Here is a 223180-nt window from a genome sequence, read left to right on the forward strand (position 1 = left end):
CACCCTGCTTCAGGCGATCGTTCGCGGACACAAGTTTGCCGTGAAGCCTCTCGCCAAAGGGGACAACGTCGTTAAGTACGGTCTTCCGATTGGTCATGCGCTGGCGGATATTGCGCCGGGTGAACATATTCATTCTCACAATACCCGCACCAATCTGAGCGATCTGGACGAGTACAGCTATCAACCTGATTTACCGGCAGAAGAGCGTCAGGCGGCGGATCGTGAGGTGCAGATCTACCGTCGCGCCAGCGGCAACGTGGGGATCCGCAACGAGCTGTGGATCCTCCCGACCGTCGGCTGCGTGAACGGGATTGCGCGTCAGATCCAGACGCGCTTCCTGAAAGAGACCAACAATGCCGAAGGCACTGACGGCGTGCATCTGTTCAGCCACACTTACGGCTGCTCCCAACTGGGTGACGACCACATTAACACCCGCACCATGCTGCAAAACATGGTGCGTCACCCGAACGCGGGCGCGGTGCTGGTGATTGGCCTGGGCTGCGAGAACAATCAGGTTGACGCCTTCCGCGACACGCTGGGGGAATTCGATCCTGAGCGCGTGCACTTCATGGTGTGCCAGCACCAGGACGACGAAGTGGAAGCGGGCATTGAGCAGCTTCATCAGCTGTACGACGTGATGCGCCACGACAGGCGCGAGCCGGGCAAGCTGAGCGAGCTGAAGTTTGGGCTGGAGTGCGGCGGGTCCGATGGCCTGTCCGGCATTACCGCCAACCCGATGCTGGGCCGCTTCTCGGACTACGTGATTGCCAACGGCGGCACGACGGTGCTGACCGAAGTGCCGGAAATGTTTGGCGCGGAACGTATTCTGATGAGCCACTGCCGCGACGAAGAGACGTTTGAGAAGACCGTCACCATGGTGAACGACTTCAAACAGTACTTCATTGCCCACAATCAGCCGATTTATGAGAACCCGTCGCCGGGTAACAAAGCGGGCGGGATCACCACGCTGGAAGAGAAATCCCTCGGCTGCACTCAGAAAGCGGGCGCGAGCCAGGTGGTGGACGTTCTGCGCTATGGCGAGCGCCTGAAAACGCACGGTCTGAACCTGCTGAGCGCACCGGGCAACGATGCGGTCGCCACCAGCGCGCTGGCGGGTGCGGGCTGTCATATGGTGCTGTTCAGTACCGGGCGCGGTACGCCGTACGGCGGGTTTGTGCCGACGGTGAAAATCGCCACCAACAGCGAGCTGGCGGCAAAGAAAAAGCACTGGATCGACTTCGATGCGGGCCAGCTGATCCACGGCAAAGCGATGCCGCAGCTGCTGACGGAGTTCGTGGACGCTATCGTGGAATTTGCGAACGGTAGGCAGACCTGCAACGAGAAGAACGATTTCCGCGAGCTGGCGATTTTTAAGAGCGGTGTGACGCTTTAAGTGTGATGTCGGGTGGCGCTAACGCTTACCCGACCTACGAAACCCTGTAGGCCCGGTAAGGCGTAGCCGCCACCGGGCTTTTGTTTTAACTGCGAAGTGCGTTCTTCGCTAAACGCGCGTCTTCCGCCTGGCATACGGCGGCGGTGAACATCACGTCGGTGGAGGAGTTAATCGCCGTCTCGCAGGAGTCCTGCAATACGCCGATGATAAAGCCCACCGCAACCACCTGCATGGCGATCTCGTTCGGGATGCCGAACATATTACATGCCAGCGGGATCAGCAGCAGGGAACCGCCCGCCACGCCGGATGCACCACAGGCACAGAGCGCAGCAACGACGCTTAGCAGCAGCGCCGTTGGCAAATCCACCGGGATACCCAGCGTATTGACCGCCGCCAGCGTCAGCACCGTGATGGTAATTGCCGCCCCCGCCATATTGACGGTCGCCCCCAATGGGATTGAGACGGAATAGGTATCGCGGTCCAGATTCAGCTTCTCACACAGCGACATGTTGACCGGAATATTCGCCGCAGAGCTGCGGGTGAAGAAGGCGGTCACGCCGCTTTCGCGCAGGCACATCAGCACCAGCGGGTACGGGTTACGACGGGTCTGCAGGAACACCAGCAGCGGGTTAATAACCAGCGCCACCACGGCCATACAGCCGATCAGCACCAGCAGCAGTTGGGCATAGCCCCACAAGGCGCCAAAACCGGTCGTTGCCAGCGTCGAGGCGACAAGACCAAAAATACCAATCGGCGCGAAGCGGATCACCACCGTCACGATAAAGGTCACGGCGTTAGAAAGGTCGTTGACCAGGTTTTTTGTCGTGTCATTGCTATGGCGCAGGGCAAAGCCCAAACCGACTGCCCACACCAGGATCCCGATGTAGTTCGCGTTGATAAGCGCGTGGATCGGGTTTGCAACAATGCTCATCAGCAGGCCGTGCATCACCTCAACAATGCCCGCAGGTGGCGTAATGTCGGTTGCGCCGGTGGTCAGCTGCAGCGTGGAAGGGAAGATAAAGCTAACGATAACTGCCGTCAGCGCGGCGGAGAACGTACCCAGCAGGTACATCCATAGAATCGGGCGAATATTGGTTTTTTGCCCCTGCTGGTGGTTGGCGATTGAGGCCATCACCAGGGTCAACACCAGAACCGGCGCGACCGCTTTCAGCGCGCCGACGAACAGCGTGCCGAGCAGGCCGGTGGCCTCGGCGGCAGGTTTCGAGATCAGTGCCAGCGCGATGCCGAGCACAAGGCCAACCAGTATTTGCTTAACGAGGCTGCCGCGCGACAGACGCGCAAACAGACCAGACGAGGATGCGGTCATGGGGATTCCTTAAGTGAAATTGCGTTCCATCCCGGATGTGCTCTTAGTCACATTTATGTCCGGATGTAAGTAAATGTTTGCCTGGTCGAGTATAGGGAAAGTGTCCGTGGAGGGAAGCGTAAAATGCTGGATTTTACGTGTTGCGTCATGTTTTTTAACTATTGATTAACGAAAGTGCCGGGTGGCGCTGCGCTTACCCGGCCTACATTACTTTTCACCCTCTCCCTGTGGGAGAGGGCCGGGGTGAGGGCATCAGGCCGCACCGAACGTTTTACTCCACCTGCTGCTTCTTATCGTGCTGGCGGTTAACCCAGGTATTGATAATCAGCGTCACGATCAGAATGCCAAACACCACGCCGAGCGAAATGGCGATTGGGATATGGTAGAAATCGACGATCAGCATCTTGATACCGATAAACACCAGGATCACCGACAGACCGTACTTCAGCATCGAGAAGCGCTCCGCCGCGCCCGCCAGCAGGAAGTACATCGCACGCAGGCCGAGGATGGCGAACAGGTTTGAGGTCAGGACGATGAACGGGTCGGTGGTCACCGCGAAAATCGCCGGGATGCTGTCCACCGCGAAAATCACGTCGCTCAGCTCAACCAGAATCAGCACCAGCAGCAGCGGGGTGGCAAAGAGCAGGCCGTTCTTGCGCACGAAGAAGTGCTCGCTCTCAATCTTGTCGGTCATGCGCAGATGCCCACGGATCCACTTCACCAGCGGGCGATCGCCAATCGCGGAGCCATCCTCTTTCGCCAGCGCCATTTTAATACCGGTGAACAGCAGGAACGCGCCGAAGACGTACAGCAGCCACTCGAACTGGGTAATCAGCCAGCTGCCGGCGAAGATCATAATGGTACGCAGAACAATGGCACCCAGCACGCCGTAGACCAGCACGCGGCGCTGCAGGGCAGCAGGCACGGCAAAGTAGCTAAACAGCATCAGCCAGACGAAGACGTTATCAACCGCCAGGGCTTTTTCAATCAGATAGCCGGTGAGGAAGGCGAGTGCCTGAGGATCGGCCACCGCGCGGCCTTCGGTCGAGGCCAGATACCACCAGAAGGCGGCACAGAACAGCAGGGAGAGGGTGACCCACACCAGAGACCAGGCCGCAGCCTGTTTGATGCTCATGCCGTGTGCGCCGCGACGCCCCTGCAAAAAGAGGTCGATCGCCAGCATGATGAGCACGACAACCGCGAATCCGCCCCACAACATTGGAGTGCCGACAGAATGCATACTATTTTCCTTACACATAAAAAACAAAAACGGCCATGGTCAGAAGACGATAGCCGTTAGCTTTTTATGCATAGACCTCGCCTTCCGGCAAGGTCTCACTTACAACCACGAGGGTTGCCCGGCGACCGGATGCGTGTTTAACGCATCGTAATGACGATCCACCGGCGAAGAAGTTACTCCCCTTTGCAGGTAACAAAATATGTCAGACCATTGGTTTCGTCAATGGTCTGCGCCGTTTCATTACACAGCTTTACGCGATCGCTTCCGCGCCTACGCCGTCTGCCGGGAATACCACGCCGGTCTGGCGGCGGATCTCCGTTTGCAGCTTCGCCGTGGTGCGGCTCACCGCCAGGCCAGGGTGATTCACTTCGTTGTCTTCCACCAGACGGGCGAAGACCTCTGCCTCATAGAGCATAGTGTTAATATGCTGGGGCTGCGTCAGCTCCTGCGCTTTGCCGCCGCGCGGCACAAAGCTCACTTTCTGACACTCGGAGATCTTCTCGATAACCAGCGAGCCGGCTTCGCCCTGAATCTCGCTTGGCAGCACGGAATCGCTCACTTTCGAGTGCTGTAGCGTGACGCTGAAATCACCGTAGTCCAGCACCGCTAAGCCGTGCGCATCCACGCCGCTCTCCAGCAGGCTGGCTTGCGCACTGACACTGTGCGGCTCGCCCCACAGCGCCACGGCGGACGCCAGGCAGTAAAAACCGATATCCATAATCGAGCCGTTCGAGAAGGCCGGGTTAAAGGTGTTCGGGTTCTCGCCGTCCAGATAGCGCTGGTAGCGCGACGAGTACTGGCAGTAGTTGATAAAAGCTTTACGCACTTTGCCAATTTTCGGCAGAGACTGCTGCAGCAGCAGGAAATTCGGCAGGCTGGCGGTTTTGAACGCTTCGAACAGCACCACCTGGTTTTCGCGGGCAAGCGCGATGGCCGCCTCCACTTCCTGGATATTTGACGCCAGCGGCTTCTCGCAAATCACATGCTTTTTGTGGCTGAGAAACAGCTTTGTCTGCGGGAAGTGCAGGGAGTTCGGGCTGGCGATATACACCGCGTCAATGGCGTCGCTTTGTGCCATCTCGTCGAGCGAGGTGAAGAGATGCTCAACGAGATAGTCGTTAGCAAAACTCTGCGCCTGCTCAAGGCTGCGGGAATAGACTGCGGTAAGTTTAAGTTTGCCGGTTTCGTGGGCGGCGTCGACGAACTGGCGCGTGATCCAGTTCGTACCAATGACTGCGAAACGTATCATAAACGTTTACGTACTCCGTAGCGGGGAACCTTTAGCCACTGTAGCACGTCATCATGACAATTCGCGTGCGCTATTCCGCATTACCATTTAACGATAAATGCGTAAGCCATAGCCGGGTATCAAACTCCAGCTGGTGGTACTGCGGCTCCATGTGGCAGCACAGGGAATAGAACGCTTTGTCGTGCTCTTTCTCTTTCAGGTGCGCCAGCTCATGGACGACGATCATCCGCAGAAAGGCTTCCGGCGCGTTACGGAAAACCGTCGCGACGCGGATTTCGGCCTTCGCCTTCAGCTTGCCGCCCTGCACGCGGGAGATGGCGGTGTGCAGGCCGAGCGCGTTTTTCAGCACGTGGATCTTGTTGTCGTACATCACCTTGTTGATCGGCGGCGCGCTCTTCAGATACCGGCTTTTCAGATCCTGCGTATACTGCCAGAGGGCCTTATCGGTCGCGAAATCGTGCGTGCCGGGATAGCGTTTTTCCAGCACCGCGCCGAGCTTCTGCTCGGCAATCAGGCTGCGAACCTGAGTCAGTAAATGCTCCGGATAGCCCTGGAGATAAGTAAGTTGGTTCATCAACGCCCCAAATCGACAATAAAACGGGTATACTCACGCACCCTTTTCAGGGATACGCCAAATTTTACCATTCAGGAGGGCCGATGAGCCACTTAGACAACGGTTTCCGTTCACTCAACCTTAAACGTTTCCCGGAAACGGACGACGTTAACCCGCTCATGGCGTGGGAAGCGGCGGATGAATATCTGCTGCAGCAGTTGGATGAGACTGAAATCCGCGGCCCGGTTTTGATCCTGAATGACGCGTTTGGCGCGCTGGGCTGCGCCCTGGCGGAGCACACGCCTTACAGCATCGGCGATTCCTACCTGAGCGAGCTGGCGACGCGTGAAAACCTGCGCCATAACGACATCGAAGAGTCCAGCGTGAAGTTTCTGGACAGCACCGCGGACTACCCGCAGGCGCCGGGCGTGGTGCTGATCAAAGTGCCAAAAACCATGGCGCTGCTGGAGCAACAGCTGCGCGCGCTGCGCAAGGTCGTGACGCCGGAAACGCGCATTATCGCGGGTGCCAAAGCGCGCGATATTCACACCTCGACGCTGGAGCTGTTCGAGAAAGTCCTCGGTCCGACCACCACGACGCTGGCCTGGAAAAAAGCGCGCCTGATCAATTGCACCTTCAGCGCGCCGGAGCTGGCCGACGCGCCGGAGACCCTGAGCTGGACGCTGGAAGGCACCGACTGGACCATCCACAACCATGCGAACGTCTTCTCCCGCACCGGTCTGGATATCGGGGCGCGTTTCTTCATGGAACATCTGCCGGAAAATCTGGAAGGTGAAATTGTCGACCTGGGATGCGGTAACGGCGTGATTGGCCTGACGCTGCTGGCGAAGAACTCGGACGCCAGCGTGGTGTTCAGCGACGAGTCGCCAATGGCGGTGGCCTCCAGCCGTCTGAACGTGGAAACCAACATGCCGGAAGCGCTGGACCGCTGCGAGTTTATGATCAACAACGCGCTGTCTGGCGTAGAGCCGTTCCGCTTCAACGCGGTGTTCTGCAACCCGCCGTTCCACCAGAAGCATGCCCTGACGGATAACGTCGCGTGGGAAATGTTCCACCACGCGCGCCGCTGCCTGAAAATCAACGGCGAGCTGTACATCGTGGCGAACCGCCACCTGGACTACTTCCACAAGCTGAAGAAGATTTTCGGCAACTGCGTCACCGTTGCGACGAACAACAAGTTCGTGGTGCTGAAGGCGGTGAAGCTGGGACGTCGTCGTTAAGATTGTTTTGCCTGGCGGCGCTTCGCTTGCACAGGCCTACGTAGTGTGCAGTCTGATGCCCGGTGGCGCTGCGCTTACCGGGCCTACAACGGCCTCGAACCCGTAGGCCCGGTAAGCGTAGCGCCACCGGGCAATGTTCTAGATCTCCAGAGCTAACTTCGTTCCCTGCGCAATTGCCCGCCGCGCGTCCAGCTCCATCGCCACATCGCACCCGCCGATCAAATGCACCGTTTTACCGGCCTCGCGCAGCGGATCCGCCAGATCCCGTTTCGGCTCCTGCCCGGCACATAAAATGACGTGATCCACGCGCAGCAGCTGCGGCTCGCCGCCGATCGTGACGTGCAGACCCTCGTCGTCGATCTTCTCGTAGCTGACCGCCGGGATCATCTTCACCCCGCGCGAGAGCAGGGTGGCGCGGTGGATCCAGCCCGTGGTTTTGCCCAGCCCTTCGCCCGGCTTGCTGGCCTTACGCTGCAGCATCACGATCTGGCGCGGGCTTTTCGGCAGCTGCGGCCCTTCCGGGCGCAATCCGCCGGACTGGCTCAGGCTGGTGTCGATACCCCATTCCACGCAAAACTCGGCAATGTTCTGGCTGGAGGCCTCGCCCGGCTGGCTTAAGTACATGGCGGTATCAAAGCCGATCCCGCCGCAGCCGATAATCGCCACCTTCTCGCCAACCGGCGTTTTGTCTCGCAATACGTCCAGATAGCTCAATACCTTCGGATGATCGATACCCTCGATCGCCGGCAGGCGCGGGACGATCCCGCTCGCCAGGATCACCTCATCGAAACCGATCAGATCCGCTGCGCTGACAAACTGGTTGAGCCGCAGATCGACGCCCGTAAGCTCGATCATCCGGCGGTAGTAGCGCAGGGTTTCATAGAACTCCTCTTTGCCGGGGATCTGTTTGGCGATATTAAACTGCCCGCCAATCTCCGCCAGCGCATCAAACAGCGTCACGCTGTGCCCGCGCGAGGCGGCATTTACCGCGAACGCCAGCCCCGCCGGGCCTGCGCCCACCACGGCCAGTCGTTTTTTATTCACCGCCGGAACGACCGGCATTTTGGTTTCATGGCAGGCGCGCGGGTTGACGAGACAGGAGGTGACCTTGCCGACGAAGATCTGATCCAGACAGGCCTGGTTACAGCCGATGCAGGTATTAATCTCGTCCGCACGGCCGCTTTGCGCTTTGGACAGGAGTTCGGCATCCGCCAGGAACGGGCGCGCCATCGACACCATATCGGCGTCGCCGCGTGATATCACATCGTCCGCCACCTGCGGATCGTTAATGCGGTTGGTGGTGACCAGCGGAACAGACACTTTGCCCTTCAGCCTGCGCGTTACCCAGCTGAACGCCGCGCGCGGCACCGGCGTGGCGATGGTCGGGATGCGCGCCTCGTGCCAGCCGATGCCGGTGTTGATAATCGTGGCACCTGCGGCTTCAATCGCCTGCGCCAGCTGTACTGTTTCGTCGAACGTCCCGCCGCCTTCCACCAAGTCGAGCATCGACAGGCGGAAGACGATAATAAAGTCCGCGCCCGCACGTTCGCGCACCGCGCGCACCACCTCCACGGCAAAGCGCATCCGGCGGGCATAGTCGCCGCCCCATTCGTCGTCGCGCTGGTTGGTGCGGGCGGCGAGGAACTCGTTGATCAGGTAGCCTTCGGAGCCCATCACCTCGACGCCGTCGTAGCCCGCCTCGCGTGCCAGCGCCGCGCAGCGGGCGAAGTCGTCAATCAACGCCAGGATCTCGTCGTGGGTCAGGGCGTGAGGTTTAAAACGGTTAATCGGTGCCTGAAGAGCCGACGGCGCGACCAGGTTCGGCTGGTAGCTGTAGCGCCCGGTGTGCAGGATTTGCAGGGCGATTTTCCCGCCCTCGCGGTGTACCGCGTCGGTCACAATGCGGTGGTGCGGCAGCTGCGCCACATCGTTCAGGACCGCGCCGCCCTCCATGCCCACGCCGGAAGGCGCAGGGGCCACGCCGCCGGTGACAATCAGCGCCACCCCGTGGCGGGCGCGCTCGGCATAGAAGGCTGCCAGACGCTCGGCCCCGTCCGGATGCTCCTCCAGCCCGGTGTGCATCGACCCCATCAACACGCGGTTTTTGAGTGTGGTGAACCCCAGATCGAGAGGGGCGAATAACGACGGGTAGCGGCTCATAGTCTCTTCCAGTGTAAAATTATTGTTATGTGGTCGGATGAGTTACTAATTTAGCCAGCGGCAGTGGAAAGGTAAAAGCGGGATCGAATGATTGTGATAGATCTCAAAGAACTTCCCCGGTGGTGCTGCGCTTACCGGGGCTACAAAACCGTAGGCCGGATAAGCGCAGCGCCATCCGGCGTATTTTACGGCGCCGTTGCGCGCACCAGCCCCGGTGCCTGCCACATCGACGTCGTCAGTCCGCTATCCACCAGCCCCAGCTGGTCGGCGTACACCGCCTGCCATTTCTGCATCATGCCGTCGTACAGCTCGCGGTGCTGCGGGTTCGGCGTGAACTCGCGGCTCCACTTCACCAGCCGCTCGCCCGTCGAGGCCATATCCGCAAACAGCCCCGCGCCCGCGCCTGCCGCAATGGCGCAGCCGAGCGCCGTCGCCTCTTTCACTTCCGGCACGCGCACCGGCAGGCCGGTCACGTCGCTTAAGATCTGGCTCCACAGGGCGCCTTTGGCCCCGCCGCCCGCAAACACCAGGCTCTCAAACGTCACGCCGGAGAAGCGTGAAATCTGAGCCAGGTTGCAGGCCGAGACGATCGCCGCATTCTCCTCCAGGGCGCGGAACAGCGTCGCTTTGTTGCACTTTTCCGGGTCGATGGAGAGGTTAATAAACGACGGCGCGGCGTGGTACCACTGCTTAAAATGCATCGCGTCGGAGAAGATCGGCATCACCCCGTGGGAGCCTGCCGGCACGCGGCTCGCCATCTCTTCCAGCAGGGAGTAGGTGTCCATCCCCATCCGCTCGGCAATCAGCTTTTCCTCCGCGCAGAAGGCGTCGCGGAACCAGCGCATGGTCAGCCCGGTAAAGAAGCTGATCGACTCCGCCTGCGCCATGCCGGGAATAACGTGCGGGTTCACGCGGATGTTCATGTCGGGGTCGGTGCGCACCTGCGGCAGGTTCACCACCTGCTGCCAGAAGGTACCGCCCAGCACCGCCGTTTGTCCGGCGCGGACCACGCCCAGCCCCAGACAGCCCAGCTGTACGTCGCCGCCACCCATCACCACCGGGGTGCCTTCGCGCAGGCCGCTCTGCTGTGCGGCCTCTTTGGTGATAGCGCCCAGCACGGTGCCGGTCTCTTTCACCGGGGAGAGGATATCGGCGCGAAGCCCGGCCATGTCGAGCAGCGCCGGACGCCAGTCGCGGGAGAAGAGATCGAGCATGCCGGTGGTGCCCGCGTTAGACGGGTCGACCGCCAGCTCGCCGGAGAGCTTCGCCGCCAGCCAGTCGCTGATCATGGTGATGGTCGCGGCCTTGCGGTAAATATCCGGGCGATGGTGCGCCAGCCACAGGAGGCGCGGCATGGCGCTCAGCGCCAGCGTCTGGCCGGAAACTTCATACACTTCGGATTCAAAACGGTCGTCGTGGATCTCTTTGAGTTCGGCTACCTCGCGGCTGGCGCGGGCGTCGACGTTGGCGCAGGCCCAGATGGCCTCGCCGTTGCGGTCATACAGCACGATCCCTTCGCGCATGGAACAGCAGGCGACGGACTGAATGTCCGCCGCGCTCAGGCGCGCGCGCTCCAGCGCCTGATGAATGCACCGGCAGGCCAGCTGCCAGTTGGTCTCGAGGTCGAACTCCATTGACCCCGGCACGTTCTCCACGCTCAGGTGCTTCCACTCGGCCTGGCCGACGGCAATCTGGTTGCCCTGTAAATCGAAAATAACGGCGCGAACGCTGCCTGTCCCTGCATCTAACGCTAAAAGGTAACTCATGAGCTTGCCTCGTTGTTAGCGCAGGGCAACCCCGTTACGTCAGGGCCAGCACCGCGCGGGCTGTCGTCTCCTCCGTCACCAGGCCATTGATACGGCGACCCTTCAGTGCGGCATAAATCGCATCGGCTTTCTCTTCTCCTCCGGCCACGCCAACGATGGTGGGCAGCTGCGCCAGTTCATCGAGCGTGACGCCCAGCAGTTCTTTATGGATCTCCAACTCCTCAACGCATTCGCCTTCGGCATTGAGGAAATAGCCGAGAATGTCGCCGACCGCGCCTTTGCGGGCGTACATCAGCTGTTCGCCTTCGCTGATATAGCCGGATCGCAGTATCGTGGCGTCACGGCGCTGGTTCACCGAACCAATGCCGACCACCGCCACGTCGGCGGCGGTGGCGGCGAGGATCACGTCCCGCACGCTGGTTTCACGTTTTAAGATCCCGGCCACCTCGGCGGATGACACGCGAAGCGGGGCGGGGATCATGCTGACGCTGCAGGCCGCGTCCAGCTGGCCGATACCGGTCATATAGGGCCCGACGCCGCCGGAGAGCGTCACCAGGCGGATCTGCTGCGAGCTGATAAAGCCGCTCAGGTGCTGCAGGCTGCTCATGGTGGTTTCACCAAACCCCACCGCCAGCAGCTGGCCGGGCTCCAGGACGCCCATCAGCGACTGTGCCGCGCCAATGCCGAGCCGCACGTTCATCGGCGGCGTATTTAACGCGGGCATCACGCGCACCAGCTTCAGGCCAAAGCGCTGCTGTAGCTCGGTTTCCAGCGCCAGGCAGCCCTCGTAGCGGGAGTTAATCTGCACGCGGATCACCCCGGACTGGCGGCCCTTCTCCAGCAGGCGAGAAATCTTCAAGCGCGGTAGCCCGAGCCGCTCGCCGATGTCGTTCTGGGTTAATCCGTCGTGGTAGTAACACCAGGCCACGCGCGCAACCAGTTCCTCTTCCGCCAGTGCCAGCCCGGCAAACCGTCCTTCTTCCGCAGTGCGTTTATCGCTCATAGTTGAACTCTTATAAAAATTTAGATCATATGTTCGTGATGGCGCGAAGGGAAAGTGTGAGCCACGCGACAAAACGGATCTTTTGGATCGTTTCTGGTTTATCTGTATCTCAATCGATAAAACTGTGATCCCTGCACGGTTGTAAATATAGTTCACCGTCTACGCTTTTGAACATTATTAAATCTTAAAATCATTTGTTCAATAGCGGAGCGATGATGACACCACTTCTCGACGCGCGAAATATCAGCAAGCAGTTCTCAGGCGTGCCGGTTCTAAAAGGCATTGATTTCACGCTGCTTGCGGGCCAGGTGCACGCCCTGATGGGCGGAAACGGCGCGGGAAAATCGACGCTAATGAAGATCATCGCCGGGGTTGAAACGCCGGACAGCGGTGAACTTTCTGTCGAGGGGCAGTCATATGCGCGGCTCACGCCCGTGCAGGCGCACAGGTTAGGCATTTACCTGGTGCCGCAGGAGCCGCTGCTATTCCCCAACCTGACGGTGCGGGAAAACATCCTGTTCCGCCTGCCGCGCGAACGCGATCTGGAAAAGCGGCTGGCGGAGAAACTCCAGCAGCTGCAGTGCCAGCTTAACCTCGACGCTGCCGCCAGCACCCTGGAAGTGGCGGATCAGCAGATGGTGGAGATCCTGCGCGGGCTGATGCGCAATGCCAGGATCCTGATCCTCGACGAACCCACGGCCTCCCTCACGCCCGGTGAAACCGAGCGGCTGTTCCGCCAGATCCGCGCCCTGCAGGCGCTCGGCGTCGGGATTGTCTTTATCTCGCACAAATTGCCGGAAATCCGCCAGCTGGCGAGCCACGTCTCGGTCATGCGCGACGGCGCGGTGGTGCTGAGCGGTGAAACCGCGCAGTTTGACGACAGCGCCCTGATCGCCGCCATGACGCCGGTAAGCCGGGAGAAATCCCTCAGCGATACGCAAAAGCTGTGGCTGGCGCTGCCGGGCAACCGCCGCACCCAGCCGCAGGATTTCCCGGTGCTGCGGGTGGACGATCTCACCGGGGAAGGGTTTATCGATCTCAGCCTTGAGATCTACGCCGGGGAGATCGTCGGCCTGGCCGGTCTGGTGGGATCCGGACGCACCGAGCTTGCGGAAACGCTATACGGCCTGCGGCCGGTGCGCGGGGGCCGCGTCTGGCTGGAGAATCAGGAGATCACCGGCGATCCGGTAAGTTCACGCCTGGAAAAAGGGCTGGTCTACCTGCCGGAAGACAGGCAGGTGTCCGGCCTGTTCCTCGACGCGCCGATCCGCTGGAACACCGTGGCGCTGAACGAGCCGTCGATTTGGCAGCAGCGCAAGCGGGAGTCCGCGGTGGTGGAACGCTATCACCGGGCACTGGGGATCAAGCTCAACCATGCGGATCAAACCGTGCGCACGCTCTCCGGCGGCAACCAGCAGAAGGTGCTGCTGGCGCGCTGTCTCGAGGCCAACCCTTTACTGCTGATCGTCGATGAACCGACGCGCGGCGTGGACGTCTCGGCGCGCGCGGACATCTACCAGCTGATAAAAAGCGTGGCGGCACAGAACGTGGCGGTGCTGATGATCTCAAGCGATCTTGACGAGTTCCCGGGCCTTGCGGACCGGGTGCTGGTGATGCATCAGGGCGTGCTCAGCGGTGAGCTGCCGCGCCACGCCGTCAGCCTCGACAAAATGATGGCGCTGGCGTTCGGAGGGCAATCATGAAGACCTTACTCAAAAACCGCGAGCTGAGCGCGTTTCTCGCCATTCTGGCGCTGTTCGCCGTGCTGGTGGCGCTGAACCCGTCCTACCTGAGTTTACAGACGCTGGGGATGATCTTCGCCAGCTCGCAGATCCTGATCCTGCTGGCCATCGGCGCGGCGCTGGTGATGCTGACCCGCAATATCGACGTGTCCGTCGGCTCCATCGTCGGGCTGTCCGCCATCGCCGTCGGCGTGGCGCTTAATAGCGGCTACAGCCTGCCCGTTTCCATTCTCTTTGCGCTGTCGACTGGCGCGCTGGCCGGGGCGTTCAACGGGTTTCTGGTGGTGGGGCTGCGCATCCCGGCGATTGTCGCCACCCTCGGCACGCTGGGGCTGTACCGCGGGGCGATGCTGCTCTGGACGGGCGGAAAATGGATTGAAGGGCTGCCGCCGGGGCTGAAATCCCTTTCTGAGCCTGCCGCCGTCGGCATTTCGCCGCTCGGCATGCTGGTGTTGATCGTCGCAGCCACAGGCGCGTGGACGCTGTCGCGCACCGCGTTCGGGCGTGATTTTTATGCCGTGGGGGATAACCTCGCCGCCGCGCGCCAGCTGGGCGTGGCGGTGAACCGCACCCGCATGATTGCCTTTACCCTGAACGGCATGCTGGCGGCCTGCGCCGGGATCGTTTTTGCCGCGCAGATTGGTTTTGTACCTAACCAGACCGGCAGCGGGCTGGAGATGAAGGCCATCGCCGCCTGCGTGCTCGGCGGTATTTCGCTGTTGGGCGGCACGGGCACGCTGGTTGGCGCGCTGCTCGGCGCCTTCTTCCTGACCCAAATCGACACCGTGCTGGTGCTGTTCAGGCTCCCGGCGTGGTGGAACGACTTTATCGCCGGGCTGGTGCTGCTGGGCGTTTTGGTGCTCGACGGGCGCCTGCGCCAGGCGCTGGCGCGCCATCAGCGGGCGCTGAAGTACGGTCGTTTCCAGCCGGGTAACAAAGGGGGAAAGCACGTCACCCCGTTTCCCAAACGCAAAAAAGAGGTGGCGTAAATGAGGCTTAACTGGGAAAGCGCGCTGCTGATTTTACTGGTACTGGAGATCCTGCTCTTTGGCGCCATCAACCCGCGCATGCTCGACGTCAACATGCTGCTGTTTAGCACCAGCGATTTTATCTGCATCGGCATTGTGGCGCTGCCGCTCACGCTGGTGATTATCAGCGGCGGGATCGACATCTCCCTCGGCTCGACCATCGGCCTGTGCGCCATCGCGCTGGGCGTGATGATGCAGGCGGGGTGGCCGATGGCGGTCGCCGTTCCCTTGACGCTGCTGCTCGGCCTGCTGTGCGGATTATTTAATGCCGCGCTTATTCACTACACCGGCATCAGCCCGCTGGTGATCACCCTCGGCACGCTCTACCTCTACGGCGGCGGCGCGCTGCTGCTCTCCGGCATGGCGGGGGCGACGGGCTATGAGGGCATCGGCGGCTTCCCGGACAGCTTCACGGCGTTCGCTAACCTCACGGTGCTGGGTCTGCCGATCCCGCTGGTGCTGTTCGCGGTGATTACCGTTTTCTTCTGGCTGATTACCCACCGCGGGCGCTTTGGTCGTCACCTGTTTTTGATCGGGCAGAATCCTCGCGCGGCGCGCTATGCGGCGCTGTCGGTGAACGGTATGCCCTACGCGCTGTACGGGCTGGTGGGCGTGGCCTCGGCGGTTGCCGCGCTGGTGATGGTCTCCTATTTCGGCTCCGCGCGTTCGGATCTGGGGCGCGATTTGCTGATGCCCGCGCTCACCGCCGCCGTGCTCGGCGGGGCCAATATCTACGGCGGGTCAGGTTCGGTTGTCGGTACGGCGCTGGCGGCGCTGCTGGTGGGCTACCTGCAGCAGGGTTTACAGATGGTCGGCATCCCTAACCAGGTGTCGAGCGCGCTGTCAGGGGCGCTGCTGGTTGTGGTGGTGATGGGACGTTCGCTGAGTCTGCACCGCGAGTGGGTGCGTTCTCTCTTTAGAAAACTATCCGGAGCGTAAGATGAAAACAAAACTGTTCGTCCTGGCAATGGCCCTCAGCTTCGCCTCGGCGCAGGCGGCGGACCGCATTGCCTTTATCCCGAAGCTGGTGGGCGTGGGGTTCTTCACCAGCGGCGGCAACGGCGCGAAAGAGGCGGGGAAAGACCTCGGCGTGGACGTGACCTACGATGGCCCGACCGAGCCGAGTGTCTCCGGCCAGGTGCAGCTCATCAATAACTTCGTCAACCAGGGCTATAACGCCATCATCGTCTCCGCCGTGTCGCCGGACGGCCTGTGCCCGGCGCTGAAGCGTGCGATGCAGCGCGGCGTCAAGGTCCTGACCTGGGATTCCGACACCAGGCCGGAGTGCCGCAGCATCTACATCAACCAGGGGACGCCTGAGCAGCTCGGCGGCCTGCTGGTGGAGATGGCGGGCAAGCAGGTCACCAAACCGAACGCTAAAGTGGCGTTCTTCTACTCAAGCCCCACCGTCACCGACCAGAACCAGTGGGTGAAAGAGGCAAAGGCCAAAATCGAGAAAGATCATCCGCAGTGGCAGGTCGTCACCACCCAGTTTGGCTATAACGACGCCACCAAATCCCTGCAAACCGCCGAGGGGATCTTAAAAGCGTATCCGGATCTGGATGCGATCGTTGCCCCGGACGCTAACGCCCTGCCTGCGGCGGCGCAGGCGGCGGAAAACCTGAAGCGCGAAGGGGTGGCGATTGTCGGGTTCAGCACGCCGAACGTGATGCGTCCGTACGTTGAGCGCGGCACGGTAAAAGCCTTCGGCCTGTGGGATGTCGTACAACAGGGCAAAATTGCGGTCAATGTCGCCGATCGCCTGCTGAAAAAAGGCGATCTTAACGTGGGTGACAGCGTGGACGTAAAAAATATCGGGGCGCTGAAGGTCGAGCCGAACAGCGTGCAGGGCTACCAGTATGAGGCGAAGGGCAACGGCATCGTGCTGCTGCCGGAGCGCGTGGTGTTCACCAAAGAGAACATCAGCAAATACGATTTCTGACGGGGGAGCAAATGGCTGATTTAGACGACATCAAAGACGGTAAGGATTTTGGCATCGGCACGCCGCAGCAGAATGTGCCTTACACCCTGAAGGGCTGCGGCTCGCTGGACTGGGGCATGCAGTCCAGGCTTTCGCGCATCTTCAACCCGCAGAGCAACCGCACGGTGATGCTGGCCTTTGACCACGGCTACTTTCAGGGGCCAACTACCGGCCTTGAGCGTATCGATCTCTCCATCGCGCCGCTGTTTGGCGAAACCGACGTGCTGATGTGCACCCGCGGTATCCTCAGGAGCCAGGTGCCAGCCGCGACGAACAAACCGGTGGTGCTGCGCGCCTCCGGCGGTAATTCGATTCTGGGCGAGCTGTCGAACGAGTGCGTGGCGGTGGCGATGGAGGACGCGCTGCGCCTGAACGTCTGCGCGGTGGCGGCACAGGTGTACATCGGCAGCGAGTTTGAGCACCAGTCGATCAACAACATCATCAAGCTGGTGGATGCGGGCGCGCGCTACGGGATGCCGACGCTGGCGGTGACGGGCGTGGGGAAAGAGATGGCGCGCGACGCGCGCTATTTCTCGCTCGCCAGCCGCATCGCCGCCGAAATGGGGGCGCAGTTCGTCAAAACCTACTACGTGGACGAGGGCTTTGAAAAAGTGACCGCCAGCTGTCCGGTGCCGATTGTCATTGCCGGGGGCAAAAAGCTGCCGGAGCACGAGGCGCTGGAGATGTGCTGGCGCGCGATTGACCAGGGCGCGTCCGGCGTGGACATGGGGCGCAACATCTTCCAGTCCAGCGCGCCGCTCGCCATGCTGAAGGCGGTGAAAAAAGTGGTTCACGAGAACTGGAACGCCCGCGATGCGTTCCAGTTCTGGCAGGAAGAGAAACAGGGAGAAGCAAAATGAACGTGACGCTGGTTGAAATCAACATCAAGCCCGAGCGGGTGGACGAGTTTCTGGAGGTGTTTCGTGCCAACCACGAGGGGGCAATTAAGGAGCCTGGGAACCTGCGCTTTGACGTATTGCAGGACCCGAGGGTCAAAACCCGGTTCTTTATCTACGAGGCCTATAAAGACGAGGAGGCAGTGCTGGCGCATAAGCAAACCCCGCACTATCTGGCGTGCGTGGATAAGCTTGAGGAATTGATGTCAGAGCCGCGTAAGAAACGCAGTTTTGTGGGGTTGTTGCCGGAGTAGCAGCGGCAATGCCCGGTGGCGCTGCGCTTACCGGGCCTACGTGGTGCGGGATGGTGCGGTGTTTGTCCGGTGGCGCTAACGCTTACCGGGCCTACGGGGCGCGAGATGGTGCGGTGTTTGCCCGATGGCGCTAACGCTTACCGGGCCTACGGGGTGCGGGATGGTGCGGTGTTTGCCCGATGGCGCTGCGCTTACCGGGCCTACGTGGTGCGGGATAGTGCGGTGTTTGCCCGGTGGCGCTAACGCTTACCGGGCCTACGGGGGCGGGATGGTGCGGTGTTTGCCCGGTGGCGCTAACGCTTACCGGGCCTGCGGGGTGCGGGATGGTGCGGTGTTTGCCCGATGGCGCTGCGCTTACCGGGCCTACGGGGTGCGGAATAGTACGGTAGGCCGGGTAAGCGTTAGCGCCACCCGGCGTTGTTCAGGTCAGCTCCAGCAGCTGAACCTGAGCAGTGGCTCCCGGCATCAGCCGCTGCAGGTTGTTGATCAGCTCTTCTCCTGCCTCTTCCAGTGCCGCAAGCGACATCGACGGCAGGCTTTCAAGAATAAACCACATAGATTGCGCCTGGCTGTCCAGACGAGTCCGTATTCCCTGGCGCCAGTTCCAGCGGCGGCAGGTCACGCCGAGATCGTCGCGCCAGATAACCTCGCCCGGTTCCGGATGTTCCACCACCGGCTGGCCCTCTTTCAGGGTATCGAAGGGTTCATGACCTTCGGCCAGGGTCAGGCGTGGTGCACCGGAATAGGCCGCGAGATTTTCCCCACCCACCGGAATGGCATAGCGAATGCTTACAGCGTTATAGATATCCACCACCGGATCCAGCGACGGCAGCGAACCGTCTTTCAGTACCCGCTTGCGCAGGGCCGCGGCGGAACAGGGCGTGCGTTTCGGTTTCGCGCCGAACGCTTTAAACACCTCATCCCAGTCTGAAAGGTGTGCATCAGCCCACGGCACATCATCATTCAACACCTGCTGGCAGGCCTGCGCCAGCGCGGCGGGCGCAACCTCCGGCTGGGTAATCGGCGCAGCTTCAACCAGAATACTCAGCGCCCGAAAGCCCGGGGCAACTCCGGCAAGTCGTGAATCTATTGACGGCGTAACGAGAGACATAAATAATCCTTTATTGACTGTTTTATACCATGGTAGTGACCAATGACTGAAAAAGTCAATATAATGACTGCGCAGGGGGCCGATGTTGCCCAGGTAAGCCTGGCCGTGGCGAACCGCATCCGCAACTGGCGGAAAGAGAAAAAACTGTCTCTGGACGAGCTGTCCCGCCGCGCCGGCGTCAGCAAAGGTATGCTGGTGGAGATCGAAAAGGGCGCAGCCAATCCCAGCATCGCCATTTTGTGCAAGCTGGCCGCCGCGCTCGGCATCTCCGTGGCGGATATCGTCAACGTCTCCAGCGAGCCGCTGGTGCATGTTATCGAAGAAGAGGCTATTCCGGTGCTGTGGCAGGGTGAGCAGGGCGGACGCGCCAGGCTGCTGGCGGGTACGGCTGGCCCGGACATGATTGAACTCTGGCTGTGGGAAATGCATCCGGGGGAGCGTTTTACCTCTCCAGGGCACCCGGCCGGAACGGTCGAGTTATTGCACGTGAGCGAGGGGGTATTAACCCTAACGGTCGATGAGACGGTGACGCAGGTTGCTGCAGGGGCTTCGGCTGTGGCGAAAACGGAAGCGGCGCATGGCTACGCCAATGAAGGCCATTCCGTGCTTCACTTCACCATGACGGTGGCGGAGTTCCACCGGTAAAAAGCTACCCGGTGGCGCTGCGCTGACCGGGCCAGCGGGGATGAGATGGGAGTCGTTTTGCAAGCCGGATGAGCGTAGCCCACCCGGCTTTTTTCGGTTTTCTCTACTGCGCTTTTTTGGCGGCGTCCTGCATCTCTTTCATTTTTTGCGCGGCTGCTTGCTGGTTTTGACGTAGGTTTTCGCTCGCGGCAACCAGAAACTCCGGGTGATTAGCCAGATAGATAGATATCGCTTCACCCATTTTTTCAGGATGGGCGGTAAAGTAATCCTCGGCGATTTTGCCGATTTCCGTTTTCTGCTCAGCAGTAAATTCGGCAGCGTGGCCCAGTGCCGGCGCGGTCAATGTGACGAAAACGGTCAGAACGGCGAAGGTGTGTTTTGTGAAAAACATGATGGGTACTCATTTCAGATTAAGGATGTTAACCACGGGCGGCATAACCCGACCATAGTCGTTTATGGTTTGCCAGCGTATTTCGCAGCGAGGCGTCTTCTGGCACGCGTCCATTGTTCGCTGGCTGAAAGGGGCGAGGATGCCCGCGTTATCAATGGATGTGTTGTTGATATGCGTCTGGAAGAGGGTCACGTAATAGGGCGTCGGGTTCTTTACCACGAGCTGATTTGCCGAATATGACCAGCGGATTTCCCGATACGCATTTTCTGGATTGCCGTCTAATCCCTCAGGGCGATAGAACAGTTTGAAGCTCGAACGTACGGCCATTTGCACGTTGTCGCTGCTCGTTTTAGTGGCCGGAATAGCGGAGATGCTGAGTGTGAAAAGCGTTTCACGGTCGGCAGGCAAACTTTCATCGGCACGAAAAATCCTGATGCTATTTTCCCGTCCTGCCTTAAGTGCAAAAAGCGCGGGCGTTGCAACAAGCGCGGATGTCGTTTTCGGAGCTGAGGTTGCCCCTGGCCAGTTTCCGCCAGCATAAATTTTTGTGCTGACCAGCCAGGGAAATGTGGATTTATTGCGCACTGAAACGGTAATGGAATGCTGTTTTTCAGGATAGACGAAACGCGTCCCCCCTATCACAACGCCTGCATGTGCAAAAGAGATGAACGTTAAATTTGCTAAAACAGGGATCAGGATTCGCAGTTTCATCACGGTGTTATCAGGCGTAAGTCAAAATAAAGGTTGCTGCGGCATTGGCTGTTCCAGCCGATACAGCGCCTCCGTCAGCGAGATAACGGGCATAAAAATCAAGCGTGGCAGTGAGCTGATTATTTGACAGCGTAAACAGCTGGCTTTCATCGCCCAGCGGAATAAGCGTTTTGTCCGGATTATAAATACCGATAGCCACGCCGCTGGCATAACCCGGACCGCCTGTCAGCGAAAGCAAATCTGCGTTGCCCTGATTGGGCGTGCCTTCAAAATGGGTACTGATGTTATTCAATCCTGCGCCGCAGTTTTCAAGATTGATAGCAAAATGTTCCCAGGGCGTGTCATTTTTCTGGTTCGTAAATTGCCGCGTGGCGACGTCACTCATTGGAACGATAAGATTTTCCGAATCAGGCGATATAATGCAGGTTTTACTTTTGACGGTACCCACGATATAAACGGTCCCGTCGTGCGCCATTGTCCTCGCGCTGCCCAGGTGTATCAGAATAATGCAGAGGAAAAATAGCCGGAGAAACGGTTTCATTTATATTCCTTACTGATAAAGCAGGTCAAAATACATAACGGCAGTAGCATTTCCTGACGTCACAACGGGCAGCGTGGATTTATAGTGCAAATAAAACGTGAGCGTATTATCCCCCGGTAGCAGCGGATAAAGCGTGGACTCCGTATTATTGATACGTATTGGGGTGCGATCGGTATCCAGAAGCTCAACGCCGAGGCCCGTTGCCATCATGCGAAGCGTTCCCTTTCCGGTATCAGAAAGTGCCAGTAATGTCGGGTCGTTCGCATCCACATTCCCGGTAAACCAGACTTTGGTGCCAGTAATGGCGCGGGTGCAACTTTTCAAGGTGATATCAAACTTTTTATCCGGCGTTGTCGTGCCAACCGCCGGGAAATCATCCGCAGTAAAGTCACCGAGATCGACCGTCTGCTCTACGCTGCCCGTGTCGACGTTGCAGGACTCACCCACGATGGTGCCGATAAACTGAACATTGAAACTGTCATTATCTGCTCTGGCAGTCTGTAAGGACAACGCCAGATTTGCCAGCAGAAACAGGAGAAAATGGTGCTTTTTCATCACCTAATCCTTATGCGAAATCAACGCGTAACAAGGCCAGAGCGGTGAACACGCCCAGTTCTGGGGAATGGCCCGTTGTGCTGATGGGATACGCTTTCAGCGTCACGTTGGCCTTGCCCGTGTCATCTGTGGTGAAAGGTGCGCTACTTGAAAAGACATTCGGTTTCAGTATGTTGCCTTGCTCACTGGTCACAACGACGGCAACATCAGGATTATCCGATGCCAGCGCTTGCGGGTAGCGAGAGTCCGAAGTGCCCATGACGCGCAGGGTTAATTGTGCCGGCGAGTTCACGTCAGCATTACATTCAATGGGCACATTAAACGTTTTGGGCTGAGCGTTGTCCGGCATCTGCCCGGCGCGCGTAAAATCACCGTGATAAAGAGAGCCCAGGTTCACCGTTACGGTTTGCCCGGCATTAATGACGCAGTTTTGCGGCACGGTAATAACGCCGCTGTAGGTAATCTGGTAGACAATATTGGTCAGGCGATCGTCATTCGACGTGGTGACATACACATTGAACATCAATTTTGGGGGGATAACCACGGTGCCGATAAAAGGCCTGACAATTTGTAATCTAAAGATCAGGTCGTTATCGTTGACAGGGAAAACGCCTCCGGTATCCACTTCATCGTGGCCGCCCATGTGAACGTACTCAACCGGTGGATAAAACTCACCAATGGTTGCGTCATTTATTTTCATGGCGCCAATAATATAATCCGGGTCAAGCTGAAGATATTTCCAGTTACCATCCGTTTTGACGACCGAAAAAGGGCTAACATAGGAGCGATAGGTGCGTTTTTCCCAATTACCCGGTGGACAGGTGGCGTTAATATTCACATCCTGTTTTTTTTCCAGTTCTGCGGTGCCACCTTTAATGTTCTGATTGGTGTTCAGCGTGGTGGTCAAATCGTAGTTAACAATCGAGATACCACCGTTAGCATTTTTACAAATAGCGGCCATTCCCTCACGTGAGAATGCCAGCCCGACTAAATAAAATAAAATCATCCATAATTTCACTTATATACACTCCATTTTCAACCGCTGCAGCGGCTGTTTACTTTCAGGTAATTGATACTTCACGCTGCATTGCTTGTCTGACCCTTCACCCCACTGAATTTTCAGCACCCCCGCCAGGCTCAGGCCAGAGAGATAAACCTCTCCGTCTTCACCCACAATCGTATCGCTGCCATTGTCATCACGTGACACCATGGCGCCGAAAGGAACGGGTTTGTCGCGATGGGTTAAGGTCATTAACGCGCGGGTTCCGGGCCGGGCTTTGAAGGTTGCCCGCACAACCGCGCCACGGGTAGGGACCACATTGGTAACGGCATCATCGATATCCATATCGTCAGCCAGTGAGTTGATATCCAGTGCCATGCGGTTCAGGTGATATGAGGACGCATAGGGAACGACGGCATAACCTCGCCAGTCGGTACGAATACCCGGTTCGTTCTCGACCTTGACGTCTCTCGCACCCGGAGCGGCAATCAGCACGTTGGTGTCACCCAGAGGCTGGCTAAGGGTGATGCCATTTTTGTGAGCGATGATGCCGCCGCTTAAGCCATAGTTCACCTGCTGGTAGTCGCCGTTTCCGCTGTAGTTATAACCGACGTTCGCATTGCCATAGGCGCTATCGTATTCCAGGTTGCTGGAGCCTTGTGATTTTGGCCCCTGGCTTGAATACCCTTCCTGAACGCTGTAGCTCAGGTTGTTATCCTCAAGCAGCGTGCCGTTGACCCCGGCGTTTTGCGAGGTTTCGCCCTTTTTGTCGGTGCTCATGTTGTAGGTGGCATACGCATAGTTATGCTTCTGACTGACATCGTTTTGTGGACGCAGCCACAGGCTCAATGGCAGTGATAAATTCAGCGCGTAAATCTCGTCACTTTTCGACATGCCCGGCGATTTGTTGTAGTTGTAGGACAGGCTGTAGGACACATCTTTAATGGTTCCGCTGAAGCCTACCTGGAGCAGCGTATTTTTTTCATCGGTATGCCAGTAGGTTTGTTGGCTGCCCGTGATAAAGAGTGAACCTGCATTTCCAAGCTGCTGAGAGATGTTGAACTGAACCTTTCCTCGCTTGGTGTAGTACAGATTGTAATAATCCATCCAGGTATTTTGCTGCTCGGTATCGTCATCCTTGTGGTCGCCTGTGTAGCCGCGCATTTGCTTATAGCTTGTTTCATCCAGCGAATAGAATCCCGATGTCGAGTAGCGGTAGCCCAGCAGCTGGAAGTTAGTGCCGAGGCCGTTAAGGGATTTTGCATACAGAAAACGGATCGATTGCCCTGAATGGCTGCTGTCATCGGCCAGCGTGCTCTTCGCGTGAGTCACATCCGCAGAGATAGCTCCCAGCTCACCCATATTCAGGCCGGTACCGAATGCGATCGCGTTGTAATCATTGGTTATCTGCGAGCCGCTATACAGCGTGAAGCCATGCGATAGTCCCCAGATTAGGGAACCCTGAATGAAACCAACCTCGTCCTGCTGATCGCTGCTGCTGCGGTATTCTGCCGCTGTTAAAGCGTACTTCACGCGGCCTTCTCGCTGGAGTACGGGAACGCTGGAGTAAGGGACGGAGTAGCTGTTGATGCTACCGTCAGATTCTTTTACCTCAACGTTGAGGTCACCGCTTGAGGACGTTGGAAACAGATCGTTAATCGCGAATGCACCCGGTGGAACATAGCTTTGATAAATGGTGTAGCCATTTTGCTTGATGGTGACCTGAGCGTTGCTTTTTGCAATACCGCGGATCGTGGGCGCGAAACCCTTCAGGCTATCGGGCAGCATATTGTCATCAGAGGCGATTTGCGCACCGCGAAATGGGAGGCTGTCAAACACGTCTGACGGGGTATAGCTGTCGCCCAGCGTCAATCTTCCTTTCAGCGGAATGACCGTGCGTTCAACATAGGTACTAATGTGCTGCCAGCTGTCGCTGCGTGAGTCATCGCTACTGTGATGATTCCAGCTTGAGTAATCTCTTAACCGCCACGGGCCAAGGTTTAATCCGCTGTTAAGCCCGAGAAAATAGCTTTTACTGGTTGAGTTGCTATCACCCCGATCGCGGCTACGAGAACCGGTGAAGTTATAATTCAGCAGGAGGGCATTAATGCCTTCATCCCATTGTTCGGGCGGAATGTATCCGCGTGCGCTGTTCCTCAGGGCGGCTTGCGGGATACTGATATCCAGCCGCTGATGTTCAAAGTCAAAGGTCGTCGATGAGGCGGGAATGATTGACGCAATATCAATACAACTGTCAGGCTTTTCGGCCGTCAGCGCAGGAAAAGCCTGAAGGTTAACGCCCAGGTTTTCCAGCGCTTTTGCTGATAAACAGGCGGCCAGACCGGTATCATCCGCCTGCGGTTGCGCCGTGGACGCCGTTTTTCTTGCCGTAAAGGTGATATCGCGTGTCGCCACGAACGCCCCGTTCAGCCAGAGATCGACACGATAAACGCCTGGCGCCTGACCATTGGCGGAAAACCGCGACAGGTCGGCAACGGCAGAGGGATCGCTCGACAAAAATGCGGGGTTGAAAAAATATTCTGCACTTGCATCTGCTGACGATAGCAATCCCGCTATCGCCACCGCCAGTGGCGTAAGGGATGTTAAAGAAACTGTGCTAAAAATCAGTGAAGTATTACGTTTCATCTCTCTTCCCTGCAGTAAATGCGAAGTACTTCCTTCCTTGATGACAAAATGCAGGCCTGCTATTTCGTTTCAGGTCGTTAATGGGAACAAATCTGCGTAGGGGTATTTGCGCCAAAATCATTCACTGTCTGGAATTTCACGCTGCCTGTACCGCCGCCGGGGATATCCATCGTCAGCGTGTTTTTAGGCGAAACCATTGAATTGGGAAGCCGGGTTTCCCCCACAAAAAACTGGACCAACGATACGTAATACGGTGATGGGTTCGTTATGATGACTTTTCCATTTTCGGTCTGACACGTCAGCGTTTTAGGCGCATCCACGGAAAGGGATGTTAACTTTTTAGGGCGAATGAATAATTTAATTACACTCTGTGTTGCAATTTGCAGCGTATTACCCTGCAGCTTATTTTTATCGACAGAAGGAATGGCCTTGCTGTTCAGATAAAAAACGGTTTCACGATCGGCAGGAAGGTCGGGGCCGACATACATAATACGCAATGTGTTTTCTTTCTTAGGGTGGATAACAAATAACGGTGGCGTAAGGATAAAGTCTGGCGACTTGATACCCTCTACGTTTGCTACCCATGATTGTATTAAGAATGTATTTTCTGCCGACGAATTGATAACAGGTAACGAAACCTGTTTATCCCCCTGCGGATAAATGACGCGGGTAGCCCCTAAGGCAATTCCACCTGCACAGGCATCCGTTGCCAGACCCATTGTTAGCAGCAACGTACCGGCCACCATCAGGCGAGACAAGGACGTGGGTGTTCTGTTCATTTGCATTGTTCCCTCAATTCTGATGAAAAGGCACTCAGGCCTCTGAGTGTTTTACTGATAGACGACGTTAAACCATACCTGGGCGTCGGCCGTACCAGCCTGAACGTGTTCTTGTGTGGAGCGGTATTTCGCCATAAAACGCAGAACATTTTCGCCATTCTGCAAGGGGGCGTACCAGGGGGGAGCTGTATCAGGAATTAGTAGATGACCGGATGCGTCAAATATTCCCACACCAATCCCCTGTGCTGCGCCTGCGCCATAGCCTGCGCGAAAAACCTGCGGGTCTTTTGCATCGGACTCTCCGCTGAAAAGTACGCCCGCACGTTGACTGACGCTGGTATCGCAGTCTTCCAGCGTTATCTGAAAGGCTGTCGGTGCCGCCCAATCGCCCGTTGCAGCAAATTGGTTATTGCGTATTTGACCCATGTGCACAATCTGGTCCTGACTCTCTGCACTGACGGAACAGCCGGTGTTAACGACTTGCCCCTGAAAATGCACGTTCCCGTTGTCAGTTGCCGATGCAGGCAGTGCAACGGATAGCAATACGCTGAAAAACAGCGCTGATTGCCTGGTGACCTGTCGCATAGTGACTCCGTTTCGATGGATCGGCAAAACACCCCCGAAACAGATTCCGAGGGTGTTACTGCAGCTAACGAATCAGGAGTAAACCATCTGGAATGTTGCAGTAGAGGATACGTTACCCGGCGTGGCCGCACCGGTAGCGATATAGTCAACGCTCAGCGGAATGGTGTTCTCGCCATTGATCAGCTTAATGGTAGATGAGGTATCGCCGAGATTGAGTACGTTACCATCCGGTCCAAACAGTTGCAGGGCAACGTTACTCGCTGAGCCAGCACCTGCGGTGTTAGCCAGTGAACCTGCCAGGGCAGCGTCTTGCTGACCGTTGAAAATAACAGCGGCGTTCTGGCTTACCGTGGTGTCACAATCTTCCAGAACGATTTTGAAATCTTCTTTCTGGTTCGCCTGCATCCCTTTTGCGGTCAATTTCACAGTACGAACCTGGCTCAGCGTTACGGTCTGATCGACGGAGTCAGCTGCGACAGAACATGCAGCATTAACAACCTGGCCAACGAAGTTGACCGTACCGCCAGAAACCGTTACGGTGTCTGCCTGTGCGTTCATTGCGACGCCACTTACCATTGCCGTTGCAATGACCATTGCTAAAACGTGCTTTTTCATACAAATCCTTTTAAATAAACATCTTTCTGTCAAATTGAAATTGTGTAAAAGCTAAACGCTTTCACAGCGCGAACTTGAATGGTGATTAACAAATTTCGCTCTTTAGAATATGCATTTCGCATAATGGATGGGCTTATTTAACAGCTCTTTTCATCATGTTCATGATGTTCCGCGGAAGGTATTTTAGGAGTCGTGAAGTATTATTTCAATGTATGGCGATGTAATGTGCCGTTAGATTTTTTTAGGTTTGATTTTAGTATTAATTAATATTTTAAATTGATGGGTGTGAGGGGCTTTTAAACAAGTTTTTACGGTGGGATCCCTTTTTGTGGTTTAATATATAAATGGGGTGTATGGATATCGAGTGAGTTGTAAAAAAAGCTATGTGAAAGGAAAAAGGTTTATAATGTTTAACCCGACAAACGTATTTCTGAAATATTATTTTATAATTACATTTTGTAATATTTACACCAGCATGAATTAATTCCCCCTTCAGGTAAGAAGGGGGGATTTATTACATTTCTTCGACACTCACTCTAAGTGCTGCCAGCGCTTTACGTGCCGCTTTCAGCACCTGCTCACACTGCTCAATCGTCAGCGTCAGCGGTGGTTCAATGCGGATGGTTTTCGAGTTGTTGAGCGTTCCGGCCACCAGCACCCGCTGGCGGAACATTTCGCTCGCGAAGCTATAGCCGGTTTCGTTATCGACAAACTCAATCGCCATCAGCATTCCTTTACCGCGCGCGTCCTGCACCAGGTCCGGATACTCCCGGCCTAGCTGACGGAAGCCGTCCAGCAGCATGTCGCCTTTCTGCTCCGCCTGGGCGGGCAGGTTTTGCTCCAGCAGCACGTTGATGGTCGCCAGCGCGGCCGCACAGGCCAGCGGGTTACCGCCAAAGGTGGTGGTATGCAGGAACGGGTTGTCGAACAGCACCGAGAATACCTCTTCGGTGGCCACCGTCGCGCCAATCGGCATCACGCCGCCGCCGAGCGCCTTCGCCAGGCACAGTATGTCCGGCTGAACGTTCTCGTGTTCGCAGGCAAACATCTTGCCGGTGCGCCCCATCCCGGTCTGGACTTCGTCGAGGATCAGCAGGGCGCCAAACTCATCGCACAGCTGACGCACGGCGGGCAGATAGCCCTGCGGAGGGAGGATCACGCCGCCTTCGCCCTGAATCGGCTCCAGGATCACCGCCGCCACGTCATCGCCGGTTTTACGGCATTCGCTCAGCACGGTACGCATGGCGTTGATGTCGCCAAACGGCACATGGCGGAAGCCCGGCAGCAGCGGCATAAACGGTTTGCGGAAGGTGGATTTAGCGGTAGCAGACAGTGCGCCCAGGGATTTACCGTGGAACGCGCCGCTGGTGGCGATAAAGGTGAATTTACCGCGCGGCGACTGGTACGCTTTGGCGAGCTTAATCGCCGCTTCGACCGATTCCGTGCCGCTGTTGCTAAAGAAGCTGTATTTCAGCTTGCCGGGCGTTAAGGCCGCCAGCGTTTTCGCAAGCATGGCGCGAAGCGGGTCGAGCAGTTCCTGGCTATGGAGAGGTTGTTTCGCAAGTTGATTCTGTACGGCGGAAACCACAACTGGATTACGGTGCCCCACGTTGAAAATTCCAAAACCTCCCAGGCAATCTATAAACTCCTGTCCCTGGGTGTCGACAAGCGTGTTAAGACTTCCCGCTTGCCACTCTACGGCTCCGTAATCCCCGCCGGCGGTAACAGATTTGCGATACTCCAGGAACCCTGGATTGACGTGCTCTTTAAAGTAATCGATGACCTCTCGGTTAAGTTGTTTCATCTCCTCATGATCGAGCGTTCGCTTCTCAATGAGATTCAGTGCGTGCGCGGTACAGGCAAGAGCCGAGGCGCTGGAAGGTAACCTGTTCAAAATGTGCTCCCGGGGATCGCGTATCACATGATACTGGATTAAGTATTGCAGGGATTACGCCACTTCAGATGACTTAACGAAAATCGGGATAAACGCCAGGTTAAAATAATGTTGCACAATATTTAATCATGCCGGAGCAACCGAAACGGGATTAAGCGGTACAGGACAGAGAGGGTAAATGAGGGCGGAAAAGCGCAACTGCACTAAAGAAGTGCATTCGCTGCGACTTAAGTGGGCATTAACTGGTCATGCTTTATAGGTAATTTCTTTGCGAAAGTATTTTAAATCAATGAATTATAAAATCGTACAAAAAGTATGGTTTAAGTCAAATCTGCGATCTTCATCAAGTTTAACAACTAAAGATAAATTGTTTACCGCCGAAAAAACATTGACCCACAAAATTAACATTCAAATAACCTGCAAGGGATGCCCACGATGTCCTCTCCAACCTATGTCACCCAGAATGAATATCCTCTGGACGATGACACCACCCTAATGTCTACCACAGACGTCCACAGCTATATCACACACGCCAACGACACCTTTGTGCAGGTGAGCGGCTACCAGCTTGATGAGCTGACGGGCCAGCCACACAATATGGTGCGCCACCCCGATATGCCAAAAGCCGCATTTGCCGATATGTGGTACACGCTACAGCAGGGCGAGCCCTGGAGCGGAATCGTCAAAAACCGGCGTAAAAACGGCGACCACTACTGGGTGCGTGCTAACGCGGTGCCGATGGTGCGCCGCGGGCAGGTGACGGGCTATATGTCCATTCGCACCAAAGCCACAGCGGAAGAGATTGCCGCCGTGGAGCCGCTCTACCGGGCGCTGAATGACGGGCGCTGTAAAAAACGTATTCATAAAGGGCTGGTGGTGGGAAAGGGCTGGCTGGGTAAACTGCCGGCCATGCCGCTGCGCTGGCGCGTGCGCAGCGTGATGACGGCGCTTTTTGCCGTTCTCGCCGCCACGCTGGTCGCGACCTCCGCCGGGGGGATGCCGCTCGCCGCAGCCGCGCTAGTGATGCTGCTGGGGACGCTGCTGTTTGAGCAGCAGATTGTCCGCCCTATAGAGAATGTGGCGCGACAGGCGCTGAAGGTCGCAACCGGTGAGCGCAACAGCGTGCAGCATCTGAACCGCAGCGACGAGCTGGGGCTGACGCTGCGCGCGGTCGGGCAGCTGGGCCTGATGTGCCGCTGGTTAATCAATGACGTGTCGAGCCAGGTGGTGAGCGTCCGTGACGGCAGCGACAGGCTGGCGCAGGGAAATGAAGATCTGAACGATCGGACGCGTCAGACCGTGGCGAACGTGCAGCAGACCGTCGCAACAATGAACCAGATGGCCGCGTCCGTTCAGAGTAACTCTGAAACCGCCGCCGAGGTGGATAAACTCTCCGTGGCCGCGAGCAGCGCGGCGACGAAAGGGGGCAACGCGATGCAGACCGTCGTCAAAACGATGGATGACATTGCCGACAGCACGCAGCGAATTGGCTCGATCACTTCCCTGATTAACGATATCGCTTTCCAGACCAATATTCTGGCGCTGAACGCGGCGGTTGAAGCGGCAAGGGCAGGGGAGCAGGGCAAAGGTTTTGCCGTGGTCGCGGGCGAAGTCCGCCATCTTGCCAGCCGCAGCGCCAGCGCCGCGAATGATATTCGTAAACTGATTGATGCCAGCGCCAGCAAGGTGCAGTCCGGCTCTGAGCAGGTACACGCCGCAGGCCGTACGATGGATGATATTGTCGAGCAGGTGAAAAACGTGACGCAGCTTATCGCCCAGATCAGCCACGCGACGTCCGAGCAGGCAACCGGACTGTCAGAGTTGACCCGCGCGGTAGCCGAACTTGACAGCATCACGCAGAAAAACGCCGACCTGGTCGAGGAGAGCGCCCACATTTCTGCGATGGTGAAACACCGCGCCGGACGCCTTAAGGATGCGGTGACTGTGCTCCATTGAGTCAATAATGTTCCGGAAAAGCCGTTTATTTCGTAAGGAATAAGCGGCGTTTTATTTTCTTGTTGTGACTATTAATGTATTTTATTGTTAATTTAATATTAAATAACTAAAGAAAGTACCTCAGTTATTTATCCCCGCCTAAGTCAATTATCCAGAATGCTATTTTGAAAAACACCTCTCCGGTAGTCTGGTAACGATCGATGGAGCAATATTAATAGTCTATACCTATCCATTGTGACGGTTATGAAATAAAAAAACGATCAAACTCATAAAGTTAGCGAAATCGTTACCGATAACAGCGATCGTCTGAGAAATAATCACATCGATGGAGAAAATATGTTCTTACATGACGTAAAGATCGGCACGAAATTATTTCTGGCGTTTGGATTCTTTATTGTCCTGATGGCGATCAGTGCGAGCCTGTCTCTGCTGAGTCTGAACCGGGCCAATAACGGGATGCAATCCATTATTACCAGTGATTATCCGACCACGGTAAAAGCGAACCAGTTAATCGATAACTTCCAGGAATTTATTAGCACTCAGCAGCTGATGCTGCTGGACGAGCAGGGCACCTACACGGGGCAATCTCAGCAGCGCCTGAAAGAGATCAGCGAGCACATCACGGTGATCCTGGGCGAGCTGAACAACGCGCTGCAGGATCAAAAGTCTCAGCAGGTGCTGGCGGATATCCGCAGCGTGCGCCAGCAGTATCTGGACTCGCGCTACCGCATTTTGCAGGCGGTGCAGAATAACAATCGTGCCGGCGCTATTCAGGAGATGATGACCACCACCCTCGCCGTGCAGCAGGCTTATAAAGCGAAGGTGAAGGAGCTGATTACCATTCAAAACAGCGAGATGCAGAGTGCAGGCGCGCAGGTGGAAGGGGATTTCAGGTCTAACCGCCTGCTGCTGATCCTGCTCACGCTCTTTAGCGTCGCGGCAGGCAGCCTGATCGGCTGGTTTATCGTGCGCGCTATCACGCGTCCGCTCGGCGAGGCGGTGCATTTTGCAAATGCCATTTCAGAGGGCGATCTGACGGGCAGCATCACGCCACACGGCAAAGACGAAACGGGTCTGCTGCTGCATGCGCTGATGGAGATGAAGACGCGACTGCTGGACATTGTGCAGCAGGTGCAAACCGGCTCGGAGAATATCTCCAGCGCCGCCGCGCAGATTGTCGCCGGGAACCAGGATCTGGCCGCGCGCACGGAAGAGCAGGCAAGTTCTGTAGAACAGACCGCTGCCTCGATGGAGCAGATCACCGCGACGGTGAAAAATACCGCCTCGCATACCGGGGAAGCAACCAACCTCTCGGCGGATGCCGCCGCGGTGGTCAAAAACAACGGTGAGATGATGAAGCAGGTGACCAGCAAAATGCGCCTGATAAATGAAACATCGAACCGGATGTCCGACATTATCGACCTGATCGACGCCATTGCGTTCCAGACCAACATTCTGGCGCTGAACGCGGCGGTGGAAGCGGCGCGCGCCGGTGAGCATGGTCGCGGCTTCGCGGTGGTGGCCGGCGAGGTGCGCCAGCTTGCCCAGAAGAGCGCGTCGTCTGCCAGCGAAATCCGTGAGCTGATTGAGAGCTCCACCAGCCAGACTCAGGACGGGATGAATCTGGTCGAAAAAGCGAGTGGGCTGATCAACGGGATGGTCGGCAACGTGGAAGAGATGGACGTGATCCTGCGGGAAATTCGCCAGGCCAGCCACGAGCAGACGGAAGGTATCTCGCAGATTAACAGCGCGATTGGCCTGATTGACGCCACCACCCAGCAGAACTCCGCGCTGGTGGAGGAGTCTGTGGCTGCGGCAGCATCGCTTAACGAACAGGCGATGCACCTGAAAGAGCTGGTACGCGTCTTCCGCGTGAGCGAGCACGCTCCGGCTTAATCCAGCTGGGAGATCTCGAGCGCCGCGCGGTCGATTACGCCGATAATCTGCTTGAGCTGCGCGTCGCTGAGCTCTCCCTGATTCACCTTCAGGTCTAACACCGCTTTGAAGTTATCCAGCGCCCGCTTCATCTGCGGGTTTTTGCGCAGCTGAAAACCGACGGAACGCGCTTTGATACGCACCTGGATCTGTTCCAGCTGTTCCCGGTTTTCGTCCAGCCAGCGTTGTCCTTCAGCGGTAATCGCAATCTTCTTACGACCGCTCTCTTCTTCCGTGATGGTGATAAAGGTCTGATCCTGAAGATAATCCAGGGTTGGATAGATCACCCCTGGGCTCGGGGTGTAATTCCCCTGGGTCAGATTCTCGATCTCTTTGATTAGCTCGTAGCCGTGGCTCGCGCTGCGGGTCAGGATATCCAGAATCACCAGCCGCAGATCGCCGTGGCCGAAAAAGCGCGGTCGGCGCCCGCTGCCGTCGTGTTCGTGTCGCATAACAGCTCCTTCAATTTGATATATCTAAACTATATCTAAGATATATTCAGATGCAATCTAAAAGATCTTGCATTTTTACTGACTAGTAATCATTATCATTTGAAAATTGATTTAGATATATCGTATTCACCAGAGAAGGGGCTACAAATGGCATCTACCCGTTACCCACAGCGCGTTCGTAATGACCTGCGTTTTCGCGAGCTGACGGTGCTCCGCGTTGAGCGCGCCAGCGCGGGTTTCCAGCGTATTTTTTTAGGCGGTGAGGCGCTGGAGGGCTTTAGCTCCCGCGGTTTCGACGACCATACCAAAGTCTTTTTCCCAGCCCCTGGGGCTGTGTTTGTGCCGCCAGTGGTCACCGACGAAGGGATCGACTGGGGCGACGGTGTACGCCCGCAGGCGCGCGACTATACGCCGCTTTACGACGAGGCAAATCATGAGCTGGTGCTCGATTTCTTCATTCACGACGGCGGCATTGCCAGCCGCTGGGCGGTCGAGGCGAAAGCGGGGGACAGGCTGACCATCGGCGGCCCGCGCGGTTCGCTGGTGGTGCCGGAGGATTACGCCTGGCAGCTGTACGTGTGCGACGAGTCCGGCATGCCCGCGCTGCGTCGACGCTTAGAAAGCATTGCTAAACTGCCGGTTCGCCCGCAGGTTCATGCGGTAGTGACGGTCGGGGACGACTCTTATAAGGAGTATCTGGCGCACCTGAGCGAATTCAACATTACATGGGTGGTGGGCCACAACGCGCAGACGGTAGCGGACCATCTGGCGGCGCTGACCGTTCCGGGGGAAGACTACTTCATCTGGCTGACCGGGGAAGGGAAGGTGGTGAAGACGCTGAGCCGTCAGTTTGAAGCCGACGCGATTGACCCTCAACTGGTGCGTGCCAGCGCATACTGGCACGCCAAATAATCAGGCGGCGGAATCCAGCTGCGCTTCGTTCACCTGATGTTCGAGCGAGGCGCGGACTTCGTGCAGCGCTTTCTCCTGCTGAGCGAAGTACGCTTCCATATTGTTCAGCGACGAGACCAGCAGCCAGGATTCCTCTTTCTCCAGTTCCGCCAGCTCGTTCACTAAGATGTCGATCTGCTCGCGGACCTGCGCCATTTTCTTGCGGATACGTTCCAGATCGTTCAGCCTGTCGCTTGCCATCAGCGGCTCGAAGCCCTGCTGCAGGCGAGCCACCAGTGAGCGAATGGTTTTAACGTCACCACGCTGCTTCGCCTGATTGAGCTGCACCATCATCGCGTTGGCTTCCTCTTTCAGGTCGTCCGCCACGAGGTCCGGATGGCAGAGCTTGCTTGCCTGCCGCCAGAGACGCTTGAGCTCGTTCCGATCCTCTTCCGAAAGATCCTTGCCCTTGCGCAGCCGCACTTCGGCATCGTGATGCTGCTCGCGATACTTCTCGTACTCTTCGTTAGCCTCGTCGCGGGCCTGACGCGCAGGCTCCTCTTCGCGCGTTAAGCCGCTCTCCAGCTCCAGCGCTTCGGCCAGCAGGTTGGCAATCAGATTGCTTTGCTGCTCCAGATGCTTGCGCGCCTCGGCGGCCTGTATGGAATCGGCAGGGAGATCGCGCCAGCGCTGGGTGAGCGTCGCCAGCACCTCTACCGCCTGCGCCATATAGCGCTGGCAGCGACGGTAATCTTCCTCGCGACGACGCGCTTCCGCCTGCTGACGACGCAGGTTTAGCTCTGCCAGCGTTTTACGCAGGGCGAGGATCTGCTGCATCAGCGGGCCCAGACGGGAGAAATAGAGATCGTTGAATTCATCAAGCTGCTGTACCCGGGCGTTGCGGCGGTCAATCAGATCGCGCAGACGCTCTTCCAGCGCCTTCAGCTCCAGCTTGCTGGCAGCCACCTGCGGATCGCGCCATTGGGTCACGGCGCGCTGGCCCTGCAGCCAGGCGGTAATTGCCGCCATCGCAGAGGTGTAGTTCTTCTGCTCAAGCGCCACGACGATTGCCTGTAGCTCTTCGTCAAACGCTTCATTTTTCAGGCGTGTCAGCTGGCTCTCGATGATGTCGTCATCTTCCAGCTCAATGGCATTTTTAATGATTTCTAGCCGTTTGATCGGTGTGCTCATGATGCCTTTCGCTTTGGCGCTTAAGTATTTGAGTTAAGGTTAGTTGTTGTAATAGCTACAGGAAATAATACACACGGATGATGATCGGCGCGATGGGGGATTTCTTTAGTTTTTAGGGTTGGTGAGCAAAGAGACTGGATGGTTTGGGTTCCCGACTCCCGCTCTGCCAATGCCGCCACGCTTCGCCATGGGGTTCGCAGCGCTTTCTGTGCCTGAGGAGCATCATATAACAATGGCCATTTCATTGTACAAATCGTATTAGTGAATTCCTCAAAATCCAACCTCACGCTCATTTTTATTACACTAAAGCTAAATTTATTTTTTTTAGTTGACCTTTATATCTATGAGTGATTTTTTAATAACGTTCAGGGATGTTAATGCCTCGGTATTGTCTCCCGGGAAATAGGCAATGGTATATATAAAGGTAACGTTATGCGATTTTTTAAATATATAATTATTCCAGCAATAGTGAGTCTTTCTGGCTGTAGCACTTTCTTTCCTGAGCCGAAAATGTACACTCCTCCTCCGAGTAGCGAGGATGTGGCTAAGCTTCGCCTTATTGGCCCGCCGATGAGTTATGGCATCTATCAGTATGATAAAGCGGGTAAAGAAACTGGTGGGTGGGTACTTAAGCACAATCGCTATCTGAACCCGTTCCTTGGGTCGACGAAAGATATTGGTCTCCCTAAAGTTACGGGCAAGAAATATGATAAAGACTATTTTGAAACGCTGATTGTGCCAGAAGAAAAAACGACTATTCAGCACGCTTTATACCAGGGATGTAATGTATCGCTCACCTTCAAACCAGAAAAGAAAAAGATTTACGAAGGGCATATTAGCTATAGCGATAAAACGGGATATTGCGTACTTTATATGAAAGAAGTCGCGCTTGATACCGTCAATGGTATTTATATTGAAAAGGATTTTGTACAGTGAGAGCCATTAATGTTTTAGGCGTGGCGTTAGCCTGTCTCCTGAGCACCTCTTGTGCATCTAACTACGATGGTACTAAGGCGACAAGCCTGGCTCAGTATTCTGAAAAAGAGATAAGGCAGAAGCTGATCCCTGAGGTCACGACCCGCAAAGATGTACTGATTGCTTTTGGCGTGCCTGCAAATACGGCTGACTACAATAATTCGCGCCACTGGGAATATACGTCGCAGATCCTCGATCGTCGTATCTATCTCATCATTCCCCTTAATCTGGATCGCAAGCAGCAACTGTCCGTTGATTTTTCTGACAAAGGAATTCTGACCACTTACAACTACATCGAAAAATAGCGTTTAAAATCAATCAAAAGGCTGGCGAATATCGTCAGCCTTGAATCTGGCAGCCTCAGCTCACCTCGCTGTAAATCCCCACCACGCGACCCACCGTTTTTATCTCATCGATACCGCATTCAAACGGAACCTTGCCGCCCGCCACGTGGAGTTTTTTACCCGGCAACAGCGTTAGGTCGCGGATGCTGGCGGTGCCTTCAATCTCAACCAGCCACAGGCCGTCGGTTAACGATGCGTCTTTTTCAATAAAGTGTAGCTTCCCCTCTGCCCGGACGGCGATGCCGCGTGCCAGCGGTTTGCTAAAGACAGCAGAGTCGATACTCAAAATGGTATTTTCTTCCAGTCTTCCATCACTAAGAGTGAACGCGGAAACTGAAACGGGATCGCCCGGCGCGGGGTGGCCTTCAAACTGCGCGCCTTGCCCGGTCATTAGCCAGCGAAGGCTCGCGCCGGTGTCCAGCGCACACTGAACCGCAAAGTCGTAAGAGATAGTACCGCGCGCGTAGCGGTTCTGAAGCGAGCTGGCGGCGATATTAAAGTGCCGGGCCAGTTGGATTTTCTGCGTAAAACCATATACCTGACAGATTCTATCGAGTAACTCTTCATTATTCACTTGAGAATCTAAAATCAAAATATATTCCTTAGGGTGTTTACTAATACTCATTTGAGTATTAGTATCATTGCAAATTCGGGCAATCAGCGGCAGACGTTGGCAAACAGAGGCTAATGATTGCAGACATTATCAAAATGGGAATCATGCAGCATGGCTTCTGAAATCGCAATCCTCAAACGGTGGAAAAAAGCCGTGCTGTGCCCGTTTTCAGCACATTAGCGTGCGGTGAATTTATGCGAGGGGAGATATGGCGATAGAAGCTGCCCGTGCAAGGGTTCCACTTAGCGTGGGAGCGCGTCTTAACGGGCTTAACCACGTCGCTGAACTGCGCGCCCGATACGGGAGCGATAGCGGAAAAGAGCTGGCGCGGTTTATGGCCGAGCTGCGCGATAGGCGCGATCCCTGTTTTGAGGAGAACAGCAGGGCGCTGGCCGCCATCTTTTTCCTGGCGAGATTGCCCGTTGCCCGTCATGAGTGCGATATCAGCGAGCTGACGACTGAAGAGAAAAGGGCGTTGATTAACGCCATGAACCATTTTCGTGCTGTTGTGAGTTTATTTCCTGAACGGCTGACCATGCCGATATAACCCAACCAAAAACCTAATGGCGTAAACCCGCCGGGCACTCTATTGCCTGAAATTAAGGAGAACGCGTGATGCGAAACAGTGAAAACCGCCCTTATCCGATCGGAAGTGAAGAACTGAAGCGCCTGCTGATGGAGGCAAAAACGGAGGAACGATGCGCGCGGGCCCTCGCGGTCTCCCTGCGCCTGGAGGCGCTGGCGAGCCATATCTACAAAACCGGCATGAGCGGAGAGGACGTTGCCGAACTGCTGTGCCACGAGGCGGCCCGCTACGAGCGTGAATCACAGGAGCTGCACTGATGGCCGATTTTATCGATCTTGCGCAGGCGCGCGAGCAGGAGGACAGAGAGCGGTACATTAATTGCGCCCGCAGACGGCCCGCATCGCCTTCGCGTTTCCTCTGCGAGGACTGCGAGACCCCGATACCTGAGGCGCGCCGCATGGCGGTGCCCGGCGTGGCCCTGTGCGTCACCTGCCAGGAGATCGCGGAGATGAAAAATAAACACGTCCGTGGAGGATAAGTTGGCTACGTCATTTGCTTATCCGTGGAATGCCCCACGGTCGGCCATTGCCAGCCCTTATCTCACCCATGCCCAACAGCAGAGCCGCGATCGCCTTTTCGCGGCGCTGCAGCAGGCAAGAATGGCTCTCTCACAGCAGCCCGACTGCGTACGCTTCGAGGTCTGGCGCACGGTTGATGCCCTCGAACAGCATCGGGGCAGCCCGCAGGCTAACGCCTTTTTGATCCGCTTCTGCAAAAGAATGTTACCCCGCCTGCGGCGGGTCTCTGAACGCTATGCCTGTACAGGCCTGCACGACGAGGTCTCCAGGGCCGTGTTTGACGGCCATTTCGACACTCAGCTTCTGCAATACCTCGCCTCGCGGATGGTCGAAATGGTTGCCCGCTATAACCGCCTTCCGGATATGTCCCGCGCGGACGTCGACCTGCTGGCCGCAGATATCGCCAGCCTTATTCGCGGCGAGCTGGCGAATATTAAGGATGCTGAGATGGGTGAATACCAGACGCTGTACGTCTGGTATCAGCGCGCCGCACTGATCGCCCGGCAGTTCAACGTGTCGCCTCCGCACTGGGAGCGGGTGTCGAAGACGTTTTTCGACAAAGATGACGTTGCTGCGGCAGTGATCCGCATGTTTTCCGAGGCGTGGTGGCGCGGGCGTCTGCGTCGGGTCGCGGCTGCCTGGCGCGAGCATTTGCAGATTGCCCTCGGCAACGTCAGCAAACGGAGAACGGCGTATGCGAGCAAACGCTGCGTGACCGAGTGGCGCGAGCAGAAGCGCCGCACCCGCGAATTTCTCAAGGGCATGGAGCTGGAAGATGAAGAGGGCAACCGCATCAGCTTAATTGAAAAAATCGATAGTTCGGTGGCTAATCCGGCGATACGGCGCTGTGAACTGATGACCCGCATCCGCGGGTTCGAAAATATCTGTGAGGCGCTGGGCTATGTAGGCGAGTTCTATACCTTAACCGCGCCCGCGCAGTATCACGCGACGCTGAAATCAGGTTACCCCAACGCGAAGTGGACCGGGGCCAGCCCGGCGGATACGCAAGGCTACCTGACCCGGCTGTGGGCGCGTATTCGGGCAAAACTTCACCGTGAGGGGATCCGTATTTTCGGTATCCGCGTTGCGGAACCCCATCACGACGGTACGCCCCACTGGCACATGCTGATGTTTATGCTGCCGGAAGATGTTGAACGCGTTCGCCAGATTATCGGGGACTACGCCCGGCAGGAGGATGCCGTTGAGCTGCAGAGCGAAAGCGCCAGACAGGCGCGCTTTCACGCGGACGCGATCGATCCGCAGAAAGGCAGCGCTACCGGCTATATTGCCAAATACATCTCAAAGAATATCGACGGCTATGCGCTCGATGGCGAGACCGATAGCGAAAGCGGCGGGCTGCTGAAAGAGACGGCGTCCGCCGTGTCGGCCTGGGCAGGGCGCTGGCACATTCGCCAGTTTCAGTTTATCGGCGGCGCGCCGGTAACGGTCTACCGCGAGCTGCGGCGTCTGGCGGATCCCGAGGCCGCGCGCGGTCTGAGCGTTGAGTTTGCCGCCGTCCATGAGGCTGCCGACGCCGGGGACTGGGCGGGTTACGTCACTGCGCAGGGTGGGCCGTTTGTGCGTCGCGATGATTTACAGGTGCGCACGCTGTATGAGGCGCGCGCCGGGTTTAACCAGTACGGTGAGGAAACGGTCCGCATCCGCGGCGTGTACGATCCCGCCGTTGGCGCGGATAGCCCGATTTTAACCCGACTCACGCAGTGGAAAATTGTGCCGAAGCGGGCCGCGGATCATAAGGACGCGCCTGTATCCTCTCGGAGTTCTGTCAATAACTGTACGCAGACCGATCTTTCTCAACCCCTCAGCCGACGTGCGAGGCGGGCGTTAACCAAACGCATCAAATTCATCCGCCCTGGCGCGTCGTCGCCCATCGTCTTCGCGAGCGATCCGCAGAACGGGGTACCGGAGAAGGTGATCGATGAGATACGGCTCGCCACCGGGATAACCATCAGTCGGGGAGAAGCCCTGCATCTAATGGCGGGAGGCATCAGCCGCTTTAACGATAAATGGTGCAGAGGCGCAGCCGACGGATCGCTATTTCCGGCACCGTGCTCTTACCAGCAAAAGGCGCGGAAAATCCTTGAACGTATTGGGTATTTAACGGATCTCTTCGCTCAGAGAGGCCGCTAATCTCCATCCATATCATGTACATACCGTGAAGGGTTCTGATTTTTCGCTTCACTCTTTTTATGAATACGTGCTACTGTATGTTTATACAGTATCTCGTGGTGGAGGTTGTGTGGACAGAGAGTTGAACGAGCAGGTCATGATTGAACGAGTCGAGCTGATTGCGCGACTGACGACAGAAGGAACGTGTCAGGAAAGAGATCGTGAGATTGCCCTGAATTTGATTGCTGAGATTGCGCGGGGAAATTTAATCAAGAACAACGCATTTACCGTTGTTTTCTCAGCGTCGCCTGTTCCGGAACGAATCAAAAAAGAGGGCAACGTTCGGGTGAACATTACTCTCGATAAAGACCAGCAGATTGGCCATGCCGTCGTTGAAGCCTTTCAGTGCGAACTGACCCGCAGAATACGATCCCTGTTTCCGTCATCGCGGGTGAACGTGAAAATAGGATCGGTGACGGGGGTCGAGCTCCAGGGGCTTGAAAAAGAGGCCGATCGCGAAATGCTGGACGCTATTCTCCGGGAAGTCTGGGAAGACGAGAGCTGGCGCTAGCCCCGGCGTCATCACCCGTACCAACCCCCTCATTCCTATTTTGCGCTTCCGTTGTACCATGCTTCGCTGCTCGCGGACGGTCTGTTGTGCCCGCGATTGTCCATCCGCCAGCGATAGCGAAAAGCCTGCTGGCCCGGGAAACTCTACGGTACCTGGTAACCGGATGTTGGGAGCGTCTGATGAAAATCTATGCAATGCAGGGGGACACGCTTGATGCCGTTTGCGCCCGCTTTTATGGGCGCACGGCTGGCGTCGTTGAAGCCGTTCTGAAGGCCAATCCTGGCCTCGCGGAGTTAGGCGTTATCTTGCCTCACGGCACGCCGGTAGAGATGCCGGAGGTGAATAGCGCCCCCACAAAAGAATCCGTAAACCTATGGGACTGAGCCTGGAGAAAATCACCACGTTTATCGCCTACTGGCTGGCCGTGGCGCTGGCCTGGTTCGGGGCGATGTCTCCTGAGAAAGTCGCGCTGTACGTGGGGAGTCTTTGCGCCATTTTTACCGCGCTGACGAATTACTGGTTTAAGCGCAAAACCTGGCGCTATCTCCAGTCTCTGGGCCTCGATAAGAAGAGCATTCGTGAACTCAATCATTAAGCGTTGCAGCGTCGTCGGCGTGCTGGCCCTGGCGGTGCTGATGCCTGACTTTCGATTACTGAAAACGTCCCCGGAGGGGCTGGCGTTGATTGCCGATCTCGAAGGATGTCGCCTTTCGCCCTACCGGTGTAGCGCCGGCGTATGGACGTCCGGCATTGGCCACACGGCAAACGTTGTGCCGACGCGGGACATTACCGAGCGTGAGGCTGCGGTAAACCTGGTTGCTGATGTGCTCAACGTTGAGCGGCGTCTGGCGGCGTGTGCGCCGGTAGAGATGCCGCCCCGGGTCTACGACGCGCTGGTGAGTTTTACGTTTAATGTCGGCGCAGGTGCCGCCTGCCGTTCGACGCTGGTGTCGTTTATCAAGCATAAACAGTGGGCGCAGGCATGCGGGCAGCTTACCCGCTGGGTGTACGTCAACGGCGTCAAAAATGCCGGGCTGGAAAATCGTCGCGTTCGCGAGAAGGCCTGGTGCATGAAGGGGCTGCCATGAGAACCCTCATGCTGGCGCTGGCCGGGCTGCTGGCCATCACGCTGTGGCTTCGACATGACAACCTGACCCTGTCCCGTTCCTTAGCCACGGCCAACCGGGTCGCCAGCGAGCAAAAAACGGCCCTCGCCACGCTTAACCAGCAGCTGTCCCTGTCGCAACGAATGGCCAGAGCAAATGAAAACGCCCAGGTCAGGCTCCGTGAGGAGCTTGTTACTGCGGGCGAGGAGAGGGCAAGACGGGAAGCGACTATCGGGAGATTACTCAATGAAAATGAAGCGTTACGCCGCTGGTATACCGCTCAGCTGCCTGATGCTGTCCGCAGGCTGCACACCCGCACCGCCTGCGCCTCCGCAGCCCATTGTTTACAACGCCTGCCCGAAGGTGAGCCGCTGCCCGATGCCGGGAAGCGAACCCGCCACTAACGGCGATCTCAGCGCGGATATTCGCAGGCTGGAATACGCCCTCATCGCCTGCGCGCTGCAGGTTGAAACCATCAAAGAATGTCAGGATAAACTCGATGCACAAACTCAAGAGCCTGCGTCAGGCATTAATTGACGCGATCCCCCAACTCAATGCCAACCCGGAGCGCCTGCAGATGTCGGTCGGAAGCGGCAATATTGACGCCCGACTGGCCTCCTCGCTCTCCTTTGAAAAGCGGTATGCGCTAAACGCGAAGGTCAGCGGCTTCACCGGCGACAGCGACGGTTTTTTCGTCCCGGTACTGGCCTGGCTTCGGGAAAACCAGCCGGATATTTTTACCCTCGATGAAGGACGCAAAAACGGTTACACCTTCGCGATCGTCTTAAACGATGACGATACGATGGACATCACCATCAGCGTGCAATTAACCGAGCGTATTCTTGTTTCCCAGGATCAGGGCGCTCTGCACGCGACGTATTCCCCCGAGCCGCCGCTGCCGGAGCCCGTCACGCGGCCGAAGGCGCTGTACATCAACGGCGAGCTGGTCAGCCAGTGGGAGGAGTAAGTTCCCCGCGCTGAAGGCCGCCTGCCGCCTGCTGTCTGGACCGCTTGTTGTATCATCCCGCAGAAAACCCCGTCTCGTTGCTGCCGTTCCGCGTGAACGGCATTCTCTTCTCATGAATACATTAACTTCCATGAACGGTATCGCTCGCGCGATCCGCAATCTGATTCGTATCGGTATTGTGACCGACGTTGACCTCAACAGAGGGCTTTGTCGTGTCCAGACCGGCGGGATGAAAACCACCTGGCTGAACTGGCTAACCTGTCGTGCGGGACGTTCGCGCGTGTGGTGGGCCCCTTCCGAGGGAGAGCAGGTGCTGCTGCTGGCCATCGGTGGGGAGCTTGATACCGCCTTTGTGCTGCCCGGCATTTTCTCTGACGACCATCCGGCGCCGTCCGGGTCACCTGACGCGTTCCACGTCTCGTTCCCTGACGGCGCGGTGATCGAGTACGAACCCGGGCGCGGGGCGCTGACGGTTGCAGGGATTAAAACGGCCGATATTACCGCCTCTGAATCGCTGACCGCCACCGTGCCGGAGGTGCGGGTGACGTCAACGTCCCGCATCACGCTGGATACGCCTGAAGTGGTGTGTACCAACAGGTTAATTACCGCCTCTCTTGAAGTGCAGAAGGGCGGCGTGATGGCCGGAAATATCGAGCATTCCGGCGGTAAATTCACCTCCAACGGGGTGCAGGTGGATAACCACGCGCACGGCAGTGTGCAAAGCGGCGGAAGCTGGACTAAGGGGACACAATGACGGTGCGTTACAGGGGGATGAACAGGCAGACCGGGCTTAGCATTTCAGAGGCTGAACACATCCGGCAAAGCGTGCGCGACATTCTGGTCACGCCGATCGGCTCGCGGGTCATGCGGCGGGATTACGGCTCGCTGCTGGCGGCGATGATCGACAGGCCGCAGAGTCCGGCGCTGCGTCTGCAAATCATGGCCGCATGTTATTCCGCCATCCAGCAATGGGAGCCGCGGATAAGCCTGACGGCCATCACTTTCGAGCGTTCGGAGAACGACGGGACGTTGTATGTCGATATCACCGGCACGCGCCCGACCTCCGGACAATCCTTTTCTATCACCATTTCACTGAGTTAAACGCTATGGCTATTGTTGATCTGAGCCAGCTCGCCGCGCCTGATGTCGTGGAGGAGGTGGATTATGAAACGCTGTTGGCAGAACGAAAGGCCACCTTTGTCTCCCTCTACCCGGAAGAGGAGCGAGAGGCGATTGCACGCACGCTGACCCTGGAATCCGAGCCGATTGTGAAGCTGCTGCAGGAGAACGCCTACCGGGAAGTTATCTGGCGCCAGCGGGTTAATGAGGCTGCGCGTGCGGTTATGTTGGCCTATGCCGCGGGCCGCGATCTGGACCAGATTGGGGCAAACGCTAACCTTCAGCGTCTGGTCATTATCCCTGCCGATGACACCACGTTCCCGCCCACTCCTGCTGTGATGGAGTCCGATACCGATTTTCGTCTGCGGATCCAGCAGGCGCCGGAAGGGCTGAGCGTAGCCGGTTCGACGGGTGCGTATCAGTTCCATGGTCGGAGTGCAGATGGCCGGGTCGCGGACATTTCCGTAATTAGCCCACAGCCGGCAAACGTCACGGTCTCCGTGCTTTCCCGGGAGAATAACGGCGTGGCGTCTGAGGAACTGCTCACCGTTGTTCGCAATGCGCTGAACGATGAGGACGTCAGGCCTGTCGCCGACCGCGTCACCGTCCAGTCGGCCAAAATAGTTGACTACAGCATTGAAGCATCGCTTTTCCTTTTTCCCGGTCCCGAAAGTGAGCCGGTACTCAACGCGGCAAGAGCCCGGTTACAGGCCTATATCACGGCCCAGCATCGGCTGGGACGCGATATCCGCAAGTCCGCCATTTACGCTGCACTTCACGTTGAAGGGGTGCAGCGGGTGGAGCTGACCGTACCCGCGGCTGACATCGTGCTTGATGAAACTCAGGCCTCATGGTGCAGCCACTACAGCGTAACCGTGGGGGGAAACGATGAGTAATACGCGTCTTCTACCGGTTGGCTCGTCGCCGCTTGAGGTGGCGGCGGCACGCGCCTGCGCGGACATCGAAAACACGCCCGTTCCGCTGCGCCATCTCTGGAGTGCGGACACCTGCCCGGCGAATCTGCTGCCCTGGCTGGCATGGGCGTTTTCGGTTGACCGCTGGGATGAGAACTGGCCGGAGGCCACCAAGCGGGATGTCATCCGCGCGGCGTGGTTTATTCATGCCCACAAGGGAACGATTGGCGCCGTGCGCCGCGTGGTGGAGCCGCTTGGCTATCTGATTAACGTCACCGAGTGGTGGCAAACCAACGATCCGCCCGGCACCTTCCGCCTTGATATCGGCGTGTTGGACACGGGAATCACCGAGGAAATGTATTACGAAATGGAGAGGCTTATTGCCGATGCAAAGCCTGCCAGCCGCCACCTTATTGGCCTGAATATCATCCAGGACATTCCGGGTTATCTCTATACCGGGGCCCTGAGCTATGACGGCGACATCATCACGGTTTATCCCGGATAAGTGAGAACACAATGACAGTGAAATATAAAACGGTAATCACCAAAGCCGGTGCCGAAAAACTGGCTGCAGCGACCGTCCCGAACGGCAAGAAAGTCAATTTTACGGCGATGGCCGTGGGTGACGGTGGAGGTTCGTTGCCGGTGCCTGATGCCGGGCAGACGAAGCTGGTTAATGAAGTCTGGCGCCACGCGCTGAATAAAATCAGCCAGGACAATAAAAAACGTAACTATGTGATTGCCGAACTTCTCATTCCTCCAGAAAGCGGTGGTTTTTGGATGCGGGAGATGGGGCTCTATGATGACACGGGGACACTGATTGCCGTCGGCAACATGGCGGAAAGCTATAAGCCGTTGTTGGAGGAAGGGTCCGGCCGTGCGCAGACCGTGAGGATGGTGATCATGGTCAGTGATATTGCCTCTGTCGAGCTCTCTATAGATACGTCTACGGTAATGGCGACCCAGGAGTACGTAGATGAGAAGTTCGAAGATCATGAACAGTCTCGCCGCCATCCTGATGCAACGCTAACGGCTAAAGGGTTTACCCAGCTTAGTAGTGCGACTGACAGCTCCTCAGAAGTGCTGGCTGCGACGCCGAAAGCGGTTAAGGCTGCCTACGACCTCGCCAGCGGGAAGTATACGGCTCAGGATGCGACCACAGGACAGAAAGGGATTGTTCAGCTCAGTACCGCCATTGACAGCACGTCTGAGGCGTTTGCGGCCACTCCAAAGGCCGTGAAGACCGTCAGCGATAATGTCGCAATGCTGAAAAACAGTCTCGGCGATGCTGCTTTCAGGAATGTGGCGGGCAAATTCACGGCTGAACTAATTCCTGTTGGATATAAAGGAATTTTCACATCAGAAACGTATCATGGTCCAATTGATTTTGCTACGTATGAATTCGTTGTAGGTGAATCATTATTTATTGATGCACGCTATTCATTCAGTAATCCGCCGTTTCTGAATCAGGATTTTTATTTCATTACTGTTATCAACGCTACTGGTCCTGCACAGGGTGGAAGGGTAAGCAGACCATTAATTCAGTTTGTAAGCTATTCGAACCCAACTGCGATTTATGCTATCCGTGAGGATGATGGGGCTACTATTAGCTGGCGGTATTTTCAGAATCTAAAATTTGATGAGGGTACCCATAATATTACTATTCCAGGTGATATTAGAGCGCTTAATGGAGGCGTTCAGTTAAGCCAAAACACAATTTCCATCCGAGGTGCAGGTAATAAACACCTATGGTTTTATGACCCAAATGGAAAAGAAATGGGGCTGGTGTATGCCTCAGACGATAAAGTGCTGCACCTGCGGGCGGGGGAAGGTCCTGCGATTAATATTACTTCAAATGGTACTCTGGAAGTGCCCGGACCGGTAGGCAGTGAAGGTTTCTATAAGGTAGAACCATCCGGGTCTTACGGCTGGTATGGGGCTGGGGGCTTTGTTAACCAGTATTCAAACACAGCACCTTTTATTATTCCGTTACGATATGCCACGCCAAAGGGGCAGTCTATATACCTCCCCATAATTAAAGGGCTGTCACAAACAGATTATCATGGCTACGGCTCAGCTGTAAGTTTCGGGATTTTACGCTCAGGATTAGGCGACTTTGGTTCCGCAGTAATTCAGGTTATTGGAGATAACGGTAGCGGTGCCATATTGGCATTTAATGCAAATGGTAGATTAGACGTGCCATCGCAAGTTTATAGTGGGGGTCGAGTCGATGCTGCTGGAGATATTACTTCTGCCGCAAATATATATGCATCAGGTCAGCTTAATTCTGGTGGGAATATAGTTGCTGGTCAGGGGGTTTTTGAATCCGGTGGACAGGTGAGAGTTTACTCATCAAATAACCCGCCCCCAAATCAGTCGGGGTCAACAAATACCGGGAATTATTCCGCCTATTACCGTCACGGTAATGGACAGATTTTCATGCAGTGTATTGGTGGTGTGTATTCCAGTTCACGAACAAACCCGGACGTCACCGTATATTTACCAGCATCATTCCCGAACGGGATTCTTGCGATTTCAGGTTCATACAGCGGAAATGGTGGTAATGATTCGGATTCATGGTGGTCAGCTTCTGCTGTAAGCGCAAACGCTTTCAACTTGCACACACGCAATACGGATGGCACATTCTCTTTTGTGGTAACAGGATACTAGTTATGCATAGTCAGTTATTCAGCAATAAAACGCGCGGCTTTTATCCGATAAAAAGTCTGCGCTATTACAAGTCTGTTAACGCTCTGCCGGATGACCTTGTTCGGGTCAGTGATTCAGAACATGAAAAATTTGTCGGCGCTGCCCCCGTTAACTGCGCCCCCGGTTACAACGTCGAGAGCAAACAGATGGAGTGGGTCACTGTAAGCGCACCGGTCAGAACACCAGAAGAAACCCTCGCAGCTAATCGCAGAGAGCTATTGAGCAGGCAACGAGAGGCGGCGGTTAGCGCTTTTCCGCTGCAGTCTGCAGTTGATTTGGGGATTGCCACCGAGGAAGAAAGAATACAACTGGAAGAACTGAAAAAATACGTTGTTGAACTGACGGGGGTTGACCTCATTACGCCTGACTGGCCTAAAGCTCCCGAGTGGATATCTGTTTAAACTGTCTTTTATTATAAAGAAAAGGCCCGCATTACGCGGGCTATTTCTTATTTGTAGGGGCGTCCCTCATATTCTTCTGTTCTATCACCGACAAAAAATTTCAACCAGCAATAACCCAAAATCCATCATGCAGTCAGAAAGCCTGTTAACCAGAGTAAAATTGTCATAACCATCGTTAATGGCGCAACGATATCGATAATATTCAATCATTAATCATGGTTATCGACGATCAATGACTCATGATTTATCGCTCAAAACGGTCGGTCACCTTTCCCGCGCGGGTCAACCACTCACTGTGCGTTGTGCTGTCTTACCTCCAACGGCATTACGTTTCATACCTCCTTCGCCCAAGAGAAAATAGCCTCACCACTAAACGAAGGAGTTAACCGGATGGGCGACTATCACCACGGCGTGGAAGTTATCGAAATCAACGATGGCACCCGCACCATTTCCACCGTCTCGACGGCAATCATCGGCATGGTCTGTACGGCCAGCGATGCTGACGACAAGACATTTCCTTTAAACGAGCCAGTGCTCATTACCAACGTGCAAAACGCGATTGCGAAAGCCGGCAAGGCGGGGACGCTGTCCGCTTCTCTGCAGGCGATCGCCGACCAGTGCAAACCGGTTGTCGTTGTTGTTCGTGTGGCCGAAGGTAGTGCAGAAACCCCGGAAGAGGCGCGCAAGCAAACCGTTTCCAACATCATCGGTACCACCGATGAAAACGGTAAATATACCGGCCTGAAGGCGCTGCTGACCGCGAAAACGGTAACCGGCGTTAAGCCGCGTATTCTCGGGGTACCGGGGCTGGACTCTCAGGAAGTGGCGACCGCACTGGCCGCCATGTGCCAGAGCCTGCGCGCGTTCGGCTATGTCAGCGCGTGGGGCTGTAAAACCATTTCTGAAGCGATCGACTACCGCAAAAACTTCAGCCAGCGCGAGCTGATGGTTATCCATCCTGATTTTCTGGCATGGGATACCACCACGAACGCAACGACGACGGCCTGGGCTACCGCCCGCGCGCTTGGCCTGCGCGCCAAAATCGACCAGACAATCGGCTGGCATAAAACCCTGTCAAACGTTGGCGTCAACGGCGTTACCGGCGTAAGCGCCTCAGTCTCCTGGGATCTGCAGGAACAGGCTACCGATGCGAACCTGCTCAACCAGGCTGGCGTTACCACGCTGATTCGCAACGACGGCTTCAAATTCTGGGGTAACCGTACCTGTTCTGACGACCCGTTATTCGTCTTTGAAAACTACACCCGTACCGCGCAGGTGCTGGCCGATACCATGGCGGAAGCGCACGCGTGGGCGATGGATAAACCCATCACGCCAACGCTTATCCGCGACATCGTTTCCGGTATTAACGCCAAGTTCCGCGAGCTGAAAACCAACGGCTATATCGTCGACGGCTCCTGCTGGTATGACCCTGAGTCGAACGATACATCAACCCTGAAAGCGGGGAAACTGTATATCGATTACGACTACACCCCTGTCCCGCCGCTGGAAAATCTGACCCTGCGCCAGCGCATCACCGATACCTATCTGGCAGACCTGTCAGATTCGGTTAACAGCTAAGGAGCTGAAGCATGGCGTTACCACGCAAACTTAAGTATCTGAATATGTTCAACGATGGCCTGAGCTATATGGGCGTTGTTGAGTCTGTGACCCTACCGAAGCTTACCCGCAAGCTGGAGAAGTATCGCGGCGGCGGTATGCCGGGCTCGGTCTCTGTCGACCTCGGCCTGGACGATGATGCCCTGGCGCTGGAGTGGACCGTTGGCGGTCTGCCGGACGCCGCGCTGTGGGCGCAGTATGCCTCTCCGGGCGCGGACAGCGTGCCTCTGCGCTTTACCGGCTCTTATCAGCGCGATGATACCGGCGAAATCTCCGCCGTCGAAATCGTCATGCGCGGCCGTCATAAAGAGTTTGATGGCGGTGAAAACAAGCAGGGCGAGAGCGGCACCACCAAGATGTCCACCGAATGCGCTTACTACCAGCTGACCATTGATGGCAAAGAGATCATCGAAATCGACATCATCAACATGGTGCTCAAAGTCGATGGCGTCGATCGCCTGGCAGAACACCGTAAGGCCATCGGCCTGTAACCCTTTAACCGGCCGGGATTACCGGCCGGTGAGTTAACTTTCTGAAGAGTAACGAAATGGAAAATATCAACGAGACCGCCATGAACGAAAGTGAAAACCCACATATCGTCACGCTTGATAGCCCCGTTCAGCGCGGCGAGCAAAAAATTGAAAAGGTAACGGTTTCTAAACCCAATGCGGGGACCCTGCGTGGGGTATCGCTGGCATCGCTGGCGCAATCTGACGTCGATGCGCTGATTAAGGTGCTGCCGCGAATGACCTCCCCGGCGCTGACCGAGCATGAGGTGGCGCGCCTGGATGCCTGCGATCTGCTCTCTTTTGCAGGTAAGGTGATCGGTTTTTTGTCACCGGCTTCGGCTCGCTGAAATTTCCCGAAAATGTGTCGGTCGACGATCTGATGGCGGATATCGCGGTGATCTTTCACTGGCCGCCGTCAGAACTGTACTCCCTTAGCGTGACCGAACTCCTCTTATGGCGCGAAAAAGCGCTGCAGCGAAGCGGAAACCACCATGAGTAATAATGTCAGACTTGAGGAGCTGCTGAAGGCAGTCGACCGGGCAACCCGACCGCTTAACGCTCTCCAGAACGCCAGCCTCACTCTCGCGAGCGATATCCGCGATGCGCAGACGGCGCTGGGGGCACTCGATGAACAGGCGGGGCGTATTGACGGCTTCAGGAAAGCAAACGCCCAGCTCACCGTGACGGAGCAGTCGCTTGCTCAGGCGAAACAGCAGGCAGCGGCGCTGGCGGTGCAGTTTAAAAACACGCAAAACCCCACCCAGGCACAGGCTGATGCGCTGACTGCAGCCCGAAAATCGGCGGCCGACCTTAAGCTTGAGTACAACAGCTTACGCTACTCGGTACAGCGTCAGCGCACTGAACTCGCTCAGGCGGGAGTCAACACGCGCACGCTCTCGTCGGATGAGCGTCGTTTGCGCACCCACATCAGCGAAAAAACGCAGCAGCTTAACCGACAGCGTGATGCGCTGGCCCGCGTCAATCAGCAGCAGGAGCGGCTGAGTAACGTTCAGAATCGCTACGAGTCAGGCAAACGCGTTACCGCGCGGGTGCGTCAGCTTGCGAATGCAGGCGTGGGCATGGCAAAAGCGGGCTTTGAACAGACGTCCCGGTTTATGGCGCCTGGCATCAGCTTTGAAAAGCAGATGTCGGCCATTCAGGCAAACCTTGGTCTGGCGAAAGGGGATCCCCGGCTTGAGGCGATTCGCCAGCAGGCGCGGGAGGTCAGTGCCAGGACCGGAGTCCCTGCAGATACGGTCCTCCGGGCACAAACCGAACTGACTCGTTCAGGCTATGACGCCGATGGGCTGCTTGCGGCTACCGCGCCAACGGTCAACCTCAGCCTGGCGGGGAGTGTCGACGCGGCTAACGCGGCCGATATGATCGCCAGTACTCAGGCCGCGTATAGCCTGGCCGATGCGGACGCGGGACGCATCGCAGATGTGCTTACGCGCGGTTTTACCTCTTCGAATACCAGCCTCGCTGAGATGGTGGCGGCCGTCACCTCTGCTGCGCCCGCTGCGGGTGCATCCGGTATGGGGCTTGAAGAGACCACCGCGCTGCTGGGCGTTCTGGCGGAAAAAGGAATGAAAGGCGCCGCCGCCGGGGACGCGCTCAGCGCGATGTTACGCCATGTTCAGACTCCGGATGCCATAAAAGCCGCGGGGGCGCTGGCTTCCGCTGCGGGTGATGGATCGCTTGATGAAAAACGCCAGCAGTTGCAGGGGGCAAAGGGCAGTACCGCGATTGCGGCGTCCGTGCAGACCGACAATCTTGACGGCGATATCAACCGATTCCAGGCCGCGTGGAACGGGTTGAAGATTGATGTATTTGATAAAGCGGATGGCGCTCTGCGCAACCTGATAACAACCGCAACCGGCTGGCTTGGCACGGCCTCTCTTTGGGTGAATGCCAACCCTGAGCTGACGCAGACCCTCGCCAGCATCGTTGTCGGCGCCCAGGCGTTCTCTGGCGTACTGGGTGGCGTAGGCACGGTTGTCGGCCCGGTTCTGACGGGCGTCAATATGGTTATTACCGCGGCCGGGATGTTGGGAACGGTATTCAGCGTGGTGGGCGGCGCCATCATGACGGTGCTGGGTGCCCTTAGCTGGCCGGTAATTGCCCTTGGCGCGGCGATTGCTGCCGGTGCCTTACTGATTTTTAAATACTGGGAGCCCATCAGCGCCTTCTTTGGCGGGGTGATGGAAGGGCTTTCGACGGCTTTCGCACCGCTGGGTGCGCTGTTCTCACCGGTGATGGCGGTGTTTGACGCTATCTCGGAGAAGCTGGGTGGTATCTGGCAATGGTTCACCGACTTAATCACGCCGATCAAGGCGACGCAGGAAACGCTGGATGGCTGTAAAAACGCTGGCGTGATTTTTGGTCAGGCGCTGGGCGATGCGTTAATGGCACCGCTTGATCTCTTTAACAGCCTGAGCGGGAAGGCCAGCTGGCTGCTGGAGAAACTCGGTCTTATCAAAAACGAGTCGGGCGATCTCGACGCCGCTGCGGCAAAAGCAGAAGCAGCATCTTCACCGGCGGGCAGCGCTTATATTCCGGGCGCGGGGATCTCTGGCGGCAGCCTGGGGTATCAGCCGACCATCGCTACAGGAGGACGCTCTTACGTCGATCAGAGTAAAAGCGAATATAACATCACGCTGCAGGGGGGCACGGCCTCCGGAACGGATCTGACGCGTCAAATCCGGGAGGTAATAGATAACATTGAACAGGATAAAGCGAGACGGCAGCAATCCAGCTTTACGTATGGTTGAGGAGAGAGAAAATGTTAATGGTGCTGGGTCTGTTTGTCTTTGAACGACGAACCTTACCGTATCAGTCAATGATATTCACAAAAGACTACCGCTGGGCATCCAGCTCTCGCATCGGGAAACCCAAAGCCTGGCAGTACCTTGGCGAAGGTGAGACATCCTTTAGCCTCTCCGGCTTACTTTACCCGGAACTCACGGGAGGACGGCTTTCTCTCAAGGCGGTTGAGCTGATGGCGAATGAGGGGCGGGCATGGCCGTTGATAGACGGTACCGGCATCATTCACGGCATGTTTATCATTGAGAAAGTCACGCACACGCATTCGGATTTTTACAGTGACGGTACCGCCCGAAAAATTAATTTTACTCTGGAGCTTAAACGCGTGGATGAATCACTGATGGCAACGTTTGGCGACCTGCGAACGCAGGCCTCAGAGCTGGTGGAAAGCGCACGGAATAGCATTGGAGGGCTGGTGGGATGATCGCCGAAATGAATATCCGGGCGGGTGGAAAAATCGCCCCTGATTTTATGCTTAAGCTTGACGATCGTGATATCACGCAAAATTTCAGCCATCGTCTTATCAGCCTGACCATGACCGACAAACGGGGGCTGGAAGCCGATCAGCTGGATATTCAACTGGATGATTCCGACGGGCTGCTGGACTTGCCTGCCCGGGGGGCAAGGCTGTCCTTATGGCTGGGATGGGAGGGAACCCCGCTCGAGGAGAAAGGGGACTTTACGATTGATGCGATTCAATTCCAGGGCGCCCCGGACACGCTGACCATCCGGGGATTCAGCGCAGATTTTCGTGGAAAGCTAAACGTGCGGCGCGAACAGTCGTGGCATGACACGACGATTGGCGCGATAGTCGATACTATCGCTCAGCGTAACCAGTTGACCGCCAGCGTCGCGGCGGGGCTAACATCCATCGCCATCTCTCATATTGACCAGTCTCAGGAGACTGACGCGGCGTTTCTCTCCCGCCTTGCCGAACGTAATGGAGCATTTGTTTCAATCAAAGCCGGGAAGATTATCTTTATGAAAGCGGGCCATGCCGTGACGGCCAGCGGCGCTCCGCTTTCCTTAATGATGATTGAACGTGGGGATGGCGATAAGCACCTTTTTTCCGTCGCTGACCGTGAAAATTATTCCGGCGTAACGGCCAAATGGCTGCAAACGCGTGACCCCAAACAACAAAATCCTCAATTGAGTATTTTTCGTCAGCCAGGAGGGCAGCCGACAGAAGGACTGCAGCACCCGGAAGCCGCCGCACCGGTAGCGGAAGCAGGTGGCAAGGAGCAGAAACCGCAAGAGAGGCTGGTGGGATCGGCGGAAAACGTATTTGAGCTCACTACGGTTTATGCTTCTGAAGAGCAGGCGCTCAGGGCCGCAGAGGCGAAGTGGCGTGCGCTTCAGCGGGGAACCGTGGCGTTTTCCATCCAGCTTGCGCTGGGGCGCGCCGATCTGTTCCCCGAAACGCCGGTGCTGGTAAACGGTTTTAAACGCGTCATTGACGAGCAGGCGTGGATCATCAGCGAGGTGGTGCATACCCTTAACGATAGCGGATTTACCACGCAGCTTAAGCTTGAGCTGAACGTCACCGACGAAAAATTTACGGTTGATAGTGAGTAATGTAGTTGCTATTGGTTTTATTTTGGGTATTATTAATTCACAAAATGTGAATCAAGTGGAGGGGTACATGTTTCATTGTCCTAAGTGCAAGCACTCTGCGCATGCGCGTACCAGTCGCTATCTAAGTGAAAATACCAAAGAGCGCTATCACCAGTGCACCAATGTGGACTGCAGCTGTACGTTCGTGACGATGGAGTCCGTGGAGCGCCTGATTGCGACTCCCGCTGCGTCTGAGCGTGTCCGAACGGCTTCGCTGAACCACGGTTAGCGGCTGCGTCACCGGCTCAAAAAAACCAATAAAAAAGCCACTCAATTGAGTGGCTTAATTATATGATTCTAAAGCTAAAATTTGGTGGCCCCTGCTGGACTTGAACCAGCGACCAAGCGATTATGAGTCGCCTGCTCTAACCACTGAGCTAAGGGGCCGTGGCGGTGAATTATAAAGTAACTCCCCGCAGCAATCCAGCCATTCACACCTGCCTGCTGTTTTTATAAACAACGCATAATCAATCCTTTATACTTCCCTGACGATGTATCGAGCGGGAGTAAAGATGATCAACGATATTCTGGCCCCAGGCCTGCGGGTGGTGTTCTGCGGAATCAACCCGGGTAAGTCCTCGGCGCACACCGGTTTTCACTTCGCCCATCCGGGGAATCGCTTCTGGAAGGTGATCTACCAGGCCGGGTTTACCGACAGGCTACTCAAGCCCGAAGAGGAGCAGCATCTGCTGGACACGCGCTGCGGGATCACCATGCTGGTCGAGCGGCCTACGGTGCAGGCAAGCGAGGTCAACCTGCATGAACTGCGCAGCGGCGGGCGGGAGCTGATCAAGAAGATAGAGGATTATCAGCCGGCCGCGCTGGCGATCCTCGGCAAGCAGGCCTACGAGCAGGCGTTTAGCCAGCGCGGAACGCAGTGGGGCAAGCAGAGCATCATGATTGGCGTTACGCAGGTATGGGTGCTGCCGAACCCGAGCGGGCTCAACAGGGCGACTCTGGATAAGCTGGTGGAGGCGTACCGGGAGCTGGATGAGGCGCTGATGGTGCGGGGGCTATAATCCTCTGCGGCCTGATGCCCTCACCCTCTCCCCACATGACTGAGGGATCCCCACAACGTTATGGCAGCACGGAACAGTCCCCTCGCCCCTCTGGGGAGAGGGTTAGGGTGAGGGGAATATACGGCCGTGGTGGTCATTCCGTTCACTTTATGTTCTTTGCTACTCTTTAACGACATGGCCTGTGAACGTGCCAGGGTGGCTCAGTCGCCACCACCCTGGCGACCCGGGCTCCCGGCGGTAAATCGCCGCTTCGCGGTGCCCTCAGCTTATTCCTTCCGGCTTATCGGGGACGGGCGGAGGTAACGTCCCTGTAAAACCCGCCCTCTCGGCGCAACCATGCGCCTCGCCCCGGCCTGCAGGAAACGCCTCAGCGATTTACAGCCGGACTAGGGCATCGCTGAAAGTCTTCACTCGTTCTGAAACAAGGTTATTGCTTCTGCTTATAAATTACTGGGGATCCCTCTCCCACAGGGAGAGGGAATAAACAAAAAAAAAGCTCCCGATTGGGAGCTTTTTGCTGTTTACCTGGATTAGTCGTCCAGGAAGCTACGCAGCACTTCAGAGCGGCTTGGATGACGCAGCTTACGCAACGCCTTCGCTTCGATCTGACGGATACGTTCGCGGGTAACGTCGAACTGTTTACCCACTTCTTCCAGCGTGTGGTCGGTGTTCATATCAATACCGAAACGCATACGCAGGACTTTCGCTTCACGGGCGGTCAGGCCAGCCAGAACGTCGTGCGTCGCAGCACGCAGGCTCTCGGTGGTCGCAGAGTCCAGCGGCAGCTCGAGGGTGGTATCCTCGATGAAATCACCCAGATGCGAATCTTCATCATCACCGATTGGTGTTTCCATGGAGATTGGCTCTTTGGCGATCTTCAGCACTTTACGGATCTTGTCTTCCGGCATCAGCATGCGCTCGGCCAGCTCTTCCGGCGTCGGCTCGCGGCCCATCTCCTGCAGCATCTGGCGGGAAATACGGTTGAGCTTGTTGATGGTCTCAATCATATGCACCGGAATACGGATGGTGCGCGCCTGATCCGCGATAGAGCGGGTGATAGCCTGACGGATCCACCAGGTTGCGTAGGTGGAGAACTTGTAACCACGACGGTATTCAAACTTATCTACCGCTTTCATCAGACCGATGTTGCCTTCCTGAATCAGATCCAGGAACTGCAGACCACGGTTGGTGTATTTCTTGGCGATAGAGATAACCAGACGCAAGTTCGCTTCAACCATCTCTTTCTTCGCACGGCGGGCTTTCGCTTCACCGATGGACATACGACGGTTGATGTCTTTAACCTGCTCGATGGTCAGCCCGGTCTCTTCTTCGATCTGCTGCAGCTTCTGCAGACCACGATAGACATCGTCCTTCACGTCGTGCAGTTTTTCAGACCACGGCTTGTTCATCGCGATAGCCGCGTTGAACCAGGTTTCGCTGGTTTCGTTGCCGGTGAAGAGGGTGATGAAGTTCTTCTTCGGCATTTTGCACTGCTCAACGCACAGCTTCATGATGATGCGTTCCTGGGTGCGTACGCGATCCATCATCACGCGCATGCTGTTTACCAGGTAGTCGAACTGTTTTGGCACCAGGCGGAACTGTTTGAATACTTCAGACAGCTTCAGGATCTCTTCCTGAGCGGCGGCATGGCTGCGGCCTTTCGCTTTGATGGTGTCACGCGTCACTTCGTACTGGGTACGCAGCTCGGCAAACTTCTCACGCGCCAGCTCCGGGTCGATGCTGTTGTCATCGTCCGCGGTGTCGTCGTCGCTCTCTTCCTCATCTTCGTCTTCGTCATCATCCATCTCTTCCTGAGACAGTTCAGAACCGACGTGAGTGGCGGTAGGCGCCATATCTTCTTCAGCGTTCGGGTCGACAAAACCGGTGATCAGGTCAGACAGGCGCGCTTCTTCCGCTTCAACGCGATCGTACTGCTCCAGCAGATAGGTGATCGCTTCCGGGTACTCGGCAACAGAGCACTGAACCTGGTTGATCCCGTCTTCGATGCGTTTTGCGATGTCAATTTCGCCTTCGCGGGTCAACAGTTCAACGGTACCCATTTCGCGCATGTACATGCGGACCGGGTCAGTGGTACGCCCGATTTCAGATTCCACGCTGGACAGTACCTGTGCAGCAGCTTCTTCCGCATCTTCGTCAGTGTTGTTGGAGGTTTCAGCCAGCAACAGATCATCGGCATCCGGTGCTTCTTCCATCACCTGAATGCCCATGTCATTGATCATTTGGATGATATCTTCGATTTGATCTGAATCGACGATATCTTCCGGCAGATGGTCATTGACCTCGGCATAGGTCAGATAGCCTTGCTCCTTACCACGTTGGACAAGAAGTTTCAGCTGTGACTGCGGGTTTTGCTCCATAAGACGGTATCCACACTTAATTCGTTTGATTGGTGTCGGCGATGGGGCTGCCAACCTTTAAAGCGAGGGCGTACTTATATTTTTGCCGCTGCCTCTCAGTGCGGCTGCCGGGGGCTTCCCGATCGATATTCGGCACTTAAGCCGTTAAATTTTTTATTTCTTCGCCAGTTCCTGGTTAATCATCCAGAGCTCCCGGCGTTCTTCGCTGCTTAAACCGTGTGTGCGCTCGCGAGCAATCAACTCTTCCTGGCGCAGCTCAAGCATCGAATCAAACATATGGTTGAGTGAGTCGGTGAACGTTTTTTCTGCAATATCCTTATCTGCTATATCGTCCCACATCGACAATTTTTCAAGGGTAGCGGCCTCTTTTGTGCCGCGATAGTGCTCTAAAAGTTGTCCGGTGGTCAGACCTGGCTGAGACAAACACGTGTTGACCAGTTCTGAAAATAAGCCAAGGCCGGGCAATTTTTCGTGGTTCAAACCCGCCAGCGACGGCACCTGCGGTGCAAGCTCGGGATTTTGTACCAGCAACCCTATCAGTATACGCATGGTTGTGCGTTTTAGCTGAGGCGCGGGGCGAACCGCGCCGTTTTCAGCCAGTTTAGGCATTAAACGTTCAAGCTGGCTGTCATCCAGAATGCCGAGCTTGTTGCCTAGCTCCTGACGCAGATAGATGCGCAGCGTTTCGCCGGGCACCTGGCTGATTAACGGCAGCGCCAGCGTACTGAGCTGCGCGCGCCCGTCAGGGGTACTCAAATCGACCTGCGGCATCAGGCTGTTAAACAAAAACGTGGAGAGCGGCTGAGCCTGCTCCATCCGCGCTTCAAACGCCGCTTTGCCCTCTTTACGCACCAGCGTATCCGGGTCTTCACCGTCGGGCAGAAACATAAAGCGTAGCTGACGCCCGTCGGTCATGTAGGGGAGCGCGGTTTCCAGCGCACGCCAGGCGGCGTCGCGTCCTGCGCGGTCACCGTCATAACAGCAGATGACGTTGTTGGTCACCCTAAACAGCAGTTGAATATGATCGGCGGTGGTGGACGTACCTAACGACGCAACCGCGTAGTTGATGTCGTACTGCGCCAGTGCCACGACGTCCATATAGCCTTCGACGACCAGAAGACGCGGAGGTTCCGCATTATTCTGCTGCGCCTCATAAAGACCGTACAGCTGGCGGCCCTTATGGAAAATATCGGTTTCCGGGGAGTTGAGGTACTTCGGCAGGGCATCACCCAGCACGCGACCACCAAAACCAATTACCCGGCCACGCTTGTCGCGGATCGGGAACATGACCCGTTCGCGGAAGCGGTCGTAGCTTCGTCCCTGGTCGTTGGTGACCAGCATGCCTGCATCGATGAGAGACTTACGATCTTCGCTATTGCCGCCAAAACGCTTTAACACGTTGTCCCAGCCGGGCGGGGCGTAACCAATAGCGAAACGCGCAATGACATCGTCGCTCAGTCCGCGCTTGTTCAGATACTGACGCGCAGGCTCAGCCGCAGAGTGCTTAAGAGACTGTTGGTAAAACGAATTCAGGCCATCCATCAGTTGATACAGCGTTTGCCGTTGATGGCGCTCGATCTGACTTGGCCCACTGCCTGCTTCATACGGCACTTCAAGGTTATGCATCGCCGCCAGCTCTTCGACGGTTTCAACGAACTCGAGCTTGTCGTAGTTCATCAAAAAATCGACGGCATTACCGTGTGCGCCACAGCCGAAGCAATGGTAGAACTGCTTTTCACCGTTTACGGTGAAGGAGGGGGTTTTTTCGTTATGGAACGGACAGCACGCATGGTAGTTCTTGCCCTGCTTTTTTAGCTTTACCCGCGCGTCGATGAGATCGACGATGTCGGTTCTGGCAAGCAGGTCATTGATGAAAACGCGTGGGATTCTTCCGGCCATATGCCCCAAAATTTTAAGCGACTTATAAACGAAAACAAGCCGCGCATTCCTTCCGGAAGCACGGCCTTACGACTATTACTCTGTCTGTCAATTGAGGGCTGAGGCCCTCAAACAATTAGTACAGACGAGTACGGCGTGCGTTTTCGCGAGCCAGTTTCTTCGCGTGACGTTTCACAGCGGAAGCTTTAGCGCGCTTACGTTCGGTCGTTGGTTTTTCATAAAACTCACGACGACGAACTTCAGCCAGAACACCTGCTTTCTCGCATGAACGTTTGAAGCGACGCAGTGCTACGTCGAACGGCTCGTTTTCACGTACTTTAATTACCGGCATGTAACTCTCACCTTTAATAAATTCGGTTTGCCGCTGGCATCAACGCCAGCTTATTTCAAAATGGTGCGGAATTTTACTGCAAATGCTGCTGCTTTGTAAAGCACCGATGCGATTTTGAAAGGGACTTTAATAAGGGTGAGGAGTATACACGAGCCTTCTTCCTGGGGCGAACAAAGTTTTACATCAACCCGCCCAGGCTCTACACTGCGCGGTATTGAAACGAGGTAAAACAAGTCATGCGTGTACTGGGTATTGAAACATCCTGCGATGAAACCGGCATCGCCATTTACGACGACGAAAAAGGGCTTCTGGCCAACCAGCTGTATAGTCAGGTGAAATTGCACGCTGACTACGGCGGCGTCGTACCTGAACTGGCCTCTCGTGACCACGTGCGTAAAACGGTTCCCCTGATTCAGGCGGCGCTGAAAGAAGCGGGATTAACGGCAAAAGAGATTGATGCAGTGGCGTATACCGCTGGCCCGGGCCTGGTTGGCGCGCTGCTGGTTGGCGCGACGGTTGGCCGTTCACTGGCGTTTGCGTGGGATGTGCCGGCAATCCCGGTTCACCATATGGAAGGGCACCTTCTGGCGCCGATGCTGGAAGAGAATCCGCCTGAATTCCCGTTTGTTGCGCTGCTGGTCTCCGGCGGCCATACGCAGCTGATTAGCGTAACGGGCATTGGCAAGTACGAGCTGCTGGGCGAGTCGATCGACGATGCCGCCGGTGAAGCGTTCGATAAAACCGCCAAGCTGCTGGGGCTGGATTACCCGGGTGGCCCGATGCTCTCCAAAATGGCGTCGCAGGGAACGGAAGGGCGCTTTGTCTTCCCGCGTCCGATGACCGACCGTCCGGGGCTGGACTTCAGCTTCTCCGGGCTGAAAACCTTCGCGGCGAACACGATCCGTAATAACGATGACAGCGAGCAGACCCGTGCCGATATCGCCCGTGCATTCGAAGACGCGGTAGTCGATACGCTGATGATCAAGTGCAAGCGCGCGCTGGATCAGACCGGCTTTAAGCGTCTGGTGATGGCGGGCGGCGTCAGCGCTAACCGCACGCTGCGTGCGAAGCTCGCCGAGATGATGCAAAAGCGTCGCGGGGAAGTGTTTTATGCCCGCCCGGAATTCTGTACCGATAACGGCGCGATGATCGCTTATGCGGGTATGGTGCGCCTGAATGCGGGCGCAACGTCCGACCTGAGCGTGTCCGTGCGTCCGCGCTGGCCGCTGGCGGAACTGCCTGAGGCGTGAACGGCTCTCCCGTCGTCGCGGCGGGGGAGTTTTATATCCTGATGTCGAACATCTGGTTCTTGATGATCAGAGAGTAAAGCTGGTAGTCGTTTTGCACATCCAGTTTTTCCATCGCCCGGATCTTATGTGCACTGACTGTTTTGATGCTCAGGTGCATATATTGTGCAATCTCCTTCAAATTTAATCCGTTACATATCAGACGCAGCACATCGATTTCCCGCGGCGAGAGTTTTTCAATATCTGTCATCTCATGACGAAAAAGCATATTTACCAGCTGGCTTTCGATATAGATCTCACCTTTAAGAACTGTAGCAATCGCCTGGCTTAAGGTTTGCTCGTTGATATCCCGCGACAAATACGATCTGACGCCTTCCTTTAGCGCCTGACGAATAAACATGGCGTTTGCATAGGGCGAGAGCAGGATAATGCTGAGCGTAGGATAAGTCTGATGGAGCCATTTCAACAGCTTCAGACCGTCCATACCCGTGAGAGGAGAGCGATTAAAGCTGGTTGTCAGTGAATAGCTGAGGATAACGATATCGGGGTTATGCTGGCCAAGAAGCGACAGAAGTTCTGCGGAAGAGGCTGCTTCACCGGTCAAAACACATCTCTGATTCATGCCTGAGGCGGGTAACGAGAGCGGTTGCATCATTGAGGATAAGCCGCGGCGAATCAACGAGGATTCTTCAGCGATAACGATTTTAATGTCCATAATGATGCGTCGTATTAACCCTTACATGATAATGGCGGGGTTGGAATCCCTCGCAAGATATATCGTTATTAAAATCCAGGCTGCGGTAAAATAGCAGTAACAATGAGAGTATTTTTAGCGGCGACGGATATTGATTATTTCATTATGCTTAATCTTTGCGGTTTTTGTATCCAGGTGTATCCTCGCGTTGCGAAATATAAAGAAACGAGATATAGATTTTTCTTATTCAATTATAGAAAGATTGTTCCCCCAGATTAGGAAGTTCTTATTCATCACGGTGCATGTATCACAGATACTGAAAAAGGAGAAATGTCGATTCACAAAGGAACCGTGATTACCATGAAAAAAAGTACCTTGTCCCTTTTTATTTGTGCAGCAATTTCATTTTCCGCTACGGCAGAAAATCATGTGCAAAATGAGTTTGCACATGACAATGCGACCTACACAGCAATTGTACTCAAGCTAAAACCCACTACAGGTTTGCTAAAAGCGACAAACAATAAAATTACCCTGAATGATCCTTCCCTTATCACCACAAATATGTTTCGGCCGACTAATTTGCGGAGTTCAAATCAGTCATCCGAGTTAACGGAACTCAATAAACGCTATGGCTTTGACCGTTATCTGCGTATCGCGTTACCGCAAGATAAACGTCAGGATAAAACCTACATTAACCATATTATTACTGAGCTGGAGCAGAATCAGAACGTAGAGTTTGTTTATCCGGAGGCCGAACCGGTGTCGCTGGATGAAAACGCCCTTACGCCGCAGGTTAAATCTTCGGTAAATAATAATTTAACGTCTGCTGCCGTTCCGGATTTTCGCAATAAGCAAGATTATCTCAAAGCACCTGATGTTAAGCGCGCCGGTTATTATATGGGGGGCGTAAACCGCGAAAGCGTTGATCACTATGCAGGCAGTGCGGGTGAAGGAGTGACGATTATTTCAACGGAGATTTATCCCTGGAATACCTACCACCTCAACTTACCGCCAATGAGCCTCAGCTCTGGAAAGACAACGTATGTTGAAAAGCAAGATCATGACACCGCTTCCGTCGGGATTATGGCAGCGAAAGATATTGGCACCGGTATTCGAGGGATAAGCTGGAAAAGCCGACTGGGGTACGCGGCCTCAGCGCATAATAACCTCTATAATTTAATTCCGTTGCTAAAAGCTGGCGATGTGGTGCAGATTGGGGTACACGTAGCGGGCGGTTATCCAGCGGGTTGTCAGAAGGATTGCTGGGTGGCAATGGAGTCCGAGCCCGCCTATTACGATGTGATTAAAGCGCTGACGGATAAAGGCGTTCACGTTGTTGAGGCGGCAGGTAACGGGAACGTCAACCTGGATAGCCCAGGCTTCCAGGGGGAGTTTGACGTGAACGTGCGGGACTCCGGGGCTATCCTGGCGGGTGCGTTTTGTGCAAAAGACGGTAAAAAAGCGTCGTTCAGCACCTATGGTTCGCGTGTCACCAGCTCTGCATGGGGCTGCTGGGACGTAGTGAGCACAGGTTATGGCGATCTCTATAAAAATGGCGGCGTTAACGATTCTTATACCGCGACGTTTGCCGGAACTTCTTCCTCGAACCCGATTATTGCGGGTGTGGTAGCCAGCCTGTCAGGCATCGCCAAAGCCAACGGTATTACCGTGACACCGCGGCAAATGCGTCAGATTCTGGCGGAGACCGGAACGCCACTGGCCAACGGGGATTCGGCAAAAGTGGGTACTCAACCTGATATGGAGCGTGCGGTGGCCCGTATTATGGCGCTCAAAGACGGTAGCACGCCTGTCGCGCCGGCTCCAACGGCTGTGGCAGGCGCAGATTACGCTCTGGTTTCTCCGACCACGGGGGTGATCACCTACGTGCTGGACGGCAGTAAGAGCCTGAATGCCAAATCGTATAACTGGCGTGTGACGAAAGGGGCAGAAACCTTCTCGCTGGAGGCGACACTGAACGGCACGCTGGTGAAGAGCGTGGACAGCGCGCATGCCTATGCCGTCATTCCTGCCAACAGCGAGGGTGAAGCGACCTTTACACTGACGACGACCGGCGCGGATGGGCGAACCGCGACGGACAGCATGACCATCACCGTCAGTAAACCGGCGGTACCGGCTAAGGATGACACCCCGGCAAAAGATGACACACCGGTAAATCCTGCGGCACCGGCCTATAACGCCAAAATTGCCTATCCAACCCGATGCACCAAAGCGTATTACAACGGTAAAGTTTGGCTCAACCAGTGGTATGTCAACCCGGGGCAAGAAACGCCGGGAACCGGCGGCGAGTGGGGCGCATGGCGCGAAAAAGGGTCTTCCAATAACAGCTGCAAATAACAATCACGGCCTGGCGTTATGCCAGGCCTTTTTTCAGATCCGCAGCATCCCTTTCTCTTCCAGAAACGCAATAATCGTCGCTAAGCCGTCACCCGCCTTCAGGTTGGTAAACGTCCACGGACGATCGCCGCGCATGCGGTTGGTGTCGCGCTCCATCACCTCCAGCGACGCACCGACGTACGGCGCGAGGTCGGTTTTGTTGATCACCAGAAAATCGGATTTGGTGATCCCCGGCCCGCCCTTGCGCGGAATTTTTTCCCCTTCGGCCACGTCGATGACGTAGATGGTCAGATCCGCCAGCTCCGGGCTGAACGTCGCGCTCAGGTTGTCCCCGCCGCTTTCAACGAAGATCAGATCCAGATTGCCGAACTTCTCGCTTAACGCTTCCACTGCCGCCAGGTTCATTGAGGCATCTTCCCGAATGGCAGTATGCGGGCAGCCGCCCGTCTCCACGCCCACGATGCGCTCCGGCGCCAGCGCGCCCGCCTCGGTCAGAATACGCTGATCCTCTTTGGTATAGATATCGTTGGTCACCACCGCAAGATGGTACGTGTCGCGCATCGCCTTGCAGAGCGCTTCCAGCAGCGCGGTTTTACCCGACCCTACCGGGCCGCCCACGCCTACGCGCAGGGGATGTTTGTAATCAGCCATGTTGACTCCTCAGGAACGAAATAGTCGTGAATATTGGGTTTCGTGGCGCGCGGAGGCGATGGCGGACAGCGGCGTTGCTGCCCCCAGCGCGTCGTCGCGACGTAAAAATGCCTGTTCAAAACCAGCGGCGTAGTGGTCGCTTAGGTCGATAATCAGCTGCTGCGCAGCCTGTTGCCCAAACGGTACCAGCTTGACGCCCGCCATCACCGCGCTCTCTATCCAGCTGTAGCCGAGGCTCAGCGCCAGCTCGCGCACGCTAATGCCCCAGCGCACGCCGAGCCAGGCCATGCCGCAGAGCTGGCTCTGCATAAACAATGGCAGCCATTCCGGCGGACAGTCAGCTTCCCAGCTCTTAATCAGCCGCGTAAAGGCCGCCCCGCGGTTGCGCTCCTCTTCGCGCAGCTCGCGCGTTTCCCGGCAGGCGAGAAGGTATGCCGTCCAGCGTTTTGCTTTTGTAAGATCGCGTTGCTTACAGGCCTGATAAAGACGGATAAACAGCGGCAGATCGACGCAGAAAAAGCTCTGCTCCATCTGCTGGATTTGCCAGCGTTTAAAGGCCTCGGCGTCCGTGACCCAGCCCGCCTCAACGGCCCACTCCAGCCCCTGCGACCAGGTAAACGACCCGACCGGCAGGCTGCTGCTGGAGAGCTGCATCAGGCGCAGCCTCTGGCGGGCGTGCTCCATCAGCTCATCAGCGCCAGCAGGGCGGAGACAATCAGCCCGCCGCCGAAGAGTTTACGCAGGCCATCGTGACGGCGCAGCAGCAGCCCTGCGGCAAAGCTGGCGCACAGCACCGTGGCGCTGGCCAGCATAAAGCCGCTGGTGAAGAGCCAGAAGCTGTGGCCGGACATCTCCACGCCGTGCGCCCAGCCGTGGAACATCGCCAGGGCAGGCACCGCCAGCAGCAGACGGTTCTCAGTTTTAAACATCATCACGCCGGATACCGCCAGCGAGGCGATAATCAGCATCTCCATGCCGCTGAAGCCGCCGAGCAGGCTGCCCGCAATGGCGCCGACAAGCATCATCCCGAGGGTGGCAAACGGCAGCAGGAGTTTGCGACCGCTCAGCGCCGAGAGTACGCCCGCACCGGTGAGCATCAGCAAGTGATCGAGCCCGGTTAGCGGGTGGAGAAAACCGGCCTGAAAGCTGTCGGCGCCGTGGCCGGGATGCGCGAGCGCAGGAACGGAAAAGGCCAGCAGTAACAGCGGTAAATACTTGCGCATGATGAATCCTTAATGTGAATGAGCGTGAGAATGGCTGTGGCTGTGGGCATCGCTGGCGTAAGCGCCCGCTTCCGGTTCAAACGGCAGGCTGGCGTAGGCCACCTCCAGCCCGAACTGGCGCAGCATGTCGTCGAGAACGTGGTCGTGGTGATAGCGAAGCTCGCCGGGCATGATCTGCAGCGGCACGTGGCGGTTGCCCAGGTGGTAGCAGGCGCGGGCGAGCAGGAACGGATCGGCGCAGCGCACCACGGAAACCGACTCCGGGGCGGCGATCACCTCGATCACCTCGCTGCCGTCGTCGGTAGTCAGCAGGTCGCCCCCGCGCAGCAGCAGGCCGCGCGGCAACATCAGCCCGGCTTCGCGGCCGTCGTTCAGCGATACGCGGGCGCGGCTTTTCACCCGCACGTCAATCGGCAGCGTGACGCTGGCGGTGACGGGGTGGGCATGGTCCAGGCGTTGGGTTAAATAGATCATCATCACTCCTCAAAACAGGAAATAGCGTTGCGCCATCGGCAGAACGTCAGCCGGTTCGCTGGTTATCAGTTCACCGTCGACGCGCACCTCGTAGGTTTGCGAATCGACGGTGATATTCGGCTGCAGACCGTTGTGGATCATGTCCGCCTTTTTCACCGTCCGGCAGCCTTTCACCACCGCGGTGGCGCTTTGCAGGTTGAGCTGCTGCGGGATGCCGTTCGCACTGGCGGCCTGCGAGATAAACGTCAGTCGGGTGGCGTGGCGCGCGGCGCCCAGCGATCCAAACATCGGGCGGTAATGCACCGGCTGCGGCGTAGGGATCGAGGCGTTGATATCACCCATTGGCGCACAGGCGATCATCCCGCCCTTGACGATGGTGGCGGGTTTGACGCCGAAGAACGCCGGGGACCAGACCACGAGATCCGCCAGCTTGCCCGCCTCAATCGAACCGACCTCGTGGGCGATGCCGTGGGTGAGCGCCGGGTTAATGGTGTATTTGGCGACATAGCGCTTCACGCGGAAGTTATCGTTCTCGCCGGTCTCTTCCGGCAGCGCGCCGCGCTGGACCTTCATGCGGTGCGCCACCTGCCAGGTGCGGATAATCACTTCCCCGACCCGGCCCATGGCCTGCGAATCTGAGGAGGTGAGCGAGAACGCGCCGATGTCGTGCAGCACGTCTTCCGCGGCGATGGTTTCACGACGAATGCGGGATTCGGCAAACGCCACGTCCTCGGCGATATCCGGATCGAGGTGATGGCAAACCATCAGCATGTCGAGATGCTCGTCGATGGTGTTCACCGTGTAGGGCAAGGTCGGGTTGGTGGAAGAGGGCAGAATATTCGGGTGCGCGCAGGCGGTGATGATATCCGGCGCGTGGCCGCCGCCCGCGCCTTCGGTGTGGAAGGTGTGGATGGTGCGCCCGGCGATAGCCGCCAGCGTGTCTTCGACAAAACCGGACTCGTTCAGCGTGTCGCTGTGCAGCGCCACCTGAATATCCATCTCGTCAGCGACTTCCAGCGAGCAGTTGATCGCCGCAGGCGTTGCGCCCCAGTCTTCGTGGATCTTCAGCCCGATGGCGCCCGCGGCGATCTGCTCGCGCAGGGCATCCGGGTTGGAGCCGTTACCTTTGCCGAGCAGGCCGATATTCACCGGCAGCGTATCGGCAGCCTGCAGCATGCGGGCGATATACCACGGCCCCGGCGTGCAGGTGGTGGCGTTGGTGCCCGCCGCCGGTCCGGTGCCGCCGCCGATCATGGTGGTGACGCCGGAGACCAGCGCCTCTTCCGCCTGCTGCGGGCAGATCCAGTGGATGTGGGTGTCGATCCCGCCAGCGGTGACGATCTTCCCCTCGGCGGCAATCACTTCCGTTGCCGCGCCAATCGGGATCGTCACGCCGGGCTGAATGTCCGGGTTTCCGGCTTTGCCGACGGCGAAGATCCGCCCGTTCTTCACGCCGATATCGGCTTTTACGATCCCCCAGTGATCGACGATCAGCGCGTTGGTGAGAACCAGATCCACGCAGCCGTCAGCGGTCATCTGCCCCTGGCCCATGCCGTCGCGGATCACCTTCCCGCCGCCGAACTTGACCTCTTCGCCGTAGACCGTGAAATCGTCTTCCACTTCGATCCACAGCTCGCTGTCGGCCAGCCGCACCTTATCCCCGGTGGTGGGGCCGAACATATCGGCATACGCCCGGCGTGAAATCTCAGCCATGTTTCACCTCACCCATCACCTCGCAGCGAAAGCCGAAAATGCGCTGCGCGCCTGTAACCTGAACCAGCGTCACTTCCCGCTTCTGGCCGGGCTCGAAGCGCACGGCGGTACCTGCCGGGATGTTCAGCCGGTAGCCTCTGGTGGCTTCCCGATCGAACTTCAGAGCCGGGTTGACCTCGTAAAAGTGGTAGTGCGATCCGACCTGGATCGGCCTGTCACCGTGGTTTTCGACAACCACGCGTTGGGTTTCACGCCCGACGTTGAGGGCAATGTTTCCGGACCGGATCCGGTATTCGCCTGGGATCATCACGCGCTCCTTAGACGATCGGGTTATGGACGGTGACGAGCTTGGAACCGTCCGGGAAGGTGGCTTCGACCTGAATATCCGGGATCATCTCCGGGACGCCCTCCATTACCTGGTCGCGCCTCAGAACGTGTCGGCCCGCCTCCATCAGCGAGGCGACGGTTTCGCCATCGCGCGCGCCTTCCATAATGAAGGCGCTGATCAGCGCGACCGATTCCGGGTAGTTGAGCTTTACCCCGCGCGCAAGGCGGCGTTCGGCAACCAGCGCGGCGGTGAACAGCAACAGCTTGTCTTTTTCTCTGGGGGTCAGTTCCATAACGTTTCTCTTATGTCTGCCAGATACGCGGCGAACAGGCGGGTTTGGTGGTGAGAAGCGGGCGAAGCGACTGCCAGATATCGCGCATCACCCGCTGGCAAATCAGGTTGTCGTGGGAGAGTAAACGCACCGACAGCAGGTCATCGGTGAGCGTTGCACCCGCATAATTTTCCAGCGGTGCGAGCCGTTCGCGCACCGCGTCGAGATGTTCATCCCGGGCAGGGTAGAACAGCAGCGCGCCGAGCCACGGATGCCCGGCAACGGGCGTGAGATTGCCCTCGCTAAGATGCTGGCGCTCAATCAGGCGCGGTTCGTCTTCAACCCAGATTTCAAGGCGACTCTCCAGCATGCCGTGGCTGAAGGTCTCTCCGATCACCGGGCGACCCATACAGTACAGCTCCCACGCCAGCAGCGTGCTGGAGGCCTTCAGGTGGAAGACGGAGCGCAGCGCGGCATTCGCGCCGGGAAAAATAATGGTGTCCTGCGGCAGCCACTCCAGGGTGGAATCTTCCTCGAGATAAAAATGCTGGCTCAGACGGGCCTGCGGGCCGCTGCTGCGATAGAACTTGCTGGCACCGGGCATGGTGATAAGCACATGGCTTTTGGCGTCCAGCCGAACGGAAATGTCCAGCGTGTCGCCGCCCACAATCCCGCCGGGCGGGTGCAGCAGGTAAAGGTGGCAGGTTTCCCCTTCGGGATAAAACGGACGCTGAACGGTGAGCGGCCCGACGTGGTGGGCGGAGTGCAGGAGGGTTTTCTCAGGGGTGTGACAAAACTGCAGGGCAAGCGATGCCTGCCAGCCTTTATACGTATTATCAGTGACCTGAGCTGCTAACATGCTGCATCCATTTCCACACCATCGGGATACGTTTCAGTATGCCCTGGCGGAAATGAAGGCTGTCATATGAGTCGCTTATGGATGGTCTGTAATGTAGGCCGGGTAAGCGCAGCGCCACCCGGCAAGAAAGGCGATGACATTATTAATGACGGGGTTTGCGGGATTACCGGTAATCCTCCGCATCCACATCATATCCGGACGGCTCCCAGCGGATCGCCAGCAGCGACGCCAGGCCGATAAACGGCGCCAGCGCAATCACCCAGAACACGGCGGTATCCAGCGAGGCGACCAGCAGCGGGAACAGGAACAGCGACAGCGTCGAGCTGCTGCGCATCAGCGTCTGGTTGAGACCCACGCCCACGCCGCGCAGCGAGGTCGGGTAGCTCAGCGAGGCAAACGTCATGGTATGCGCGCCCGGACCAAATCCCTGACCGAACAGGAATAGCGCCAGCATCGCGACGGCGAGCACCCCTTCAGAGGTGCCTTCAGGGCGGCCAATCAGCGCCAGTCCCAGCAGCGCGACAAGCTGGCAGGCATAACCCGCAAGCGACATCCGCCAGGCGCCGAAGCGCGGTACGTAGCGCACCGCCAGTAATCCACCGACAAACGCAAACAGCAGGTTCAGCACCAGCGAGATCAAAATGGTGGTCAGCATCGACTGGACAAAGAAGCTGGAGATAATCACCGGCAGGCCAAACGCCACGGCGTTATAGGCGAAGGAAGAAACGACAGACAGCAGCGTGGCGAGCGTCGTGCGGCGTAAGTAGATGCCGCGGAACAGGTTCAGATAGTTTGACCATTTCGCTTTATTCACGACGGGTGCGGGCTGGCCGAGCGCGTCCTGCGGCACGTGGGCGTTGATGTTATACGACTGGCGTAAAATTGACGCCGCCTCTTTCAGGTTGCCCTGATTCGCCGCCCAGACCGGCGATTCGCTCATATAGCGGCTGCGGATGGCGATAATTACCAGCGCGGGCACCGCGCCGAAGCCCAGGATCAAACGCCACAGCCAGTCGCTGTGGCTTTCCGGCAGCACGGCGTAGAAGAAAAGCACCAGCAGGTAGGAGATGCTGATGGCGGCATACCAGGTGGGGCACCACATCGCTACGCTGGAAGCCTTATTCCCGGGCCCTTTCAGCCTGGCGAATTCGCTTAAAAACGCCATCGCCACGGGAAGGTCGATCCCGACCCCAAGTCCCATCACAAAGCGGGCGCCCGCGAGCACATATTCGTTCGGGGCGAAAGCACAGGCGATAGCGGCGACGACGAAGAAGACCATATCAGCCATAAAGACGCGGTAGCGCCCGATTTTATCCGTGAGGTAACCGCCGAGCAGCGCCCCGACAATGGCACCAAAGGTAATCGCCGAGGCCACCATACCGGTACCGGCGGGCGTCAGGTTAAATTCGCGAGTGATATCTTTAATGCCGAACGCCAGCGCGCCCAGATCGTAGGCATCGAGGAAAATTCCGCCCAGCGCGATACCGACCACGATACGGGCGTTTGCCCGGCCCTGAGAACCGTCATTAACGAGGCGTGATACATCCGATGCGCTGCGCACCCACTGAATGTCGCCATCAGGAGGATTACCTGCCGTTGAAAGGGGAGTGGTGTCTGTGATTTCAGCCATTTTCTTCTTAAGTGGTTGTGTTGTGTTATTAACAGTTACCACAGGCAGAAGGTGACCAAAATCACATTTGGCTATAAGGCATAACTAACCCTTCGGAGCGTCTTTTTTCTTTCTCTTGAGCTTCGTCCAGATTTTGGTCTCCTGACGACGCCACAGGCGCTGGATATTGTCGTGATGACGCAGCAGGATAAGACAGGAGAGCATCGACACCGGGAAGGTGAACTGGGGTTTGAACCACCAGACGTAGAACGGCGCGATCAGCGCGCTGACGATAGCGCCCAGCGACGAATAGCCGCTCAGAAGAATGGTCAGAAGCCAGGTCCCGGCCATGACGCCGGTTAAGTCCCAGCCGATGGGCGCAATGGCACCAAAGGCGGTCGCCACACCTTTGCCGCCTTTAAAGCCGAAGAATACGGGCCAGATATGGCCGACGCAGGCAGCAATAGCAATGAGCCCCAGCCAGAACGGCGTGACGCCCAGCGCATAGGCGCCCCAGACGGGTAGCATCCCTTTCAGAACATCAAAAATCAAAACCGCTACGGCTGCTCCCTTGCCGCCAATTCGCAGTACGTTGGTCGCCCCCGGATTCCCGGAACCATTTTCACGCGGGTCAGGTAACCCGGCAATGCGGCAGACCAGAATGGCGCTGGAGATTGAGCCGCAAAGATAGGCGAGGAGGATCATTCCAGGCGCGATTGCACTCATAACGCTGTTCCGTTTTGAAAATGTATCTGTATTCTCAGCATCTGTGGATAATACGCATAATTCGCCGGAAGTGGTATCCGGTTTAGCCAAAAAGCAGGCAGGTCGTGATGGATATTGTATTTATAGAGCAACTTTCGGTAATCACCACAATTGGTGTTTACGACTGGGAACAGACCATCGAGCAGAAACTGGTGTTCGATATCGAAATGGGATGGGATAACCGCAAATCGGCAAAAAGCGATGACGTGAACGACTGTCTGAGCTATGCCGATATCAGTGAAACGGTCATCGCCCACGTTGAAGGGCAACGTTTTGCGCTCGTTGAGCGGGTGGCTGAAGAAGTCGCAGAATTGCTGCTGAAAAAATTCAACTCACCGTGGGTGCGCATCAAGCTGAGCAAGCCGGGAGCGGTGGCGCGCGCCGCCAATGTTGGCGTCATCATTGAGCGTGGCACAAATCTGAAAGGCAAGAATTAACGTCATAATTGCTAAACCATTTTAGGTTATACCGGTCTCAAGACTGTATCTTATCGGTTGTCCGTATGGGACACCGTTTTTTTATATCTTTTTTAGGGGTTTATAGATGAGCGATATGCACTCGCTGCTGGTGGCGGCAATACTGGGTGTGGTCGAAGGATTGACGGAGTTTTTGCCGGTTTCCAGTACGGGCCATATGATTATCGTTGGCCATCTGCTGGGCTTTGAAGGGGATACCGCGAAAACGTTTGAAGTGGTGATCCAGCTGGGGTCTATTCTGGCGGTAGTCGTGATGTTCTGGCGTCGCCTGTTTGGCCTGATCGGCATCCATTTTGGTCGTCCGCCTCAGCACGAGGGGGCCGGTAAAGGTCGTCTGTCACTGATCCATATTCTGCTCGGGATGATCCCTGCGGTGGTGCTGGGCCTGGTTTTCCACGACGCCATCAAATCTCTGTTTAATCCGATTAACGTGATGTACGCGCTGGTGGTGGGGGGCTTCCTGCTGATCGCCGCAGAAGTGCTGAAGCCAAAAACGCCGCGCGCGGAAGGTCTGGACGATATGACGTATCGTCAGGCGTTTATCATTGGCTGCTTCCAGTGTCTGGCGCTGTGGCCGGGCTTCTCACGTTCAGGCGCAACCATCTCCGGTGGGATGCTGATGGGCGTAAGCCGTTACGCCGCGTCAGAGTTCTCGTTCCTGCTGGCGGTGCCGATGATGATGGGCGCCACCGTACTCGACGTCTATAAGAGCTATCACTTCCTGACGGCTGGCGACATTCCGATGTTCGCCGTCGGCTTCATCACCGCGTTTATCGTGGCGCTGATTGCCATTAAAACCTTCCTGCAGTTGATTAAGCGTATCTCGTTTATTCCGTTCGCGATCTATCGCTTCATCGTGGCGGCTGCGGTGTACGTGGTCTTCTTCTGACCGATTGCCCTCAGTCTTTCGGCTGAGGGCAATGCTTTTCCTTCCAGTCCGACACAGCCTGAATTCGCCGTTTCGTGAGCTCTTCGCGAATTTCCGGTCCTTTGAATCCTGCTTCGACAACGTCCTTCGTGGGCACCGCTTTCGCGACGTCCCAGGCTTTACGCAGTAAACGTCCCTGCGGGTAATCGCACGCTTCAAACCCGGTACGACCGCGCACGTCAGCTTCGCTGGTGAGCGCGATTTGCTCTACGCGCTGGGGTTTGCGCCAGGCGTCGATATTATCGAAAAGCTTAACGATGGTAGCCGGCTTCAGGATGGGGAAGGTGTGGATCAGATCGTGGAACTCGGCCACCAGTTTCGCCAGATCGCGGATCTCGTTCGGGACGCGCAGACGCTGGCACAGCCCCTCGACCAGCTTCACCCCAGCCGGGCCGTGCCCGTGGTGGCGAGGCCAGAATTCTTTTGGCGTTAAGCCTTTGCCGAGATCGTGGCACAGGGTGGAAAAGCGCACGTCCACGTCAGGGCTGAGCATGGCCGCCATGCTCAGGGTCATCAGCGTGTGTACGCCGGTATCAATTTCCGGGTGCCATTTTGCCGGGGCTGGTACGCCAAACAGCGCGTCTATTTCCGGGAACAGCACCTTCAGCGCGCCGCAGTCTCGCAGGACCTGGAAAAAGACCTGCGGGTTGCGCGTGGTGAGCGCATTTTCCGTCTCTTTCCAGACGCGCTCTGGCGTCAGGTGTTCAAGCTCGCCCGCCTCGGTCATGGCGGTCATCAGCGCCATTGTCTCATCGGCAATACGGAAGCTGAGATGGGCGTAACGCGCGGCAAAGCGCGCTACGCGCAGCACGCGGAGCGGATCTTCAGAAAACGCAGGGGAAACGTGACGTAAAAGACGGTTGCGCAGATCGTCTTGACCGCCATAGGCGTCAACGATCTGCCCGTGCTCGTCCTGCGCCAGCGCGTTGATGGTGAGATCGCGGCGCAGGAGATCTTGCTCCAGCGTCACGTCCGGCGCGGCATAGCAGGTGAAGCCCGTATAGCCCGAGCCCGATTTCCGCTCGGTACGCGCCAGAGCATACTCTTCACGGCTTTTCGGGTGCAGGAATACGGGAAAGTCGCGGCCTACCTGCTGGTAGCCCGCGTCGAGCATATCTTCAGGGGTGGCGCCAACCACCACCCAGTCTTTATCTTTGACCGGCAGACCTAACAACGCATCACGTACCGCACCACCGACCAGATAACTCTTCACGCCCAACTCTCCCGTTTTCTCTTTTCCAGAATAATACGTAAGTCTGGCAGAGAAGACGAATTAGTTCATCCAGCGGTCTTTACGCTTACGGCTTGGGATCAGATGCGGCAGGACCAGACCCATTACCAGACCCACGCCCAGCACGCCGCCGCCATACATAAACCACTGCATGATAATGGTGCGCTGTTTGTCGTCGAGCTGCAGATTCGCGGCATTCACTTTCTTCTGCGCGACAATCAGCTCGTTTTTCAGTTTCTGGTTTTCTTCTTTCAGGCCGTTAATCACACCGTCGCTTTGCGCCACTTTCTGCTGCATTTCAGCGGTGCGCTGGTTCCAGGTGCCGTCGATGTTGTTCAGCTTGTCGGTCAGGGTCTTCACCTGGTTTTCCAGATCCGGCACGCGCGTGCGCAGGCTTGGCACGGTGCTCAGCTCTTTCAGCGGGATCCAGGAAGTACGACCGGTACTGTCGCGAACCTGACCATAGTTGGTGTCCGCGTTAGTTTGTAACAGGGTGACTTCCTCGCCGGCATTGACCGTGCCCACGAGGCGATAATTATCTCCAGGGCCACTGCGTACCCAGGTGTTCAGTTCGTCAGAAACGTAACGCTTCTCTTCAGCGTGCACTGCGGTTGCGGCGCTAAAAGCGAGTAAAGTAAGTCCAATCAGGCGTAATTTAAGCATCATTAGTCGTTATTTTCATAAATAGTGGAACGATAGTAGTGGCAACAGTGTCTCTACGCAAAGCATTCGTCAGCAATCAGAATCATCTGTGTCACGACTCTACAGATTTACGCCCGACAAATTGCTCATTGCATGGCAATTTGGCGCAAAATACTATGTACTGACAAACAAATGGCGAGGAAGTTCGCCCTCATTGACGCGTCTGTGACGCACGCAAAAGTACAAGGCTATGGCACAAGAAATCGAATTAAAGTTTATCGTCGAAAAAGACAGCGTTGACGCACTCCGCCAGCATCTGCATACGCTTTCCGGCGAACACCATGCACCGGTACAACTGCTTAATATCTATTACGAAACGCCAGACAACTGGCTTCGCCGCCACGATATGGGGCTGCGCATCCGCGGTGCGAGCGGGCGCTACGAGATGACGATGAAAATTGCCGGCCGCGTGGTCGGCGGTTTACACCAGCGCCCGGAATACAATATCGACATCAGCAAGCCAGAACTTGAGCTGGAACGCTTCCCGGCGGAAGTCTGGCCGGAAGGCGAGCTGCCTTCCACGCTGGCGGAACAGGTACAGCCGCTGTTCAGCACCGATTTCTGGCGCGAGAAATGGCTGGTAACGGAAGGCAAAAGCCGCATCGAAATCGCCCTCGATCTGGGGGAAGTGAAGGCGGGTGAGTTCCAGGAGCCGATTTGCGAACTGGAACTTGAGCTGCTGGAAGGGGACGCAAATGACGTGCTGAAGCTGGCGCGCAGGCTGGTGAACCAGTCCGGACTACGTCAGGGAAGCCTGAGTAAAGCCGCGCGGGGTTACCATCTGGCCGCCGGAAATGCGCCGCGCGTACTAAAAGAGACGACCATCCTGCACGTTGCGCCGAAGGCCAACGTTGAGCAGGGTCTGGAAGCCGCGCTGGAGCTGGCGCTTTCTCAGTGGCAGTACCACGAAGAGCTGTGGGCGCGTAATGTGAAAAACGCGAAATCCCACGTGCTGGCGGCGATTGCCCTGGTGCGCCATACCCTGACGCTCTTCGGCGGTATTGTTCCTCGCAAAGCGAGCGCTCACTTACGTGACCTGCTGACGCAAACCGAAACGCTGATGCTCTCCGACGTATCGGCGCAAACGGCGATCTACAGCCCGCAAGCTGCGACGGCAAAACTGGCGCTGACCGAGTTCCTGGTGACGCGCGGCTGGCGCGCCTTCCTGGATGCGAAAGCAGAGACCAAAATCGCGGAAAACTTTAAGCGTTTCGCGGATATTCATCTTTCCCGCCATGCCGCTGAACTGAAGACTACGTTTGCTTACCCGCTGGGCGATCAGTATGGCGATCAGCTTCCCCGTCTGTCGCGCAACATCGACAGCATGCTGCTGCTTTCCGGCGCTTATGACGGCGTGAAAACCCAGGCCTGGCTGGAAAACTGGCAGGGTCTGAAGCATGCCATTGAAACCCGCCAGCATATTGAGATTGAGCATTTCCGTAACGAGGCCATTTCGCAGGAGCCGTTCTGGCTGCACAGCGGAAAACGTTAACTCTGGCAAGGAACCCCTATAATGCCGCTTTCTTCAGCGTTACAGCAGCAGTGGCAGACCGTTTGCGAACGTCTGCCTGAGTCATTACCGGCGTCATCGTTAAGCGAGCAGGCGAAGAGCGTGCTCGCCTTCAGTGATTTTGTGCAGGAAAGTATCACCGCCAACCCGGACTGGCTGGCAGAGCTTGAGAACGCGCCGCCGCAGGCGGACGAGTGGCGGCATTACGCTGGGTGGCTGCAAACTGCACTCGAAGACGTTGCGGATGAAGCCACGCTGATGCGCGTCCTGCGTCAGTTCCGCCGTCGGGTGATGGTGCGCATTGCCTGGGCGCAGTCGCTGGAGCTGGTAAGCGAAGAGAGCACGCTGCAGCAGCTAAGCGAGCTGGCGCAAACGCTGATTGTCGCCGCGCGCGACTGGCTCTACGCCGCCTGCTGTAAAGAGTGGGGCACGCCGTGCAGCGAGGAAGGGGTTCCTCAGCCGCTGTTGATTCTGGGGATGGGCAAGCTGGGCGGCTGCGAGCTGAACTTCTCCTCCGACATCGACCTGATTTTTGCCTGGCCTGAGAACGGCTCCACGCGCGGCGGCCGTCGCGAGCTGGACAACGCCCAGTTCTTTACCCGTCTCGGTCAGCGCCTGATTAAGGCGCTGGATCAGCCCACGCAGGACGGTTTTGTCTACCGCGTGGACATGCGCCTGCGGCCGTTTGGCGACAGCGGCCCGCTGGTGCTGAGCTTTGCCGCGCTGGAAGATTATTACCAGGAGCAGGGGCGCGACTGGGAGCGTTATGCGATGGTTAAAGCGCGGATCATGGGCGACAGCGACGACGCTTACGCCAACGAGCTGCGCGCCATGCTGCGCCCGTTCGTGTTCCGTCGCTATATCGACTTCAGCGTGATCCAGTCCCTGCGTAATATGAAAGGGATGATCGCCCGCGAGGTGCGCCGCCGTGGTCTGAAGGACAACATCAAGCTCGGCGCGGGCGGCATTCGCGAAATCGAATTTATCGTTCAGGTCTTCCAGCTTATTCGCGGTGGCCGTGAGCCGTCCCTGCAGTCCCGCTCGCTGTTGCCGACGCTGAGCGCCATCGAGCAGCTGCATCTGCTGCCGGACGGCGACGCGCAAACCCTGCGCGAGGCCTATCTGTTCCTGCGCCGTCTGGAAAACCTGCTGCAAAGCATCAACGACGAACAGACCCAGACCCTGCCGGGCGATGACCTGAACCGGGCGCGTCTGGCCTGGGGCATGCGCGTGGACGACTGGTCAGCGTTGACGGAACGGCTGGACGACCACATGGCGGGCGTGCGCCGCATCTTTAACGACCTGATTGGTGATGACGAAAGTGAATCGCAGGACGATGCGCTTTCCGAGCACTGGCGCGAGCTGTGGCAGGACGCGCTTCAGGAAGATGACACCACGCCGGTGCTGACGCACTTAACCGACGACGCGCGCCATCGCGTGGTGGCGCTGATCGCGGATTTCCGTCTCGAACTGAACAAACGCGCCATCGGCCCACGAGGCCGTCAGGTGCTGGATCACCTGATGCCGCACCTGCTGAGCGAGGTCTGCTCGCGGGCGGACGCGCCGGTGCCGCTGTCGCGTATGATGCCGCTGCTGAGCGGGATTATCACGCGTACCACCTACCTTGAGCTTCTGAGCGAGTTCCCCGGCGCGCTGAAGCACCTGATTACGCTCTGCGCCGCGTCGCCGATGGTGGCCAACAAGCTGGCGCGCTACCCGCTGCTGCTGGATGAGCTGCTCGACCCGAACACGCTGTATCAGCCAACGGCGACGGATGCCTACCGGGACGAGCTGCGTCAGTATCTGCTGCGCGTGCCGGAAGAGGACGAAGAGCAACAGCTGGAGGCGCTGCGTCAGTTTAAGCAGGCGCAGATGCTGCGCGTGGCGGCGGCGGATATCGCCGGAACGCTGCCGGTGATGAAAGTGAGCGATCACTTAACCTGGCTGGCAGAGGCGATCATCGACGCGGTGGTGCATCAGGCGTGGGGGCAGATGGTGGCGCGCTACGGCCAGCCGAAACACCTGGCCGATCGTGAAGGCCGCGGCTTTGCGGTCGTGGGGTATGGCAAGCTTGGCGGCTGGGAATTGGGCTATAGCTCCGATCTGGATTTAATCTTCCTGCACGACTGCCCGGTTGACGTGATGACCGACGGCGAGCGTGAGATTGACGGGCGTCAGTTCTACCTGCGTCTGGCCCAGCGCATCATGCACCTGTTCAGTACCCGCACCTCGTCGGGCATTTTGTATGAAGTGGATGCGCGCCTGCGTCCGTCAGGCGCGGCGGGCATGCTGGTGACCTCAACGGACTCCTTCGCCGATTACCAGAAGAACGAAGCCTGGACGTGGGAGCATCAGGCGCTGGTGCGCGCTCGCGTGGTGTATGGCGATCCGCAGCTCAAAACGCAGTTTGACGTCATCCGTAAGGAGGTTATGACCACCCTGCGTGATGGCAGCACGCTGCAAACGGAAGTGCGCGAAATGCGCGAGAAAATGCGCGCGCATCTCGGCAATAAACATCGCGATCGCTTTGATATTAAAGCCGACGAGGGCGGGATTACCGATATTGAATTCATTACCCAGTATCTGGTGCTGCTGCACGCCCACGACAAGCCGAAGCTGACGCGCTGGTCCGATAACGTGCGCATTCTGGAACTGCTGGCGCAAAACGACATCATGGACGAGCAGGAGGCGCAGGCCTTAACCCGCGCCTACACGACGCTGCGCGATGAGCTTCATCACCTGGCGCTGCAGGAGCAGCCGGGGCATGTGGCGCCGGACTGTTTTGCTCATGAACGTGCTCAGGTAACGGCCAGCTGGCAGAAGTGGCTGGTGGAACCGTGCGTAACAAATCAAGTGTGATATTATCGCGCGCAAATTGTGAATCTTTCTGGAGTCAGGAATGAAAGTAACACTGCCAGAGTTTGAACGTGCTGGAGTAATGGTTGTTGGGGATGTGATGCTGGATCGCTACTGGTATGGGCCTACCAGCCGCATCTCTCCGGAAGCACCGGTACCGGTGGTTAAGGTCGACACCATTGAAGAGCGTCCCGGCGGCGCGGCAAACGTGGCGATGAACATTGCCTCTCTGGGCGCGCAGTCGCGTCTGGTGGGCCTGACCGGCATCGACGATGCGGCGCGCGCGCTGAGCAAGTCGCTGGCGGACGTGAACGTGAAGTGCGACTTCGTTTCTGTTCCGACCCACCCGACCATTACCAAGCTGCGCGTGCTGTCGCGTAACCAGCAGCTGATCCGCCTCGACTTTGAAGAAGGTTTCGAGGGCGTCGATCCCGAGCCGCTGCACGAGCGTATCAACCAGGCGCTGGGCAATATCGGCGCGCTGGTGCTGTCCGACTACGCCAAAGGCGCGCTGGCGAGCGTGCAGACGATGATTCAGCTGGCGCGTAAAGCCAGCGTACCGGTGCTGATCGACCCGAAAGGAACCGATTTTGAGCGCTATCGCGGCGCGACGCTGCTGACGCCAAACCTCTCCGAGTTTGAGGCGGTGGCGGGCAAGTGCAAAACCGAGGAAGAGCTGGTTGAGCGCGGCATGAAGATCATTGCTGATTTCGAGCTGTCCGCGCTGCTGGTCACCCGCTCCGAGCAGGGGATGACGCTGCTGCAGCCGGGCAAAGCGCCGCTGCATATGCCAACCCAGGCGCAGGAAGTGTACGACGTCACCGGTGCCGGTGATACGGTGATCGGCGTGCTGGCGGCGACGCTGGCAGCCGGGAATTCTCTTGAAGAAGCGTGTTACTTCGCTAACGCGGCGGCGGGTGTGGTCGTCGGTAAGCTCGGAACGTCTACCGTTTCGCCAATCGAGCTGGAAAACGCGGTGCGCGGGCGTGCGGATACCGGTTTTGGCGTCATGACCGAAGACGAGCTTAAAGTGGCCGTCGCCGCCGCGCGCAAGCGTGGTGAAAAAGTGGTGATGACCAACGGCGTATTTGACATCCTGCACGCGGGCCACGTTTCGTATCTGGCGAACGCGCGCAAGCTGGGCGATCGCCTGATTGTGGCGGTTAACAGCGATGCGTCGACGAAGCGCCTTAAAGGCGAAACGCGTCCGGTGAACCCGCTGGAGCAGCGCATGATCGTGCTCGGCGCGCTGGAAGCCGTGGACTGGGTGGTGTCGTTTGAAGAAGACACGCCGCAGCGTCTGATTGCCGGTATTCTGCCGGATCTGCTGGTGAAAGGCGGCGATTACAAACCAGAGCAAATCGCGGGAAGCGAAGAGGTTTGGGCCAACGGCGGCGAAGTGATGGTGCTCAACTTTGAGGATGGGTGCTCAACCACCAACATCATCAAGAAGATCCAGAGAGACAGTTAATCATTGATATAAAATACATACGGGCCGAAAGGCCCGTTTTTTTTGGGGCAACATATCTCCACCTGCCACACCTGCAAATTTATAATGCGCATCATAACTATAATTTCAAATTATCAATTATTGTTTTTATATATTTATTTTAAATGTATTTTACTGTCAATTAATTTTTTGTTTACTCTGAATGTAGTTTATTTAATGCATTTCGAGGTACATATTTAAAATATAAAAATATATAATCGGGCTCCATTTGTTTTAATCATTTCCAGGGAAATGGAAATTGTTGATTGCTTACTTCGCAAGGGAGTTGTGATGAATCGTCTTTTTTGTTTCGTTAAATCTTTTTCGAGATTACCAAAAATTAATGTTAAAGCATTAATCTGCTTTGTGTTTAGTTTTTTTATTTTTGTTGAAGTCAGCCATGCATCAAGTTCCCACATGTCTAACGACAATGTTGCTTCATCTTCAGTAGATCATAAGACTGATGAGCTCACTCGGTTTAATCAGGCGGTTGACTATGATCTGAGTGGCAATCATGCCGAAGCCAGAACGATATACAACCTTCTGAAAAACAGTCGCCTATCAAGTCTTGTTGCTGTTCCTTCCGCCATTAATCTGGTCGATCTCAATAAAGTTGATGCGGCAGAGCAGGCATTTAATGAGATCGTCTCTGGCGGAGCGTTACGCGACCGTGACTATGCGCGCTTATGGCAACTGTGGATGCTGGCTAAGCGCTGGGCAGGTAAACAAGCCGATCTTGTCAGTGAGCTAAAAGAACAGGCTGGAAATAAAGCATGGTCGCTCTCCTGGGAGAATGACATTGCTTTGGTTTATGCCGGGAAAAAGTCCCCGCAGGATGTATTGCGTATCATGGCTCAGAAAGTGGCAAAAGGTGAAGCTGATAAAGATGCACTAACCGAAACGGTGTTCTTTATTACGGGCTATCTGCACTATGTTCAACATGATGTTAAATCAGCAAAAAAATATGCAAGGCAATATCAATCATCTTTCAATTATGCATCTTTAGAACGCCCGTTAATCGAGCGTGAGTACATTGCAGGAAAGTAATTAATACACTGAAAAGGAGATGGTGCACCATTACTGGCGCCAGGATTTGTTATGAATAAAATTTACAAAGTCATTTGGGACCCAATTTTAAATATTAATATTGTGGCGGGTGAGTTTTCACGCTCTAAAGGTAAAAAAAGCAGTAAATCCGCACTCGTCGGCGGTTTATTGGGTGCGGTAGCGCTGAGCTTTTCCCCTGTCGAAAGTGCGCAAGCCTATACGGCGGGCGGTGGAGCAACACCCGACGCGGATGGCGTGGCGATTGGCACGAATACCACCGCGGGTGCAGCTGCAACCGTGCCTGGAGGGGCGATTGGTACAGGTAATACCGATATTAATGGAACAAAAGTGTCAAGCGTCTCAATCGGCGAAACGGCAACGTCCGATTCAGGTAGCGTCGCGATTGGCGATCATGCGAATGCCCTGAACACGGGTACGTCCACCGGCATCAGTGTGGCTATCGGTCCGTACTCCAGCGCGACAAAAGGCGGAAGTATAGCGGTGGGTGCCGCAGCACTGGCGAATGGTCAAAACTCGGTTGCTCTGGGTATTGGTACTGAAACCAGCGTTGATGGCGACGTTGCTATCGGTTCAAGCGCGTACGCGGGTGATGGCGGCAAAGGGAATACCGCTGTTGGTAACTGGTCCAAAGCCGTGAGCGGATCGGCTGCCGCGTTCGGTGACCTCAGTAATGCCCTGGCGGCAAAAAGCACCGCGGTGGGGTATAAAAGTACGGCCACGGCCGAAGATTCTCTGGCAATGGGCAGCCAGTCTATCGCCGCAGCGGCCAACGCTGTTGCAGCAGGCCTGAAATCCTCTGCAAATGCGACTGACGCCGTTGCGCTGGGGGCGAACTCTGTCGCATCCGTCGTAGGAAGCGTTGCGCTGGGCGCAAACTCCGTTACGTCCAACGCGATTGCGACGGAAAGCGCCACGATTAATGGCAAGACCTATCATTTTGCAGGTACAACACCTTACAGTACCGTGAGCGTGGGTGGAAAAGGCAGTGAGCGTACGGTTTCTAACGTTGCGGCAGGCCGTGTCAGCTCAACCAGTACCGATGCGGTAAACGGTTCACAGCTTAACGCAACGAACCTGGCCCTTAATTCATTATCCGATACCAGCGTGCAGTACGACGCTGACAAAGACGGAAATCTGAACCTGAACAGCATCACGCTGAAAGGGACCACCTACAACAGTCAGAACGGCAGCGGCGGGACAACCATCACCAACGTTGCGCGCGGCGTGAATGACAGTGATGCGGTGAATATGTCTCAGCTGAATGACGTGAATAGTGGTATTGCGGATATCAATACGACTATCACAAATCTGGCGGGCAACACGGATACTACCTATATCGAAACGCACGGTTCTGGTACCCGTTATTCGCGTACTAACGAAACAGGCCTGGCGGAAAGTGATTCCACGGCGAGTGGTAAAGGAAGTACAGCGGTGGGTTATAATGCGACCTCCGCCGGTGAAAATAGCCTGGCATTGGGTAACGCTGCGACCGCGACCAACACCGGTGATGTGGCGTTAGGCGCGGGCTCTACAACCGCAGCCGCGGTGGCGACCACCAGTGCCACCATCAAAGGCGCAACCTATAACTTTGCAGGCACTGCGCCTGTGAGCACGGTTAGCGTGGGTAGCGCTGGAAAAGAGCGTACCATCACCAACGTGGCAGCAGGTCGTTTAAGCGCAACCAGTACCGATGCGGTAAACGGTTCACAGCTTAACGCAACGAATCTGGCCCTTAATTCCTTATCCGATACCAGCGTGCAGTACGATGCTGACAAAGACGGTAATCTGAACCTGAACAGCATTACGCTGAAAGGGACCACCTACAACAGTCAGAACGGCAGCGGCGGAACAACCATCACCAACGTTGCGCGCGGCGTGAATGACAGTGATGCGGTGAATATGTCTCAGCTGAATGACGTGAATGGTGATATTGCAGATATCAATACGACTATCACGAATCTGGCGGGCAACACGGATACCACCTATATCGATGCGCACGGTTCTGGTACCCGTTATACACGCACCAATGCAACTGGCCTGGCGGAAAGTGATTCCACGGCGAGTGGTAAAGGAAGTACAGCGGTGGGTTATAATGCGACCTCCGCTGGCGAAAATAGCCTGGCACTGGGTAACGCTGCGACCGCGACCAACGCAGGTGATGTGGCGTTAGGCGCGGGCTCTACAACGGCAGCAGCGGTGGCTACCACCAGTGCCGTCATCAACGGCGTGACCTATAACTTTGCAGGCACTGCGCCTGTGAGCACGGTTAGCGTGGGTAGCGCTGGAAAAGAGCGCACCATCACCAACGTGGCTGCAGGTCGTTTAAGCGCAACCAGCACTGATGCGGTAAATGGCTCTCAGCTTTACGCAACCAACACGGCTGTGAGTAACCTGACGCAAAGTACCATTCAGTACAACACCAACACTGATGGCTCGACAAACTATGACAGCATCGTCCTGAATGGCGATACATACAATAGTAATACGAAGGAAGGTGGTACCACCATTAGCAACGTGGCGTACGGCGTTAATGACAGCGATGCGGTGAACGTCCAGCAGCTGAACGAAGCCACCAGCAATATCTACAACTCCGGGGTTAAATACTTCCACAGTACGTCCGAGCTGGCTGACGCCGTTGCATCGGGTGCGGATTCTGTCGCGGTAGGCCCACAGGCCAGCGCGAAAGGCGCCAGCTCAATCGCGATGGGCAATAACGCTGAATCCGTTGGTGCGAACAGCACGGCGATCGGTGCCGGAGCGAAGGCAACGAATGCTAATGACGTAGCGCTGGGTTCCAACTCCGTTACTGAGGCGGCGGTTGCCACAACCGGCGTGACTATTCGTGGACAGGAATATTCCTTTGCCGGTACTGCACCGACCAGCACCGTTAGCGTAGGTAGTGCGGGTAACGAACGCACTATTACCAATGTTGCTGCGGGTCGTATTAGTGCGACAAGCACGGATGCAGTGAACGGTTCTCAGCTGTATGCCACGAACCAGGCGATTGAAAACATTACGGCAAGCGTGTCGGATATCAGTGCCAGTGCAGTCCAGTACAATACGCTGGCAGATGGTTCTGTTGATTACAATACGCTGGTTCTGGGCGGCGATACTTATGGCAACGCAACCAACACGGGCGGCACAACAATCGCTAATGTGGCCAATGGCGTAAATGCCAGTGATGCTGTTAACAAATATCAGCTGGACCAGGTAAGCGAAAGCGTTGTGACGCTTGCTGAAGGTAAAGCAGGGATGTTCCAGGTTAACAACACCAGTAATTTGGCCACTCCAGTGCTGACCGGGGCTGATACGACTGCTGTAGGTGCGGGCACAAACGTCAGCGGTAACAGCAGCGTGGCCGTGGGAAGTGGTTCCACTGCCAGCCATAATAACGCTGTGGCGCTGGGAGCAAACTCCTCAACCGATCGTGACAATAGCGTTTCTGTCGGTTCTGCCGGAAATGAGCGTCAGATCACCAACGTTGCTGCGGGTACAAAAAGTACAGATGCTGTAAACGTTGCACAGATGAAAGACGCGGTAAGCGACTCTTATCAGTACACGAATAACAAATTCGGCGATCTGAAGAACATGATCAACGATCAGAAAGACAAGCTGAGCGCCGGTATTGCAGGCGCAATGGCGATGGCCGGATTGCCACAGCCATACTCTGCGGGTGCAAGCATGTTCAGCATGTCTGGCGGTACATATCAGGGTGAATCTGCCGTCGCGTTTGGTGTTTCGACGATTTCTGATAACGGTAAGTGGGTCAGTAAACTGTCGGGTTCAACCAACAGTCAGGGAGATTACGGCGCCGCTATTGGTGTGGGTTACCAATGGTAAGACATCGTTAATGTATAACCGTCCTCGGCCATATGGCTGAGGACGGTTTTTTTATTTAAATGAATATGATGGCCATAATCTGGCATCAACACTGGTCATTAATGGTATGATAGTTAAACGATTTTCTCTAATATCTGCAGCATTTCTACTCTTCCCGGTTATTCCAGTTTTAGCTGCGCCTCAAGATTTGCCCGTTAAGTCTATTAGCGTCCCGGCCTGGAATGTTATTACCGATACATTGTTTGTTATGACGCCTGCTGTTAATGGCAAGCGCAACGATTTCCTGATGCGCATGGTGTGCGGGCTGGCACGTGGTGATATAACGCAGCAACAAGTCAACGCCACGCTGGCGGAAAAAAAAGTCAATATTAACGGCATACCTGAGTCTGGAAGCCCATTATCTTTACTGGTTAATGGCAACGTTACTCAGCAAGCCACAACGTGTGCTGCTTATCTTGCATCATCTTTATTTATGCCTGCGGATAACCAACAGTATTTTGACGAGAAAAAGGTTCCATCGCAGCCCCGCGTAGATGAGGGTAACGGTTTTTGGCAAAGATTGACGGGCAAACAAACCACAACAAAAAACACGCCCGAAAAGCAAGAGTATGTATTAAATACAGTACGTTTTGAGCAGGGGGCGAAAGAGAAAATAGCGCTTGCACAGGCTACGGCACAATTTTACGCGATCATTGCAAAAAATATTCAGAGTGCGGTTCCGTTAAGTTATGCCGCGTATCAGAAGCGGACTGCGGATGTCGTAAGAAACTATGCCGGAGAATATCTTCGTTCAATAGGTCAGTTTTATCTGTCACAGGATAAAGCCCACTTCACAGCAATGACGGTAGATATGGGAAGTTTTCGAGTTGAGAATTCGACAGGGAATGCTTTTCAAATGCAGGGGAGTGATTTTCTTCTCACAGCCAGAGGCGTGCCGTGGTTTGGGAACGGTAAGATTTTAGGCAAAGACTATTTTGTTGACGTTGCAATCATTGCGACGCCCGCGGTCGCCGAAGGAAAAGTGCAAACGAAGCAGAAAAAAGGCAGTCTTAACAAATAGTTCAGGCAATAAATACCCGGTCGCGCGGTGCTTCCGGGTATTAACTGGGATTATTCCTGAGCATCCACCGGGGGGATCGCCGGAGCCGGCTTCACTTCTTCCGGTGCATTGCGGTTTTCCAGCTCGCTCAGACGCTGTTCCAGCAGTGCCAGCTTCTCGCGGGTGCGCAGCAGAACCTGGGTCTGCACGTCAAACTCTTCGCGGCTGACTAAATCAAGGCGAACCAACTGCGCCTGCAGCGTCTGGCGGATTTTCTTCTCAACGTCATCACCAAATTCACGAATACCTTTTGGCATAGATTCATGAACCTGACGCGCGATCTGCTCAATTTTCTTCGGGTCAATCATTGTCGTTTCCCTTGATGGAAAGGTGTTAGTGTCCATTGTAGCGCGTCATGCCCGGGGTAAACAAAATTGTTTGATGCTTATGCATTGCCCAGGATAATCAATAGCGTTATAGTTATCTCGCTTATTCTCAGGGCGGGGCGAAATTCCCCACCGGCGGTAAATCAGCGTGACGCTGAAAGCCCGCGAGCGCTTTGGGTGAAAACTCAAAGGTCAGCAGATCCGGTGTAATTCCGGGGCCGACGGTTAGAGTCCGGATGGGAGAGAGTAACGATCCAGTCGGGCATGGGCCCGCTCACGTTATCTTTTTGCCGCTTATACGGCGCTCCTAAGACTGCCCTGATTCTGGTAACCATAATGTTAATGAGGTTTTTTTACCATGAATCAGACGCTACTTTCCTCTTTTGGTACTTCAACTCAACGTGTTGAACATGCACTGGATGCACTGCGCGAAGGCCGCGGTGTGATGGTGCTTGACGATGAAAACCGTGAAAACGAAGGCGACATGATTTTCGCCGCCGAAAACATGACCGTTGAACAGATGGCGCTGACCATCCGTCACGGCAGCGGCATCGTATGCCTGTGTATTACCGAAGATCGTCGTAAGCAGCTCGAGCTGCCGATGATGGTTGAAAACAACACCAGCGCCTTTGGTACCGGTTTTACCGTGACCATCGAAGCGGCGCATGGCGTGACCACCGGTGTGTCTGCGGCTGACCGTCTGACCACCGTGCGTGCTGCGATTGCAGACGGTGCGAAGCCATCCGATCTGCATCGTCCAGGCCACGTCTTCCCACTGCGTGCGCAGGCGGGTGGCGTGTTGACCCGCGGCGGCCACACCGAGGCGACTATCGACCTGGTGACGCTGGCAGGCTTCAAACCTGCTGGTGTGCTGTGTGAACTGACCAACGATGACGGCACCATGGCGCGCGCGCCGGAGTGCATCACCTTTGCGCGTCTGCACAATATGCCGGTGGTAACGATTGAAGATCTGGTCGAGTATCGCCAGGCGCACGAGCGCAAAGCCAGCTGAAATTGCTGATATGAAAAAAGCCGGGGAAACCCGGCTTTTTCGTATCTAGTGATAGTTAATTTTGAACAGAACCACCGTTTCGAATGGACCGGACTGAATCGCTTTTCCTTCGACCGGCGACAGCTCTGCGGTGTATTCCTGATCATGCTGCGGCGTGCTGCCCGTAAAATCTGCGTACTCTTTATACTGATTGAACGTGTAAGGTTGCGTCCCGTTGAGGATCCGCAGCTTCAAGCCGTTACCGATTAGTAATGCCGTATCATCAGCACTGAGCGATTCAGTGGTGTAGAACGATGAGTCCATTTTAAACCCGTCCGAGCACTGCGCGTCCTGCACCTTGGTCGTTTTCACCGAAAAGGTCCGTTTACGCGTCTGTTGATTCACAATATCGCGCGCGCTAAAGGTGCCGAAATCAATCTCCTGGTTCTCAGGGTAAATACTGAACGTCGCCCCGCAGTCCAGAACGGTAATATTTTGCAGACCGCTGATGTGATATTTGAGGTTTTTCGCGTCCGACATCTGATTCACGCCGCCTTTTCCGTCAAACTGGACAACGATGTAATCGCTAAGGGAGCTGACGTAACCGTGGGGCGGCATCGTTTTGATTTTTACGTATAAGCGCAGGCGAGCGACAAAGGTTCGTGAAGTGTGGATATCGTCCGGGTTACCGGAACAGATACGATTTTCCCATCCCATTTGCCGGATCTGGTCAGGGGTATAAATTGTGATGTTTTGATTGTCCAGACACTGTCGGGTATCGACGCCGTTGGGCTGGCCTGTTGCATCGTAGTCTATCCCTTCATAGGTTACACCAAGTTCATAATAGGGATCGGTGGTTGAAGGATACGGATTCACCCAGCCAAAAACATCCTCAGGTTGAAAGCTGCTTGTGACATTGTGATCGCAAGTCACCGGAATTTTGATGTCATCCGATTCCCAAATTTTCTCACCTACCTGCGCATTGCTCGGGATAGCAAACGGCGAGATCGTTTTGGTCTCTTCAACGGGGCCGCCGGAACCGCCCAGGTAGCAGTCTAGTGCCAGAGCTTCTTTTAAAGGCAGCGCTGAGAGCAGCAATATAAACAATACGTTAGCGAGATTTCGCATCTTTTTCGATCTTCCGTTCGGTGAGCGTGCACTGCGCTGTTCCCGCGCACTGTACGTCGACCTTTTTCAGGGCACCGTAATCGTCGATGTATCCGATGCTGTAATAGCTACCGTGGTAATCACCGGTGGACGTCGTGGCCGTTGCGAAGGGCGCAATCATCAGGCTGTCAAAACCGGGCAGCATGGTTTTAGCATTCTTGCTGAGCCATGCCAGGGTGATGTAATACGGCGTGGGGTTATGCACGGTCAGCCCTTTCGCATTGGCTGAGATTTCCATGCGCATTTCCGCAAGCTCACCGGGTTTTTTGGTAATCGCTTTAGGACGCCAGAACAGTTTGATTCTGCTCTGCATCGCGACCTGCATAACGCTACGTCCATCGCTGGCGCTGCTGCTTTTCGGCGGCACTTCGCGCAGGTTGAAATAAAACAGGGATTCTCTGTCTTTCGGCAACTGGCTGGTGGCCGCTTGCTTAACGATCCTGACCTGTGACGCGGAACCCGCTTCAAGGCGTTGAATGGGAGGGAGCGCCATGAAATGCGTGTCTTCTTTGCGCCCGTTTTCATCTTCAACCCAGGAGAGCGCCAGATAGGGCAGCGCCTTGCTCTGGTTTTCAACCTTCAGGCTGCTGGCTTTGTCGCTTTCCGGAAAGACAATGCGCGTGCGGTCAAGGTTTACGGCCGCGTGGGTGGTGAATGCTGTGCCGACCAGCATCAGGCACAGGCTTTTGAGTGAGGTTAATTTCATCATGGTTTCTTACTGACATGGCAGTATCAACTGCATACTGTTTTCAAGGTGTGAAGGTAACGCGAAGCGACACTGCTGATTGTCTCCCCACGTCACGCGGAACTGTTGTTCTGGCTCTACGGCACCGAGCCAGACGTGGCCGTCATCGGCGACCATGGCAATCTGCTGGTCGTTTTCCAGCAGGCGAACAACCGCGCCCAGCGGCGGCGTACCGGAAGCGGTGCGTAAGATGCCTGCAATATCATTGCCTGCACGCGTGGCAATCTGACGGAATCCAATCGCGCCTTCCGTCCAGGTTGAGGTGACGACGCGGGTGTCAACGTCCACACCATCGGGCAGGTTGTTCATATTGACCTGCACGCTGGAGGGCGAATAGCTGGAGATAGACGGTAAAACACCAATGCCAAACTGGTTGGTTTCATCCCGAGACATGTTAAGGGGAATGTTGCCTACGCCGTCGGTGCTGACCATCACGCGCGGTTCATTACCATAACTACGGCGGTGCAGCGCAGCGCCTTTAGTCGTCGAGGTGAATGAACCGTTCCAACTGGCGCTCAGGGAATTGTATTCATTAGCCTTATAGCTCCCGGAGAGATTCAGATCGCCATAAGGGGAATAATGTTGATAGTTGCCGCTTACCTGCGCGCCTGCGTCTGACTTCTCGCTCTCGGTGCCTGCGGAAACGCCCCAGGTATTATTCCGGTCTGATGTGTCATACCACGATACGTTCTGGCTCAGACTGTCGCTGTTGCGCAGGTCGTAATTCAGTCGATGATCGGGATCGAGCGGCACGCTTAGTGAGAGATAGAACTGCGTATCGTCGTTTTCATCTTCATAATGCGTTTTACTCCACGACAGGGTGATGCCCAGGTTTTTCCAGCGACCCAGATCAAAGTTGTAACCTGCGGTCACGCTGCCCGTTGTAGAAGGCGAGTCGTTCCACCAGGTTTGACGCAGCATGTTCACATAGAGGTTGAGCGATAATGCCGAAATGTACTGGCTGGCCGTCACGCTGAGCGTCTGTTTTTCTGACTGCCGATCGTTATTGTCATAATCCAGAAAACGGGCGTAGCTCAGGAATTGTCGGTCCGAATAGCGATAGCTGGCGAGCGTAAGCTGGCTGCCTGTGGTATCGAAACGCTTACTGTAGTTAAAGCGGTAGCTGTAGCCCGTCTGGCTATTCTGATTGGGCAACTGGCTGGTCGCCTGCGTCACGTCGAAAGAGAGGGCTCCCAGGTACTCCATGTTTTGTCCGATGCCGGCGGCGACGGAACGGTAATGATCGCCATCGGCGAGCGTACCGCCATAGAGAGAGGTTTGTGACAGCACTCCCCAGGAGAATTCACCGCTCAAAAACGCGTTATCTTCGACGTCATGCGAAGCGTCTTTGCGCGCTTTCCCGGTCGCCAGCTTGTAGCGAACCTGACCTTTGCGGGTTAAAAATGGCACTGATTCTGCAGAGACCTGGAAGGTGCTGACGCGCCCGTCTTCTTCCGTCACCTTTACGTCCAGCGTACCCTGGACAGACTGGTTAAGATCCTGAATCACAAAGGGACCGGGCGGGACTTTGCTCTGGTAAATCACGCGATCGGCAAGGCTGACGGTAACCGTGGCGTTAGTTTGCGCTATCCCGGTAATTTGCGGCGCGTAACCCCGTAGCGACCACGGCAGCATGCGCTCATCGCTAATCAGGGATGCACCGGTATAGGTGAAAGCATCAAAAATAGCGGACTGGAAATCCGTTTCGCCCAGCGTAAGTTTGGCGCGGAGCGAGGGGAGAGGACGGAACATATAAACGCGCGAAAACCGTCCATCATGTTCAGAACCGGCATCGGTATGCGTTTGCATGTACTGATAATCGCTGCGCAACCGCCACGCGCCCATATTTGCACCCGCGGTGCCGTAGGTGTTGGCGTTGTCCGAGCCTGAGCCGCTATTAGGCTGGTAATGACTGGCGAACAGGTTGTAATCCAGCAATACGCCAGGCACGCCGTTGTCCCAGGTGGATGGCGGCATCCAGTCTGCAGCACGGTACTGTAGCCATGCCTGCGGGATGGTCACCTTGAGCGTCTGGCTGGCCTGGTCAAAGGTAAACTTAATATCGGGTCTGGATGAAAAATCAATGCATCCCTCTTTTTCTGGCAGAGCGCTGCGAATGGAGTCCTGCAGAGCAAAGGTATCGGCCAACTCAGGTGGAATACAGACCTGTACCTGATTATTAATTTCTCGCCAGCGAAGCTGCCAGCCGTTTGCCAGCGGAATATCATTAATGGAAACCGTAACAAAATATCTACCTGGAATTACGGCGATTTGATCTTTGAAAAGAGATAAGTCAACGCTGCCGCGCTGATCTTTATCAATGGCATTAATGTTAAATTCAGTCGCGGAGGCAGTTTTCGTCATTAACAGGGACGTAATAATGATTATCCATTGTAATTTGTATGTCATCGTCCTGTTACTCAAAAAATATAGAATGCCGGCTGCATTAAATGCCAGCCGGTTTATACCGTGACGCGAAGTTATTATTTATACGCCAGAACGTAGTTAGCGGTGGCTTCAACCTGACCCGCCGTAGCGGTTTTGCCTGCAAGTACTTCCATTAACGCTTTGAAGTGCAGCGTCTGTGTCGTTGAACCTGCCAGCAGCATAACCTCATTAGCAGCACCCAGCGTAATGTTGGCTTCGGCGTTATCCAGAAGACGGACGCCCACATTCTGTGCGCCACTTGCATAGGTGTTGGTCATCAGGCTGGTGTCAGTCGAGTCTGTCGCTGAGCTGGTAAAGGTGACATCGACTTTAGTAATTGGTGTGTCAGTTTCGTCCGCCGGATCGTCAAGCTGGCAGTTTTCCAGATTGATATCAACCGGAACAGCGGTAGATTTCTTGTTGGCGTTGATCACGGCAGTGGTTACTTCACCGAGATCGACTTCTTTATCAACGCTGTCTGGTGCAATGCTGCAAGGCGCATCAATAACGACACCTTTGAATTTGATTTTGCCTGAACCCTGGTCGTCAGCAAAGGCAGAACCCGATACGATGGCAGCCATAGCAGCGGCTAACAGAACTTTTTTACCCATATACATGAAAATATCCTTTTTCAAACGATTCATACTCTGAATATTAATTTCAGGACGAATATCAAGTATACGGGAGGAATGTGGGGGGATGCGATTACCGCATCTTAAAGCTATTTTAAGATTATATTAATATATAATTTATGTTGATTATAAGCATCGACTACCATTCATAGTTGATGCAGTGAGTCAGATAGTATATTTATACATTTCCTTAAGTCTATTCCTATCAAATTATATTATTTATTGTAAGAACTTTGTTGGCTACAGAATCGCGCATTATATCTTTCTGTTTCTTAACGTTTCGCACGCCTGCCTCCGTCTTAGACGGAGGCAGGCTAATGCTAGCCGATACCTGCAGATTGCAATAACACCAGGCTTAAGCCCATTACCGACATTCCGCACAGCACGCCATAGCTGGGGTTGTTATTCGGATCGATCTCTTTCGCAAGCGGCATGAGCTCATCGACGGAGAGCGCAACCATGATCCCGGCAACCGCAGCCATAATGGCAGCCATCACAACAGGGGAGACCAGGCTTCCCAGGATTAACCACGCCAGCACGCCCCCAAGAATTTCGGCCATGCCGGAAATACCCGCCCAGAACACCGCGGTGCGTTTAGAGCCCGTGGCGGCATACACCGGTCCGGCGACGGCAAGTCCTTCAGGAATATTGTGTAAGGCGACCGCCAGCGCGATACCCAAACCCATCTCAAGATTGCTGCTGGCCGTTACGTAAGTCGCTACCCCCTCAGGGAAATTATGCAAGCTGATGCCAAGCGTTAACAGCACGGCGGTACGCTTGATATTACGCGGCATGGGCGCCACGTTTTTCTGCATTAAATCCTGCGGATGCGCGTGCGGTAGCATCCGATCGAGGGCAAAGTATCCCAGCAGGCCAAAGACAAACATGCCGTAACCCAGCAGCGGAGACATGCCTTCTGTGCCCAGTGCGGCAGGCAGCATCTCCATCAGGGAGATGAGCAGCATGATCCCGGCAGCAAAGCCCAGTGAGAAGGCCAGTACGCGGTTAGAGGGCTTTTGGCCGAGCACGCCGAGGAGCGCACCGATAAAGGTCGCGGCACCCGCCAGTATGGTCAGGATCAAGGGGACTGACATGCATTGCTCCTTATGATAATGATTCTCATTAATATAAATGATTCATTTCTGGCAAAGCGAGGGGGGAACCCCGGCTTTACACATTCCTTACATTCAAATTTCCTGATGATGATCTTCACGCTTATCTGCGTTCATCTTTGCCAGATTGCGCGTAATGTAGCACCATTAAATTGACACCTTCTGTAAGGATATCACCATGACTTCTTCCCGTATGCCAGCCCTGTTTTTAGGCCACGGTAGCCCAATGAACGTTCTGGAAGACAACGTCTATACCCGTGCGTGGCGTCATCTGGGCGAGACGCTGCCGCGTCCGAAAGCGATCGTGGTGGTGTCTGCGCACTGGTTTACCCGAGGGACGGGCGTGACCGCCATGGAAGCGCCAAAAACCATTCATGATTTTGGCGGCTTCCCGCAGGCGCTGTACGACACGCATTATCCGGCCCCCGGCTCGCCTGAGCTGGCACAAAAGCTGGTAGATTTGCTGGCACCTGTCCCTGTAACGCTGGATAAAGAAGCCTGGGGCTTTGACCACGGCTCGTGGGGCGTGCTGATCAAAATGTATCCTGATGCGGATATTCCGATGGTGCAGCTGAGCATCGACAGCACTAAACCGGCCGCCTGGCATCTGGAGATGGGCCGTAAGCTGGCAACCCTGCGTGATGAAGGCATCATGCTGGTGGCAAGCGGCAACGTGGTGCATAACCTGCGCACCGCGCGCTGGCACGGTGAGAACACGCCGTACCCGTGGGCGACCTCTTTTAACGACTACGTCAAAGCGAACCTGACGTGGCAAGGTCCGGCTGAGGCGCATCCGTTAGTGAACTATCTGGATAACCAAGGCGGTTCGCTCTCTAACCCGACACCGGAACACTTCCTGCCGCTGCTGTACGTTCTTGGCGCGTGGGATGGTCAGGAGCCCGTTACAATCCCGGTCGACGGCATTGAGATGGGGAGTCTGAGTATGCTGTCGGTGCAGATTGGGTGAAAACATGCCCGGTGGCGCTACGGTATGACCGGATACATAGGTGACAGATCAGACCGGGAACATAGGTAACACTTTTTAGTCTATCCGGAGCACACTCTGGGTTTTTCGGTCATAGTACGCAAGCGTTATTCCGTTAAAGATGATGGCCTCAAGGCCATCATCTTGTTCTTCCAGCATGATGTACTCATCAGTCAGCGCTTCACTCAGGAACACCGTCCCCTTTTTCCCCATATAGAGTGTCCCCCTCGATTTCACCCTGTAGACCGTCCCTCCCTCCGGATAAGCATATTCAGGAACCCTGCCATCCCAGTGACGGCCTGAGGGCTTCCACACCGTTCCGGGCGTTGCACCCGCCAGGGCTTCATGCGGCCTTTCGTGGTTAAACTCTTCCCGGTAGTCACTGAACCACCGCTGTTGTTCTTCCATTGTCATGAAGGTGTTGCCCTGTTTCACTGCACTTTTCAGCGAGCGGTGCATTCGCTCATGACGGCCGTTTTCTTCCGGATGCCCCTTTCTGATACGTTCCGGTCTGATGCCCAGCTTTATCAGCCAGACGGCAAGGCGACTTAACCCGGCGATACCTGTTCCCGCGAACGGCTGACCATTATCCGTTCTCAGGACTTCCGGCAGACCGTACTCCAGGAACGCATCTGTCAGGCACTGCCTGACGAAGGGCTCGCTCTCCCGGTCCGTTCCCCGGCAGCTCAGAAGATACCGGCTGTGATTGTCGGTCAGGGTGAAGGGATGGCAGTACTCTCTGCTCAGCAGCCTGAACTTGCCTTTAAAATCAGCGCTCCAGACCTGATTGTTCTCACTGATGGTGGTCAGGGGCTGGCGATTACCCGGTGTTCTGCGTTTTCGCTTTTTATCCGGAACCAGGCCTTCACGCTTGAGGATATCGCCGATAGTGCTGGCAGCAGGGACGGTAAAATCGACGTGATGATTGAGCAGCCACATCCGCAGTTTTTTGGGGCCCCAGTCAGGGTGTTTTTGACGCAGGGCAGTCAGGTGTCCGGCGATATCATCAGGAACCGTCCGGGAGTGGGAGTGTGGCGCGCGCGACCGGTCAGAGAGAGATGACAGGTCAGAGGGGTCAAAACGCTGAAGCCATTTATAGCCGGTTTTACGGCTGATGCCAAAAAGACGGCAAAGAGCGGAGAAGGAGTCCGTACCTGCATGGCAGGCACGGATAAAATCAAGGCGTTGCATAGGTCGGGTCTCAGTCCAGGGCATAGCGAGTCTCCTCTTCTATGCCAGTTATAACTGTTACCCATGTATCCGGTCTAAAGTGTTACCCATGTTTCCGGTTCATACCCTTCGCTTACCGGGCTTTCGGGAGCGCACCGCGCTTCGGCAAAAACAGCCACAGCCCTGCCAGCATGACTATCGCGTACACACTCTTCCATCCCACCATTGCCAGCAACAGCAGGCAAAGCACGCCCCCGACGACCGCCAGTGCTTTATAGCGACCTTTCAGCAAGCGACATCCCGCCAGCATGCACAGCAGGTAGATCATGATGAAAATGCCGTTGGCGTAGACGATCAGCGCGTCCAGATTGATTTTCAGTGCGTAAATACACAGCGTGCTCAACACGCAGCAGCCCAGTACGGCATTCAGGGCATTCAGCGGAAGCTGGCGTTTAGACAGGCGCGCGAGGCGATTCTCGGGTTTGTCGAGCGCCTGCGACCACACCAGCCGGGCAAAGCTCTGGATATAAATATTCAGGCTGGCAAAACAGGCCAGATAGCCAATGACGCAGGCGATCCACAGCGCCTTCACGCCGAACAGTTTAACCACGATACCCGGCAGCGATGCAGCAGCAGCGAGATCCGCACCGAACGCGTTGAAGTGTAATACGAGCACGGTACACGCCCAATAGACCGTACCTGCCAGCAGCAGGCCTATCATCAGCGCGCGGGGGAAATCTCGCTCAGGCTGCTTAAACTCCGACGCCAGATGAGCAAAGGCCTCCAGGCCTACAAAACACCAGAACATGACGGAAAGCGCGGCGAAAAGCTGTGAATGGTCGACGTCTGTCACCGCCGGGAAGGGAATTTCCTTGATTGTGATATCGCCCGCCCACCAGATAGCGGCAACGAGTGCAACAATCAGCACCGCAACCAGCGTCTGCAGGTTGGCGCTGGAGCTGGCTCCGCGAGAGCCTACCCACCAGACGATAGCCAGCGTACCCAGTTCGGCCAGCAATAACTGCTCGTTATGCCAGCCAAACAGCGCCTGACCAAAGCCGGTCGCAATGTGCAGCGCCGCAGGAAGGCCAACCGGAATGACGGAGAGAAACAGCCAGCCGGTAACGCGCTGCAGCCGCGGGCCAAAGGCCAGACCGACAAAGTGCGCCACGCCGCCCGCGCTGGGGAAATGCCGCCCCAGGATGGCAAACACAATGGCTATCGGGAAAACCAGTACAATCAGCGCTGGCCACGCCCACAGGCTGTTATTTCCAGCCACCAGCGCCGCCAGTGCGGGTACGGCGAACACGCCCGTACCTAACAAGGAGGTTGAGAGCAGTCCAACGCCCTGCGCCAGCCCCAACTCCTGCTTGAGTCCACTCATTGACATCGCCCTGCCCGTACCAAAAGAGAGGCGATGGTAACACTTTCGCAAATTTTTTTTTCGACTCCCCCTTGAAGGGGGAAAAAGCTATCCCCATCTCTCAGGGCACTAGTCGGAAAACCGCATGCGGGCCGGCGTCATCCATAACTGATAATGACTTTCTCAAAGGAGAGCTATCAATGAGTATTCGTCCGTTACATGATCGTGTGATCGTCAAACGTAAAGAAGTTGAAACCAAGTCTGCTGGCGGCATCGTTCTGACCGGTTCTGCAGCAGCCAAATCAACGCGTGGCGAAATCATCGCTGTCGGTAAGGGCCGCATCCTGGAAAACGGAACTGTGCAGCCACTGGACGTTAAAGTTGGTGACATCGTAATTTTCAACGATGGCTACGGCGTGAAATCCGAGAAGATCGACAATGAAGAAGTGTTGATCATGTCCGAGAGCGACATTCTGGCAATTGTTGAAGCGTAATTTACGCACGAGAATTTGAGGAAATAAGAACATGGCAGCTAAAGACGTAAAATTCGGTAACGACGCTCGTGTAAAAATGCTCCGCGGCGTAAACGTACTGGCAGATGCAGTTAAAGTGACCCTGGGCCCGAAAGGCCGTAACGTAGTGCTGGATAAATCCTTCGGCGCGCCAACCATCACCAAAGATGGTGTTTCTGTAGCACGTGAAATTGAGCTGGAAGACAAGTTCGAAAACATGGGCGCGCAGATGGTGAAAGAAGTTGCCTCTAAAGCGAACGACGCTGCAGGCGACGGTACCACCACCGCGACCGTACTGGCGCAGGCGATCATCACCGAAGGTCTGAAAGCCGTTGCTGCGGGCATGAACCCAATGGATCTGAAACGTGGTATCGACAAAGCCGTCACTGCCGCTGTTGAAGAACTGAAAGCGCTGTCCGTACCGTGCTCTGACTCTAAAGCCATTGCTCAGGTTGGTACCATCTCCGCTAACTCCGACGAAACCGTAGGTAAACTGATCGCTGAAGCGATGGACAAAGTCGGTAAAGAAGGCGTGATCACCGTTGAAGACGGTACCGGCCTGGAAGACGAACTGGACGTGGTTGAAGGTATGCAGTTCGACCGCGGTTACCTGTCCCCATACTTCATCAACAAGCCAGAAACTGGCGCTGTTGAGCTGGAAAGCCCGTTCATCCTGCTGGCTGACAAGAAAATCTCCAACATCCGTGAAATGCTGCCAGTGCTGGAAGCCGTTGCGAAAGCAGGCAAGCCGCTGGTTATCATCGCTGAAGACGTTGAAGGCGAAGCGCTGGCGACCCTGGTGGTTAACACCATGCGCGGCATCGTGAAAGTGGCTGCGGTTAAAGCACCTGGCTTCGGCGATCGCCGTAAAGCGATGCTGCAGGATATCGCTACCCTGACCGGCGGTACCGTAATCTCTGAAGAGATCGGTATGGAGCTGGAAAAAGCGACCCTGGAAGACCTGGGCCAGGCGAAACGCGTTGTGATCAACAAAGACACCACCACCATCATCGATGGCGTGGGTGAAGAAGCCGCTATTCAGGGCCGCGTTGGTCAGATCCGTAAGCAGATCGAAGAAGCAACTTCCGATTACGACCGTGAAAAACTGCAGGAGCGCGTAGCGAAACTGGCTGGCGGCGTTGCGGTAATCAAAGTTGGTGCGGCGACCGAAGTTGAAATGAAAGAGAAAAAAGCACGCGTTGACGATGCCCTGCACGCGACCCGTGCTGCGGTGGAAGAAGGCGTGGTGGCTGGTGGTGGTGTTGCGCTGGTGCGTGTTGCCGCTAAGCTGGCAGGCCTGACCGCACAGAACGAAGATCAGAACGTGGGTATCAAAGTTGCGCTGCGCGCAATGGAAGCGCCTCTGCGTCAGATCGTGTCCAACGCCGGTGAAGAGCCATCTGTTGTGACCAACAACGTGAAAGCGGGCGAAGGTAACTACGGTTACAACGCGGCAACTGAAGAATACGGCAACATGATCGACTTCGGTATCCTGGACCCAACGAAAGTGACCCGTTCTGCTCTGCAGTACGCGGCATCTGTAGCGGGTCTGATGATCACTACCGAGTGCATGGTAACCGACCTGCCTAAAGGCGATGCACCTGACTTAGGTGCTGCTGGCATGGGCGGCATGGGCGGTATGGGCGGCATGATGTAATCGTGCGCTCTACGTCGTAGAATGTGAAAAACCCCCGGGCAGAAATGCTCGGGGGTTTTTCTTTTGGTCATCTTTTAGGTATAAGATTTACACACGGACAACTACTGTCCAGCTTATTGAAAACGAGGAATAACATGCGCGTAAAAGTCTGTGCAGGGATCGTAGGGGCAGCATTGCTGCTGGCGGGTTGTAGCTCCAGCAATGAGCTGTCGGCAGCGGGCCAGGGCGTTCGCTTTGTGGAAGATAAGCCTGGCAGTGAATGCCAGCTGTTAGGCACGGCAACCGGTGAGCAAAGTAACTGGATGTCAGGTCAGCATGGCGAAGAAGGTGGTTCTATGCGCGGTGCGGCGAATGCCCTGCGTAACCAGGCGGCGGCAATGGGCGGCAACGTGATTTACGGCGTGAGCAGCCCAACGCAGAGTATGCTGTCCAGCTTCGTGCCGACCGCCAGCCAGATGAACGGCCAGGTCTACAAGTGCCCAAACTGAGTTAACGTGCTGATGGCGCTGCGCCCGGACCCCGTAGGGCAGGTAAGCGTAGCGCCACCTGCCTTTTTACTGCTGCCGCAGCTGCAAATCCAGCGGCGTCTTGCTCGGCTCTCCGCCAATCTCGCGTGCCAGCTTCGGCACCATATAGCCTGAAACCAGCGTTAACAGTTCACGCATAATCTTCCGGGCTTCTTCATCCGTCACCATGAAATGGGCCGCGCCCTGAACGCGATCCAGCACGTGCAGGTAATAGGGCATCACGCCCGCATCAAACAACGCATTGCTCAAATCTGCCAGCACGCGAGCGCTGTCATTCACGCCGCGCAGCAGCACGCTCTGGTTCAGCAGCGTCACGCCCGCTTTACGCAGCCGCGCCATCGCCGCGCGAAACGCATCGTCAATTTCGTTCGCGTGGTTGATATGGTTCACCAGCAGCACCTGCAAGCGGGACTGCTCCAGGCGTGACACCAGGCCGTCCGTGATCCGCGCCGGAATGACAATCGGTAAACGGCTGTGAATGCGCAGGCGCTTAATATGCGGAATGGCTTCAAGCTCGGTCAGCAGCCAGTCCAGCTCATGATCTTTCGCCATCAGCGGGTCGCCGCCGGAAAAAATAATCTCATCAAGCTCCGGATGGGTGGCGATATAGTCCAGCGCGACCTGCCAGTTGCGTTTATTGCCCTGATTTTCGGCGTAAGGGAAGTGCCGACGGAAGCAATAACGACAATTTACCGCGCAGCCGCCCTTTACCAGCAACAGGGCGCGGTTGAGATACTTATGCAGTAAACCCGGCACCACGCTGTTCTGCTCTTCCAGCGGATCGGTGCTATAACCCGGCGCGGTGACAAACTCATCCTGCGAAGTAAGCGTTTGTTTTAATAGCGGATCGTTGGGGTTGCCTTTCTCCATCCGCGCCACAAACGCACGGGGAACGCGCAGGGCGAAAAGGCGCTTTGCCTCGCGGCCTGCAAGCAACTCTGGGTGCTGATCGAGGTCTAAAAGACGCAGCAATTCATCAGGACTGGTGATTACATCGGCAAGTTGCGATAACCAATCTTCTCTGGACGGGGTGTTTAGGGTTACAATATGCGCCATTTTGTGGCTTAGCTACCAGTTAACAAATTTAGAGGGCCTTATGGCAACGTACTATAGCAACGATTTTCGTGCTGGTCTTAAAATCATGATGGACGGCGAACCGTACGCGGTTGAAGCCAGCGAATTCGTTAAACCAGGTAAAGGCCAGGCATTCGCACGCGTTAAGCTGCGCCGTCTGCTGACCGGTACCCGTGTTGAGAAAACCTTCAAGTCTACTGACTCTGCTGAAGGCGCTGATGTTGTTGATATGAACCTGACCTATCTGTACAACGACGGTGAGTTCTATCATTTCATGAACAACTCCACTTTCGAACAGCTGTCTGCTGATGAGAAAGCGGTAGGTGACAGCGCTAAATGGCTGCTGGATCAGGCTGAGTGCATCGTGACCCTGTGGAACGGCCAGCCTATCGCTGTGACCCCACCAAACTTCGTAGAACTGGAAATCGTTGAAACCGATCCAGGTCTGAAAGGTGATACCGCAGGTACCGGCGGTAAACCAGCCAAACTGTCCACCGGTGCAGTGGTTAAAGTGCCGCTGTTCGTACAGACTGGCGAAGTGATCAAAGTGGATACCCGCTCCGGCGAATACGTATCCCGCGTGAAGTAATTTACGTCATGATTGAAGGCGCAGCGCCCGCTGCGCCTGATTTTTGCAGGCAGGGATGATGAAACGTACCGTTAAAATTCTGCTTCTGTTAGCGCTCTCCAGCGCAATGCTTTCCGGGTGTAACACCGCGCGCGGCGTGGGTGAAGATATCCAGGATCTCGGCCATATCATTTCTCACGCTGCCAGCTAAAACCGTCTAATTTTCCTAAAAATGCTTCCTTTTCCGTCAAACGACGGGATCTTGTCTATCCTTAAGTTGCTATACACAAAACAACTTTGGCTATAAAAGGAAGATATTATGGTTAAGAAAACAATTGCAGCGATCTTTTCTGTCCTTGTGCTTTCCACAGTGTTGACTGCATGTAATACCACCCGCGGCGTAGGGGAAGATATCTCCGACGGTGGTAGTGCTATTTCCGGTGCAGCAACGAAAGCCCAGAACTAAAAGTATGGACGGTACGGCACGGCACTCTCACCGTACCGTCAATTCTCGACTTCCTGCAGGGATAAAAACGGAGAGAAACGCGTATCCATATGCAGTTTCATGCGGATATTGCGTTTATAGGTATAGACCGTTTTTCCGTTGATACTCAGGTGAGCGGCAATCTTCTGATTGCTCGCGCCGTCCATCCACAATGTCAGTACTTTCTCTTCCTGCCGGGTAAGCAGGGGGGCGGCCGCTGTTGGCCTTTCAGCGTATGAGCGCGAGATCAATGCCTCATTGATAACCGTTGCCACTTGTCCGAGACTGGCGTTTTTCAACAACGACGACCACACCGGGAACTGTCCGAGCCAGTCTGTCATGCCATGGTCCTCTCCCGATTGCAGCAAAATAAACGGTAAGCGTTCACTGGCGTTGAGCAAGGACGAGAGCTGCTGAAAATGGTGAATATCCTGCCTGAAGCCGTACAGGTCAGCGATAACCAGCGTGGGTTTCCATTGCAGAATGTGCTCTCTGGCAAGGAACAGATTATTCAGCCCGGTCACAACGTAGTGTCCCGGGAACAAACCGGAATGATTGAGCCATGCTTCAAACCCCGTACGGGTGAAGTGACAACGGTCAATCAAAAGAATTTTGAACATATATTATTCGCAGTCGGCTAGTGGTTTGGCTTCCTGCCATCAGAAAGCACATCATCATAGAGAAGTCGGATGAGTGCTAAATGCCGGAACTACGCGCCATACTGCGGCTATTTCTTGCCTTAACGTGTTCAGCAAAAAATGATTGAAAAAAAATAGCACGCTAACCACAATATGGGGCGTAATCTCTGCCTTACGGGACGACCCGTAAGCGTTTCTTTCACCGGGGACGGCCCCAACTTGAATTAAGTTAAGGAGCCTGAAATGTCCTGGATCATTCTTTTTATTGCTGGCCTGCTCGAAGTGGTATGGGCAATTGGTCTCAAGTACACCCACGGATTTACCCGTCTGACGCCCAGCGTCATTACCGTCACCGCGATGATCGTGAGTATTGTCCTGTTATCCTGGGCGATGCGCTCGCTGCCTGTGGGAACGGCTTATGCCGTCTGGACGGGTATTGGTGCGGTAGGGGCCGCCATCACCGGCATTCTGCTGCTGGGAGAGTCAGCGAGTCTGGCGCGTATCGCCAGCCTCGCGTTGATTGTGGCCGGGATCGTTGGGCTGAAGCTCAGCACCCACTAATGGGGTTGTTTTACCCAGATAAGTTTTGACACATCAAACCCTTGCCGGGTCGCGACGTCCAGCATCTGCTGTTTCATTTCTGACGAAATCGTTGGCGTGCGGGAAAGTATCCACAGATAGTCGCGATCCGGCCCGCAGACCAGCGCGTGCCGGTACTCTCTGTCGAGCGCGATCACGTTATAGCCGCCATAAAACGGGCCGAAGAAAGAGACTTTGAGCGCAGCCCGTCGCGGGTCGCCCGTGAAGTACGCTTTCCCGATAGACTGTTGCCACATCTCACGATCGGGATTATAGCCCCGGTTGATCACCTGAATACCGCCATCATCCATCGAGCTGTAATTCGCAGTGACCTTCTCTAAGCCCTGCTCAAACCGATGGTCGAGGCGCGCGATTTCATACCATGTTCCAAGGAAGCGTTGTGCATCAAAAGGCGTGACGACGGTAACGCCAGGCGGTGGGGTAGGGGAACTGCAGGCAACCACTAAAAACGCGGCTGTCACCGCGGCGATAACAGGCAGAATGCGCATAGGAGTTTCCTTACTGTTTTTTGTTAAGTGTAGATGACGGCAAGGAAAATGTGGTTTTTGCGCGGTGTATTTCGCCAGGTGGCCACCCCGTGGATTTTGTAGGCCGGGTAAGCGTTAGCGCCACCCGGCAATGTTTTACTGGAGCGCGTCGAGGATACGGTATGCCGCCTCAACGCGTGCCGGGTTCGGATAGCTTTTATTCGCCAGCATCACAATGCCGAGCTGCTTTTCAGGAATAAAGGCCACGTAGCTGCCAAACCCGCCGGTTGAGCCGGTTTTGTGCACCCATGAGGCTTTTACCGGAGGCGCCGGAGGATTCACTTCTCTCGCGGGCAACGGCGCCAGCGCCACCTTATTGTCGCTACCTTCTACCACGGTTTTAGCATCGACCGGCCAGTTAAGCATTTCCCAGCCTAACCCCTGATACATGGCCCCCACGCGCCAGTAGCGAGACTGCGCCAGCTCAATGCCTTGTCTGAGTGAAGCATCCTGAAGGGAGTCCGGCTTCATGTTGACCATCACCCAGCTTGCCATATCCTGCACGTCGGTTTTTACGCCATAGGCTTCAGCGTCGAGCATGCCTGGCGAAACGTGTACCGCTTTACCATCACGGTATCCCCAGGCGTAATGCGCCTCTTCCGCTTTCGGAACGTTAATCCAGGTATGGTCCAGCCTGAGCGGCTTAAAGACCCGCGCCGTTATGGCTTGCTCATAGCTCATGCCGGAAGGTTTGACCGCCAGCGCGCCAAAAAGACCAATGCTGGCGTTGGCGTAAAGACGCGTGGTGCCCGGCTTCCACTGCGGCTGCCAGTTTTGATAAAAGCGCAGCAGAGAGGCGTTATCCGTGACCTCATCCGGTACCTGTAACGGCAGACCGCCTGCGGTATAGGTTGCCAGATCCAGCATGCGAATCCCCTGCCACTGCTTGCCTGTCAGCTCAGGCCAGTATTTGGTCACCGGATCGCCCAGCGATATTTCACCGCGAGCAATGGCATCGCCACCCAGTACGCCGGTGAAGGTTTTACTTATAGAACCCAGTTCGAACAAGGTTTGTGGGGTAACAGGCTTGTTTGCCGCAACATCGGCTTTACCGAAGGTAAAGTAGTGCGGCTGGCCCTGATAAATCACCGCCACCGCCATACCCGGAATGGCCTGCGCTTTCATCAGCGGCGTAACGGTCCGTTCCACCACCTCGGCCAGCTGTTTTTCTGACATCGGGGCAGCCAATACCGAGCAGGAGGTGCTGAGCAACAGGGCGCAGCAAAGGGATTTTTTCATCATCATTTATCTTCCGTAATAGCAGTTCAAGGGAGTGTCCGGGCCCGTCAGACCGCTGTAGTCTGTTGGATTTGACTATGGCTGACAAACGGTTAAATTTAGCATTAGCTGTTAATTTTTCTAACGGACGAGGCCATGACGCGCAGCTATCTTCCTCTTAATTCCCTGCGGGCGTTTGAAGCTGCTGCCAGGCACCTCAGCTTTACGCATGCCGCTATCGAGCTGAACGTCACCCATTCCGCGATTAGCCAGCACGTAAAGGCGCTGGAGCAGCACCTTAACTGCCAGCTGTTTGTCCGCGTTTCGCGTGGGCTGATGTTGACCACCGAAGGCGAGAATTTGCTGCCGGTGCTGAATGACTCGTTCGATCGTATCGCCGGAATGCTGGATCGCTTTGCCAGCCAGCGCGCTCAGGAGAAGCTCAAAATAGGTGTGGTAGGGACCTTTGCTACGGGTATTTTATTCTCTCAGCTCGCGGACTTTCGCCGCTGCTATCCGCATATTGATCTTCAGCTTTCTACCCATAACAATCGCGTCGATCCGGCGGCTGAAGGGCTGGATTACACCATTCGCTACGGTGGCGGCGCGTGGCATGGAACCGATGCGGAATTCCTTTGCCCTGCGCCACTGTCTCCGCTCTGTACACCCGAGATTGCCTCAGTTCTCAAAAGCCCGGCAGATATCCTGAAGTTTACCCTGCTGCGCTCCTACCGACGCGACGAGTGGGCTGCGTGGATGCAGGCAGCGGGTGAACATCCTCCCTCGCCGACGCACCGGGTGATGGTGTTTGATTCGTCCGTGACCATGCTGGAAGCCGCGCAGGCAGGCGTAGGGATTGCCATTGCGCCTGTCGACATGTTTACCCATTTACTCAGCAGCGAGCGCATCGTGCAGCCGTTTGCAACGCAGATTGACCTCGGCAGCTACTGGCTGACAAGGCTACAGTCACGGACAGAAACGCCCGCGATGCGCGAGTTTGCCCAGTGGCTGGTGGGGAAGATGCAGAAATAAAAGGCCCGCCGGATGGCGGGCCAGAAGCGTCAGATGGTGACCACGGCAATCAGCGTCACCACGGTCAGGATGGTCGCCAGACCGTAGAACACCCATTTACCGCTCGGGACATGGATTTTCAGGTCATGCATCGCATGGTGAATACGGTGCAGACCACACCACAGCGGCAGGACGATCATCAGGAAGATGAACACGCGGCCGATAAAGCTGCTCGCGAACGCCAGTACGCGCTCGTAGCTCAGCGCATCGCCCGGGAACAGCCCCAGCGGCAGCATAATACCGACCAGCAGGATGATGACGGGGGCGATGATGGCACTCCACATGCCGCCTGCGCCAAACAGGCCCCAGAAGACCGGCTCGTCAGAACGTTTTGGATTTGGATTGATCACAGGTGTCTCCTTACCAGAACAGTGCGACAAACAGAATGACCACAGTGACCAGAATCGTCACTGCCCAGAGCCCTTTAATCACCGGCTCTGGTCCCATTTTCTCGCCTTTTACGATGATGTTTGCCGCTTTTGGCGCCAGCTCAAACCAGGTTTTGGTATGAAGCAGCGCGGCTGCGAGCACGATCAGGTTCAGAACCACAATGATCGGGTTTTGCAGGAAACCGACAAAGCTGGCCCAGGCTTCCGGACCGTGCTTGAGGGCAAAAACGCCGTACATCAGCTCAAGGCTGAACCAGACCGCCGGTACCGCCGTGCCTTCACGCAGCATGTAGAAGCGATAAAACGGCAGGTTTTTCCACCAGGTGGACGGCACAGGCCGCACATAGGCTTTGCGTTTAGTCGTCATCATGCACTCCTTAGCGTGGTTTCAGGGTAGCGATAAGAAAGTCTTTCGAGCTTTCTACTTTACCCTGCTGAATTGCGGCGGCCGGGTCGACGTGCTTCGGACAAACTTCGGAGCAGTAACCCACAAAGGTACAGCTCCACACGCCGTTCTGGCTGTTAAGCTGCGCCATACGTTCTTTTTTACCGTGGTCGCGGCTGTCCTCGTTATAGCGGTGCGCCAGGGTAATGGCGGCCGGGCCGATGAACTCCTTGTTCAGGCCAAACTGTGGACAGGCGGCGTAGCAAAGACCGCAGTTGATGCAGCCGGAGAACTGATGGTATTTCGCCATCTGCGCCGGCGTCTGGGTATTCGGCCCCTGATCCGGCGTGCGCGGATTACCAATGATGTACGGCTTAATGGCTTCCAGGCTTTCGATAAAGTGGGTCATATCGACCACCAGATCGCGTTCAATCGGGAAGTTGCCCAGCGCTTCGACCTTAATGCCTTTGGTGTATTCGCGCAGGAAGGTCTTACAGGCCAGCTTTGGCACCTTGTTGACCATCATGCCGCAGGATCCGCAAATCGCCATGCGGCAGGACCAGCGGTAGCTCAGGTCTGGCGCCAGGTTATCTTTGATATAGCCGAGCGCATCCAGCAGGGAGGTTTGCTCGTCATAAGGGACTTCATAGAAAGCGCTGTGCGGTGCGGCGTCCACTTCCGGATTGTAGCGCACCACTTCAACTTTCATTTTTTGCATCTCAGCCATTCGCCTTCTCCTTCTTCTCGGCGGCTTCTGCTTCTGCACCGTACACGCGTTTAGCCGGCGGCAGCGTGGTGATTTTCACGTCGCTGTAGTCCAGACGTGTGGTGCCATCCGCATCGCGCCAGGCGAGAGTGTGTTTCAGGAAATTGACGTCGTCACGTTCGGTACAGCCTTCGTCCAGACGCTGGTGGGCCCCACGGGACTCTTTACGCGCCAGCGCAGAGTGCGCCATACATTCCGCGACGTTCAGACCGTGGCCCAGCTCGATGGTGTAGAGCAGGTCGGTGTTGAATACGCTGGAGGTGTCGGTGATGCGCACGCGCTTGAAGCGCTCCTGCAGTTCCGCCAGCTTGTCGACGGTTTTTTGCATCAGCTCAGGGGTACGGTAGATACCGCAGCCTTCTTCCATCGACAGGCCCATTTCGTCGCGGATCTTCGACCAGTTCTCATTGCCTTCCTGGTTCACCAGATCTTTCAGGCGTTTTTCAACGTCTGCGACCTGCGCATCCAGCGCGGCACCGTTAGCTTCGCCTGCGGTAGCCGCTCGCTCCATCGCGCGCTCGCCCGCCATGCGGCCAAAGACGACCAGCTCTGCCAGCGAGTTAGACCCGAGACGGTTAGCGCCGTGCAGGCCGACAGAAGAACACTCGCCGACGGCGAACAGGCCTTTAATCCGGGTTTCGCACTGCTGGTCGGTTTCGATCCCGCCCATGGTGTAGTGCGCGGTTGGACGCACCGGAATCGGCTCTTTCACCGGGTCGACGCCGACATAAGCTTTCGCCAGCTCGCAGATGAACGGCAGACGTTCCAGCAGTTTCTTCTCGCCCAGATGACGCAGGTCGAGATAGACCACATCGCCGCGCGGCGTGGAGATGGTGTTGCCTTTGCGCCACTCGTGCCAGAAGGCCTGAGAGACTTTGTCGCGCGGGCCGAGTTCCATGTATTTATTCTTCGGCTCGCCGAGCGGGGTTTCCGGGCCCATGCCGTAATCCTGCAGATAGCGGTAGCCGTTTTTATTGACCAGAATACCGCCTTCACCGCGGCAGCCTTCCGTCATCAGAATGCCGGAGCCCGGCAGGCCGGTTGGGTGATACTGCACGAACTCCATATCGCGCAGCGGTACGCCGTGGCTGAGCGCCATGCCCATGCCGTCACCGGTGACGATGCCGCCGTTGGTGTTGTAGCGATAAACGCGGCCCGCGCCGCCTGTTGCCATCACCACGGCTTTCGCGCGGATCTGGACAAGCGTGCCTTCCATCATATTCATCGCCACCAGGCCACGCGCCTCACCGTCATCGACCAGAATGTCGAGGACGAAATGTTCATCGAAGCGCTGAATTTGTGGGAACTGAAGGGAGGTCTGGAACAGGGTGTGCAGCATGTGGAAGCCGGTTTTATCGGCGGCGAACCAGGTGCGTTCAATCTTCATTCCGCCAAAGCGGCGAACGTTGACGCTGCCGTCCGGACGGCGGCTCCACGGACATCCCCACTGTTCAAGCTGGGTCATTTCCGTTGGACAATGATGCACAAAGTAGTCAACGACATCCTGTTCGCAAAGCCAGTCGCCCCCTGCAACCGTGTCGTGGAAATGGTATTCAAAGCTGTCATGATCCTGCGCAACGGCGGCGGACCCTCCTTCTGCTGCCACTGTGTGACTACGCATTGGATAGACTTTTGAAATCAATGCGATTTTAGCGTTGGGATTAGCTTGTGCTGCAGCAATCGCAGCACGTAATCCAGCCCCGCCAGCGCCTATTACGGCAAGATCGGCTTGAAAAGTTTGCACGACATTCCTCCAGATTTTTGTTATTTCGCAACGCGACAAACTAAAGGTAGTTCACCCGTCCAAAAGGACGATTGCGAAAGCGTTTCCACTGCTCCTTTATGGGTAAAACAGTATAACCGTGTAGATGTCAGGGAAATTTGACGTGTTCGATTTTTTTGCTGTTCTGTCAGGCGATTTATCATGAAGATTGATGAATTACGTCACGTAATTACTCACCTAAATGAAATGCGCTTTTTTACTGCGCAAAATTTGTCTCTGCCCCAGCTAACGAGTAGACTTCGTGCCCTTGTCTGAAATCGGAGAACAACTCATGAGCGAAACGGCCACCTGGCAGCCGAGCGCATCCATCCCTAATCTGTTAAAACGCGCAGCAATTATGGCGGAGATCCGCCGTTTCTTTGCCGACCGCGGAGTCCTGGAGGTGGAAACGCCGTGCATGAGTCAGGCAACGGTAACGGATATTCATCTGGTCCCGTTTGAAACCCGTTTTGTTGGCCCCGGCCACTCTCAGGGCATGAATTTGTATCTGATGACCAGCCCGGAATACCACATGAAACGTCTGCTGGCGGCGGGATGTGGTCCGGTGTATCAGCTGTGCCGCAGTTTCCGTAATGAAGAGATGGGGCGTCATCACAACCCGGAATTCACCATGCTGGAGTGGTACCGCCCGCATTATGATATGTACCGCCTGATGAATGAGGTGGACGATCTGCTGCAGCAGGTCCTGGAATGCTCAGAAGCCGAAACGCTCTCCTATCAGCAGGCTTTCCAGCGCCATCTGGAAATCGATCCGCTGTCGGCGGACAAAGCCCAGCTGCGCGAAGTGGCGGCAAAACTGGATCTGAGCAACGTGGCGGATACCGAAGAGGATCGCGACACGCTGCTGCAGCTGCTGTTCACTTTTGGCGTTGAACCGCAGATTGGCAAAGATCGCCCGACGTTTGTCTATCACTTCCCGGCAAGCCAGGCGTCTCTGGCGCAGATCAGTACCGAAGATCATCGTGTCGCAGAGCGTTTTGAGGTCTATTACAAAGGCATCGAGCTGGCGAACGGCTTCCACGAACTGACTGATGCCCGCGAGCAGCAGCAGCGGTTCGAGCAGGATAACCGCAAGCGCACCGCACGCGGTCTGCCGCAGCAGCCTATTGATGTTAATCTGCTTGAAGCATTAAAAGCAGGGCTGCCGGATTGCTCCGGCGTGGCGCTGGGCGTTGACCGTCTGATGATGCTGGCGCTTGGCGCAGAGCAGCTAGGCGATGTGATTGCCTTTACGGTCGATCGCGCCTAATAAAATGCCGGGTGGCGCTGCGCTTACCCGGCCTACCATTCCTGTCAATTAACCTTTCCATTTCAGCACGACAACATTAAAAACTGCCACATTCTCTATACACGGGTCTTTTTCTTAATTTGCCCCGCATAGCCACAATATTCATCTGGTCTTCTGCTACCATCCGCGCAGTTTAATTCCTATTTGGATGGTTCTATGTCCCAGTCACTCAAAAAGATGACCCTCACCGGGCTCATCCTGATGATATTTACCTCAGTCTTTGGCTTTGCCAACAGCCCGTCAGCGTTCTATCTGATGGGCTACAGCGCGACGCCGTTTTATATCGTTTCTGCTCTGTTCTTCTTTATCCCGTTTGCGCTGATGATGGCGGAGATGGGCTCGGCTTACCGGAAAGAAGAGGGCGGGATCTACTCATGGATGAATAACAGCGTCGGGCCGCGCTATGCGTTTATCGGCACGTTTATGTGGTTTTCATCCTACGTCGTCTGGATGGTCAGTACGGCGGCCAAAGTCTGGGTGCCGTTCTCAACGTTTCTTTTCGGTGCCGATAAAACGCAGGTCTGGTCTTTAGCCGGCCTGAGCTCGACGCAGGTCGTCGGGATTCTGGCGGTATGCTGGATGGTGGTGGTCACCCTGGTGGCGTCTAAAGGCATCAACAAAATTGCCAGGATTACCGCCGTGGGCGGGATCTCGGTTATGGGATTGAATCTGGTACTGCTGCTGGTGAGCATCGCTATCCTGTGCCTGAACGGTGGTCACTTCGCGCAGGAGGTGAACTTTGCCTCCTCGCCGAACCCGAGCTACCAGTCCGGGCTCGCCATGCTCTCCTTCGTGGTGTTTGCCATCTTCGCTTACGGCGGCATTGAAGCCGTAGGTGGCCTGGTCGATAAGACGGAGAACCCGGAAAAGAACTTTGCGAAAGGCATTATTTTTGCCGCCATCGTCATTTCCATCGGCTATTCGCTGGCGATTTTCCTCTGGGGCGTCAGCACCAACTGGCAGCAGGTGCTGAGCAACAACACCACTAACCTTGGCAACATCACCTATGTGCTGATGAAAAGCCTGGGGATGACGCTGGGACAGGCGATGAACCTGAGTCCCGAGGCGGCATCAATAATGGGTGTCTGGTTCGCGCGTATTACCGGCCTGTCGATGTTCCTTGCGTATACCGGTGCGTTCTTCACGCTGATCTACTCGCCGCTGAAAGCGATTATTCAGGGTACGCCAAAAGCGCTGTGGCCCGCACGTATGACTCAGCTCAATACAGCAGGCATGCCTGCCAACGCCATGTGGATGCAGTGTCTGCTGGTGTGCGTGTTCATTTTGCTGGTGTCATTTGGCGGCGATACGGCGTCTGCGTTTTACAACAAGCTGACCCTGATGGCGAACGTGTCGATGACGCTGCCGTACCTGTTCCTGACCCTGGCGTTCCCGTTCTTTAAGGCGAAGCAGGATCTTGAACGTCCGTTTGTGATTTTTAAAACCCGCGCGGCAACGCTGCTGGCCACCACGGTGGTGGTGCTGGTGGTGGCGTTTGCCAACATCTTCACCATTATTCAGCCGGTAATTGAGGCCAACGACTGGAACAGCGCGCTGTGGATGGTAGGCGGGCCTATCTTCTTCTCGCTGCTGGCGATGGGGATTTATGAGAATTACCGCCGACGCGCGATGGCGTACGTCGCAGAAGTGGCGTAGCAGTAATATCCCCCTCCCGAAAGGGAGGGGAGCAGCGTTACAAACTTCCCGCCGGGCGCTTACGCGTCGCTGACGTCAGCGTTCTTCCCGTTTTACGCCCGTCCAGGCTTTCCAGACGCATCTGGAACGGTGGGAACGGCATATCAATACCGTGCTCGCGGAAGCCCGCCAGAATCAGCTGGTGGATCTCATGGCGCAGCGGCATACGGTGTCCCATCTCGGCGGCGTAGATACGCAGCTCGAAAATCTGGATCCCCTGCTGTAAATCCACAAGGAAGACTTCCGGCGCCGGGTTGTCGATTACCAGCGAGCAGCGCTCTGCGGCGGTGTAGAGGATCTGGGTGACCTCTTCGCTGTTGGCGTCAGACGGTGCTGGTACCGTCAGCACCACACGAGTCACGGAGTCTGACAGCGACCAGTTGATGAACTGCTCGGTGATAAACGCCTTGTTTGGCACGATGATCTCTTTCCGATCCCAGTCGCTGATCGTCGTCGCACGGGTGTTGATCTTCGTGATGCTGCCGGTCAGATCTCGGATCGTGACGGTATCGCCAATGCGGATCGGTTTTTCGAACAGAATGATCAGGCCGGAGATGAAGTTGGCGAAGATCTCCTGTAAACCAAAACCTAACCCTACACCGAGCGCCGCCACCAGCCACTGCAGCTTCGACCACTCAATACCGATCATCGAGAAGCCAACCAGCCCGCCAAACAGCATGATCAGATATTTGGTAATAGTCGTAATCGCATATCCCGTTCCCGGGGTTAAATCCAGATGCTGCAGCAGCGCCAGCTCCAGCAGCGCCGGGAAATTGCGCACCAGCTGCGTGGTGATGATCAGCACCAGAATGGCAATCAGTACCGCACCCAAGGTAATCGGCTCCAGGCTTTCAACACCCTGCACCGTGGACGTCACGTCCCAGAGAGAGATGTTCTCCAGGAAGCCAAACGCGGAGTGGATCTCTGACCACAGGAAGATCACCGACAGGAGGGCAATCAGCATCAGGATGGAGCGAACCAGGCGCAGGGACTGGGTGCTGATGGCATCCAGATCCAGTTCGACCTCGTCCGCTTCCGTCGTGCCTTCCGTACTGTTGACGTGGTTTGGCTCTTCCTCACCCCGCGCACGCTGGGCGAGGATCTCAGCCCGGCGATGCTTGGCTCGGTCGAAGGCCAGACGGCGGCGCTGGATCAGCATCCAGCGGCGGATCACGTGGTACACCACCAGAAGCAGGAACCAGATGGCCACCGAGGTTTCCAGCCGCGCCAGCAGCGCCTGTGCGGTTGCAAGATAGCCCACCGCGGCTGCCAGCATCGCAAACAGCGGCGCGCTAAGCAGCAGGTTCCAGAGCAGCCGGTTAAACATGTTTTCGCCGCTGCCGGATTTATCCAGATAGAGCGGAATACCCGCGCGTTTCAGGCTGAGCGTGACGATGGCCAGCGCCCCGCATATCAGCATAAAGCAGAGGCGGCCCAGCGAGCCTGAGAATTCCCGGTCGTTGAGATTATCGAACATGATCAGCGCCATAATCAGCGGCACAATCAACCCGATGCTCATCAGGTAGTAACGCATGGCGCGCGCAACGCGATTACGCGGCCAGCCAAAGTGGGTGATAAACAGGCCATTAGGGCGCGCGAAGGTGGCGCAAATCATGACCACCCACAGCAGCGGCACCGTGGCGGTGACGCCATCGCCAATCGCTACCGCGAGCGGATAGGGCCAGGCTTCCCGCAGGCCATACCCCAGCGTCATCCACAGCACCGGCAGCGGAGAGGCGACAAGAATCGACCAGAATACGGTGCGCAGCGTCAGCCAGAAGTGATCCTGGGTGACTTTCCCGACCCTCGAGCTGGAACGCTCCAGGAAACGGGTGAAATGTCTGCGCGAGTAAATGCTGAAGCCCACCAGAATCAACGCCCCCAGCAGCGGGAAAATGGTCTCTTTGCTGGTGAACATCATCACGCTGGCCTGTCCCAGCTGGCTGAAAGTATCCAGTGAAATCAGGCGGCGCAGGTCCTGGACAATCTCAATCGGCCACGAGAAGGTCATCGGACGCACGTCGGACGTCCAGAAGAGATAACGGTGCGTAGCCTCGTTCACCTCTTTCAGCGCATCTTCCAGCTGGCTGTTGGATACTTTTAGCTTGGTCAGCTCCAGAATCAACGTATCCCCGCCCTGGAGCAGAGAGTTCAGCAGTTCACGCTGGGTACGCATCTGGGCTTCCAGAATACGGTTTTGCTCGCTGGTCAGGGGCTGTCCGTCAGCCTGACGGATCTGGCGGATTTGCGGCTGCTTGTTGAGAAGATCTTCAAAATGCAGGCGCTGAACGCGCAGCTGGGCCATTTCGGTATCCAGCTGCTGCGGCTTCGGCATCTCCGGCAGACGGGCAACCTGGGCGCGCAACGCTTCGCCGAGAAGGTTCGACGATCCCAGCCACTGTGACTGTTCGCGCAGGGTGTTGAGCGCCTGGCGAACCTGGAGGGTTTGATTGGTGGCCTGACGCTGCTGGGATGCAACCAGATCCATGCGCTGCGCCTGCTGGTTCAGCGCGGCGGAAAGCTCGCGGTTGACCCTGAATTGTTCGTTGATACCGGCAGGCAGGTTTTCGCTGTTTTCAGCGAGCAGTTCTGTACTTTCCAGCGCCCGTTCGGCTTCACGCTGGCGCTGGCTGTTCAACTGATTACGCAGGGCCTGAAGGTAGGCATCAAGCTGCTCGCTCTGCTTTTGCGCCAGCTCGGCGCGCATGCGCGACAGCTCCTGACGGTTGTTGGCAGAAAGCTGCGCCAGCTCGAGTTCATCAACCAGCGCTTTAAGTCGGGCGGATTCAGCCTGAATCCCAAGATTTTGCGCCTGACTTTGTGCTGAATTGCCAGACTGCGTGCCAACGCGGCGCTCCACCTCGTTTAGCTGGCGGCGGGCGTCGGTTTGCTGCTGCGGAAGCTGGCTGAGCGAGTCGGCGATTTCGCGCGCGCGCTCCTGTTCCTGCTGCGCCAGGCGGCTCTTTTCCAGAAGCTGGCTGCTGACCTGGAGGATCTCCTGGTTTAGCGCATCGGAGGTTAAGCCCGCAGGAACATCGCGCGGTTCGTCACGCAGGTTATTGAGCTGCGCGCGCAGCGTCTGCGAGAGTTTGGGGAAGTTGTCGATAACCTGCTGATACTGCTGAGCGCGCTCAAGAGAGCCTTTCCGCTCCTCAAGCGCGTTCAGGGCAGCCTGGAGCGACTCGACGGTCTCTGGCTGAGCGGGTTTGGCCGCTTTTGCCTGCTCCAGTTCCTGGGTTATCTGTTTGGCGTCGGGGGCTGTCGCTGCGTACGCCCCCATGCTGAGGCACCAGGCCATCAGTAGAACGATAATCGGGCGCACTTCAGCGATCCTTCTGTTGTTAGCCTTCGTCTTTTTTGTCGTCAACCAGCGGGCTGGCGTCGTGCTCGGCCTTGATCTCTTCTTCCGGCAACGGCGCAGGCTCTGCATCTGGCGTCACGAAGGTTTCGGTAGAGACCGCCAGCGGCTGGCCCAGTTTGGTGACCGACAGGCTTTGGAGCTGTTCAGCCAGCTTCACTTTGCCCGGCGCAAACAGGTTGATGACGGTGGAGCCCAGCTTGAAGCGACCCATCTCCTGACCTTTCAGCAGGGCCACAGAGCCTTCCGCTTCACCAGCAGGCCAGGTCCAGCGTTTAATCACGCCTTCGCGCGGTGGGGTGATGGTGCCGGCCCAGACGGTTTCAATGCTGCCTACGATGGTTGCACCCACCAGAATCTGTGCCATAGGGCCAAATTCAGTATCGAACAGACAGATGACGCGCTCGTTACGGGCAAACAGGTTCGGCACGTTCTGCGCGGTCAGGTGGTTTACGGAGAACAGGTCGCCCGGGACGTAAATCATTTCACGCAGGATACCGTTACACGGCATATGCACGCGGTGGTAGTCGCGCGGTGACAGATAGGTAGTGGCAAACGTACCGTTGCGGAACAGATCTGCCATCAGGTAGTTACCCGCCAGCAGCGCTTCCAGACTGTAGTTGTGGCCCTTCGCCTGCAGGATTTTGTCGTCTTCGATGTTACCTAACTGGCTGATCACACCGTCTGCTGGCATCACCAGGACGTTAGGATCGGTGTTCAGCGGGCGAACTTCGTCACGCAACGGGCGCACGAAGAATTCGTTGAAGGTGCGGTAGCTGGCGGTGTCCGGCTTCTGCGCCTCTTTCATGTCGACCTTGTAATATTTTACGAAAAGGTCGATGACCAGTTTGGTCAGCCAGCCCGCGCGTTTGCTTGCGCCCCAGCCCGCCAGGCGAGTGAGCCACAGTTTTGGCAGAATGTATTGAAGCGAAAGTTTAAATGCGTTTAACAAGGTAGCCTCCAGGCCATTGTTTTGTCGTTCCTGATCCGGCGTTAAGCCGCCGGAACCTGAAAAAAGGGGACGATTTTAGCGATGCTTAGCTTAGTTGTCAGTTATCAGAATCAGAAAAGTTTTTACGCGTTTTTACGTCTTCCATGCTCTCAAGAATACGGTGGTAATTCTCGAAGCGGGTTTCCGCGATTTCGCCTTTCTCAACCGCTTCACGGATAGCGCAGCCTGGGTCGTTATCGTGTTTACAGTCGCGGTATTTACAAGCGCCTAAATAATCATGGAATTCGACAAATCCGTTAAAGATTTGTTCCGGCTCAAGATGCCACAAACCGAACTCACGCACCCCTGGGGAGTCAATCACGTCGCCGCCGTGCGGGAAATGATACAGGCGCGAGGCGGTGGTGGTGTGCTGGCCCAGACCCGAGACGTTGGACACATCGTTAGTCAGGATCTCTTGCTGGAGGCCAAGCAGGTTGTTCAGCAGGCTCGATTTACCCACGCCGGACTGGCCCGCAAAGATGCTAATACGGTCGGTCAGCGCCTCTTCTAACGGCTTAAGGCCATCTTTGGTGTGGCTGGAGACCATCAGCACGCGATAACCGATTTTGCGGTAGATATCCATCTGCTCATTCACGAAGGCCATGCCGTCGTCATCCAGCAGATCGATTTTGTTCAATACGATGATCGGTTCAACCTGCAGCGTTTCGCAGGCGACAAGGTATCGGTCGATAATATTGAGCGAAAGCTCGGGTAAAATCGCCGAAACAATGACGATCTGGTTAATGTTGGCGGCAATCGGTTTTACGCCATCGTAGAAATCCGGGCGGGTGAGCACCGACGTGCGTTCATGCACGGCTTCAACGATGCCCTTAACCGTGACACCTTCAGAGGCCTCTTTACCCGGACGCCAGACCACGCGATCGCCGGTAACCAGTGAACGGATGGTACGACGGATATTGCAACGGTGAATATCCCCGTCGGCGGATTCGACATCGGCATGCATACCGAAACGGCTGATGACTACGCCTTCTGTCGCTTCACCAAACAGGTTGTCGTCATAATCTGGCTTCTCCGAAGTGGTTTTAAGACGGCGCTGGTGGTTGGCGTTTACGCGGCGCTGCTGCCCTTTGGAGAGTTTATTTTTACTCAATCGCGCTGGCTCCTGGTCGCCCGTAAGGGGCAAAACCTCTATGATACACTCTAATTAATACTAGTTAACCTGCTACTGCCGGTTATGCGAGAAGGGTGGAAAATAACATGAGCGCGGATGAAAATAACCTGATTTGGATCGATCTCGAAATGACCGGGCTGGATCCCGAGCGCGATCGCATCATTGAAATTGCTACTCTGGTGACGGACGCCAACCTGAATATCCTGGCTGAAGGGCCAACGATTGCGGTGCATCAGTCCGACGACCAGCTGGCTTTGATGGATGAATGGAACGTGCGCACCCACACCGGCAGTGGCCTGGTGGAGCGCGTGAAGGCGAGCACTTTCGGCGACCGTGAGGCGGAGCTGGCGACGCTTGAGTTCCTGAAACAGTGGGTTCCGGCAGGCAAATCGCCTATCTGTGGGAATAGCATCGGCCAGGATCGCCGTTTTCTGTTTAAGTACATGCCGGAGCTGGAGTCTTACTTCCACTACCGCTATCTGGATGTCAGCACCCTCAAAGAGCTGGCGCGTCGCTGGAAGCCTGAAATCCTCGACGGCTTTAAAAAGCAGGGGACCCACCAGGCGATGGACGATATCCGTGAGTCCGTGGCGGAGCTTTCCTACTATCGCGAAAACTTTATTAAGCTGTGATTTTGAGATCCGGCGCCTTGCGTGGCCGGGTTTTTGTCGTTAAATTGTTCAGCTTGCCGATTAAATAAGCATTTGAACTTAATTTCGAAAAAATCGCTTTAAGGGGGGTTGCAGCTAAAAGGATTTCTCGTATAATGCGCCTCCCGTAACGACAGAGAATTACACGTTACGACAGCAACAAAAGCAGTGCAGATTTGCGGGAATAGCTCAGTTGGTAGAGCACGACCTTGCCAAGGTCGGGGTCGCGAGTTCGAGTCTCGTTTCCCGCTCCAAAATTTGAAAGTATCTCCGGATACGCCCAGCACCAGAACACCCAAGCGGGAATAGCTCAGTTGGTAGAGCACGACCTTGCCAAGGTCGGGGTCGCGAGTTCGAGTCTCGTTTCCCGCTCCAAAATTTGAAAGTGCTTCTAAAGCACGGACCACCCAAGCGGGAATAGCTCAGTTGGTAGAGCACGACCTTGCCAAGGTCGGGGTCGCGAGTTCGAGTCTCGTTTCCCGCTCCAAATTCTTCTTAATCTCTAAAGTATCCACAGCGAAGAAACTCGTTGGGGACGTTTTCTATTGTCTCTGAAATACTCTTGTGAACAGAGTTATCCACAGAAACCGCGCTTAACCTTAACAGGGTTAAAACTTAGCAGGGTGAATAGTAATCCTTTAAATCACTGTATTTAATGGATAAATTTTCATTTCAAAATGTTAGTGAGATCACTTGACCTCTTCTCCAGCCCAGATGGCGCTTGAGTTTGTAATTTTATTCACAGGCTGTGAATAGTTCAGGCATCCCGCGTAAGCCCTTTTTCTATCACCCTCACCAGACGCTGTTTCTTCGGTAGCTGCACCTCGATCGTACAGGCATTACGCTTCTCAATTTGCTGCGCAATCGCCCATTCTATGTGTTCATCAAGAAGTGGGTGCTCACCTCTACGGCTTTCAAGCGCCCGCACGTTCGCTTCATCCCACGGGGCATTCCCCAGCGCGACGGCCACATTACGCAGCCAGCGCAGATGACCGATACGGCGAATGGCCGAACCTTCCGTCACCTTCAGGAACCATGCTTCGGTCCAGGCGAACAGCTCAATGAGCTGCGGGGCATGCAGCGCCTTACGCGGGCTGAAATCCTCTTCGTCCGTGAGCTGCGAATAGCGGTTCCACGGGCAGATCAGCTGGCAGTCGTCGCAGCCGTAGATACGGTTGCCGATAAGCGGTCGAAACTCTTCTGGAATGGCCCCTTCCAGTTCGATAGTGAGGTAGGAGATGCAGCGGCGCGCATCAACGGTGTAAGGCTCTACGATGGCACCCGTCGGGCAGATGGTCATGCAGGCCACGCAGCGGCCACAGCCTTCCTCTACCGGGCCGTCTACCGGCAGCGGTAAATCAATCAGCAGTTCACCCAGGAAGAAGAACGATCCGGCGTCGCGGCTAAGGATAAGTGAGTGCTTACCTGTCCAGCCAAGCCCGGCTTTTTCGGCGATCGGGCGCTCAAGAATAGGCGCAGAATCGACAAAGGGTCTAAAATTCAGCGAAACACAGTGCTGCTGAATAGTTTCCCCGAGTTTTTTTAAACGGTTACGCAAGAGCTTATGATAATCACGTCCCAGGGCGTACCGGCTGACGTAACCCAAAGAGGGATTTTTTAGCGTGCGCGCAAAGGCCGCGTTGGCGGGTAGATAGTTCATGCGCACGCTGATGACGCGTAATGTGCCCGGCAAAAGCTCGTGAGGACGGGCGCGCATCATGCCATGACGCGCCATCCATTCCATTTCGCCGTGGTATTGTTTGTCCAGCCAGGCTTGCAGTTTCGGCTCGCTGGCGGAAAGGTCGGTATCGGTAATGCCTACCTTCTGGAAGCCAAGCTCAGCACCCCACTGTTTTATTTTTTGCGCTAATTCATTGAGATCGAGGGGCTGTGACATGACGGACCATACGGTGAAGAAAAACCCCGCAAGTATACCACATTCCATCTGGCATGCGGATGACCTCCGGCGCGCCGAAAAAGAGGCCGCAGACAGCCTCGGAATTACCCTTTATGAACTGATGCTGCGCGCGGGTGAGGCGGCGTTTAACGTTGCCCGCAGCGCGTACCCGCAGGCCGCCCACTGGCTGATTCTGTGCGGTTACGGCAATAACGGCGGCGACGGCTACGTCGTCGCCCGTCTCGCGGTTGCGGCAGGTATCCGCGTGACGTTGCTGGCCCTGGAGAGCGATAAACCGCTGCCGGAAGAGGCTGGCGCAGCCCGGGAGGCGTGGCTTAACGCAGGCGGTGTGATTCATGCTCCTGATATCGTCTGGCCAGAAGAGGTGGATCTGATTGTTGATGGTCTGCTGGGTACCGGGCTACGCAGTGCGCCTCGTGAGAACATTGCCGCGCTTATTGAACACGCGAACAGACATTCCGCGCCGGTTGTCGCCCTGGATATTCCCTCTGGCCTGATTGCACAAACCGGCGCGACGCCCGGGGCGGTCATTCAGGCTGCCCATACGGTGACCTTCATCGCCCTCAAGCCGGGGTTACTGACCGGTAAAGCGCGAGACGTCGTTGGCGTGCTGCACCACAATGCGCTGGGGCTGGAGAGCTGGCTGGCCGGGCAGGAAATGCGCATCGCGCGTTTTGATGCGTCGCAGCTTGCTGCGTGGCTTCCGCCGCGCCGTCCGACGTCCCATAAGGGCGATCACGGCAGGCTGGTGATTATTGGCGGCGACCATGGTACGGCAGGTGCGATTCGCATGACCGGCGAAGCGGCATTACGCAGCGGTGCCGGATTAGTGCGAGTACTCACTCGCATCGAGAATATTGCGCCGATCGTAACAGCCCGACCGGAGCTGATGGTGCACGAGCTTACGCCCCAGGCGCTTGAAGAGAGCCTTGAATGGGCGGATGTGGTGGTGATTGGCCCCGGCCTTGGGCAGCAGGCGTGGGGTAAACAGGCCCTGCAAAAGGTCGAGAATTTTCGTAAACCGATGCTGTGGGATGCCGACGCGCTTAACCTTCTGGCAATAAACCCGGATAAGCGTCACAATCGCATTCTGACGCCACACCCCGGCGAAGCCGCGCGCCTGCTTAACTGCAGCGTGGCAGAAATTGAAAGCGATCGCTTACTTTCTGCTCAGCGTCTGGTAAAACGTTACGGAGGTGTTGCTGTTTTGAAAGGGGCAGGAACCGTTGTCGCCAGTGACGAGACGCAGGGCATTATTGATGCCGGAAATGCGGGCATGGCAAACGGCGGCATGGGCGATGTGCTTTCCGGCATCATTGGCGCATTGCTTGGACAGAAACTTCCCCTTTATGATGCAGCCTGTGCGGGCTGCGTGGCCCACGGTGTCGCGGCGGATAAACTGGCCGCGCGTTACGGTACACGCGGTATGCTGGCCACCGATCTTTTTTGCACGCTGCGGCGTGTTGTTAACCCGGATGTGATTGACGTAGAAAATGACTAATCGAGCGATTCCTTTACCTGATGAACAAGCCACTTTAGAACTCGGCAAGCGCGTGGCGCAGGCCTGTCAGGGGGCAACCGTCATTTATCTGTATGGTGATTTAGGTGCGGGTAAAACCACCTTCAGCCGGGGTTTTTTGCAGGCGTTAGGGCATAACGGGAATGTGAAAAGCCCAACCTACACGCTGGTCGAACCGTACACCCTTGAAAATCTCATGGTGTACCACTTCGATTTATACCGCCTTGCGGATCCTGAGGAGCTGGAATTTATGGGGATCCGTGATTATTTTGCCAACGACGCCATTTGCCTGGTGGAGTGGCCGCAACAAGGTGCGGGTGTGCTGCCTGACCCGGATGTCGAAATTCACTTAGATTACCAGGCACAAGGGCGTGAGGCACGCATCAGTGCTGTTTCCTCATCAGGCAGTTCCTTACTGGCGCGACTGGCCGGTTAAGCGTAGGGATGACGGGATGATAAATCGCGTTAAAGGTTGGTTGTTGGCTGCCACCGTGCTGCTGTGCGCGCAGGCCGGGGCGGCAAACCTCTCAGATATTCAGGTATCAAACGGCGAAAGCCAGGCCCGGATCACGTTCAGCTTCATGGGCGATCCTGAATATGCGTTTTCACAGCCAGACAGCCACAGCGTGGCGCTGGATATCAAACAAACTGGCGTGATCCAGGGGCTACCGCTGCGGTTCAGCGGTAACAACCTGGTGAAAAGTATCCGTTCGGGAACGCCGCAGGATAGCCAGTCGTTACGCCTGGTGGTCGATCTGACCGAAAAGGGCAAAACGAAGGCGGTGAAGCAGCAAAACGGGGCGAACTATACGGTGGTCTTTACCATCAATGCCGACGCACCGCCACCGCCTCCACCGCCGCCGGTCGTGGCGAAGCGCGTGGAAGAACCGGTGTATACACCGCGTCCTTCTGAACCTGCGCGTAATCCGTTTAAATCGCAGAACGATCGCATTACTGCGGCAACCAGCAGCAATACGGTGACGCGTCCGGCGGCCAGCGCGCGACGCGCGACGGTCAGCGGTGACAAAGTGATTATCGCCATTGATGCGGGCCACGGTGGGGAAGATCCGGGGGCGATTGGCCCTGGCGGCACGCGAGAAAAAAACGTGACTATCGCTATCGCGCGTAAGCTGCGTTCGCTACTCAATGACGACCCTATGTTTAAAGGCGTGTTGACCCGCGACGGGGACTACTTTATTTCCGTAATGGGACGCTCGGATGTGGCGCGTAAGCAAAACGCGAACTTCCTGGTCTCCATTCATGCGGACGCCGCACCGAATCGTAGCGCCACCGGCGCCTCGGTTTGGGTGCTGTCGAACCGTCGCGCCAACAGCGAAATGGCCAACTGGCTGGAAGAGCATGAGAAGCAGTCTGAACTGTTAGGCGGCGCGGGCGACGTGCTGGCAAACAGCCAGTCCGATCCGTACCTCAGCCAGGCGGTGCTGGATTTACAGTTCGGTCATTCTCAGCGCGTCGGGTATGATGTCGCCACTAACGTATTGAACCAGCTGCAAAGCATTGGCGTGCTGCATAAGCGTCGTCCGGAACATGCCAGCCTCGGCGTTCTGCGATCGCCGGATATCCCGTCCATCCTTGTAGAGACGGGCTTTATCAGTAACAACGGTGAAGAGCGTCTGTTGGGAAGCGACAGCTATCAGCAGCAAATTGCCGAAGCGATTTATAACGGTCTGCGTAAATATTTTGATGCCCATCCGCTGCAGTCCGCGCCGCAGAGCGGCGCTGCCCAGACGGCCAGTGCAGCGCTACCGGGTGAGATGACCGCGACCAACTAAGGAGAATTCATGCCGATTCAGGTTCTACCGCCGCAGCTCGCGAACCAAATCGCCGCCGGTGAGGTGGTGGAGCGCCCTGCGTCGGTGGTGAAGGAGCTGGTGGAAAACAGCCTCGATGCGGGCGCAACCCGCATTGATATCGATATCGAACGCGGTGGCGCGAAGCTTATTCGCATTCGCGACAACGGCTGTGGTATTAAAAAAGACGAGCTGGCGCTGGCGCTGGCCCGTCACGCCACCAGTAAAATTGCCTCTCTGGATGACCTGGAAGCGATTATTAGCCTCGGTTTTCGCGGTGAAGCGCTGGCCAGTATCAGCTCGGTTTCGCGCTTGACGCTGACCTCCCGTACCGCTGAACAGCAGGAAGCCTGGCAGGCCTACGCCGAAGGGCGCGATATGGATGTGACGGTGAAACCCGCAGCGCACCCTGTCGGCACGACGCTGGAAGTCCTGGATCTGTTCTACAACACTCCCGCCCGACGCAAGTTTATGCGTACCGAGAAGACCGAGTTCGGCCATATCGACGAGATCATTCGCCGTATCGCGCTGGCCCGCTTCGATGTCACCATCAACCTCAGCCACAACGGCAAGGTGATGCGCCAGTACCGCGCGGTGGCGGAAGGTGGACAGAAAGAGCGTCGCTTGGGGGCGATCTGCGGTACGCCGTTTCTGGAACAGGCGCTGGCCATTGAGTGGCAGCACGGCGATCTGGCTTTACGCGGCTGGGTTGCCGATCCAAACGCGAGCAGTGCTGCGTTTGCGGAGATCCAGTATTGCTACGTAAACGGCCGCATGATGCGCGACCGTCTCATCAATCACGCAATTCGCCAGGCCTGCGAAGACAAACTCGGGGCCGATCAGCAGCCTGCTTTCGTCCTTTATCTGGAAATCGACCCCCATCAGGTGGATGTGAACGTCCATCCCGCCAAGCATGAGGTGCGGTTCCACCAGTCGCGTCTGGTTCACGACTTCATTTATCAGGGCGTAGCCGCCGTATTGCAGCAGCAGGCAGAGCCAACGCTGCCGCTGGAGAACGACGCCCCTGCACCGCGTCCGCCGCCGGAAAACCGTGTAGCGGCAGGGCGCAACCATTTTGCGGAGCCTGCCGTCGCGCGTGAACCGGAAGCCCCGCGTTTCTCCCCGGCAGGGAGCGCACCGCGTCCAACGGGCGCGAACTACCCGAATGCTCAGCCTGGCTATCAGAAGCAGCAGGGAGCGTTGTACCGCAAGCTGCTGGAAACGCCAGCCGTGGAGCGTAAAGAGCACATTCAGGCCGCTCAGCCTTCTCTGGACGGCCATAGCCAGAGTTTTGGTCGGGTGCTGACGATTATTGCGCCGGATATGGCACTGCTTGAGCGTGACGGCAAATTGATGCTGCTGGCACTGCCGGTCGCCGAACGCTGGCTCAAGCAGGTGCAGCTCACGCCAGGCGAAAATGCAGCCTGTGCGCAGCCGTTGTTAATTCCGGTTCGCCTGAAAATATCCCCTGATGAAACAAGGGTATTGCAGCGCGCCGAGCCGCAGCTGGCGCAAATGGGTATTGAAACTGTGCTCGAACCACAACATGTGACAATTCGTGCAGTGCCTTTACCCTTACGCCAACAAAATTTACAAAACTTGATTCCTGAACTGATAGGCTACCTGGCGCAGCAAACATCGTTTGATGCCGCCAACACCGCGCAGTGGATCGCCCGCCATCTGGCAAGCGAACACGCGCCGTGGAGTATGGCGCAGGCCATTAGCGTGCTGGCGGAGGTGGAACGCCTCTGTCCGCATCTGGTGAAAACGCCGCCGGGTGGGTTATTACAACCTGTTGATTTACAAACGGCGATGAATGCCCTGAAACATGATTGACGCAAGTAAGGCGAGCCTGCCTAAGGCAATTTTTTTAATGGGCCCTACGGCCTCCGGCAAAACGGCGCTAGCCATTGAGTTGCGTAAAGTTTTGCCTGTAGAGTTGATTAGCGTCGACTCCGCCCTCATCTACCGAGGGATGGACATCGGCACGGCGAAGCCTGACGCAGAAGAGTTGCGTGCGGCACCGCACCGTTTGCTGGATATTCTCGACCCGGCTCAGGCGTACTCCGCAGCGGATTTCCGCCGGGATGCCTTAGCCGAGATGGCCGAGATAACGGCGGCGGGACGTATACCGCTGTTGGTTGGCGGAACCATGCTCTATTTCAAGGCGTTGCTGGAGGGGTTGTCACCTCTGCCATCCGCGGATCCGGAAATAAGAGCGAAGATTGAGCAGCAGGCGGCAGAGCAGGGTTGGGACGTTTTGCATCAGCAACTGGCGGAGATTGACCCGGTTGCTGCAGCACGGATCCATCCAAATGATCCGCAAAGGCTTTCCCGGGCACTGGAAGTTTTTTTCATTTCGGGTAAAACTTTAACGGAACTGACGCAAACGTCAGGAGACGCTCTGCCGTATCAGGTGCATCAGTTCGCCATCGCCCCGGCGAGCCGTGAACTGCTCCATCAGCGAATTGAGCAGCGTTTTCATCAGATGTTAGCTTCAGATTTTGAAGCAGAAGTGCGGGCGCTATTTGCCCGTGGAGATTTGCATACGGACATGCCTTCCATTCGTTGTGTGGGATACCGCCAGATGTGGTCGTATCTTGAAGGTGAGATTTCATACGATGAAATGGTTTATAGAGGTGTTTGCGCCACGAGACAGTTAGCGAAGCGCCAGATCACCTGGTTGCGCGGTTGGGACGGCGTTCACTGGTTAGACAGTGAAAAACCGCAACAGGCGTTAAACGAAGTGATTGAGGTTGTTGGTGATATCGCTCACTGAATGTGTACAATTGAGACGTATCGTGCGCAATTTTTCAGAATCGCAAGGTTCTAAGTACAAAACAAGCATATAAGGAAAAGATAGAATGGCTAAGGGGCAATCTTTACAAGATCCGTTCCTGAACGCATTGCGTCGGGAACGTGTTCCAGTTTCTATTTATTTGGTGAATGGTATTAAGCTGCAAGGTCAGATTGAGTCTTTCGATCAGTTTGTGATTCTGTTGAAAAACACGGTCAGTCAGATGGTCTACAAGCACGCTATTTCTACTGTTGTTCCGTCCCGTCCGGTATCTCATCACAGCAATAACACTGGCGGCGGCACTGGTAGTAACTACCATCATGGCAGCGCGCAGGGCTCTTCAACGCCGGCGCAGGACAGCGACGAAACCGAATAAGGTTTCACACTGTTATCCACACGGGGAGCCAGGGATCCTGCGTTCCCCGCTGATCTTTTTAGAGAGGTTTACGCTTGTTTGACCGTTATGATGCCGGTGAGCAGGCGGTGCTGGTACACATCTATTTTTCGCAAGACAAAGATATGGAAGACCTCCAGGAGTTTGAATCTCTGGTCTCTTCCGCCGGTGTCGAAGCAATGCAGGTGATTACCGGTAGCCGTAAAGCGCCGCACCCAAAGTATTTTGTTGGTGAAGGTAAAGCAGTCGAAATTGCGGATGCCGTTAAAGCAACCGGCGCGTCAGTCGTGTTGTTTGATCATGCGCTGTCTCCAGCCCAGGAGCGCAACCTGGAAGCCCTTTGCGAATGCCGTGTTATCGATCGCACGGGTTTGATTTTAGATATTTTTGCTCAGCGTGCACGTACCCACGAAGGGAAACTGCAGGTTGAGCTGGCGCAGCTGCGCCATCTGGCTACGCGTCTGGTGCGTGGCTGGACACACCTTGAAAGACAAAAAGGCGGGATTGGTTTGCGCGGCCCGGGTGAAACCCAGCTCGAAACCGACCGTCGTTTGCTGCGTGGCCGAATTACCCAGATCCTCTCACGTCTGGAACGGGTAGAGAAACAGCGTGAACAGGGACGTCGGGCGCGAACGAAAGCCGACATCCCGACGGTGTCGCTGGTGGGCTATACCAACGCCGGTAAATCCACCCTGTTTAACCAGATAACCGAGGCCCAGGTGTATGCCGCAGACCAGCTGTTTGCGACCCTGGACCCTACGCTGCGCCGTATTGACGTTGCAGACGTCGGTGAAACGGTGCTGGCGGATACCGTAGGGTTTATCCGCCACCTGCCGCATGACCTGGTGGCGGCGTTTAAAGCCACCCTGCAGGAGACGCGACAGGCGACTCTGCTGCTGCACGTGATTGATGCGGCAGACGTGCGCGTGCAGGAGAACATCGACGCGGTGAACGTGGTGCTCGAAGAGATCGACGCCCATGAGATCCCTACGCTGTTGGTCATGAACAAGATCGATATGCTGGACGATTTCGAACCGCGTATCGACAGAGATGAAGAAAACAAACCGATTCGGGTCTGGCTTTCTGCCCAGACCGGTATTGGTGTGCCACTGCTTTTCCAGGCTTTGACAGAACGTCTTTCCGGTGAGGTAGCTCAGCACACGCTGCGACTGCCGCCACAGGAAGGCAGGCTGCGCAGCCGGTTTTATCAGCTTCAGGCGATAGAAAAAGAGTGGATGGAGGATGACGGCAGCGTGGGGATGCAGGTGCGTATGCCGATCGTTGACTGGCGTCGCCTCTGTAAACAAGAACCTGCGCTGGTCGACTATATCGTCTGATCAGAAAGGGGATGCCTGAATAATTCGCCCTTGCATAACAAATATGGAGCATATACATGGCGTGGAATCAGCCCGGTAATAACGGACAAGACCGCGACCCGTGGGGAAGCAGCAAACCTGGCGGCAACTCTGAGGGAAATGGCAACAAAGGTGGTCGCGAGCAGGGGCCGCCGGATCTGGATGATATCTTCCGCAAACTGAGCAAGAAGCTTGGTGGCCTTGGCGGAGGAAAAGGTTCTGGCTCGGGTGGCAATTCCACCCAGAGTTCGCGCCCGCCAATGGGTGGCCGCGTAGTGGGCATCGTGGCCGCTGCGGTAGTCATCATCTGGGCAGCCAGCGGGTTCTACACCATTAAAGAAGCAGAACGCGGCGTGGTCACACGTTTCGGTAAGTTCAGCCATCTGGTTGAGCCGGGTCTGAACTGGAAGCCGACCTTCATTGACGACGTGACCGCGGTAAACGTGGAATCCGTCCGTGAACTGGCCGCCTCTGGCGTGATGCTGACCTCTGACGAAAACGTGGTGCGCGTTGAGATGAACGTGCAGTACCGCGTGACCGATCCTGAGCGTTATCTGTTTAGCGTGACCAGCGCCGATGACAGCCTGCGTCAGGCGACCGACAGCGCCCTGCGCGGTGTGATCGGTAAATACACCATGGACCGTATCCTGACCGAAGGTCGTACCGTTATTCGTAGCGATACCCAGCGCGAGCTGGAAGAGACCATTCGTCCGTACAACATGGGTATCACCCTGCTGGACGTCAACTTCCAGGCCGCGCGTCCGCCGGAAGAGGTGAAAGCCGCATTTGACGATGCGATTGCTGCCCGTGAAAACGAACAGCAGTACATCCGTGAAGCAGAAGCGTACACCAACGAAGTTCAGCCACGCGCTAACGGTCAGGCGCAGCGTATTCTGGAAGAAGCGCGCGCGTATAAGACGCAGACCATCCTGGAAGCTCAGGGTGAAGTGGCTCGCTTTGCGAAGATCCTGCCGGAATATAAAGCGGCGCCGGAAATTACCCGTGAGCGTCTCTATATCGAGACCATGGAAAAAGTGCTGAGCCACACCCGCAAGGTGTTGGTTAACGACAGTAAAGGCGGAAACCTGATGGTTCTGCCGCTGGATCAGATGCTGAAAGGCGGTTCTGCACCAGCAGCGAAAGGCGACACCAGCGGCGCGAACAACCTGCTGCGCCTGCCGCCAGCCTCAACAGGCAGCGCCAGCACGAACACAACGCCTTCTTCGAACGATGGTGACATTATGGACCAACGCCGTGCTAACGCGCAGCGTAACGACTACCAGCGTCAGGGGGAATAAGGATGCGTAAGTCAGTTATTGCGATTATCGTCATCGTACTGGTCGCGCTTTATACCTCGATCTTTGTGGTGAAAGAAGGCGAGCGTGGGATTAAGTTCCAGTTCAGCAGCGTCGTGCGTGATGGCGACAAACGCCCGGTGATTTACGAGCCGGGTCTGCACTTCAAGGTGCCGTTCATTCAGTCAGTGAAAACGCTTGATGCGCGTATCCAGACCATGGATAACCAGGCCGACCGTTTCGTGACCAAAGAGAAGAAAGACCTGATCGTTGATTCCTATATCAAATGGCGCATCAGCGATTTCAGCCGTTACTTCCTGGCAACGGGCGGTGGTGACGTTTCTCAGGCAGAAGTGCTGCTGAAACGTAAGTTCTCTGACCGTCTGCGTTCCGAGATTGGTCGTCTGGATGTGAAAGACATCGTGACCGACTCCCGTGGTCGTCTGACCCTGGAAGTTCGCGATGCGCTGAACTCCGGTACAGCGGGCACGGAAGATGAAGTTTCAACGCCGGCAGCAGATGATGCGATTGCCAAAGCGGCTGAACGCGTTCAGGCGGAGACCAACGGTAAAGTGCCGGTGATCAACCCGAACAGCATGGCTGCGCTGGGTATCGAAGTGGTTGACGTGCGTATCAAGCAGATCAACCTGCCAGTAGAAGTGTCCGAGGCGATTTACAACCGTATGCGCGCCGAGCGTGAAGCGGTAGCCCGTCGCCACCGTTCACAGGGCCAGGAAGAGGCTGAGAAGCTGCGTGCAGCAGCGGACTATGAAGTCACCAAGACGCTGGCGGAATCTGAGCGCCAGGGCCGTATCCTGCGCGGTGAAGGCGATGCCGAAGCGGCGAAGCTGTTCGCTGATGCTTTCAGCCAGGATCCTGACTTCTACGCCTTTATCCGTAGCCTGCGTGCTTACGAGAATAGCTTCCAGAGCAACCAGGATGTGATGGTGCTCAGCCCGGACAGCGATTTCTTCCGTTATATGAAGACGCCGACTAACGCAACGCGATAAACTCAGGCTCGTTTGAGTATTCAAACCACCGCTCTCAACGGAGCGGTGGTTTTCTTTTATAAGGAATAAAAATGAATTCAACGATCTGGCTCGCACTGGCTTTGGTTCTGGTGCTGGAAGGTCTTGGACCGATGCTTTATCCGCGCGCCTGGCGTCGAATGATCGCCACGATGAGCCAACTGCCGGATAATATTTTGCGTCGTTTCGGTGGAGGTCTTGTGGTTGCGGGCATCGTGATCTACTACATGTTGAGGAAAACGATTGGCTGATCAAAAAGTAGGCGCAATCGGCGTATTTTGAGGTCAAAAAGTGCTGTATATCTGAAAAAGCGATGGTAGAATCCATTTTTAAGCAAACGGTGATTTTGAAAAAAATGGGTAACAACGTCGTCGTACTGGGCACCCAATGGGGTGACGAAGGTAAAGGGAAGATTGTTGATCTTCTGACTGAACGGGCTAAATATGTTGTACGCTACCAGGGCGGTCACAACGCAGGCCATACTCTCGTAATCAACGGTGAAAAAACCGTCCTCCATCTTATTCCATCAGGCATTCTTCGTGATAACGTCACCAGCATCATCGGTAACGGCGTTGTGCTGTCTCCTGCTGCGCTGATGAAAGAGATGAAAGGTCTGGAAGACCGTGGTATCCCTGTTCGTGAGCGTCTGCTGCTCTCCGAGGCCTGCCCGCTGATTCTGGACTATCACGTGGCGCTGGACGTAGCGCGTGAGAAAGCGCGCGGTGCGAAAGCGATCGGTACCACCGGTCGTGGTATCGGCCCGGCCTACGAAGATAAAGTTGCGCGTCGCGGTCTGCGCGTGGGCGACCTCTTCGACAAAGCCACCTTCGCTGAAAAACTGAAAGAAGTGATGGAATATCACAACTTCCAGCTGGTGAACTTCTACAAAGCTGACGCTGTTGACTACCAGAAAGTGCTGGATGACGTCATGGCGATCGCTGACATTCTGACCGGTATGGTTGTTGATGTGTCCGATCTGCTGGACCAGGCGCGCAAGCGTGGCGATTTCGTCATGTTCGAAGGTGCGCAGGGTACGCTGCTGGACATCGACCACGGTACCTATCCGTACGTTACCTCCTCTAACACCACTGCAGGTGGCGTGGCGACCGGCTCTGGCCTGGGTCCACGTTATGTGGATTACGTTCTGGGCATCATCAAAGCGTACTCCACTCGCGTGGGTGCGGGTCCATTCCCGACCGAACTGTTTGATGAAACCGGCGAGTTCCTGTGCAAGCAGGGTAACGAGTTTGGCGCGACCACCGGTCGTCGTCGTCGTACCGGCTGGCTGGATGCGGTTGCAGTGCGTCGTGCAGTGCAGATCAACTCCCTGTCTGGCTTCTGCCTGACCAAGCTGGACGTACTGGACGGCCTGAAAGAAGTGAAAATCTGCGTAGGCTACCGTATGCCAGATGGCCGCGAAGTGACCACCACTCCGCTGGCTGCTGACGACTGGGAAGGCATTGAGCCAATCTACGAAACCATGCCGGGCTGGTCTGAGACCACTTTCGGTGTGAAAGAGCGTAGCGGCCTGCCGCAGGCGGCGCTGGATTACATCAAGCGTATTGAAGAACTGACCGAAGTGCCGATCGATATTATTTCTACCGGCCCGGATCGTACTGAAACGATGATCCTGCGCGACCCGTTCGACGCATAATCTTCGTGAATGCTGGCCTGCGGGGTGACCCGTAGGCCGGATAAGCGTCGCGCCATCCGGCGAACGCTCCTGTATCTCCGCTTTTTCGCCCCGTCTGTCAAATAAATTAGCCGCTAACTATCTGGCTGGTTTATCATCATTAATGAATATCTCTGCGGTTTTACCGCGTTTTCCCTTTTTTCCTGAGGTTGATGTGCAGTTAACAAGTTTCACCGATTACGGCTTACGTGCGCTGATTTACATGGCGTCGTTACCCGAGGGGAAGATGACCAGTATCTCTGAAGTGACAGAGGTCTACGGCGTGTCCCGTAATCATATGGTCAAAATAATCAATCAACTTAGTCGTGCCGGATACGTTGCTGCCGTCCGCGGGAAGAATGGTGGGATCCGTCTCGGTAAACCGGCACAGAGTATTCGTGTGGGCGATGTGGTACGTGAACTGGAGCCGCTGTCTCTGGTGAACTGCAGCAGCGAGTTCTGCCACATCACGCCCGCTTGCCGCCTGAAACAGGCGCTTGCTAAGGCTGTGCAAAGTTTTCTCATGGAACTGGATAACTACACGCTGGCCGATTTGGTTGAAGAGAATCAACCGCTTTATAAATTATTGCTGGTGGAATGAAGAAAATTTCCACCGGAGCTGACAACGGAGGAACCGACATGTCACATGATCCTTTCCAGGAACGCGAAGCCGAAAAATACGCGAATCCTATTCCCAGCCGCGAGTTCATCATTGAACACTTAACAAAACGCGAAAAACCCGCCAATCGTGAAGAACTTGCCGTTGAATTAAACATTGAAGGTGAAGAGCAAATTGAAGCCCTTCGCCGCCGCCTGCGCGCGATGGAGCGTGACGGGCAGCTGGTCTTTACCCGCCGCCAGTGCTACGCGCTGCCAGAACGCCTCGATCTGCTGAAAGGGACCGTCATTGGTCACCGCGATGGCTTCGGCTTCCTGCGCGTGGAAGGCCGTAAAGACGATCTGTACCTCTCATCTGAACAGATGAAGATGTGCATCCACGGCGACCAGATCCTGGCACAGCCGCTGGGCGCTGACCGTAAAGGTCGCCGCGAAGCGCGCGTGGTACGCGTTCTGGTGCCAAAAACCAGCCAGATCGTCGGTCGCTACTTTACCGACGCGGGCGTGGGCTTCGTGGTGCCGGACGACAGCCGTCTGAGCTTCGACATTTTGATCCCACCTGAAGAGGTAATGGGTGCCCGCATGGGCTTTGTGGTGGTGGTGGAACTCACCCAGCGCCCAACCCGTCGCACCAAAGCGGTAGGTAAAATCGTCGAAGTGCTTGGCGACAACATGGGCACTACCATGGCCGTTGATATGGCGCTGCGTACCCATGAAATTCCGTACATTTGGCCGAAAGCGGTTGAAGAGCAGATCGAAAGCCTGCGCGAAGAAGTGCCGGAAGAGTCCAAAGTGGGCCGCGTGGATCTGCGCTCCCTGCCGCTGGTCACTATCGACGGTGAAGACGCCCGCGACTTCGATGACGCCGTCTACTGCGAGAAAAAACGCGGCGGCGGCTGGCGTCTGTGGGTCGCTATTGCAGACGTAAGCTACTATGTTCGTCCGCACACCCCGCTGGATAACGAAGCGCGCAGCCGCGGTACCTCGGTCTACTTCCCGTCTCAGGTTGTGCCGATGCTGCCGGAAGTGCTGTCTAACGGCCTGTGCTCCCTGAACCCGCAGGTTGACCGCCTCTGTATGGTTTGCGAGATGACCATCTCCACCAAAGGGCGCTTAACCGGCTACAAGTTCTACGAAGCGGTGATGAGCTCGCACGCGCGTCTGACCTATACCAAGGTCTGGCATATGCTGCAGGGCGACCAGGATCTGCGCGAACAGTACGCGCCGCTGGTCAAACACATCGAAGAGCTGCATAACCTCTACAAAACGCTGGATCAGGCGCGCGAAGAGCGCGGCGGGATCTCGTTTGAGAGTGAAGAAGCGAAATTCATTTTCAACGCAGAACGCCGCATTGAACGTATCGAGCAGACCCAGCGTAACGATGCGCACAAGCTTATCGAAGAGTGTATGATTCTGGCGAACATCTCGGCGGCACGCTTCGTCGAAAAAGCCAAAGAGCCTGCGCTGTTCCGTATTCACGATAAGCCGACCACGGAAGCCATTACGTCGTTCCGCTCCGTGCTGGCCGAACTCGGTCTGGAGCTGCCTGGCGGTAACAAGCCAGAGCCGCGCGATTACGCCGAGCTGCTGGAGTCCATTGGCGACCGTCCTGACGCAGAAATGCTGCAGACGATGCTGCTGCGCTCTATGAAGCAGGCGATTTACGATCCGGAAAACCGGGGACACTTCGGCCTGGCGCTGCAGTCTTACGCCCACTTTACCTCGCCGATCCGTCGTTATCCTGACCTCTCTCTGCACCGTGCGATCAAGTATCTGCTGGCGCAGGAGCAGGGCCATAAAGGGAACACCACCGAAACCGGTGGCTACCACTATTCGATGGAAGAGATGCTGCAGCTGGGCCAGCACTGCTCCATGGCCGAACGTCGTGCCGATGAAGCAACCCGTGACGTGGCGGACTGGCTGAAGTGTGACTTTATGCTCGATCAGGTGGGTAACGTCTTTAAAGGCGTGATTGCCAGCGTGACCGGCTTTGGTTTCTTCGTTCGTCTGGACGAGCTGTTCATCGACGGTCTGGTGCACGTCTCCAGCCTGGATAACGACTACTACCGCTTCGACCAGGTCGGTCAGCGCCTGATTGGCGAATCTGGCGGCCAGACCTATCGTCTGGGCGACCGTGTGGAAGTGAAGGTCGAAGCCGTGAATATGGACGACCGTAAAATCGACTTCAGCCTGATCTCCAGCGAGCGCGCGCCGCGTAACGTCGGCAAAACCGAGCGTGAGAAAGCGAAAAAAGGCGGTAACGGTAAACCGGGCGGCGGTAAACGTCGTCAGGCGGGCAAGAAGGTAAACTTCGAGCCGGACAGCGCCTTCCGCGGCGAGAAGAAACAGAAGCCGAAGGCGGCGAAGAAAGAAGCCCGCTCGGCGAAAAAACCTTCCGCGAAAACGCAGAAAATAGCCGCCGCGACTAAAGCGAAGCGCGCAGCGAAAAAAAATACCGCGCAGTAATTTTGTCCCACTAACCCCTTTCCGACGAAAGGGGTTATTCTTTTTTGCCGTAAGTCATTCCAGAACAGAATAGATAGCGGCCTTATCAACCCGTTTTCCCTGCTTATTCATTTTCCAGTAATCGTTATTTATTATTTTTGATTAGCCGTGTTAGTCAGATGTGTATAGTGAATTTCACTTTTATAAAGCCCCCTTTTTAGCAAGGAGCATTTATGCATCTGGCCCGTTTTCCCCGAATTTCACTCGGTCATTTTCCTACGCCACTGGAACCGTTAAATAATTTAACCCAATTATTAGGCGGGCCTAAAATATGGATAAAACGCGACGATGCAACGGGCCTTGCAAGCGGCGGGAATAAAACCCGCAAGCTGGAATTTCTGTTGGCGGATGCTCTGCAGCAAAAGGCAGATGTCATCGTGACGCAGGGCGCGACCCAGTCTAACCACGTACGTCAAACAATCGCCGGTGCCGCACGCCTTGGCCTGCAGGCAAAAGCGCTGCTGGAAAAACGCGTGACTGATTTTGGTGAGGATTATCAGCGCTCGGGTAACGTGCTGCTGGATACCCTTCTGGGCGGCGAGATTGTCGCACATCTGCCAGGCGGTACCGATATGCAAAAGGCGATGGAAGAGTACGCCGCAACGCTTCGCGAACAAGGCCACCGTCCATACGTTATTCCTGGCGGAGGTTCGAACCCCATCGGGGCGCTGGGCTACGTTGCCTGTGCGGAGGAGCTGCTTTACCAATCATCAGAGCGTCGTTTGCGCATCGATCACGTTGTCCACGCGACGGGCAGTACCGGCACGCAGGCAGGGCTGGTCGCAGGGTTCACCGCCACTAACAGCCATATCCCGGTGCTCGGCATCAGCGTGCGGGCTCCCAAAGATAAACAGGAAGAGAACGTCTGGAATCTGGCATCCAGAACGCTGGATCTGTTGGGCGTGCCGGGGGAACTGTCGCGGCATGCGGTAGTCGCTAACAGCGATTATGTCGGTGACGGATACGGTTTGCCGACGGAGGGCACGCTTGAAGCGCTGAGGCTGCTGGCCCGCCATGAAGGTATCCTGCTCGATCCGGTTTACTCCGCAAAAGGGATGGCCGGGCTTATCGATCTGATCCGCAAAGGGCATTTCCGTCAGGATGAAAATATTGTCTTTATCCACACGGGTGGGTCAGCAGGACTATTTGGCTATCGTCAGGTGCTGGAGCATGGCTAAGCCTTTCCTGCTTGGCGTGCTGGGAGGTATGGGCCCCCTTGCGACGCTGGATTTTCTGCGTCGCCTGCTGGAGGCTACGCCTGCGCAGAGCGATCAACAGCAGATCCCAACGGTCGTCTGGAATGTACCGCAAATTGCCGATCGCCAGAACGCGCTGGCGGGTACGGGCCCGTCGCCCTTGCCGCAGCTTCTTCACGCTGTCGAGAAACTTAATCAGGCGGGGGCAAGCCATATCGCAATCCCCTGTAATACGGCTCACCACTGGTACGACGCGCTGAGTGAAGCCAGCAGCGCTCCTATTCTGCATATCGTTGATGCGACGCTGGACGCGCTGTCGCAGGCTGATGAAAAACCTCAGCGGGTTGGCGTCATTGCCACTAAAGGCACGCTGGACGCGGGCTGGTATCAGGAACGACTGGCCGCGCAGGCTATTGAGGTCGTCGTGCCGACCCCCGAGGAGCTCGCCCAATGGTTTGTACCGGGCTGCTACGCGGTAAAGCGTGGCGCGCTGGTTGACGGCGGCGAACTGCTGGTGTTGCAGGCCAACGCACTGTTTGCCCGTGGCGCGCAAAAGCTGGTGCTGGCCTGTACCGAAGTGCCTGTTGCGCTGGAGGCTGCCAGGGCTCCGTTTCGTCACCTCACCTGGGATCCGGCTCAGGCGCTGGCAGAACGATGTTCGCAGTTATGGCAAACCAGCAGATCATTTAATTAGCGCACCGTCCGTTACGATCGCGGACATTATATTCAGATAAATCACAGGATAAATAAAATGAAAAAAAGTCTCTGCTTATTAATTGCAGCGGGCGGGATATGGGCAAATATGAGTTTTGCCGATTCACCTGCTGAGGTTCGTGTGGCATATAGCGGCGGTTCTCAGGTATTAATGCTGGCAAAAGCCGATGGCTCTCTTGATAAAGCGTTAAACACTAAAGTGAAGTGGGTGCAATTTGCATCGGGTGCCGATGCGCTTAATTATTTTGCCAGCAACGCGATTGATATTGCCAATTTTGGATCCAGTCCAGCGACGGCAGGCATTGTCCGCAAATTGCCGGTCGAAATTATTGGCGTATCGGGCGTGATAGCCAGCTATGAACGCCTGATCGGTAAAGATGGCATTGTGAAAATTAATGATATCGAAGGGAAGCGTGTCGCCTACCCACCCAACTCAACGGCTCAGTATGCTCTCGAAGCCGCGATCAGCGTGAACAAACTGGACCGCAGCAAAATCACGTTACTGCCGCTGCGTCCTGCAGAAATGGTCGCGGCATGGAAGCGTGGTGATATTGATGCTGGCTATGTCTGGGCACCGTTTGCACAGGAGCTGGAGGCGTCGGGTGGGCACCAGGTCTTTGCCACTAAGGACCTGCAGAAAGACGGCTATCTTATCTACAACAACTATGTGGTACGGAAAGCCTTTGCTGAGAAGTACCCAGAAGCGGTCACTGCGTTTCTTCGCGTGCATCAGCAGAAGGTGGATGAGTTTAAGAAAGACCCGGAGCGTGCGGCAGGCATCGTTGCTAAAGAAGTTGGGGCACCGGTTACCACGGCGGCAAATACGCTGGGTGGGCTGGAGTATCCAACGCTTGCCCAGCAGGGTACTGCGGACTGGCTGGGTAATGGCACGCAGACCACCGACAGCGGTATCGGCAAGGCCTTAACCAAAACCTCCAGCTTCCTCGCCGGTATTGGCGAAATCCGCAAGCGCGATATCCCTGCAAACTGGGATACCGCCATTGATTCTCGCTATATCCGTGATGCGGCGGTGGCGGCGCAATGAGATTGAGTCAGCATATCGCCATCAGCGTAGTGTCGGTGGCGGTTTTCTTTATCGTCTGGCAGGTGGCGGCAACGCAGCAGTGGGTCGATCCGCTGCTGTTACCGTCGCTAACGGACATTGGTTTGACGACCGAAGAACTTCTTGCCGATGGCTATCGTCAGGTACCGCTCTGGGAACACATTGCGGTGAGCCTCGCGCGAGCGCTGAGCGCATTTACCGTGGCGATTATCATTGGTATTCCGCTGGGGTTACTGATGGGCCTGTCTGACGGCCTGGCGGCGGTACTTAATCCCTTCGTTCAGTTTCTGCGTCCTTTACCCAAAATTGCACTCATCCCCCTGGCCGTCGTGTGGCTTGGGATTGGCGAGGCCTCCAAATTCTTCTTGATCTTCATTGCCACGTTTTTAAGCGTGGTCGTGGGGGCATCGGCAGCCGTTGAACGCATTGGTCGTTCACGTATTCGCGTGGCGCAGACGCTGGGCGCTTCCCGCAGACAAATCTTCATGCGTGTCGTCCTCCCGGACGCGCTGCCGGACCTTTTCACCACCGTCAGGCTTTCCATTGGCATTGGCTGGACGTCGTTGATTGCAGCGGAGATGGTCGCCGCCAGTTCCGGCCTGGGCTGGATGGTCATCAACGCCAGCTCTTATTTGCGTACTGATATCGTCATGCTCGGCATTTTGCTGCTGGGCGGCATTGGTTATCTCCTGGATTTATTACTGCTGGGGCTACAGCGCCTGACGGTGCCCTGGGCGGGGAAAGAATAATGAGTGCTATCACCCTTGAAAACGTAACGCTCTCTTTCGCGGCGAAACCCCAGCCGTTTACGGTGCTGGAAGATATCAATCTGAGCCTGAACAGCGGTGAGTTTGTGGTCCTGCTTGGGCCGTCTGGCTGTGGCAAATCCACCATTCTGAACCTTGTCGCCGGGTTTAATAAGCCAGACCGGGGGCGGGTAGCTGCTGGCGGGAAAGAGATCGGCAAGCCTGGTCCCGATCGCGGAATGATATTCCAGCAACCCAACCTTTTCCCGTGGCTCTCGGTGCTGGAAAACGTCACGTTTGGCCCACGTCTGGGCAAATACCGTAAGGACGAAACCAATGCCCTGGCGCAGGCGTGGCTAGAGCGCGTGGGTCTGAAAGGCTTTGAACATCATGCGCCCTGGCAGCTTTCTGGCGGTATGAAGCAGCGCGTGGCGCTCGCTCGCGCCTGGCTCCCCGGCCCGGAAGTGCTGCTGCTGGATGAACCGTTCGGTGCGCTGGATGCGCAAACCCGACTGATGATGCAGGAGTTGCTTCGCGAGGCATGGCTCTCCACCGGCACCACGCTGCTCTTCGTCACGCACGATGTGGAAGAGGCGCTTTTTTTGGCTGACCGCATTCTGATCATGTCGGCAAAACCGGGAAAAATCGTTGATGAGATCGTTCTGCCCTTTGGGCGGGAGCGAGATATCGAAACGCTGGCGGAACACCCTTCCTATAGCGAGATCAAGCATCACGTCCTGCATCGGGTACGCCAGGAGGCGAAGCGGCACTTACGTTAACCACAGTTCCCGGTGTCGGGAATGAATCAACCGTCATGACTGAGGTGGAAGCAATGAGCAATAGCGAATTACGAGACCGTCTTGAAACAAGTATTCAACAGCACCGGGATGAGTATGTGGCGATAGCCAAAGATATTCACGCCCATCCTGAAACCGGCAATAACGAGTATTACGCCAGCGGCCAGCTGACACAGCTGCTGGAAAAACAGGGTTTTGCCGTCACGCTTAACGTCGCCGGTCATGAAACGGCTTTTTATGCGGTGAAGGAGAGCGGCAGGCCCGGCCCTACTATCGCGTTCCTGGCTGAATACGATGCGCTTATTGATATCGGGCACGCCTGTGGTCACAACATCATTGGGGTTACCAGTATTGCAGCAGCGATTGCGCTTAGTGAAACGCTGGACGCGACAGGGGGCAAGGTCGTGGTACTCGGTACGCCTGCAGAAGAGGGCGGGCTGCGTGGTAAAGGCGGTCCAAACGGTAATGTGAAAGCCCGCTTCGTGGAGCATGGCTTCCTTAACGATGTCGATGTGGCATTGATGGTCCACCCCGCAGGGAAAACGCGATTGTCCGGCCCGTCACTGGCGAATAACCATCTCTACTTCCATTTCTATGGCAAACCTTCCCACGCGGGCAGCTCACCGCATAAAGGGGTGAACGCGCTGGATGCGCTGGTGTTGCTCTATAACGGTATCAGCGTTCTGCGCCAGCAGCTGCCGGATGGCATCCGCGTTCACGGCATTATCACTAACGGCGGTCAGGCGCCGAATGTGATCCCGGAGTATGCGTCGGCGCACTATTACATTCGTGCCCATACCCGTGAAGAGGTGGTCGCGCTGGAGCCACGTATTCGCGCCATTGCGGAAGGCGTCGCGCTGGCAACCGGTACCACGGTCAAGATTGAGCATCAGGTTGGGCCGCGTGATTTCAACATCAACCACACGCTGAACGGTGTACTGCTGGAAGAATTCACCGCCGCAGGGGAGACGGTCGAGCTGAAGGAAAAAGAGGGGTTGGGCTCAACCGATGCTGGCGATATCAGCCATGCGGTACCGACAGCACATCCCTACATCAAGATTGGCCCCGATGAACTGATTGGTCACACCGTGGCGTTCCGCGAGGCCGCTAACTCAGTACAGGGCTATGACGCGCTGGTGACAGGCGCGCAGGTGCTGGCCCGAACCGGGCTGCGACTGTTAACCGATGCTGCGCTGCTGCAGGAAGTGAAAGACGAATTTGCCGGGCAAACTGCCGCCACGCAAGCTGCATGACCTCAACCGGAGCACCATAACAATGAAAATGCTGTTTTCTGCCGCCGCACTCATGCTGGCGGTGGCTTTACCCCTGGGAAGTGCACAGGCCGAGAGTATCGATCGTAATGCCGTGCTGAATATTGCCTACGGGAACCGGCCTGGAACGCTGGATCCTTATCTGACGACCAATAACGCCACCTCAGACGTGGACAGGCATATTTTCGAAACGTTGTTCACCATCAACGCCAAATTTGAGCCTGTACCAGAGCTGGTGGAAAGTTACACCCTGAGTGACGATCGCAAGACCTACACCTTTGTGTTGCGTGACGGGATCCATTTTCATGACGGACAACCGCTGACTGCGGATGACGTTGTGGCTTCAATGAATCGCTGGCTGGCAGTGTCCACGCAGGGGAAAGCGAATTTGCCCGGCGTGCAGTTCAGTAAGGTGGATGATAAAACCGTCACCTTTACGCTTCCTTCCCCGTCACTGATTACGCTCAACGTGCTGGCAGACGTGAAGAACATCGCCGCTATTATGCCGAAACGCATTATTGATGAGGCCAACAGCAGCAAGAAGCCCGTGACCGAGCTAATTGGCACCGGCCCTTACAAACTGGCCGAGTTCAAACCCGGTGATTTTCTGCACTTAACCCGTTATGACCAGTATCAGTCCCGCAAGGAGCCTGCAAGCGGTCTATCAGGCGAGAAGAAAGCGGATGTGAAGGACATCTGGTTCCGCTACATCACCGATGAATCCACTCGCCTGGCCGGGGCGATGACCGGAGAATACGATCTGGTATTCCAGCTGCCGAAGGACAATATCGACACGCTCAGCAGCGTGCCGGGTCTGTCGCTCTTCCAGCCCAAAAGCGGCGGCTCGCTCATTACCTACCTGTTCAATAAAAACCAGGGGCCGTTTGCCAATGTGAAGCTGCGCCAGGCATTCAATCTCGCGCTTAATGTCCATCAAACGCTGCTGGCGGGCTACAGCGATCCGCGTTTCTTTAAGGAAGATCCGTCACTGGGCTTCCCGGAACAGGTGGACTGGTACAGCGAGGCCGGTAAGCCTTTCTGGAACCAACATCGGCTCGACGAGGCGCGCGCGCTGGTGAAAGACTCGGGCTACAATGGCGAAGAAGTGGTGATCATCGCCACGAAAGAATATGCCGAGTTGTATAACCTGGCGATAGTGGCTCAGCAGGTGCTGAAGCAGATTGGCGTGAAGTCACGCCTCGACGTTTACGACTGGCCGACCGTTCTGCAGCGCCGCCAGGATCCGAAAAACTTTGACCTCTGTGCGCTGGAGTTCTCCATGCGTCAGGTGCTGCATCAATATCCCTTCCTCGATTCCCGCGCGAAGTTTCCCGGGCTGAGCAACAACCCGGAGATCGATAACGTGCTGGATGAAATCAAGCAGGCGCCTTCATTGAAAGAGGCGAAACCGCTGGTGGATGAACTGAACAGGCTGAGCTGGCAATATCTGCCGGTCATTGTGCTTGGCCGCACTACGCCGGATGCGGTGGCGCTAAAAGGCAATGTGAAAGGCTATCAGGACCTGATTGGCCCTATTTTATGGAACGTGAGCGTGACGAAACCCTGACGGGAGAAGGCGATGAGAAGATACCTTTTTCACCGCCTGCTGGCACTTCTGCCGGTACTGCTGGTGGTGTCGGTAGTGGTGTTTTGCTTGATTCATCTCGCGCCGGGCGATCCGGCGCTGGTGATCCTGGGGAATGATGCCAGTCCTCAGGATATTGCTGCGCTGCGCCAGCAGATGGGGCTGGATCGGCCCCTGCTGGTGCAGTTCTTCAGCTGGTTTGGCGAGATCCTGACCGGGGATTTGGGCCATTCCCTGTTTTTAAATACCAGCGTTATGTCGCTATTTTTACAGCACCTGACGCCGACGCTGGCGCTGGCATTCTATGCTCAACTCATTGCGCTCATTCTGGGGCTGGCGGGGGGCGTGATAAGCGCCTGGCAACATGGCGGCATCACGGATCGCATCATTCGTATGCTGGCGACTCTTGGCATGTCGGTTCCGGGTTTTTTGCTTGGCCTCGTCCTCATCTTCTTCTTTGCCGTTCAGCTGCGCTGGTTTCCGGTGGTGGGGTATCGCTCTACCAACGATGATTTCTGGCTTAACGTCTGGTACCTGACCTTACCTGCTATCGCGCTGGGGCTGCGCATCGCCGCACTGATTGCCCGCATGACCCGTGCCGTGATGCTGGATGTATTGCAAGAGCCTTTTATCAACACTGCACGGGCAAAAGGGGTCCCGGAGTGGCTTGTGCTTTTACGGCACACGCTCAAAAACAGCCTGATCCCCATACTGACCATCTGCGGTGAATCCTTCGCGTCGCTGATAGCCGGCACGATCGTGATCGAAAGCGTGTTCGGTATTCCCGGCGTGGGATCGCTCATTGTCGATTCGATCGAGCGGCGTGACGTGACGGTGATCCAGGGCGTGGTGCTGCTGATCACCATTTGCTACGTGTTGATCAACCTGGCAGTGGATCTTCTGAACTATATTGCCGATCCGCGTCTGTCCGTCGACGGAGGGGAAAAATGATGACCTTCAGAAATCCGGCGCTTTTAATTTGGCCCGCCGTGCTGGCCGCCATTGTGCTGCTGTCATTTTTTGCAAGCCTGGTAAGCCCTTACGATCCCTACAGCCTCGATCCGTTAAGCCGGTTGACCCCTCCCTCTACGGAACACTGGTTCGGCACCGATAACTTCGGGCGGGATCTTTTTGTCCGTGTGGCGCTGGCGGTGCGCGTGTCGCTTTCGGTGGGCGCAGCGGTAGCGGTAATAGCAGGCGTGACGGGGATGATCGTCGGGCTACTGTGCGCCTGGTATCGTCCGGTAGACAGGATCCTGATGCGCGTCTGTGATGGTCTTTTTGCCTTTCCGTCTTTGCTACTGGCGATCGCCATTGTCGGCGTGCTCGGACCGAATATCGCCAACGTGGTGCTGGCGCTATCGTTGGTCTACGTGCCGTCGGTTGCGCGGGTGATCCGGGGGGCGGCCATGGTGATCAAAGAGAAGAACTTTATTGAAGCCCTGCGCGCGCAGGGCGCAGGTGCCTCGCGCATTATCTGGCTGCACCTTTTGCCTAACGTTATCTCGCCGTTTATCGTGCAGGTAAGCTGGGTGTTTTCGGTGGCCATTCTTACCGAAGCAGCCTTGAGCTTTCTCGGTTCTGGCGTGCCAGCCCCGATGCCAAGCCTGGGCAATTTATTGCTCGAAGGAAAGGCCGTGATCTTCACCGCCTGGTGGATGACCTTCTTTCCGGGGATTGCCATTGTGTTGCTGATCCTCGGTTTAAATATTATTGGCGATGACCTGCGAGACAGTGCTGACCCGGGCCTTAAACCTTTGCCTCGCCGCGTGTTGCGTCTGCTTAAACAAGGAGGACGCCATGGCTGAAGCCTTACTTGAGGTCAATAACCTTGAGGTTACCTTCGCGACGAGAATGGGCGTTGTCTCTCCGGTGCGCGGCGTTTCTTTTCGGGTAAATACCCATGAAACTCTCGGCATCATCGGGGAATCAGGCTGCGGCAAGAGTGTGACTGCTCAGGCGTTAATGGGACTGCTTTCATCCCGCACCAGCCGGGTCGAGGGTGAGGTCATTCTCGGGGGGAGAGCGCTCCACTCGCTGTCGGCAAAAGTACGTCGTCAACGGAGTGGGCGAGAGATGGCGATGATTTTTCAGGATCCGCTCGCCAGCCTTAATCCGGTGATGACCATTGGTGCTCAAATTGATGAAAGCCTGCGGCTGCATACCTCTCTGAACCGCGCCCTGCGTCAGCAGAAAACGATCGGCCTGTTGACCCAGGTTGGTATTGCCGATCCTGCCCGCTGCGCCAATGCCTGGCCGCATGAGCTTTCAGGCGGAATGCGTCAGCGCGTAATGATCGCCATGGCCATTGCGACCTCTCCTTCGCTGCTGATTGCTGACGAACCGACTACGGCGCTGGATGCCACCATTCAGGCGCAGATCCTCGATTTACTCGACGAACTTAAGCAGCAGACGGGCATGGGGATTGTCATTATCACCCACGATTTAAGCGTCGTGGCGCGGCTTTGCCAGCGCGTGGTCGTACTGTATGCCGGACAGGTTGTGGAAGAGACGGATGTTCATACGCTCTTTGAACAACCGCGCCATCCTTATACCCGTGCGCTGCTGGCCGCTCGTCCTTCGGCGGATCATCCTTCCAAAACACCGCTGGCCGAAATCAGTGGTCAGGTACCTTCATTGCATGCATTTCCTTCAGGATGTACCTACGCCGATCGCTGCCCGCTGGCGCAACCCCGCTGTCGCGCGCAGGCCCCCGAGCTGCAGGCGGTGGGATACAAGGCACAGCTGGTTCGCTGCTGGCGGGCCGAGGAGACAGGAGCGGCTGGATGACGATACCCTTATTAAGCGTGAACAATTTGTCGAAAATATTCCATCGACGTGGGCAATCGGTGCATGCGGTGGATAACGTCAGCTTTACCCTGAACGCGGGTGAAACCTGGGCGCTGGTCGGTGAGTCTGGCAGCGGTAAGAGCACCATCGGCCGTCTTGTGCTGGGGCTAACCGCAGCCAATGCAGGCGACGTCGCGTTTGAAGGCCGATCGCTGACGGGACTGAATACCGCAGGATGGCGCAGCGTGCGCCGTGACATGCAGATGATTTTTCAGGATCCCCTCTCGTCGCTCGACCCTAAACGCACCGTGGGTTATAGCCTTGAAGAGCCGCTGACGATTCACGGCATAGGCAATCGAAAAGCGCAGGTGACTCATATACTCGAGCAGGTTGGCCTGCGTCCCCAGGATGCCGCCCGTTATCCGCATGAGTTTTCTGGCGGCCAGCGTCAACGGATCGGTATTGCCCGGGCGCTGATACTGAAGCCGAAACTGATTGTTTGCGATGAGCCGGTTTCCGCGCTTGATGTCTCCATTCAGTCGCAGATCCTGAATCTGCTTATGCGGTTACAGAAGGAGCATGGGCTGGCCTATCTCTTTATTTCCCACGATCTTAACGTTGTCAGGCACATAGCGGACAGGGTCGGGGTGATGTACCGGGGATCGCTGGTTGAACAGGGCGAGACGGCGCAACTCTTTAGTGCGCCTCAGCATGAGTATACGCGCTATCTGATGGATGCCATTTTGCCCGCCCATCCCGTAAAGGAGGAGGAAACGCGCGTGGTTGCCAACGGGTAAAAACTGTCAGGGTCGATTTGAACGCCGGGTCGGTTATAATAGGCGCAAGCGATCTCTATCACGACCCAATTTAACCCGGCGCACACCGCCTAAAACGAGTAAGTTCAATGAGTGAAATGATTTACGGCATCCACGCGGTGCAGGCCCTTCTCGAGCGCGCACCGGAGCGTTTTCAGGAAGTCTTTATTCTGAAAGGGCGTGAAGATAAGCGTCTGATGCCGCTGATCCACGCGCTGGAAGCACAGGGCGTGGTGATCCAGCTGGCGAACCGCCAGTTCCTGGATGAGAAAAGTGAAGGTGCGGTGCACCAGGGCATTATTGCTCGCGTGAAGCCGGGCCGTCAGTATCAGGAAAACGATCTGCCGGATCTGATTGCCGAGCTGGATAACCCGTTCTTCCTGATCCTCGATGGCGTTACCGATCCGCATAACCTCGGCGCGTGCCTGCGTAGCGCCGATGCGGCGGGCGTGCACGCGGTGATCGTGCCGAAAGATCGCTCTGCACAGCTGAACGCGACGGCGAAGAAAGTGGCCTGCGGCGCGGCGGAAAACGTTCCGCTGATCCGCGTGACTAACCTGGCGCGCACCATGCGTCTGCTGCAGGAAGAGAACATCTGGATCGTCGGTACCGCCGGTGAAGCGGATCATACTCTGTACCAGAGCAAAATGACCGGCCGACTGGCGCTGGTGATGGGTGCGGAAGGCGAAGGCATGCGTCGTCTGACCCGCGAGCACTGCGACGAGCTAATTAGCATCCCGATGGCGGGCAGCGTGTCGTCCCTGAACGTTTCTGTAGCGACGGGTATCTGCCTGTTTGAAGCGGTACGTCAGCGCGGGTAGCCTGTTGTGCCGGGTGGCGGCTTCGCCTTACCCGGCCTACAAAGGCACGGTACCGTAGGCCCGGTAAGCGCAGCGCCACCGGGCATTAACCTCACTCCTCTAACGACCGCAAATGGTCATCCTTTCTCAGCGTCATCAGCGCGAAAATACTCACTACCGCCGTCGCCATGACGTAATACGCCGGAATATCCAGGTTGCCCGTCTGCTTAATCAGCCCGGTAATGATTAACCCTGCGCATCCCGAGAAAATCGCGTTCGACAAAGAGTAGGCCAGCCCCAGTCCCGTATAGCGCACGCGCGTCGGGAACATCTCAGATAGCATCGCCGGGCCCGGGCCCGCCAGCATGCCTACCAGACCGCCCGCAATCAGTACCACACCAGCCTTCACCGCCAGGGTGCTCGACTCCGCCTGGAGGATTTTCAGCAGCGGAAGGGCGAGGATCAGCAGCAGCGCGGTGGCGATAATCATCACCGCGCGGCGCCCGATCCGGTCGCTCAGGATCCCCGACGGAATGATGGTGAGTGCAAAACCAATATTCGAAATCACCGCTATCAGCAGCGCCTGGTTAAACCCGGTGTGCAGCGCCGACTGCAGATAGGTCGGCATAATCACCAGGTAAGTGTACCCCGCCGCAGACCAGACCATTACGCGCCCAATCCCCATCACGATGGCCCTGAGCGTGGCGGCTGTATCCGCCTGAGCGACAGCCGGTTTATCCTGCTGCTGCACGAAGCTGGGCGTCTCCTCCATGCTGACGCGAAGCCACAGCGCCACAACGCCCATGGGCAGCGCCAGGAAGAAAGGAATGCGCCAGCCCCAGTCGTGCAGGGCTTCAGGCGTAAGGAGGGAGGAGAGCAGCGCCACGATGCCTGCGCCCGCTAATAGCCCCAGCGCCACGGTAAAGGACTGCCACGCGCCATAGAGCCCACGCTTGCCGCGCGGGGCGAACTCCGTCATCAGCGAGACCGCACCGCCGTACTCGCCGCCCGCGAACAGCCCCTGCAGGATGCGCAGCAGCGTAATAATGAGCGGCGCGGCAATCCCGATGCTGGCATAGACTGGCACAACGCCGATGGCGGCGGTCGCGAGCGTCATCAGCACCAGCACAATGATTAGCGTCGGCTTACGGCCAATCCGGTCGCCGATGCGGCCAAACACCACCGCACCCAGCGGGCGGAAGAAAAAGGCGATGGCAAACGAGGCGTAGGTGAGGATCAGGCTGGTAAGCCCCGCTTCTCCTTCAAGCTGGAAGAAGTTTTTCGCAATGACGGTCGCCAGAAAACCGTAGACCGCAAACTCATACCACTCGATAAAGTTACCAATGGAGCCTGCAATTAATGCTCGCTTGTGCGCATCCGGTTGCATAACGATCCTCACTGAAAAGGGTAAGAATAAATTATTCAACAAAAGCGAAGTGATGAAATAGTTTATTCTTATGTTCTGTGAGCTATTTCACGAATGATATCAGCGGGATCGTGAACGTGTGACTCCCCTCCCATGCAGCGCGTGCGCGGTCTGTCCATACTTATCGTCATTGCCACTGAAGGAGGGAGACAGCATGCACTGGCAGACCCATACCGTTTTCAATCAACCTGCACCGCTTTCCAACAGCAACCTTTTCCTCTCGGACTGCGCCCTGCGCGATGCGGTCGCGCGTGAAGGGGCCGAGTGGGATATCGAACTTCTCGCCAGCATTGGTCAGCAGCTGGGTACGGCGGAGTCGCTGGAGCTGGGCAGGCTGGCAAACGTTAATCCACCGGAGCTACTCCGTTATGACGCCTCCGGGGAGCGGCTGGACGACGTCCGCTTTCACCCGGCATGGCACCTGCTGATGCAGGGACTCTGTGCCAACCGCGTACATAACCTGGCGTGGGAAGAGGAGGCGCGTAAAGGGGCGTTTGTCGCTCGGGCGGCACGCTTTGTGCTTCATGCGCAGGTAGAGGCGGGCACGCTTTGCCCGGTCACCATGACGTTCGCCGCCACGCCGCTGCTGCAGCAGGCGCTCCCCAAAATATTTCACGACTGGCTCACGCCGCTGCTCAGCGATCGCTACGATCCGCATCTGGCCCCCGGCGCGCAAAAGCGCGGCCTGCTGATCGGCATGGGGATGACGGAAAAGCAGGGCGGCTCGGACGTGCTCAGCAACACCACCAAAGCGGAAAAATGCAGCGACGGCAGCTACCGCCTGGTGGGGCATAAATGGTTTTTCTCCGTCCCGCAAAGCGATGCGCATCTGGTGCTGGCCCAGGCGAAAGGCGGGCTATCCTGCTTTTTTGTGCCGCGATTTTTGCCTGACGGACAGCGCAACGCCGTCAGGCTCGAGCGCCTCAAGGACAAGCTCGGGAACCGCTCCAACGCCAGCAGCGAGGCTGAGTTTCTTGATGCCTCCGGCTGGCTGCTGGGAGAAGAGGGTGAAGGCGTTCGACAAATCCTTAAAATGGGCGGTCTGACGCGCTTCGACTGCGCGCTGGGCAGCCACGGACTCATGCGTCGGGCGCTGTCCGTGGCGCTTTATCATGCGCATCAGCGTCAAACCTTCGGCAAAAATCTCATCGATCAGCCGCTAATGCGCGAAGTGCTAAGCCGGATGGCGCTGGTTCTGGAGGGGCACACGGCGCTGCTGTTCCGCCTGGCCCGGGCGTGGGACAAGCGTGCCGATCCGCATGAGGCCGCCTGGGCGCGGCTGTTTACCCCGGCGGCGAAATTTAGCGTGTGCAAAGCGGGCATCCCGTTTGTCGCGGAGGCGATGGAGGTGCTGGGTGGGATCGGATATTGCGAAGAGAGCGAACTCCCCCGCCTGTATCGCGAGATGCCGGTCAACAGCATCTGGGAAGGATCGGGGAATATCATGTGCCTGGACGTTCTGCGCGTGCTGGCGAAGCAGCCGGGTATTCACGATCTGCTTGCCGACGAATTTGCGCAGGTGAAAGGGCAGGATAGACACTTCGACCGCAGCTGGCGACAGCTGCAGCAAAAACTGCGTAAACCGCAGGAGGCGCAGGGGCGGGAGATCGCGCAGCAGATTTTCTTGCTCGGTACCGGGAGCCAGATGCTGCGGCACGCGTCGCCCCCGGTGGCGCAGGCGTGGTGCCGCATGATGCTGGACACCCGTGGCGGTACGCTGATGAGCGAGCAGGTGCAAAGTGACCTGCTGCTGCGCGCCACGGGCAGAGTCGGCTAGCCTTTTAGCTGGAACAGACTCACCAGCTGAGTCAGGTGTGAACCCTTCTCGCGCAGCGTTTGAGCCGTTTGCTCGCTGCGTGAGATGCGATCGGCATTAATATGCGATGCTTCGCCAATATGGGTCATGGCGAGGTTCACCTGGCCGATCCCGGCGGACTGCTCGCGTGAGGCATGGTTAATCTCGGTGACCAGCTGGCTGATGTTATCGATATGAATGATGATGTCATCCATCGCCAGGCGCGTCTGTTCGGACAGCGCATGGCCCTCACTCACTTTTCTGAGCGTATCGCCAATCAGCTGTTCAATCTCCTTCACCGCGTTAGCGCTGCGTCCCGCCAGCGCGCGAACTTCCTGGGCGACTACCGCAAATCCTTTTCCGTGCTCGCCTGCGCGAGCCGCTTCCACTGCCGCATTCAGCGCCAGAATATTGGTCTGGAAAGCAATGGACTCAATCACGCGCGTGATGTCTTCGATGCGTTTTGACGCTTCGCGAATGTCATCCATGGTCGACACCGCGTGGGTGACCGTCTCACCGCCCTGATGAACCGCGAGCGAGGTTTCACCCACCAGCTGCTGCGTTTGCTCCATGTTGGCGGCATTTTGCTGCACGGTGGCGGCCAGCTGCTCCATGCTGGCGGACGTCTCTTCCACGCTGCTGGCCTGCTTGTTGATCTGCTCTGAAATCTCGCCGGTGTCTGAGGCCAGCGCGTTGGTGCCTGAATGGATCTCGCCTGCGGCTTCACGGACCTGCAGCACAATTTTTTGCAGGCCGCCGCCGATGCCGTTGATAGCGTCGATCAGCTGGCCGACTTCGTCCTGGCGCGTCACGGGCAGGCTGGAACGGAGATCCCCTGCGGCATATTGCCGGGCAAGGTGGATCACATTGCGCAGTGGCCGGGTCAGCACGCGGCGAATCAGGACCACGAACAGGCCAGCAAAAAGGATGGATAAGACCACGCCGGCCAGCAGGAAGCGATCGCGCATGGCGGTGACGCTTGAGAGCAGCACCGATTTATCCACTTCGCCTACGATAGTCCAGTTCCAGCCCGGCAGCGGGGTATAGGCCATTTTCAGCGTGCGACCGTCGTCGCTTACGCGCTCCAGCGTGCCGGGTTTATCACTCAGAAGCTGCTGCTGCGTCGCGCCGTCCCACTTCGGCAGTTTTCCCTCTTCGCTGGCGTGGAACAGGTATTGCCCGCGCGTTTTGCCGTTGCTGCGATCCAGCACAAAGAAGTGACCGCTCTCGCCCAGGCGGCGGTTGAGGATTTTCTCGCGCATCACGTTCCAGGAGTGGGTGATGTCCACCCCGACAAAGACGATCGCTATGACCTGTCCTTCGGCGTTTTTCACGGGCTGGTACTGGGTGATGTAGCGTTTGCCAAACAGCAGCGCCAGGCCGCGGTAGACTTCACCTTTGTTGACGGCGGCAAAGGCGGGGCTGGCGTTATCCAGAACGGTACCCATTGCGCGCTCGCCGTTCTCTTTGCGCAGGGAAGTGGCTACGCGAACAAAGTCGTTACCGCTGCGTACAAACAGCGTCGAAATGGCTCCCGTACGGTTCAGGAACTCGTCTGACAGGGTGTTATTTTCATGCAGCCCGGTTTCGCCACCTTTCAGAAGCGGAACGCTGAGCCCGTTAATCGTCTGGGGTTGGGAAGTATCAATGTTCAGGGGCTGCGGTAAAAAGGTGGTGAACAGACGGGTATAGCTCTCAACCTCTTCACTCAGGCTGGTGTTAAACATCTGCACCATGTCGACCATGCCGGTGGACTGATTATGCAGATCTTCTACCGCAAGGGCTTCAAGCTGCTGGCTGGCTTTTTGGCTGAGCAGAAAAGTGAAAAGCAGAAACAGCGTGGCGACACTGACGCCCGTAAGCAGTGACAGCTTCGCACCCAGGCCTGCGCGGCGAAAAACGTTGATCATAAATTGCTCATCATTGAAAAGGTATGGTTCTTCAACGGCAGAGCGGGGATTACGTTTACTGAATTAATGTAACAAAATGTTATTTTATTGTTCTTTATTGGTTTTATATAAGATAAAAAATTTGCAAAAACGAAAAGCCACTAAAAATAAGTGGCTTTTATCAGGAGGGAGATTACGCGTAAAGAATGGCCTGTACCCGCCAGTGGTCGATATGGTTATCTTCCTGCATCTGGATGATGCGATACCATGAAGCACCCTGCTCATCGGCCTTTAATGCCACGACACGTTCAACGTCCTGCGGACTCCCCGAGATATTGTTCACGGAGATCTGGCCAATTTCATTCAGGCCAGTCACACAGTCAGCACTGGCGAATTCTGCTGACTGCGCGGTGGTGCTCACCAGGCCTGCTGAGAGCAACAGTGAGGTCAAAGCAAGAGTTCGTTTCATCGTCAGCTCCATTTCACATATATCCGGTATCCGCCGGGCAATCCTTCGCGAATAAACTCCCTTCCATTGACGCGGGCATGGAGTTTATTGTGGACAGGAAAATGTCTATGGACGCAAAGCAGTGTAAATCTCGTTCAAAGGAAAACCATTATTTCCGGTACAAAATGGCCTGTGAATACCACTGTCCCGTTATGATGGTTTCGTCGATCATTATGATGACGTAATAATCTGCTTTGGCGGCGACGGCCTGTGCTTTTATTGCCGATTCTGCGTCATCCGGAGAGCCGCGAACCAGCGCGGAGATGGTGCCCATTCGTTGTAATCCTTCCGTCTGATTACGACGAATCTCCTGTGGATGATCGGCGACCGGTGGAGCGGGTTGCGGCGTTCCCTGCAGCGCGCTACAGCCACCCAGCAGAAACACCAGCAATAAAGCAGCAAACCTGCGCATAACCATATCTCGTTTCCTGATAGCCATAGTGTAGTTGTCTGTGAATTTAGTTTTGGGGGAATGTTCCCGAAGTGTTATCTGGGACGTATATTTCGAATGAAAATGACGTGAAAGCGTAACCCAGTTCTCAACATTATGAATCATACATTCGCACAGGGTCGACAATGATTGAAATTGAAATACGCCACCTCGGCGACCATGAAATTTTACACGCGATGCCAGCGGGTAAACGTGATAAACCGCTGCCTGTTGTGGTTTTTTATCACGGGTTTACCTCATCGAAGCTGGTTTACAGTTATTTTGCGGTAGCGCTGGCGCAGGCGGGTTTTCGCGTGGTGATGCCAGATGCACCAGACCACGGCGCACGCTTTATGGGCAATGAACAGGCGCGGCTGGGGCAGTTCTGGCACATTCTGCACGGGAGTCTGACCGAGTTTGCCGGGCTGCGCGATGCGCTGCATGAGGCAGGGCTGGTGGCCGACAATCGTCTGGCGGTAGCCGGGGCATCAATGGGCGGTATGACGGCGCTGGGGATTATGACGCATCATCCTGAAGTGAAGTCTGTCGCCTGTCTTATGGGCTCGGGCTACTTTACTTCGCTGGCGAGGACGCTTTTTCCCCCTCAGGATTTAACGGAAATGACCGCGGCGCTGGAAGAGTGGGAAGTGACCCGGGCATTGCCGCGCGTGGCCGATCGCCCGCTGCTGCTGTGGCACGGTGACGCGGATGATGTGGTCCCGCCCGAGGGAACCTTCCGTCTGCAGCAGGCGTTAATGAATGAAGGTCTGGACGGTAATCTGACCTGTCTGTGGGAACCGGGCGTCCGCCACCGCATCACGCCAACGGCGCTGGACGCCACGGTGGCGTTTTTCCGCCAGCATCTTTAGACGCGAAGGACTTTCACCCCCAGATCTTCCAGCTTCTGGAGGATCTCAGGGTTGGCATTTTTACCGGTGATCACCATGTCGATCTGTTCGGCACGGCTGAATAACATCCCTGCGCGCTCGCCCACTTTGCTACTGTCGACCAGCACTACGAGCTTGCCCACAACGTTAAGCATGTTTTGCTCCGCCATCGCGGTCAGCATATCGGTTTTATACAGGCCATCCGCCGTCAGGCCTTTGCCGCTGGTGAACATCCAGTGTCCGGCATAGAGACTGTTCTCGCTGTCCTGAGGGCTAAGGGTGATGGACTGGCTTTTGTTGTACTGCCCGCCCATGATCACCACGCTCTCATGCTCCTGATCGATGAGATAGTTGGCGAGCGGTAAGTAGTTGGTGATGATTTGCACCGGCTTACCGCACATTTCACGACCCAGCAAAAACGCCGTGGAGCCGCAGTTGATGACCACGCTCTCGCCGGGATTCACCAGCTGCGACGCGGCTCTGGCGATCCGTACTTTTTCATCATGATTTTGCGCCTGATGAATATTCATCGGCGTCCAGCGGGGGCGTTGCTGGCTGATGGCTTCCGCACCGTTGCGGACCTTTTTCAGCTTGCCGCTTTCATCCAGCTTGTTAATGTCTCGCCGTGCCGTTGCCGGGGAGATCCCTAAACGTTCGATCACTTTCTCGACGGTGATAAACCCGGTTTGCGCCAGGAGTTCCAGGAGAATTTGATGCCGTTGCGCTTCCGTCATGAGCTATTCCGATAAGAATTGATTTGAAAAGATGATATTTGAAATAGCGTGAAATTACTAAAAGAAATATGGCATCGCCAGACATCACGTCTGGCGATTTGGCTGCACAATCAGAGGAAGGATTTGAACGGCAGGTCTGGCTCAATGGTGAAGCAATCATCGAAACCACGTGGGTAGTGATATTCCAGATTATCTTTGTCCAGTGGCCAGGTGAATTTGCCGCCGACCTGCCAGATGAACGGCTTGAAGCCATACTTCAGGCGGTCTTTTTTCATTTCCCACAGCACGCGGATTTCCTGCGGATCGGCCTGGAAGTTTGACCAGATATCGTGGTGGAACGGAATGACTACTTTGGTGTTCAGCGCTTCCGCCATACGCAGCATATCGGCGCTGGTCATTTTGTCGGTAATGCCGCGCGGGTTCTCGCCGTAGGAGCCCAGCGCCACGTCAATCTGGTGCTCGTTGCCGTGCTTCGCGTAATAGTTGGAGTAGTGAGAGTCGCCGCTGTGGTACAGGGAGCCGCCAGGGGTTTTAAACAGGTAGTTGACCGCACGCTCATCCATACCGTCCGGCAGTACGCCTGCGGCTTTCTGGTCGGCTGGCAGGGTAATCAATGCGGTACGGTCAAAGGCATCCAGCGCATGGATTTCAATATCTTTGATTTTCACGACGTCGCCAGGCTTCATCACGATGCAGCGCTCTTTCGGCACGCCCCAGCCAATCCAGAGATCCACGCAGGTCTGTGGCCCGATAAACGGCACGTCGTCCGCGCAGTTTTGCATCACCGCTGCCGCCACGTTCACGTCGATATGATCGTTGTGATCGTGAGTAGAAAGGACGGCGTCGATCTGGCGAATGGCAAACGGATCAAGTACAAACGGTGTGGTACGCAGGTTTGGCTGCAGTTTTTCTACGCCCGCCATGCGCTGCATCTGATGGCCTTTTTTCATCAGCGGGTTGCCGTGGCTCTGCTTGCCGGTGCCGCACCAGAAATCGACGCAGATATTGGCGCCACCCTCTGATTTCAGCCAGATACCGGTACAGCCCAGCCACCACATTGCAAACGTGCCAGGAGCAACCTGTTCCTGCTCGATCTCTTCATTCAGCCAGCTGCCCCACTCCGGGAAGGTGCTCAGAATCCATGACTCACGGGTGATGGTGTTCACTTTACTCATCGTTTTGACTCCTGGTTTTAATCAAAAGTAATCACATGGTGATTTGTTGTGATTAATGCTGGCACCATTTGATGTGCTTTGCAATGGCAAAAATGAGTAATTTTATCTGTTCGACATCACGGACTATCATCGGGCACCTTGTTAAACTATCTCGTATTAATCATTAATTGCATGAATTATAAGGATTAATTCATTTTTTATTGACGGTAGTGAAAATCATTACTAACACCATGGAAATAATTTGCGTGATACGTCACAAATAATCAAATGCAATCTTGTGGTGATTATTTGTGATTAATAGAGTGGTGGCACCAACCACACAGGGATTACCCCTCGTGTTCTCATTTCTGGAGAGAGTTATGGAGATCCTCTACAACGTCTTTACCGTGTTCTTTAATCAGGTAATGACCAACGCCCCGCTGCTGCTGGGTATCGTGACGTGCCTGGGCTATATCCTGCTGCGCAAAAGCGTCAGTGTGATTATTAAAGGCACCATCAAAACCATTATCGGTTTCATGCTGTTGCAGGCGGGGTCAGGCATTCTGACCAGCACCTTCAAGCCGGTCGTCGCCAAAATGTCTGAGGTGTATGGCATCAACGGTGCGATCTCTGACACCTACGCATCAATGATGGCCACCATCGACCGCATGGGTGATGCCTATAGCTGGGTGGGTTATGCGGTTCTGCTCGCCCTGGCGCTGAACATCATTTACGTTCTTCTGCGCCGTATTACCGGCATTCGCACCATCATGCTGACGGGACATATCATGTTCCAGCAGGCGGGGCTGATCGCGGTTTCTCTCTATATCTTCGGCTACCCAATGTGGACCACGATTATCTGCACCGCGGTGCTGGTTTCGCTCTACTGGGGTATCACTTCCAACATGATGTACAAGCCAACCCAGGAAGTGACTGACGGCTGCGGTTTCTCCATCGGCCACCAGCAGCAGTTCGCCTCCTGGATTGCCTATAAAGTTGCGCCGTACCTGGGCAAAAAAGAAGAGAGCGTTGAAGACCTCAAGCTGCCGGGCTGGCTGAATATCTTCCACGACAACATCGTTTCAACGGCGATTGTCATGACCATCTTCTTCGGCGCCATTTTGCTCTCCTTCGGCATTGACGTTGTACAGGCGATGGCGGGTAAAACCCACTGGACGGTCTATATCCTGCAAACCGGCTTCTCCTTCGCAGTGGCTATTTTCATCATTACTCAGGGCGTGCGCATGTTCGTCGCCGAACTGTCGGAAGCCTTCAACGGTATCTCACAGCGCCTGATCCCCGGTGCGGTGCTGGCAATTGACTGTGCCGCTATCTACAGCTTCGCGCCAAACGCGGTGGTCTGGGGCTTTATGTGGGGCACCATCGGTCAGCTGATTGCGGTGGGCATCCTGGTCGGCTGCGGCTCCTCAATCCTGATTATTCCTGGCTTTATCCCGATGTTCTTCTCCAACGCCACCATCGGCGTGTTTGCTAACCACTTCGGCGGCTGGCGCGCAGCGCTCAAGATCTGCCTGGTGATGGGCATGGTTGAAATCTTCGGTTGCGTGTGGGCGGTCAAGCTCACCGGTATGAGTGCCTGGATGGGCATGGCGGACTGGTCAATTCTGGCACCGCCGATGATGCAGGGCTTTGCCTCCGTCGGGCTGGTCTTTATGGCCGTCATCATCCTGATTGCTCTGGCTTATATGTTCTTCGCTGGCCGTTCGCTGCGAGCTGAAGAAGATGCGGAAAAACAAACAGCAGAAGTGTCTGCTCATTAAGGAGTTTCGATTATGACCGTACGTATCCTGGCTGTGTGTGGCAATGGGCAAGGCAGCTCCATGATCATGAAGATGAAAGTGGACCAGTTTTTAACCCAGTCAAACATCGACCACACGGTGAACAGCTGCGCGGTGGGTGAATACAAAAGTGAACTGAACGGCGCGGACATCATCATCGCCTCTACCCATATCGCCGGCGAAATTAGCGTGTCAGGCAATAAATATGTGGTAGGCGTGCGCAACATGCTGTCGCCTGCGGATTTCGGACCAAAGCTGCTGGAAGTGATCAAAGAGCACTTCCCACAAGACGTGAAGTAAGGACGCCACATGAAACTACGTGATTCGCTGGCAGAGAATAACTCCATCCTTTTACAGGCTGAGGCCAGCACCTGGCAGGAAGCGGTGAAGCTGAGCGTGGATCTGCTGGTTAAGGCTGACGTTGTCGAGCCGCGTTACTACCAGGCCATTCTTGATGGCGTGGCGCAGCACGGCCCTTATTTTGTGATTGCGCCAGGGCTGGCAATGCCGCACGGGCGCCCTGAAGAGGGCGTGAAGAAAACCGGCTTCGCGCTGGTGACGCTGAAAACGCCGCTGGTGTTCAACCACGAAGATAACGACCCGGTCGACATCCTGATCACCATGGCCGCCGTGGATGCCAATACCCACCAGGAGGTGGGCATCATGCAGATCGTCAATCTGTTTGATGACGAAGCCAATTTCGACCGTTTACGCGCCTGCCGTACCGAGCAGGAAGTGCTGGATTTAATTGATAACGCCAATGCGGCGGCAGTCTAAGAGGAATTGAACATGTCATTACCAATGTTGCAGGTTGCGCTGGATAACCAAACTCTGTCCCACGCTTACGAAACCACCCGCCTGATCGCGGAAGAAGTGGACATCATCGAAGTGGGCACCATTCTGTGCGTGGGCGAAGGCGTTCGCGCCGTTCGCGACCTGAAGGCGCTCTATCCGCATAAAATCGTGCTGGCGGATGCCAAGATCGCCGACGCAGGCAAAATCCTCTCCCGCATGTGCTTCGAAGCGAATGCTGACTGGGTCACCGTGATCTGCTGTGCGGATATCAACACCGCCAAAGGCGCGCTGGACGTGGCAAAAGAGTTTAACGGCGACGTACAGATTGAGCTGACCGGCTTCTGGACCTGGGAACAGGCGCAAGAATGGCGCGATGCAGGCATTCAGCAGGTGGTTTACCACCGTAGCCGTGATGCGCAGGCCGCAGGCGTGGCGTGGGGCGACGCGGATATCAGCGCGATTAAACGTCTGGCGGATATGGGCTTCAAAGTGACCGTCACCGGCGGGCTGGCGCTGGAAGATCTGCCGCTGTTCCAGGGCATTCCAATTCACGTCTTTATTGCCGGTCGTAGCATTCGTGATGCGGCGTCCCCGGTGGAAGCGGCGCGTCAGTTCAAACGCTCAATCGCTCAGCTTTGGGGCTAAGGAGCGGGTATGTTGTCAAAACAGGTCCCGCTTGGCATCTATGAAAAGGCACTCCCTGCGGGGGAGTGCTGGCTGGAGCGGTTACAGCTGGCAAAAGAGCTGGGTTTCGATTTTGTCGAAATGTCCGTGGATGAAACGGACGAGCGTCTCTCTCGCCTCGACTGGAGCCGTGAACAGCGGCTCGCACTGGTGAGCGCCATTGCTGAAACGGGCGTGCGCGTGCCGTCCATGTGCCTGAGCGCCCACCGCCGTTTTCCGCTCGGCAGCGAAGATGATGCCGTACGCGCGCAGGGGCTGGAGATCATGCGTAAAGCCATCCGCTTTGCGCAGGATGTCGGTATCCGCGTGATCCAGCTGGCGGGTTATGACGTTTACTATCAGGAAGCCAACGATGAAACGCGCCGTCGTTTCCGCGACGGCCTGAAAGAGAGCGTTGAGATGGCAAGCCGCGCGCAGGTCACGCTGGCGATGGAGATCATGGACTATCCGTTGATGAACTCCATCAGTAAGGCGCTGGGCTACGCGCACTATCTCAATAACCCGTGGTTCCAGCTTTATCCCGATATCGGCAACCTGTCGGCATGGGATAACGACGTACAGATGGAGCTGCAGGCGGGCGTCGGTCATATCGTGGCGGTGCACGTCAAAGATACCCGTCCAGGCGTATTCAAAAATGTTCCGTTCGGCACCGGGGTGGTGGATTTCGAACGGTGCTTCGAAACGCTCAAACAGACAGGTTATTGCGGGCCTTACCTGATTGAGATGTGGAGCGAGACGTCGGACGATCCGGCTGCGGAAGTGGCGAAGGCGCGGGACTGGGTGCGCGAACGTATGGCGCGGGCGGGACTGCTGGAGGCTGAACATGCTTAAGCTTAAACAGCAGGTCTTTGAAGCCAACATGGATCTGCCGCGCTATGGTCTGGTCACGTTCACCTGGGGCAACGTGAGCGCGATCGATCGCGAGCAAGGTCTGGTAGTGATCAAGCCGAGCGGTGTGGCGTATGACACCATGAAAGCTGAAGATATGGTGGTGGTGGATCTCGAAGGGCATGTCGTTGACGGCAAATGGCGTCCTTCATCAGATACCGCAACCCATCTGGCGCTGTACCGGCGTTATCCGTCCCTTGGCGGCGTGGTGCATACCCACTCCACGCACGCGACGGCCTGGGCACAGGCGGGGCTGCCCATCCCGGCGCTGGGCACGACCCACGCGGACTACTTCTTTGGCGACATCCCCTGCACGCGTGCATTAACGCAGGATGAAGTGGAAGGCGAATACGAGCTCAATACCGGAAAGGTGATTATCGACACGCTGGGAGAATGTGAGCCGCTGCATACGCCGGGTATTGTGGTCTATCAGCACGGTCCGTTCTCCTGGGGGAAAGATGCCCACGACGCCGTCCATAATGCGGTCGTCATGGAGGAAGTGGCGCGCATGGCGTGGATTGCTCGCGGCATCAACCCACAGCTTCAGGGCATTGATGACTACCTGATGAACAAGCATTTCATGCGCAAGCACGGCCCGAATGCCTACTACGGGCAGAAGTGAATAAGTGCTCTGGAATACCGAAAAACAGTTGTAACCGGTGGTATTCCGGAGCCATTCACCAAAAAAAGCCCCCGGGCAGGGGGCAACGTCAACTATGGCTATGTTCTCGTTGTTGGCTTTCCTGGTGCTAGCGTTAAAGCATTATCGGTAAATATCTGCACTGGCGTGCATATTGCCGTTGCTGCCGGGCTCACGGGTTAACATCACGTGGTAATAGGTTGCGCCCTGCGCATCGGTTTCTTCGTTTAATGCCTGATCTGCTTCACTTTCCGTGGCGAAATTATGATTGATGTAAATTACGCCCAAGCTTTGCACATCATCCATGTTTCTGGCCTGTCGGCTGTCTATCTTGATGGCTGCCATCGCGTTTGCACTGAGCAAAAGCGCCGCCATTATGGCTAATGCGATTTTTTTCATGATATGCGCTCCACGACTACGTGCTGCGAGAGGGGGGATGCTCCTTCTTTGATTCAGGTGATCTCTGATTAAAGTGTAATCACTCATCCGGCGGGGATGCGTGACCATTTCTGATGCAGTTGTTCAAAAAAACAGCTCTTCCGGGTGTGACCAATTTTAAATCACCCACTTAGACCCGCTTCGCGCTTTGTGCGAATTATTTGTGCAATCAGCTTGAGTTTCCAGGGGCGCGCAAGTATTATGACGCGTCAATTTTTCAGCCGACCTTTAACACGTTCCTTGCCTCCCCGGGCCTCGGCTGACCCAGACAGGAGGCTGAATAATCCGTAAGGAGCAATTCGATGCGTCATTACGAAATCGTTTTTATGGTCCATCCTGACCAGAGCGAACAGGTTCCGGGTATGATCGAGCGTTACTCTGCTGCCATCACTGGTGCAGAAGGTACGATCCACCGTCTGGAAGACTGGGGCCGCCGTCAGCTGGCTTACCCGATCAACAAACTGCACAAAGCACACTACGTTCTGATGAACGTTGAAGCACCGCAGGAAGTGATCGATGAGCTGGAAACTACCTTCCGCTTCAACGATGCCGTTATCCGCAGCATGGTTATGCGTACCAAAAACGCAGTTACCGAAGCATCTCCGATGGTTAAAGCGAAAGACGAGCGCCGTGAGCGTCGCGATGATTTCGCAAACGAAACCGCAGATGATTCTGATGCTGGGGATTCTGAAGAGTAATTTCTGATGACCAACCGTCTGGCGTTGTCCGGCATCGTATGCAGGGCTCCCCTTCGAAAGGTCAGTCCATCAGGAATTCCGCATTGCCAGTTCGTGCTTGAGCATCGTTCTGTGCAAGAGGAAGCCGGGTTTCACCGGCAGGCGTGGTGCCAAATGCCCGTTATTATTAGCGGACACGAAAACCAGGCCATTACTCACAGTTTAACGGTCGGTAGCGCAGTAATCGTTCAGGGGTTCATCTCTTGCCACAAGGCAAAGAACGGCCTGAGCAAAATGGTTCTGCATGCCGAGCAGATTGATTTGATAGATTCTGGAGACTAGCCATATGGCACGTTATTTCCGTCGTCGCAAGTTCTGCCGTTTCACCGCGGAAGGCGTTCAAGAGATCGACTATAAAGATATCGCAACGCTGAAAAACTACATCACCGAAAGCGGTAAGATTGTCCCAAGCCGTATCACCGGTACTCGTGCAAAATACCAGCGTCAGCTGGCTCGCGCTATCAAACGCGCTCGCTACCTGTCTCTGCTGCCGTACACTGATCGTCATCAGTAATCGGGCACGGTCCATTAATACGACTTTAAGAGGATAAGGTAATGCAAGTTATTCTGCTTGATAAAGTAGCAAACCTGGGCAGCCTGGGTGATCAGGTTAACGTTAAAGCGGGTTACGCACGTAACTTCCTGGTTCCACAGGGTAAAGCTGTTCCAGCTACTAAGAAAAACGTAGAGTTTTTCGAAGCACGTCGCGCTGAACTGGAAGCCAAACTGGCTGACGTTCTGGCGGCTGCTAATGCTCGCGCTGAAGCAATCAACGCACTGGGCACCGTTACCATCGCGTCTAAATCTGGCGACGAAGGTAAACTGTTCGGTTCCATCGGTACCCGCGATATCGCTGATGCAGTTTCTGCAGCAGGCGTTAAAGTGGCTAAGAGCGAAGTTCGTCTGCCGAACGGCGTTCTGCGTACCACTGGTGAGCACGAAGTTGACTTCCAGGTTCACAGCGAAGTGTTCGCTAAACTGGTTGTTAACGTTGTAGCTGAGTAATTTTTTACTCTGCTCACGTTGAAACGCCGGCCTTGTGCCGGCGTTTTGCTTTTCTGGGAGACCAGAATTCATCATTTCTTCTTGTATGGTAGCTATTACTGTCGCATTCTCTGACAATAAATTGAAACGCAATTTTATTTATGAGATTTGTCATGGATACCGCTCTGCCCACGCCTGTCTTTGCTCGTCGAAATGTGGCCTATGCCTGCGCCACGCTCTGCTGTCTACTCTGGGGTAGCTCCTACCCGGCCATTAAAAGTGGTTATGAGCTTTTCCAGATCGCAACCGATGATATTCCATCGAAGGTGGTGTTTGCCGGATATCGTTTCCTGTTTGCCGGTGTGTTGTTGCTGCTGTTTGCATTGGCCCAGCGAAAACCGATTGGCAGGCTTACGCCCAAGCAGTTTGGCCAGCTCACCATCCTCGGGCTGACCCAGACGACCATTCAGTACACGTTCTTCTATATAGGCTTGGCCTACACGACGGGGGTGAATGGTTCAATCATGAACGCCACTGGAACCTTCTTCAGCGTTCTGTTGGCGCACTTTATCTACCACAACGACAAACTCAGCTATAACAAAACGCTGGGCTGTATTCTCGGGTTTGCCGGGGTAATGCTGGTGAACTTCCACAGTGGGTTAAGCGATTTCCAGTTTGTCTGGAATGGTGACGGCTTTGTGGTGCTGGCTGCTTTTATTCTCTCCGCTGCCACGCTGTACGGAAAACGCATCTCCCAGACCGTCGACCCAACGGTGATGACCGGCTGGCAGCTGGCTATCGGCGGGCTGGTGTTGGTGGGGGGCGGATATGCGACTGGCGGAACGCTGGAAGTGCACAGTATGAAGGCCATCGCCGTGCTGGGATATCTGACGCTGCTCTCATCCGTAGCCTTTGCGCTGTGGAGCATGCTGCTGAAAGTCAACCGAGTCAGTATGATTGCGCCGTTTAACTTCGTTGTGCCGGTGGCAGGCACAGTACTATCCGCCATTTTCCTCGGGGAAAATATTCTGGATATCAAATATGCGGTTGCGCTGGTGCTGGTCTGCTCGGGGATTTGGTGGGTGAACAAGCGGAGTGCCTGAGAACAGTGTGCCGGGTGGCGGCTACGCCTTACCCGGCCTACAGAACTAGCGTGCGCGAATAAAACTGCCGTCGGTCTGACGGGTAAACAGCACCTGCTGACCATTTCCGGTATCGATCGTTAACCCTGTCACCACCCCGCTGGCATTCTGGCGGATCTGCACCATCTGACCATTCTGCAGATTACTGAGCGGTTTACCTGCACCTTCCACCTTCGCCATGGCATAGACGTCGGTTGGCGGCAGGTTGTGATCCCGGAACAGCTGCGCCAGAGTTTTGCCCGGCTCTACGCGATAGGAACGCCACTGTTGCTCAATGCCGGTGGGCTGTTGCGCCTGAGGCTGAGACGGGGCGGCGGCTTGATCCTGCGGCTGTTCATCCTGAATGGGCTCTGGCTCAACCGGCGCGACCTGACCCGGATCGTTAGACGGGGTGACGAGCTGCGTCTGCATCGGCTGTGCGTCAGGCTGCGGCCGCGTCTGCGACTGAATGTCCAGTTGGGCATTGCGGGTAACGGGTGCGGTATCAACATCATCGCCCCCGGAAGGCAGCAGGAAGCCCACGATCACCATCAGCGCGCCAATGATGATCCCTCTGCGATGCAGAGGAGGCAGCTGGTCCATGATGCGAAAATTGTCCGGCGCCTGCCAGATTTTCGCCAGGGTAGGTTTCAGTTCAAATCGCCCGGGCATGGCACTCCTCCTGCTCCGCGTATTTTTTATCCTGTGTCCCGAAGTATAGTTTGCTAACTGCCTGAACGGCGTAGTAAACCCGACATCCGTGACATCAGTTCGGGATTAATCCTGGTTATCTCTATTGTTTCTGTTTCGTCGCGGTTTGTCACCTTAACTTCAGACAAAGTTTTACCCATAAGGGCATGGCTGATATGCTGCCCGCTACTTTAAATGTGATGGAAGGAAAACCCATGACCACCCCGACTTTTGACACTATCGAAGCGCAGGCAAGTTACGGTATCGGCTTGCAGGTAGGACAGCAGCTGAGCGAATCCGGCCTGGAAGGTCTGTTACCAGAAGCGCTGGTGGCGGGTATCGCTGACGCGCTGGAAGGCAAACAGCCTGCCGTTCCGGTTGACGTCGTGCACCGTGCGCTGCGTGAAATCCACGAACGTGCTGACGCCGTGCGTCGTGCGCGCTTTGAAGAGATGGCCGCCGAAGGTGTGAAATATCTGGAAGAGAACCGCGAGCGTGAAGGCGTGAACAGCACCGAGTCTGGTTTGCAATTCCGCGTGATCAATCAGGGCGACGGCGCAATCCCGGCACGTACCGACCACGTTCGCGTACACTACACCGGTAAGCTGATTGACGGTACCGTCTTCGACAGCTCCGTGGCGCGCGGCGAACCGGCTGAATTCCCTGTGAATGGCGTCATCGCAGGCTGGATTGAAGCCCTGACCCTGATGCCGGTCGGTTCTAAATGGGAACTGACTATTCCGCATAACCTGGCCTACGGCGAGCGCGGCGCTGGCGCGTCCATCCCGCCATTCAGCACCCTGGTCTTTGAAGTCGAGCTGCTGGAAATTCTGTAATCGACTTTTCTTATTTCCTCTCCCCGGTTGGGGAGAGGAAAATAGTTTAAAAACCTACAGTTACGACGCTATCAACATTTTATCTTGCAAACGAAACTGTTGCGTGTATTTTTGTGAGCTGTTTCGCGCTGTATGAGTGATATGACACTCACTTTCAACATATTATTAACATAATATCTAAATCATAGTATTCATCCCGCCGATTCTTACCTAATATCGATTAGCCCTTACAAGGGAACGTCATCTTTTGACGTATTTAAAGGCCAGAAGAGCCTTAACAACACAGACAGGCATAAACAGGAAAAAATCACATGGTAGATCAGGTCAAAGTCGTCGCCGACGAAGAGGCGTCGTCTGAACAGTCGCTACGGCGCAATCTCACAAACCGTCATATTCAGCTCATTGCGATTGGGGGTGCCATCGGTACCGGGCTGTTTATGGGCTCAGGCAAAACCATCAGTCTCGCCGGACCGTCAATCATATTCGTCTATATGATTATCGGTTTTATGCTGTTCTTCGTGATGCGTGCAATGGGTGAATTGCTGCTCTCGAACCTCGAATATAAATCCTTCAGCGACTTCGCTTCTGACCTGCTCGGGCCGTGGGCGGGCTATTTCACCGGCTGGACCTACTGGTTCTGCTGGGTCGTCACCGGTATGGCGGACGTTGTGGCGATTACCGCCTACGCGCAGTTCTGGTTCCCGGGTCTGTCGGACTGGGTCGCCTCGCTGGCGGTCATTGTCCTGCTGCTGAGCCTCAACCTCGCCACCGTCAAAATGTTCGGTGAGATGGAGTTCTGGTTCGCGATGATCAAGATCGTGGCGATTGTCGGGCTCATCGTTGTGGGTCTGGTGATGGTTCTCACCCACTTCCAGTCGCCAACGGGCGTTCAGGCGTCGTTTACCCATCTGTGGAATGACGGCGGCTGGTTCCCGAAAGGCATCAGCGGCTTCTTTGCCGGCTTCCAGATCGCGGTATTTGCTTTCGTGGGCATTGAGCTGGTGGGCACCACGGCGGCGGAGACCAAAGATCCGGAGAAATCTCTCCCACGCGCCATTAACTCTATTCCGGTTCGTATCATCATGTTCTACGTCTTCGCGCTGGTCATCATTATGTCCGTGACGCCGTGGAGTTCCGTGGTGCCAACCAAGAGCCCGTTCGTTGAGCTGTTCGTGCTGGTAGGCCTGCCTGCTGCCGCGAGCCTGATTAACTTCGTGGTGCTGACCTCTGCTGCTTCGTCTGCCAACAGCGGCGTATTCTCCACCAGCCGTATGCTGTTTGGTCTGGCACAGGAGGGCGTGGCGCCAAGCGCGTTCGCCAAGCTGTCTAAGCGTGCGGTACCGGCAAAAGGGTTGACCTTCTCCTGCATGTGCCTGCTGGGCGGCGTGGTGATGCTCTACGTCAACCCAAGCGTGATTGGCGCGTTCACCATGATTACCACGGTCTCTGCGATCCTGTTTATGTTCGTCTGGACCATCATCCTCTGTTCATACCTGGTGTACCGCAAGCAGCGTCCACACCTGCATGAAAAATCGATCTACAAGATGCCGCTGGGCAAGCTGATGTGCTGGGTGTGCATGGCGTTCTTCGTCTTCGTGCTGGTTCTGCTGACGCTGGAAGATGATACCCGTCAGGCACTCATCGTGACGCCGCTGTGGTTTATCGCGCTGGGGCTGGGCTGGGTGTTTATCGGTAAGAAACGTATGGCAGGCATGCGTTAAGCATGTTGCCGGGTGGCGCTGACGCTTACCCGGCCTACGTTCGAGGACGTTGTAGGCCCGGTAAGCGCTAGCGCCACCGGGCTTTTTTATTTATCAGCTAAAGCCCGCGGGAACAGAACGTTGTTCTCAAGACTGATGTGTTCCATCAGGTCGTCGATCGTTTCGTTAATGCCGTTGTACATCGCTTTCCACGTTGTGCACGCTTCTGGCGGCGGCGTGAAGTTGTGGGTGGTGTGTTTGATTACCTCCAGCAGTTCACCCGCGTCATCGTGCTCGCTTTCCATCACGCTGATAGGCCCCATCGCCTGGCTTCCCATTCCCTGTTTAATCATCGGGAAGAGGATCTGCTCTTCTTTCATCATGTGGCTGGAAAGCTCTTCGTGCAGCATCGTCAGGTATTTCGCCAGACCGCGCGGTACGGAAGGTTTGTCGGCATGTACGCGCTCGACTTTGGTTGCCTGCAGGATCAGTTCCGGCAGCTGTTCGCGGTGACGGTCATGGTATCGCACGATGATATGGTCGATGATTTCAGCGAGCGGGGCGGTTCGCCAGTCTTTGTCGACGGGCTGCTCGGCCAGCAGCGCCAGCTCTGCTTCAATCACCTCAACGTCCAGCTCTTTGCGTGAGGCCGCACGCGCCAGGGTTTGCTTACCGCCGCAGCAGTAATCCATATCGTATTTACGGAACAGCGCAGAAGCGCGAGGAATGGAGAGCGCCAGCTCGCCAAGGGGTTGGTCGCGAAAGGCCATAGCAGTTACCTCGTCATTAATAATATAAGATGCATATTAAATGCATCTTTATGGTAGCGCTATAACCCTTTAGAGGGACGGGTAAAAGTGAGATGTGGATCACAAAAAATATTCGATTTAACTCTCTGAATGGACTTAGGAAAGTGGTTTAGAAACTTTTTAAAGGTGTAGAAACAGTAAACAACCCGCCGCGCCTGCCGATATATCCACGTCAGACAAACCTGCATATAACAAAGGCAACGCATGTTTAAACGTATAAAAGTCATTACCCTTCTGATTTCGGTGCTGCTTGTGCTCGGCATCATGCAAGTGATTTCCGCCGGTATCTTTATCAACGCGCTGAACAACGATAAAGACAACTTCACCGTGTCGCAGCTCTCCAGCCAGAACGTGGCGGAGTTTACCGATGCGTGGATCAGTCTGAACCAGGCTCGCGTCACCCTAAACCGCGGGATGTTGCGCCTGCAAAGCAGCATGGCCTCGCAAATTAACGGCGGTCAGCTGAATGAGCTGGTGACGACGGCGAAAAATCTGCTGACTGAAGCCCAGGTCCATTACGATAAATACTATGCCTTGCCGAATACGCCAGGCCTGGACGAGAACCTGGCTAACCGGCTCGAAGAGCAGTACCGCATTTACTCTGCAACGCTGACCCAAATGAACGTTCTGCTGAGCCAGGGCAATCTGGAAGATATGTTCAAGCAGAATGCAGAACAAAAGCAAAATGCGATGCAGACGGTTTATCGTGAATGGCGTGAAGCGCAGGCTGCGCTCACCGATAAAGGCATTCAGGATAATGAAAGTGATTACAAACACATCCTGTGGATCCTCTCTGCGGTCATGCTGCTGGTGATTGTGGTGATTATTTCCAGCTGGGTAGCCATGCGCCGCGTGCTGCTGTTGCCTCTGGAAGAGGTGATTAACCATATTCGCGCCATCGCGGCAGGGGATTTAACCCAGCCGATTCAGGCTGACGGTAAAAATGAGATGGCCATCCTGGCGCGCAACGTTCAGGAGATGCAGACCTCGCTGGCGAACACGGTGGGCGTGGTGCGTGAAGGCGCAGATACCATTTACACCGGTGCAGGCGAAATCTCTGCGGGCAGCAACGATCTCTCCTCCCGTACCGAGCAGCAGGCCGCTTCTCTGGAAGAAACGGCAGCCAGCATGGAACAGCTGACGGCAACCGTTAAGCAGAACGCCGATAACGCGCGTCAGGCTTCCCGTCTGGCGCTGGACGCCTCCTCAACGGCGAAGAAGGGCGGTAACGTGGTGGAAGGCGTGGTGCGTACAATGGACGAAATCGCTACCAGCTCCAGTAAAATCGCGCAAATTACTAACGTGATCGACGGTATTGCCTTCCAGACTAACATTCTGGCGCTGAATGCGGCGGTGGAAGCGGCGCGCGCGGGCGAGCAGGGCCGTGGTTTTGCGGTGGTGGCAGGGGAAGTCCGTACTCTCGCACAGCGCAGCGCCCAGGCGGCGAAAGAGATTAAAGCGCTGATCGATGATTCCGGCGAGCGCGTGAACGCGGGCTCCCAGCTGGTTAACGAAGCCGGGGAGACGATGGCGGAGATCGTCAATGCGGTCACCCGCGTCACCGACATCATGGGCGAAATTGCCTCGGCCTCTGACGAGCAGAGCCGCGGTATCGATCAGGTAGGCCAGGCGGTAGCCGAGATGGACCGCGTGACCCAGCAGAACGCCTCGCTGGTAGAGGAGTCCGCGGCCGCTGCAGCAGCGCTGGAAGATCAGGCTGCACGCCTGAACGAAGCGGTGGCGGTGTTCAAAATCACCCGCAACCAGGCGGTTAAAGCGGCACCGGTGAAAACCTATGTACCAAAAGCGCAGCCCGTAGCGGCGGCGTCTGAAGGGAACTGGGAAACGTTTTAACATCATGCCGGGTGGCGCTGGCGCTTACCCGGCCTACAAAACGGCTCCTCGTAGGCCGGGTAAGGCGGAGCCGCCACCCGGCAAAAATCACATCTCCGACGCCGGAACGACCCTCGGTTTTTCCGGCTTCGCTCTTACCGCCATCACCACCCCCACCACCAGCAGCGCGATCCCGCAGGCCGTGAATAACGGTGGTACGCTCTGGCGCATCAGGAAGGTATAAAGCAGTCCGGCCAGGGTTTCGAAGACAATCAGCGGCCCTAAAATCACCGTCGGCAGCTTCTGGCTGGCAATGTTCCAGCACAGCGCGCCCACCCATGAGCACAGCACCGCAATCGCCACCATCAGGCCGATAAACACCCACGGTCTTGGCCCGAAGGGCTGGGCGAAGTCCGGCTGTTGATGGCCCAACCAGATGCACGCGCCAGCATATCCCACCAGTGAGACGGGCAGGGTGACCAGCGCCTGCGCCGTCGCCCACATCATCGGATGCTTGTCCGGGTTTTCCCGCAGCCAGCGCGCATTGCGCAGGGCATACCATGCCCAGCACGCCACGGAAATGAACGCCAGCACAATGCCAGAACCGTAACGCCACAGGTCAATATCCACCTGCCCATGACGCAGCTCGGCAATATTCACGCATACCAGCCCCGCTGCGGTGCAGACCAGCGCCGGGGCCATTTTTGACCACGCCAGTTTACCGTCGCGATGGCTGTAGAGCAGGTTAGCAAAGACGGGGATAACGACCGGCAGCGTGCCGATAATCATGGTAGATACCGGCGCGCCGGTACGCTGGATGGCACTCGCGAGGCAAACGTAGTAGATAAGATTGCCCATCATGGTCAGCGCCAGCGCGGTACCCCAGTCCTTGCGGCTGAGCTGACGCAAGCGCGCGCGTCCCAGCCACGCCAGAGGCAGGGCAATCAGCCCCAGCGCCAGATAACGTCCGGTCGACTGCAGTATTGCCGGATACTCGGGCACGATCAGCGGGCCGACAAAAATCAGCCCCCACATCATCCCGGCCAGCAGGGCATACAACACACCACTAATCATTTTTCCACCCACAGGTATTTACGCTGTATGCAGTGTAGGAGGGGAAAATGCGCGGGTATTGTATGAGGTTGCGCATTAGCGCCGGGTGACCTGCTTCTGGTAGCGCACGGGGGTAATGCCGTAGCGGTGGGTAAACGCGCGGGTTAAATGCGACTGGTCGGTCAGTCCGGTTGCGGCGGCGACCTCTGCCGCGGGCATGCCGTGGGTGAGGAACGCTTTAGCGCGCCAGAGGCGAATGGCCATCAGCATCTGGTGCGGCGTAACGTGAAAATGGGCTTTGAACTGGCGCTGGAAATGGTACGGGCTGAGCGAAACGACGTTGGCCAGCTCGTCCAGCGTCAGGGCGCGCATATAGTTGTCGTGCAGATACTCGCGCACGCGTTCGAACCGGTGCGCGCCTTCCAGAACCACCGGCGCGTGATGGGCAAACGGCCGGAAGGTCTCAATCAAATCCAGCAGCAATCCTTTTTGCGCAAGCGGATCGTCCGTGTGCCACAGACCGTAAATGAGCCTGCCGATTTGCTGCGAGCGCAGTGGGTCATGACGCGTGACATCGCTAAACCACCAGTGCCGGAGGCCGGTCACCTCTTCCAGCAGGTCGGGTTCGATATAGACCATCCGGTAGCGCCAGCCGCCTTCGGTGGCGGATTCACCGGTATGGATCTCGTCCGGGTTCATGGTGACGACGGATTTTTCCGCCGCGAGATGCTGGGTACCGCGATAGCGAAAGCGTTCGGCACCGGTTTCAATCGTGCCGATCCCGAAGGCTTCATGGGTGTGAGGCTCAAAGGCGTAGTCAGAAATATGCGCGTGATAAAGCTCCAGGCCCGGCAGCTGCGCCAGATGGCGAAAGCGTGCGCTGTCTCTTTCATCAATAAACTGTTCCGGTACGCCTTGCACGGTAAGCCTCCTCGTGGTCATCTTTTCATTATCAGAGATGACCCGAGGGGATGCCACAAAAAATAACCAATCCTTAACAATTACAGGATGGATTTGACGCTCTCCGCCAGCGTTGTGGTCGGGCGACCGATCAGTTTGCTCAGCGTATGGCTATCGTCAAAGAGTCCCCCTTTGGACGCGCCCACATCGGAGTCCGCCAGCATATCTGCCAGTCCGGCAGGCAGGCCAACCCCCTTCAGCGCGGCGGCAAAATCCGCTTCACTGAGATTCTGATAGGTTACCGGCTTCCCGCTCTGCTTGCTGAGTTCAGCCGCCAGCTCGCTCAGCGTCCAGCCGTGGTCGCCCGCCAGTTCGTAGACCTTGCCCGCATGGCCCTCTTCTGCGATCACTTTGGCTGCCGCCGCGGCATAGTCGGCACGGGTCGCAGCGGCAATTTTGCCTTCGCCTGCCGCACCAATAAATACGCCATGTTCCAGCGCAGGCGGCGCGCTCGCCAGATAGTTTTCGGTATACCAGCCATTGCGCAGCAGGGCATACGGAATGCCGGACGCCGCGAGCGCTTTTTCAGTGGCAACGTGTTCAACGTGCAGACCCAGCGGTGATTTGTCCGCATGCAGCAGGCTGGTGTAGGCGATAAATTTCACCCCTGCCGTTTTGGCGGCGTTAATCACGTTCTGGTGCTGGGTTGCGCGCTGGCCGACTTCGCTGGAAGAGATCAGCAGCAGCTTATCCACGCCGCTCAGCGCGGCGGTGAAGGCGGCTTCATCCGAGTAGTCCGCCTGACGAACCACAATTCCCTGCTGGCTTAAGGCCTGCGCTTTCGCCGGGTTACGTACGATGGCCACAATCTGGTTGGCCGGTACGGTTTTCAACAGCTGTTCGATAACGAGATGGCCAAGCTGGCCGGTAGCGCCGGTAATCGCGATCATGATGAATCTCCTTCGTGTTTGTCTGGTGTTGTGGCACACTAGCACCATAGCTAACTTTTAGTAAGTACGTACAAAAAGGTAAGTATGAAAACAACGATACCCACGCTCAGCGAACAAATGCGCGATGGCAATCTTTTCGCGGAGCAGTGCCCTTCACGCGAGGTACTCAAACACGTGACCAGCCGCTGGGGTGTCCTGATTCTGCTGGCCCTGCGCCAGGGAACGCATCGCTTTAGCGATCTGCGCCGTAAAATGGGCGGGGTGAGCGAAAAAATGCTGTCCCAGTCGCTCCAGGCGCTGGAGCTGGACGGGTTTGTCGATCGCGTGTCGTATCCGGTGGTGCCGCCGCACGTAGAGTATAGTCTGACGCCGATGGGGATTGAGGTCAGCGAGAAGGTCGCCGCGCTGGCGGACTGGATTGAGGTAAATACGCCGAAGGTGATGGCGAATCGGGACGATCGTGCGGCGTAAAAGCCGGGTGGCGGCTTCGCCTTACCCGGCCTACCCGTAATCTTCCATCCCGTAGGCCGGGTAAGCGGAAGCGCCACCCGGCACAATCACCGCTACCTGCTCAAATCCACCTGATAAATCGCGAACCCGATATCATCCGTCGCGACCTGTTTCATCGGATACTGCGCCTTGTCCTTAATAAACGCGGCAGCTTTATCGGACGGCGACGTTTCAAAGCGGATGTCCAGTTTCGTATCGCTGTGGATCGGCGCGAGACGCCAGTTGTTATCCACTGCCGGATGGATTTCGCCCGCCTTCTTCGATTCCGCGCTGATCCACGCCGCCAGCACCGAGCGGTTCTCGTCCGGCGAGGCAAAGGCGATGTGGCTATCTCCCGTACCGGCAAACTTACCGCCGTAGGCGCGGTAGTTATTGGTCACCACCAGGAAGGTAGCATTCGGGTCAATGGCCTTGCCGTTGAAGGTCAGGTTTTTGATGCGCTCCGCCTGCGGGTTAATCGCCTGACACTCGCCGTCATATTTCGCCGGCTGGGTGACGTCAATCTGGTAGTTCACGCCGTCGATCACGTCGAAGTTATAGGTGCGGAAGCCGTCCCAGTTAATCAGCGACTGCGGCTTACCGCTGTGCGGGTCAATCTGGTTAAACTGTCCGGCAGAGCACTCCAGCCACTCTTTCACCTCCTGACCCGTCGCTTTTACCACCACCAGCGTGTTCGGGTAGAGGTAGAGATCGGCAGCGTTACGGAAGGTCAACTGGCCCTTTTCGACTTCAACATAGCTTGCCGGGTCATTCTTACGCCCGCCCACCTTGAATGGCGCAGCGGCTGACAGGACCGGCAGTTTTGCCAGATCCGGATCGCCCTGCACAAAGTGTTCGGCATAGGCTTTCTGCGCCATATTGACGACCTGAACGGTCGGGTCGTCCTGCACCAGCGCCAGGAAGCTGTACATGTTGTCGGCGGATTTGCCGATCGGCTTGCTGACGAATTCGCGCGTGGCGTCGTGATCGTGCTTCAGCACGTCGACCAGCTTTTTATCTTCAGCCGCCAGCGATTTTTTTGCCGCAGCGTCGTAAATCGGGCGTGCCTCTGCTTTTGACTGCGTCACCTTCCAGCTGCCGCTGTCGTTATTCAGCACCAGATCCACCACGCCAAGATGGTCGCCCCACATGCCCGGCATCACCGACGGCACGCCGTTGAGCGTCCCTTTCTCAATGTCCGCGCCTTTGATGCTGGCGAAATCTTTGCCCGGGAAGACCGCGTGGGCGTGGCCGAACAGGATCGCGTCGACGCCCGGGACTTCACTCAGATAGTAAACGGAGTTTTCTGCCATGGCCTGGTACGGATCGGCGGAGAGACCCGAGTGGGCGACAACGACCACCAGATCGGCGCCTTTTTCGCGCATTTCCGGCACGTATTTGCGCGCGGTTTCGGTGATGTCGTTAACGGTCACTTTACCGTCGAGGTTGGCTTTATCCCACGTCATGATCTGCGGCGGGACAAAACCGATATAGCCGATTTTCAGCGTCTGTTTTTTTCCGTCCTTGTCGACGACGTTTGTCTCTTTAATCAGATAAGGGGTAAAGAGCGGTTTTTGGGTCTTAACGTCGATGATATTGGCGTTAACGTACGGGAATTTCGCACCGGCCAGCGCGTCATGCAGGTATTTCAGACCGTAGTTGAATTCGTGGTTGCCGAGGTTGCCGACGGTATAGTCCAGGGTGTTCATCGCCTTATACACCGGATGGATCTCGCCTTTTTTCAGCCCCCTGGTCGCCATGTAATCCCCGAGCGGACTACCCTGAATGAGATCGCCATTGTCGACCAGCACGCTGTTTTTCACTTCGCTACGCGCCGCATCGATCAAACTTGCCGTGCGTACCAGTCCGAATTTTTCCGTTGGGGTATCTTTGTAGTAATCGAAGTCCATCATGTTGCTGTGCAGATCGGTCGTTTCCAGAATACGCAGATCTACCGTCGCCGCCTGTACGCTTGCTGCAACCAGCGTCGCCAGAAGCGTTGCACTAAACTTAATCATCAGAGGAGTCCTTTTTTCGATGCAGACCACAAAAGAGTATGTATCTATAGCGTGTTGCTTACAGAAATGTGAATCCTGACAGAAAAAAGTCACCTGAAACCGGAATTGCTTCACAGATAGCGGAATTGTTCACATTACGATATAACTAAAACAAAGAGTTAACCTCACTGCGTTAACAAAGAGGTGGAAAATGCTAGATAAAATTTGTCAGCTCGCACGGGATGCGGGAGATGCCATCATGCAGGTGTATGACGGTAGTAAACCTATGGAGGTGGTCAGCAAAGCCGACGACTCTCCGGTCACGGCGGCGGATATTGCTGCGCATAAGGTGATCCTGAAAGGGTTACAGGCCTTAACGCCGGACATCCCCGTTCTGTCAGAAGAAGCGCCGCAAAGCTGGGACGAACGCCAGCACTGGCAGCGCTACTGGCTGGTCGATCCGCTGGACGGGACAAAAGAGTTCATCAAGCGCAACGGTGAATTCACCGTCAATATTGCCCTGATTGAGAAGGGCAAAGCGGTGCTGGGCGTAGTTTACGCGCCGGTAATGAAGGTGATGTACAGCGCTGCAGAAGGGAAGGCGTGGAAGGAAGAGTGCGGCGTGCGCAAGCAGATCCAGGTGCGCGATGCGCGTCCACCGCTGGTGGTGATTAGCCGCTCGCACAGCGACAGCGAGCTGCAGGAGTACCTGCAGCAGCTGGGTGAACACCAGACCACGTCGATTGGCTCATCGCTGAAATTCTGCCTGGTGGCGGAAGGCCATGCGCAGCTCTATCCTCGCTTTGGGCCAACCAACGTCTGGGATACCGCGGCAGGTCATGCCGTTGCCGCGGCCGCCGGGGCGCACGTTCATGACTGGCAGGGCAAGCCGCTGGACTATACCCCGCGCGAATCCTTCCTCAACCCCGGCTTCCGCGTCTCTATTTATTGAGCCAGCAGCTTATGCAGCAGGTCGACAACCTGCTGCACCTCTTCCTGGGTCAACGCGCCGTCTTTCGCCCATTGTACGCGGCCCTCTTTATCCAGCACGACAATCGCGGAGCTCTCTTCCTCAAGCTGCCAGGCCTTACGGGTTACGCCGTTGCTGTCGACGATAAACTGCGACCACGGATAGAGCTTTTTATTGCTCTCAAGGCTTGAGCGCACAAACATTCCGGAGCCCGGAATAGCGTCGTCGGTATTCACGATCGTGGTGGTCTGGTAGCGGTCGTGAGGGAATTTTGCGGCCTTGATCGCTTCCACCAGGTTGGCATTTTTCTCTTTTGCGGATGTACGACCGGCAATATGTTGTACAACTCTCACTTTGCCCGCGAGCTGCGCGCTATTCCAGGGTTTGTAGCTAAACTTATCATTGTCGAGAATCAATTCTCCCCGGTCAGCAATGCCGACTGGCGGTACACGTTGTCCTTTTTCAATGCTGTGAGCGGAAGCCCACAGGGGCAGCAGCAGGCAAGCTGCTGCAAGGATATTACGTAGGGTCATGGCGTTTCCTTATTGTTTGCAGGTGATCCGACCACTTGGTCTTGCGCTTTTAATCATAAGTGCGATCAATGGGGTTTTCCCGCAATCCCGATGCCAGTTTGCGGGTGAACGCACATATCCATGAAAAAACGACGGCTTATACTGCTCTCAGTCACGCTTTGCAAAGATTATTCTGAATAATTGTAATCAAACGGTAAATAAACTTATGCACACTGGGTAACACCGTAGTTCTGGTCTATAGTCATTGGGCATTAAAATTTGCGCTCAGGACAGTCGGGCCGATTGTGGCACCGCAAGGGCGTATGATTCGCAGGAGATACAAGAATGAAAATTTTCCAACGCTACAACCCGCTTCAGGTGGCGAAGTACGTGAAGATCCTGTTCCGTGGACGGTTGTATATCAAGGATGTTGGCGCTTTTGAGTTTGATAAGGGCAAGATCCTTGTCCCAAAAGTGAAGGACAAACAGCACCTGTCTGTGATGTCCGAAGTCAACCGTCAGGTTATGCGTCTGCAAACTGAGATGGCTTAACCAACGTGCTATGCAGTAGTTAGTAGATATAAAAAGACGGCTCCCGATGGGAGCCGTTGATGTTTGTGGGTCGGGTACTTTACGCCGACACCTTCTCTTCCGCGTCCGGCAGCCTCGGCACCAGTACGGTCGGTTTGTTGTCGATGCGCGTCACCAGCAGCTGGTCGATGCGGTAGTTATCAATATCCACCACCTCAAACTTGTAGCCGGAGAACTTCACCGAGTCGGTACGTTTCGGGATTTTACGCAGCATAAACATCATAAAGCCGCCGATGGTCTCGTAGTTGCCGGACTGCGGGAACTCGTCGATATCCAGCACGCGCATCACGTCTTCAATCGGTGTACCGCCATCAATCAGCCATGAATTTTCGTCACGCTGAACAATCTGCTCTTCCAGCCCCTGGCCAACCAGGTCGCCCATCAGCGTGGTCATCACGTCGTTCAGGGTGATAATACCCACCACCAGCGCGTATTCGTTCATGATAACCGCGAAGTCTTCCCCGGCGGTTTTGAAACTTTCCAGCGCTTCAGAGAGCGTCAGGGTGTCCGGCACAATCAGGGTATTGCGGATCTGCACGCCGCTGTTGAGCGCCAGGCTCTGGTTCGCCAGCACGCGGTTCAGCAGGTCTTTGGAGTCGACGTAACCGATGATGTGGTCGATATCTTCATTACAGACCAGGAACTTGGAGTGCGGATGCTGCGCCACCTTGTTCTTCAGGCTCTGCTCATCTTCATGTAAATCGAACCAGATGATGTTCTCGCGGCCGGTCATGGAAGACGGCACGGTACGGGATTCCAGTTCGAATACGTTCTCAATCAGCTCGTGCTCCTGCTTGCGCAGCACCCCGGCCAGCGCGCCGGCTTCCACGACGGCATAAATGTCGTCAGACGTGATGTCGTCTTTACGCACCATTGGCAGCTTGAAGATGCGGAAAATCACGTTTGCCAGGCCGTTGAAGAACCACACCAGCGGACGAAACACGTACAGACAGAAGCGCATCGGGTTGATGATACGCAAAGCCACAGCTTCTGGCGCAATCATACCGATGCGTTTCGGGGTCAGGTCTGCAAAGAGGATGAACAGGCCAGTCACCAGCGAGAACGAGAGAATAAAGCTCAGCTGTTCGGCCAGTTCAACGGACATGTACTTAACAAAGAGGCTATAAAACGCCGGGGAAAAAGCCGCATCACCCACGATACCGCCGAGAATGGCGACCGCGTTGAGGCCGATCTGCACCACGGTGAAGAACATGCCGGGGTTTTCCTGCATTTTGAGGATGCGGGTGGCATTGATGTTGCCTTCATCAGCAAGCAGCTTCAGTTTGATTTTACGGGACGCGGCCAGCGAGATCTCGGATATCGAGAAAAATGCACTGACGGCAATAAGGCAAAGTATTACTAAAATACTGTTTAACATAGTTTATCCGGCTTCTCGCCAGATCCTCAGAAGGGGAGTTGATACCATTTGTGTGAAAACACATTGAACATCAGCTCGTAGCGTTGAGCCGATTATTTCAGCGGGTAGTATAGCGTAAAGAGATGTAAATCTGCCAGAGGTCACATTTTTGGCGAAAGTGCCCGGAGAGGGCGGCCGGCGAGTGGTTGTAAAGTTATGAGACAACGCGGTCGCCTCCTTGAGCGCCACGCGGCTCGCGTGGCGCTGGAGCGGCAATCAGGCCAGCTGTGGCGGCAGGCAGACGCCGATGCCCCCGATACCGCAGTAGCCGTACGGGTTTTTATGCAGATACTGCTGGTGATCGTCTTCGGCATAGTAGAACGGTTTCGCGGTGGTGATTTCCGTGGTCACTTCGCGCGTATCGCCCGCTTCACGCATGGCCTGCTGGAAACGCTCAAGGCTGGCGCGCGCGGCGGCATCCTGCTCAGGCGTGAGCGGATAAATAGCCGAGCGGTACTGGGTGCCGTGGTCGTTGCCCTGACGCATGCCCTGCGCCGGATCGTGGTTTTCCCAGAAGACCTGCAGGAGCTGTTCGTAGCTAATCACCGCAGGGTCATAGACCACGCGTACCGCTTCCGCATGCCCGGTTTCGCCGGAGCAGACTTCGCGATAGGTAGGATTCGGCGTGTAACCGCCCGTGTAGCCGGCTGCCGTGCTGTAAACGCCGGGCAACTGCCAGAAGAGGCGCTCAACGCCCCAGAAACAGCCCATGGCGAACAGGGCGATTTCCATTCCCTCCGGCACGTTAGTCATGGAATGGTTATTGACGGCGTGTAAGGTCGCCACAGGCATAGGGGTGTTGCGTCCCGGTAATGCATCAGCTTGTGAAACCAGATGCTTTTTGTCGAATAAACTCACGGTGGGGCCTCCCGGGGTGCGATGTTTCAGTTAAGGTTGTCACGAAGCGTTTAATTGAACACAATAAATGCGCTGAATGAGTCTAGATTTAATCATAAGAAATATTTGGGTGTTATACCCATTTTCAACCCGCGATTCGGGTTTTTGGCCAGCAGGCCGTATTTTGCCGCGGAGCGGCACTTCATTTGCTTCCAGGGTGGAAACAGGGATATTCAGGAGAAAACGTGACAAAAATCCGCCAGTTATGTTTGGTCAGTTTGTTGCTGACAAGCGGGATTGCCAGCGCGGCGAATGTCCGTTTGCAGGTTGAGGGGTTATCCGGGGCGCTTGAAAAAAACGTGCGTGCGCAGCTGTCGACCATCCAGAGTGATGAGGTGACGCCGGACCGGCGTTTTCGCGCGCGCGTCGATGACGCCATCCGTGAAGGGCTAAAAGCGCTGGGGTATTACGAACCCACCATTGATTTCGATCTCCGTCCGCCGCCAAAGAAGGGGCGCCAGGTGCTTATTGCCCGCGTTTCGCCGGGTGAGCCGGTACTGATTGGCGGTACGAACGTCATCCTGCGCGGCGGGGCGCGTACCGACCGGGATTACCTGGACCTGCTCAGCACGCGGCCAAAAGTCGGTACCGTGCTTAACCACGGCGACTACGACCATTTCAAAAAAGAGCTGACGAGCGTTTCCCTGCGTAAGGGCTACTTCGACAGCCAGTTCAATAAAAGCCAGCTGGGCATTGCGCTGGAGCGACGTCAGGCCTTCTGGGATATCGACTACGACAGCGGGGAACGCTACCGCTTTGGCGATGTGACGTTTGAAGGTTCGCAAATTCGTGAAGAGTATCTGCAAAACCTCGTGCCGTTCAAAAAAGGGGATTACTACCAGTCGAGGGACCTGGCGGAACTGAACCGTCGTCTTTCCGCTACCGGCTGGTTTAACTCCGTGGTTGTCGCACCGGAATTTGAGAAGTCTCGCAAAACCAAGGTGTTGCCGCTGCATGGCGTTGTCTCGCCGCGCACCGAGAACACCATTGAGACCGGTGTTGGCTACTCGACGGATGTCGGACCACGCGTGAAAACCTCGTGGAAAAAGCCGTGGATGAACTCGTACGGTCACAGCCTGACCACCAGCCTGAGCCTCTCTGCGCCCGAGCAGCAGCTGGATTTCAGCTACAAAATGCCGCTGCTGAAAAATCCGCTTGAGCAATATTACCTTCTGCAGGGCGGTTTTAAGCGCACCGATTTGAACGACACCAAGCAGGACTCTACGACGCTTGCGGTCTCCCGCTTCTGGGATCTCTCCAGCGGCTGGCAGCGCGCCATTAACCTGCGCTGGAGCCTGGACCACTTTACCCAGGCCAACGTCACCAACACCACCATGCTGCTTTATCCGGGCGTGATGATCAGCCGTACCCGCTCGCGTGGGGGCCTGATGCCGACCTGGGGCGACTCGCAGCGCTACTCCATCGACTATTCCAACTCCGCCTGGGGCTCCGACGTGGACTTCTCCGTCCTGCAGGCGCAAAACGTCTGGATCCGCACGCTGTATGACAAACACCGCTTTGTGATGCGCGGCAATCTCGGCTGGATTGAAACGGGAGACTTCGAGCGCGTTCCGCCGGATCTGCGCTTCTTCGCCGGGGGCGACCGCAGCATTCGTGGGTATAAGTACAAATCGATCTCGCCTGAGAACGAAAAGGGCCAGCTAACCGGTGCGTCAAAACTGGCGACGGGGTCGCTGGAGTATCAGTACAACGTCAGCGGAAAGTGGTGGGGCGCCATGTTTGTTGACGGCGGTGAAGCGGTGAACGATATCCGCCGCAGCGACTTTAAAACCGGCGCGGGCGTGGGCGTACGCTGGCAGTCACCCGTCGGGCCCATCAAGCTCGATTTCGCCGTGCCTGTCGGCGACAAAGAAGAACACGGATTACAGTTTTACATCGGTCTGGGGCCTGAATTATGAGTTTATGGAAGAAGATAAGCCTCGGGGTGCTGATTTTTATCGTGCTGCTGCTCGGTACGGTGGCGTTTCTGGTGGGAACGACGACCGGGCTGCATCTGCTGTTTAACGCTGCGAACCGCTGGGTGCCGGGGCTGGAGATTGGTCAGGTAACGGGCGGCTGGCGCGATCTGCGTCTGAAGAACATCCGCTACGAGCAGCCGGGCGTGGCGGTGAACGCCGGGGAGTTCCATCTCGCGGTGAAGCTGGGCTGTCTGCGTGACAGCAAGCTCTGCGTCAACGATCTGTCCCTTAAAGACGTTAACGTGGCGATAGATTCGAAAAAAATGCCGAAGTCTGCGCCGGTCGAGGAGGAGGACAGCGGCCCGCTGAATCTCTCCACCCCGTACCCGATCGCGCTCTATCGGGTGGCGCTGGATAACGTCAATATCAAAATCGACGACACCACCGTTTCGGTGATGGATTTCACCTCCGGCCTGCGCTGGCAGGAGAAAAACCTGACCCTGACGCCGACGTCCCTGCAGGGCCTGCTGATCGCGCTGCCGAAAGTGGCGGACGTGGCGCAGGAGGAGATCGTCGAGCCGAAGATCCAGAACCCGCAGCCGGAAGAGAAGCCGCTGGGCGAAACGCTGAAAGATCTCTTCTCGAAGCCTGTCCTGCCGGAGATGACCGACGTTCACTTGCCGCTGAACCTCAACATCGAGGAGTTCAAAGGCGAGCAGCTGCGCCTGACCGGCGATACCGATCTGACGGTCTACACCATGCTGCTGAAGGTCAGCAGCATTGACGGCAACATGAAGCTCGACGCGCTGGATATCAACACCAACCAGGGCTCGGTGAACGCGTCAGGGAACGCGCTGCTGCGCGACAGCTGGCCGGTGGATATCACCCTCAACAGCGCGCTCAACATCGATCCGCTGAAAGGCGAAAAGGTGAAGGTCAAAGTGGGCGGGGCGCTGCGCGAGAAGCTGGACGTCGGGGTCAATCTCTCCGGCCCGGTGGACATGGTCCTGCGCGCGCAAGCGCAGCTGGCGGAAGCCGGGCTGCCGCTCAATCTGGAGGTTGTCAGCAAGCAGCTTGCCTGGCCGTTCACCGGCGAAAAGCAGTTCCAGGCCGATGACCTGAAGCTGAAGCTGAGCGGCAAGATGACCGACTACACGCTCTCGTTCCGCACCGCGGTGAAGGGGCAGGGCGTGCCGCCCGCAAACATCACGCTGGATGCGAAGGGCAACGAGCAGCAGGTCAACCTCGACAAGCTGACCGTCGCGGCGCTGGAGGGCAAAACCGAGCTGACCGCGCTGCTCGACTGGCAGCAGGCGATCAGCTGGCGCGGCGAGCTGAAGCTGACGGGGATTAATACCGCCAAAGAGGTGCCGGACTGGCCGTCAAAACTGGATGGCCTGATCAAAACCCGCGGCAGCCTGTACGGCGGTACGTGGCAGATGGACGTGCCGGAAATTAAGCTCACCGGGAACGTGAAGCAGAACAAGGTTAACGTTGAAGGCTCGGTGAAAGGCAACAGCTATCTGCAGTGGATTATCCCGGGACTGCACGTGGCGCTGGGCCGCAACACGGCGGATATCAAAGGCGAGCTGGGGGTGAAAGATCTCAATCTGGACGCCACCATCGACGCGCCGAATCTGGATAACGCTCTGCCGGGCCTGGGCGGCACGGCGAAAGGTCTCGTGAAAGTGCGCGGCACGGTCGACGCGCCGCAGCTGCTGGCGGACATTACCGCCAATAACCTGCGCTGGCAGGAGCTGAGCGTTGCCCGCGTCCGCGTGGAGGGGGATGTGAAATCCACCGATCAGATTGGCGGTAACCTGAACCTGCGCGTGGAGCGTATTTCTCAGCCGGACGTGAACATTAACCTGGTCACCCTGGACGCCAAAGGGAACGAGAAGCAGCACGATCTCCAGCTGCGCGTGCAGGGCGAGCCGGTCTCCGGCCAGCTTCACCTGACCGGCAGCTTCGACCGCAAGGAAGAACGCTGGAAAGGAACGCTGGACAACACCCGCTTCAACACCCCGGTCGGGCCGCTGGCGCTGTCGCGCTCCATTGCGCTGGACTACCGCAACGCCGAGCAGAAGATCAGCATTGGGCCACACTGCTGGACCAACCCGAATGCGGAGCTGTGCGTGCCGCAGACCATTGATGCGGGCGCGGAAGGGCGCGCGCAGATTAACCTCAACCGCTTCGATCTGGCGATGCTGAAGCCGTTTATGCCGGACACGACCCAGGCCAGCGGCGTCTTCAGCGGGAAGGCCGATGTGGCCTGGGATACTACCAAAGAGGGGCTGCCGCAGGGCAGCGTCACGCTGTCCGGGCGTAACGTGAAGGTGACGCAGGAGGTCAACGACGCCCCGCTTCCGGTGGCATTCGACACCCTGAACCTGAGTGCCGATCTGCATGACAATCGCGCACAGCTGGGGTGGACAATCCGCCTGACCAACAACGGTCAGCTGGACGGGCAGCTCCAGATTACCGATCCGCAGGGACGGCGTAATCTGGGCGGCAACGTCAATATTCGTAACTTCAACCTGGCGATGGTGAACCCGATTTTCGCACGCGGGGAAAAAGCCGAGGGCATGCTGAACGCTAACCTGCGTCTGGCCGGCAACGCGCAAAGCCCGCAGCTGTTCGGCCAGCTGCGTCTCAGCGGTGTGGATATCGACGGCAACTTCATGCCGTTCGACATGCAGCCCAGCCAGATTGCGATGAACTTCAACGGTATGAGTTCAACGCTGAGCGGCTCGGTGCTCACCCAGCAGGGGCAAATCAACCTGAGCGGCGACGCGGACTGGAGCCAGATCGATAACTGGCGCGCCCGCATCGCGGCGAAGGGGAGCCGGGTACGCATCACCGTACCGCCAATGGTGCGCCTGGACGTCTCGCCAGACGTGGTCTTTGAGGCGACGCCAAGCCTCTTCACGCTTGACGGACGCGTCGACGTGCCCTGGGCGCGCATCGTGGTTCACGACGTGCCGGAAAGTGCGGTCGGCGTCTCAAGTGATGAAGTTATGCTCAATGAAAATCTGAAACCTGTCGAACAGAAGAGCGCTGGCATACCGATTAATAGTAACCTTATCGTGCACGTGGGGAATAACGTGCGGTTGGATGCGTTTGGGCTGAAGGCGAGGCTCACGGGCGACCTGAAGGTGGCGCAGGATAAACAAGGGCTTGGCCTGAACGGGCAGATCACGATTCCTCAAGGGCGTTTCCACGCCTATGGTCAGGATCTGATTGTCCGCAAAGGCGAGCTGCTGTTCTCCGGTCCACCGGATCAGCCACTGTTGAACATCGAAGCGATTCGTAACCCGGAAGCGACGGAAGACGACGTCATTGCCGGCGTTCGCGTCACCGGTTCTGCTGACGAACCGAAGGCGGAGATCTTCTCTGACCCGGCGATGTCGCAGCAGGAAGCTCTCTCTTATCTGCTGCGTGGACAAGGTCTGAATAGCGGACAAAGCGACAGCGCGGCGATGACCTCGATGTTAGTGGGTCTGGGGGTTGCACAAAGTGGGCAGGTTGTGGGTAAAATCGGCGAGACGTTCGGCGTAAGCAATCTGGCGCTGGACACCGAGGGCGTGGGTGACTCTTCGCAGGTGGTGGTCAGCGGATATGTGCTGCCGGGTCTGCAGGTAAAATATGGTGTGGGGATCTTTGACTCACTGGCAACACTCACGTTACGCTATCGCCTGATGCCTAAGCTATATCTGGAAGCAGTGTCCGGCGTAGACCAGGCACTTGATCTGCTCTATCAGTTTGAGTTTTAGCAATGCGAATATTTGTGTACGGCAGTTTACGAACCAAGCAAGGCAACAGTCACTGGATGACCAATGCCCTGCTGCTGGGGAATTACAATATCGAGAACTACCAATTGTACAGTCTGGGCCACTATCCAGGCGCGGTTCCGGGGGAAGGAACAGTACAGGGTGAAGTTTATCGTATTGACAATGCTACGCTTGCCGAACTTGATGCCTTGCGCACCAGGGGCGGTGAATACGCTCGCCAGTTGATCCAGACGCCATACGGAAGTGCGTGGATGTACGTTTATCAGCGTCCTGTTGATGGGCTAACGCGGATTGAAAGCGGTAACTGGTTAGACAGAGACCAGTACTGATAAAAAACAACGCCACCGTAAGGTGGCGTTGTTTTTTTGCGCCTCTTGCCGGGTGGCGCTGCGCTTACCCGGCCTACATGTTCATCGCAGGCCGTGCAAGCGTAGCGCCGTCCAGCCACAAAAAAGCCCCGACTCGCGGGGCTTTTTTTGATCGGCAGTAAGAATTACTTCTTAGCAGCGCGTTCGAAAGAGGCGATGATTTCTGCTTTCGCCGCTTCTGCGTTGTCCCAGCCGTCAACTTTAACCCACTTGCCTTTTTCGAGGTCTTTGTAGTGCTCGAAGAAGTGAGTGATCTGCGCTTTCAGCAGCTCTGGCAGGTCGTTCACATCTTTGATGTGATCGTATTCTTTGCTCAGCTTGGTGTGCGGAACCGCAACCAGCTTCGCATCTTCACCGGATTCGTCGGTCATTTTCAGCACGCCAACTGGACGGCAGCGAATGACGGAGCCTGGCTCCAGTGGGTATGGCGTTGGGACCAGCACGTCAACCGGGTCACCGTCCAGAGACAGGGTGTGGTTGATGTAGCCGTAGTTGCACGGATAGAACATCGCGGTAGACATGAAACGGTCTACGAACAGGGCGCCGCTCTCTTTGTCCACTTCGTATTTGATCGGATCTGCGTTAGCCGGGATTTCGATAACTACGTAGATGTCTTCTGGCAGTTCTTTACCCGCTGGGACGTTGAGTAAGCTCATGTCGGTGTCCTTTAAAATGGATGGTAAACAAGTGGCAGGTATTATAGCCAACTCGCGCTGAATGTCTCCGCCTGTTTTCGCTTTCTCTCCCCGCTTTCACCACTTTTCAGACCGATTCCATGACAGGAAAATCCATAAACGCAGCCGCATTTTTCATGGCGAAATGAAAGCGATTACAAACTTGTGATTAACGTTTTATTCACTTTTCTGAAGTGTGATGTAACGCAATTCGTTACATATTTCATGGGCTATAGTCATTCCGCAGAACATCTTTTAACCAACAATAACTCACCCTACGAGGACGTTCATATGTGGAAGCGCTTACTCCTGGTCACAGCAGTTTCGGCAGCCATGTCGTCTATGGCGATGGCCGCTCCCTTAACCGTAGGTTTTTCGCAAGTCGGCTCTGAATCTGGCTGGCGAGCGGCAGAAACCAACGTGGCGAAAAGCGAGGCTCAGAAACGCGGCATTACCCTGAAAATCGCCGATGGTCAGCAAAAACAAGAGAATCAGATCAAAGCCGTGCGCTCCTTTATCGCCCAGGGCGTGGATGCCATCTTTATTGCACCCGTCGTGGCGACCGGCTGGGAACCCGTCCTGAAGGAAGCGAAAGACGCTGAGATCCCGGTCTTCCTGCTCGACCGTTCCATCGACGTCAAAGACAAATCCCTCTATATGACCACCGTTACCGCCAACAACGTGCTTGAAGGGCAATTGATTGGCGACTGGCTGGTGAAGCAGGTCGACGGCAAGCCGTGTAACGTCGTTGAGCTGCAGGGGACCGTCGGCGCGAGCGTGGCCATCGACCGTAAAAAAGGCTTTGCTGAAGCCATCGCGAAAGCGCCAAACATCAAGATTATCCGCTCTCAGTCCGGCGACTTTACGCGCAGTAAAGGTAAAGAGGTTATGGAGAGCTTCATTAAGGCTGAAAACAACGGCAAGAACATCTGCATGGTTTACGCCCACAACGATGACATGGCGATCGGTGCGATTCAGGCGATTAAAGAAGCGGGGCTGAAGCCGGGCAAAGATATCCTCACCGGATCTATCGACGGCGTGCCGGACATCTACAAAGCGATGATCGACGGCGAAGCCAACGCCAGCGTGGAGCTGACGCCGAACATGGCGGGCCCGGCTTTCGACGCGCTGGAGAAATTCAAGAAAGACGGCACGATGCCTGAGAAGGTGACGGTCACCAAGTCCACGCTCTACCTGCCTGACACGGCGAAAGAAGAGTTAGAGAAGAAGAAAAATATGGGCTACTGATCCAGTGAAATTGCCGGGTGGCGCTGCGCTTACCCGGCCTACGGGAACGTGCCGGGGACGTAAATATGAAAACTGAACAACACCAGGAAATCCTCCGCACAGAGGGCTTGAGTAAATTCTTTCCCGGCGTAAAGGCGCTGGATAGCGTTGATTTCAGCCTCCGGCGCGGTGAGATTATGGCGCTGCTGGGCGAGAACGGCGCGGGAAAATCGACGCTGATTAAAGCCCTGACCGGCGTTTATCACGCCGATCGCGGTACCATCTGGCTGGAAGGCAGTGCCATTTCGCCAAAAAATACCGCCCATGCCCAACAGCTGGGGATTGGGACGGTGTACCAGGAAGTGAACCTGCTGCCGAATATGTCGGTGGCGGATAACCTGTTTATTGGCCGCGAGCCACGACGCTTTGGCCTGCTGCGCCGCAAAGAGATGGAGGCGCGGGCGACAAAGCTGATGGAATCGTACGGCTTCTCCCTCGACGTCCGCGAGCCGCTGAACCGCTTTTCCGTGGCGATGCAGCAGATCGTCGCCATTTGTCGCGCGATCGATCTCTCCGCGAAGGTACTTATCCTCGACGAACCCACCGCCAGCCTCGATACCCAGGAAGTAGAAATGCTCTTTACCCTGATGCGCCAGCTGCGCGATCGGGGCGTGAGCCTTATCTTCGTTACGCACTTCCTCGATCAGGTCTACGAGGTGAGCGATCGCATTACGGTGCTGCGCAACGGCAGCTTTGTCGGCTGCCGCGAAACCCGCGAGCTGCCGCAGATCGAGCTGGTCAAAATGATGCTGGGCCGTGAGCTGGAAACTAACGCCCTTCAGCGCGCAGGGCGCACGCTGCTGAGCGAGAAACCGGTCGCCGCCTTCAGCGATTACGGCAGGAAAGGGGTGATCTCGCCGTTTAACCTTGAGGTTCGCCCGGGCGAAATTGTCGGGCTGGCGGGCCTGCTGGGCTCCGGCCGGACCGAAACCGCCGAGGTGATCTTCGGGATCAAGCCGGCGGACAGCGGCAGCGCGCTGATCAAGGGCAAACCGCAAACCCTGCGATCGCCGCATCAGGCCTCCTGTCTTGGCGTCGGCTTCTGCCCGGAAGACCGAAAAACGGACGGTATTATTGCCGCGGCCTCGGTGCGGGAAAATATCATTCTGGCGCTACAGGCGCAGCGCGGCTGGTTAAGGCCTATCCCACGAAAAGAGCAGAACGCCATAGCCGAGCGCTTCATCCGCCAGCTCGGCATCCGCACCCCGAGCGCGGAACAACCTATCGAGTTTCTTTCCGGCGGCAACCAGCAGAAGGTTCTCCTCTCGCGCTGGCTGCTGACCAAACCCCAGTTCCTGATCCTCGACGAACCAACCCGCGGCATTGACGTCGGTGCGCACGCTGAAATTATCCGGCTTATCGAAACGCTGTGCGCGGACGGTCTGGCGCTGCTGGTCATTTCGTCCGAGCTGGAAGAGCTGGTGGGCTATGCCGATCGCGTCATCATCATGCGCGATCGCAAACAGGTGGCAGAGATCCCGCTGGATAAGCTGTCCGTTCCGGCAATCATGAATGCCATCGCGGCATAAGGAGTGAATCGTGATGCCCCGTTCACTTTCGCAAACCGGTGAGTCAAAGCGCCGCTTCAGCTGGCCGACCGGCACGCCGCAAATCGCGGCGCTGCTGGTGGTACTGCTGGTGGATAGCCTGGTCGCGCCGCATTTCTTCCAGATTATCGTGCAGGATGGCCGCCTGTTTGGCAGCCCGATAGATATTTTAAACCGTGCCGCACCCGTGGCGCTGCTGGCCATCGGGATGACGCTGGTCATCGCCACCGGCGGGATTGACCTCTCCGTCGGCGCGGTGATGGCTATCGCCGGGGCTACGGCCGCCTCCATGACCGTGTCCGGACACAGCCTGCCGGTGGTCCTGCTGGCGGCCTTGGGTACCGGCGTGCTGGCCGGATTATGGAACGGCATTCTGGTGGCGGTGCTGAAAATTCAGCCCTTTGTCGCCACCCTGATTTTAATGGTGGCCGGGCGCGGCGTGGCGCAGCTGATTACCTCCGGGCAGATTGTCACCTTTAACTCCCCGAGCCTGGCGTGGCTCGGTAGCGGCAACCTTCTGTTCTTCCCGACGCCGGTGATTATTGCCCTGGTCACGCTCGTTGTCTTCTGGCTCTTCACCCGCAAAACGGCGCTGGGGATGTTCATTGAAGCCGTCGGGATCAACATCCGCGCCGCGCGCAACGCCGGGGTCAACACCCGGCTGATGGTGATGCTGACCTACGTGCTGAGCGGCGTGTGCGCCGCCATCGCCGGGGTCATCGTCGCGGCGGATATTCGCGGGGCCGACGCCAACAACGCGGGACTCTGGCTTGAGCTGGACGCGATCCTCGCGGTGGTGATCGGTGGCGGATCGCTGATGGGCGGGCGCTTTAACCTGCTGCTCTCGGTGATAGGCGCGCTGATCATTCAGGGCATGAACACCGGGATCCTGCTTTCGGGATTCCAGCCGGAGCTCAACCAGGTGGTGAAAGCGGTGGTCGTGCTCTGCGTGCTGATCGTCCAGTCGCCGCGCTTTGTCAGCATCATTAAGGGGATCCGTGGCCATGATAAAACGTAATTTACCGCTAATGATCACGCTGGGCGTGTTTGTGCTGGGCTATCTCTACTGTCTGACGCAGTTCCCCGGTTTTGCCTCGACGCGCGTGATCTGCAATATCCTGACCGATAACGCCTTTTTAGGCATCATCGCCGTCGGGATGACCTTTGTGATCCTCTCCGGCGGGATCGATCTCTCCGTCGGGTCGGTGATCGCGTTTACGGGCGTGTTCCTCGCGAAGGCGATCGGCTTCTGGGGGATCTCTCCGCTGGTGGCGTTTCCGCTGGTGCTGGCGATGGGCTGCGCGTTTGGCGCCTTTATGGGGCTGCTGATCGACGCGCTGAAAATCCCGGCGTTTATCATTACCCTCGCGGGAATGTTCTTCCTCCGTGGGGTGAGCTATCTGGTGTCGGAGGAGTCGATTCCGATTAACCACCCCATCTACGACACGCTCTCAAGCCTGGCGTGGAAAATTCCCGGCGGCGGCCGCCTGAGCGCGATGGGGCTGCTGATGCTGGGCGTGGTAGTGATTGGCATCTTCCTCGCCCATCGTACCCGGTTTGGCAATCAGGTGTACGCCATCGGCGGTAACGCCACGTCGGCAAACCTGATGGGGATCTCCACCCGCAGCACCACCATCCGTATCTATATGCTCTCAACCGGGCTGGCGACGCTGGCGGGTATCGTCTTCTCGGTGTATACCCAGGCGGGCTACGCGCTGGCAGGGGTAGGGGTCGAGCTGGATGCCATTGCTTCAGTGGTGATTGGCGGCACGCTGCTCAGCGGCGGCGTTGGGACGGTGCTGGGGACGCTGTTCGGCGTGGCGATCCAGGGGCTGATCCAGACCTACATTAACTTCGACGGCACGCTCAGCTCCTGGTGGACGAAAATCGCCATCGGCATTCTGCTGTTTATTTTTATTGCCCTGCAGCGGGGGCTGACGGTGCTCTGGGAGAACCGTCAAAGCTCGCCTGTTACCCGCGTAAACACATCGGTAACAGAGCGATAACACGCTGAATTTGCTTAAAGTCTAAACATTTTCCGGTAGCGGCCGATACTCTTTTTTTATGCCCAGAAATATCTCGCTACCGGAAATAATATCATGCTTAAAACGCTATCGATTCGTACCGGCTTGCTCTCTTTACTGGCCGTTATGACCCTTCTGCTGCTGATTGTCAGCGGCATTGGCATTTATGCCCTCACACAGAGTTCTTCTTCACTGCAGCGTATTAATCACCTTCAGGGTGAGCAGATGGTGCAGCTTAATTCAGGCTATACGCTGATCCTGCGCGCGCGCAATGAGGCGGGCCAGGCCGTCCGCATGATGGAAATCGGCATGCTGGACGATGCGGCCAAAGCGGTAAAAAACATCAATCAGGAAGTTGCCCTGGCCCAGAAAACGCTGAAAGGCGTGATCGACGGCGGCGTGGCTGACGAGCAGGGGCAACAGCTGCTCGATAAAGTGGCGGCCAGCCTGGCGACGTACAGCCAGCAGGGGATCAACCCGATGCTGAAAACCCTGAATGACCAGAGCGCGGACGGATATTACGATCTGCTGGAGAAGACGCTGATTCCGGTGGCGAAGCAGTTTGATAACGATATGCAGGCGTTTCAGAAATGGAGCGAAGCGCGTGGTCAGGCGGAAGTGAGTGCCGTGCAGGCGAGTAAAACCCGCGTACTGATCCTGATTATCGTCGCAGCGCTGCTGACGGCGGGCATTATCGTGCTCGCCTGGCTGGTGCTGCGCCATATGCTGCTCAAGCCACTCTCGGCCTCTATTGCGCAACTGGAGAACGTGGCGGCGGGGGATTTAACCCATACGCTGAATGCCCCCGCGAGCCAGGAGTTTAACCGCCTCAACGCGGTGATAGAGGAGATGCGACAGTCGCTGATGAACTCGGTTATGCGGGTACGCGATGCCAGCGCGCAAATTGACACCGGTAGCCGCGAGCTGACGCTGGGAAACCGCGATCTTGCCGAGCGTACGGAATCCACCGCCACGTCGCTTGAGCAGACGGCGGCCAGCATGGAACAGATCACCGCGACGGTGAAGCTCAACGCCGATAACGCCGAGCAGGCGCACCAGCTGGCGAAGTCGGTGTCCGACACGGCCGATCACGGCAGCGAGATGGTCTGCTACGTGATTGAAAAAATGCGCGATATCTCCGGCAGCTCGGCGCGCATCGCCGACATCCTGAGCGTGATCGACGGTATTGCCTTCCAGACCAATATCCTGGCGCTTAACGCCTCCGTGGAAGCGGCGCGCGCGGGCGAGCAGGGGCGCGGGTTTGCCGTCGTCGCGGGCGAAGTGCGAAACCTCGCCAGCCGCAGCGCCGACGCGGCGAAAGAGATCCGAACGCTTATCAGCGATTCGCAGACCCACGTTAACGAGGGCAGCGATCTGGCCCAGCAGGCTGGCGAAACGATGGATGAGATCGCAACAGAAGTGCTGCGCATGACCAAACTGATGCGTGAAATTGCGACCGCGTCCCAGGAGCAGAGCCGCGGCATTGAGCAGGTGAATATCGCGGTGAACCAGATGGACGAAACCGCGCAGCAGAATGCGGCGCTGGTGCAGCAATCCTCCGCCGCGACCCGCTCCCTTGAGGAGCAGTCGCGTCAGCTGATGGAAGCCATGTCATCATTCAAAGTGACGACTCAGACCGCTGCATAATATTACCCAGCCCCGGTACGTTCTGTGTCGGGGTTTTATTTTTCCCGGAATTAACTGCCCCAATATTATCGTGTATTTCACCCATTAATATTTCCAGCGAGCTGGTTAAGGCTAACGCTTTTTCCGTCGGTTCAAGATATAAACCTTTACGGAAAAATAACGGCTCATCAAAGAGTTGATTAAAACGCTTTAATGCCAGACTCACCGCGGGGCGGGACATCTCCAGACGCAAAGAGGCCTTTGCCATGCTGCCGCAGCGGACGATTTCAATAAATACAGGGATAAGATTTAAATCAATGCCGGTATTAGCACGGGAATAATTTTTCATTGCGATTCTGCTCCACGAAATATCTGTCAAACTGTTATGGAAATAATGCAGGAGCAGTGGTGAATATTAAAGCATGTTTTTTATAAACACTTATACGGTAAAATATATAAATGACCAGGGGAGCCAGAACGGCTCCCCTGAAGAGAGGTATTACGCGTCCGGATACTCACGGATAAAACGTTCAACGTCTTCAACCATGTGGTTGTTACCGACGAAGAATGAACGGCGCTGGTGAAGGCTTTCCGGCACGATATCCAGAATACGCTCTTTACCGTCGCTTGCTTTGCCGCCCGCCTGTTCGGCGAGGAACGCCATCGGGTTGCACTCGTACAGTAGACGCAGCTTCCCGTCCGGGTGGCTGGCGGTGCTTGGGTAGAGGTAGATACCGCCTTTCAGCAGGTTACGGTGGAAATCCGCGACCAGAGAGCCAATATAGCGGGACGTGTAAGGGCGCTGAGTCGCTTTATCTTCTTCCTGGCAGAATTTAATGTACTTCTTCACGCCGTTCGGGAATCGGATGTAGTTGCCTTCGTTGATGGAGTAGGTGTTGCCCTTCTCCGGGAAGCGCATACGTTCCTGGCTCAGGCAGAAAACGCCCAGTGACGGATCGTACGTAAAGGCGTGAACCCCGCACCCGGTGGTATACACCAGCATGGTGGAGGAGCCATAAACGACGTAACCGGCAGCAACCTGATTAATGCCCGGCTGCAGGAAATCTTCTTCGGTCACCGGCGTGCCAACAGGCGTGACGCGGCGGTAGATGGAGAAAATGGTACCGACAGAAACGTTAACGTCGATGTTTGAGGAACCGTCGAGCGGATCCATCAGAACAACGTATTTCGCGTGTTCACACCCTTCGAAAACAACAATCTCATCTTCTTCTTCGGAGGCGATACCCGCAACGATGTCGCGCGCGCGCAGTGCAGCTTTCAATTTTTCATTTGCGAACAGATCGAGTTTCTGTTGAACCTCGCCCTGAACGTTCTCGGCACCGCTGGCACCCAGGATATCGACCAGACCGGCCTTGTTGATATCACGGTGGATGATCTTAGCGCCCAGCTTTATTGCCGACAGCAAAGCAGTGAGTTCACCGGTAGCATGAGAGAACTCGTGCTGCTTTTCGACAATAAATTCACCTAACGTTTTCATAACACTTTCCCTGCATCTTTGTGAGTAGAGCGATTGTATGTTCACTAAAACGACTAAAGCCCAACAATCTTAACAAATATTCAAATAGTAGCGCAGAGGTGAATCGCGCCAGCAGGATACGGATTTTCCTGAAATGCGTTTCACACCCGCTGACATGTGAGTAAAATGTGCGCCACATTGAAGAAGGATAGTGACGTATGCGCATTCATATATTGGGGATTTGTGGCACTTTCATGGGCGGACTGGCAATGCTGGCGCGCTCGCTGGGCCACGAAGTGACAGGTTCGGACGCCAATGTGTATCCGCCAATGAGCACGCTTCTGGAGAAACAGGGCATCTCGTTAATTCAGGGCTACGATGCCAGCCAGCTGGATCCCGAGCCGGACCTGGTGATCATCGGCAACGCCATGACCCGCGGCAATCCGTGCGTCGAGGCGGTACTGGAACGCAATATTCCGTTCATGTCCGGCCCGCAGTGGCTGCATGACTTCGTCCTGCGTGACCGCTGGGTGGTTGCCGTTGCCGGTACCCATGGCAAAACCACGACCGCGGGCATGGCAACCTGGATCCTCGAAGCCTGCGGCTACAAGCCGGGCTTCGTGATTGGCGGCGTACCGGGTAATTTCGACGTTTCTGCGCGTCTGGGTGACAGCCCGTTCTTTGTGATCGAAGCCGACGAATACGACTGCGCGTTCTTCGACAAGCGCTCCAAGTTCGTGCATTACTGCCCGCGCACGCTGATCCTCAACAACCTTGAGTTCGACCACGCGGATATTTTTGACGACCTGAAAGCGATTCAGAAACAGTTCCACCACCTGGTGCGCATCGTGCCGGGCCAGGGGCGCATCATCCTGCCGGAGAACGATATCAACCTGAAGCAGACTCTGGCGATGGGCTGCTGGAGCGAGCAGGAGCTGGTGGGCGAGCAGGGCCACTGGCAGGCGAAGAAACTCAACGCCGATGCCTCCGAGTGGGAAGTGCTGCTCGACGGTGAAAAGGTGGGTGAGGTGAAGTGGGGCCTGGTGGGCGAGCACAACATGCACAACGGCCTGATGGCCATTGCTGCGGCGCGTCACGTGGGCGTTCTGCCTGCGGATGCGGCCAATGCGCTGGGCTCGTTTATCAATGCCCGCCGCCGTCTGGAACTGCGCGGTGAAGCCCACGGCGTTACCGTGTATGACGATTTCGCGCACCACCCAACGGCTATTCTGGCCACGCTTGCCGCCCTGCGTGGCAAGGTCGGCGGTACTGCCCGCATTCTGGCGGTGCTGGAACCGCGATCGAACACCATGAAGATGGGCATCTGCAAAGACGATCTCGCGCCGTCGTTAGGACGCGCCGACGAGGTCTTCCTGCTGCAGCCGCAGCATATTCCGTGGCAGGTGGCCGAAGTGGCCGATGCCTGCATTCAGCCTGCGCACTGGAGCGCGGATGTGGATGCGCTCGCGGATATGGTGGTGAAAGCCGCTCAGCCCGGTGACCACATTCTGGTGATGAGCAACGGCGGTTTTGGTGGGATCCATCAGAAGCTGCTGGACGGTCTGGCGAAGAAAGCGGAAGCGGCAGCCGCAGAGTAAAAAAAAGCCCGGTGGCGCTGACGCTTACCGGGCCTACATTTTGCACGACCTTGTAGGCCGGATAAGGCGTTTACGCCGCCATCCGGCGCAAAACCGCACGGATTACTCTTCGTTCTCAGACAGCTCGCGCAGATACTGGAAAATCAGGCGCGCAGACTTCGGCGGCTTATTCCCTTCTTTCTCTTTCTTCGCGTTGCGGATCAAGGAACGCAGCTGCTGGCGGTCGGCATCCGGCCACAGGTTCAGCACTTCCGGTACCGCATCATCACCTTGTTCAATCAGACGATCGCGGATCTGCTCAAGCTTGTGGAAAAACGCAACCTGCTGGTTGTGGCGGTTTTTCAGCTTGTCCAGCGCCTGGCGGATCGGTTCAACGTCGCGCTGACGCAGCATTTTCCCGATAAGCTGAAGCTGGCGACGACGGCCTTCTTTTTTGATTTTCTGTGCCAGTTCAATGGCATCACGCAGATCCTGGTCGAGCGGGATCTTGTCCAGCGCGTTTTTACCCAGTTCTACCATTTCTGCGCCAAGCTGTTTTAACTCTTCGGCGTCACGTTTAATTTCACTTTTACTGACCCAGATGATCTCATCATCTTCGTCTTCGATGTCATCACCGGGAACGTCGTCGAGCCAGTCTTCGGGCTGCTTAGTCATGTCAGGCTCCTTAAAAAAGAGGCTAATGTTACCAGTTAAGACGCGCACTGAAAAACGGTTCTCTGTTAGACTTCAGATAACTCTCTCTTACAGTATGGCATTTGCGATGAAAGTAACCTCACAAGTTGAAGCGCAGCGTAAGATTCTTGAAGAAGCCGTCTCCACCGCGCTGATGCTTGCTTCAGAAAAATCAGATGGCGCCGAAGTGGCGGTCAGCAAAACCACCGGCATCAGCGTGAGCACCCGCTATGGTGAAGTGGAGAACGTCGAATTCAACAGCGATGGTGCGCTTGGGATTACGGTGTATCACCAGAATCGCAAAGGCAGCGCGTCATCCACCGATCTTAGCCCGGATGCCATTGCCCGTACGGTGCAGGCGGCGCTGGATATCGCCCGCTATACCTCCCCGGATCCTTACGCGGGCGTGGCGGATAAAGACCTGCTGGCGTTTGACGCGCCGGATCTCGATCTTTTCCACCCGGCGGAAGTGACCCCGGACGAAGCGATCGAACTGGCCGCGCGCGCCGAGCAGGCTTCCCTGCAGGCTGATAAGCGCATCACCAATACCGAAGGCGGCAGCTTCAACAGCCACTACGGCATCAAAGTCTTCGGCAACAGCCACGGGATGCTGCAGGGCTACTGCTCCACCCGCCATTCGCTCTCCAGCTGCGTCATCGCCGAAGAAAACGGTGACATGGAGCGCGACTACGCCTACACCATTGGCCGCGCGCTGGAGGACTTGCAGTCTCCTGAGTGGGTGGGGAAAGAGTGTGCCGAGCGCACGCTGTCTCGCCTGTCGCCGCGCAAACTCTCCACCATGAAGGCTCCGGTCATTTTTGCCAACGAAGTGGCGACCGGCCTGTTTGGCCATCTGGTCGGCGCGATTGCAGGCGGCTCGGTGTACCGTAAATCGACCTTCCTGCTCGACTCGCTGGGCAAGCAGATCCTGCCTGAATGGCTGACCATCGAAGAGCATCCGCACCTGCTGAAAGGGCTGGCCTCCACGCCGTTCGACAGCGAAGGCGTACGCACCGAACGTCGCGATATCATCAAAGACGGTATTCTGACCCAGTGGCTGCTGACCAACTACTCCGCGCGCAAGCTGGGGCTGAAAAGCACCGGACACGCGGGCGGCATCCACAACTGGCGTATTGCCGGACAGGGCCTGAACTTTGAGCAGATGCTGAAAGAGATGGGCACCGGCCTGGTCGTAACGGAACTGATGGGGCAGGGCGTAAGCGGCATTACCGGGGATTATTCTCGCGGTGCGGCGGGCTTCTGGGTAGAAAACGGCGAAATCCAGTATCCGGTGAGCGAGATTACGATTGCCGGCAACCTGAAGGACATGTGGCGCAATATCGTTACGGTCGGTAACGATATTGAAACACGTAGCAATATACAGTGTGGTTCTGTACTTCTGCCGGAAATGAAAATCGCCGGCCAGTAACACCCTTAAAGGCGTTTTAATAATAAAAAAGGAAGTGAGCAATGCGTAAACACCTGTTAGCGATCGTCGCGGCTTCAACGCTGGTTCTTGGATCTTCTGCGTTTGCTGCCGATCTTGAAGACGACATGGGCATCCTCGGTCAAAACCTGAAGGTGGTGCAGAAGACGGACAATGCGGCTGAAATGAAAGACGCGCTGACCAAAATGCGTGAAGCGGCGCTGGACGCGCAAAAAGCGACGCCTCCGAAGCTGGAAAGCAAAGCGGCAGACAGCGCAGAGATGAAAGACTATCGTCACGGCTTTGACGTGCTGGTCGGCCAGATCGACGGCGCGCTGAAGCTGGCTAACGAAGGCAAAGTGAAGGAAGCCCAGGCGGCGGCCGAGCAGTTTGCGACGACCCGCAACACGTATCACCAGAAATACCGTTAACCGATCGCGCATCTGACAAACAATCAGCGGGGGCCAGTGGCCCCCGTTTTTTTTACGCGGTAATAAGTAAACCCTATCGCCATCACATTTTTGCGTCACCACGCCTGAACGTTTTCGTTTCCCCGGCGCGCGTTTTGCCGCTGGAATACGTGATATTCATCACGCAAATACCGTGATTAATCCAGATTCACCGCATTTATGTGGCACAGATCACTGCCGCGGCTCGCCTTTCCACTTCGAAGTGGAAAACAACTCGCTACAAACAATTCCCCCCCAACGTTAGTTTTATTCCAGAGCCATTAACGGGGTAAGACCAGTGATTAACGGAGCGGTAATGAACGACGTTGGGGAACAGGCGGAGCAAACAGAACAGCTCGCGAACACCATGCTGCAGCAGGTTTATGCCCTGCTGGCCCGGAACAACATCATCCCCAATGCGGTACAGGAGCAGATGCTCACTTCCCACGTGCGCGCAATGGCGCACCGGTCCGTGACCGGCGAGCCGCTGCCGGAGGTTGAAGCAGAGCTGTTTGACGAAATTTCACCGGATTCAATGCGGCTCGCCCGTGAAGTGGTCGCGCAGTTTGGCAATCTTCCTGATGAAGAAGCCTGGCTGCTCTCCGTTCACTTTGAAGTCGCGAAAGACAACCTTTAAGGAGCAACACATGGAACAGATTACAGTCGTGATTGGCGATCGCCTGGGTAAAGGTCAGAAAGTGGCTGCCGGTGTGGAAAAAGCAGGTGGGCGCGCGGTGGTTGTGCCGGGCATGGCGGCGGATATGAAGCTGGGCGACATGATGAAGGCGGAGAACGCCACCTTCGGCATCTCCTTCTGCGGCAGCGGCGGCGCGGGTGCCATCACTGCCCAAACTAAATATGGCTACAAGGCCAAATACGGGATGCGTTCCGTGGAAGAGGGCGTGACCGCCATCAACGAAGGCTGCAACGTGCTGGGCTTTGGCTTTATGGATAAAGAAGAGCTGGGCGAGCGTCTGGTACAGGCGTGGCAGAAGAAATACGGCGCATAAGCATGAAAGAACAGTTCACAACCACGGTGAGAGTGAAGGGGAAAGGCGACGCCAAAGCGCGCGCCTTTGCCGACGCGCTCAACCACGTTCAGGCCGCGGTGATGAAAGCCTCACCGCATATCTTACTGCGTATTGAGCCACAGGATGTGCAGGTCGTTCAGGCGCAAGAAGCGGTGCGTAAAGAAGCGTTTCTGTTCTTCTTTCTGCGCCGGGAAAGACGCACCTACAGCGTGGAGCTGGATGTGACCGTCAACGTGACCGCTATCAATCTCGACCAGGTGGATTTCGTCACGCAACGCTGATTATTCATAAAAGGGCAGACTGATGTTCTTAATTATATTAATAAAATCGCTCATCATTGGCGGCCTGGTTGGCGTCGGTGTCGGAGCCGGGGCTGCACGCATGTTTCATGCGCCTACCACACAGGGTATGGGCGCGTTTCGTACGTTGGGGGAGCTGAACTCCTGTGAAGGGGATCCTGCGTCCCACTTCTCCTTTGGGTTAGGTTTCTTCTTTAACGCCTGGGCCTCTTCCGTGGCCGCAGGTGCCTTCACACAGGACGTTGACCACCGCATCATCCCGAACTGGGGTGCTGCTGCACTGATGATCAAAAACCGTAACGTCGGCGAAACGCTGCACGACCCGCGCAAAATGGCAATTGCCTGCGGCGCGATCGGCATGATCGTCGTGACCTTCCTGAACCTGACCGCCTCCTCCGTTCCGGCAGCGCTCCAGGTCACCGCCGTCAAGGTGCTGGTACCGGCGGCTAACCTGCTGGTGAACACCGTCATGCCGGTGATCTTCTGGCTGGCGGCCATCGACGCGGGTAAAAAATCGGGCTTCTGGGCCACCATCTTTGGCGGCGCGGCGCAGCTAATCATGGGCAACGCCGTACCGGGCCTGGTGCTGGGGATCCTGATCGGTAAAGGCGTGGAAGAGAGCGGCTGGAACCACGTCACCAAAGTGATGATGGCGGCGATCGTCCTGCTCTTCGTGCTGAGCGGCTTCTTCCGCGGCTTCGACATGAAGATGATCGAATCCTTCCATCTGACCGTGCCGAACTGGCTCGACATGATCCACAACTCGCTCAGCGGTAAATAACAGGAGCCTCTAAATGGAACAGAATAAAGGTTTTTGGTATGCCGACTGGTCGTTCCCGATCTTCGTTGGCCTGCTCTCCTCCGGCGTCTTCGCCGGGACGCACATGTACTACCTCTACGGCATCGGCGCGTTTAACGAAGTGGCCTTCGTGGCGATGCTGAAAGCGGGGATGGACACCGGCGTATACGGCGCGGTAGCGGCGTTCGGCGCGAGCTTCCTGTTCGCCCGTATTATCGAAGGGTCGCTGGTCGGTATTCTCGATATCGGCGGCGCCATCCAGACCGGCGTGGGCCTCGGCGTTCCGGCGCTGCTGCTGGGCGCGGGCATCATGTTCCCGGTGACCAACTTTATTGCCGCGCTGATTACCGGCCTGGTGATTGGTCTGGCGATTGGCTACGTCATTATTCTTGCGCGTAAGTTCACCATCAACCAGAGCAACTCTACCTACGGTGCAGACGTGATGATGGGCGCAGGTAACGCCTCCGGCCGCTTCCTCGGGCCGTTGATTATCCTCAGCGCCATGACCGCCTCCATTCCTATCGGCGTCGGTTCCCTGCTGGGTGCGCTGGTGTTCTACATCTGGCAAAAGCCGATCACCGGCGGCGCCATTCTCGGTGCAATGCTGTTGGGCTGGCTGTTCCCGGTCGCCCTTTAATACCCGCGGGCGCTCAGGCGCCCGCCTTATCAGGAGATCCTCATGTTTGATTTACTCCTGCGCCGTGCGCGCCTTGCCGACGATACCCTGACCGATATCGCCATTCAGGACGGGAAGATCGCGGCGCTGGGCGACATTGACGCCCCCGCGCATAAAACGGTTGAGCTGAACGGCGACGTGTTCGTCAGCGCAGGCTGGATTGACTCCCACGTTCACTGCTACCCGAACTCCCCGATTTACCACGACGAGCCGGACAGCGTGGGCATTGCCACCGGCGTGACCTCCGTGGTGGACGCGGGCAGCACCGGCGCCGACGACGTGGACGATTTCTACGACATCACCCGCAGGGCCTCTACCGAGGTGTTTGCCCTGCTGAACATCTCTCGCGTGGGGCTGATCGCCCAGAACGAGCTGGCCAACATGGCGAATATTGACGCCGACGCGGTGAAGCAGGCGGTGAAGCGCCACCCTGATTTTATCGTCGGCCTGAAGGCGCGCATGAGCAGCAGCGTGGTCGGTGAAAACGGCATTACGCCGCTGGAGCGCGCGAAAGCCATTCAGAAAGAGAACGGCGACCTGCCGCTGATGGTGCACATTGGCAACAACCCGCCGAACCTCGACGAAATTGCCGAACTGCTGAGTTCCGGCGACATCATCACCCACTGCTACAACGGCAAACCCAACCGCATTCTGACGCCCTCCGGCGAGCTGCGCGCCTCCATCACCTCCGCCCTGAAGCGCGGCGTGCGCCTGGACGTCGGCCACGGTACGGCGAGCTTCAGCTTTGAGGTGGCGAAACGCGCCATCGCGATGGGCATTCTGCCGCACACCATCAGCTCGGATATCTACTGCCGCAACCGCATCAACGGCCCGGTCGGCTCGCTGGCAAGCGTGATGTCGAAATTCCTCGCCATCGGCATGTCGCTGCCGCAGGTGATTGACTGCGTGACCGCGAACGCCGCCGACGGCCTGCGCCTGGCGCGTAAGGGCCGCATTCAGCCGGGTCTCGACGCCGACCTGACGCTATTTACGCTTAAGCGCCAGCCGACGGTGCTGACGGATGCCGAAAACGACAGCCTGCAGGCTGAACACATTCTGGTGCCGCTTGCCGCGATCCGCGCGGGCAAGGGCTACATGACCGAACAAGGGAGCACGGAACATGCCTTCGATTTATGAGAAGTACAACTTAAAGCAGGTGATCAACACCTCTGGCCGCATGACGGCGCTGGGGGTCTCCACGCCGCGCCCGGAAGTGGTTCAGGCGGCAATGGACGGCATGAATCACTATTTCGAGATGAAGGATCTGGTCAACAAAACTGGGGAATACATCGCGAAGCTGCTGGACGTGGAAGGCGCGACGGTAGTTTCCTGCGCGTCGGCGGGCATTGCCCAGTCCGTGGCGGCGGTGCTGGTAAAAGACAGCGACTGGCTGCTGGAAAACCTGCACGTCACCCCGATTGAGAACAACGAAATCGTCCTGCCGAAAGGCCACAACGTGAACTTTGGCGCGCCGGTGGGCACCATGGTGGCGCTGGGCGGCGGCAAGCTGGTGGAGGCGGGCTACGCCAACGAATGCTCTGCCGATCAGCTGGCGGCGGCGATCACCCCTCGCACCGCGGCGATCCTTTACATCAAATCGCACCACTGCGTGCAGAAAAGCATGCTCAGCGTCGAGCAGGCGGCGGTGGTGGCGCGCAAGCACGATCTCCCGCTGATCGTCGATGCGGCGGCGGAAGAAGATCTGCATACCTATTACCGTTCCGGTGCGGATCTGGTGATCTACAGCGGCGCAAAAGCCATTGAAGGGCCAACCAGCGGGCTGGTGATCGGCAAAACCCAGTACGTCGAGTGGGTGAAGCGCCAGACGGCGGGCATTGGCCGCGCGATGAAGGTGGGTAAAGAGGGCATTCTTGGCCTGACCTGCGCCATCGAACACTACCTGACGGCGACCAAAGAGAGCGGAGCCGAGATGGTGGCGAAGATGACGCCGTTTATCGAGGCGCTTAACACCCTGAACGGCGTGACCGCGCGCGTGGTCTGGGACAGCGCCGGTCGCGATATCGCCCGCACCGAGATTAAGTTCGACGAAGCCGCAACCGGCGTCGGCACGGGCGATCTGGTGGCGAAGCTGAAACAGGGCGAATACGCCATTTACTTCCGTGGCTACAAGGCCAACGAAGGGATTATCGAGGCGGACGTGCGCAGCGTGAACGCAGACCAGCTGAACATTGTGTACCGCCGCATTAGCGAAGTATTAGGACAGGAGAAAAAAGCATGAAACTGACCCCCAACTTTTACCGTGACCGCGTCTGCCTGAACGTGCTGGCAGGATCGAAAGCCAACGCCAGCGCCATTTACGAGGCGGCGGAAGGTCACGTGCTGGTGGGCGTGCTCTCCAAAAATTACCCGGACGTGGCGAGCGCCGTCGCCGATATGCGTGAATACGCCGCGCTGATTGATAACGCGCTCTCCGTAGGCCTGGGCGCGGGGGATCCGAACCAGTCGGCGATGGTGAGCGAAATTTCCCGTCAGGTGCAGCCGCAGCACGTCAACCAGGTCTTTACCGGCGTGGCCACCAGCCGCGCGCTGCTGGGGCAGAACGACTCCGTGGTGAACGGCCTGGTCTCTCCGACCGGCACCGTCGGGATGGTCAAGATCTCTACCGGACCGCTGAGCAGCACCGCCCCGGACGGCATCGTACCGGTAGAAACCGCGATTGCCCTGCTGAAAGATTTCGGCGGCAGCTCCATCAAATACTTCCCGATGGGCGGCCTGAAGTGCCGTGACGAGTACAAAGCGGTGGCGGAAGCCTGCGCCCGTCACGACTTCTGGCTGGAGCCGACCGGAGGTATCGATCTGGAAAACTATGAGGAGATCCTGCAGATCGCCCTCGATGCGGGCGTGAGCAAAATCATCCCGCATATCTATAGCTCGATTATCGACAAAGCCAGCGGCGACACGCGCCCGGAAGACGTGCGTACGCTGCTTGCGATGACGAAGAAGCTGGTGAAGTAAAACCTGCCCCTCACCCTAACCCTCTCCCAAAGGGAGAGGGAACCTCTACCCCCTCTCCCTTTGGGAGAGGGCCGGGGTGAGGGGAAACACACCGCACACACCTGAAGGAGCCACCATGCACACCCGTACCCTGCTTGTTGCTTCACTCTCAATGTTCGCCACCGCCGCCATCGCCCAGACGCAGTACGCCTGGGTGGGCACCTACAACCCCAACGGCGAAGGGCTGTACCGCTTTACCGTTGACCCGCAAAGCGGCGCGCTGGGGAATAAAACGCTGGTGAGCAAGCTGCCGAACGCCGCGCAGCTGGCCGTCTCGCACGACGGCAAAACGCTCTATCTGGCAAGCGAAGTCGAGCAGGGCGTGGTGCAGGCGCTGCGGGTGGGGGATAACGGCGCGCTGAGCGAGCTGAATCAGGTGGCCTCCGGCGGCGCGGGGCCGGTTTATCTTTCCCTGACGCCGAACGGTCGCCATCTTCTGGTGGCAAACTACGTCAGCGGATCGATCGCAGTGCTGCCCGTTAACGCAGACGGCAGCCTGGGGGACGCCACGGACACACATCAGGATCAAGGTGAACCGGGCGCGGCGAAGCCGGAAGCGGCAGCGGAGGGCAGCTTTGCCATCAGCGATCATAACGGCCCCCACGCGCACATGATCGCCGCCGATCCGAGCGGGAAATACGTCTTTTCCACCGATCTTGGGCTGGATCGCCTCTACCAGTACCGGTTTGACGATCGAACAGGGAAGCTGACGCCGAACGATCCGCCGTTTATCAGCGCCTCCTCAAAAGGCGCCGGGCCGCGCCACTTTGTCTTTACGCCAAAGGGCGATGCCCTGTGGCTGATTAACGAAGAGGCGTCTACGCTCACCCATTATACCGTGAGCGCCAACGGCACCTTAAAAGAGGGCAAAACGCTTTCCGCCCTGCCGGAAGGTTACAAAGGCACCAGCTTTGCTGCCGGGCTGGCATTAAGCGCCGACGGCAAACAGCTGTATGTGGCTAACCGTTTGCATAACAGCATCGGGCACTTTACCGTAACAGCGGAAGGAACGCTGACCCATCAGGACGATATCTGGACGCGCGGCGACTATCCGCGCACCCTGACGCTCGATAAACAGGGTCGCTGGCTGTACGTCATGAACCAGCGCAGCGACAACATTACCCGTTTCCGCGTCGGTCAGGACGGCAAGCTCAGCTTCGAACCGGACTACACCCCGGTCGGCAGCCCATCCCAGATGGTCATTTCACCTTAAGCCGTAAGAGGACAAACCCGTGCGATTTCCGAACCAACGTTTAGCGCAACTGTTCGATCTGTTGCAAAACGAGACGCTGCCGCAGGACGAGCTGGCGCAGCGGCTGTCGGTCTCCACGCGAACCGTCCGTGCCGATATCACCGCCCTGAACGCGCTGCTGGCCAGCCACGGCGCGCAGTTTATATTGAGCCGGGGCAACGGCTATCAGCTCAAAATTGATGATGCCCAGCGCTACCAGCAGCTGCAGGCCTCCCACCCGCGCGCGCTGCGTATTCCCCGGACCGGGCCGGAGCGCGTGCATTATCTGGTGGTGCGTTTTCTTACCTCGGCATTTTCTCTTAAGCTCGAGGATCTGGCGGACGAGTGGTTCGTCAGCCGCGCCACGCTGCAAAGCGACATGGCGGAAGTCCGCGAGTGGTTCCACCGCTATAACCTGACGCTGGAAACGCGTCCGCGCCACGGCATGAAGCTGTTTGGCAGCGAGATGTCGACCCGCGCGTGCCTGACCGATCTGCTCTGGGAACTGGCGCAGCAGGACAGCCTGAACCCGCTGGTGACCGACGTGGCGCTGAATGCGGGCGTGGCGGAGCAGATGGTGCCCGTGCTGCACGAGGCGCTGACGCGTCATCACATCCGTCTGACCGATGAAGGGGAGCTGTTCCTGCGCCTGTACTGTGCGGTGTCGGTGCGGCGCATCAGCGAGGGCTATCCGCTGCCGGAATTCCACGCCGAAGACGTGGAAGAGAACGTGCGCGAGGCGGCGAAGGATATCGCCGTCACTATCCAGCAGCTGGCGGGCAAAGCGCTTTCACCTTCTGAGGAGAGCTGGCTCTGCGTGCACATTGCCGCGCGGCAGATCCAGGAGATTGCCCCGAGCGCCATTAACGCCGATGACGACGAAGCGCTGGTCAACTACATCCTGCGCTACATCAACACCCACTATAACTACAACCTGCTCAGCGACGCGCAGCTGCACGCGGACCTGCTCACGCACATCAAAACCATGATCACCCGCGTGCGGTATCAAATCATGATCCCCAATCCGCTGCTGGATAACATCAAGCAGCACTACCCGATGGCGTGGGATATGACCCTCGCGGCGGTGTCGAGCTGGGGAAAATACACGCCGTATGTGATCAGCGAAAACGAGATTGGCTTCCTGGTGCTGCATATCGGCGTCGGGCTGGAGCGCCACTACAACATCGGCTACCAGCGCCAGCCGCGCGTGCTGCTGGTGTGCGACGCCGGTAATGCCATGGTCCGCATGATTGAGGCGGTACTGCAGCGTAAATACCCGCAGATCGAGGTCACGCGCACGCTCACCCTGCGCGAGTACGAGCTGGCGGAAACGATTGGCGAAGACTTTGTGATCGCCACCGCCCGCGTCAGCGAAAAGTCGAAACCGGTGGTGACGATCGCCCCGTTCCCGACCGACTATCAGTTAGAGCAGATCGGCAAGCTGGTGCTGGTGGACCGCACCCGCCCGTGGATGCTGGATAAATACTTCGACGCGGCCCATTTCCGCATCATCGACAAGCCCGTTGATCAGCAAACGCTGTTCCGGGAACTGTGCGCGCAGCTTGAAGGCGAGGGGTTTGTCGGCGCGGAGTTCCTGGATTCGGTCGTCGAGCGTGAAGCCATCGTCAGCACCATGCTCGGCGACGGTATTGCGCTCCCGCACTCCCTCGGCCTGCTGGCGCAGAAAACGGTGGTCTATACCGTGCTCGCCCCGCACGGCGTCCAGTGGGGCGACGAAACCGCGCACGTCATCTTCCTGCTCGCCATCAGCAAAAGCGAATACGAAGAGGCGATGGCGATTTACGATATCTTCGTCACCTTCCTGCGTGAACGGGCGATGTCGCGGCTGTGTGGCTGCGGAGATTTTGCCGAGTTTAAGGCGGTGGCAATGGAGAGTTTGAGCCGGTTTTGAGAGGTGTTATCCAGAATTCGATGTAATGCGAATGTAATGCTAAACTGCATTACACATTCGATTTTACTGGAGGCATAATGGCCACGCTGAACGTCCGACTGGATGACAAACTCAAAAACGAGGCTTATGCCGTGCTGGAAAAACTTAATATCACCCCAACGGAAGCCGTGCGATTACTGTTTCAGTACGTCGCGGAGACGGGACGCATGCCCGTCAAAACGGTCACCATTAGCGACAGTGAAGATGAATTGATACAGGCTGTCCGGGATCGGCTGGCTAATCCGCAAAAGGGAATCAAGGTTAGTCTGGATGACTTATGAACTGGCATTTGATCCGAGGGCGTTAAAGGAGTGGAGCAAGCTGGGGGAGACTGTAAAAGACCAGTTTAAGAAGAAACTTGCGGACGTGTTGGTGAATCCCAGGGTCGAAACGGCCCGCCTGCATGGTCTACCGGATTGCTACAAAATAAAACTCAGATCCCAGGGTTATCGTTTGGTCTATCAGGTTCAGGACAATGTTGTAACGGTATTTGTTATCGCTATCGGTAAGAGAGAGAAAGCAGCCGTTTATCATGATGCAAACAAACGGCTCTAACGATCAACGCAGATGATGCACAACCTGATTGCTGCTGCCGCGCCAAATCAGCGCAGGGTCTTTTAAATCCTGCACGAACTTGCCGTCGACCAGGACGTTAATCAGATCCACCACTTCCATTTGCTGCGCGTTCAGCTCTTCCAGCCTGTAGCCCGTCCAGACCCAGATATCTTTTCCCGCACACTCTGCCCGAATGCGCTTCACCAGCTTCAGGATATCCGGCACGTTTTGCGGGTGCAGCGGATCGCCACCGGAAAGTGAGATCCCCTGGCGCTGAATGCGCGTGTCGTTCAGGTCGTTGACGATCTTGTCTTCCATCTCAGCGGTAAACGGCATGCCGGAGTTCAGACGCCAGGTGCTTTTGTTGTAGCAGCCGGGGCACTCATGAACGCAGCCTGAGACGAACAGGGTGCAGCGGGTGCCGGGACCGTTGACGATGTCGACGGGGTAGTATTGATGAAAGTTCATAGCGGATAACCAAGCCGGGTGGCGCTGCGCTTACCCGGCCTACAGTGTGAATGCGGATTGTAGGCCCGGTAAGCGTAGCGCCACCGGGCATAAATGTGGCAGAGGGTTACCCGATCTGCCCATTCCCCAAATGCTTCACGCGGCGCTTCACCTCTTCCTGCTTGCCGGCGTTAAACGGACGCGCGTCCGGGCTACCGAGATAGCCGCATACGCGACGGGTCACGGAGACGCGGGCGGCGTCGTGGTTGCCGCATTTCGGGCAGGTAAAGCCTTTACTCGTACACTCGAACTCACCGGTAAAGCCGCACTCGTAGCACTCGTCGATTGGCGTGTTGGTCCCGTAATACGGCACGTGCTGATAGCTGTAATCCCAGACGTCTTCCAGCGCCTTCAGGTTGTGCTGAATGTTCGGATACTCGCCGTAGCAGATAAAGCCGCCGCTGGCGATCGGCGGATAGGCCGCTTCGAAGTCGATCTTGTCGTACGGGTTCACCTTTTTCTCCACGTCGAGGTGGAAGCTGTTGGTGTAATACCCTTTGTCGGTCACGCCTTCCACAATCCCGAACTCGGCGGTGTCCAGACGGCAGAAGCGGTCGCACAGGTTCTCGCTCGGCGTGCTGTAGAGGCTAAACCCGTAGCCGGTTTCCTCTTTCCACTGGTCAACCGCGTCGCGCAGGCGCTGAACGATGGCGATGCCTTTTTCGCGCAGGGCCTCGCTGTCGTACATATGCGTATCGCCCGCCAATGCGTTGATGGTCTCGTGAATACCGATATAGCCCAGCGAAATGGACGCGCGACCGTTTTTGAAGATCTCCGACACGTCATCGTCCGCCTTCAGGCGCACGCCGCAGGCCCCTTCCATATAGAGGATCGGCGCGACGCGGGCCTTGACCCCTTCAAGGCGCGCAATGCGGGTCATCAGCGCTTTGCGCGCCAGCTGCAGACGCTCGTCCAGCAGCGTCCAGAATTCAGCTTCATTGCCTTTCGCCTCCAGCGCGATGCGCGGCAGGTTCAGGCTGATGACGCCCAGGTTGTTACGCCCGTCGTGGATCTGCTCGCCGTTTTCATCTTCGTACACGCCGAGGAAGCTGCGGCAGCCCATAGGCGTTTTAAACGAACCGGTCACTTTGACGACCTGATCGTAGTTCAGGATGTCCGGGTACATACGTTTGCTCGCGCACTCCAGCGCCAGCTGTTTGATGTCGTAGTTCGGATCGCCAAACTTGTGGTTCAGACCGTCGCGGATGGCGAACACCAGTTTCGGAAACACCGCCGTTTTGCGGTTCTTGCCGAGGCCGGAAATACGGTTGCGCAGGATGGACTGCTGGATCAGTCGTGATTCCCAGCTGGTGCCCAGGCCAAAACCAAAGGTCACAAACGGCGTCTGACCGTTGGCGGTGTGCAGCGTGTTCACTTCATATTCCAGCGACTGGAAGGCGTCGTAGCACTCTTTTTCGGTGCGGGAGTGCGCGTAGCCGTCAGCGTCCGGGATCTGCCACTCTTCGGCCGTTTTACGATGCTTGTTGAAGCTGGCCGTCACGAACGGGGCCAGCACTTCATCAATGCGGTTAATCGTGGTGCCGCCATAAATGTGGCTGGCAACCTGAGCGATAATCTGCGCGGTGACGGCGGTGGCCGTGGAGATCGACTTAGGCCGTTCAATCTCGGCGTTACCCATTTTAAAACCGTGGGTCAGCATGCCTTTCAGGTCGATCAGCATGCAGTTGAACATCGGGAAGAACGGCGAATAATCGAGATCGTGGTAGTGAATTTCACCGCGCTCGTGCGCCGATACCACGTCGCGCGGCAGCAGGTGCTGGCGGGCATAGTGTTTGGCGACGATACCGGCCAGCAGGTCGCGCTGGGTCGGGATCACTTTACTGTCTTTGTTGGCGTTTTCATTGAGCAGGGCAGAGTTAGTCTGCTCCACCAGGCCACGGATCTCCTGGTTCAGACGACCGCGCTTCTCACGCTGCACGTCACGATCGTGACGGTACTCAATGTAGGCGCGCGCCAGCTGCTTGTAAGGCCCCGCCATCAGCTGGTTCTCAACCGCGGTCTGGATCTCATTGATATCGACCTGGCTGCGTTCGTTCATCTGACTGCTAACGACTTCTGCGACGGTGGCGCAGTAATCTGCGTCATCGACTCCCGCTGCTTTAGCTGCACGCAGAATGGCTTCCTGGATGCGCTCTGATTTAAACGGCACTTTACAGCCATCACGTTTCATCACATGCGGTGTCATGATCACTCCATTTTTTGAAAACAGGTTATCCACAGAGGTGGAGAAGTATTCACCGGGCGTATTCCCCGCCGGGCCAAAGACTTCCCGCGTTCCCAGCTCGTGTTATCCACAATTCCGGCCAGCGTAAGCGCCGTCTTGTTGTTGGAATAGTAGACGATAAATACAAGATGTTGGGTCGGCGTGCATTTTAAGTGCTACATATAGTGATTTGCATCAAACATGTTTGCGATTTATTTGATGCAGAACAAAGTAAAAAGACGAGAGTACAAACGGCGGGCGCTTCAGCGATTGTAAAGGCGTACGAGAAAAATCTGATTAATTATTCAACAAAAACAGTAAAATAAGCCGGGTGCTGGGCAGCACCCGGCAGGGAACGTTACTGCTGCAACCACCAGACGGCTTCAAACGGACGGAGCGACGTCGTTTGCGGTGCCGGGTAGTTACTCATCAGCACCTGCGGCTTATCGCTGAGAGCGTCTGTCTGCCATTCCTGAGGCGTATGGCTCAGGTTTGCCACCACTATCAGCGTCTGCCCCTGCCACTGACGACGGTAGCACCACAGGGAAGGATGTTCCGGCAGGAGATCCTCATAATCCCCCCACGTCAGCACCGGCAGGGTTTTGCGCAGGCTAATCAGCGACTGGTAGGTGTAGAACACCGAATCCGGGTCGTCCAGCGCCGCGCGGGCGTTCACCGTTTCGTAGTTGTCGCAGACGCCAATCCACGGCTCGCCCTCGGTAAAGCCCGCATTGTGCGATGCGTCCCACTGCATTGGGGTTCGCCCGTTATCGCGTGACTTACTCGCCAGAATCGCCAGCAGTTCATCCGGCTCGCGGCCGCTGGCGCGCAGTTCGGCGAACATGTTCAGGCTCTCCACGTCGCGATAGTCGGTGATGCGGCTGAAGTGCGGGTTAGTCATCCCCAGCTCTTCGCCCTGATAGATATACGGCGTGCCCTGCATGCCGTGCAGCACCATGCCGAGCATCTTCGCGGCATGAACGCGGTATTCGCCTTCGTCACCAAAGCGCGACACGATGCGCGGCTGATCGTGGTTACACCAGAACAGCGCGTTCCACGCTTTGTTGTGCATCCCCTGCTGCCAGTGGCGGAAGAGGGTTTTCAGCGCCACGAAGTCCGGCTTCGCCTTCGTCCACTTTTCGCCGCCGGGGTAGTCCACCTTCAGGTGATGGAAGTTAAAGGTCATCGACAGCTCGCTTCCGTCGAGCGACGCGTACTGCTGGCAGTTCTCCAGCGAGGTCGAGGACATCTCGCCCACCGTCATCAGGTTGCGCGGGGTGAAGACGTCGCGGCTCATCTCCTGTAGATATTCGTGAACGCGCGGCCCGTCCGTGTAGAAGCGGCGGCCGTCTCCGATGTTGTCGTCCGGGAAATCCTGGTCTTTTGAAATCAGGTTAATCACGTCCAGACGCAGGCCGTCCACGCCGCGATCGGCCCAGAACTCGCACACCTTTTTCAGCTCGGCGCGCACTTCAGGGTTTTCCCAGTTGAGGTCCGCCTGCTCCGGCGCAAACAGGTGCAGGTAATACTGCTCGCTCTCGGCGTGCCAGCGCCAGGCGTTGCCGCCAAACTTGGAGCGCCAGTTGTTGGGAAGCTGCTCCGGCGTGCCGTCGCGCCAGATGTAGAACTGGCGGTACGGGCTCGCTTTGTTCAGCGACTCGCGGAACCAGGCGTGCTGCGTAGAGGTGTGGTTAAACACCATATCCAGCACGATGCGGATGCCGCGCTCGTGCGCCCGGGCAACCAGCTCGTCGAAATCATCCAGCGTGCCGTAGGCCGGGTCGATGGCGGTGTAATTTGCCACGTCGTAGCCGTTATCCACCTGCGGGGAGATATAAAACGGCGTCAGCCAGATGGCGTCAATGCCGAGAGTTTTCAGATAGTCCAGACGCTGCGTCACGCCGCGCAGATCGCCGGTGCCGCTGCCGGTGGTGTCCTGGAAACTCTTTGGGTAAATCTGATAGATGACGCCGTTCTGCCACCAGTGAGGGAGAGTATTCATAATGCGTTCCTGCAAATGCGAAGGGGCGCAACTGCGCCCCGAAAGAGAGAATTAAACAATCTGCAGCGAGCCCTGACGGAACTTGCGCTGGTAAACCACGGTGGTGAGCGCCATTGGGACGATAATCGCGATGGCCATCGCCAGGGCAAACACCTGCCAGTAAGCGGGCTGGATGGAGAGAATGCCCGGCAGGCCGCCGACGCCAATCCCGTTCGCCATCACGCCGTTCAGACCGCACACCAGGCCCGCCAGACCGGAACCGATCATCGCGCAGAGCATCGGGAAGCGGTATTTCAGGTTGATACCGTACATCGCCGGTTCGGTGACGCCGAGGTAGGCGGAGATGGCCGCCGGAACGGAGATCTCACGCTCGTTGTGCTTACGGCTGACGATGATGATGCCGGTCACCGCAGAGGCCTGTGCAATGTTAGACAGGGCGATAATCGGCCAGACCGGCGTGCCGCCGAGGCTCTGGATCATCTGCATATCAATGGCCAGCGTGGTCTGGTGTACGCCGGTGATCACCAGCGGGGCATACAGGAAGCCGAACAGCGCGGCACCGATTGGCGCGAAGCTGCCTGTCATCAGGTGACGCACCGCGAAGGCCACGCCGTCGCCGATCATGCGGCCAAACGGACCGATAAAGGCGTGTGCCAGGAACACGGCAATAATCAGCGAGCAGACCGGCACCACCACCAGATAGAGGTAATCCGGCACGATGCGCTTCAGGCGCGTTTCAATAAAGCCCAGCGCCAGACCGGCCAGAAGTGCCGGAATAACCTGCGCCTGATAGCCCACTTTGGCGATGGTAAACAGGCCGAAGTTCCACACCTCAGGCACCTGCTGACCAAGTAAGTAAGCGTTCATTAACTGCGGAGAGACCAGCGTGACGCCCAGTACGATACCGAGAATCGGCGTACCGCCCATTTTGCGCACCGCGGACCAGCAAATCCCGACCGGCAGATAGAAGAAGATCGCTTCGCCAATCAGCCACAGGAAGTCGTAGATGCTTTGCAGCGCCGGGTACATCTGCGCCAGCGTTTTGCCGTCGCTCATCGGCACATCGCCGATGACGTTACGGAAGCCTAAGATTAAGCCCCCGCTGATCAGCGCCGGCAGCAGCGGGAAGAAGATCTCCGCGAAGTGCGAAATCAGCTGCTCGTGCCACTTCATATTCTGGCGCGCGGCCTTCTTCGCCTGCTCTTTATCGGCGGAGGAGTGCCCGGTTGTCGCCAGCAGAGCCTGATAGTAATCGCCCACTTCGGTACCAATAACGACCTGGAACTGACCGGCGTTGGTAAAGCAGCCTTTGACCATGGAAAGTTCTTCAATGGCCTTCGGGTTGGCTTTGGCCGGATCGTTCAGCACGAAGCGCAGGCGGGTGATGCAATGGCTGACGGTGGCGATGTTCTCGCGGCCGCCGACCAGGACAATCAACTGATCAATATCTGCTTGTTTAACTTTACTCATCATGAAACCTCATGACAGATGGTGAGGGGGTGTAATGACCTGAGCGCAAGCCTACTCCTTCAGCGTGACGGCGAAAATGGGAACGTTCCCGAAATCAGGCGAAGATCACAATAATCTGTTTTAAGGGGGTTACGAAAGGTGAGCGGGAATAACGATCTGACGCGGCTCAGCGCGCCCGTTGATCTGCTCGATAAGCTGCGTAGCGGCCTGTCTGCCGGACTCGGCGTAGCCCGGATCGACGGTGATGATCTCCGGGTGCAGGAACTTCATCAGCGGCGTGCTGCCGACGCTCGCCACCTGCAGGTTATCAATGCGCTGCTCCTGCAGATATTTGCTGGCACCCAGCGCAAGGGTATCCGTGGCGCACACCAGCGCGGTGGTCTGCGGCGTCAGGACGCTGGCGACCTGCTCGTAGCCCTGCTTCATTCCCAGCCCCGGCAGAGAGGCCACGGCGGAGAGGTTGTGCTTTTTGCAAAAGGTCAGGTAGGCCTCATGGCGACGCTTGCCGGTGGTGACGTCCGCGTGCGGAACGCCGAGGAAGCTGATGTGGCGATGGCCTTCGTCAAACAGGCGCTGCATCAGGGTGATAATCGCGCCCTCGTCGTCATAGCAGACGGAGGCAAAGCCGTGGGCATCGCGCGCCAGCAGCACCAGCGAAGGCTGCCAGGGTTTCAGCATCTCGTCTTTAATGCCGGTAAAACCGAACAGCACCACGCCATCAATGTTGCGGCGCTGGAGCATACCCAGATGCTCTTCAACCAGCTGCGGAGAAAACTGACTCTCCATCATGATTGGATCATACCCCTGCTCGTAGAAGGCGGGCAGCATGGTCTGCACGGCGAGGTTTTCAGACAGAGAATCCAGACGCGAGACAATAATGGCGACGACTTTGTCACTTTGCCCGCGCATGGCGCGCGCGGAGCGGGAAGGGGAAAAGCCGTGCTGATTCATGACCGCCTCAACGCGCTCGCGGGTGCGTTCGCTGACGCCGCTTTCGTTGTTCAGCACGCGTGAGACGGTCGATTTCCCCACGCCGCTTAAACGTGCGATGTCTTTAATTGTTAGGCGGTTCTGCATGCTGTATTCCCTGTAACAACGACGATGTAGTGAATTGAGCCTAATGCCATAGCATGATTTCGCTATGGGCAAAGTCTGGTTTACGTTCGGTTTATTTGCAGGGGGGTATAATACCGCCCGAATCGTCACAAAGGGTACGCTTAAATCCTTATACTGCGCGGCGACACCCTACTTTTTACTTACCGGAGGCTTCATGGATCCCGATCCCACACCTCTCCTGAACGGGAGAATGCGTTCTATCCGGTAAGCCAGCCTGTTGCTGACTCACCGGTGATGTGAGGCAGCAACGCCACAAACGTTCCTGCTTGAAAAATTGAGTGCCTCTCAGGTACGGCCTTGCCACGCCTGAAGGAAATGCTGCGTCCGCATTCGCGGATGCGGAGGAATGACTATGTTTAAAAATATCACCCGGCAGCTGCAGGCCCTGCTGAGCCGCCACCTGCCACACCGTCTTGTTCAGCGCGACCCGCTGCCAAACGCCAAAAACATGGCGGAGGCGGCGATCCCCGCGTCCCTGACCGAACGCTGCCTGAACGTGGCGGCAATGGATGAAAACGAAGTCTGGCGCGCGTTCGGCGGGCACCCGGAAGGGCTAAACGCGGCCGAAGTGGAAAAAATCCGCGCCGTGCACGGCGATAACCAGATCCCGGCGCAGAAGCCCTCTCCGTGGTGGGTGCACCTGTGGCTCTGCTATCGCAACCCGTTCAACCTGCTGCTGACCGTGCTCGGCCTCATCTCTTACGCGACGGAAGATCTGTTTGCCGCAGGGGTGATTGCCCTGATGGTGGGCATTTCCACGCTGCTGAACTTTATTCAGGAGGCCCGCTCCACCAAAGCGGCCGACGCCCTGAAGGCGATGGTCAGCAACACCGCGACCGTCTCTCGCGTGATTAACGATCTCGGCGAAAACGCCTGGGTGGAGCTGCCTATCGACCAGCTGGTGCCGGGCGATCTGGTGAAGCTGGCGGCGGGGGACATGATCCCGGCGGATTTACGCATCATCCAGGCGCGCGATCTGTTCGTCGCGCAGGCCTCCCTGACCGGGGAATCCCTGCCCGTTGAAAAGGTGGCGCGCAGCCGCGACCCGCAGCAGATGAACCCGCTCGAGTGCGACACCCTGTGCTTTATGGGCACCACGGTCGTCAGCGGCACCGCGCAGGCGATTGTTACCGCCACCGGGGGCAACACCTGGTTTGGTCAGCTTGCCGGGCGCGTCAGCGAGCAGGAGAGCGAGCCGAACGCCTTCCAGAAAGGGATTGGCCGCGTCAGCATGCTGCTGATCCGCTTTATGATGGTGATGACGCCGATAGTGCTGCTGATCAACGGCTACACCAAAGGCGACTGGTGGGAAGCGGCGCTGTTCGCGCTCTCCGTGGCCGTTGGCCTGACGCCGGAAATGCTGCCGATGATCGTCACCTCCACGCTGGCGCGCGGGGCGGTCAAGCTCTCTAAACAGAAGGTGATCGTTAAACACCTCGACGCCATTCAAAACTTTGGCGCGATGGACATCCTTTGCACCGATAAAACCGGCACCCTGACGCAGGATAAAATCGTGCTGGAGAACCACACCGATATCTCCGGCAAAACCAGCGAGCGCGTCCTGCACAGCGCGTGGCTGAACAGCCATTACCAGACCGGGCTGAAAAACCTGCTCGACGTCGCGGTGCTGGAAGGAGTGGATGAAGAGTCTGCCCGCACGCTCTCCGGCCGCTGGCAGAAGGTGGATGAGATCCCGTTCGACTTCGAGCGCCGCCGTATGTCGGTAGTGGTGAGCGAGCAGACGGACGTGCATCAGCTGATTTGCAAAGGCGCGCTGCAGGAGATCCTCAACGTGTCGACGCAGGTTCGCTATAACGGCGACATCGTGCCGCTGGACGACACCATGCTGCGCCGCATCAAGCGCGTCACCGACAACCTGAACCGTCAGGGGCTGCGCGTCGTGGCGGTTGCGAGCAAGTTCCTGCCCGCGCGCGAGGGTGACTATCAGCGTATCGACGAATCCGATCTGATCCTCGAGGGTTACATCGCATTCCTCGATCCGCCGAAAGAGACCACCGCGCCGGCGCTGAAGGCGCTGAAGGCGAGCGGCATTACCGTCAAAATTCTCACCGGCGACAGCGAGCTGGTGGCGGCTAAAGTGTGCCATGAAGTGGGGCTGGACGCGGGGGAGGTCGTGGTGGGGAGCGACATCGAGCACCTCTCCGACGACGAGCTGGCGAAACTTGCACTGCACACCACGCTGTTTGCCCGCCTGACGCCAATGCACAAAGAGCGCATTGTCACGCTGCTGCGGCGCGAAGGGCACGTTGTCGGCTTTATGGGCGACGGCATCAACGACGCGCCCGCGCTGCGTGCGGCGGATATCGGTATCTCGGTGGACGGCGCGGTGGATATCGCCCGTGAAGCGGCAGATATCATCCTGCTGGAAAAGAGCCTGATGGTGCTGGAGGAGGGCGTGATCGAAGGTCGCCGTACCTTTGCCAACATGCTTAAGTACATCAAAATGACCGCCAGCTCCAACTTCGGTAACGTCTTCAGCGTGCTGGTGGCGAGCGCGTTTCTGCCGTTCCTGCCGATGCTGCCGCTGCACCTGCTGATCCAGAACCTGATGTACGACGTGTCTCAGGTGGCGATCCCGTTTGATAACGTCGACGACGAGCAGATCCAGAAGCCGCAGCACTGGAACCCGGCGGATCTGGGGCGCTTTATGCTGTTCTTTGGTCCGATCAGCTCCATCTTCGACATCCTGACCTTCTGCCTGATGTGGTTTGTGTTCCACGCCAACACCCCGGAACACCAGACGCTGTTCCAGTCCGGCTGGTTCGTGGTGGGGCTGCTGTCGCAGACGCTGATTGTGCACATGATCCGCACCCGCCGCATTCCGTTCATCCAGAGCCGCGCCGCGTGGCCGCTGATTGTAATGACGGGCATTGTGATGGCGCTCGGCATCGCGCTGCCGTTCTCGCCGCTGGCAGGCTACCTGCAGCTGCAGGCGCTGCCGCTGAGCTACTTCCCGTGGCTGGTGGCGATCCTCGCGGGCTATATGGTGCTGACGCAGATGGTGAAAGGATTCTATGCGCGCCGGTATGGTTGGCAGTAACGGCAAGCCCGGTGGCGCTGCGCTTACCGGGCCTACGATCAGAATGTAGGCCCGGTAAGCGCAGCGCCACCGGGCAATAGCTTTCCTCCCAAATTCAACAACCTGTGATCTCCGTCGGCGCATTCGCTTGACGACAAATTGAGCGCATGTTAACAGAATGTTTTGCCTTTATTTGGCCCGTCAGATAAGGAACATTCATGTTACGGTACAGTCTCTTAACCGCCGGGCTAATGCTCGGCGCCTCTGCCTTCGCCGCCCCGGCAGGCGATCTCCCCTTAATGCCCTGGCCTGCCAAGGTTGAACGCCCGGCGACCCAGGGCGCGCTGGTGCTTAACGATAAAATCTCTGTCAGCGTCAGCGGGGACGATCTCGGCGACGCGGTCAACCGCCTGCGCCAGCGCATTGCCCTGCAAACCGGCTGGACGCTGCAGCCTCAGGCTGAAAAGCCAGACAAACCGACCATCCGCATCGCGATTGCCAAAAAGGTAAAACCGCAGCCGCTGCCGGACAGCGATGAAAGCTATAGGCTCACGGTGGACGCCAACGGCGTCGATATCTCCGCCAACACCCGCTTCGGCGCGCTGCGCGCCATGGAAACGCTGCTCCAGCTGATGCAGAACGGAGCGGGAAATACCTCGCTGCCGTGGGTCACCATTGAAGATTCGCCGCGCTTCCCGTGGCGCGGGCTACTGCTCGATTCGGCGCGCCACTTTATCCCGCTGCCGGATATCAAACGTCAAATCGACGGCATGGCCGCGGCAAAGCTCAACGTTCTGCACTGGCACTTAACCGACGATCAGGGCTGGCGCTTCAGCTCGAAGCGCTACCCTAAGCTGACGCAGCTTGCCAGCGACGGGCTGTTCTACACCCCTGAACAGATGCGCGAGGTGGTGCGTTACGCCGCCGAGCGCGGCATTCGCGTGGTGCCGGAGATCGACATGCCGGGCCACGCCTCGGCGATTGCCGTGGCCTATCCGGAGCTGATGAGCGCGCCGGGGCCGTACGCAATGGAGCGCCACTGGGGCGTGCTGAAGCCGGTGCTGGATCCGACCAAAGACGCAACCTACGCCTTCGCCGACGCGATGGTCAGCGAACTGGCGGCGATCTTCCCCGATCCGTACTTGCATATCGGCGGTGACGAGGTGGACGACAGCCAGTGGAAAGCGAACGCCGCGATCCAGAATTTCATGCGCGATAACCGGCTGGCGGACAGCCACGCGCTGCAGGCGTATTTCAACCGCAAGCTGGAGACGATCCTCGAGAAACACCGCCGGCAGATGGTCGGCTGGGATGAGATCTACCATCCTGACCTGCCGAAAAGCATTCTGATCCAGTCCTGGCAGGGGCAGGACGCGCTGGGGCAGGTGGCGCAGAACGGCTACAAAGGGATTCTCTCGACGGGCTTCTATCTCGACCAGCCCCAGTCCACCGCCTATCACTATCGCAATGAAAATGTCCCGCAGGGGCTGAACGGCGTGGATATGATTGCAGACACCGACAGCGCCCAGAGCTGGGCCTTCACCATGCCGCGCCTGAAGGGCAAGCCGGTTGAGGGGAGCTTCACGCTGGTGAAAGGGGATGCCGGCTGGCGCGGATTTATTGATTTTGCCGGGAAATCCCGCCGTGCGGTGCAGGACATTGAATGGCGTGACGACAACCAGGTGACCTTCACCGTCGACACCTGGATGGGCGAGACGCGCCCGGTGGTTTCCGTCGATAACGATAAGCTCACCGGCTATTTCCTGGTGGGGAACACCCGCTACCCGATAAGCGGCACGCGTCTGGACGACGTGCCGAAAGGCATTCCGCCCGTCGTGCCGGACGTGGCGAATCAGGCCAACCTGCTCGGCGGTGAGGCCGCGCTGTGGGCGGAGAACGTGGTCGCGCCGGTGCTGGATATCCGCCTGTGGCCGCGCGCCTTTGCGGTGGCGGAACGCTTATGGTCCGCGAAGGACGTCAACGACGTCGACAACATGTACACCCGCCTGCAGGCGATGGACAGCTGGTCAACGGTGTCGGTCGGGCTGCAGCAGCATACCCAGCAGCAGGTACAGTTCACGCGCCTCGCCGGGAATGCCGACACGCTGCCGCTGCTGATCCTCGCTCAGGCGGTGGAGCCCGCGCAGTATTACACCCGTCAGCACCTGAAGTTCCAGGCCGGAAATTATCATCAGTTCGAACCGCTCAACCGCTTCGCCGATGCGCTGAACGCCGAAAGCGCCACCGTGCGCCAGATGCACAAATGGGCGGACCGCCTGGTGAGCGATGCGGAAGACACGGAAAGCGCCGACGCGCTGCGCCACGTCTTTAACCGCTGGCAGAGCAACACCAGCGACGCGCTGGCGCTAAGCGAAAACAGCTATCAGCTGAAGGCGATGAAGCCGGTGATTCAGGAGGTGGATAAGCTGGCCTCGATTGGCCTGCGGCTGACGGATCTGGTGGCGCGCCAGGGCACGCTGGATGACAAAGAGATCGCCTCGATTCAGAGCGAGCTGGACAACGCGGCGAAGGTTCAGGACGAGGTAGTGATTGCGGCGGTCTATCCGCTGGAGACGCTGCTGCGCGCGACGCGGGATCAGTAACAAAAGCGCCCGGCGGCACTTCGTTTGCCGGGCCTACGTGACGTGTAGGCCCGGCAAACGAAGTGCCG

214 protein-coding genes, 4 tRNA genes and 1 riboswitch (1 of these 219 only partly in view) are annotated in these 223180 nt (G+C 56.5%); of the genes, 135 read left to right on the forward strand and 83 right to left on the reverse strand.

The window, feature by feature from the left end; all coding sequences use genetic code 11:
• Positions 1-1393, forward strand: the 3' portion of a protein-coding gene (locus AB8846_RS09100; protein ID WP_370732542.1) for a UxaA family hydrolase. It extends 95 nt beyond the left edge of the window; 1393 of the gene's 1488 nt are visible here — the last part of the coding sequence; its start codon lies off the left edge, out of view; its stop codon occupies positions 1391-1393.
• Positions 1394-1478: 85 nt separating this feature from the next.
• On the opposite strand, the gene sstT is transcribed toward AB8846_RS09100, so the two are convergent.
• From sstT to AB8846_RS09120, 4 genes are all read right to left on the reverse strand, one after another.
• A complete protein-coding gene (gene sstT, locus AB8846_RS09105; RefSeq protein ID WP_370732543.1) occupies positions 1479-2720 on the reverse strand; it encodes a serine/threonine transporter SstT in 1242 nt (413 codons plus the stop codon).
• Positions 2721-2991: 271 nt separating this feature from the next.
• The gene (locus tag AB8846_RS09110; RefSeq protein WP_063143531.1) at positions 2992-3960 is read right to left on the reverse strand and encodes a TerC family protein; all 969 of its coding nucleotides are present in this window, start codon (positions 3958-3960) and stop codon (positions 2992-2994) included.
• Between the two features lie 250 nt (positions 3961-4210).
• On the reverse strand, positions 4211-5209 hold the full coding sequence (locus AB8846_RS09115) for a Gfo/Idh/MocA family protein (RefSeq protein WP_370732544.1): 999 nt from the start codon (positions 5207-5209) through the stop codon (positions 4211-4213).
• A 70-nt stretch (positions 5210-5279) separates the two neighbouring features.
• Entirely contained in the window at positions 5280-5783 is a 504-nt protein-coding gene (locus AB8846_RS09120) for a YgjP-like metallopeptidase domain-containing protein (RefSeq protein ID WP_023333531.1), read from the reverse strand.
• 83 nt (positions 5784-5866) lie between these two features.
• Here AB8846_RS09120 and rlmG point away from each other — a divergent pair, with 83 nt between their 5' ends.
• The gene (rlmG, locus tag AB8846_RS09125) at positions 5867-7003 is read left to right on the forward strand and encodes a 23S rRNA (guanine(1835)-N(2))-methyltransferase RlmG (RefSeq protein WP_370732545.1); all 1137 of its coding nucleotides are present in this window, start codon (positions 5867-5869) and stop codon (positions 7001-7003) included.
• A gap of 138 nt (positions 7004-7141) precedes the next feature.
• On the opposite strand, the gene AB8846_RS09130 is transcribed toward rlmG, so the two are convergent.
• The 3 genes from AB8846_RS09130 to lsrR form a co-directional block, all read right to left on the reverse strand.
• Positions 7142-9163: an FAD-dependent oxidoreductase gene (locus AB8846_RS09130; RefSeq protein WP_370732546.1), complete on the reverse strand. Its 2022-nt coding sequence runs from the start codon at positions 9161-9163 to the stop codon at positions 7142-7144.
• A 185-nt stretch (positions 9164-9348) separates the two neighbouring features.
• Complete coding sequence (gene lsrK, locus AB8846_RS09135; protein ID WP_063144895.1) at positions 9349-10929, reverse strand: autoinducer-2 kinase; 1581 nt, start codon at positions 10927-10929, stop codon at positions 9349-9351.
• Positions 10930-10963: 34 nt separating this feature from the next.
• Complete coding sequence (lsrR, locus tag AB8846_RS09140; protein ID WP_010435856.1) at positions 10964-11932, reverse strand: transcriptional regulator LsrR; 969 nt, start codon at positions 11930-11932, stop codon at positions 10964-10966.
• Positions 11933-12147: 215 nt separating this feature from the next.
• Here lsrR and lsrA point away from each other — a divergent pair, with 215 nt between their 5' ends.
• The 6 genes from lsrA to lsrG are packed head-to-tail and all read left to right on the forward strand — an operon-like array spanning position 12148 to position 17833.
• Positions 12148-13635, forward strand: a complete 1488-nt coding sequence (gene lsrA / locus AB8846_RS09145; RefSeq protein WP_370732631.1) for an autoinducer 2 ABC transporter ATP-binding protein LsrA — start codon at positions 12148-12150, stop codon at positions 13633-13635.
• Positions 13632-14663 (forward strand): autoinducer 2 ABC transporter permease LsrC, encoded by a 1032-nt coding sequence (gene lsrC / locus AB8846_RS09150; protein WP_233002750.1) that lies wholly within the window; start codon positions 13632-13634, stop codon positions 14661-14663. The genes lsrA and lsrC overlap by 4 nt, the downstream gene beginning before the upstream one ends.
• Positions 14664-15641, forward strand: coding sequence for an autoinducer 2 ABC transporter permease LsrD (gene lsrD / locus AB8846_RS09155; protein ID WP_370732547.1), 978 nt, complete (start codon positions 14664-14666; stop codon positions 15639-15641). It abuts the gene before it with no gap.
• Position 15642: 1 nt separating this feature from the next.
• Positions 15643-16644 (forward strand): autoinducer 2 ABC transporter substrate-binding protein LsrB, encoded by a 1002-nt coding sequence (gene lsrB / locus AB8846_RS09160; protein ID WP_370732548.1) that lies wholly within the window; start codon positions 15643-15645, stop codon positions 16642-16644.
• Positions 16645-16655: 11 nt separating this feature from the next.
• Positions 16656-17543, forward strand: coding sequence for a 3-hydroxy-5-phosphonooxypentane-2,4-dione thiolase (gene lsrF, locus AB8846_RS09165; RefSeq protein ID WP_023333522.1), 888 nt, complete (start codon positions 16656-16658; stop codon positions 17541-17543).
• Positions 17540-17833, forward strand: coding sequence for a (4S)-4-hydroxy-5-phosphonooxypentane-2,3-dione isomerase (gene lsrG / locus AB8846_RS09170; RefSeq protein WP_003862606.1), 294 nt, complete (start codon positions 17540-17542; stop codon positions 17831-17833). The genes lsrF and lsrG overlap by 4 nt, the downstream gene beginning before the upstream one ends.
• A 421-nt stretch (positions 17834-18254) precedes the next feature.
• On the opposite strand, the gene AB8846_RS09175 is transcribed toward lsrG, so the two are convergent.
• Positions 18255-18944, reverse strand: coding sequence for a B3/4 domain-containing protein (locus tag AB8846_RS09175; protein ID WP_370732549.1), 690 nt, complete (start codon positions 18942-18944; stop codon positions 18255-18257).
• A 42-nt stretch (positions 18945-18986) separates the two neighbouring features.
• Between AB8846_RS09175 and AB8846_RS09180 the strand changes: the two genes are divergently transcribed.
• On the forward strand, positions 18987-19589 hold the full coding sequence (locus AB8846_RS09180) for a helix-turn-helix domain-containing protein (protein ID WP_370732550.1): 603 nt from the start codon (positions 18987-18989) through the stop codon (positions 19587-19589).
• A gap of 103 nt (positions 19590-19692) precedes the next feature.
• Here the strand turns inward: AB8846_RS09180 and AB8846_RS09185 are convergent, their stop codons facing one another.
• From AB8846_RS09185 to ygjG, 10 genes are all read right to left on the reverse strand, one after another.
• Entirely contained in the window at positions 19693-19980 is a 288-nt protein-coding gene (locus AB8846_RS09185) for a hypothetical protein (RefSeq protein WP_370732551.1), read from the reverse strand.
• Between the two features lie 9 nt (positions 19981-19989).
• Positions 19990-20691 (reverse strand): fimbria/pilus periplasmic chaperone, encoded by a 702-nt coding sequence (locus tag AB8846_RS09190; RefSeq protein ID WP_370732552.1) that lies wholly within the window; start codon positions 20689-20691, stop codon positions 19990-19992.
• 10 nt (positions 20692-20701) lie between these two features.
• Positions 20702-21232, reverse strand: a complete 531-nt coding sequence (locus AB8846_RS09195; RefSeq protein ID WP_063144883.1) for a fimbrial protein — start codon at positions 21230-21232, stop codon at positions 20702-20704.
• Positions 21233-21241: 9 nt separating this feature from the next.
• Positions 21242-21787 (reverse strand): fimbrial protein, encoded by a 546-nt coding sequence (locus AB8846_RS09200; protein WP_063144882.1) that lies wholly within the window; start codon positions 21785-21787, stop codon positions 21242-21244.
• Between the two features lie 10 nt (positions 21788-21797).
• Positions 21798-22805: a fimbrial protein gene (locus tag AB8846_RS09205; RefSeq protein ID WP_331411189.1), complete on the reverse strand. Its 1008-nt coding sequence runs from the start codon at positions 22803-22805 to the stop codon at positions 21798-21800.
• Positions 22806-25433 (reverse strand): fimbrial biogenesis usher protein, encoded by a 2628-nt coding sequence (locus tag AB8846_RS09210; protein WP_370732553.1) that lies wholly within the window; start codon positions 25431-25433, stop codon positions 22806-22808.
• Between the two features lie 77 nt (positions 25434-25510).
• Complete coding sequence (locus tag AB8846_RS09215; protein WP_370732554.1) at positions 25511-26218, reverse strand: fimbria/pilus periplasmic chaperone; 708 nt, start codon at positions 26216-26218, stop codon at positions 25511-25513.
• 45 nt (positions 26219-26263) lie between these two features.
• Complete coding sequence (locus AB8846_RS09220) at positions 26264-26797, reverse strand: fimbrial protein (protein ID WP_370732555.1); 534 nt, start codon at positions 26795-26797, stop codon at positions 26264-26266.
• 72 nt (positions 26798-26869) lie between these two features.
• Positions 26870-27412 (reverse strand): fimbrial protein BcfA, encoded by a 543-nt coding sequence (locus AB8846_RS09225; RefSeq protein ID WP_063144878.1) that lies wholly within the window; start codon positions 27410-27412, stop codon positions 26870-26872.
• A 514-nt stretch (positions 27413-27926) separates the two neighbouring features.
• The gene (ygjG, locus tag AB8846_RS09230; RefSeq protein WP_063144877.1) at positions 27927-29306 is read right to left on the reverse strand and encodes a putrescine aminotransferase; all 1380 of its coding nucleotides are present in this window, start codon (positions 29304-29306) and stop codon (positions 27927-27929) included.
• 435 nt (positions 29307-29741) lie between these two features.
• Between ygjG and AB8846_RS09235 the strand changes: the two genes are divergently transcribed.
• A complete protein-coding gene (locus AB8846_RS09235; protein WP_370732556.1) occupies positions 29742-31262 on the forward strand; it encodes a methyl-accepting chemotaxis protein in 1521 nt (506 codons plus the stop codon).
• Positions 31263-31598: 336 nt separating this feature from the next.
• Positions 31599-33158: a methyl-accepting chemotaxis protein gene (locus AB8846_RS09240; protein WP_370732557.1), complete on the forward strand. Its 1560-nt coding sequence runs from the start codon at positions 31599-31601 to the stop codon at positions 33156-33158.
• On the opposite strand, the gene AB8846_RS09245 is transcribed toward AB8846_RS09240, so the two are convergent.
• Positions 33155-33649: a PadR family transcriptional regulator gene (locus tag AB8846_RS09245; protein ID WP_370732558.1), complete on the reverse strand. Its 495-nt coding sequence runs from the start codon at positions 33647-33649 to the stop codon at positions 33155-33157. The genes AB8846_RS09240 and AB8846_RS09245 overlap by 4 nt on opposite strands.
• A gap of 147 nt (positions 33650-33796) precedes the next feature.
• On the opposite strand from AB8846_RS09245, the gene AB8846_RS09250 reads away from it, so the two are divergent.
• Positions 33797-34561, forward strand: a complete 765-nt coding sequence (locus AB8846_RS09250; RefSeq protein ID WP_370732559.1) for a siderophore-interacting protein — start codon at positions 33797-33799, stop codon at positions 34559-34561.
• Here the strand turns inward: AB8846_RS09250 and AB8846_RS09255 are convergent, their stop codons facing one another.
• The gene (locus AB8846_RS09255; protein WP_370732560.1) at positions 34562-35731 is read right to left on the reverse strand and encodes a DNA repair protein; all 1170 of its coding nucleotides are present in this window, start codon (positions 35729-35731) and stop codon (positions 34562-34564) included.
• Positions 35732-36163: 432 nt separating this feature from the next.
• Between AB8846_RS09255 and AB8846_RS09260 the strand changes: the two genes are divergently transcribed.
• Both AB8846_RS09260 and AB8846_RS09265 read left to right on the forward strand, forming a co-directional pair.
• Positions 36164-36667, forward strand: coding sequence for a hypothetical protein (locus AB8846_RS09260; RefSeq protein ID WP_370732561.1), 504 nt, complete (start codon positions 36164-36166; stop codon positions 36665-36667).
• Positions 36664-37011, forward strand: coding sequence for a hypothetical protein (locus AB8846_RS09265; protein ID WP_063144871.1), 348 nt, complete (start codon positions 36664-36666; stop codon positions 37009-37011). The genes AB8846_RS09260 and AB8846_RS09265 overlap by 4 nt, the downstream gene beginning before the upstream one ends.
• 55 nt (positions 37012-37066) lie before the next feature.
• Here the strand turns inward: AB8846_RS09265 and AB8846_RS09270 are convergent, their stop codons facing one another.
• Complete coding sequence (locus AB8846_RS09270) at positions 37067-37642, reverse strand: phage repressor protein CI (RefSeq protein WP_063144870.1); 576 nt, start codon at positions 37640-37642, stop codon at positions 37067-37069.
• A gap of 229 nt (positions 37643-37871) precedes the next feature.
• On the opposite strand from AB8846_RS09270, the gene AB8846_RS09275 reads away from it, so the two are divergent.
• The 25 genes from AB8846_RS09275 to AB8846_RS09395 all read left to right on the forward strand — a co-directional run bounded on the left by AB8846_RS09275 (position 37872) and on the right by AB8846_RS09395 (position 55476).
• Positions 37872-38210: a DUF5347 domain-containing protein gene (locus AB8846_RS09275; protein WP_063144869.1), complete on the forward strand. Its 339-nt coding sequence runs from the start codon at positions 37872-37874 to the stop codon at positions 38208-38210.
• A gap of 68 nt (positions 38211-38278) precedes the next feature.
• Complete coding sequence (locus tag AB8846_RS09280; protein WP_041908021.1) at positions 38279-38506, forward strand: DUF2732 family protein; 228 nt, start codon at positions 38279-38281, stop codon at positions 38504-38506.
• Positions 38506-38727 (forward strand): TraR/DksA family transcriptional regulator, encoded by a 222-nt coding sequence (locus AB8846_RS09285; RefSeq protein WP_370732562.1) that lies wholly within the window; start codon positions 38506-38508, stop codon positions 38725-38727. The genes AB8846_RS09280 and AB8846_RS09285 overlap by 1 nt, the downstream gene beginning before the upstream one ends.
• A gap of 1 nt (position 38728) precedes the next feature.
• Entirely contained in the window at positions 38729-40918 is a 2190-nt protein-coding gene (locus tag AB8846_RS09290) for a replication endonuclease (protein ID WP_370732563.1), read from the forward strand.
• Positions 40919-41027: 109 nt separating this feature from the next.
• Positions 41028-41468: a DinI-like family protein gene (locus AB8846_RS09295; protein ID WP_063144865.1), complete on the forward strand. Its 441-nt coding sequence runs from the start codon at positions 41028-41030 to the stop codon at positions 41466-41468.
• A 179-nt stretch (positions 41469-41647) separates the two neighbouring features.
• On the forward strand, positions 41648-41851 hold the full coding sequence (locus AB8846_RS09300) for a tail protein X (RefSeq protein WP_023309248.1): 204 nt from the start codon (positions 41648-41650) through the stop codon (positions 41849-41851).
• Positions 41842-42063, forward strand: coding sequence for an HP1 family phage holin (locus AB8846_RS09305; RefSeq protein WP_029741404.1), 222 nt, complete (start codon positions 41842-41844; stop codon positions 42061-42063). The genes AB8846_RS09300 and AB8846_RS09305 overlap by 10 nt, the downstream gene beginning before the upstream one ends.
• On the forward strand, positions 42047-42556 hold the full coding sequence (locus AB8846_RS09310; RefSeq protein WP_370732564.1) for a lysozyme: 510 nt from the start codon (positions 42047-42049) through the stop codon (positions 42554-42556). Before AB8846_RS09305 ends, AB8846_RS09310 begins: the two co-directional genes overlap by 17 nt.
• Positions 42553-42978, forward strand: coding sequence for an Rz-like lysis system protein LysB (gene lysB, locus AB8846_RS09315; RefSeq protein ID WP_370732565.1), 426 nt, complete (start codon positions 42553-42555; stop codon positions 42976-42978). The genes AB8846_RS09310 and lysB overlap by 4 nt, the downstream gene beginning before the upstream one ends.
• Complete coding sequence (gene lysC, locus AB8846_RS09320) at positions 42866-43111, forward strand: Rz1-like lysis system protein LysC (RefSeq protein ID WP_370732566.1); 246 nt, start codon at positions 42866-42868, stop codon at positions 43109-43111. The genes lysB and lysC overlap by 113 nt, the downstream gene beginning before the upstream one ends.
• A complete protein-coding gene (locus AB8846_RS09325; protein ID WP_370732567.1) occupies positions 43074-43541 on the forward strand; it encodes a phage tail protein in 468 nt (155 codons plus the stop codon). The genes lysC and AB8846_RS09325 overlap by 38 nt, the downstream gene beginning before the upstream one ends.
• Positions 43542-43653: 112 nt before the next feature.
• On the forward strand, positions 43654-44295 hold the full coding sequence (locus tag AB8846_RS09330) for a phage baseplate assembly protein V (RefSeq protein ID WP_063144861.1): 642 nt from the start codon (positions 43654-43656) through the stop codon (positions 44293-44295).
• Positions 44292-44642: a GPW/gp25 family protein gene (locus tag AB8846_RS09335; RefSeq protein ID WP_063144860.1), complete on the forward strand. Its 351-nt coding sequence runs from the start codon at positions 44292-44294 to the stop codon at positions 44640-44642. The genes AB8846_RS09330 and AB8846_RS09335 overlap by 4 nt, the downstream gene beginning before the upstream one ends.
• Positions 44643-44647: 5 nt before the next feature.
• Entirely contained in the window at positions 44648-45556 is a 909-nt protein-coding gene (locus tag AB8846_RS09340) for a baseplate assembly protein (RefSeq protein ID WP_331411206.1), read from the forward strand.
• Positions 45549-46079, forward strand: a complete 531-nt coding sequence (locus AB8846_RS09345; RefSeq protein ID WP_063144858.1) for a phage tail protein I — start codon at positions 45549-45551, stop codon at positions 46077-46079. Before AB8846_RS09340 ends, AB8846_RS09345 begins: the two co-directional genes overlap by 8 nt.
• An 11-nt stretch (positions 46080-46090) precedes the next feature.
• Positions 46091-48244: a phage tail protein gene (locus tag AB8846_RS09350; protein WP_331411207.1), complete on the forward strand. Its 2154-nt coding sequence runs from the start codon at positions 46091-46093 to the stop codon at positions 48242-48244.
• Between the two features lie 2 nt (positions 48245-48246).
• A complete protein-coding gene (locus AB8846_RS09355) occupies positions 48247-48684 on the forward strand; it encodes a tail fiber assembly protein (RefSeq protein ID WP_370732568.1) in 438 nt (145 codons plus the stop codon).
• Between the two features lie 390 nt (positions 48685-49074).
• A complete protein-coding gene (locus AB8846_RS09360; protein WP_370732569.1) occupies positions 49075-50262 on the forward strand; it encodes a phage tail sheath protein in 1188 nt (395 codons plus the stop codon).
• Between the two features lie 11 nt (positions 50263-50273).
• Complete coding sequence (locus AB8846_RS09365) at positions 50274-50792, forward strand: phage major tail tube protein (protein ID WP_023309235.1); 519 nt, start codon at positions 50274-50276, stop codon at positions 50790-50792.
• Positions 50793-50848: 56 nt separating this feature from the next.
• Entirely contained in the window at positions 50849-51157 is a 309-nt protein-coding gene (locus AB8846_RS09370) for a phage tail assembly protein (RefSeq protein WP_029741760.1), read from the forward strand.
• Between the two features lie 32 nt (positions 51158-51189).
• The gene (locus AB8846_RS09375; protein WP_023616176.1) at positions 51190-51309 is read left to right on the forward strand and encodes a GpE family phage tail protein; all 120 of its coding nucleotides are present in this window, start codon (positions 51190-51192) and stop codon (positions 51307-51309) included.
• Complete coding sequence (locus tag AB8846_RS09380; protein WP_370732570.1) at positions 51302-53581, forward strand: phage tail tape measure protein; 2280 nt, start codon at positions 51302-51304, stop codon at positions 53579-53581. Before AB8846_RS09375 ends, AB8846_RS09380 begins: the two co-directional genes overlap by 8 nt.
• Before the next feature lie 11 nt (positions 53582-53592).
• Positions 53593-54057 carry a phage tail protein gene (locus tag AB8846_RS09385; RefSeq protein WP_370732571.1) on the forward strand — a complete coding sequence of 155 codons (465 nt, stop codon included), beginning with the start codon at positions 53593-53595 and terminating at the stop codon, positions 54055-54057.
• The gene (locus tag AB8846_RS09390) at positions 54054-55208 is read left to right on the forward strand and encodes a phage late control D family protein (protein WP_370732572.1); all 1155 of its coding nucleotides are present in this window, start codon (positions 54054-54056) and stop codon (positions 55206-55208) included. Before AB8846_RS09385 ends, AB8846_RS09390 begins: the two co-directional genes overlap by 4 nt.
• 67 nt (positions 55209-55275) lie before the next feature.
• Positions 55276-55476 carry an ogr/Delta-like zinc finger family protein gene (locus AB8846_RS09395; RefSeq protein ID WP_159514931.1) on the forward strand — a complete coding sequence of 67 codons (201 nt, stop codon included), beginning with the start codon at positions 55276-55278 and terminating at the stop codon, positions 55474-55476.
• Positions 55477-55558: 82 nt separating this feature from the next.
• Here AB8846_RS09395 and AB8846_RS09400 read toward each other — a convergent pair.
• Positions 55559-55634, reverse strand: a tRNA-Ile gene (locus AB8846_RS09400).
• A 125-nt stretch (positions 55635-55759) separates the two neighbouring features.
• Here AB8846_RS09400 and mug point away from each other — a divergent pair.
• Entirely contained in the window at positions 55760-56266 is a 507-nt protein-coding gene (gene mug / locus AB8846_RS09405; protein WP_029741755.1) for a G/U mismatch-specific DNA glycosylase, read from the forward strand.
• Between the two features lie 530 nt (positions 56267-56796).
• Here mug and rpoD read toward each other — a convergent pair.
• The 3 genes from rpoD to rpsU all read right to left on the reverse strand — a co-directional run bounded on the left by rpoD (position 56797) and on the right by rpsU (position 60874).
• On the reverse strand, positions 56797-58644 hold the full coding sequence (rpoD, locus tag AB8846_RS09410; protein ID WP_023333459.1) for an RNA polymerase sigma factor RpoD: 1848 nt from the start codon (positions 58642-58644) through the stop codon (positions 56797-56799).
• A gap of 153 nt (positions 58645-58797) precedes the next feature.
• Positions 58798-60543, reverse strand: coding sequence for a DNA primase (dnaG, locus tag AB8846_RS09415; RefSeq protein ID WP_370732573.1), 1746 nt, complete (start codon positions 60541-60543; stop codon positions 58798-58800).
• Positions 60544-60658: 115 nt separating this feature from the next.
• A complete protein-coding gene (gene rpsU / locus AB8846_RS09420) occupies positions 60659-60874 on the reverse strand; it encodes a 30S ribosomal protein S21 (RefSeq protein ID WP_001144069.1) in 216 nt (71 codons plus the stop codon).
• 236 nt (positions 60875-61110) lie between these two features.
• Between rpsU and tsaD the strand changes: the two genes are divergently transcribed.
• Entirely contained in the window at positions 61111-62124 is a 1014-nt protein-coding gene (tsaD, locus tag AB8846_RS09425; protein WP_032650276.1) for a tRNA (adenosine(37)-N6)-threonylcarbamoyltransferase complex transferase subunit TsaD, read from the forward strand.
• Positions 62125-62155: 31 nt separating this feature from the next.
• Here the strand turns inward: tsaD and AB8846_RS09430 are convergent, their stop codons facing one another.
• Positions 62156-62836, reverse strand: a complete 681-nt coding sequence (locus AB8846_RS09430; protein ID WP_370732574.1) for a LuxR C-terminal-related transcriptional regulator — start codon at positions 62834-62836, stop codon at positions 62156-62158.
• Between the two features lie 558 nt (positions 62837-63394).
• Here AB8846_RS09430 and AB8846_RS09435 point away from each other — a divergent pair.
• Complete coding sequence (locus tag AB8846_RS09435; RefSeq protein ID WP_370732575.1) at positions 63395-65170, forward strand: serine protease; 1776 nt, start codon at positions 63395-63397, stop codon at positions 65168-65170.
• 33 nt (positions 65171-65203) lie between these two features.
• Here AB8846_RS09435 and ureG read toward each other — a convergent pair whose 3' ends face one another.
• From ureG to plsY, 10 genes are all read right to left on the reverse strand, one after another.
• On the reverse strand, positions 65204-65821 hold the full coding sequence (ureG, locus tag AB8846_RS09440) for an urease accessory protein UreG (protein WP_370732576.1): 618 nt from the start codon (positions 65819-65821) through the stop codon (positions 65204-65206).
• A gap of 9 nt (positions 65822-65830) precedes the next feature.
• The gene (locus AB8846_RS09445; RefSeq protein WP_370732577.1) at positions 65831-66505 is read right to left on the reverse strand and encodes an urease accessory protein UreF; all 675 of its coding nucleotides are present in this window, start codon (positions 66503-66505) and stop codon (positions 65831-65833) included.
• Entirely contained in the window at positions 66505-67044 is a 540-nt protein-coding gene (locus AB8846_RS09450) for a HupE/UreJ family protein (protein ID WP_370732578.1), read from the reverse strand. Before AB8846_RS09450 ends, AB8846_RS09445 begins: the two co-directional genes overlap by 1 nt.
• A 9-nt stretch (positions 67045-67053) precedes the next feature.
• On the reverse strand, positions 67054-67518 hold the full coding sequence (ureE, locus tag AB8846_RS09455; protein ID WP_063144821.1) for an urease accessory protein UreE: 465 nt from the start codon (positions 67516-67518) through the stop codon (positions 67054-67056).
• A gap of 9 nt (positions 67519-67527) precedes the next feature.
• Positions 67528-69231, reverse strand: coding sequence for an urease subunit alpha (gene ureC / locus AB8846_RS09460; RefSeq protein ID WP_370732579.1), 1704 nt, complete (start codon positions 69229-69231; stop codon positions 67528-67530).
• Positions 69224-69538 (reverse strand): urease subunit beta, encoded by a 315-nt coding sequence (locus AB8846_RS09465; protein ID WP_370732580.1) that lies wholly within the window; start codon positions 69536-69538, stop codon positions 69224-69226. Before AB8846_RS09465 ends, ureC begins: the two co-directional genes overlap by 8 nt.
• 10 nt (positions 69539-69548) lie before the next feature.
• Entirely contained in the window at positions 69549-69851 is a 303-nt protein-coding gene (locus tag AB8846_RS09470; RefSeq protein WP_006811999.1) for an urease subunit gamma, read from the reverse strand.
• Between the two features lie 10 nt (positions 69852-69861).
• Positions 69862-70689, reverse strand: a complete 828-nt coding sequence (locus AB8846_RS09475; RefSeq protein ID WP_370732581.1) for an urease accessory protein UreD — start codon at positions 70687-70689, stop codon at positions 69862-69864.
• A 163-nt stretch (positions 70690-70852) separates the two neighbouring features.
• Positions 70853-72319: an MFS transporter gene (locus tag AB8846_RS09480; RefSeq protein WP_370732582.1), complete on the reverse strand. Its 1467-nt coding sequence runs from the start codon at positions 72317-72319 to the stop codon at positions 70853-70855.
• An 84-nt stretch (positions 72320-72403) separates the two neighbouring features.
• Positions 72404-73024, reverse strand: coding sequence for a glycerol-3-phosphate 1-O-acyltransferase PlsY (gene plsY, locus AB8846_RS09485; protein ID WP_023309216.1), 621 nt, complete (start codon positions 73022-73024; stop codon positions 72404-72406).
• 107 nt (positions 73025-73131) lie between these two features.
• On the opposite strand from plsY, the gene folB reads away from it, so the two are divergent.
• A complete protein-coding gene (gene folB / locus AB8846_RS09490; RefSeq protein ID WP_023333447.1) occupies positions 73132-73500 on the forward strand; it encodes a bifunctional dihydroneopterin aldolase/7,8-dihydroneopterin epimerase in 369 nt (122 codons plus the stop codon).
• A 106-nt stretch (positions 73501-73606) separates the two neighbouring features.
• Positions 73607-74428 (forward strand): undecaprenyl-diphosphate phosphatase, encoded by an 822-nt coding sequence (bacA, locus tag AB8846_RS09495; RefSeq protein ID WP_023333446.1) that lies wholly within the window; start codon positions 73607-73609, stop codon positions 74426-74428.
• A 10-nt stretch (positions 74429-74438) separates the two neighbouring features.
• On the opposite strand, the gene AB8846_RS09500 is transcribed toward bacA, so the two are convergent.
• Both AB8846_RS09500 and AB8846_RS09505 read right to left on the reverse strand, forming a co-directional pair.
• The gene (locus AB8846_RS09500; protein WP_370732583.1) at positions 74439-75680 is read right to left on the reverse strand and encodes a multifunctional CCA addition/repair protein; all 1242 of its coding nucleotides are present in this window, start codon (positions 75678-75680) and stop codon (positions 74439-74441) included.
• A 60-nt stretch (positions 75681-75740) separates the two neighbouring features.
• A complete protein-coding gene (locus AB8846_RS09505; protein WP_063145701.1) occupies positions 75741-76361 on the reverse strand; it encodes a TIGR04211 family SH3 domain-containing protein in 621 nt (206 codons plus the stop codon).
• Between the two features lie 229 nt (positions 76362-76590).
• Between AB8846_RS09505 and AB8846_RS09510 the strand changes: the two genes are divergently transcribed.
• The 6 genes from AB8846_RS09510 (at position 76591) to AB8846_RS09535 (ending at position 88223) form a co-directional block, all read left to right on the forward strand.
• A complete protein-coding gene (locus tag AB8846_RS09510) occupies positions 76591-77892 on the forward strand; it encodes an inorganic triphosphatase (RefSeq protein ID WP_370732584.1) in 1302 nt (433 codons plus the stop codon).
• Positions 77893-77913: 21 nt separating this feature from the next.
• Positions 77914-80769: a bifunctional [glutamate--ammonia ligase]-adenylyl-L-tyrosine phosphorylase/[glutamate--ammonia-ligase] adenylyltransferase gene (glnE, locus tag AB8846_RS09515; RefSeq protein WP_370732585.1), complete on the forward strand. Its 2856-nt coding sequence runs from the start codon at positions 77914-77916 to the stop codon at positions 80767-80769.
• A gap of 40 nt (positions 80770-80809) precedes the next feature.
• Positions 80810-82237, forward strand: a complete 1428-nt coding sequence (hldE, locus tag AB8846_RS09520; protein WP_063145690.1) for a bifunctional D-glycero-beta-D-manno-heptose-7-phosphate kinase/D-glycero-beta-D-manno-heptose 1-phosphate adenylyltransferase HldE — start codon at positions 80810-80812, stop codon at positions 82235-82237.
• 309 nt (positions 82238-82546) lie between these two features.
• Positions 82547-83302: a hypothetical protein gene (locus AB8846_RS09525; protein ID WP_370732586.1), complete on the forward strand. Its 756-nt coding sequence runs from the start codon at positions 82547-82549 to the stop codon at positions 83300-83302.
• A gap of 51 nt (positions 83303-83353) precedes the next feature.
• The gene (locus AB8846_RS09530) at positions 83354-87163 is read left to right on the forward strand and encodes a YadA family autotransporter adhesin (protein WP_370732587.1); all 3810 of its coding nucleotides are present in this window, start codon (positions 83354-83356) and stop codon (positions 87161-87163) included.
• A 106-nt stretch (positions 87164-87269) separates the two neighbouring features.
• On the forward strand, positions 87270-88223 hold the full coding sequence (locus AB8846_RS09535; RefSeq protein WP_370732588.1) for a hypothetical protein: 954 nt from the start codon (positions 87270-87272) through the stop codon (positions 88221-88223).
• Positions 88224-88273: 50 nt separating this feature from the next.
• On the opposite strand, the gene ubiK is transcribed toward AB8846_RS09535, so the two are convergent.
• Complete coding sequence (ubiK, locus tag AB8846_RS09540; protein ID WP_063145694.1) at positions 88274-88570, reverse strand: ubiquinone biosynthesis accessory factor UbiK; 297 nt, start codon at positions 88568-88570, stop codon at positions 88274-88276.
• A gap of 119 nt (positions 88571-88689) precedes the next feature.
• Positions 88690-88840: riboswitch (FMN riboswitch) on the forward strand.
• A 106-nt stretch (positions 88841-88946) separates the two neighbouring features.
• On the opposite strand from ubiK, the gene ribB reads away from it, so the two are divergent.
• Positions 88947-89600, forward strand: a complete 654-nt coding sequence (ribB, locus tag AB8846_RS09545; protein ID WP_010435670.1) for a 3,4-dihydroxy-2-butanone-4-phosphate synthase — start codon at positions 88947-88949, stop codon at positions 89598-89600.
• A gap of 45 nt (positions 89601-89645) precedes the next feature.
• Here the strand turns inward: ribB and AB8846_RS09550 are convergent, their stop codons facing one another.
• The 5 genes from AB8846_RS09550 to zupT all read right to left on the reverse strand — a co-directional run bounded on the left by AB8846_RS09550 (position 89646) and on the right by zupT (position 95644).
• Entirely contained in the window at positions 89646-90707 is a 1062-nt protein-coding gene (locus AB8846_RS09550; RefSeq protein ID WP_063145695.1) for a type 1 fimbrial protein, read from the reverse strand.
• A complete protein-coding gene (locus AB8846_RS09555) occupies positions 90691-91452 on the reverse strand; it encodes a molecular chaperone (RefSeq protein WP_331414075.1) in 762 nt (253 codons plus the stop codon). Before AB8846_RS09555 ends, AB8846_RS09550 begins: the two co-directional genes overlap by 17 nt.
• Before the next feature lie 9 nt (positions 91453-91461).
• The gene (locus AB8846_RS09560; RefSeq protein ID WP_370732589.1) at positions 91462-93900 is read right to left on the reverse strand and encodes a fimbria/pilus outer membrane usher protein; all 2439 of its coding nucleotides are present in this window, start codon (positions 93898-93900) and stop codon (positions 91462-91464) included.
• Positions 93901-93974: 74 nt separating this feature from the next.
• Positions 93975-94535 carry a fimbrial protein gene (locus AB8846_RS09565; protein ID WP_331414076.1) on the reverse strand — a complete coding sequence of 187 codons (561 nt, stop codon included), beginning with the start codon at positions 94533-94535 and terminating at the stop codon, positions 93975-93977.
• 335 nt (positions 94536-94870) lie between these two features.
• On the reverse strand, positions 94871-95644 hold the full coding sequence (zupT, locus tag AB8846_RS09570) for a zinc transporter ZupT (RefSeq protein WP_063145699.1): 774 nt from the start codon (positions 95642-95644) through the stop codon (positions 94871-94873).
• 196 nt (positions 95645-95840) lie between these two features.
• Here zupT and ygiD point away from each other — a divergent pair, with 196 nt between their 5' ends.
• A complete protein-coding gene (ygiD, locus tag AB8846_RS09575; RefSeq protein ID WP_370732590.1) occupies positions 95841-96629 on the forward strand; it encodes a 4,5-DOPA dioxygenase extradiol in 789 nt (262 codons plus the stop codon).
• 75 nt (positions 96630-96704) lie between these two features.
• On the opposite strand, the gene AB8846_RS09580 is transcribed toward ygiD, so the two are convergent.
• The gene (locus AB8846_RS09580) at positions 96705-97862 is read right to left on the reverse strand and encodes a DDE-type integrase/transposase/recombinase (RefSeq protein ID WP_370732591.1); all 1158 of its coding nucleotides are present in this window, start codon (positions 97860-97862) and stop codon (positions 96705-96707) included.
• An 88-nt stretch (positions 97863-97950) separates the two neighbouring features.
• Positions 97951-99201, reverse strand: coding sequence for an L-methionine/branched-chain amino acid transporter (gene yjeH, locus AB8846_RS09585; RefSeq protein WP_063144117.1), 1251 nt, complete (start codon positions 99199-99201; stop codon positions 97951-97953).
• A 179-nt stretch (positions 99202-99380) separates the two neighbouring features.
• On the opposite strand from yjeH, the gene AB8846_RS09590 reads away from it, so the two are divergent.
• From AB8846_RS09590 to AB8846_RS09600, 3 genes are all read left to right on the forward strand, one after another.
• Positions 99381-99674, forward strand: a complete 294-nt coding sequence (locus AB8846_RS09590) for a co-chaperone GroES (protein WP_003855929.1) — start codon at positions 99381-99383, stop codon at positions 99672-99674.
• 31 nt (positions 99675-99705) lie between these two features.
• On the forward strand, positions 99706-101349 hold the full coding sequence (gene groL, locus AB8846_RS09595) for a chaperonin GroEL (RefSeq protein WP_029742112.1): 1644 nt from the start codon (positions 99706-99708) through the stop codon (positions 101347-101349).
• Positions 101350-101483: 134 nt separating this feature from the next.
• On the forward strand, positions 101484-101837 hold the full coding sequence (locus tag AB8846_RS09600) for a DUF4156 domain-containing protein (RefSeq protein ID WP_023310115.1): 354 nt from the start codon (positions 101484-101486) through the stop codon (positions 101835-101837).
• Positions 101838-101903: 66 nt separating this feature from the next.
• On the opposite strand, the gene epmB is transcribed toward AB8846_RS09600, so the two are convergent.
• Entirely contained in the window at positions 101904-102932 is a 1029-nt protein-coding gene (gene epmB / locus AB8846_RS09605) for an EF-P beta-lysylation protein EpmB (protein WP_370732592.1), read from the reverse strand.
• Positions 102933-102972: 40 nt separating this feature from the next.
• On the opposite strand from epmB, the gene efp reads away from it, so the two are divergent.
• The 3 genes from efp to ecnB all read left to right on the forward strand — a co-directional run bounded on the left by efp (position 102973) and on the right by ecnB (position 103984).
• Complete coding sequence (efp, locus tag AB8846_RS09610) at positions 102973-103539, forward strand: elongation factor P (RefSeq protein ID WP_010427766.1); 567 nt, start codon at positions 102973-102975, stop codon at positions 103537-103539.
• 58 nt (positions 103540-103597) lie between these two features.
• Positions 103598-103729, forward strand: coding sequence for an entericidin A/B family lipoprotein (locus AB8846_RS09615; protein WP_047346103.1), 132 nt, complete (start codon positions 103598-103600; stop codon positions 103727-103729).
• A gap of 108 nt (positions 103730-103837) precedes the next feature.
• Positions 103838-103984, forward strand: a complete 147-nt coding sequence (gene ecnB, locus AB8846_RS09620; RefSeq protein WP_063144115.1) for a lipoprotein toxin entericidin B — start codon at positions 103838-103840, stop codon at positions 103982-103984.
• A gap of 38 nt (positions 103985-104022) precedes the next feature.
• Here the strand turns inward: ecnB and AB8846_RS09625 are convergent, their stop codons facing one another.
• Complete coding sequence (locus AB8846_RS09625; RefSeq protein ID WP_063144114.1) at positions 104023-104622, reverse strand: LuxR C-terminal-related transcriptional regulator; 600 nt, start codon at positions 104620-104622, stop codon at positions 104023-104025.
• A gap of 261 nt (positions 104623-104883) precedes the next feature.
• On the opposite strand from AB8846_RS09625, the gene sugE reads away from it, so the two are divergent.
• Positions 104884-105201 (forward strand): quaternary ammonium compound efflux SMR transporter SugE, encoded by a 318-nt coding sequence (sugE, locus tag AB8846_RS09630; RefSeq protein ID WP_008502938.1) that lies wholly within the window; start codon positions 104884-104886, stop codon positions 105199-105201.
• On the opposite strand, the gene AB8846_RS09635 is transcribed toward sugE, so the two are convergent.
• Positions 105198-105728: a lipocalin family protein gene (locus AB8846_RS09635; protein WP_063144113.1), complete on the reverse strand. Its 531-nt coding sequence runs from the start codon at positions 105726-105728 to the stop codon at positions 105198-105200. The genes sugE and AB8846_RS09635 overlap by 4 nt on opposite strands.
• A gap of 135 nt (positions 105729-105863) precedes the next feature.
• The gene (gene blaACT, locus AB8846_RS09640) at positions 105864-107009 is read right to left on the reverse strand and encodes an ACT family cephalosporin-hydrolyzing class C beta-lactamase (protein WP_370732632.1); all 1146 of its coding nucleotides are present in this window, start codon (positions 107007-107009) and stop codon (positions 105864-105866) included.
• 132 nt (positions 107010-107141) lie between these two features.
• On the opposite strand from blaACT, the gene ampR reads away from it, so the two are divergent.
• Positions 107142-108017, forward strand: coding sequence for a LysR family transcriptional regulator AmpR (gene ampR / locus AB8846_RS09645; RefSeq protein ID WP_370732593.1), 876 nt, complete (start codon positions 107142-107144; stop codon positions 108015-108017).
• 29 nt (positions 108018-108046) lie between these two features.
• On the opposite strand, the gene frdD is transcribed toward ampR, so the two are convergent.
• From frdD to frdA, 4 genes are read right to left on the reverse strand one after another with little or no spacing between them, the layout of a single operon-like run.
• Positions 108047-108406: a fumarate reductase subunit FrdD gene (gene frdD, locus AB8846_RS09650; RefSeq protein ID WP_000609653.1), complete on the reverse strand. Its 360-nt coding sequence runs from the start codon at positions 108404-108406 to the stop codon at positions 108047-108049.
• A gap of 10 nt (positions 108407-108416) precedes the next feature.
• Positions 108417-108812 (reverse strand): fumarate reductase subunit FrdC, encoded by a 396-nt coding sequence (gene frdC, locus AB8846_RS09655; RefSeq protein ID WP_029739890.1) that lies wholly within the window; start codon positions 108810-108812, stop codon positions 108417-108419.
• Positions 108813-108822: 10 nt separating this feature from the next.
• Positions 108823-109557, reverse strand: a complete 735-nt coding sequence (locus AB8846_RS09660) for a succinate dehydrogenase/fumarate reductase iron-sulfur subunit (protein ID WP_023310124.1) — start codon at positions 109555-109557, stop codon at positions 108823-108825.
• Entirely contained in the window at positions 109550-111340 is a 1791-nt protein-coding gene (gene frdA, locus AB8846_RS09665; RefSeq protein WP_063144110.1) for a fumarate reductase (quinol) flavoprotein subunit, read from the reverse strand. The genes AB8846_RS09660 and frdA overlap by 8 nt, the downstream gene beginning before the upstream one ends.
• 310 nt (positions 111341-111650) lie before the next feature.
• Here frdA and epmA point away from each other — a divergent pair, with 310 nt between their 5' ends.
• Together epmA and yjeM are read left to right on the forward strand one after the other, a co-directional pair.
• Positions 111651-112628, forward strand: a complete 978-nt coding sequence (epmA, locus tag AB8846_RS09670; RefSeq protein ID WP_370732594.1) for an elongation factor P--(R)-beta-lysine ligase — start codon at positions 111651-111653, stop codon at positions 112626-112628.
• 195 nt (positions 112629-112823) lie between these two features.
• Positions 112824-114323 carry a glutamate/gamma-aminobutyrate family transporter YjeM gene (gene yjeM / locus AB8846_RS09675; protein ID WP_063144108.1) on the forward strand — a complete coding sequence of 500 codons (1500 nt, stop codon included), beginning with the start codon at positions 112824-112826 and terminating at the stop codon, positions 114321-114323.
• 37 nt (positions 114324-114360) lie between these two features.
• On the opposite strand, the gene mscM is transcribed toward yjeM, so the two are convergent.
• The 3 genes from mscM to rsgA form a co-directional block, all read right to left on the reverse strand.
• Complete coding sequence (gene mscM, locus AB8846_RS09680; protein ID WP_063144107.1) at positions 114361-117684, reverse strand: miniconductance mechanosensitive channel MscM; 3324 nt, start codon at positions 117682-117684, stop codon at positions 114361-114363.
• 19 nt (positions 117685-117703) lie between these two features.
• Entirely contained in the window at positions 117704-118672 is a 969-nt protein-coding gene (gene asd / locus AB8846_RS09685) for an archaetidylserine decarboxylase (RefSeq protein WP_063144106.1), read from the reverse strand.
• 97 nt (positions 118673-118769) lie between these two features.
• Positions 118770-119822, reverse strand: a complete 1053-nt coding sequence (gene rsgA / locus AB8846_RS09690; protein WP_063144105.1) for a small ribosomal subunit biogenesis GTPase RsgA — start codon at positions 119820-119822, stop codon at positions 118770-118772.
• A gap of 107 nt (positions 119823-119929) precedes the next feature.
• Here rsgA and orn point away from each other — a divergent pair, with 107 nt between their 5' ends.
• The 4 genes from orn to AB8846_RS09710 all read left to right on the forward strand — a co-directional run bounded on the left by orn (position 119930) and on the right by AB8846_RS09710 (position 120980).
• Positions 119930-120475, forward strand: coding sequence for an oligoribonuclease (orn, locus tag AB8846_RS09695; RefSeq protein ID WP_023310130.1), 546 nt, complete (start codon positions 119930-119932; stop codon positions 120473-120475).
• 196 nt (positions 120476-120671) lie between these two features.
• A tRNA-Gly gene (locus AB8846_RS09700) sits at positions 120672-120747 on the forward strand.
• 45 nt (positions 120748-120792) lie between these two features.
• A tRNA-Gly gene (locus AB8846_RS09705) sits at positions 120793-120868 on the forward strand.
• Between the two features lie 36 nt (positions 120869-120904).
• Positions 120905-120980: transfer RNA gene (locus tag AB8846_RS09710), tRNA-Gly, on the forward strand.
• A gap of 270 nt (positions 120981-121250) precedes the next feature.
• Here AB8846_RS09710 and queG read toward each other — a convergent pair.
• Positions 121251-122390: a tRNA epoxyqueuosine(34) reductase QueG gene (queG, locus tag AB8846_RS09715; RefSeq protein ID WP_063144103.1), complete on the reverse strand. Its 1140-nt coding sequence runs from the start codon at positions 122388-122390 to the stop codon at positions 121251-121253.
• Between queG and nnr the strand changes: the two genes are divergently transcribed.
• From nnr to rlmB, 25 genes are all read left to right on the forward strand, one after another.
• Positions 122389-123912, forward strand: coding sequence for a bifunctional ADP-dependent NAD(P)H-hydrate dehydratase/NAD(P)H-hydrate epimerase (gene nnr, locus AB8846_RS09720; RefSeq protein ID WP_370732595.1), 1524 nt, complete (start codon positions 122389-122391; stop codon positions 123910-123912). The two genes, queG and nnr, sit on opposite strands and share 2 nt — an antisense overlap.
• Positions 123905-124366, forward strand: coding sequence for a tRNA (adenosine(37)-N6)-threonylcarbamoyltransferase complex ATPase subunit type 1 TsaE (tsaE, locus tag AB8846_RS09725; RefSeq protein ID WP_013095283.1), 462 nt, complete (start codon positions 123905-123907; stop codon positions 124364-124366). The genes nnr and tsaE overlap by 8 nt, the downstream gene beginning before the upstream one ends.
• A gap of 16 nt (positions 124367-124382) precedes the next feature.
• Positions 124383-125723, forward strand: coding sequence for an N-acetylmuramoyl-L-alanine amidase AmiB (gene amiB, locus AB8846_RS09730; RefSeq protein ID WP_148244454.1), 1341 nt, complete (start codon positions 124383-124385; stop codon positions 125721-125723).
• 9 nt (positions 125724-125732) lie between these two features.
• Positions 125733-127577, forward strand: coding sequence for a DNA mismatch repair endonuclease MutL (gene mutL, locus AB8846_RS09735; RefSeq protein WP_370732596.1), 1845 nt, complete (start codon positions 125733-125735; stop codon positions 127575-127577).
• Positions 127570-128520 carry a tRNA (adenosine(37)-N6)-dimethylallyltransferase MiaA gene (miaA, locus tag AB8846_RS09740; protein WP_032651346.1) on the forward strand — a complete coding sequence of 317 codons (951 nt, stop codon included), beginning with the start codon at positions 127570-127572 and terminating at the stop codon, positions 128518-128520. Before mutL ends, miaA begins: the two co-directional genes overlap by 8 nt.
• Positions 128521-128605: 85 nt before the next feature.
• Positions 128606-128914, forward strand: coding sequence for an RNA chaperone Hfq (gene hfq / locus AB8846_RS09745; protein WP_063144098.1), 309 nt, complete (start codon positions 128606-128608; stop codon positions 128912-128914).
• Between the two features lie 74 nt (positions 128915-128988).
• Complete coding sequence (gene hflX / locus AB8846_RS09750) at positions 128989-130269, forward strand: ribosome rescue GTPase HflX (RefSeq protein WP_023310136.1); 1281 nt, start codon at positions 128989-128991, stop codon at positions 130267-130269.
• A 56-nt stretch (positions 130270-130325) separates the two neighbouring features.
• Positions 130326-131585 carry an FtsH protease activity modulator HflK gene (gene hflK / locus AB8846_RS09755; RefSeq protein WP_023310137.1) on the forward strand — a complete coding sequence of 420 codons (1260 nt, stop codon included), beginning with the start codon at positions 130326-130328 and terminating at the stop codon, positions 131583-131585.
• Positions 131586-131587: 2 nt separating this feature from the next.
• Positions 131588-132592 carry a protease modulator HflC gene (gene hflC, locus AB8846_RS09760; RefSeq protein ID WP_023334250.1) on the forward strand — a complete coding sequence of 335 codons (1005 nt, stop codon included), beginning with the start codon at positions 131588-131590 and terminating at the stop codon, positions 132590-132592.
• A gap of 71 nt (positions 132593-132663) precedes the next feature.
• Positions 132664-132861: a DUF2065 domain-containing protein gene (locus AB8846_RS09765; protein WP_003855996.1), complete on the forward strand. Its 198-nt coding sequence runs from the start codon at positions 132664-132666 to the stop codon at positions 132859-132861.
• A gap of 104 nt (positions 132862-132965) precedes the next feature.
• Positions 132966-134264, forward strand: coding sequence for an adenylosuccinate synthase (locus tag AB8846_RS09770; protein WP_024907332.1), 1299 nt, complete (start codon positions 132966-132968; stop codon positions 134262-134264).
• A 193-nt stretch (positions 134265-134457) separates the two neighbouring features.
• A complete protein-coding gene (gene nsrR, locus AB8846_RS09775; protein ID WP_063144123.1) occupies positions 134458-134883 on the forward strand; it encodes a nitric oxide-sensing transcriptional repressor NsrR in 426 nt (141 codons plus the stop codon).
• Between the two features lie 38 nt (positions 134884-134921).
• Positions 134922-137366 (forward strand): ribonuclease R, encoded by a 2445-nt coding sequence (rnr, locus tag AB8846_RS09780; protein WP_370732597.1) that lies wholly within the window; start codon positions 134922-134924, stop codon positions 137364-137366.
• A 212-nt stretch (positions 137367-137578) separates the two neighbouring features.
• The gene (locus AB8846_RS09785; RefSeq protein WP_010427488.1) at positions 137579-138583 is read left to right on the forward strand and encodes a D-cysteine desulfhydrase; all 1005 of its coding nucleotides are present in this window, start codon (positions 137579-137581) and stop codon (positions 138581-138583) included.
• Complete coding sequence (locus tag AB8846_RS09790; protein WP_370732598.1) at positions 138576-139295, forward strand: aspartate/glutamate racemase family protein; 720 nt, start codon at positions 138576-138578, stop codon at positions 139293-139295. The genes AB8846_RS09785 and AB8846_RS09790 overlap by 8 nt, the downstream gene beginning before the upstream one ends.
• 57 nt (positions 139296-139352) lie before the next feature.
• Positions 139353-140360 carry a glycine betaine ABC transporter substrate-binding protein gene (locus AB8846_RS09795; RefSeq protein WP_370732599.1) on the forward strand — a complete coding sequence of 336 codons (1008 nt, stop codon included), beginning with the start codon at positions 139353-139355 and terminating at the stop codon, positions 140358-140360.
• Entirely contained in the window at positions 140357-141127 is a 771-nt protein-coding gene (locus tag AB8846_RS09800; protein WP_063144093.1) for an ABC transporter permease, read from the forward strand. Before AB8846_RS09795 ends, AB8846_RS09800 begins: the two co-directional genes overlap by 4 nt.
• Positions 141127-141903, forward strand: coding sequence for an ABC transporter ATP-binding protein (locus tag AB8846_RS09805; RefSeq protein WP_370732600.1), 777 nt, complete (start codon positions 141127-141129; stop codon positions 141901-141903). Before AB8846_RS09800 ends, AB8846_RS09805 begins: the two co-directional genes overlap by 1 nt.
• A 53-nt stretch (positions 141904-141956) precedes the next feature.
• Positions 141957-143174, forward strand: a complete 1218-nt coding sequence (locus AB8846_RS09810) for a M20 family metallopeptidase (RefSeq protein ID WP_237845373.1) — start codon at positions 141957-141959, stop codon at positions 143172-143174.
• A gap of 22 nt (positions 143175-143196) precedes the next feature.
• Positions 143197-144759, forward strand: a complete 1563-nt coding sequence (locus AB8846_RS09815; RefSeq protein WP_370732601.1) for an ABC transporter substrate-binding protein — start codon at positions 143197-143199, stop codon at positions 144757-144759.
• A 12-nt stretch (positions 144760-144771) separates the two neighbouring features.
• A complete protein-coding gene (locus AB8846_RS09820; protein ID WP_370732602.1) occupies positions 144772-145728 on the forward strand; it encodes an ABC transporter permease in 957 nt (318 codons plus the stop codon).
• Complete coding sequence (locus tag AB8846_RS09825; RefSeq protein WP_331413632.1) at positions 145725-146585, forward strand: ABC transporter permease; 861 nt, start codon at positions 145725-145727, stop codon at positions 146583-146585. The genes AB8846_RS09820 and AB8846_RS09825 overlap by 4 nt, the downstream gene beginning before the upstream one ends.
• Positions 146578-147567, forward strand: coding sequence for an ABC transporter ATP-binding protein (locus tag AB8846_RS09830; RefSeq protein WP_370732603.1), 990 nt, complete (start codon positions 146578-146580; stop codon positions 147565-147567). Before AB8846_RS09825 ends, AB8846_RS09830 begins: the two co-directional genes overlap by 8 nt.
• On the forward strand, positions 147564-148364 hold the full coding sequence (locus tag AB8846_RS09835) for an ABC transporter ATP-binding protein (protein WP_063144087.1): 801 nt from the start codon (positions 147564-147566) through the stop codon (positions 148362-148364). Before AB8846_RS09830 ends, AB8846_RS09835 begins: the two co-directional genes overlap by 4 nt.
• Positions 148365-148471: 107 nt before the next feature.
• Entirely contained in the window at positions 148472-149203 is a 732-nt protein-coding gene (gene rlmB, locus AB8846_RS09840; protein ID WP_023334255.1) for a 23S rRNA (guanosine(2251)-2'-O)-methyltransferase RlmB, read from the forward strand.
• A 91-nt stretch (positions 149204-149294) separates the two neighbouring features.
• Here the strand turns inward: rlmB and AB8846_RS09845 are convergent, their stop codons facing one another.
• Positions 149295-150569, reverse strand: a complete 1275-nt coding sequence (locus AB8846_RS09845; protein ID WP_370732604.1) for an MFS transporter — start codon at positions 150567-150569, stop codon at positions 149295-149297.
• A 193-nt stretch (positions 150570-150762) separates the two neighbouring features.
• On the opposite strand from AB8846_RS09845, the gene AB8846_RS09850 reads away from it, so the two are divergent.
• Positions 150763-152385, forward strand: coding sequence for an isovaleryl-CoA dehydrogenase (locus AB8846_RS09850; RefSeq protein WP_370732605.1), 1623 nt, complete (start codon positions 150763-150765; stop codon positions 152383-152385).
• Here the strand turns inward: AB8846_RS09850 and AB8846_RS09855 are convergent.
• The 3 genes from AB8846_RS09855 to bsmA form a co-directional block, all read right to left on the reverse strand.
• Positions 152382-154313 carry a methyl-accepting chemotaxis protein gene (locus AB8846_RS09855; protein ID WP_063144084.1) on the reverse strand — a complete coding sequence of 644 codons (1932 nt, stop codon included), beginning with the start codon at positions 154311-154313 and terminating at the stop codon, positions 152382-152384. The genes AB8846_RS09850 and AB8846_RS09855 overlap by 4 nt on opposite strands.
• Before the next feature lie 172 nt (positions 154314-154485).
• Entirely contained in the window at positions 154486-154761 is a 276-nt protein-coding gene (gene yjfN / locus AB8846_RS09860) for a DUF1471 family protease activator YjfN (protein WP_154816129.1), read from the reverse strand.
• 148 nt (positions 154762-154909) lie between these two features.
• On the reverse strand, positions 154910-155239 hold the full coding sequence (bsmA, locus tag AB8846_RS09865) for a biofilm peroxide resistance protein BsmA (protein ID WP_331413629.1): 330 nt from the start codon (positions 155237-155239) through the stop codon (positions 154910-154912).
• Positions 155240-155376: 137 nt separating this feature from the next.
• Here bsmA and yjfP point away from each other — a divergent pair, with 137 nt between their 5' ends.
• Positions 155377-156099 carry an esterase gene (yjfP, locus tag AB8846_RS09870; RefSeq protein ID WP_370732606.1) on the forward strand — a complete coding sequence of 241 codons (723 nt, stop codon included), beginning with the start codon at positions 155377-155379 and terminating at the stop codon, positions 156097-156099.
• Here the strand turns inward: yjfP and ulaR are convergent.
• Positions 156096-156851 carry an HTH-type transcriptional regulator UlaR gene (ulaR, locus tag AB8846_RS09875; RefSeq protein WP_252043993.1) on the reverse strand — a complete coding sequence of 252 codons (756 nt, stop codon included), beginning with the start codon at positions 156849-156851 and terminating at the stop codon, positions 156096-156098. The two genes, yjfP and ulaR, sit on opposite strands and share 4 nt — an antisense overlap.
• 110 nt (positions 156852-156961) lie before the next feature.
• Complete coding sequence (gene ulaG / locus AB8846_RS09880; RefSeq protein ID WP_010427455.1) at positions 156962-158026, reverse strand: L-ascorbate 6-phosphate lactonase; 1065 nt, start codon at positions 158024-158026, stop codon at positions 156962-156964.
• 359 nt (positions 158027-158385) lie between these two features.
• Between ulaG and ulaA the strand changes: the two genes are divergently transcribed.
• The 6 genes from ulaA to AB8846_RS09910 are packed head-to-tail and all read left to right on the forward strand — an operon-like array spanning position 158386 to position 162793.
• Positions 158386-159786 carry a PTS ascorbate transporter subunit IIC gene (gene ulaA / locus AB8846_RS09885; protein WP_059354757.1) on the forward strand — a complete coding sequence of 467 codons (1401 nt, stop codon included), beginning with the start codon at positions 158386-158388 and terminating at the stop codon, positions 159784-159786.
• 12 nt (positions 159787-159798) lie between these two features.
• Entirely contained in the window at positions 159799-160104 is a 306-nt protein-coding gene (ulaB, locus tag AB8846_RS09890; protein WP_003856022.1) for a PTS ascorbate transporter subunit IIB, read from the forward strand.
• Between the two features lie 9 nt (positions 160105-160113).
• Positions 160114-160581: a PTS ascorbate transporter subunit IIA gene (ulaC, locus tag AB8846_RS09895; RefSeq protein ID WP_023334264.1), complete on the forward strand. Its 468-nt coding sequence runs from the start codon at positions 160114-160116 to the stop codon at positions 160579-160581.
• A gap of 12 nt (positions 160582-160593) precedes the next feature.
• Positions 160594-161244 (forward strand): 3-keto-L-gulonate-6-phosphate decarboxylase UlaD, encoded by a 651-nt coding sequence (ulaD, locus tag AB8846_RS09900; protein ID WP_063144079.1) that lies wholly within the window; start codon positions 160594-160596, stop codon positions 161242-161244.
• Between the two features lie 9 nt (positions 161245-161253).
• Positions 161254-162114 (forward strand): L-ribulose-5-phosphate 3-epimerase, encoded by an 861-nt coding sequence (locus tag AB8846_RS09905; RefSeq protein ID WP_063144078.1) that lies wholly within the window; start codon positions 161254-161256, stop codon positions 162112-162114.
• Positions 162107-162793 (forward strand): L-ribulose-5-phosphate 4-epimerase, encoded by a 687-nt coding sequence (locus tag AB8846_RS09910; protein ID WP_370732608.1) that lies wholly within the window; start codon positions 162107-162109, stop codon positions 162791-162793. Before AB8846_RS09905 ends, AB8846_RS09910 begins: the two co-directional genes overlap by 8 nt.
• 141 nt (positions 162794-162934) lie before the next feature.
• Here the strand turns inward: AB8846_RS09910 and yjfY are convergent, their stop codons facing one another.
• On the reverse strand, positions 162935-163210 hold the full coding sequence (gene yjfY / locus AB8846_RS09915) for a DUF1471 family protein YjfY (RefSeq protein ID WP_010427445.1): 276 nt from the start codon (positions 163208-163210) through the stop codon (positions 162935-162937).
• 341 nt (positions 163211-163551) lie between these two features.
• Here yjfY and rpsF point away from each other — a divergent pair, with 341 nt between their 5' ends.
• The 5 genes from rpsF (at position 163552) to AB8846_RS09940 (ending at position 166073) form a co-directional block, all read left to right on the forward strand.
• The gene (gene rpsF, locus AB8846_RS09920; RefSeq protein WP_014068637.1) at positions 163552-163947 is read left to right on the forward strand and encodes a 30S ribosomal protein S6; all 396 of its coding nucleotides are present in this window, start codon (positions 163552-163554) and stop codon (positions 163945-163947) included.
• 6 nt (positions 163948-163953) lie between these two features.
• Positions 163954-164268 carry a primosomal replication protein N gene (priB, locus tag AB8846_RS09925; RefSeq protein WP_008502895.1) on the forward strand — a complete coding sequence of 105 codons (315 nt, stop codon included), beginning with the start codon at positions 163954-163956 and terminating at the stop codon, positions 164266-164268.
• A gap of 4 nt (positions 164269-164272) precedes the next feature.
• On the forward strand, positions 164273-164500 hold the full coding sequence (gene rpsR, locus AB8846_RS09930) for a 30S ribosomal protein S18 (protein ID WP_000135199.1): 228 nt from the start codon (positions 164273-164275) through the stop codon (positions 164498-164500).
• A gap of 41 nt (positions 164501-164541) precedes the next feature.
• A complete protein-coding gene (gene rplI, locus AB8846_RS09935) occupies positions 164542-164991 on the forward strand; it encodes a 50S ribosomal protein L9 (RefSeq protein ID WP_023310148.1) in 450 nt (149 codons plus the stop codon).
• Between the two features lie 152 nt (positions 164992-165143).
• Complete coding sequence (locus AB8846_RS09940; RefSeq protein WP_370732609.1) at positions 165144-166073, forward strand: DMT family transporter; 930 nt, start codon at positions 165144-165146, stop codon at positions 166071-166073.
• 45 nt (positions 166074-166118) lie between these two features.
• On the opposite strand, the gene AB8846_RS09945 is transcribed toward AB8846_RS09940, so the two are convergent.
• Positions 166119-166763 carry a LysM-like peptidoglycan-binding domain-containing protein gene (locus tag AB8846_RS09945; RefSeq protein ID WP_370732610.1) on the reverse strand — a complete coding sequence of 215 codons (645 nt, stop codon included), beginning with the start codon at positions 166761-166763 and terminating at the stop codon, positions 166119-166121.
• A 233-nt stretch (positions 166764-166996) separates the two neighbouring features.
• Between AB8846_RS09945 and fklB the strand changes: the two genes are divergently transcribed.
• Both fklB and cycA read left to right on the forward strand, forming a co-directional pair.
• The gene (fklB, locus tag AB8846_RS09950) at positions 166997-167617 is read left to right on the forward strand and encodes an FKBP-type peptidyl-prolyl cis-trans isomerase (protein WP_008502892.1); all 621 of its coding nucleotides are present in this window, start codon (positions 166997-166999) and stop codon (positions 167615-167617) included.
• A 311-nt stretch (positions 167618-167928) separates the two neighbouring features.
• The gene (gene cycA / locus AB8846_RS09955; protein ID WP_032662435.1) at positions 167929-169338 is read left to right on the forward strand and encodes a D-serine/D-alanine/glycine transporter; all 1410 of its coding nucleotides are present in this window, start codon (positions 167929-167931) and stop codon (positions 169336-169338) included.
• A gap of 86 nt (positions 169339-169424) precedes the next feature.
• On the opposite strand, the gene ytfE is transcribed toward cycA, so the two are convergent.
• On the reverse strand, positions 169425-170087 hold the full coding sequence (ytfE, locus tag AB8846_RS09960; RefSeq protein ID WP_370732611.1) for an iron-sulfur cluster repair protein YtfE: 663 nt from the start codon (positions 170085-170087) through the stop codon (positions 169425-169427).
• A gap of 243 nt (positions 170088-170330) precedes the next feature.
• Here ytfE and AB8846_RS09965 point away from each other — a divergent pair, with 243 nt between their 5' ends.
• On the forward strand, positions 170331-171980 hold the full coding sequence (locus AB8846_RS09965; RefSeq protein ID WP_331413617.1) for a methyl-accepting chemotaxis protein: 1650 nt from the start codon (positions 170331-170333) through the stop codon (positions 171978-171980).
• 87 nt (positions 171981-172067) lie between these two features.
• Here AB8846_RS09965 and AB8846_RS09970 read toward each other — a convergent pair whose 3' ends face one another.
• The 3 genes from AB8846_RS09970 to AB8846_RS09980 all read right to left on the reverse strand — a co-directional run bounded on the left by AB8846_RS09970 (position 172068) and on the right by AB8846_RS09980 (position 174862).
• Positions 172068-173033, reverse strand: coding sequence for a DMT family transporter (locus tag AB8846_RS09970; protein ID WP_370732612.1), 966 nt, complete (start codon positions 173031-173033; stop codon positions 172068-172070).
• Between the two features lie 75 nt (positions 173034-173108).
• Positions 173109-173933 (reverse strand): AraC family ligand binding domain-containing protein, encoded by an 825-nt coding sequence (locus AB8846_RS09975; protein WP_370732613.1) that lies wholly within the window; start codon positions 173931-173933, stop codon positions 173109-173111.
• A gap of 80 nt (positions 173934-174013) precedes the next feature.
• On the reverse strand, positions 174014-174862 hold the full coding sequence (locus tag AB8846_RS09980; protein ID WP_370732614.1) for an SDR family oxidoreductase: 849 nt from the start codon (positions 174860-174862) through the stop codon (positions 174014-174016).
• Between the two features lie 84 nt (positions 174863-174946).
• Between AB8846_RS09980 and AB8846_RS09985 the strand changes: the two genes are divergently transcribed.
• On the forward strand, positions 174947-175333 hold the full coding sequence (locus AB8846_RS09985; protein WP_032651400.1) for a helix-turn-helix domain-containing protein: 387 nt from the start codon (positions 174947-174949) through the stop codon (positions 175331-175333).
• 92 nt (positions 175334-175425) lie between these two features.
• Here the strand turns inward: AB8846_RS09985 and AB8846_RS09990 are convergent, their stop codons facing one another.
• Positions 175426-177369: a bifunctional 2',3'-cyclic-nucleotide 2'-phosphodiesterase/3'-nucleotidase gene (locus AB8846_RS09990; protein WP_370732615.1), complete on the reverse strand. Its 1944-nt coding sequence runs from the start codon at positions 177367-177369 to the stop codon at positions 175426-175428.
• Between the two features lie 190 nt (positions 177370-177559).
• Between AB8846_RS09990 and cysQ the strand changes: the two genes are divergently transcribed.
• The gene (gene cysQ / locus AB8846_RS09995; RefSeq protein WP_023310160.1) at positions 177560-178300 is read left to right on the forward strand and encodes a 3'(2'),5'-bisphosphate nucleotidase CysQ; all 741 of its coding nucleotides are present in this window, start codon (positions 177560-177562) and stop codon (positions 178298-178300) included.
• On the opposite strand, the gene AB8846_RS10000 is transcribed toward cysQ, so the two are convergent.
• Entirely contained in the window at positions 178294-178851 is a 558-nt protein-coding gene (locus AB8846_RS10000; protein WP_213329022.1) for a YtfJ family protein, read from the reverse strand. The genes cysQ and AB8846_RS10000 overlap by 7 nt on opposite strands.
• Positions 178852-179175: 324 nt before the next feature.
• Between AB8846_RS10000 and AB8846_RS10005 the strand changes: the two genes are divergently transcribed.
• A complete protein-coding gene (locus AB8846_RS10005; protein WP_008501430.1) occupies positions 179176-179382 on the forward strand; it encodes a DUF1107 domain-containing protein in 207 nt (68 codons plus the stop codon).
• Between the two features lie 79 nt (positions 179383-179461).
• Here AB8846_RS10005 and AB8846_RS10010 read toward each other — a convergent pair whose 3' ends face one another.
• Both AB8846_RS10010 and msrA read right to left on the reverse strand, forming a co-directional pair.
• Positions 179462-180799 carry a hemolysin family protein gene (locus tag AB8846_RS10010; protein WP_063144067.1) on the reverse strand — a complete coding sequence of 446 codons (1338 nt, stop codon included), beginning with the start codon at positions 180797-180799 and terminating at the stop codon, positions 179462-179464.
• Positions 180800-181054: 255 nt separating this feature from the next.
• Positions 181055-181696: a peptide-methionine (S)-S-oxide reductase MsrA gene (gene msrA, locus AB8846_RS10015; protein WP_023310171.1), complete on the reverse strand. Its 642-nt coding sequence runs from the start codon at positions 181694-181696 to the stop codon at positions 181055-181057.
• A 224-nt stretch (positions 181697-181920) separates the two neighbouring features.
• Here msrA and tamA point away from each other — a divergent pair, with 224 nt between their 5' ends.
• From tamA to AB8846_RS10030, 3 genes are read left to right on the forward strand one after another with little or no spacing between them, the layout of a single operon-like run.
• On the forward strand, positions 181921-183654 hold the full coding sequence (tamA, locus tag AB8846_RS10020) for an autotransporter assembly complex protein TamA (RefSeq protein ID WP_331413606.1): 1734 nt from the start codon (positions 181921-181923) through the stop codon (positions 183652-183654).
• On the forward strand, positions 183651-187427 hold the full coding sequence (gene tamB, locus AB8846_RS10025; protein WP_370732616.1) for an autotransporter assembly complex protein TamB: 3777 nt from the start codon (positions 183651-183653) through the stop codon (positions 187425-187427). Before tamA ends, tamB begins: the two co-directional genes overlap by 4 nt.
• A 2-nt stretch (positions 187428-187429) precedes the next feature.
• Positions 187430-187774, forward strand: a complete 345-nt coding sequence (locus AB8846_RS10030) for a gamma-glutamylcyclotransferase (protein ID WP_010427401.1) — start codon at positions 187430-187432, stop codon at positions 187772-187774.
• A 164-nt stretch (positions 187775-187938) separates the two neighbouring features.
• Here AB8846_RS10030 and ppa read toward each other — a convergent pair whose 3' ends face one another.
• Positions 187939-188469 (reverse strand): inorganic diphosphatase, encoded by a 531-nt coding sequence (gene ppa / locus AB8846_RS10035; RefSeq protein ID WP_010427397.1) that lies wholly within the window; start codon positions 188467-188469, stop codon positions 187939-187941.
• Between the two features lie 309 nt (positions 188470-188778).
• Here ppa and ytfQ point away from each other — a divergent pair, with 309 nt between their 5' ends.
• The 5 genes from ytfQ to AB8846_RS10060 all read left to right on the forward strand — a co-directional run bounded on the left by ytfQ (position 188779) and on the right by AB8846_RS10060 (position 194992).
• Positions 188779-189735, forward strand: a complete 957-nt coding sequence (gene ytfQ / locus AB8846_RS10040) for a galactofuranose ABC transporter substrate-binding protein YtfQ (RefSeq protein WP_045402315.1) — start codon at positions 188779-188781, stop codon at positions 189733-189735.
• A gap of 65 nt (positions 189736-189800) precedes the next feature.
• A complete protein-coding gene (ytfR, locus tag AB8846_RS10045) occupies positions 189801-191303 on the forward strand; it encodes a galactofuranose ABC transporter, ATP-binding protein YtfR (protein ID WP_063144063.1) in 1503 nt (500 codons plus the stop codon).
• A 10-nt stretch (positions 191304-191313) separates the two neighbouring features.
• Positions 191314-192339 carry a galactofuranose ABC transporter, ATP-binding protein YtfT gene (ytfT, locus tag AB8846_RS10050; RefSeq protein WP_370732617.1) on the forward strand — a complete coding sequence of 342 codons (1026 nt, stop codon included), beginning with the start codon at positions 191314-191316 and terminating at the stop codon, positions 192337-192339.
• The gene (gene yjfF, locus AB8846_RS10055) at positions 192326-193327 is read left to right on the forward strand and encodes a galactofuranose ABC transporter, permease protein YjfF (protein ID WP_023334296.1); all 1002 of its coding nucleotides are present in this window, start codon (positions 192326-192328) and stop codon (positions 193325-193327) included. The genes ytfT and yjfF overlap by 14 nt, the downstream gene beginning before the upstream one ends.
• A gap of 93 nt (positions 193328-193420) precedes the next feature.
• Positions 193421-194992, forward strand: coding sequence for a methyl-accepting chemotaxis protein (locus tag AB8846_RS10060; protein WP_331413601.1), 1572 nt, complete (start codon positions 193421-193423; stop codon positions 194990-194992).
• Here the strand turns inward: AB8846_RS10060 and AB8846_RS10065 are convergent.
• Together AB8846_RS10065 and fbp are read right to left on the reverse strand one after the other, a co-directional pair.
• Positions 194964-195320 (reverse strand): LysR family transcriptional regulator, encoded by a 357-nt coding sequence (locus AB8846_RS10065; RefSeq protein WP_370732618.1) that lies wholly within the window; start codon positions 195318-195320, stop codon positions 194964-194966. The genes AB8846_RS10060 and AB8846_RS10065 overlap by 29 nt on opposite strands.
• A 150-nt stretch (positions 195321-195470) precedes the next feature.
• Positions 195471-196469, reverse strand: a complete 999-nt coding sequence (gene fbp / locus AB8846_RS10070) for a class 1 fructose-bisphosphatase (RefSeq protein WP_023310178.1) — start codon at positions 196467-196469, stop codon at positions 195471-195473.
• 197 nt (positions 196470-196666) lie between these two features.
• Here fbp and mpl point away from each other — a divergent pair, with 197 nt between their 5' ends.
• A complete protein-coding gene (mpl, locus tag AB8846_RS10075; protein WP_063144059.1) occupies positions 196667-198046 on the forward strand; it encodes a UDP-N-acetylmuramate:L-alanyl-gamma-D-glutamyl-meso-diaminopimelate ligase in 1380 nt (459 codons plus the stop codon).
• A gap of 102 nt (positions 198047-198148) precedes the next feature.
• Here mpl and yjgA read toward each other — a convergent pair whose 3' ends face one another.
• Positions 198149-198700, reverse strand: coding sequence for a ribosome biogenesis factor YjgA (yjgA, locus tag AB8846_RS10080; protein WP_063144058.1), 552 nt, complete (start codon positions 198698-198700; stop codon positions 198149-198151).
• Positions 198701-198794: 94 nt separating this feature from the next.
• Between yjgA and pmbA the strand changes: the two genes are divergently transcribed.
• The 14 genes from pmbA (at position 198795) to AB8846_RS10150 (ending at position 210150) form a co-directional block, all read left to right on the forward strand.
• The gene (gene pmbA, locus AB8846_RS10085; RefSeq protein ID WP_370732619.1) at positions 198795-200147 is read left to right on the forward strand and encodes a metalloprotease PmbA; all 1353 of its coding nucleotides are present in this window, start codon (positions 198795-198797) and stop codon (positions 200145-200147) included.
• A 41-nt stretch (positions 200148-200188) separates the two neighbouring features.
• The gene (gene cybC, locus AB8846_RS10090) at positions 200189-200575 is read left to right on the forward strand and encodes a cytochrome b562 (RefSeq protein WP_032651443.1); all 387 of its coding nucleotides are present in this window, start codon (positions 200189-200191) and stop codon (positions 200573-200575) included.
• 316 nt (positions 200576-200891) lie between these two features.
• The gene (locus AB8846_RS10095; protein ID WP_025911967.1) at positions 200892-201230 is read left to right on the forward strand and encodes a glycine dehydrogenase; all 339 of its coding nucleotides are present in this window, start codon (positions 200892-200894) and stop codon (positions 201228-201230) included.
• Between the two features lie 10 nt (positions 201231-201240).
• A complete protein-coding gene (locus tag AB8846_RS10100) occupies positions 201241-201603 on the forward strand; it encodes an SFCGS family glycine-rich protein (RefSeq protein ID WP_010427372.1) in 363 nt (120 codons plus the stop codon).
• Positions 201604-201605: 2 nt separating this feature from the next.
• On the forward strand, positions 201606-201905 hold the full coding sequence (locus AB8846_RS10105) for a DUF4312 family protein (protein WP_006810338.1): 300 nt from the start codon (positions 201606-201608) through the stop codon (positions 201903-201905).
• A 22-nt stretch (positions 201906-201927) separates the two neighbouring features.
• Positions 201928-202704, forward strand: coding sequence for a DUF4311 domain-containing protein (locus tag AB8846_RS10110; protein WP_063144056.1), 777 nt, complete (start codon positions 201928-201930; stop codon positions 202702-202704).
• 13 nt (positions 202705-202717) lie between these two features.
• Positions 202718-203359 (forward strand): DUF4310 family protein, encoded by a 642-nt coding sequence (locus AB8846_RS10115; RefSeq protein WP_010427370.1) that lies wholly within the window; start codon positions 202718-202720, stop codon positions 203357-203359.
• 42 nt (positions 203360-203401) lie between these two features.
• Positions 203402-204535, forward strand: a complete 1134-nt coding sequence (locus tag AB8846_RS10120; RefSeq protein ID WP_063144055.1) for an amidohydrolase/deacetylase family metallohydrolase — start codon at positions 203402-203404, stop codon at positions 204533-204535.
• Positions 204519-205637, forward strand: coding sequence for a DgaE family pyridoxal phosphate-dependent ammonia lyase (locus tag AB8846_RS10125; protein WP_370732620.1), 1119 nt, complete (start codon positions 204519-204521; stop codon positions 205635-205637). The genes AB8846_RS10120 and AB8846_RS10125 overlap by 17 nt, the downstream gene beginning before the upstream one ends.
• Positions 205634-206374: a KDGP aldolase family protein gene (locus AB8846_RS10130; RefSeq protein WP_063144053.1), complete on the forward strand. Its 741-nt coding sequence runs from the start codon at positions 205634-205636 to the stop codon at positions 206372-206374. The genes AB8846_RS10125 and AB8846_RS10130 overlap by 4 nt, the downstream gene beginning before the upstream one ends.
• A gap of 115 nt (positions 206375-206489) precedes the next feature.
• On the forward strand, positions 206490-207626 hold the full coding sequence (locus tag AB8846_RS10135) for a lactonase family protein (RefSeq protein ID WP_370732621.1): 1137 nt from the start codon (positions 206490-206492) through the stop codon (positions 207624-207626).
• Between the two features lie 19 nt (positions 207627-207645).
• Positions 207646-209556, forward strand: a complete 1911-nt coding sequence (locus AB8846_RS10140) for a transcription antiterminator (protein WP_370732622.1) — start codon at positions 207646-207648, stop codon at positions 209554-209556.
• Between the two features lie 77 nt (positions 209557-209633).
• Positions 209634-209876: a type II toxin-antitoxin system RelB/DinJ family antitoxin gene (locus AB8846_RS10145; protein WP_063144050.1), complete on the forward strand. Its 243-nt coding sequence runs from the start codon at positions 209634-209636 to the stop codon at positions 209874-209876.
• Positions 209866-210150: a type II toxin-antitoxin system RelE/ParE family toxin gene (locus tag AB8846_RS10150; RefSeq protein WP_370732623.1), complete on the forward strand. Its 285-nt coding sequence runs from the start codon at positions 209866-209868 to the stop codon at positions 210148-210150. Before AB8846_RS10145 ends, AB8846_RS10150 begins: the two co-directional genes overlap by 11 nt.
• A 3-nt stretch (positions 210151-210153) precedes the next feature.
• Here AB8846_RS10150 and nrdG read toward each other — a convergent pair whose 3' ends face one another.
• The 5 genes from nrdG to treR form a co-directional block, all read right to left on the reverse strand.
• Complete coding sequence (gene nrdG / locus AB8846_RS10155) at positions 210154-210618, reverse strand: anaerobic ribonucleoside-triphosphate reductase-activating protein (protein ID WP_063144049.1); 465 nt, start codon at positions 210616-210618, stop codon at positions 210154-210156.
• A gap of 106 nt (positions 210619-210724) precedes the next feature.
• Positions 210725-212863 (reverse strand): anaerobic ribonucleoside-triphosphate reductase, encoded by a 2139-nt coding sequence (nrdD, locus tag AB8846_RS10160; RefSeq protein WP_331413584.1) that lies wholly within the window; start codon positions 212861-212863, stop codon positions 210725-210727.
• A gap of 376 nt (positions 212864-213239) precedes the next feature.
• Entirely contained in the window at positions 213240-214883 is a 1644-nt protein-coding gene (treC, locus tag AB8846_RS10165) for an alpha,alpha-phosphotrehalase (RefSeq protein ID WP_370732624.1), read from the reverse strand.
• Positions 214884-214934: 51 nt separating this feature from the next.
• Positions 214935-216353 carry a PTS trehalose transporter subunit IIBC gene (treB, locus tag AB8846_RS10170; protein ID WP_063144121.1) on the reverse strand — a complete coding sequence of 473 codons (1419 nt, stop codon included), beginning with the start codon at positions 216351-216353 and terminating at the stop codon, positions 214935-214937.
• Between the two features lie 129 nt (positions 216354-216482).
• A complete protein-coding gene (treR, locus tag AB8846_RS10175; RefSeq protein WP_063144046.1) occupies positions 216483-217430 on the reverse strand; it encodes a trehalose operon repressor TreR in 948 nt (315 codons plus the stop codon).
• Positions 217431-217821: 391 nt separating this feature from the next.
• Between treR and mgtA the strand changes: the two genes are divergently transcribed.
• Both mgtA and AB8846_RS10185 read left to right on the forward strand, forming a co-directional pair.
• A complete protein-coding gene (mgtA, locus tag AB8846_RS10180) occupies positions 217822-220530 on the forward strand; it encodes a magnesium-translocating P-type ATPase (RefSeq protein WP_370732625.1) in 2709 nt (902 codons plus the stop codon).
• Between the two features lie 197 nt (positions 220531-220727).
• Positions 220728-223112: a beta-N-acetylhexosaminidase gene (locus AB8846_RS10185; RefSeq protein ID WP_370732626.1), complete on the forward strand. Its 2385-nt coding sequence runs from the start codon at positions 220728-220730 to the stop codon at positions 223110-223112.
• Positions 223113-223180 lie beyond the last annotated feature (68 nt).

This window comes from Enterobacter sp. KB-221C9 (assembly GCF_041320715.1).
Lineage (GTDB): Bacteria > Pseudomonadota > Gammaproteobacteria > Enterobacterales > Enterobacteriaceae > Enterobacter > Enterobacter asburiae_D.

Bases quoted from the DNA above. Each gene is read 5' to 3' on its own strand.
- sstT (WP_370732543.1), bottom strand. From the start codon at position 2,720: ATGACCGCATCCTCGTCTGGTCTGTTTGCGCGTCTGTCGCGCGGCAGC.
- AB8846_RS09110 (WP_063143531.1), bottom strand. From the start codon at position 3,960: ATGCATTCTGTCGGCACTCCAATGTTGTGGGGCGGATTCGCGGTTGTC.
- AB8846_RS09115 (WP_370732544.1), bottom strand. From the start codon at position 5,209: ATGATACGTTTCGCAGTCATTGGTACGAACTGGATCACGCGCCAGTTC.
- AB8846_RS09120 (WP_023333531.1), bottom strand. From the start codon at position 5,783: ATGAACCAACTTACTTATCTCCAGGGCTATCCGGAGCATTTACTGACT.
- rlmG (WP_370732545.1), top strand. From the start codon at position 5,867: ATGAGCCACTTAGACAACGGTTTCCGTTCACTCAACCTTAAACGTTTC.
- AB8846_RS09130 (WP_370732546.1), bottom strand. From the start codon at position 9,163: ATGAGCCGCTACCCGTCGTTATTCGCCCCTCTCGATCTGGGGTTCACC.
- lsrK (WP_063144895.1), bottom strand. From the start codon at position 10,929: ATGAGTTACCTTTTAGCGTTAGATGCAGGGACAGGCAGCGTTCGCGCC.
- lsrR (WP_010435856.1), bottom strand. From the start codon at position 11,932: ATGAGCGATAAACGCACTGCGGAAGAAGGACGGTTTGCCGGGCTGGCA.
- lsrA (WP_370732631.1), top strand. From the start codon at position 12,148: ATGACACCACTTCTCGACGCGCGAAATATCAGCAAGCAGTTCTCAGGC.
- lsrC (WP_233002750.1), top strand. From the start codon at position 13,632: ATGAAGACCTTACTCAAAAACCGCGAGCTGAGCGCGTTTCTCGCCATT.
- lsrD (WP_370732547.1), top strand. From the start codon at position 14,664: ATGAGGCTTAACTGGGAAAGCGCGCTGCTGATTTTACTGGTACTGGAG.
- lsrB (WP_370732548.1), top strand. From the start codon at position 15,643: ATGAAAACAAAACTGTTCGTCCTGGCAATGGCCCTCAGCTTCGCCTCG.
- lsrF (WP_023333522.1), top strand. From the start codon at position 16,656: ATGGCTGATTTAGACGACATCAAAGACGGTAAGGATTTTGGCATCGGC.
- lsrG (WP_003862606.1), top strand. From the start codon at position 17,540: ATGAACGTGACGCTGGTTGAAATCAACATCAAGCCCGAGCGGGTGGAC.
- AB8846_RS09175 (WP_370732549.1), bottom strand. From the start codon at position 18,944: ATGTCTCTCGTTACGCCGTCAATAGATTCACGACTTGCCGGAGTTGCC.
- AB8846_RS09180 (WP_370732550.1), top strand. From the start codon at position 18,987: ATGACTGAAAAAGTCAATATAATGACTGCGCAGGGGGCCGATGTTGCC.
- AB8846_RS09185 (WP_370732551.1), bottom strand. From the start codon at position 19,980: ATGTTTTTCACAAAACACACCTTCGCCGTTCTGACCGTTTTCGTCACA.
- AB8846_RS09190 (WP_370732552.1), bottom strand. From the start codon at position 20,691: ATGAAACTGCGAATCCTGATCCCTGTTTTAGCAAATTTAACGTTCATC.
- AB8846_RS09195 (WP_063144883.1), bottom strand. From the start codon at position 21,232: ATGAAACCGTTTCTCCGGCTATTTTTCCTCTGCATTATTCTGATACAC.
- AB8846_RS09200 (WP_063144882.1), bottom strand. From the start codon at position 21,787: ATGAAAAAGCACCATTTTCTCCTGTTTCTGCTGGCAAATCTGGCGTTG.
- AB8846_RS09210 (WP_370732553.1), bottom strand. From the start codon at position 25,433: ATGAAACGTAATACTTCACTGATTTTTAGCACAGTTTCTTTAACATCC.
- AB8846_RS09215 (WP_370732554.1), bottom strand. From the start codon at position 26,218: ATGCAAATGAACAGAACACCCACGTCCTTGTCTCGCCTGATGGTGGCC.
- AB8846_RS09220 (WP_370732555.1), bottom strand. From the start codon at position 26,797: ATGCGACAGGTCACCAGGCAATCAGCGCTGTTTTTCAGCGTATTGCTA.
- AB8846_RS09225 (WP_063144878.1), bottom strand. From the start codon at position 27,412: ATGAAAAAGCACGTTTTAGCAATGGTCATTGCAACGGCAATGGTAAGT.
- AB8846_RS09235 (WP_370732556.1), top strand. From the start codon at position 29,742: ATGTCCTCTCCAACCTATGTCACCCAGAATGAATATCCTCTGGACGAT.
- AB8846_RS09240 (WP_370732557.1), top strand. From the start codon at position 31,599: ATGTTCTTACATGACGTAAAGATCGGCACGAAATTATTTCTGGCGTTT.
- AB8846_RS09245 (WP_370732558.1), bottom strand. From the start codon at position 33,649: ATGCGACACGAACACGACGGCAGCGGGCGCCGACCGCGCTTTTTCGGC.
- AB8846_RS09250 (WP_370732559.1), top strand. From the start codon at position 33,797: ATGGCATCTACCCGTTACCCACAGCGCGTTCGTAATGACCTGCGTTTT.
- AB8846_RS09255 (WP_370732560.1), bottom strand. From the start codon at position 35,731: ATGAGCACACCGATCAAACGGCTAGAAATCATTAAAAATGCCATTGAG.
- AB8846_RS09260 (WP_370732561.1), top strand. From the start codon at position 36,164: ATGCGATTTTTTAAATATATAATTATTCCAGCAATAGTGAGTCTTTCT.
- AB8846_RS09275 (WP_063144869.1), top strand. From the start codon at position 37,872: ATGGCGATAGAAGCTGCCCGTGCAAGGGTTCCACTTAGCGTGGGAGCG.
- AB8846_RS09280 (WP_041908021.1), top strand. From the start codon at position 38,279: ATGCGAAACAGTGAAAACCGCCCTTATCCGATCGGAAGTGAAGAACTG.
- AB8846_RS09285 (WP_370732562.1), top strand. From the start codon at position 38,506: ATGGCCGATTTTATCGATCTTGCGCAGGCGCGCGAGCAGGAGGACAGA.
- AB8846_RS09300 (WP_023309248.1), top strand. From the start codon at position 41,648: ATGAAAATCTATGCAATGCAGGGGGACACGCTTGATGCCGTTTGCGCC.
- AB8846_RS09305 (WP_029741404.1), top strand. From the start codon at position 41,842: ATGGGACTGAGCCTGGAGAAAATCACCACGTTTATCGCCTACTGGCTG.
- lysB (WP_370732565.1), top strand. From the start codon at position 42,553: ATGAGAACCCTCATGCTGGCGCTGGCCGGGCTGCTGGCCATCACGCTG.
- lysC (WP_370732566.1), top strand. From the start codon at position 42,866: ATGCTGTCCGCAGGCTGCACACCCGCACCGCCTGCGCCTCCGCAGCCC.
- AB8846_RS09325 (WP_370732567.1), top strand. From the start codon at position 43,074: ATGCACAAACTCAAGAGCCTGCGTCAGGCATTAATTGACGCGATCCCC.
- AB8846_RS09330 (WP_063144861.1), top strand. From the start codon at position 43,654: ATGAATACATTAACTTCCATGAACGGTATCGCTCGCGCGATCCGCAAT.
- AB8846_RS09335 (WP_063144860.1), top strand. From the start codon at position 44,292: ATGACGGTGCGTTACAGGGGGATGAACAGGCAGACCGGGCTTAGCATT.
- AB8846_RS09340 (WP_331411206.1), top strand. From the start codon at position 44,648: ATGGCTATTGTTGATCTGAGCCAGCTCGCCGCGCCTGATGTCGTGGAG.
- AB8846_RS09345 (WP_063144858.1), top strand. From the start codon at position 45,549: ATGAGTAATACGCGTCTTCTACCGGTTGGCTCGTCGCCGCTTGAGGTG.
- AB8846_RS09350 (WP_331411207.1), top strand. From the start codon at position 46,091: ATGACAGTGAAATATAAAACGGTAATCACCAAAGCCGGTGCCGAAAAA.
- AB8846_RS09355 (WP_370732568.1), top strand. From the start codon at position 48,247: ATGCATAGTCAGTTATTCAGCAATAAAACGCGCGGCTTTTATCCGATA.
- AB8846_RS09360 (WP_370732569.1), top strand. From the start codon at position 49,075: ATGGGCGACTATCACCACGGCGTGGAAGTTATCGAAATCAACGATGGC.
- AB8846_RS09365 (WP_023309235.1), top strand. From the start codon at position 50,274: ATGGCGTTACCACGCAAACTTAAGTATCTGAATATGTTCAACGATGGC.
- AB8846_RS09370 (WP_029741760.1), top strand. From the start codon at position 50,849: ATGGAAAATATCAACGAGACCGCCATGAACGAAAGTGAAAACCCACAT.
- AB8846_RS09375 (WP_023616176.1), top strand. From the start codon at position 51,190: ATGGCGGATATCGCGGTGATCTTTCACTGGCCGCCGTCAGAACTGTAC.
- AB8846_RS09380 (WP_370732570.1), top strand. From the start codon at position 51,302: ATGAGTAATAATGTCAGACTTGAGGAGCTGCTGAAGGCAGTCGACCGG.
- AB8846_RS09385 (WP_370732571.1), top strand. From the start codon at position 53,593: ATGTTAATGGTGCTGGGTCTGTTTGTCTTTGAACGACGAACCTTACCG.
- AB8846_RS09390 (WP_370732572.1), top strand. From the start codon at position 54,054: ATGATCGCCGAAATGAATATCCGGGCGGGTGGAAAAATCGCCCCTGAT.
- AB8846_RS09395 (WP_159514931.1), top strand. From the start codon at position 55,276: ATGTTTCATTGTCCTAAGTGCAAGCACTCTGCGCATGCGCGTACCAGT.
- mug (WP_029741755.1), top strand. From the start codon at position 55,760: ATGATCAACGATATTCTGGCCCCAGGCCTGCGGGTGGTGTTCTGCGGA.
- rpoD (WP_023333459.1), bottom strand. From the start codon at position 58,644: ATGGAGCAAAACCCGCAGTCACAGCTGAAACTTCTTGTCCAACGTGGT.
- dnaG (WP_370732573.1), bottom strand. From the start codon at position 60,543: ATGGCCGGAAGAATCCCACGCGTTTTCATCAATGACCTGCTTGCCAGA.
- rpsU (WP_001144069.1), bottom strand. From the start codon at position 60,874: ATGCCGGTAATTAAAGTACGTGAAAACGAGCCGTTCGACGTAGCACTG.
- tsaD (WP_032650276.1), top strand. From the start codon at position 61,111: ATGCGTGTACTGGGTATTGAAACATCCTGCGATGAAACCGGCATCGCC.
- AB8846_RS09430 (WP_370732574.1), bottom strand. From the start codon at position 62,836: ATGGACATTAAAATCGTTATCGCTGAAGAATCCTCGTTGATTCGCCGC.
- ureG (WP_370732576.1), bottom strand. From the start codon at position 65,821: ATGGCTGATTACAAACATCCCCTGCGCGTAGGCGTGGGCGGCCCGGTA.
- AB8846_RS09445 (WP_370732577.1), bottom strand. From the start codon at position 66,505: ATGGAGCACGCCCGCCAGAGGCTGCGCCTGATGCAGCTCTCCAGCAGC.
- AB8846_RS09450 (WP_370732578.1), bottom strand. From the start codon at position 67,044: ATGCGCAAGTATTTACCGCTGTTACTGCTGGCCTTTTCCGTTCCTGCG.
- ureE (WP_063144821.1), bottom strand. From the start codon at position 67,518: ATGATCTATTTAACCCAACGCCTGGACCATGCCCACCCCGTCACCGCC.
- ureC (WP_370732579.1), bottom strand. From the start codon at position 69,231: ATGGCTGAGATTTCACGCCGGGCGTATGCCGATATGTTCGGCCCCACC.
- AB8846_RS09465 (WP_370732580.1), bottom strand. From the start codon at position 69,538: ATGATCCCAGGCGAATACCGGATCCGGTCCGGAAACATTGCCCTCAAC.
- AB8846_RS09470 (WP_006811999.1), bottom strand. From the start codon at position 69,851: ATGGAACTGACCCCCAGAGAAAAAGACAAGCTGTTGCTGTTCACCGCC.
- AB8846_RS09475 (WP_370732581.1), bottom strand. From the start codon at position 70,689: ATGTTAGCAGCTCAGGTCACTGATAATACGTATAAAGGCTGGCAGGCA.
- AB8846_RS09480 (WP_370732582.1), bottom strand. From the start codon at position 72,319: ATGGCTGAAATCACAGACACCACTCCCCTTTCAACGGCAGGTAATCCT.
- plsY (WP_023309216.1), bottom strand. From the start codon at position 73,024: ATGAGTGCAATCGCGCCTGGAATGATCCTCCTCGCCTATCTTTGCGGC.
- folB (WP_023333447.1), top strand. From the start codon at position 73,132: ATGGATATTGTATTTATAGAGCAACTTTCGGTAATCACCACAATTGGT.
- bacA (WP_023333446.1), top strand. From the start codon at position 73,607: ATGAGCGATATGCACTCGCTGCTGGTGGCGGCAATACTGGGTGTGGTC.
- AB8846_RS09505 (WP_063145701.1), bottom strand. From the start codon at position 76,361: ATGCTTAAATTACGCCTGATTGGACTTACTTTACTCGCTTTTAGCGCC.
- AB8846_RS09510 (WP_370732584.1), top strand. From the start codon at position 76,591: ATGGCACAAGAAATCGAATTAAAGTTTATCGTCGAAAAAGACAGCGTT.
- glnE (WP_370732585.1), top strand. From the start codon at position 77,914: ATGCCGCTTTCTTCAGCGTTACAGCAGCAGTGGCAGACCGTTTGCGAA.
- hldE (WP_063145690.1), top strand. From the start codon at position 80,810: ATGAAAGTAACACTGCCAGAGTTTGAACGTGCTGGAGTAATGGTTGTT.
- AB8846_RS09525 (WP_370732586.1), top strand. From the start codon at position 82,547: ATGAATCGTCTTTTTTGTTTCGTTAAATCTTTTTCGAGATTACCAAAA.
- AB8846_RS09530 (WP_370732587.1), top strand. From the start codon at position 83,354: ATGAATAAAATTTACAAAGTCATTTGGGACCCAATTTTAAATATTAAT.
- AB8846_RS09535 (WP_370732588.1), top strand. From the start codon at position 87,270: ATGATAGTTAAACGATTTTCTCTAATATCTGCAGCATTTCTACTCTTC.
- ubiK (WP_063145694.1), bottom strand. From the start codon at position 88,570: ATGATTGACCCGAAGAAAATTGAGCAGATCGCGCGTCAGGTTCATGAA.
- ribB (WP_010435670.1), top strand. From the start codon at position 88,947: ATGAATCAGACGCTACTTTCCTCTTTTGGTACTTCAACTCAACGTGTT.
- AB8846_RS09550 (WP_063145695.1), bottom strand. From the start codon at position 90,707: ATGCGAAATCTCGCTAACGTATTGTTTATATTGCTGCTCTCAGCGCTG.
- AB8846_RS09555 (WP_331414075.1), bottom strand. From the start codon at position 91,452: ATGAAATTAACCTCACTCAAAAGCCTGTGCCTGATGCTGGTCGGCACA.
- AB8846_RS09560 (WP_370732589.1), bottom strand. From the start codon at position 93,900: ATGACATACAAATTACAATGGATAATCATTATTACGTCCCTGTTAATG.
- AB8846_RS09565 (WP_331414076.1), bottom strand. From the start codon at position 94,535: ATGTATATGGGTAAAAAAGTTCTGTTAGCCGCTGCTATGGCTGCCATC.
- zupT (WP_063145699.1), bottom strand. From the start codon at position 95,644: ATGTCAGTCCCCTTGATCCTGACCATACTGGCGGGTGCCGCGACCTTT.
- ygiD (WP_370732590.1), top strand. From the start codon at position 95,841: ATGACTTCTTCCCGTATGCCAGCCCTGTTTTTAGGCCACGGTAGCCCA.
- AB8846_RS09580 (WP_370732591.1), bottom strand. From the start codon at position 97,862: ATGCCCTGGACTGAGACCCGACCTATGCAACGCCTTGATTTTATCCGT.
- yjeH (WP_063144117.1), bottom strand. From the start codon at position 99,201: ATGAGTGGACTCAAGCAGGAGTTGGGGCTGGCGCAGGGCGTTGGACTG.
- AB8846_RS09590 (WP_003855929.1), top strand. From the start codon at position 99,381: ATGAGTATTCGTCCGTTACATGATCGTGTGATCGTCAAACGTAAAGAA.
- groL (WP_029742112.1), top strand. From the start codon at position 99,706: ATGGCAGCTAAAGACGTAAAATTCGGTAACGACGCTCGTGTAAAAATG.
- AB8846_RS09600 (WP_023310115.1), top strand. From the start codon at position 101,484: ATGCGCGTAAAAGTCTGTGCAGGGATCGTAGGGGCAGCATTGCTGCTG.
- epmB (WP_370732592.1), bottom strand. From the start codon at position 102,932: ATGGCGCATATTGTAACCCTAAACACCCCGTCCAGAGAAGATTGGTTA.
- efp (WP_010427766.1), top strand. From the start codon at position 102,973: ATGGCAACGTACTATAGCAACGATTTTCGTGCTGGTCTTAAAATCATG.
- AB8846_RS09615 (WP_047346103.1), top strand. From the start codon at position 103,598: ATGAAACGTACCGTTAAAATTCTGCTTCTGTTAGCGCTCTCCAGCGCA.
- ecnB (WP_063144115.1), top strand. From the start codon at position 103,838: ATGGTTAAGAAAACAATTGCAGCGATCTTTTCTGTCCTTGTGCTTTCC.
- AB8846_RS09625 (WP_063144114.1), bottom strand. From the start codon at position 104,622: ATGTTCAAAATTCTTTTGATTGACCGTTGTCACTTCACCCGTACGGGG.
- sugE (WP_008502938.1), top strand. From the start codon at position 104,884: ATGTCCTGGATCATTCTTTTTATTGCTGGCCTGCTCGAAGTGGTATGG.
- AB8846_RS09635 (WP_063144113.1), bottom strand. From the start codon at position 105,728: ATGCGCATTCTGCCTGTTATCGCCGCGGTGACAGCCGCGTTTTTAGTG.
- blaACT (WP_370732632.1), bottom strand. From the start codon at position 107,009: ATGATGAAAAAATCCCTTTGCTGCGCCCTGTTGCTCAGCACCTCCTGC.
- ampR (WP_370732593.1), top strand. From the start codon at position 107,142: ATGACGCGCAGCTATCTTCCTCTTAATTCCCTGCGGGCGTTTGAAGCT.
- frdC (WP_029739890.1), bottom strand. From the start codon at position 108,812: ATGACGACTAAACGCAAAGCCTATGTGCGGCCTGTGCCGTCCACCTGG.
- AB8846_RS09660 (WP_023310124.1), bottom strand. From the start codon at position 109,557: ATGGCTGAGATGCAAAAAATGAAAGTTGAAGTGGTGCGCTACAATCCG.
- epmA (WP_370732594.1), top strand. From the start codon at position 111,651: ATGAGCGAAACGGCCACCTGGCAGCCGAGCGCATCCATCCCTAATCTG.
- yjeM (WP_063144108.1), top strand. From the start codon at position 112,824: ATGTCCCAGTCACTCAAAAAGATGACCCTCACCGGGCTCATCCTGATG.
- orn (WP_023310130.1), top strand. From the start codon at position 119,930: ATGAGCGCGGATGAAAATAACCTGATTTGGATCGATCTCGAAATGACC.
- nnr (WP_370732595.1), top strand. From the start codon at position 122,389: ATGACGGACCATACGGTGAAGAAAAACCCCGCAAGTATACCACATTCC.
- queG (WP_063144103.1), bottom strand. From the start codon at position 122,390: ATGTCACAGCCCCTCGATCTCAATGAATTAGCGCAAAAAATAAAACAG.
- tsaE (WP_013095283.1), top strand. From the start codon at position 123,905: ATGACTAATCGAGCGATTCCTTTACCTGATGAACAAGCCACTTTAGAA.
- amiB (WP_148244454.1), top strand. From the start codon at position 124,383: ATGATAAATCGCGTTAAAGGTTGGTTGTTGGCTGCCACCGTGCTGCTG.
- mutL (WP_370732596.1), top strand. From the start codon at position 125,733: ATGCCGATTCAGGTTCTACCGCCGCAGCTCGCGAACCAAATCGCCGCC.
- miaA (WP_032651346.1), top strand. From the start codon at position 127,570: ATGATTGACGCAAGTAAGGCGAGCCTGCCTAAGGCAATTTTTTTAATG.
- hfq (WP_063144098.1), top strand. From the start codon at position 128,606: ATGGCTAAGGGGCAATCTTTACAAGATCCGTTCCTGAACGCATTGCGT.
- hflK (WP_023310137.1), top strand. From the start codon at position 130,326: ATGGCGTGGAATCAGCCCGGTAATAACGGACAAGACCGCGACCCGTGG.
- hflC (WP_023334250.1), top strand. From the start codon at position 131,588: ATGCGTAAGTCAGTTATTGCGATTATCGTCATCGTACTGGTCGCGCTT.
- AB8846_RS09765 (WP_003855996.1), top strand. From the start codon at position 132,664: ATGAATTCAACGATCTGGCTCGCACTGGCTTTGGTTCTGGTGCTGGAA.
- AB8846_RS09770 (WP_024907332.1), top strand. From the start codon at position 132,966: ATGGGTAACAACGTCGTCGTACTGGGCACCCAATGGGGTGACGAAGGT.
- rnr (WP_370732597.1), top strand. From the start codon at position 134,922: ATGTCACATGATCCTTTCCAGGAACGCGAAGCCGAAAAATACGCGAAT.
- AB8846_RS09785 (WP_010427488.1), top strand. From the start codon at position 137,579: ATGCATCTGGCCCGTTTTCCCCGAATTTCACTCGGTCATTTTCCTACG.
- AB8846_RS09790 (WP_370732598.1), top strand. From the start codon at position 138,576: ATGGCTAAGCCTTTCCTGCTTGGCGTGCTGGGAGGTATGGGCCCCCTT.
- AB8846_RS09795 (WP_370732599.1), top strand. From the start codon at position 139,353: ATGAAAAAAAGTCTCTGCTTATTAATTGCAGCGGGCGGGATATGGGCA.
- AB8846_RS09800 (WP_063144093.1), top strand. From the start codon at position 140,357: ATGAGATTGAGTCAGCATATCGCCATCAGCGTAGTGTCGGTGGCGGTT.
- AB8846_RS09805 (WP_370732600.1), top strand. From the start codon at position 141,127: ATGAGTGCTATCACCCTTGAAAACGTAACGCTCTCTTTCGCGGCGAAA.
- AB8846_RS09810 (WP_237845373.1), top strand. From the start codon at position 141,957: ATGAGCAATAGCGAATTACGAGACCGTCTTGAAACAAGTATTCAACAG.
- AB8846_RS09815 (WP_370732601.1), top strand. From the start codon at position 143,197: ATGAAAATGCTGTTTTCTGCCGCCGCACTCATGCTGGCGGTGGCTTTA.
- AB8846_RS09820 (WP_370732602.1), top strand. From the start codon at position 144,772: ATGAGAAGATACCTTTTTCACCGCCTGCTGGCACTTCTGCCGGTACTG.
- AB8846_RS09825 (WP_331413632.1), top strand. From the start codon at position 145,725: ATGATGACCTTCAGAAATCCGGCGCTTTTAATTTGGCCCGCCGTGCTG.
- AB8846_RS09830 (WP_370732603.1), top strand. From the start codon at position 146,578: ATGGCTGAAGCCTTACTTGAGGTCAATAACCTTGAGGTTACCTTCGCG.
- AB8846_RS09835 (WP_063144087.1), top strand. From the start codon at position 147,564: ATGACGATACCCTTATTAAGCGTGAACAATTTGTCGAAAATATTCCAT.
- rlmB (WP_023334255.1), top strand. From the start codon at position 148,472: ATGAGTGAAATGATTTACGGCATCCACGCGGTGCAGGCCCTTCTCGAG.
- AB8846_RS09845 (WP_370732604.1), bottom strand. From the start codon at position 150,569: ATGCAACCGGATGCGCACAAGCGAGCATTAATTGCAGGCTCCATTGGT.
- AB8846_RS09850 (WP_370732605.1), top strand. From the start codon at position 150,763: ATGCACTGGCAGACCCATACCGTTTTCAATCAACCTGCACCGCTTTCC.
- AB8846_RS09855 (WP_063144084.1), bottom strand. From the start codon at position 154,313: ATGATCAACGTTTTTCGCCGCGCAGGCCTGGGTGCGAAGCTGTCACTG.
- yjfN (WP_154816129.1), bottom strand. From the start codon at position 154,761: ATGAAACGAACTCTTGCTTTGACCTCACTGTTGCTCTCAGCAGGCCTG.
- bsmA (WP_331413629.1), bottom strand. From the start codon at position 155,239: ATGGCTATCAGGAAACGAGATATGGTTATGCGCAGGTTTGCTGCTTTA.
- yjfP (WP_370732606.1), top strand. From the start codon at position 155,377: ATGATTGAAATTGAAATACGCCACCTCGGCGACCATGAAATTTTACAC.
- ulaR (WP_252043993.1), bottom strand. From the start codon at position 156,851: ATGACGGAAGCGCAACGGCATCAAATTCTCCTGGAACTCCTGGCGCAA.
- ulaG (WP_010427455.1), bottom strand. From the start codon at position 158,026: ATGAGTAAAGTGAACACCATCACCCGTGAGTCATGGATTCTGAGCACC.
- ulaA (WP_059354757.1), top strand. From the start codon at position 158,386: ATGGAGATCCTCTACAACGTCTTTACCGTGTTCTTTAATCAGGTAATG.
- ulaB (WP_003856022.1), top strand. From the start codon at position 159,799: ATGACCGTACGTATCCTGGCTGTGTGTGGCAATGGGCAAGGCAGCTCC.
- ulaC (WP_023334264.1), top strand. From the start codon at position 160,114: ATGAAACTACGTGATTCGCTGGCAGAGAATAACTCCATCCTTTTACAG.
- ulaD (WP_063144079.1), top strand. From the start codon at position 160,594: ATGTCATTACCAATGTTGCAGGTTGCGCTGGATAACCAAACTCTGTCC.
- AB8846_RS09905 (WP_063144078.1), top strand. From the start codon at position 161,254: ATGTTGTCAAAACAGGTCCCGCTTGGCATCTATGAAAAGGCACTCCCT.
- AB8846_RS09910 (WP_370732608.1), top strand. From the start codon at position 162,107: ATGCTTAAGCTTAAACAGCAGGTCTTTGAAGCCAACATGGATCTGCCG.
- yjfY (WP_010427445.1), bottom strand. From the start codon at position 163,210: ATGAAAAAAATCGCATTAGCCATAATGGCGGCGCTTTTGCTCAGTGCA.
- rpsF (WP_014068637.1), top strand. From the start codon at position 163,552: ATGCGTCATTACGAAATCGTTTTTATGGTCCATCCTGACCAGAGCGAA.
- priB (WP_008502895.1), top strand. From the start codon at position 163,954: ATGACCAACCGTCTGGCGTTGTCCGGCATCGTATGCAGGGCTCCCCTT.
- rpsR (WP_000135199.1), top strand. From the start codon at position 164,273: ATGGCACGTTATTTCCGTCGTCGCAAGTTCTGCCGTTTCACCGCGGAA.
- rplI (WP_023310148.1), top strand. From the start codon at position 164,542: ATGCAAGTTATTCTGCTTGATAAAGTAGCAAACCTGGGCAGCCTGGGT.
- AB8846_RS09940 (WP_370732609.1), top strand. From the start codon at position 165,144: ATGGATACCGCTCTGCCCACGCCTGTCTTTGCTCGTCGAAATGTGGCC.
- AB8846_RS09945 (WP_370732610.1), bottom strand. From the start codon at position 166,763: ATGCCCGGGCGATTTGAACTGAAACCTACCCTGGCGAAAATCTGGCAG.
- fklB (WP_008502892.1), top strand. From the start codon at position 166,997: ATGACCACCCCGACTTTTGACACTATCGAAGCGCAGGCAAGTTACGGT.
- cycA (WP_032662435.1), top strand. From the start codon at position 167,929: ATGGTAGATCAGGTCAAAGTCGTCGCCGACGAAGAGGCGTCGTCTGAA.
- ytfE (WP_370732611.1), bottom strand. From the start codon at position 170,087: ATGGCCTTTCGCGACCAACCCCTTGGCGAGCTGGCGCTCTCCATTCCT.
- AB8846_RS09965 (WP_331413617.1), top strand. From the start codon at position 170,331: ATGTTTAAACGTATAAAAGTCATTACCCTTCTGATTTCGGTGCTGCTT.
- AB8846_RS09970 (WP_370732612.1), bottom strand. From the start codon at position 173,033: ATGATTAGTGGTGTGTTGTATGCCCTGCTGGCCGGGATGATGTGGGGG.
- AB8846_RS09980 (WP_370732614.1), bottom strand. From the start codon at position 174,862: ATGATCGCGATTACCGGCGCTACCGGCCAGCTTGGCCATCTCGTTATC.
- AB8846_RS09985 (WP_032651400.1), top strand. From the start codon at position 174,947: ATGAAAACAACGATACCCACGCTCAGCGAACAAATGCGCGATGGCAAT.
- AB8846_RS09990 (WP_370732615.1), bottom strand. From the start codon at position 177,369: ATGATTAAGTTTAGTGCAACGCTTCTGGCGACGCTGGTTGCAGCAAGC.
- cysQ (WP_023310160.1), top strand. From the start codon at position 177,560: ATGCTAGATAAAATTTGTCAGCTCGCACGGGATGCGGGAGATGCCATC.
- AB8846_RS10000 (WP_213329022.1), bottom strand. From the start codon at position 178,851: ATGACCCTACGTAATATCCTTGCAGCAGCTTGCCTGCTGCTGCCCCTG.
- AB8846_RS10005 (WP_008501430.1), top strand. From the start codon at position 179,176: ATGAAAATTTTCCAACGCTACAACCCGCTTCAGGTGGCGAAGTACGTG.
- AB8846_RS10010 (WP_063144067.1), bottom strand. From the start codon at position 180,799: ATGTTAAACAGTATTTTAGTAATACTTTGCCTTATTGCCGTCAGTGCA.
- tamB (WP_370732616.1), top strand. From the start codon at position 183,651: ATGAGTTTATGGAAGAAGATAAGCCTCGGGGTGCTGATTTTTATCGTG.
- AB8846_RS10030 (WP_010427401.1), top strand. From the start codon at position 187,430: ATGCGAATATTTGTGTACGGCAGTTTACGAACCAAGCAAGGCAACAGT.
- ppa (WP_010427397.1), bottom strand. From the start codon at position 188,469: ATGAGCTTACTCAACGTCCCAGCGGGTAAAGAACTGCCAGAAGACATC.
- ytfQ (WP_045402315.1), top strand. From the start codon at position 188,779: ATGTGGAAGCGCTTACTCCTGGTCACAGCAGTTTCGGCAGCCATGTCG.
- ytfR (WP_063144063.1), top strand. From the start codon at position 189,801: ATGAAAACTGAACAACACCAGGAAATCCTCCGCACAGAGGGCTTGAGT.
- yjfF (WP_023334296.1), top strand. From the start codon at position 192,326: ATGATAAAACGTAATTTACCGCTAATGATCACGCTGGGCGTGTTTGTG.
- AB8846_RS10060 (WP_331413601.1), top strand. From the start codon at position 193,421: ATGCTTAAAACGCTATCGATTCGTACCGGCTTGCTCTCTTTACTGGCC.
- AB8846_RS10065 (WP_370732618.1), bottom strand. From the start codon at position 195,320: ATGAAAAATTATTCCCGTGCTAATACCGGCATTGATTTAAATCTTATC.
- fbp (WP_023310178.1), bottom strand. From the start codon at position 196,469: ATGAAAACGTTAGGTGAATTTATTGTCGAAAAGCAGCACGAGTTCTCT.
- mpl (WP_063144059.1), top strand. From the start codon at position 196,667: ATGCGCATTCATATATTGGGGATTTGTGGCACTTTCATGGGCGGACTG.
- yjgA (WP_063144058.1), bottom strand. From the start codon at position 198,700: ATGACTAAGCAGCCCGAAGACTGGCTCGACGACGTTCCCGGTGATGAC.
- pmbA (WP_370732619.1), top strand. From the start codon at position 198,795: ATGGCATTTGCGATGAAAGTAACCTCACAAGTTGAAGCGCAGCGTAAG.
- cybC (WP_032651443.1), top strand. From the start codon at position 200,189: ATGCGTAAACACCTGTTAGCGATCGTCGCGGCTTCAACGCTGGTTCTT.
- AB8846_RS10100 (WP_010427372.1), top strand. From the start codon at position 201,241: ATGGAACAGATTACAGTCGTGATTGGCGATCGCCTGGGTAAAGGTCAG.
- AB8846_RS10105 (WP_006810338.1), top strand. From the start codon at position 201,606: ATGAAAGAACAGTTCACAACCACGGTGAGAGTGAAGGGGAAAGGCGAC.
- AB8846_RS10110 (WP_063144056.1), top strand. From the start codon at position 201,928: ATGTTCTTAATTATATTAATAAAATCGCTCATCATTGGCGGCCTGGTT.
- AB8846_RS10115 (WP_010427370.1), top strand. From the start codon at position 202,718: ATGGAACAGAATAAAGGTTTTTGGTATGCCGACTGGTCGTTCCCGATC.
- AB8846_RS10120 (WP_063144055.1), top strand. From the start codon at position 203,402: ATGTTTGATTTACTCCTGCGCCGTGCGCGCCTTGCCGACGATACCCTG.
- AB8846_RS10125 (WP_370732620.1), top strand. From the start codon at position 204,519: ATGCCTTCGATTTATGAGAAGTACAACTTAAAGCAGGTGATCAACACC.
- AB8846_RS10130 (WP_063144053.1), top strand. From the start codon at position 205,634: ATGAAACTGACCCCCAACTTTTACCGTGACCGCGTCTGCCTGAACGTG.
- AB8846_RS10135 (WP_370732621.1), top strand. From the start codon at position 206,490: ATGCACACCCGTACCCTGCTTGTTGCTTCACTCTCAATGTTCGCCACC.
- AB8846_RS10145 (WP_063144050.1), top strand. From the start codon at position 209,634: ATGGCCACGCTGAACGTCCGACTGGATGACAAACTCAAAAACGAGGCT.
- AB8846_RS10150 (WP_370732623.1), top strand. From the start codon at position 209,866: ATGACTTATGAACTGGCATTTGATCCGAGGGCGTTAAAGGAGTGGAGC.
- nrdG (WP_063144049.1), bottom strand. From the start codon at position 210,618: ATGAACTTTCATCAATACTACCCCGTCGACATCGTCAACGGTCCCGGC.
- nrdD (WP_331413584.1), bottom strand. From the start codon at position 212,863: ATGACACCGCATGTGATGAAACGTGATGGCTGTAAAGTGCCGTTTAAA.
- treC (WP_370732624.1), bottom strand. From the start codon at position 214,883: ATGAATACTCTCCCTCACTGGTGGCAGAACGGCGTCATCTATCAGATT.
- treB (WP_063144121.1), bottom strand. From the start codon at position 216,353: ATGAGTAAAGTTAAACAAGCAGATATTGATCAGTTGATTGTCCTGGTC.
- treR (WP_063144046.1), bottom strand. From the start codon at position 217,430: ATGCAGAACCGCCTAACAATTAAAGACATCGCACGTTTAAGCGGCGTG.
- mgtA (WP_370732625.1), top strand. From the start codon at position 217,822: ATGTTTAAAAATATCACCCGGCAGCTGCAGGCCCTGCTGAGCCGCCAC.
- AB8846_RS10185 (WP_370732626.1), top strand. From the start codon at position 220,728: ATGTTACGGTACAGTCTCTTAACCGCCGGGCTAATGCTCGGCGCCTCT.